Genomic DNA, 228,128 nt, shown 5'->3' with positions numbered 1-228,128 from the left:
CTGGGCGTCGAGGCCGAGCGCACGTTCCTCCTCTCGCGCATCATCGGCGACGTCGTCGTCACGAAGGAGTCGTTCGATCCCGCCCTGCGCGCCGACGCGGGGGAGCGGGGACTGGCCGGCCTCCGCGAGCTCGCGTCGCGTCAGAGCGCGCTGCTGGCCGTTCACCCCGGAACGGAGGCCGCGCTGCGGTTGCGCCGTCGCGCGAGCACGGAGGGGCAGGAGATCCGCGTTCCCTACGTCGACGTGCACGTCTTCGCCGACGAGATCGCGTCGTACGGACCCGAGGTGCGAGTCGTCGAGCCCGCCGAGCTGCGCGACGAGGTCATCCGGCGGCTCGAAGCCGCTCTGGCGTTGCACGGAGGGCTGTCATGAGCGCGCGTTCCTTGGTCGCGACCGATAGGGCCGCCCTCATGCTCCAACTCGTCCCCTACCTCGTGGGCAAGGGCGAGGTGTCGATCGCCGAGGCGGCGGACGAATTCGACGTCACCCCCGACCAGATGCGGGCAATGGTCGAGAAGCTCACCGTCATCGGTCTCCCGGGAGACGGCGGTTTCTGGCAGCTGCCCCACGACCTCTTCGACATCAACTGGGACCTGCTCGACGAACGCGACCTCATCGTCATCACCAACACGGTCGGACTCGAGCGCTCCCCGAAGCTCAGCGCCCGAGAAGCGGCTGCGCTCCTCGCCGGACTCCAGCTCGCCCGCACTCTGCCGGGTGTGGGCGACAGCCCCCTCGTCACGGAGCTGCTCGCCAAGCTCGCCCGCGGTGCGGCGACGGCCCCCGCCGACGTGATCGTGGCGCCCGGTCCCGTCGACGGGGTGCGCGACGTGGTCGCCGACGCCCTGCGCCGCGGCGTCGCCGTGTCGTTCACGTATCGCGCCCCGGATGCTGCGGCCACCACGCGCACGGTCGACCCCGTGAAGGTGCACATCGCGAGCGGCCAGTGGTATCTGCAGGGTTGGTGCCATCTTCGCGAGGCGGTGCGCACCTTCCACCTGGAGCGGGTGAGCGATGTGGCTCTGACCGACATCCCCATCACGCACGGCGGTGAGCCCGTGCCGGCGCTGTTCGAACCCGGCGAGAACGACCCGGTCGCGCGGGTGCGGTACGACCCGGCGGTCGCACCGCTGCTCGGCGTCTATCTGGAGCGCGCGGTCGTGGACGAGTCGGGCGACAGGCCGGTCGCGACGGTACGCGTCGCCGACGAGCACAGCCTGAAGCGTCTCGCGGCCCGCCGGGGCGGACAGGTCGAGATCCTCGAACCGCTCGCCGCCCGACGGGCGGCCGCGGCCTGGGCCCGGGCCGCGCTGATGCAGTACCGCGACGCGCACGACGCATAGGCGACCCACAGTCGCGTCATCGGCCGGAGCGCGGTCGGCGGGGTTAGACTGGCCGAGCACCTCGAGGAAGGGAACAATCATGGCCGGTCTTACAGGATGGCACCTCCTGATCGTTCTCGCGGTCATCCTCCTCCTCTTCGGAGCCGCGAAGCTCCCCGCTCTGGCGAAGAGCATGGGCCAGTCGGCTCGCGTCTTCCGCAGCGAGATCAAAGAGATGAAGAAGGAAGACGCCGCCGACCCGACCACCGCCACGCCGGTCGTCGCGCCGGAGGTTCGCGATGCGTCGAACATCGCCGCCGATCCCGCGCGCGGTACCGCCGATCCCAAGCCCTGACCCGTCGTGGTGACGACCGAGCCCCCTCGCCTGGGAGGGCGTGAGCCGCGGCGCGATCGACGCATGTCGCTCGGCCAGCATCTCGTCGAGCTGCGCCGGCGGTTGATGATCGCCGCTCTCGCCCTCGTCGTCGGGATGGTCGTCGCCTTCTTCATCACCGGACCAGTGATCGACGTGCTCACCGAGCCCATCCGCATCGTGGCGGAGCAGCGGGGCACAGATCTCGTCGCGCTCAACTTCGCGGGCGTGACCTCCGGCTTCGATCTGCGCATGCGGATCGCCTTCGCGCTGGGCCTCCTTCTCTCGGCCCCTATCTGGCTCTGGCAGATCTGGGCGTTCATCATGCCCGGGCTCACCAGATCCGAGGTGCGCTACACGATCGGCTTCGTCGCCGCCGCCGTGCCCCTGTTCTTCGGCGGGTGCGTGATGGGGGTCTTCATCATGCCCCACATCATCGAGCTCATGGCCACCTTCGTGCCCGAGCAGGGGGCGCAGCTGTTCGAGGCGGCGAACTACTACGACTTCGTCTTCAAGCTGCTCATCTTCATCGGGGTCGCGTTCGTGCTCCCGGTCTTCCTCGTCGCCCTCAACTTCGCCGGTGTGATGAGCGGAATGGCGATCCTCAAGGGATGGCGCGTCGCCATCCTCGTCGCCACGATCTTCTCGGCCCTGGCCACGCCCGCGGCCGACGTCGTGAGCATGCTCGGCCTCGCCGCCATCCTCATCGTGCTCTACCTCGCCGCGGCGGCTCTCACTCTGCTGCTCGACCGTCGCCGCAGGAAGCGGCAGGAGACCCTCCTCCCGCCGGAAGCCACCGCGTGAGTTCGCTCAGCCCGGCCGAGCGGTTCGCTCGCGCCTCCGAGCGCGTGAGCCACCCGCGGACCGCGGACTTCGCCGCATCCCAGCGGTTCGATCTCGACGACTTCCAGATCGCCGGGTGCCAGGCGCTGGAGGAGGGGCGCAGCGTACTGGTGGCTGCCCCCACCGGTGCCGGTAAGACGATCGTCGGGGAGTTCGCGATCCATCTCGCGATGCTCGAGCCGGGCGAGAAAGCGTTCTACACGACGCCGATGAAGGCGCTGTCGAACCAGAAGTTCCGGGAGCTGGTCGACGTCTACGGCGCCGACGAGGTGGGTCTCCTGACCGGCGACACCAACATCAACGGCTCCGCGCGCATCGTCGTGATGACGACCGAGGTGCTGCGCAACATGCTCTACGCCGACTCCGGTGCCCTCCGAGGTCTGCGGTACGTGATCATGGACGAGGTCCACTACCTCGCCGATCGGTTCCGTGGCGCGGTGTGGGAGGAGGTCATCATCCACCTCCCGCCGAGCGTGCGACTGGTGTCGCTGTCGGCGACGGTGTCGAACGCCGAGGAGTTCGGCGACTGGCTCGATACCGTGCGCGGCGATACCGCCGTCATCGTCTCCGAGACGCGCCCCGTGCCGCTCGAGCAGCACGTGCTCGTGCGGGGCGATCTGCTGCCGCTCTTCGACGATCGAGCCGGGGTCGCGACCGCGCAGGTCAACCAGGAGCTGCTGCGCATGCGCTCCGCGGGCGGAACGACGTACGAGAACAACCGGCGTGCTCAGGCCGGCCGCGGCTCCGGCCGTGCGGGATACGGGGCGCAGCGCGGGCGTTCATCCCAGCGCGGCGCGCGTCCGATCGGCAGCACCCACGCGCAGCGGATCGAGAGGCTCGACCGCCCGGAAGTGGTCGCTCTCCTCGAGCGAGCCAACCTCCTGCCCGCGATCTTCTTCATCTTCAGCCGCGTCGGCTGCGACGCCGCCGTGCAGCAGGTGCGCCGCTCGGGGGTGAGGTTGACCACTCCCGAGGAGCGCGACGAGATCCGCCGGGTGGTCGAGGAACGCACCCGGAGTCTCCTCGAGGAGGACCTGGCCGTGCTCGGCTTCTGGGACTGGCGCGAGAACCTCGAGCGCGGCGTCGCCGCGCACCACGCGGGGCTCCTCCCCGCGTTCAAGGAGGTCGTGGAGGAGCTCTTCCAGCGCAAGCTCGTCAAGGCCGTCTTCGCCACCGAGACCCTCGCGCTGGGCATCAACATGCCCGCGCGCACCGTCGTGCTCGAGAAGCTCGAGAAGTTCAACGGCGAGGCGCGCGTCGCCATCACGTCGGGGGAGTACACGCAGCTCACGGGGCGCGCCGGTCGCCGCGGCATCGACGTCGAGGGCCACGCGGTCATCCAGTGGACCGCGGCGTTGGAGCCGCAGTCGGTCGCCGCGCTCGCCTCACGTCGCACCTACCCGCTGAACTCGAGCTTCCGGCCGACGTACAACATGGCCGTGAACCTGATCGACCAGTTCGGACGCGCGCGGTCGCGCGAGATCCTGGAGTCGTCGTTCGCACAGTTCCAGGCCGATCGCGCCGTCGTCGGGCTCGCCCGCCAGGTGCGCGACGCCGACGAATCGCTCGCCGGCTACGAGAAGGCGATGACCTGCGACCGGGGCGACTTCCGCGAGTACTCCGAGATCCGGCGTCAGCTCGCCGACCTCGAGAAGCTCAACCGTCGTGATGCGACCGCCTCGCGCGCGACGCGCGAGCAGCGGCAGCGGGAGCTGTCGAGCCTGCGCAAGCGCATGCAGCGCCATCCCGCGCACTCCTGCCCCGACCGCGAGAGTCACGCCCGGTGGGCGGAGCGGTACTGGAAGCTGAAGCGCAGCACCGACAAGATCCGACGCCAGATCGAGCAGCGCACCGGCACGGTCGCGCGCATCTTCGATCGCGTCGTCGACGTGCTCGACGCCCTCGACTACGTCGCCGAGCGCGACGGGGTCACGACGTTGACGCCGGCCGGCCGCACGATGCGACGCATCTACGGCGAACGCGACCTGCTGATCGCGGAGTGCCTGAGACGAGGTCTGTGGAAGGAGCTGGATGCGGCGGCTCTGGCGGCCCTGGCGTGCAGCCTCGTCTACGAACCCCGCCGCGACGACGCGGGGCCGGGAGAACACGGTCTGCCTCGTGGGGCGTTCCGGAAGGTGCTGTCCGACACCGAGACACTTTGGCAGCAGCTGGACGATCTCGAACGCGACCACCACCTCCCGGGTACCGAGCCGATCTCGGCGGGCCTGGCTTCGGCGATGCACTCCTGGGCCCGCGGTCTTCCGTTGGATCGCGTTCTGGCCGACGCCGACATGGCGGCGGGGGACTTCGTGCGCTGGTCGAAGCAGACCATCGATCTGCTCGACCAGATCTCGCTCGTCGCCGAGCCCGGCCTCGCGGGGACAGCGCGCAAGGCCCTCGACGCGGTGCGCCGTGGCATCGTCGCGTACGCGACGGTGTGATGCGCCGCAGCGTGCGCCCAGGTGCGGCGATCTAGGGTGAGATCCGTGCCCCGAACTCCGGCCGTCCGACCCGTCCTCCCGCTCTGGGCCGCATCGCTCACCGCCGTGGTCGGCGGCTTCGCTCTCGATCTGTCCTTCCCCGACGTGGGGTGGTGGCCCCTCGCGTTCGTCGGCGTCGGTTTCTCGCTCGTGTCGGTGATCGGGCGGCGCCCGGGAGGAGCGCTCCTCGTCGGGCTGCTCTTCGGTGCGTCGTTCTGGTTCACCCACGTCGACTGGACCTCGCGCTACCTCGGCGTGGTGCCATGGTTCGCGCTGGCCGGTCTCGAGACGGTCATCATGGGGGCTCTGGCCATCCCGATCGCCTTCGCCTACCGCTGGATGCCGCGGGTGCTTCCGGGGCCCGTCGGGCGTCTTCTGGTGCTTCCGGCGCTTGTCGGGGGCCTCTGGACGATGCGCGAGCTCGTTCTCGGCTCGTGGCCGTACACCGGCTTCCCCTGGGGGCGGATCGGGATGAGCCAGTCCGAGAGCCCGCTGGCCCATCTGTCTTCGTGGGTCGGGGTCACCGGGCTGACCTTCCTGATGGTCTTCTTCGTCGCCGCGGTGATCCAGTGGATCCGCGAGGAGCGCTGGCGCGCCCTCGTCACCGCGGTGCCCGCCACCGCGCTCGCGATCCTCCTCCTGGTCGTCCCCGCCTTCCCGACGACGGATGCCGGCACGCTCACCGTCGGCAGCGTGCAGGGGAACGGCCCGAGCGGATACTTCGACCGTCGTGAGCGCGGGGCGATCCTGAACGCTCAGCTCGCCGCATCCGCCCCTCTGTTCGGAGAGGATCTCGACGTGCTGCTGTGGCCGGAGGGCGGTATCGACTCCGACCCGCTGTCGAACGCCGCGACGGCGGCCACGCTCGACGCGCTGTCCGCGCGCGTGGATGCGCCGTTGATCGTCAACGCGGCGACCGCGCGCGGCGACGACATCTTCAACACGTCGATGCTCTGGAGGTCGGGAGAGGGTGCGACCGACCTGCACGACAAGACACATCCCGTGCCCTTCGGGGAGTACGTGCCCGATCGAGACTTCTACGCCATGCTCGCCCCCGACCTCATCGGCCTCATCGGGCGCGAGTACACCCCGGGCACGAACGCTCCGTTCTTCGACCTCGACGGCGTCGGGGTCGGCCTCGCCATCTGCTTCGACGTCATCTACGACGACGTGGTCTGGGACGGCGCCCGTGAGGGTGCCGAGGTCTACATGTTCCAGACGAACAACGCCGACTTCCGCGACACCGACGAGAACCTGCAGCAGCTCGCGTTCGCTCGCATGCGCGCGATCGAGACCGGTCGAGCGGTGGTGAACATCTCGACCGTGGGAACGAGTCAGGTGATCGCGCCCGACGGTTCGACGATCGACGCGCTGCCGGCAGACACCGCCGGGGCGATGCTCACGGACGTGCCGTTGCGCGAGGGGCTCACCCCCGCCGCGATCATCGGCTCGGGGGTGCAGGCCGTGATCGGATGGGGGAGCCTGCTCGCGCTGGTGGTGCTGGGCGGTTTCGCGTTCGTGCGCCGGGAAAAGAACTGACGCCGACCCCCGAGGGGATCGGCGTCAGGAGACGAAACGGAACGTCAGGCGCTGATGCGCTCCACATCGCCGCCGCCGCGACGGGCGCGGACGAAGGCGAGACGCTCTTCCAGCAGCTCTTCGAGCTCGGGGAGCGAGCGGCGCTCCAGCAGCATGTCCCAGTGGGACCGGGCCGCCTTGTCGTCGCTGTGGTCGACCGTCGCGGTCGTGTCGCCGACGCGGCGCAGTGCTTCGCCACCGCAGGTGCGGCATTCCCAGCTGTCGGGAACCTCCGCGTCGGCGGCGAACGTCAGGGTGCTGTCACGTCCACAGGACGTGCAGTTGTACGTGTGCTTCGTACGGTCATGGAAAACGACGCCCTCTTCGCTCTGTAAGCTCTGGGCGCCGAGTCGGATGCCGCGCAGGCTGCGGTCTGCCATTGTGTGGTCCTCTCGTCGCTGATCAGGTATAACGTCTCGGCCTGGGCGATCCATCCGAACAACGGGTGAACGGTTCGCATTCACAGTCGATGCTCAGAGTGACGCGGGGCCCAGGATCCTCAGCGCGACGTCAGCGCAATCTGTCACCATACCGTCACAGCCGATGTCGGCGAGCCGGCGCATGTCGGGTGCATCGTTCACGGTCCAGACGTGCACCTCGACGCCGTGACGGTGGGCGGTCTCGATCAGGCGCGGGCTGAGCACGCGGACCGCGCCCTGGCGCTCGGGGATCTGCAGCGCATCGATGTCGCGCAGCGCTCGCTCGGCCAGCGGACGGGAGCGCAGCGAGACGGCCAGGAGCACCTTGGCGATCGTCTCGCGCCCCGCGGAGGTGGCCGGCCGCACGGTCGCGCCCGCCGCGGCTGCCGCGCGCAGAGCCGTCGTGCGGCGGGCGTCGGAGAAGCTCGTGAGCAGCACGCGCGCGGCCGACGGCGCGACGATGCGTCCGACGTGCTCGGCCGCGGCGGCGGCTTTCACGTCGAGATTGAAGCGCACGTCGGGGAAGGTCTCGAGCGCCTGCTCGAGCGTGATGAGGCCCCCGCGCTCGGACATGAGTTCCTCGAGCTCGCGGACCGTGACGTCGGAGACCTGCCGGGGATCCCCGACCGTGCGGGAGAGATCCTCGTCGTGGAAGAGCACGACCGTGCCGTCCCTCGTCAGGTGGCAGTCCGATTCCACGTACAGCGCGCCCGCGGCGTGGGCTGCGGCCACCGCGGCGAAGGAGTTGTCGACGACGCCCAGAGCCGCGTCGTCCGCGGTGACGAGGCCGCGGTGGGCCAGGACGCGGGGGACCGATGCCCCCGCGAACCAGGGGTGCGTCACGCCGCCGGGCCCGCGGGGGGAGCCGTCTCGGCGTCGGCGACCGTCGACTGGCCGGCGCCGCCGGGCATGCTGCTGCGCACCTGCACGGCGATGTCGTCGGCCTCGCTCGCCGCCTTGCGGGCGGCGTCGACGGCCTCCTGGGCCGTGCTGCTGCCCGCGGTGGTGGCGCGGGCGCCCTCCTTCGCAGCGGCCGGCGTGGCCGCGGCGCGCCCGCCGAAGGCGTCGCCGATGCCCTTGAGCGCCTCGGTGAACTCGCTCGGGATGATCCACATCTTGCTCGAGGCACTGTCGGCGATCTTGGGGAGGGTCTGCAGGTACTGGTACGCCAGCAGCTTGTCGTCGGGGTCGCCGACGTGGATGGCGTTGAAGACCATCTCGATGGCCTCCGCCTCGCCCTGCGCGCGAAGGACGGCTGCCTGCTTGTCGCCCTCGGCGCGAAGGATCTCCGCCTGTCGGCGGCCCTCCGCCTCGAGGATCTGCGACTGCTTCGAGCCCTCCGAGGTGAGGATGACCGCTCGACGGTCGCGCTCGGCCCGCATCTGCTTCTCCATCGAGTCCTGGATCGACAGCGGTGGGTCGATCGCCTTCAGCTCGACGCGCGAGACCCGAAGGCCCCACTTGCCGGTCGCCTCGTCGAGGACGACGCGCAGCTGCCCGTTGATGTTGTCGCGGCTCGTCAGCGCCTCTTCGAGGTTCAGGCCGCCGACGACGTTGCGGAGCGTGGTGGTGGTCAACTGCTCGACCGCGCTCAGATAGTTCGCGATCTCGTACGTCGCCGCCCGGGCGTCGGTCACCTGGAAGTAGACCACCGTGTCGATCGAGACGACCAGGTTGTCTTCGGTGATCACCGGCTGCGGCGGGAAGGACACGACCTGCTCCCGCATGTCAACGAGGGGACGTACGCGGTCGACGAACGGGACGAGGAGGTTGAGTCCCGGGCTGAGCGTGCGCTGGTAGCGACCGAGCCGCTCGACCACGCCCGAGTAGGCCTGCGGGATGATGCGGATCGCCCGGAACAGCACCACGACCACGAAGATCGCCAGCACCACCAGGAGGACGATCACGAAGATCTGGCCGATGAAGGCCCCTACGTCAACCATCGTTGGTCTCACTCTCTGTCGGGGGGATCGTGCGGGGAGCAGGCGTGACCTCGACAGTGGCGCCGTGCACCGCGTCGACGATCACCCTGTCGCCGGCCGCGACGACGGGATGAGGGGAGGCGTCGGAGAACCGGGCCGTCCACGTCTCGCCGTTGTCGAGGCGGACGGAGCCCGCACCGTCGAGGAAAGGAGCTACCACGCGACCGCCGATCCCGTACAGCGCGTCCACGTTGGTGCGCGCCGGCGGCTCACCGCGATGGAGCGCACGCAGGAGGAGGGGTCTGATCGTGAACAGCAGCAGCGCCGAGACGGCGGCGGCGATCGCGACCTGCAGCCACCACGGGCCGCCGAGGAGGAAGACTCCGAGGCCCCCGATGAGAGAGCCGGCGGCGAGCATCAGGAAGGTGAACTCGAGGGTCAACAGCTCGATGATCACGAAGAGCAGGACCAGCACCAGCCAGGCGATCCAGATGTACTGCGTCAGATCCGGCAACATCGGGCATCCTCTCCCGCTCGTGTTCGAACCCTAACATCCGGGGGTGCGACCGGGCCCGTTGATAGGCTGATGACAGGTCGAATCCCCGCGGCCGCGCCTCGATTCGACCAGGAGTTCTCGCATGTCCCAGCCTCTCGCCGCCGGTTCGCTCCAGGGCAAGACCGCCCTCGTGACGGGGTCGTCACGCGGCATCGGAGCCGACACCGTCCGCTACCTGGCCGAGGCCGGAGCCGATGTCGTCATCAACTTCCGCAACAAGGCGCCTCGCGCCGAGAAGCTCGCCACTGAGCTGCGTGAACTCGGTGTGCGGGTGCTGGTGGTGGGTGCCGATCTCACCGACCCGACGTCGGTGCAGGCGATGTTCTCCGAGGTCGAGCGCACGTTCGGCAGCCTCGACGTGCTCGTGCTGAACGCGTCGGGCGGCATGGAGTCGGGCATGGCTGAGGACTATGCGCTGAAGCTCAACCGCGACGCTCAGGTGGGCGTGCTCGAGTCGGCCCTTCCCCTCCTGGGGCGCGGCGCGCGAGTGGTGTTCGTCACCAGCCACCAGGCGCACTTCATCCGCACGACGCCGACGATGCCGGAGTACGAGCCCGTCGCCCGCTCCAAGCGTGCCGGCGAGGACGCCCTCCGCGAGCACATCCCCGCGCTCGAAGAGCGAGGCATCGACTTCGTCGTCGTCTCGGGCGACATGATCGAGGGCACGATCACCGCGACCCTGCTCGAGCGCGCCAACCCCGGCGCGATCTCGGCTCGCCGCGAGTCGGCCGGACGCCTCTACAACGTGTCGGAGTTCGCCGCGGAGGTCGCTCTCGCCGCGGTGGAGCCGATTCCCGATGGCCACACCCGTCTGGTGGGCGACACCGACTCGTTCCAGGGGGAGTGACCGTGCGCGCCCGCGACATCGAGTCCCTCGTCTCCGTCGGGCGCCCCTCGATCGCTCCCGACGGGTCGTTAGCCGTCTTCGCGACGTCGAGACCCGACCTCGTTGCGAACCGGGCCGTCGGACAGGTCTGGCGCGTCGACCTGCCCGACGGCGAGCCCCGCAGGCTCACCCGTGGCACGGCCGACTCCGGCCCGGAGCTCTCGCCCGATGCGACGCGGGTCGCGTTCCTCCGCGCCGACGCGGCGCGGCACGCACAGGTGTTCGTCATGCCCGCCGACGGCGGCGAGGCCGTGCAGGCGACCGATGCCGAGACCGGGGTGCTGGCCTTCTCCTGGTCGCCCGACGGCGCCCACCTCGCGTACACGGCCCGGGTCGCCGAGCGCGGGCGCTACGGCACGGTCGACGGACTGGATGCCTCCGACGAGGCGCCCCGGCGCATCACCGGCATCCGCTGGCACGCGAATGGACTCGGATACATCGCCGATCGACCGGCGCAGCTGTTCCGCATCGCCGCACCCGACCCGACGAGCGAACCCTTCTACGACGCCGCCCCGCGGGTTCTCGCGGAGGGCGAGAAGGCCCCCGAGACGCCTCGCGTAGCCGCATCCGCCGTCCAGCTCACCGATGGCCCCGCAAGCTGGTCGGGTACGACGTGGACGGCGGACGGCGCCGCGATCCTCGTCATCCCCGACGTGATCGAGGCCGCTTTCGCCGACCTGCGCGATCGTCTCGTCGCCGTGGCCGCCGACGGGTCAGGCTCGCGCGAGCTCGTGGGTGCGGAGCGATCGCTCTCGATCGACGACGTCGCCGTCTCGCCCGACGGTCTGGTGTGGCTGATCGCCAGCGATGTCGGCGAGAGCCGCGTCGACTTCGTCGCACCAGGGAGCGCTCTGTGGCTGCTCCGTGATGACGGCGAGCCGCGTCGCCTCACCGATCCCGAGACGATCGACCTGGGCGAACCGGGCGGCCGGATCACGGTCGACGGTGACGACGCCGTCGTCCAGGACCGCACCCGCGGTCGGGTCCGACTGCTGCGCGTGACGCGCGACGCGACGGTGACCGAGGTGCTCGGCGGCGACGTCGATGTGACGGGACACGCAGCATCCGGCGACACCCTCGTCGTCGCGGTCGGCATGGCCGATTCGTTCTCCGAGCTCGCCGTCGTGAGCGACGGCGGAGCGCGGCCCGTGACGAGCTTCGGCTCCGTGCTTCGCGAAGCGGGACTGGTGGAGCCGCGTGAGATCGAGATCAGCGCGCGCGACGGCTATCCGGTGCACGGGTGGGTCGCCGCACCGGAGGGCGAGGGGCCGTTCCCCGTGCTTCTGCAGATCCACGGCGGGCCGTACTCGTCGTACGGCGTGCGCGTGTTCGACGAGACCCAGGTGCTCGTGGACGCGGGCTATGCCGTCGTCTACTGCAATCCGCGAGGGAGCGCCGGTTACGGGCGGGAGCACGGTCGGGCCATCCGTCAGGCGATGGGCACGGTGGACTACACCGACATCCAGGACTTCTTCGACGGTGTGCTCGCCGCCGACTCCCGTCTCGACGGTTCGCGCACCGGTGTGATGGGCGGCTCGTACGGCGGATACATGACCGCGTGGACGATCGCCCACGACCACCGGTTCGCCGGTGCGATCGTCGAGCGCGGGATGCTCGACCCCGCCACGTTCGACGGCACCAGCGACATCGGCAGCTTCTTCGGGCACGAGTACGTCGGTACCGACCCGGCGGCCATTGCGCGGCAGAGTCCGATGGCGGTCGTCGGCCAGGTCACGACACCCACGTTCGTCATCCACTCCGAGCTCGACTTCCGGTGCCCGCTCGAGCAGGCCACCCGCTACTACAGCGCCCTGAAGCGTCAGGGCACGGAAGCGGAGATGCTCATCTTCCCCGGGGAGGACCACGAGCTGACCCGGGCGGGACGCCCCCGGCACCGTGTGGAACGGTTCGAGGCCATCCTCGACTGGTGGGATCGCCACCTCCCCGTCGCCGAGTGAACGACGAACGCCCCGCGACAAGGTCACGGGGCGTTCGTCTTTCACCCGATCAGCGGACGGTCTTGCCGAACGTGAAGGCGCGTGCCACCTGGAAGACGCCGAGCACGACCAGCGAGATGCCGACGAAGAGCCACAGGATCGCGACGTAGAGCGGCGAGAAGAGCAGCGTGACGCCGGCGATGATGCTGACGATAGCGAAGAAGATCGTCCAGCCCTTCGATCCCGAGTCGCCGAGGGTCGACAGAGAGACAACGCCCTCGATCAGCCAGAGGATGCCGATCAGCACGCCGATGAAGACGGCGAGACCGACGGTGGCCGCGGCGAGGTTCACCAGCGCGACGATTCCGGCGATCACGAAGAGGATGCCCAACACGATGTGGCCGACTCGCGACCACCCCTGACGGGTGCGCGAGAAGACGCCCAGACCGGCGTAGACGAGGCCGGCGACGATGACGTAGACGGCGATGATGGCGGTCACCGCCTCCGCGGCGTGACCGGGCCAGACGAGGATCACGATGCCGGCGATGATCGAGATCACGCCACCGATCCCGAGGGCGGTGCGGATGGCCGTCACCGCGGACTTGTCGAACGAGATGGTCGTGGACATGCGCTGCCTTTCTGAGAGAACGCTGAGAACACCCTCACTGTAGACCCCCGGGCGGGGGAGTGGGGGACGTGACGATGCACGTCGACATCGCCCCCGGAGCGGTCAGCCGAGGAACAGGGTTGCGAGGAACAGCACGGGCACGCAGCCGAGCGTGGTGATGAAGATCGTGTCGCGCGCGATGATCTCGCCGATGTCGTAGCGCTGGGCGTAGTTGAAGACGTTCTGTGCGGTCGGCAGGGCGGCGAGCACGACGACGATGAGCACCTGCTCGGCCGGGAGGGAGAAGGCGAGTGCGAGCAGCCATGCCACGACGGGCATGACGAGCAGCTTCAGAGCGGAGGCGACCAGCACGTCGGCGCGGCGCCCGCCGGTGGCCAGCACGCGTTGCCCGTGCAGTGAGATGCCGAATGAGATGAGCATGATCGGCACGCACGCGTTGGCCACGAGCGTCAGCGGGTCGAAGACGATCGGAGGGAGGTCGATGTCGAGTAGCGCGACGAGCACGCCGAGCGCGGAGCCGATGAGCATGGGGTTGCGCGCCGTTTGGCGAAGGATGCGTCCGGCCGACCGGGCGCCGGAGGTGGCGGCGTCGAGGAGGGCGAGGGCGATCGGCATCACGATGAGCAGCTGGAAGAGGATGACGGGCGCCGAGAAGGCGGCGTTGCCCAGCATGTAGAGCGAGATGGGGATGCCGATGTTGTTGGAGTTGACCAGTCCGCCGGAGAGAGCTCCGATCACCGACTCGCCCACTGCGCGTCGCAGAACGAATCTCGCCACCACCGCGTAGATCGCGAAGATCACCGCCGCCGCGAGCATCGATACGGGAAGGAGCGCGGAGAACAGTGTCGCGACATCGGCTCGGGAGAGCACGACGAAGAGCAGGAAGGGCGAGAGGACGAAGAACGTCAGTCGACTGAGCACGTATCGCGCGTGCGGCCCGAGGAGGTCGATCCGGCCGACGATGTATCCGACCACGATCGCCACTCCGACGACCAGGAATCCCGTCAGGACGCTCAGCACGAGCTCACTCGTCGTCTCCCTCGTCGGCGGGTCCCTTGCCCTTATCGTCCTTCGGTCCCGGCTTGCCGTTGCCGTTGCCGGGACCGGTATCGGGTTGGGCCGGCTCGTCCTCGTCCGCTTCCTCGGGCGCAGGAGTGGATGCCGGGGCGGTGCTCTCCACCGCCGGCGCCGACTCCGACGGCGCGGGAGTCGGCGTCGCCAGTGTCGACAGATCGGCTCGCACGGTCGTGACGGCGGCGAGGATCTCGCCGGCTCGTGTCCCATCGATCCGTGCGTCGTCGCGAGCGGCCGCCACCGCCTGTTCGACGGCGGCGAGGGTTGCGTCGGCGGCGGCGTAGTCGCCCGACGAGGCCTGCTCGGCCGCCCGCGAGACCTGGTCGCGCCAGCCGTCCTCGGGAGCGGGGGAGCACCCCGCGAGCATGATCGCCGTGGCGACCGCGACGGCGGAAAGCAGCCCGGCGCGGCGCATCACAGGGTGCTCCAGAGGTCGTCGAAGTGCGAGCTCAACGGATCGGGGAGAGGGGGGAATGCCGGATCGGGCGGGGAAGAGGCGGCCGTGGACAGGAAGATTGCGATCGCGGCGGCGATCGCCACCACCACGAGGGCGGCCAGCGCCCACCAGAGCCAGCGCGGGGGCGTGCTCCTCGCGGGCGCATCGGCCGCCTGATCGAGCACGCGCGTAGGGGGATCGAGCACCGCGGTCGCACCGGGCTCGAGCACCGCCGTGGCGCCGGTGAGCTCCGGGCTCCGCGCGGCACCAGAGGGTGCGGCAGGGGAGGGCACGGCAGGGGAGAACACGGCAGGGGAGAACACAGCATCCTCGTTCTCGATCCGTCGCGCGGCACGGGTGACAGCCGCCGCGTCGGGTCGGTGGGAGGGCTCGAGGGCGGTCATCGCGCTCAGGAGTGCACGCCAGTCGGCGGGCAGATGCGGCGGGATCTGAGGAGTGCGGGCGATGCGCGCTGCCAGTGCTTCGTGCGGCGTCTGCTGAGCGAAGGCGCGCTCGGACGTGAGTGCTTCCAGGAGGAGGAGTCCGAGCGAGTAGACGTCGGATGCTGCGCCCGCCCGGTCGCCGCGAGCCTGTTCGGGGCTCAGGTAGGCCGCGGTGCCGACCAGCGTGCCGGTGCCGGTGAGTCTCGTGGAGTCGACGAGGGACGCGATGCCGAAATCGGCGAGCATTGCCCGGTCTTCTCCGAACTCGGTGCGCGCGGGGCGGAGGAGCACGTTGGAGGGCTTGATGTCGCGATGGACGACCCCCGCCGCGTGGATGACCTGGAGGGCCTCGCTGAGCTCGATCGCCAGGCGCGCCGCCTTCCGCGGAGGGAGCTGGCCGTCGGCGATGGCGGTGCGCAGAGTCGGGCCGTCGACGAACTCCATGACGAGATAGGACGGATCGCCCTCGAGGCTCGCATCGAAGAGGGTCACGAGCGACTCGTGGCTGAGGCCGGCGAGAAGTCGTGTCTCGGACTCGCGTCGCCTGCGATCGCGCTCGTCGGCTGCCTCGACGGTGAACACTTTGACGGCGACCCGGCGTCCGAGCGATGTGTCGATCGCGCGATACACCCGCGCGTAGCCGCCCTGACCGACGACCGTCTCGAGGCGGTAGCGGCCGTCGAGAAGCTCGTCGGCGTCCGCGGGGGAGTCGGGCGCTGTCACGCTTCCACTCTAGACAGGCGCTCGGAGCGACTCTTCCATCACGGCTTCTCTCCGCGGCCCAGCCAGAAGTCGACGGCGGCGGCAGAGGGGCGCGGGGCGACCGAGGTGGCGTCGCCGAACTCGAGCACGAGCCCGGGGGCCTCCTGAAGGGTGGGCCAGCCCGCGCGATGGGGAGTGTTCGGGTGGTGCTGGGTGGTGAAGGCGATCCAGCGCTCGCTCATCTCGCGCTCGAGCTCGACGTCGACGTCCGTGTAGTCGGCGTCGCCGTCTGCGCCGAGGTTGCCGTATGCGTACATGACCTCCGCGCCGTGGTAGGCACCGAAGCGTTCCAGCTTCGGGTCGGGCGGGGTCCGCGAGAAATAGTAGGAGTAGACGGCCGACTGTCCGGACTCAGCTGCCGCGAGGGCCCATTCGCGCATAGGAGCGGTCATCGATCGGTCCGTGGTGGCGCTGATGCGCGACGCCACGACCTGCTGCGCATCGTCACCCGGGTACAGCTCGAGGAAGAGGTCGGCGTCGTCGCCGTACTGCTCGTGAGCCTCCCGGGCGTACGTATCCGGGTCGGAGTCGAGACCGCTCACCAGATCGAAAGACGTCTCGTCAGAATTGCTCCCCAGAAGAAGGGGGACATCGTTCTGACGCCCGGCCGCGTAGATGGATGAGGGCGTGTCGGGCAGCACATCGCCGTCGATGGACGGCCACCAGTGCGCGGAGAGGGTCTTCGCGGCCGATGCGATACGAGATGCCGGCATGGCCCGCATCTCCTCCAGGCTCGCCCCGTCGAGCGCGGCGCTGAGTTCGCGCGCAGCGTCTCGAGCTTCAGAGGGCTCGTCGTAGAGGTCCCCCTCCTCGCGATTGCCCGCAGTGCCCAAGCATCCTCCGCTTTCGCCGATGATGCCGTGGAGCAGGCCGGCGGCCAGCGGCGAGGCCCCCAGGATGCAGGCGCTGCCCGATCCGGCGGACTCGCCGGCGACCGTCACGCGATCCGGGTCGCCATCGAAGGCGGCGATGTTGTCCTGTATCCACCGGAGAGCAGCGATCTGGTCGAGCAGGCCCTGGTTGCCGGTCGTCGTGCCACCGAGCGCGTCGCCGGCGAGGAAGCCGAACACTCCAAGACGGTAGTTGATCGTGACGACGACGATGTCACCGCGCGATGCCAGCGCAGCGCCGTCGTAGGCAGGGAGTGCGCCCGAGCCCGCGACGAAGCCGCCGCCGTGCAGGTAGACGAGCACGGCGCGGGGGGTATCGGCAGCGCCGCTCGGCTTCCAGATGTTCAGACGCAGGCTGTCCTCGTCCGTCTCGTATCCCCCGAGCAGCGTGTCCTCGAGCGGCAGATCGAGCACGCGCGTCGCAGCCCGGGTCAAGAAGGTCGGTTCGGGCTGGATGGCAGAAGGACCGAAGTCGTCGGCGATGAGGGGCGACTGCCGGAGAAGGGCGGGGGCGGGCGCTTCCCAACGCAGGGGTCCGACGGGGGGAGCCGCGTAGGGGATGCCGGCGAACGCGTCCACCCCGGAAGCGTCGTCCCTCACCCCGATGACGTCCCCTTGGGCGGTCGCCACCGGATCCGTATGCGGGCCTTCCAGAGTGCGCGAGGCCGGAGGCGGTCCGGCCACGAGGGCCGTGCCTCCGATGACGGCGGCGGACGCTATCCATGCCGCCCCCTGGATGAACCAGCGCCGGCGCCGCCACAGTCTCGCGGCGAACCCGGCCAGCACCACGGCCCCACCGACGAGGGCCCACCCCCACCAGTGCGCCCCGTTGAGCCACGCCAGAACAGCCCCGATCACTCCGACGGCTGCCAGCGGCGCCCAGAGCCATCCGCGTCGTCGTTGGTCAGTCATGTGAAGCCCTTCGATACATTCTGCATTCAGTACGAACCGTACTCAATGCCTCTCGCTCGCGCAAAGCGACGCGTAAGCTGGCGGGGTGAACGAAGACGAGCCGACCTCGGTGCGGCGTCGGGGCGAGACTCGCCGGCGTCTTCTCGAGGCTGCCGCGGTCTTGTTCGAGAGCACCGGGACGATAAGCCAGAGCGTCGAGGGCATCTGCGCCCGGGCTGGGTTCACCCGCGGCGCGTTCTACTCGAACTTCACGGGCGTCGACCAGCTCTACCTCGCTCTCCACGAAGAGCAGGCGGCAAGGGTGTGGGAGCGCCTCCACCACGCACTCGACACGCAGCTGGCCGAGGAGCGCCCGGCGACGACCCTCGACGAAGCCGTCGGTCTTCTCCTCGACGCGTTGCCCGACAGTCGTGACTGGTTCTCGTTGCGTTCCGTCCTGCTGGCGCGAGCTGCGGTAGACCCGAAATTCGCCGCGAGAATGGTGCTCGACGATGACCAGGTCGGGCGCGAGCTCGGCGACCGCTTCATCGCCCTCGCGGCCGTGCACCACCGCGTACCCGTCGTCGATGCCGCCGTCCTGGCGAAGGCCATCGTCGCAGCCCATGTCGGAGCTGTCAGTCAGGCGCCGGTCGACGTCTCCGGTGCGCTCACGCAGCGACTCACCGTCGCGGCAGTGATCCGCGGGCTCACGGTCGACTCCCGCGGTGCGTCGCAGGAACAGCGGAGAACATAGAGAAGTCGCGGGCTCTCGTCAGGCAGCTGTCGCACCCGATCCCGGGGGAGTGCGACGCCGGAACTCAGAGCGTCCGTGCCACGATGGCGCGGCCCGGCTGAGGGCGGGCGACGATCTCGAAGCCGCCCTTCTCGAAGACCGAGAGCACTCCGCGGAAGAGCTTGTCGGACGGCGGTCGCGCCGTTTCCGGATCGAGCGGATAACCCTCGACGACCGTGGCACCGTTCGCGCGGGCATGATCGACGGCCGCGTCGAGCAGCTGTGCCAGCAGGCCGCGGCCGCGGTGCTGCTCACGGATGACGAAGCACGAGACAGCCCATACGCCGCCGTCATCCCACGGTGGGGTGGCGGCGCCGAACTCTTTGGTGCGAGCGAGCCTGACCTGCGCCGGCCGAGGGCCGACCCGTACCCAGCCGGCGGGGTCGTCTCCCACGAAGGCAATGAGCGCGGGCGCGACCGCCGCACCCATCTGAGCGCGCAGCATCTCTGCGCGACCGTGGGCAGTATTCCGCTGATAGTCGGCGTTCGTCAGCATCCACCACTGGCACTGGCATGACCTCCCGTCGGAGTTCGTGCTCAGCACCCGCTGGGCGTCGGCGAAGTGCTCTGTCGTCACCGGAAGGATGCGCACGTCGGCCATGGCGAGCAGCGTAGTCGCCGCGGCTCTTCAGGGCAGGTATTCACCCGCGTCAGGCGTCCGAGCGGGAACGGTCGCCTCACAACCCGAGAGTGCGTCCAGGACGTGTTTCCGGGAGTCGGCTGCGGCCGCGCCGGTAACCTCGAGGCATGGGAAAGCAGCTCGCACTCGCTGTCAGCGGCATCGTCCTCATCGGGGTCTTTCTCGCCTGGATGCTTCTGAAGGGGACGAGCGCGGTTCAAGCCTGGATCGATCCGAACCCGGTACTCGGCTTCGCCGCCTGGGGAATGGCCTGGCTGTGTGTCGTCGGCGGCGCCGCGCTGCTCGCGCGAGTCATCTTCCGTCGGGGTTCGGATCCCGCGGGTGCGGGCGAATAGTCGGCCTTCGGACAGCGTTCAGGAGTCCCGCCTTCAGGTTCGAGGAGGCCGAACATCGTGCGCGTCGTACGCCGACCCCTGTTAGCCCGTAGTTACCGATAATGCACATTATGTCAGTATTGATGGATTGGCCCCGCTGTAGGCCCGCAGTCCGCCTCAGAGACCCTCCCCGTCGCGTGCGTCTCGCACCACGCCGAGGATGGCCGGGACGAGACTCGGCCACGTGCGCGGCGGCGGTGGCTCGTGGCCGACGTGGGTCAGCACGATCATCGGCGCGTCGATCGCCTCGGCCAGAGCTTCGCCGTCCGCGAGCGGAAATGTCGAATCAGCCGTCCCGTGAACGACGACCGACGGCCGCGAGGCCAGAGCCGACCGATCGACGTCGTCCGCCGCGGTCGTCGACATGAGCACGAGGCCGACGATGCGATCGGGATGCTGCGCCGCGAGGTGCTGGGCGACGACGCCGCCCGATGACGCGCCGAGCACGACGACGTGGGCGGCGCCGAAGGCATCCGCCACCGCGAGTGCATCGCCGGCGGGATCGGCGGCCGAAAACCCGCTGCCGCCGGCGGACGGGATGGTCGGCTCCCCCGCGTCGTGCGCATCGAAGCGCACCACTCGCACCCCGGCATCGACCAGCTCCGCGCAGAAGGCGTCCGGCCACCAGTGGCTCGCGCGCCCAGAGCCACCGAGGAGCAGGACGGCCGGATCTGCGGACCGCTCCCCCGCGGCCTGCGCCGTGATCGTGGCTCCCCTCACCGTGACGCTCCGGGTCGACCACGCGACGGGAAAGTCGTATCCGGTCATCCCCACACGCTACTCGGGGTGACACGAACGGCCCTTGCCTCGCCCGCGCACCGCGAATACGGTCGCGGGTGCAGGCACGCACGCAAAGTCCAAGGAGCCCCCGATGACGAAGTATCTGATCTCCTTCCCCACTGCGGCGATGCAGGTGTCCGCGGAAGACCTGCCCGCCGTCTCGGCCGCCTCGCATGCCGTCGTTCGAGAGGCGAAGGCGGCGGGTGTCTGGGTCTTCGGCGGCGGGATCGACGAGAGCGTCCCGCCCGTCCTCGTCGACGACGGCGGCGCCGTCACTCCCGGCACGTATCCGCAGACGGCGCGGCTCGAGGGCGGGTACGCGGTCCTCAACCTGCCGTCGCGCGAGGCCGCGGTGGAATGGGCGGCGAAACTCGCCGACGCTTGCCGATGCGCGCAGGAACTGCGGGCGTTCGCCGACGATCCGGAAAGCTGATGCCGGGCCGAACCCGTTGCGACAGGATGGACGGATGGTGACCGTCCCCGCTCCCGTCGTGCCCGTCGTCCTTCGGATGCTGCGTGCGAACCGCACCTTCGTCACCGCCGACGGAGCGCGCCGACGTGTGCGGGAGCGCGAGCTGCGACCCTCCGCGTACGGGCCTCCCCCGCGCCTGCGCGCCGACCTGCGGGTGGAGGTCGAGCACGTCGACTGGCCGGTCTACACGGTCGCCCCGCGCGACCGGGAGCCGTCCGGCGGCGTGGTCTACGTGCACGGCGGCGGGTGGGTCAACGAGATCGTCGCGCAGCACTGGCAGCTCATCGCCCAGCTCGCGGCGGAATCGGGTGTCGCCGTCACCGTTCCCATCTACCCCCTCGTCCCGTTCGGCACGGCCTCGGTGGCTCATGACGGTGTCGTCGCGCTCGTGGAACGGAGCATCTCGCGCCACGGAACCACGGTTCTCGCCGGCGATTCTGCCGGCGGGCAGATCGCGCTTTCGGCGGCGCAGACGCTGCGCGACGCGGGTGTCGCGATGGCCGGCAGCATCCTGATCTCCCCCGCGCTCGACCTCACCTGGAGCAACCCCCGCATCCCCGAGGTGCAGCCGAGCGACCCGTGGTTGGCGACCCCGGGCGGGAGGGTGCTCGCCGACCTCTGGCGCGGCGAGCGCGCGCTGACCGACCCGGTGGTGAGTCCGGTCTTCGGAGAGATGGCGGGGCTCGCTCCGCTCACGCTGTTCACGGGCACGCGCGACGTGCTCAATCCCGACGCGCATCTGCTGGTGGATGCTGCGACCGCGGCCGGCGTCGACATCGATCTGCACGAGGCACAGGGACACGTGCACGTCTACCCGCTGCTGCCGACGCAGGTCGGTGCCCGGGCCCGCGCGGACATCGTCGACGTCGTCCGTCGAGCGGTTGCCGCTCGGCCAGCGGGTGATCGACGGATATAGCTCCGGCGATCCGTCGGCGGTGGGGCGCGCATGGGGCTTACGGCTCGCCCGTCAGTACCCCGCGGGAGTACCGTCGGCGCGAGGTTCTGCGACAGGCGCCGCTGCGTCGTGCCCCGCGACACCGAGAGATCGCACGAAGAGCGAGATCCAGCCGAAGATGAGCACGAAGACCACGATCTCGACGCCGGTGAGCGAGAACGAACCGGTGGCGAACGCCAGACCGGATGCGACGACCGCGGTGAGGATCGTCCACGACCAGACGAAATAGCTGCGCGGCATCCCACGGAGCAACCACGGCCCGGCGATCAGCGTCCCGAGGAACATCGCCGCCAGCGCGAGCGCCGAGATGTCGTGCCACAGGCGGTTCACGTCGACAGCCACGATGCCGACGCCCGCGAAGGCCGCGCCCATCACGACGAAGAGTGTGGAGACGATGCGCGGCGAGCGGGGTGAGGCGAGCACACCGCCCGTCACCAGCGCCGCCATGTCGTGGGCGATGTACACCGCGAACGTGGTCACGAGGAGACCGCCGGCGATGAGCGTGCCGTTGAAGAAGACGCTGGAGAGATCGCCGTGGAACGTTCCGAGGTGGCTGAAGTGCACCTTCCACCAGTCGGGTTCGGGGGCGATGATCATGGCGGTGAAGACGCCGAACGCGATGAAGGTGCGCAGGAGCGACGACATGCGCTGCGTGTTCATCCTCGACACGGAGAGGTACACCAGGTGCGCGGTCAGCCCGACCGTCACCGCCATCATGACGACCGACCACACCGGGCCGACGGGGAGCCCGATGAAGCCCAGCCCGATCAGGCGGTAGATCACGTAGGTCTCGATGAAGGCCAGCACCGTGTGCACGATCACGACCGACAGTGTGTTCGCCATGAGCTTCCAGGCCGGCAGCGAGCCTCGCCACTCCTGCCCGGTGAGTGACAGTGAGCGCCAATACCCGGCAGCGGATGCCGCCGCGGCCCCCAGGCCGCTGGCGACGGCGGCCCACAGGGCGAACGAGGTGGCGCCGTCCGCAAGCATCTCGCCCGGCTCGACGATCGCCAGGATCAGCCCGTAGACGGCACCGAGCGCTCCGATGGCGAACGCGGCGACGGTGGCCTCCGATTCGGCGCGTCGGGGAGCGGCGGCGCGGGGCTCGGGGGCGGTGAGGCTCATTGCGTCAGTGTGACGTGTCGGTCGTCGTGACCGCCAGCACCCGGCGGAGGATCACCACCGACCGTGGCACCATTGTGCGGTGAGTTCTCAGCCCGTCGCCCCGCCCGATCGCCGCGCCGGAGAGCAGATGTGGGCCGATTACGCCGCGGCGCACCCGGAGGCCGTCGCGGCCTCGCCGGAGTACACGATCGAGCACTTCGGCGACTCGGTACGCCTCGCCGATGAGCTCCTCGCGCATGTGCTCTCGGGTCGCAAGCGTGCGACGTCCGAGCTGGTCAGCGACTTCCTCGAACGAGGCGACCCCGTTCCGCGCATCGGTTCGCATTGGATCGCATGCGACGGCCGCGGTGTTCCTCGTGTCGTCATCCGCAGTGTCGAACTGAGGATCGGCACCTTCGGTTCCGCCGATGCCGCCTTCGCAGCGGACGAGGGCGAGGACGACCTCACTCTGGAGAGCTGGCGCCGTGAGCACCGGGTCTACTGGACACGCGTGAGTGAGGCTCAGGGTCGCGAGTGGTCGGAGGAAGACGAGATCGTCTTCGAGCGATTCGCGGTGGTGTGGCCGCCCGCGCTGGCAGACCCGGAGTGATCCGGGCCGAGACCCTCAGAGAGTGTCGTCGGAGCGCGTGGTCTGGCGGGTGACGCGCTCCCCCGCTGCCGGGTCGACGGCGGTGCGGGTGACGGTGTCGGTCTGACGGCGACGCGCCATGAGGATGATGCCGATGAGGAAGACCAGCGCGCCGGCACCCATGAGGATGTAGCCGATCATGTCGAGGTTGACCCCCGGCACGTCGACGTTGACGGCAAACGCGAGGATGGCGCCGATGACGAACAGCGCGATTCCAGCTCCGATGCTCATGACAGCTCTCCTCTCGAGGCGGCACGTGCCGCACTCCGACACGATGACAGGCAGGGGTCGGTGGCGGCGAGGGCTTGACACGGGCCGGATGCTGCGGGTGTGACCGCGGGCCCACGGGTCAGACATCGCGATCGGCCGACACATCGCGCCTGGCGGGCTGTCTCAGCCGATAGGGATGTCTCACGGTGTGCGAGCGCCTCGCGGCGGCTCCGTGTCGGAGGTTCGCTCTACCCTGGCGACCATGACCCGGATCGTCTACAACACCGCCACCACTCTGAACGGGTTCCTCGCCGATGACGCCGACTCGCTCGGCTGGCTGTTCGCCGTGCCGGGAGCCCCCGAGGCCGCCGACGACTTCGCGGGATTCCTCGCCGGGGTCGGAGCCTTCGTCATGGGAGCGACGACATACGAATGGGTGTGGGCGAACGACGAGGAGGCGAACCCGGGTTCATGGGCGGCGACGTACGGATCGCTTCCGTGCTTCGTGGTCACCCATCGTCCGTTGCCCACCCCCGAGGGCGCCGACGTCACCTTCGTGCGAGGACCCGTGGCCGAGTGGGTCGAGGCCGTCGTCGCCGCGGCCGCGGGGAAGGACGTCTGGATCGTCGGCGGCGGCGACCTCGTCGGGCAGTTCGCGGATGTCGACCGTCTCGACGAGGTGCGCCTCTCGGTCGCCCCGGTCGTGCTGCCGTCGGGGAGGCCGCTGCTCCCCCGTCGCCTCGAAGCCGACCGGCTCCGTCTCGAGCAGGTGCGTCAGCGAGGGCAGTTCGCCGAGATCGTGTACCGGGTCAGCCCGCGGGGGTGAGCTCGACCCAGTCGGCGAACTTGGCTTGACGGCCATCGCCCGACGACCGCCCGGTCAGTCGTCGTCGCACCCACGGCGCGACGTGCTCTCGGTAGTACGCGGCGCCGCGCGGCACCACCACCCCGTCGCGGGTGGGAAGCGACCACCACTCGGCCGGCGGCGTGTGGCCGAGCGCGTCGATGACGCGGGCGGCGACACGGTGATGGCCCCGCTCGTTCATGTGCAGACGATCGGGCGACCAGTACGACCCCTGCGACAACTCCGTGTCGGGCCAGTTGAGGGCCCGCACGATGTCCGATCGATCCGACACGCGCGCGAGCACGGCCTCCGAGAGCAGGTCGCCGCGGCGCTGGACGACCCGGCCGAGCGGCAGGTGGAACGACGGATTCGCGCCCGAGAGGAAGATGAGCTGCACGCCGGCCTCGTCGCACCGGTCTTTCACGCGCGAGAACAGGTCGGCGATGCGCTCCATGTCGGCCCGAGGGCGGAGCATGTCGTTGCCGCCGCCGTTGAACGACAGGTGCGTCGGCCCGAGGGCGAGTGCCGGTTCGAGCTGCTCCTCGACGATCGGGCCCGCGAGCTTGCCCCGGATCGCGAGGTTGGCGTAGGAGATGGGCTCCCCCGCCGCATCCGCCCACCCCTGAGCCGCGAGATCGGCCCATCCTCGGACGGTGCCGTCGGGGAGCTCGTCGCCCACGCCCTCGGTGAAGGAGTCGCCGATGGCGACGAAACGAACGGATGCCACGTGTTCAGCCTAGGTGCGTCAGCGGTCGTCGAGCGCGCGGCCGCGGTGGTCCGCGACGCCGAACGACGCCACCACCGCCACCGCGAAGAACGCGGCGAAGACCACGAAGAGAAGCGGCGCGCCGCCCCACGCGAGAAGCGGGGGCACCGACAGGGGCGCGAGGATCGACGCTATCCGCCCGACGCCGGCCGCCCAGCCCGATCCGGTCGCACGAAGCGACGTGGGGTACGTCTCGGGAGAGACGGCGTAGAGCGCTCCCCAGGCGCCCAGGTTGAAGAACGACAGGGCCATGCCCGCGGCGATCACCGAGACCTCGCCGGTCGCCGTCCCGAACAGCACGGCCGACACGGCGGAGCCGGCGAGGAAGACGGCGAGCGTCGCGCGGCGCCCCCAGACCTCGATCAGCCAGGCGGCCACGGCATAACCGGGCAGCTGGGCGAGCGTGATCACGAGGGTGAATCCGAAGGACCGGACGAGGTCGTACCCCTGCGAGACGAGGATGGTGGGAATCCAGATGAATGCGCCGTAGTACGAGAAGTTCACGCAGAACCAGAGCACCCACAGGCTCGCGGTCCGCAGTCGGAACTCCGGGGTCCACAGCGCCGCTAGACGCCCCCCGGCGTCTTTCGCCGCGGCGGGCCTCGTGTCGGACAGCGGGGGCGCGGACGGCAGGCGGCCGGCTGATCGCTGCAGATCGGCCACGATGGCGGCCGCTTCCGTCGCGCGCCCTCGACGGGCCAGCCACCGCGGTGACTCGGGAAGACCCCAGCGCACGATGAGGGCGTAGGCGGCCGGGATCGCGCCCAGCGCGAAGGCCCAGCGCCACCCGTCGGGTGACGTGGGGATGACGAAGAAGCCGATGAGCGCCGCGGCGGTCCATCCGACGGCCCAGAACGCCTCGAGAACGACGATGACGCGTCCGCGGATGCGTGCCGGAGCGAACTCGCTGACATATGTGGAGGCGACCGGCAGCTCGGCGCCGAGGCCGAGTCCGACGAAGAATCGCAGCACCAGCAGAGCGACGAGTCCGCCGACCAGCGCGCTGGCGCCGGTCGCGATGCCGTAGACGACCAGCGTGAGGGCGAACACCTGGCGTCGGCCGAAGCGGTCGGCCAAGAGGCCCCCCACGCTCGCACCGATGGCCATGCCGACGAAGCCGATCGAGGCGATCCACGCCGTCTCCCCCGGCTGCAGGCTCCACTGCACCGCGAGGGTGGCGATGATGAACGAAATGAGCCCGACGTCCATGGCGTCCAGTGCCCAGCCGAGACCCGATCCGCTGAGGATCTTCAGGTGCCGACGGGTGAAGGGGAGGTCGTCGAGCTGCTCCGAGATGGTCGGGGCGGTGGACGGCGGGGCGTCGCTCATGGAACCAGCGTAAGAGTCGTCGGGCTCAGTCGGACGCCAGCATGTCACGAACGAGCGGGAGCACCCGGGTGCCGTAGAGCTCGATGCTCGACATCAGCTTGGAGTGGGCGAGCGACCCGCTCGCGAACTTCATCTGGAAGCGGGATGCGCCGATCGTTCGCACGGTGTCTGCGATCTTCCGCGCGACGGTCTCGGGAGATCCGACGTACAGAGCGCCCTCCGGGCCGACATCGTGCTGGAAGCGGAGCCGGTTGTACGTCGGCCACCCGCGCTCGGCGCCGATGACGTTGTTCAGCTCGGCGACGCCCTCGTACGCTTCGTCCCAGGCCTGCTGGTCGGTCTCGGCGATGTGGCCCGGTGAGTGGATCGAGATCGGGAGGGCGGGCCGCTCGAACGACTTCAGAGAACGTCGGTAGAGATCGGCGAAGGGCGCGAACCGGTGCGACGGGCCGCCGATGATGGCCAGCACCAGCCCGAAGCCGTAGCGCGCGGCACGGACGACCGACTCGGGCGAGCCGCCGACCCCGACCCAGGCGGTGAGCCCGTTCTCGGTCTTCGGGTAGACGTCGGCCGCGTCGAGCGGCGCACGGGTCGTTCCCGACCACGTCAGCGGCTTCTCATGGAGGAGCTGCGAGAAGAGGTCGAGCTTCTCCTCGAAGAGCACTTCGTAATCGCGCAGGTCGTACCCGAAGAGCGGGAACGACTCGATGAACGAGCCCCGGCCGAGGATGACCTCGGCGCGACCGTTCGAGACGGCGTCGAGCGTGGCGAACCGCTCGTACACGCGCACCGGGTCGTCCGACGACAGCACGGTGACCGCGGTGCCGAGGTGGATCGACGTCGTTCGGGCAGCGGCCGCGGCCAGAACGATCTCGGGGCTCGTCACTGCGAAGTCTTTGCGGTGGTGCTCCCCCACGCCGAAGAACGACAGCCCCACCTGGTCGGCGAGCACCGCCTGCTCGACGACGTTCCGAATCGTCTGCGCGTCGCTCTGAAGAGCGCCGTCGTCACCCCGAGAGATGTCGCCGAACGTATCGAGCCCGAGTTCCACTGCGTCCATGCCAAGCCTCATTTCTATTCGCCTGAATGAACCTACCGTGCCCGCGGGCTATTCCCGCTCCGTGTCAGTTCTTGAGCGCACTGCGGAGGGTGTCGAGTCCGACCCCTCCGATGTCGAGCGCACGCTTGTGGAAGTCCTTGATGTCGAAGGCGTCGCCGCGCCGGTCGCGGTCTTCGTCGCGCGCCTGCTCCCAGATGCGCTGGCCGACCTTGTACGACGGTGCCTGGCCCGGCCAGCCGAGATAACGGTTGACCTCGAACTGCACGAACTCGTCGGACATGTTGACGTTGCGCCGCATGAAGTCGAGCGCGTAGTCGTGGTCCCACACGCCGTCGCCCGACAGCCGGGGCTTCTCGAGGTGTACGCCGATGTCGAGCACCACACGCGCTGCCCGCATCCGCTGTCCGTCGAGCATCCCGAGGCGGTCGGCGGGGTCGTCGAGGAATCCGAGCTGCTCCATGAGCCTCTCGGCGTAGAGCGCCCACCCCTCGGCGTGACCCGACGTGCCGGCCAGGAGCCGGCGCCAGGAGTTCAGCTGCGCACGGTTGTAGACCGCCTGCGCGATCTGCAGGTGGTGTCCGGGAACGCCCTCGTGGTACACGGTCGTGAGCTCGCGCCACGTATCGAAGTCGTTGACGCCCTCGGGCACCGACCACCACATGCGACCCGGACGCGAGAAGTCGTCGGTCGGGCCGGTGTAGTAGATGCCGCCCTCGCGTGTCGGCGCGATCATGCATTCCAGGCGACGGATGGGCTCCGGGATGTCGAAGTGGGTCGCGCCCAGTTCGGTGACGGCGCGATCGCTCGTCTCCTGCATCCACTTCTGCAGCTCCTCGGTGCCGTGGAGCTTTCGCGCGGGGTCGTTCTCGAGGAACGCCACGGCCTCCTCGACGGAGGCACCGGGGAGGATCTCGTTCGCGATGGACTCCTGCTCGGCGACCATGCGGGCCAGTTCTTCGACGCCCCACTCGTAGGTCTCGTCGAGGTCGATCGTGGCGCCGAGGAAGCGGCGAGAGTGCAGCGGGTAGACCTCGCGCCCGACGGCGTCCTTCTCGGTCGCGACGGGGGCGAGTTGGCCGGTGAGGAAGCGGCCCAGCGCGTCGTAGGCGACGCGCGCCGCATTCGCGCTGTCGGCGAGCTCACGGGCGAGCGAGGCCGGCAGCTGCCCGGACTCGGGGGCGGCATCGCCGGCGAACTCGGTGAAGAAACCGGTGTCGGAGGTGTAGCGCGCGATCTGGGTCGCCACCTCGACGACCTGGCGCCGTGCGGGCACCACGCCCTGGGCGATGCCCTCTGTGAGCGTCTCGACGTAGCCCTCGATCGCCGCCGGCAGCGCGCGCAGGCGGGTGGCCACCACCGACCAGTCGTCGACGGTCGCCGTCGGCATGAGGTCGAACACCTGACGGATGTCCTGCGCGGGAGAGGCGATGACATTCAGGTCGCGCAGGTGCCACCGGGCATCGTCGAGCTCGACGTCGAGCTTCAGCTCGCGCAGCATGTCTTCCCGGGTGACCGCGTCGATCGCGTCGACGGGCTGAGCGCTCTCGAGCTGGGAGATCGTGTCGCGGACGGCACTGATGTACCGCGCGTGGCCGTCGGGCGAGTAGTCGCCGTAACGGTCGTTGAACTCGGATCGGCCGATGTACGTCGCGGTCGTGGGTGAGATCTCGGCCAGAGTGTCGACCCAGGCGTCGGCGATCGCATCGATCGGTGTGGAGGTACGAGGAGCGTCGGTCATCATTCGAGCCTAGTGACCTGCCTCGTCCCAATCACCCCCGCGCCCGATCTGCACGTCGAGCGGCACGGAGAGCGTCGCGGCATCGCCCATGCGGGCGCGGACGATCTCTTCGGTCTGCGACCACTCCCCCGCGGCCACTTCGACCACGAGCTCGTCGTGGATCTGCAGCAGCACGCGGGATCGCATACCGGCGGCGACCAGGTCGTCGTGGATGTGGAAGAGCGCGATCTTCATGATGTCGGCGGCACTCCCCTGGATGGGGGCGTTGAGGGCCGCGCGCTCGGCGTTCTCGCGGAGCACCCGGTTGGGACTCGTCAGGTCGGGGAACGGGCGGCGGCGGCCGAAGATCGTCTCGGTGTACCCGTCGATGCGAGCCTGCTCCACCGAGGAACGGAGGTAGTCGCGCACGGCACCGAACCGCGCGAAGTACTCCATCATGAGCTGCTTCGCCTCGCTCTGCTCGATGCGGAGCTGCTTCGAGAGCCCGAACGCCGACAGCCCGTAGACGAGGCCGTACGACATCGCCTTGACCTTCGTCCGCATCGGTGCGGTCACCTCCTCGGGCGTGACGCCGAACACACGGGCGCCGACGAAACGGTGGAGGTCCTCGCCCGAGTTGAACGCTTCGATGAGGCCGGGGTCGCCCGATAGATGCGCCATGATCCGCATCTCGATCTGCGAGTAGTCGGCGGTGAGAAGGGTCTCGTACCCCTCGCCGACCTCGAACGCGGCACGGATGCGGCGGCTCTCCTCATTGCGGATCGGGATGTTCTGGAGATTGGGGTCGGTGCTCGACAGACGCCCGGTCTGGCTGCCGGTCTGCACGTAGGTGGTGTGGATGCGGCCGCCGTCGTCGATCGCGACGTCGAGGGAGTCGATGATCTGCCTCAGCTTGGTCGCCTCGCGATGCCGGAGGAGCAGATCGAGGAACGCGTGAGGATGGGAGTCCTGCAGGTCGGCGAGCACCGCGGCATCCGTCGAGTAGCCCGTCTTCGTCTTCCGGGTCTTCGGCAGCTGCAGCTCTTCGAACAGAACCTCCTGCAGCTGCTTCGGCGAGCCGAGGTTCACCTCGTGACCGATCGCCGCATACGCCTGCTCGGCGAGACGGTCGGCGCGCGACCCCAACTCGGCGGAGAACGACGAGAGCTTCTCGTGCGAGACCGCGACACCGGCCAGTTCCATGGCCGCCAGCGTGCGGAGGCTGGGCAGCTCGATGGTGTCGAACACCTGCCGCACGCTGTCGGGCAGTTCGGCGGCCAGTGCCTCGGCGACCCGGAGCGTGAACCACGAGACCTGCCCCGGCGTCGCGCCCTCGGTCTCGGGCACGAGCTGGGTCGGGTCGGCCTCGGGGAGCTTCTCGCCGAGGTAGCGGTCGACGAGGTCGGCGAGGGTCTTGTCCGGGAAGCTCGGACGCCGCAGCCAGCCTGCCAGGATGACGTCGAAGACGAGCCCTCCGACGTCGAGACCGGCCCGCGCGAGGGCCTTCACCTGGGGCTTGGCGTCGGCGAAGACCTTCGGGGAGGAAGAGGCGAGCCAGGGCGCGATGGCCGTCGACAGCTCGGGGGTCCACTCCCCCTCGGCCGCAGCATCCGTCGTCGCGAGTCCGATCCGCGTCGGCTGTCCGCCGGCGACGACCACGGTGACGGCGACCTGTCCGTCGGCGGACTCGGCCCAGGCGGCCAGCGCCGCGGCGTCGAGCTCGGGCGAGGCGGGGGCCTCGGCGGTGGGCGCATCGGCGCTGCTCCCCGACGACTGGTCCACCCCGGCGGCCTCGAACACGCGGGGCAGCAGCGTGCGGAACTCGAGGCGCGCGAAGATGTCGCGGACGGCCTGGGCATCGATGGGCCGCACGGCGAGATCGGCGGGAGCCAGGGGAAGCTCGACGTCGGTGAGGAGACGGTTCAGGTGCCGGTTGCGCCGCACGTCGTCGAGGTGCTCGCGCAGGTTGTTGCCGACGACGCCCGTCACCTTGTCGGCGTTCTCGAGCAGCGCGTCGAGCGAGCCGTACTGGGTCAGCCACTTCACGGCGGTCTTCTCGCCGACCTTCGGAACGCCCGGCAGGTTGTCGCTCGTCTCACCGACCAGCGCGGCGATCTCGGGGTACTGGGCCGGCGGCAGTCCGTACTTCTCGACGACGGCGGTCGGGTCGTAGCGCTTCAACTGCGAGACGCCCTGCACGTTCGGATAGAGCAGCGTGACGTCGTCGGTGACGAGCTGGATGGTGTCGCGATCGCCCGAGCAGACCAGTACGTGGAAGCCCTGGGCGGCGCCCTGCGTCGCGAGGGTGGCGAGGATGTCGTCGGCCTCGAAGTCTTCTTTCTGGATGACCGGGATGCTCATCGCGGCCAGGCAGTCTTGAAGGATCGGGATCTGGCCCTTGAACTCCGCCGGCGTCTCGGAGCGGTTCGCCTTGTACTCGGTGTACTCGCGGGTGCGGAACGACTGCCGGGACGTGTCGAACGCCACGGCGAGATGGGTGGGCTGCTCGGCCTTGATCAGGTTCACCAGCATCGACAGGAATCCGTAGATGCCGTTCGTGTGCTGGCCGTCCTTCGTCGAGAAGTTATCGACGGGCAGCGCGTAGAACGCCCGATATGCCAGCGAATGGCCGTCGACGACGAGAAGGGTAGGCTTTCCGGAGTCCGTCACTCGTCAATGCTAACGAGGCCCGACGACACTCATCCGTCACCGAGCGAAGGCGACCATGACCGAGACCGTTCCCGACTCCTCCTCCGGTCTCGAATGGGTGCGGGGGCGCGGAATGGGCTCCCTCGCCGAGAAGATGGGCTTCGAATGGGTCGAGTTCACGGTGGAACGCGCGGTGGCCACCATGCCCGTCGAGGGCAACACCCAGCCGGTCGGCCTGCTCCACGGGGGCGCGTACGTCGTGCTCGGCGAATCGCTGGGGTCGATGGCCGCGAACCTCTATGCGGGTCCCGGCAGGCTCGCCGTCGGCGTGGACATCAACGCCACCCACACGCGATCGGCCACGTCGGGCATCGTCACGGGGGTCTGCACGCCGATCCATCTCGGTCGCTCGATCACGGTTCACGAGATCGTCGTCTCCGACGAGCAGGGCCGTCGCTGCTCGACGGTGCGCATCACGAACCACATCAAGGACGCCCCGCAGAAATGAAGAACGGATGCTGGTTCTCAGCATCCGTTCTTCGATGAGGCTCTGGCGAGGTCGCGCTACTTCTTCGGCGCGAGCTGCTCGATGATGGCCTTGGCCACGTCCTGCATGGTGAGGCGACGGTCCATGGACGCCTTCTGGATCCAGCGGAAGGCCTCGGGCTCGGTGAGGCCCATCTTCTCGTTCAGCAGACCCTTGGCCCGGTCGACGAGCTTGCGCGTCTCGAAGCGCTCGACCATGTCGGCGACCTCGGCCTCGAGAGTGATGATCTGGTCGTAGCGGGCCAGAGCGATCTCGATCGCGGGGAGCAGATCGTTGGGGGTGAAGGGCTTCACCACGTAGGCGAGCGCGCCCGCCTCGCTGGCGCGCTCGACGAGCTCCTTCTGGCTGAACGCCGTCAGCAGCACCACGGGGGCGATGTGGTTCTTGCTCAGCCGCTCGGCGGCGCTGATGCCGTCGAGCTGCGGCATCTTGACGTCCATGATGACGAGGTCGGGGCGCAGTTCGGTGGCGAGCTGCACCGCGGTCTCGCCGTCGCCCGCCTCGCCGACGACGTCGAAGCCGTTGTCGCGCAGGATCTCGACGATGTCGAGGCGGATGAGCGACTCATCCTCCGCGACCACGACACGGCGGGGGGCGGATGCCACGGGCGCGGTGCCCGGATCTAGGTCAGTCACGTATTCATCCTAAGACAGGGGGTCGGCATACCCGCCGATACCCGGGGTGGGGGGAAAGGAGCCAGGAACCGCATTCACGGATGACGGACTTCTCACTGGAGTGCCGGTGGTGGGATTCGAACCCACACGCCCTTTCGGACAGAGCATTTTGAGTGCCCCGCGTCTGCCGTTCCGCCACACCGGCGAGCACTTCAGCATCCGAACCATATCGCACGGGCGTCCGAGAACCCCGGACGCCCGTGCGGAGGATCAGGCTTCGCGCTGGTAGATGGGCGCTGCGCCGTGAACGGCGTCGCCGATCTTGTGCACGCGCAGGTCGTTGGTCGACCCCGCGATTCCGGGAGGGGAACCGGAGATGACGATGACCTTGTCGCCGACCTTCGCGAGGTCGTTGGACAGGAAGTAGTCGTCGACCTGCAGGAACATCATGTCGGTGTGCTCGACGTGCTCGACCAGGGTCGAGCGCACGCCCCAGGTGAGGGCGAGACGGCGACGGATGCCCGGCTCGGGCGTGAAGGCGATCATCGGGATGGGAGAGCGCAGGCGAGACATACGGCGCGCGGAGTCGCCCGACTCGGTGAAGATGCAGAGGTACTTCGCCTCGACGAACTCGGCGACCTCGATCGCGGCGAGCGTGATGGCCCCGCCCTGGGTGCGCGGCTTGGTCGTCAGGCGCGCGATGCGGTCGAGACCGTGCTCCTCGGTGGAGGCGACGATCCGAGCCATCGTCTCGACGACGACGACCGGGTACTGCCCGACGCTGGTCTCGCCCGAGAGCATGACGGCGTCGGCACCGTCGAGGACCGCGTTGGCGACGTCGCTGGTCTCGGCGCGGGTGGGCACCGGGTTCGTGATCATCGACTCGAGCATCTGCGTCGCGACGATGACGGGCTTCGCCATGCGGCGGGCAAGCTCCACCGCACGCTTCTGGACGATCGGCACCGCTTCGAGCGGCAGCTCGACGCCGAGGTCGCCGCGGGCGACCATGATGCCGTCGAACGCGTCGATGATGGCCTCGAGGTTGTCGACAGCCTGCGGCTTCTCGATCTTGGCGATGACGGGAACCGTGCGGTTCTCCTCGGCCATGATCACGTGAACGCGCTCGATGTCGGACGCATCGCGGACGAAGGAGAGCGCGATGAGGTCGGCGCCGGTGCGCAGACCCCAGCGGAGGTCGTCCTCGTCCTTCTCCGACAGTGCGGGCACGTTGACGGCCACGCCCGGGAGGTTGATGCCCTTGTTGTTCGAGACCGGTCCGCCCACGATGACCTCGGTGGTCACGGTCACACCGTCGGTCTCGATGACCTGCACGCGCACCTTGCCGTCGTCGATCAAGAGGTAGTCGCCGGGCTTCACGTCCTGCGGCAGGCCCTTGAAGGTCGTCGAGACGATCTCCTTGGTGCCGGCGATGTCGTCGACGGTGATCTTGAAGATGTCGCCGGCGGCCAGCTCGTGCGGGCCGTCGGAGAAGCGACCCAGGCGGATCTTCGGCCCCTGCAGGTCGACGAGGATCGCGACCGGCTTGCCGGCGTCGTCGGCAGCCCGACGCACGTTCGCGTAGTTGCCCTCGTGCACGGAGTAGTCGCCGTGGCTGAGGTTCAGACGGGCGACGTCGACACCCGCGTCGATGATCGCGCGAACGCTCTCATAGGTCGATGTGGCGGGTCCTAGCGTTGCGACGATCTTGGCGCGTCTCATCGGTATTTTTCTCCGAAAGATGGGGGTCGGGTGGAAGGCCTCGGCCAGCCTACGCGGGCAGAAGGCCGATCGCGACATCGGACGGACGCACCGGAGCGGGAAGCTCGGTGGAACCCATCAGGAACCGGTCGACCTCGGCTGCGGCGGCGCGCCCCTCGGCGATGGCCCACACGATCAGCGACTGTCCGCGGCCGGCGTCGCCGGCGACGAAGACGCCCGGTGCCGTGGTCGCGTAGGACGAGTCGCGTTCGACGGCGCCGCGTCCGGTGAACTGCGCACCGAGCTGGTCTTCGAGCTGCGTGCGCTCGGGCCCGGTGAAGCCCATCGCGATGAGGATGAGGTCGGCGGGGATCTCTCGCTCGGTTCCGCTCTTGGGGATGCGGCGGCCGTCGACGTATTCGGTCTCGGCTACGCGGAGCGCGCGCACCTCCCCCGAGGCGTTGCCGAGGAACTCCACGGTCGACGCGAGGAACATCCGCTCGCCGCCCTCCTCGTGCGCGGAGGTCATCTCGAACAGCGTCGGCGTCATGGGCCAGGGGTGCGTCTCGGGGCGCTCCTCGGGGGGCTGCTTGCCGATCGCGAGGTTGGTCACGCTCAGCGCACCCTGGCGGTGGGCCGTACCGATGCAGTCGGCGCCGGTGTCGCCGCCGCCGATGACGACGACGTGCTTGCCCTCGGCCGAGATCTGGTGCGGCACCTGATCGCCCGCGACGGCCTTGTTCGACTCGACGAGGTACTCCATGGCGAAGTGGACGCCGTCGAGGTCGCGTCCGGGGATGGCCAGGTCGCGCGGCAGGGTGGCACCGGTGGCCACCACGACGGCGTCGTAGCGGGCGCGCAGCGCGTCCCAGGTGATGTCCTTGCCGATCTCGACGCCCGCGCGGAAACGGGTGCCCTCGTCCTGCATCTGGCGCAGGCGCGCCTCGAGATGGCGCTTCTCCATCTTGAAGTCGGGGATGCCGTAGCGCAGCAGGCCGCCGATGCGGTCGTCGCGCTCGTAGACCGCGACGGTGTGACCGGCGCGGGTGAGCTGCTGCGCGGCGGCGAGTCCGGCGGGACCGGAACCGACGACGGCCACGGTCTTACCGGTCAGGCGGCCCGGGGGCTCGGGCTCGACCCAGCCGTTCGAGAACGCCTCGTCGATGATCGAGACCTCGATCTGCTTGATCGTCACCGCCGGCTGGTTGATGCCCAGCACGCACGAGCTCTCGCACGGTGCGGGGCACAGGCGCCCGGTGAACTCGGGGAAGTTGTTGGTCGCGTGCAGGCGTTCGATCGCCGAGCGGCCCTCCCCCCGCCACGTGAGGTCGTTCCACTCCGGGATGAGGTTGCCGAGCGGGCAGCCCTTGTGGCAGAAGGGGATGCCGCAGTCCATGCAGCGGCCCGCCTGACGCCGGAGCACGGCGGAATCACCCGGTTCGTAGACCTCTTTGTAGTCCATGATGCGCACGGGGATGGGGCGCCGAGCGGGCACCTCACGGTCCGTGACCTTCATAAAACCTTTCGGGTCAGCCACCCGTCACCTCCAGAATGCGGCTCCAGACCACGTCGCCGTCGGGGTCGAGTCCCTCGTCGACGGCGGTCTGACGCGTCTGCAGCACCGCGGCGTAATCGCGCGGCACCACACGGACGAAATTGGCGAGCTCTGCGTCGAAGTCGTCGAGCAGCTCGCCCGCGAGGGTCGAACCCGTTTCAGCCCGGTGCTGCTCGAGCAGGTCGCGCAGCATCTCGGCGTCGCCCGAACCGAGCGGTCCGAGCTCGAGCTCGCCCGAGGCGAGAGCCTCGCGGTTCACGAGGGCCTCGTCGAGCTTGTAGACGTAGGCCGTTCCGCCGGACATGCCCGCACCGAGGTTGCGCCCGGTCGCCCCGAGGATCACGGCCAGCCCGCCCGTCATGTACTCGAGCGCGTGGTCGCCCACCCCCTCGACGACGGCCGTGGCGCCGGAGTTGCGGACGAAGAACCGCTCCCCCACCACGCCGTTCAGGAACATCCAGCCCTGCGTCGCGCCATATCCGATGACGTTGCCGGCGATGACGTTCTCGGATGCGGCGAACGCCGAATCGCGCGGCGGCCGGATCACGATCTGCCCGCCCGAGAGCCCCTTGCCGACGTAGTCGTTCGAGTCTCCCTCGAGGCGGAGCGTGATGCCGGAGGGCATGAACGCACCGAACGACTGGCCCGCGGAGCCGGTGAGGCGCACCTCGATGGACCCGGAGGGCAGCCCGTTCTCGCCGTGGGCGCGCGTGACGCGGTGGCCCAGCATCGTTCCGACGGCCCGCTCGGTGTTGCGGATCGGCAGGTCGATCTCGACGTGACCGCCGTGGGCGATCACGTCCTGCGCGCGCTCGATGAGCTGCACGTCGAAGTGCTCTTCCAGCTCGTGGTTCTGCTCCCGGCCGTGGCGACGGGGAACGTCGTCCGCGAAGCGGGGGCCCTCGAGGATGGGTGCGAGGTCGAGACCGCTCGCCTTCCAGTGATCGAGGGCGCCGTCGACGTCGAGCAGCTCGGCGTGGCCGATGGCTTCGTCGAGCGAGCGGAAGCCGAGCTCGGCGAGGTATTCGCGCACCTCTTCGGCGATGAACTCCATGAAGTTCACGACGAACTCCGGCTTACCGGTGAAGCGCGATCGCAGAACGGGATTCTGCGTCGCGACGCCGACCGGGCACGTGTCGAGGTGGCAGACGCGCATCATGATGCAGCCCGACACGACGAGCGGGGCGGTCGCGAACCCGAACTCCTCGGCGCCGAGGAGGGCACCGACGATCACATCGCGACCGGTCTTGAGCTGGCCGTCGACCTGGACGACCACGCGGTCGCGCATGCCGTTGAGCATGAGCGTCTGCTGCGTCTCGGCCAGACCCAGCTCCCAGGGCGTGCCGGCGTGCTTCAGCGAGTTCAGCGGGCTCGCGCCCGTGCCGCCGTCCTGCCCGGAGACGAGGATCACGTCACTGAGCGCCTTGGCGACGCCCGCGGCGACCGCACCGATGCCCGACTGGCTGACGAGCTTCGTGTGGATGCGCGCCTCGGGGTTGGCCCGCTTCAGGTCGAAGATGAGCTGCTTGAGGTCTTCGATCGAATAGATGTCGTGGTGCGGTGGCGGGGAGATGAGCCCGACGCCCGCGGTCGCGTGGCGTGTGCGCGCCACCCAGGGGTAGACCTTCGTCGGGGGCAGCTGACCGCCCTCTCCGGGCTTCGCTCCCTGGGCGAGCTTGATCTGGATGTCCTCGGCCTGGGTGAGATACAGGCTGGTCACCCCGAATCGGCCCGAAGCGACCTGCTTGATGGCGCTGCGGCGAACGGGGTCGAGCAGGCGGTCGACGTCTTCGCCGCCCTCTCCGGTGTTGGACTTCGCGCCGATGCTGTTCATCGCGACGGCGAGGGTCTCGTGCGCCTCCTGGGAGATCGAGCCGTAGCTCATCGCGCCGGTGGAGAAGCGCTTCACGATCGCCGACACCGGTTCGACCTCGTCGAGCGGCACCGGCGGGCGCACGCCCTGGCGCAGGCCGAACATGCCGCGGAGCGTCTTCAGCTCCTGCGCCTGGTCGTCGATGAGCTTGGTGTACTCGCGGAAGATGTCGTAGCGCCGCTCGCGCGTGGCGTGCTGCAGACGGAAGACCGTGTCGGGGTTGAACAGGTGCGGCTCGCCGTCACGCCGCCACTGGTACTCGCCACCGGTCCACAGGCGCTCGTGCGCCCGCACCGCGGCGTCTTCCGGGTAGGCGTACGCGTGGCGCGCGGCGTTCTCGGCCGCGATGACGTCGATGCCGATTCCGCCGAGCTTCGTCTCGGTGCCCGTGAAATAGGCGTCGACGAGCTCCTGCGACAGACCGATGGCCTCGAAGACCTGCGCTCCCGCGTAGGACGACACCGTCGAGATACCCATCTTCGACATGATCTTCAGCACGCCCTTGCCGAGGCCGTAGATCAAGTTCTTGACGGCCTTCTGCGGGGTGATGTCGGTGATGCGGCCGGCGCGCACGAGGTACTCGACCGTCTCCATCGCCAGGTACGGGTTGACCGCGGAGGCGCCGTAACCGATGAGCGTTGCGACGTGGTGCACCTCGCGCACGTCACCCGCCTCGACGACGAGACCCACCTTCATGCGGGTCTCGTTGCGGATGAGGTGGTGGTGCACGGCCGCGAGCATGAGCAGCGACGGAATCGGCGCGAGGTCCTTGTTCGAGTCGCGGTCGCTGAGCACGATGAACTCGGCGCCGTCCTCGATTGCGTGGTCGACCTCGCGGCACATCTGCGCGAGGCGCTTCTGCATGCCCTTGTGGCCGGCCTCGACGCGGTACAGGCCCCGGATCGTCACCGAGGACCGCCCGGGGAGGGCGGTGTCGATGTGCTGGATCTTCGCGAGCTCGTCGTTGTCGATCACCGGGAAGTCGAGCGTCACGGTGCGGGTGTGGTCGGCGCCCCACTGCAGCAGGTTGCGCTCGGGGCCCAGCCCGAGGGCGAGCGAGGTGACGACCTCTTCGCGGATCGAGTCCAGCGGCGGGTTCGTGACCTGCGCGAACTGCTGCGTGAAGTAGTCGAAGAGAAGACGGGGCCGCTCGCTGAGCACGGCGACGGGGGTGTCGCTGCCCATCGCGCCGAGCGGCTCGGCGCCCTTCTGGCCCATCGGGGTCAGGAGGATGCGCACTTCCTCCTCGGTGTAGCCGAAGGTGCGCTGACGACGGGTGATCGAGGCGATCGGGTGCACGATGTGCTCGCGCTCGGGCAGCTCAGACAGGCGCACGCGCCCGGCGTCGAGCCACTCCTGCCACGGCTCCTGTGCGGCCAGTTCCGCCTTGATCTCCGAGTCGTCGACGATGCGACCCTGCGCGGTGTCGACCAGGAACATGCGACCGGGCCGCAGACGTCCGCGGCTCTTGATGCGCTCGGGTGCGAAGTCGAGCACGCCCGTCTCGCTGCCGATCACGACGAGACCGTCGGTCGTCTCGGTCCAGCGACCGGGGCGCAGGCCGTTGCGGTCGAGCGTGGCTCCGACGAGCGTGCCGTCGGTGAAGATCAGGGCGGCCGGGCCGTCCCAGGGCTCCATCTGCATCGAGTGGTAGTCGTAGAAGGCGCGCAGGTCGGGCTCGATCGTCGCCTGCTTCTCGTACGCCTCGGGAACCATCATCATGACCGCGTGAGGGAGGCTGCGACCGGTCAGTGTGAGCAGCTCGAGCACCTCGTCGAAGGAGGCGGAGTCGCTGGCGCCGTCGGTGCAGATCGGCAGGAGGGGTCGGATGTCGCCGAGCAGCTCCGACTCGAGCTGCGACTGACGCGCACGCATCCAGTTGCGGTTGCCCTTGACGGTGTTGATCTCGCCGTTGTGGGCGAGCATGCGCAGCGGCTGAGCGAGCGGCCACGACGGGAAGGTGTTGGTCGAGTACCGGGAGTGGACGACGGCGAGCTCCGACACGAACCGCTCGTCCTGGAGGTCGGGGTAGAACGGCTCGAGCTGCAGCGTCGTGACCATTCCCTTGTAACCGAGGGTGCGGCTGGACAGCGACACGAAGTAGGCGCTCAGCTCGATGGTCGCGCGCTTGCGCAGCCGGTAGACCCGGCGGTCGAGCTCGATGCCCGACAGGGCTGCGGCGTCGCCGACGGCCGGGCGGGAGACGAACAGCTGCTCGAAGGACGGGCGTGCCTCGTAGGCGAGCTTGCCGAGGTGCTCGTCGTCGGTGGGCACGTCGCGCCAGCCGAGCACGACGAGGTTCTCCGCCGCCGCGATCCGTTCGATACCCGCCTTCATCTCGGCGCGGGCCTCGGTCTCGAGCGGCAGGAAGATCATGCCGGCCGCGTACTCCCCCATCGGAGGCAGCTCGAAGTCGACGACGGCGCGCAGGAACGCGTCCGGCATCTGCGTCAGGATTCCCGCGCCGTCGCCGGTGCCGGCGTCGGAGCCGATCGCACCGCGGTGCTCGAGATTGCGCAGCGCCGTGAGCGCCAGCTCGACGATATCGTGGCCGGCTTCGCCGCGGAGCGTCGCGACCATCGCCAGTCCGCACGCGTCTTTTTCGAAAGCCGGGTTGTACATCCCCTGCTTAGCGGGGAACGCGCCGCCGACGGCGGCGGCGGAACGGGAGCTCGAAGGCATACCTGCCGTCCTCACGTTGATTCTCAGGATGGGACGACGTCGGCCCTGGAAGGATTTATTTCGTGACGGAGGTGCTTGTGGCGCTGCCGACGGATGCTGTTGTCGCGGGCGGCTCGCTCACGTCGACGAAGTCGTGGGGTTCAGGCGATTGTACAGCCCTTGCGCCCTTGGCTTCGCGACCCGGCATGTACGGCGACGGTTCGTAGCCGGGGTGGCGACGCTTCTGCACGATCATGATGACCAGACCGACGACGACGCCGAGGAGTGCCGCTGCCACGTTCGTGCGCAGGCCGAGGATGATCTCGCTGGGGTCGATGCGGATCGTCTCCCAGATCGCGCGTCCTGTGCCGTACCAGACCAGGTAGAGGCCGAACACGCGCCCCCACTGCAGGCGGAATGCTCGTGCGGCCAGGATGATGACGAGCGCGCCGAAGAGGTTCCACAGCACCTCGTAGAGGAAGGTGGGGTGGAAGAGGGTGTCGGGCTGCAGCCCCGGCGGGAAAGCCGGGTTGTCGCTGTCGATCTCGAGACCCCACGGCAGATCGGTCGGCAGGCCGAAGAGCTCCTGGTTGAACCAGTTTCCGAAACGGCCGAGCGCCTGCGCGATGATGAGGCCCGGCGCGAGGGCGTCGGCGAAGGTCCAGAAGCGGATCCCGGTCCACCGGCATCCGAGGTACGCACCGACCGCGCCGCCGATGAGCGCACCGAAGATGGCGATGCCACCCTCCCAGATCGCCCAGACGGAGCCCGGCATGAACGGGTTCCACGTGTTGATGCCCTCGCCGAAGTAATCGCCGGGGTGAGTGAGCACGTGGTAGATCCGAGCGCCGACGATGCCGAGCGGCACCGCCAGCAGGCAGATGTCGATCACGACCCAGGGCTCGGCACCGCGCTTGGTGAGGCGGTAGTTCGTCAGCAGCACCGCGGCCACGATCCCCGCGATGATGCAGAGGGCGTAGAAGTGGATCGGCACGGGTCCGATGAAGAACCGGTTGATCTCCGGACTCGGGATGCTGGCGAGCACGCTGATAGGCGCGCTCGTAGGAACGAACGTCATGAGCAGAAGTCTAGAGTCGATCCGCGGTGCCCGCAGACAAGGCCCTCGCGGTCTCGGCGAGCCCGTCGACGCCGCCGTCGCGCAACGCCCTGACCAGCGCGGTGCCGACGATCGCGCCGTCGGCGTATTCGAGGACGCCTTCGATCTGGTCGGCGGTCGAGATGCCGATTCCGACGCAGGCGCGCTCGGCGCCGTGTTCGCGCAGGCGCGCTACCAGCGTGCGCGCGGCGGCGTCGAGCTCGGTGCGCTCGCCCGTGATGCCCATGGTCGAGACCGTGTAGACGAAACCGGTCGACGACCGCGCGATGAGAGCGAGGCGCTCCTCGGTCGAGGTCGGCGCGGCGAGGAACACGCGGTCGAGACCGGTGCGCTCGCTCGCGGCGATCCACTCCTCGGCCACGTCGGGGGTGATGTCGGGGGTGATGAGGCCCGCGCCCCCGGCGGCCAGGAGGTCGTCGGCGAAGCGGTCGACCCCGTACTGGAGAACGGGATTCCAGTACGTCATCACGAGCACCGGCACATCGACCCGACGCGTGACCTCGCGGATGACCGTGAACAGATCGCTGAGACGGAAGCCGGCGGCCAACGCCACCTGGGTGGCCTCCTGGATGATCGGACCGTCCATCACCGGGTCGCTGTAGGGCGGCCCGATCTCGAGGATGTCCGCACCGTTCTCGGCGAGGGCCACCGCGGCGTCGATGCTGGTCTGGATGTCGGGGAAACCGGCCGGCAGGTAGGCGACGAATGCGCCGCGCCCGGCGGCGTGCGCGGCGTCGATCGCCGCGGCGACGCGAGATGTCACAGCTCGATCCCCTCTCCCTTGGCGTCGTCCTCCGCTTCGGGCACGACGACCGGAGCGTTCTCGGCGTCGTACAGCTCGAAGTAGCGGGCGGCGGTGTCCATGTCCTTATCGCCGCGACCCGACAGGCAGATCGCGATGACGGCGTCGGAGCCGAGCTCCTGGCCGACGCGGAGGGCTCCGGCGAGGGCGTGCGCCGACTCGATGGCGGGAATGATGCCCTCGGTCTTCGACAGCAGGCGCAGGGCCTGCATCGCCTCGTCGTCGGTCGCGGGAATGTACTCGGCGCGCCCGATCGACGACAACCACGCGTGCTCGGGGCCGACACCCGGGTAGTCGAGCCCGGCCGAGATCGAGTGCGATTCGACGGTCTGGCCGTCTTCGTCCTGCAGCACGAACGTCTTCGCGCCGTGCAGCACGCCCGGGCGGCCGCGTTCGATGGATGCGGCGTGGCGGGGCGTGTCGACACCGTCGCCCGCCGCCTCCACGCCGTAGAGGCGCACGGCATCGTCGTCGAGGAAGGCGTCGAACATGCCGATCGCGTTCGAGCCGCCGCCGACGCACGCGAAGACCGCGTCGGGGAGGCGGCCGAGCTCGTCGAGGAACTGCGCGCGCGCCTCCTCGCCGATGACCTTCTGGAAGTCGCGCACCATCGCCGGGAACGGGTGCGGACCCGCCGCCGTGCCGAAGATGTAATTGGTCGTCTCGACGCTCGACACCCAGTCGCGGTAGGCCTCGTTGATGGCGTCCTTCAGCGTGCGCGAACCGGTCGTGACGGGGACGACCTCGGCACCGAGCAGACGCATGCGCGCCACGTTCAGGGCCTGCCGCTCGGTGTCGACCTCACCCATGTAGATCGTGCAGTCGAAGCCGAACAGGGCCGCGGCCGTGGCCGTCGCGACGCCGTGCTGGCCGGCGCCCGTCTCGGCGATGACCCGGGTCTTGCCGAGGCGTTTGGTGAGCAGGGCCTGACCGAGCACGTTGTTGATCTTGTGGGATCCGGTGTGGTTGAGGTCTTCTCGCTTGAGGAAGACCCGCCCTCCCCCGGCGTGCTCGGCGAAACGCGGAACCTCGGTGAGCACGGAGGGGCGACCGGCGTAGGAGCGCAGCAGCTCGCGCAGCTCGTCGAGGAATGCCGGGTCGACGATGGCGGTCTCGTAGACCGCCGTCAGCTCGTCGATCGCGGCGATGAGCGACTCGGGCATGTATCGCCCGCCGAAGTCGCCGAAGTAGGGACCGTTCTCGGTGCGAAGACTCATGCGGATACTCCTCGGGTGTCGCCGATGTCAAGGAATCGGCGAAGGGTGGCGACGGGGTCGCCGGTGACGAGCGCCTCGCCGACCAGCACGGCATCGGCGCCGGCGGCGCGGTAGTGCGCGACGTCGGCGGGCGAGAGCACCGCCGACTCGGCGATCTTGACCGCGTCGGCGGGGATGCCGTCGACGAGGCGGCCGAACAGGTCGCGGTCGAGCTCGAAGGTGGAGAGGTCGCGGGCGTTGACGCCGATGAGGCGCGCGCCGACATCGGCGGCTCGGGCGACCTCATCGGCCGAATGCGCCTCGACCAGGGCCGTCATCCCGAGCTGATCCGTCAACTCGAACAGCTCGGCGAGTGTCGGCTGATCGAGCGCGGCGACGATGAGGAGCACGAGGTCTGCCCCCGAGGCTCGGGCCTCGAGCACCTGGTAGGGCGTAGCCAGGAAGTCCTTGCGGAGCACGGGGATCCCGACCGAACCCTTGACCGCTTCGAGATCGGCGAGCGATCCCTTGAAGCGGCGGCCCTCGGTGAGCACCGAGATGACCGACGCGCCGCCGGTCTCGTAGAGATTCGCCTGGTGCGCGGGATCGGGGATCGCCGCGAGGTCGCCGCGCGAGGGGCTCGCTCGCTTGACCTCGGCGATGATCTTGACGCGCTCGGCCTGCGCGAGCGCTGCGAGCACATCGAGCGCCGGGGCGCGGTCGGCGGCAGCGCGCTCGACCTCTGCGAGCGGCCTCTCAGCCGCTCGTGACTGCGAGTCCTCCACCGCGCCGGCCGTGAGGTCGGCGAGCATGCTCAATGCTCTTTGACCGTGACCTTGGAACCGCCGACGCCGTAGCCTGCGCGCTTGAGCACGGCACCGACGACGAGGCCCACCAGCACGAGCCCGACCGACGCCCACACGAGCCACGGCTGATCGAAGTAGAACGCGGCGGTGCCGATCGAGAATCCGATCAGCATGATCGTGATGGCGGTCCAGGCTGCCGGCGAGTGTCCGTGGCCGGGGTCGCCGAGGGGGTTGCTCATGGGGCTCCTTGGTGGTGTCGGCGCGATCATGCGCGCTGAGGTGAAGTCTACCGGTGCCGCTCTCAGGCGGTGGGATCGTCGCCGCGGGACAGGTCGTCCCACGAGTCGATCGCGTCGTGCGGCCGCGAGCCGTCGCCACCGGCCGCCGCGGATGCGGTCTGGTAGCGGCGGTCGGCGCTCCCACGCCACCGCCGTGCGGTGACGAGGGTGAAGACGCCTGCCAGCACCAGCACGACCTGAGCGACGAGCGTGATGCCCGGCCACGGGGTCGCCGTCACCGACGAGACGAGGGCGGCGACAGCATCCGTTCCTCCGATGCCCGTCGCATCGGTCACGGCGCCGGCGAACGACGACACGGGTGCCGCCACGGCGATCTGCGCGGTGAGCACTCCGAGGATCGCGCCGATGGCGATGCTCAGCACGCCGAAGAGGTAGCGCAGCACGATACCGGTGATCGAGATCGCGGCGCCCAGTGCGAGTGCGGCGAGGCTCAGCGGCGTCAGGATCGGCAGCGCATCGGCACCGGCCACGAGGAGCGGCTCCGAGGCGCCGTCAGCCAGGGCGACGGAGATCCACGTCTGGGTGGAGCCGATGACCCCGATCGCGCCGGCGAGGAGCATGCTGAGGACGGTCAGCAGGCGCGCGCGGCGGATCATGCCGTGCCTTCGACCGCGGGGGCGAGATCGTCGGCGTCGAAGCACGTCCGCGTGCCCGTGTGACATGCGGCTCCGACCTGGTCGACCTCGATGAGGATCGCGTCGCCGTCGCAGTCCAGACGTGCGCCGCGCACGTGCTGGACGTGGCCCGACGTGTCTCCCTTGCGCCAGTACTCGCCGCGCGAGCGCGACCAGAAGGTGACGCGTCCTTCGGTGAGGGTACGGCGCAGCGCCTCCGCGTCCATCCAGGCCAGCATGAGCACCTCGCGGGTGTCCCACTGCTGGATGATCGCCGGGGCGAGTCCGTCGGCGTTGAAGACGACCCTGCCGAGGCGTTCGTCGATCGTGTCGGTCATGTGCGCACCTCGATCCCGTCTGCCACGAGTGCGGCCTTGACGTCGCCGACGGTGAGAGCGCCGGAGTGGAAGACGGATGCGGCGAGCACCGCGTCGGCCCCGGCGCGGATGGCGGGGGCGAAGTCGTCCACCGACCCCGCCCCGCCCGACGCGATCACCGGGACGCTCGAGATCTCTCGCATGAGCGAGGTGAGCTCGAGGTCGAAGCCGGCCTTCGTGCCGTCGGCGTCGATGGAGTTGACCAGCAGCTCCCCCGCGCCGCGCTCGATGGCTTCCCTCGCCCATTCGAGGGCGTCGAGCGACGTCTCGGTGCGGCCGCCGTGCGTGGTCACCACGAAACCGGACGCGGTGGTCGCCGCCCGCTTCACGTCGAGCGAGAGCACCAGCACCTGCGAGCCGAAGCGGTCGGCGATCTCGTCGAGGAGCTCGGGGCGGGCGATCGCGGCGGAGTTCACCCCGATCTTGTCGGCACCCACGCCGAGGAGCCTCGCGACGTCGTCGTCCGAACGCACTCCGCCGCCCACCGTCAGCGGGATGAAGACCTCCTCCGCGGTGCGGCGCACCACGTCGTAGGTCGTCGATCTCTCGTCGACCGTCGCGGTCACGTCGAGGAAGGTGATCTCGTCGGCGCCCTGGGCGAAGTAGAGGCGGGCGAGCTCGACCGGGTCTCCCATGTCACGCAGATCGAGGAAGTTGACGCCCTTGACCACCCTGCCGCCGGCGACGTCGAGGCACGGGATGACACGGCGCGCGAGCGACACGTCAGAGCCTCGCGGCGTGGATCTCGGTCACGAGGATCGCGCGGGCACCCATCGCGTACAGCGCATCCATGACCTGGTTGACGCCCTTGCGCGGGCTCATCACGCGCACGGCGACCCACTCGGGGTCGCGCAGGGGCGAGATGGTCGGCGACTCGATGCCGGGGGCGATCGCGACCGCCTCGTCGACCAGTCGCGCTGGCAGGTCGTAATCGATCAGCACGTACCGGCGGGCGACCATGACGCCCTTGAGGCGGCGCAGGAGCGTCTGCGTGCCCTCGGCCTCGACCGGGCCCGAGACGAGAACCGCGTCGGACTCGAGGATCACCGGACCGAAGATCTCCAGACCTGCCTGGCGAAGGGTCGTGCCGGTCGAGACGACGTCGGCGACGGCGTCGGCCACGCCGAGCTGCACGGCCGACTCGACGGCCCCGTCCAGCGGCACGAGATCGACCGCGATCCCGCGCTCGTCGAGGAAGCCGTCGACCAGGCCCGGGTAGGCGGTCGCCACGCGCAGCCCCTCGAGCTCGGAGATGTCGGAGAACCGGCCCGGGCGCGCGGCGAAGCGGAACGTCGACCCGCCGAAGCCGAGGGCCTCGATCTCGCGCGCGCCGGGCATGCGGGCGTCGAGCAGCAGATCGCGCCCCGTGATGCCGACGTCGAGCGCGCCGGAGCCCACGTAGGTCGCGATGTCTTTCGGGCGGAGGTAGAAGAACTCGACGTCGTTGGTCGGGTCGATGGTGTGCAGGTCTTTCGGGTCGCGGCGGCCGGTGTAACCGGCCTCGGCGAGCATCGCGGCGGAGGTCTCGGAGAGGGAGCCCTTGTTCGGCACGGCGATTCGCAGCATGGCGGAGACTTTCGGGTCGAGGGGGTGGGGCGAACGCGGAACGCTCAAAGATGTCGGTAGACGTCTTCGAGGGTCAGCCCCTTCGCGACCATCATCACCTGCAGGTGGTAGAGCAGCTGCGAGATCTCCTCGGCGGCGGCCTCGGAGGATTCGTACTCGGCGGCCATCCAGACTTCGGCGGCCTCCTCGACGATCTTCTTGCCGATGGCGTGGACCCCCGCGTCGAGCTGGGCGATCGTGCCGGAGCCGGCGGGGCGTTCGATCGCCTTCACACTGAGCTCGGCGAACAGGGCGTCGAACGTCTTCACTCTGCCAGGGTATCGAACCGCGCGGCCCGTCGGCGTCGCACCGGCGCTCCGGGCCGCGGTTCAGTGGGCGGCGATGCTGAGCAGGATGATCACGATGCCCAGGAGCATCGTCGTGAGCACGCCCGCGATCCGCCACGGCCACCGGCTGCCGTTGCGCCGGGCGTTGAGGTATCCGATCGCGCCGAGCATGAGGATGCCGCTGAACAGGGCGGCGAAGTACGCGATCCACTCGTCGACGCCGAGCCCCGCGGTCATCAGCAGCACCACGGGGATGAGCATGGCCAGTGCCATGCCCGACGAGTGCCGCACGCCGTCTCGGATCGCTCTGCGCAGCGGTGGCGCGGGGTGCTTGGCACGACTGGCGACGACCGCGGCGTAGATGTGGGCGAGCCAGAAGACGGCCACCGTGCCCAGCACGAAGACGATGACGTCGTCGTCGGTATCCGCATCGATCTCGCCGGCGATGAGCGCGGTGACCAGCACGATTCCGTAGACGCCGTGCTCCCCGCTGTAGGCGCTGAGAAGCCGCCGGGCGTGACGCGCTCCGGTCTGGCGGATGCCGTGCGGCTGTTCGGGCCCTGCGGGTGCGGCGTCTGTCTCGCTCATCGTCTCCCCCGGAGATCGTCGGTCAGTGTCGGTGCGCGCGCGAGGCCGTGGCGCGGAGGCTGCGGATGGCCGCATCCGGGTCGTCGGATCCGAAGACGGCCGATCCGGCGACGAACGTGTCGGCACCCGCCTCGGCGGCCTGAGCGATCGTCGAGGCCGAGATGCCGCCGTCGACCTGCAGCCAGACGGCGGAGCCGCGGCGCCGGGCCTCATCGGACAGGGCTCGGAGCTTGGGCATCGTGTCGGGCATGAACGACTGGCCGCCGAAACCGGGCTCGACCGTCATCACGAGGATCTGGTCGAACTCGTCGAGAACGTCGTAGAGACCGTCCACGGGCGTCGAGGGCTTCACGGCGACCCCCGCGCGGGCTCCGATCTCTCGCAATCGCCGGGCGAGGGCGACGGGTTCGGCGGCGGCCTCGAGGTGGAAGGTGACGGATGCGGCACCCAGCTCCGCGTACTCGGGAGCCCATCGCTCGGGAGCGTCGATCATGAGATGAACGTCCAGCGGGATCGGACTCGTCTCCTGGATGCGCCCGACCATCTGCGGCCCGAACGTGAGGTTGGGGACGAAGTGGTTATCCATCACGTCGACGTGCACGAAGTCGGCGCCGTCGATGCGGGCGAGCTCGGCCTGCATGTTGACGAAGTCGGCGGCGAGGATGCTGGGGTTGACGCGGAATCCGGTGGGGTCTGGCACCGGACCATTATGTCGCCCGCGCCGGGAGGGACGTCAGCGCTTCCGGAGGAGAGCGATCGACATCGCGTCGGTGCCGTGGCGGTGGGGCCACAGCTGTGCGCGTCCCGAGCCGTCCTCCTGCGCCGGGAGATCGAGCGGCGTCCGCGAGACGCGGCCGACGACCTCGCGGGCGTCGAGCTCCTCGACGGCGTCGCCGAGCTCGCGTCGCACCTCGGCGACCACGCCCGCCGTCTCTGCGAGGTGCGGCGAGCAGGTCACGTAGGCGACGATGCCGCCGGGCTTCACGGCCGTGAACGCCGCCAGCACCAGATCGCGCTGCAGATCGGCGAGGGCCGGAACGTCGGTCGGAGCCTTCCGCCATCGCGCCTCGGGGCGTCGGCGGAGCGCACCGATCCCGGTGCACGGCGCGTCGACGAGCACGCGGTCGTAGGTATCGGGGGTGCGCGCGGCCCGGGTGCGCCCGTCCTCCTCCGTCACCTCGACCTCCAGGGGCACGCCGGAGACGGCGCGGCGGACCAGCCCCGCGCGTGCCGGGATGATCTCGTTCGCGTCGAGCGTCGCACCGTTCGCGAGCGCCTCGGCCGCGAGCAGCGCGGTCTTGCCGCCGGGACCGGCGCAGAGATCGAGCCAACGCTCGCCGGGCCGCACGGGCTCGGCGCGAGAGAGCGCGTACGCGGCCAGCTGCGATCCCTCGTCCTGCACGCGCACGCGGCCGCCCGACTCGCGCACGAGTCGTTCGGGGTCGCCCCCGCCGAGGATGAAGCCGTCGGGCGAGTAGGGCGTGGCCCGTGCGCCGTCCGGGCGCTCCGCCAGGCCGGGGAGGGCGAGCATGCCCACCCGGGGAGCGTCGTTGTCGGCGTCGAGGAGGGCGTCGAGCTCGGCCCCGCGCCCCTCGGCGCCGAGCGCACGACGGAAGGCGCGGAGGATCCAGACCGGATGCGACGTGGTGATGCCGCGTCGTTCGTCGTCGGACCGGGCGGAGCGTTCGAGCTGCTCGTACCAGTGGCCCGGCGTCTCACGCGAGATGCTGCGCAGCACGGCGTTGACGAAACCCGGGGCGCCGCGCGAGCCGTCCGCCCGGGCGAGTTCGACAGATTCGTTGACGGCGGCGTGCGAGGCCACGCGTGTCGACAGCAGCTGGTGGGCCCCCAGGCGCAGCGCGTCGAGGACGACCGGATCTATCTGATCGATCGGACGCTTCGCGATCATCGAGATGAGCGCGTCGTAGGTGCCGCGACGGCGGAGGGTTCCGTAGGTCAGCTCCGTTGCGAGCGCGGCGTCCTGCGTGTCGAGCTTCGCCCGCCCGATCTCGTGCGGGAGCAGCAGGTTGGCGTAGGCGTCGTCGGTCGAGACGGCGTGGAGCACATCGAAGGCGACGCGGCGGGCGCCCTGGACGCTCACGAGCCCGCCACCGGACTGTCGGTGCGAAGGCCCCGCCACCAGTCCCCCGCCGCCATGGCCGGCTTGCCCGCCGGCTGAACGGTGACCAGCTCGACGGGGTCGGTGGCCGTTCCGACGACGACGCTGCGCCCGACCGCGGCGATGGCGCCCGGGGTGAGCGGCACGCCGGCGACGGTCGGGAAGGGGCGTGCGGCGAGAACCTTCAGTCGCGCACCGTCGACCGTCGTGTGCGCGCCCGGTTCGGGAGTCACGCCCCGGAGGCGGGCGAGCACTGCGGCGGCATCGGCCGTCCAGTCGAGGGCGCCGTCGGCCAGGGTCAGTTTGGCCGCGAACGTCGGTTCTCCGGTCTGCGCGATCGATCGGGCCGAGCCGTCGGCGATGCCGTCGACGACGGCTGTGAGAAGCGGTCCGCCGCGCTCGGCGAGGGCGGCGAGAACATCGGCCGACGTCGCGCCCTCTGGCACCTCGTAGGGCTCCTCGGCGAAGACGGGCCCGGCATCGAGCTCGGCGACCAGCTGGAACACGCTCGCACCCGAGAGGCGGTCACCGGCGATCAGCGCGCGTTGCACCGGGGCCGCGCCCCGCCATCTCGGTAGGAGGGAGAAGTGGAGGTTGATCCAGCCGAACCGGGGGGTCGTCAGGAGCGGCTCGCGGACGAGGCCGCCGTACGCCACGATGACCCCGAGGTCGGGGGCCTCCTCGGTGATGCGGGCCGTGACGGCCTCGTCGAGGCGTGAGGCCTTGTGCACGACGAGCCCGAGCTCGTCGGCGGCGGCGGCGACCGGCGAGGGGGTGAGCACGCGGCGTCGGCCTTGCGGTGCATCGGTGCGGGTGACCACCGAGATCAGCTCGTGACCGCTCGCCGCGAGCGTGCGGAGTGACGGGACGGCGACTTCGGGAGTCCCGGCGAAGACGAGGCGCATGAGTCTCCTCAGAGGTCGGGTTCGGCGACGTCGAGCCGAACTTTGAGTGTATTGCGCGGGCGCGGGCCGCGCTCACGGGGAGAACGGCGGGCCCGCAATGCATCGGCGACGACGGAGGCCCGGAGGCTCTCGGCCACCGCTCTGCCCAGCGGGTACTCGAACCGCACCAGCGCACGGGCCGTCGGGGCGGCGCCCGGCTCCCCCGTGACGACAGGGCCGAGGATCGCCGCGGCCCCGAGTGACGGAACGTCGGTGCGGAGGGTCGCCAGCGCCGTATCGACCGACTTCGCAGCGCCCTCGACCGTCGCCAGCCGCACGGCGGGCGGCATGTGCAGCGGAGCCCGGTCGGCGAGCTCTGCGCGCGCATAGGCGGGCTGCGTCCAGGTCGCGAGAGCACGGGCGACGGGCCCGGCCACGCCCACGAGGTGCACCGGGGCCCCCGGTGCCGCCAGCGCGGCGGCGTTCGACCACCATCGGAGGCAGTGCTCGCCGATCCGCAGCGCCTCGGCCTGCAGCATCCGCTCTCCGTCGAGAAGGATCACCGCTCGGTAGCCCCCGGCGACGACCGGCTCCGCGCCCCGCGTCGCGATCACAAGCGCCGGGCGGGGCTCGACCTCGCTGAGCGGATGCTGGCCGTCGGAGACGATCACGCGGGTGCCGGCGAAGGCGCGCCCGAGTTCGTCGGCCGTGCGCTCGCTGCCCGAAGACGACATGCGCAGGGTCGTGGCCTCGCAGTGCGGGCAGACCCAGGAGTGCGCCGCGCGTCCGCACCACGCGCAGACCGGCACGGCTCCCGGCCGGGCGGCGCGGAGGGGGCCCGTGCAGTGGCGGCAGCGCGCGGGGCGCCGGCACTCGCCGCAGACCAGGGAGGGCGCGTAACCGGGCCGGGCGACCTGCACGAGAACAGGGCCCTGTTTCAGTGCTTCGCGGGCGGCGGCGAATGCCGCGGACGGCACGCGGGAGCCACGGTTCTCTCCCTCGCGCGTCGCGCTGAGCACGATGCGCGGCGACGGTCGGCGGGCGGCCGGTGCCTCGTGCACGAAGCCGATCTCGACGAGGCGCTGCACCTCGGTGGTGCGGGTGTGGCCGGCGAACAGCAGCGCCGACCCCTCGAGCTCTTGACGCACGAGGGCCGCGTCACGCGCGTGCACCCCCGGCGACAGCTGCTCGGAGAGCAGCGAGTCGCCGTCGTCCCAGATGGCCACGAGCCCCACGTCGTGCGCGGGGGCGTAGACGGCCGAGCGTCGCCCCACCACGATGCAGGGCGCCGTCGACAGCGAACGGAGGAACTGCCCGTAGCGGGCGGGGTTCGACTGGTCGGCGTCGTGTCGGATCACCGCGTCGTCGTCGACGAAGAGCGCCAGGGCGGCCGTGAGCTGCGCCTGGTCGCGGTAGTCGGGCACCACCACGATGGCGCTGCGTCCTCGGGCGAGCGTGCGCGTGGCCGCCGCGGCCAGCACGACGGCCCATTCGCCCACCGCGATCGCGGTCGAGGGGCGAGGGGGCGCGTCGAGGGCGATGCGCGCACCGGCGTCGAGGTGCGCGCCGAGGGCGGGGAACCCAGCGATCACCGCGTCAGCGCGTGCGAGGGACTCCTCCGACACGTGCGGCGCGTCGGGTTCGGGCGCCGCCGCCCACGTCTTCTCGGCGCGCACCATGCGCTTCGGGATCGCCAGGCGCAGGATGTCGGCCGCGGAGCCCGCCGCGCGGTCGGCGACGCGACGCGCGAGGGCGTAGAGCCCCGGGGTGAGAACGGGCACGGGTGAGACCACCGCGTCGATCTCCGACAGCGGACGCTCCCCCGGATCGTCGTCGGTCTCGACCACGTAGGCGTCGACGAGGCGTCCGGCGGTGCGCAGCGGCACTCGCACCCGGACGCCGGGCAGGGCCTCGCCGGCGAGCCGGTCGGGGATGGCGTAGTCGAACAGCCGGTCGAGCTGCGGCAGCGGCGACTCGAACAGCACCCGCGCGACGCGCCGCGGCGTCACGCCGAGGTCAGCACCCGGTGCCGACACCTCACAGACCTGCGGCCGCGCGCAGCTCCTCCACACGGTCGGTGCGTTCCCACGTGAAGTCGGGAAGCTCGCGGCCGAAGTGCCCGTAGGCGGCGGTCTGCGCGTAGATGGGGCGGAGCAGGTCGAGGCGATCGATGATCGCCTTCGGCCGGAGGTCGAACACCTCGAGCACGGCACGGGTGATCGCGTCGTCGTCGATGTGACCGGTGCCGAAGCTCTCGACGTAGAGGCCGACGGGCTGCGCCTTGCCGATCGCGTACGCGATCTGCAGCTCGAGCCGGTCGGCGAGGCCCGCCGCGACCGCGTTCTTGGCGACCCAGCGCATGGCGTAGGCGGCCGAGCGGTCGACCTTCGAGGGGTCCTTTCCGCTGAACGCCCCGCCGCCGTGACGCGCGGCTCCGCCGTAGGTGTCGATGATGATCTTGCGCCCCGTGAGGCCGGCGTCGCCCTTCGGGCCGCCGACGACGAAGGGGCCGGCGGGGTTGATGTAGTACTTCACGTCGGGCAGGTCGAGACCGGTCTGCTCGAGCACCGGGTCGATGATCTCAGCGCGCACCCGCTCGCGCAGGTCTTCTTGCGAGACCCCGGGGTGGTGCTGGGTGGACAGCACGACCGACTCCACCGTCTTCGGTACCTGGCCGTCGTAGCCGAGCGTGACCTGGGTCTTGCCGTCGGGGCGCAGGAACGGCAGCTGCTCGGACTTGCGCACCGAGGCGAGGCGCTCGGCCATGCGGTGCGCGGTCCAGCTCGCCATCGGCATGAGCTGAGGCGTCTCGGTGGTGGCGTAGCCGAACATGATGCCCTGGTCGCCGGCACCCTGCTCGTCGCGGGGGTCGATCGAGCCGCGCTCGCGCTGCTCGAAGGCTTTGTTCACACCCGAGGCGATGTCGGAGGACTGCGCACCGATAGAGATGCTCACTCCGCAGGAGTCGCCGTCGAAGCCGGTCTCGCTGGAGGTGTAGCCGATGCGGTTGACGACGTCGCGGACGATCGCGGGGATCTCGACGTAGGCGCTGGTCGAGACCTCGCCGGCGACGTGGACGAGCCCGGTCGTGACGAGCGTCTCGACGGCGACGCGGCCCGTGGGGTCTTCGCGGAGGATGGCGTCGAGGATGCTGTCGGAGATCTGGTCGCAGATCTTGTCGGGGTGCCCCTCGGTGACGGACTCGGACGTGAAAAGCCGCAGCTCGGTCATGGTGCTCCTGATCGGCGGGTCGGGGATGGCACAAGTATGCCCCGGGTGGCCGACAGCCGGCCCGGGGCCCTTGTTACTTCGTCATCCACGCCGCCGGGGCGGCGCGGAGGGGAGATCGCTGCGCAGAGCGATCGCTCAGACGGCCTCTTCGACAGCGCGCAGGCGCAGCTTGTCTTCGTGGATCTCGTGGAGCGCGATGGTCAGCGGCTTGTCCTCGACGGTCGAGTCGACCAGGGGGCCGACGTTGTCGAAGAGGTTGCCCTCGTGCAGGTCGGAGTAGTAGTCGTTGATCTGGCGGGCGCGCTTCGACGCGTAGATCACGAGCTGGTACTTCGAGTCGACCTTGGTGAGAAGGCTGTCGATGGGCGGGTCGATGATGCCCTGGTTACGAGTCGGCATGCGGAACCTCCTGGTTCGGTGACGGATGCGGCGCGCGAGGCGCCGAAGCATCCCCTCAGTCTACCGCCTCCGCCACCCGGCAGCCGAGAGTGCCCCTTCCTGCCATTCGTGCCCGAGATCGCGGGCACCGACGGCGTACACGGGCACTCTCGACGAGTCAGTGCGCGGCGACCGCCACGACGGCGTCGGCCGCGGCGGGCACCTCGTCGTTGACGACGCGGTAGTCGAACTCGTTCTGCGAGGCGAGCTCGACGCGCGCGGTGCGCAGGCGCCGGGCCCGTTCCTCGGCATCCTCGGTGCCACGGCCGACGAGCCGCTGCACGAGTTCGTCCCAGCTCGGCGGCAGGAGGAACACGAGCGTCGCGGAGGGGTCGGCGGCCCGCACCTGCCGGGCTCCCTGCAGGTCGATCTCGAGGAGCGCCGTTCCCCCGCCGTCGAGAACGCGCTCGATCGGCTCGCGGGGCGTGCCGTAGCGGTACTTGTTGTGCACGGTCGCGTACTCGAGCAGCGCTCCGGTGGCGATCATGCGATCGAACTCGGCGTCGTCGACGAAGTAGTAGTGCTCGCCGTCGATCTCGCCCGGCCGGGGCGGTCGCGTGGTGGCGGAGACCGACAGATGGATCTCCGGGTAGTGCTCCTTGATGTGCGCGGCGACCGTGCCCTTCCCGACCGCGGTCGGTCCGGCGAGCACGACGAGCCGGCTGCGACCGGCGCGCGGGCCGGGCTCGGGCCAGCGGGAATCGAGGAAGGTGGCGAGGGCGCGGCGCTGGCGGGCGCCGAGGCCGCCGAGGCGCTTGACGGGCGAGATCGAGAGATCGGCGAGGATGCGATCGCGCTTGCCCTCCCCGATCGCCGGGATGGCCGTCAGGAAGTCGGTCACGCGCATGGCGCCGGCCGCCGACTCGGGATCGGCCAGCGCGCGGCGCAGCAGTTCCTGCGGGCTGATCACCCGGGTGGCGACGTCGCGCTTCAGCGCCGCGCGGGCGCGCCGAGCGGCGACGGCGCGACGGGATGCGGCGACCCGGTCGACCTCGGGCGGTCGGGGGGCATCAGCCACGGTCGGCTCCTCGGTACAGGGCGGCGCGCTCGGCGATGCGGTCGGCGAGCCGGTCGGGGCCGACGGCGAGGATGCTGCGGCTCTCGTTGGCGATCACGTTCATGGCGACGTAGCCGAACAGCCGCGGGATGTCGGCGGGGTCGGCGCCCTGCGCACCGAAACCCGGCGCGAGGATGGGCGTGCCGGCGAACACCATGTCGGTCAGACCGAACGCCTTGCGGTCGACCGTGGCGCCGACCACGACGCCGATGGAGCCGAGCGCCCCGGGCAGGCCCATGTTCATCGACCCCACGTCGCGGGCCACCCGCTCGGCGACGCGCTGGCCCTCCGTGGGAGCATCGTCGTCGACCAGAGCCTGCTGCACGACCGCGGCCTCGGGGTTGCTCGTCGCGGCGAGGACGAACGCGCCTTTGCGGTGCCGGAGCGCCGTCTTCAGCGTCTTGTCGAGCGAGTCGGGCCCCAGGTAGGGGCTGAGTGTCACCGCGTCCGCCTCCAACGGCGAGCCCGGCTCCAGCCACGCCGAGGCGTAGCCCTCCATCGTCGAGCCGATGTCGCCGCGCTTGGCGTCGGCGATCACGAGGAGGCCGGCGCCGCGTGCGGCGGCCATCACGTCCTCCAGCGCCGCGAAGCCTCTCGAGCCGTACCGCTCGAAGAACGCGACCTGGGGCTTGACGATCCCCACGCGACCGGCGGATGCTTCGACCACGCGCAGCCCGAACTCGCGGGCCCCGTCGGCCGACGCATCCAGCCCCCAGGTCTTCAGAAGCGCCTCGTGGGGGTCGATCCCCACGCAGAGCGCGCCGTGCTCGTCGAGCGCTCCGGCGAGTCGCTGGCCGAACGTGGTCACAGTCGTGCGGCCCGGTCGGTTGCGTACTCCTGGAGGCTGCGCACCTCGAAGCCCTCGCCGAGCACTCCGAGGGCGCTCACGGCCGCGCCGAGCACCGCCATGGTCGTGAACAGCGCCTTGTCGGCGGCGACCGCGGCTGCGCGGATCTCGTATCCGTCGGCGCGGGCGAGCCCGCCGCTCGGGGTGTTGACGATCATGTCGATCTCGCCGGCGTTGATCAGGTCGACGATGTTCGTCTCCCCCGACTCCTGGGTCGCCGAGTACTTGTTCACCACGCGCACGCGGATACCGTTGCGCGCAAGGATCTCGGCGGTGCCCTCCGTCGCGATGAGTTCGAATCCGAGCTCCTGCAGGCGGTGGGCCGGGAGGATCACCGCGCGCTTGTCGGCGTCGGCGACCGAGATGAAGACGGTTCCCGACAGCGGCATGCCGCCGTAGGCCGCCTCCTGGCTCTTGGCGAAGGCGGTCGGGAAGTCGCGGTCGATACCCATGACCTCGCCGGTGGAGCGCATCTCGGGGCCGAGCACCGAATCGACGATGTGCCCCTCCTTGGTGCGGAAGCGCTTGAACGGGAGCACGGCCTCCTTCACCGCCACGGGCGCGTCGAGCGGCACGCGCGAACCGTCGGCGACGGGCAGCAGGCCCTCCGCCTTCAGGTCGGCGATCGACGTGCCCGACATGATGCGTGCCGCAGCCTTCGCCAGGGGGATGCCGAGGGCCTTCGACACGAAGGGGACCGTGCGGCTGGCGCGGGGGTTCGCCTCAATGACGTAGAGCACGCCCGCCGAGATGGCGAACTGCACGTTCAACAGGCCCCGCACGCCCACGCCCTCCGCGATCGCGAGGGTCGCCACCCGCACCCGGTCGATGTCGGAGCGCCCGAGCGAGACCGGCGGCAGAGTGCAGCTCGAGTCGCCGGAGTGGATGCCGGCCTCCTCGAGGTGCTCCATCACGCCGCCGATGTAGAGCTCGGTGCCGTCGTAGAGCGCGTCGACGTCGAGTTCGATCGCGTCGTCGAGGAAGCGGTCGACCAGCAGAGGCAGTCCGGGGCCGATGATGGCCTGGTCGGCGACGCGCACGAAGTAGTCGCGCAGGCTCGGGGTGTCGTAGACGATCTCCATGCCGCGACCGCCGAGCACGAAGCTCGGCCGCACGAGCACGGGGTAGCCGATCTCCTCGGCGATGACCACGGCGCCGTCCACGTCGATGGCGGTGCCGTTGCGAGGGGCGATCAGGCCCGCCTCGTCGAGCAGGCGCGAGAAGAGCTCGCGCTCCTCGGCCAGGTCGATGGCCTCGGGCGAGGTGCCGAGGATCGTGTACCCGGCCTCCTCGATGCCCTTCGCCAGGCCGAGCGGCGTCTGGCCGCCGAGCTGGCAGATGACGCCGAGGATCGTGCCCGACGCGGCCTCCGCGTGGAGCACCTCCAGCACGTCCTCGAGCGTGAGCGGCTCGAAGTACAGGCGGTCCGAGGTGTCGTAGTCGGTCGAGACCGTCTCGGGGTTGCAGTTGACCATGATGGTCTCGTACCCGGCGTCCGACAGCGCGAACGAGGCGTGCACGCACGAGTAGTCGAACTCGACGCCCTGGCCGATGCGGTTCGGGCCGGAGCCGATGATGACGACCTTCGTGCGGTCGGACGGGGCGACCTCGGTCTCGGAGTCGTAGCTCGAGTAGTGGTACGGGGTGAGCGCCGGGAACTCCCCCGCGCAGGTGTCGACGGTCTTGTAGACCGGACGGATGCCGAGACCGTGCCGCACTCCGCGCACCTCGGCCTCGCTCTCGCCGCGCAGCTGACCGATCTGCACGTCGCTGAAACCGTGGTCCTTCGCGAGGCGGAGGGTGTCGGCATCCAGTTCGGCGGCGGTGCGGATCGTCTCGGCGACCTCGTTGATGAGTACGATCTGGTCGAGGAACCACGGGTCGATCGCCGTGGCGTCGAAGGCCTGCTCGACCGTCGCGCCCTTGCGCATCGCCTGCTGCAGCACGACGATCCGGCCGTCGGTGGGCGTTCTGGCGACCTCCAGCAGCTCGTCGACCGATCGCGGCTCCTCGCCCCAGTGGAAACTGGATCCGCGCTTCTCGAGCGAGCGCAGCGCCTTCTGCAGGGCGGTCGCGTAATTGCGTCCGAACGCCATCGCCTCGCCGACCGACTTCATGGTGGTCGTGAGCGTGACGTCGGCGGCCGGGAACTTCTCGAAGTTGAAGCGCGGCACCTTCACCACGACGTAGTCGAGGGTCGGCTCGAAGCTGGCCGGGGTGACCTTCGTGATGTCGTTGGGGATCTCGTCGAGGCGGTATCCGAGCGCCAGCTTCGCGGCGATCTTCGCGATCGGGAAGCCGGTGGCCTTCGACGCCAGGGCGGAGGAGCGCGAGACGCGCGGGTTCATCTCGATGACGATGATGCGCCCGGTGGCCGGATCGACGGCGAACTGGATGTTGCATCCGCCGGTGTCCACGCCCACGGCGCGGATGATGTCGATGCTGATGTTGCGGAGCTTCTGGTACTCCCGGTCGGTGAGGGTCAGCGCGGGCGCCACGGTGATCGAGTCGCCCGTGTGCACGCCCACGGGGTCGACGTTCTCGATGGAGCAGACGACGACCGTGTTGTCGGCCGTGTCGCGCATCATCTCGAGCTCGTACTCCTTCCAGCCGAGGATCGACTCCTCCAGGAGCACCTCGGTCGTGGGCGAGTCGTGCAGACCGGCGCCGCCGATGCGGCGCAGATCGGCCTCGTCGTAGGCGAAGCCCGAGCCGAGTCCGCCCATGGTGAACGAGGGCCGCACGACGAGCGGGTAGCCGAGCTTCTCGGCGCCGGCGAGGAGCTCGTCCATCGTGTGGCAGATGACGGATGCGGCGACGTCGGCGCCCGAGGCGAGCACGAGCTCCTTGAAGACCTGGCGGTCCTCGCCCTTGCGGATCGCGTCGACCTTCGCGCCGATGAGCTCGACGCCGTACTTCTCGAGGATGCCGCGGTCGTGCAGGGCCATCGCGGCGTTGAGGGCCGTCTGCCCGCCGAGCGTCGGCAGGATCGCGTCGGGCTTCTCCTTGATCAGGATGGTCTCGATGATCTCGGGCGTGATCGGCTCGATGTAGGTGGCATCGGCGAAATCGGGGTCGGTCATGATGGTGGCCGGGTTCGGGTTCACGAGGATGACACGCACCCCCTCTTCGCGGAGCACGCGGCAGGCCTGGGTGCCCGAGTAGTCGAACTCGGCCGCCTGGCCGATGACGATCGGGCCGGAGCCGATGACGAGGACGGAGCGGATGTCGTCGCGCTTGGGCATCAGTTGTTGTCCTTCGTGTTCGCGGCGATGACCATGTCACGGAACCGATCGAAGAGGTAGTTGGCGTCGTGGGGGCCGGCGGCGGCCTCCGGGTGGTACTGCACGCTGAACGCCGGGATGTCGAGGGCGCGGAGGCCTTCGACGACCTGGTCGTTGAGCCCGACGTGGCTCACCTCGACCCGTCCGTAGCCGTGCGGGCTCTCGAAGTCGCCGTCGAGGGGCGCGTCCACGGCGAAACCGTGGTTGTGCGCGGTGATCTCGACACGGCCGGTGGTCTTGTCGAGCACGGGCTGGTTGATGCCGCGGTGACCGAACGGCAGCTTGTAGGTGCCGAGGCCGAGGGCGCGGCCGAGCAGCTGGTTGCCGAAGCAGATGCCGAAGAACGGCAGGCGGTCATCGAGCACGGCGCGCAGCAGTTCCACGTGGTCGTCGGATGCTGCGGGGTCACCCGGTCCGTTGGAGTAGAACACCGCGACCGGATCGATCGCGCGGATGTCGTCGATGGTCGCGCTCTGCGGGAGCACGTGCACGTCGAACCCGCGGGCGGCGAGGTTGACGATCGTCGCCTGCTTGACGCCGAGGTCGAGCACGGCCAGGGCGCCGATCCTCTCCCCCGTCGCTTCGGTGACCTCGGCCGCGCTCACCGACACCTCGGCGGAGAGGTTGAGACCGGTCATCTCGGGTGCCTCGCGGACGATGCGCACCTGCTCCTCGGCGTCGATGCTCGCGGCGTCGCCGGAGAAGATCCCGCCGCGCATCGATCCGACGGAACGGATGCGTCGGGTCACCGCACGGGTGTCGATGCCGCTGATACCCACGACGCCGTCGGTGTCGAGCGCGACGTCGAGGGTCTGCTCGGAGCGCCAGTTCGACACCACGCGGGAGGGGTCGCGCACGACGTAGCCCGAGACCCAGATGCGGCGCGACTCGCGGTCTTCGGCGTTCATGCCGGTGTTGCCGATGTGGGGCGCGGTCTGCAGAACGATCTGTCCGGCGTACGAGGGGTCGGTCAGCGTCTCCTGGTAGCCGGTCATGCCGGTGGCGAAGACGACCTCGCCGAGGGTCGTGCCGACGGCGCCGTAGGCGCGGCCGACGTAGCGTGTGCCGTCTTCGAGGACGAGGACGGCGGACTCCGTGTGGGGCGTGGCGGTCATGCGTTTCCTGTCGGGAGGAGCGGGCGGATGGCGTCGGCGAGTTGGCGTGCCGATGCCTCCTGCGGGCGGATGTACGAGTCCACGAGGGTGTCGGGTGACACGCGCCATGTGATGCGGGTGAGGCCGTCGCGCTCGACCACGCGGTCGATGGCGACGGTGGCCTGCGCTGCATCCACGAGACGGTCGGGGGTGATCGTCATGCGGGGCTTGCCGGCGAGGTCGAGGGCGATGCCCTTGTCGGTCACCGTGATCTCGGCACGGGAGCGGAATCCGAGGCCGCGGATCGCCAGGCGCTCGAGCGGCTCCGCGTGACGGGTGGTCGCGACGTAGAGGGTGGTGAACGTCGCCACGGTCCGGGCGTCGTCGGGTAGCTCGCCGAACGGTGCCGGGTACGCCGCGTCGCGACGCGCGCGGCGCCACCACGACCAGGCGAGCAGGCCCAGGCAGACCAGGGCGAGCCCGATCATGATGGTCAGGAGCGCTTCGCGGGTCATAGCGCGGCCCCCGGATCGTCGCGCAGCTCGCCGTCGGCGACCGTGACGCGACCGCGGTGGATCGTCCAGCGGACGTCGCCGGGGAGCCGGCGTCCGAGGTAGGGCGAGTTCGTGCTGCGCCCGCGCAGATCGGCCGTGTCGAAGGTGCGCGCGGCGCGCGGATCGTAGAGGGTGACGTTCGCCGGGCTGCCGACCGTCAGCGGCGTGCCGTGGTCGGCGAGGCGGCCGATGCGGGCGGGTGTCCGCGACATGACCCGCGCGACATCGCCCCACGTCAGCATCCCGGTGTCGACGACGGCCTGCTGCACCACGCGCAGGGCGCTTTCGAGCCCGACCATCCCGTTCGCCGCCGCTTGCCACTCGCACGCCTTCGCCTCGGAGGGGTGGGGGGCGTGGTCGGTCGCGACGATGTCGATCGTGCCGTCGGCGAGTCCTTCGCGGACGGCCATCACGTCTTCCTCGCGGCGCAGCGGCGGGTTCACCTTGAACCGCGCGTCGTACCCGCGCACCAGCTCGTCGGTGAGGAGCAGGTGGTGCGGCGTGACCTCGGCGGTGACCGCGACGCCGCGCTTCTTCGCCCAGCGGATGATGTCGACCGATCCCGCGGTGGAGAGGTGGCAGACGTGCAGACGTGAGCCGACGTGCTCGGCGAGCAGCACGTCGCGGGCGATGATCGACTCCTCGGCGACCGCCGGCCACCCGGTGAGCCCGAGTTCGGCCGACACCGAGCCCTCGTTCATCTGCGCGCCCTCGGTGAGCCGGGGGTCCTGGGCGTGCTGCGCCACGACGCCGTCGAACGCCTTCACGTATTCGAGCGCTCGCCGCATGATGAGCGGATCCCACACGCAGAAACCGTCGTCGCTGAACACCCGCACGCGGGCGCGGGAGTCGGCCATCGCGCCGAGCTCGGCGAGACGCTCGCCCTTCTGCCCGACCGTGACGGCGCCGATGGGCTGCACGTGGACGTACCCGGCGGCCTCGCCGAGTGCGAGCTCCTGCTCGACCACGCCGGCCGTGTCGGCGACGGGCGAGGTGTTCGGCATGGCGAACACCGCCGTGTATCCCCCGGCCGCCGCGGCGCGGGAGCCGGTGAGGATGGTCTCCGATGCTTCGTACCCGGGCTCGCGCAGGTGGGTGTGCAGGTCGACGAGGCCGGGCAGGGCGACGAGGCCCTCCGCGTCGACCACCGTCGCGCCGGCGCGGGACAGGCCCGTGCCGATCTCGGCGATCACGCCGTCCTCGAGCACGATGTCGGCCGTCGCTGCGCCCTCGATGCTCGCTCCGCGAAGAACCAGGACTCCGGTCATCGTGCGTCCTCCCTGTCAGTCCCTGCGCTGCGGGTGTTCCCTGCGCTGCCTGCGTTCTCGGCGCGCTCCCCTGCCAGCAGCAGGTAGAGCACGGCCATCCGCACCGACACACCGTTCGCGACCTGCTCGAGCACCGTCGAGCGAGGCGAATCGGCGGCTTCGGCGGAGATCTCCATACCCCGGTTCATCGGCCCGGGGTGCAGCACAATGCTACCGTCCGGAAGGGCCGCCGCACGCCGCGCATCGAGCCCCCACCGCCGGGAATACTCCCGTTCAGTGGGGAAATAGGCGGCGTTCATGCGCTCCAGCTGAATGCGCAGCATCATGAGCGCGTCGGGGCCCCGGCCGATCGCCTCGTCGAGGTCGTAGACGATCTGCACCGGCCACGTCGACACGTCCTGCGGAACGAGCGTCGGCGGCGCGACCAGGGTCACCGAGGCGCCGAGGGTGTTCAGCAGCCAGACGTTCGAGCGTGCGACCCGCGAGTGCAGCACGTCGCCCACGATCGTCACCGCGAGGCCGTCGAGGTCGCGTCCGCGACTGTCGTCTCCGAACATGCGCTTGCGGATCGTGAAGGCGTCGAGCAGCGCCTGCGTCGGATGCTCGTGGGTTCCGTCTCCCGCGTTGACGACACCCGCGGTGATCCACCCGCTCGTGGCCAGGGTTCGCGGGGCTCCCGACGCGCCGTGGCGGATCACCACAGCATCCGCCCCCATGGCCTGCAGGGTCTGCGCGGTGTCCTGGAGCGATTCGCCCTTCGACACGCTCGAGCCCTTGGCCGAGAAGTTGATGACGTCGGCCGAGAGCCGCTTCGCGGCCGCCTCGAACGAGATGCGGGTGCGGGTGGAGTCCTCGAAGAAGAGGTTGACGACGGTCTTGCCGCGCAGCGTCGGGAGCTTCTTCACCTCGCGCCGTTGCGTGTCGGCCATGTCTTCTGCGACGTCGAGGATGCGCAGCGCGTCTTCTCGGGAGAGCGTGCGAGTATCGAGCAGGTTCCTCATGCGCCCGTCACCGCCCCTCGATCGTGACGGCTTCGACGCCGTCGTGCTCGGTCAGGCGCACGTTGACCCGTTCGTCGCGCCCGCTCGGCAGGTTCTTGCCGATGAAGTCGGGACGGATGGGCAGTTCGCGGTGGCCCCGGTCGACGAGGATCGCCAGGCGCACGGCCGCGGGGCGACCGATGTCCTGCAGGGCGTCGAGGGCCGAGCGGATGCTGCGGCCCGAGAAGAGCACGTCGTCCACCAGCACGACGACCTTGCCGTCGATCCCGCCCGGCGGGATCTCGGTCGGCTGCGGGGTGCGGGTGGGGTTTCGGTGCAGGTCGTCGCGATACATCGTCACGTCGAGCGCTCCGACGGGGATCTCCGCCCCGCCGAACTCGCCGACGAGTGCGGCGATGCGATGGGCGAGCGTGACGCCGCGGGTGGGGATGCCGAGGACGACCAGATCGTCGGGGCCCTTGTTCGACTCGAGGATCTCGTGCGAGATCCGAGTCAGCGCACGGGCGATGTCGGCCTCATGAAGCACGGTGCGCGTGCTCATCCGCCGCTCCCTTCTCCGCCTCTCTGGACGGTGTTAAAGGTTGCTGTGGTGCTCTTCTCAGCCTACCCGGTCACGGTGGCGCTCACGGGCCGTCGGCTCCGCGATGTGCCGCCCCCGCCGCCCCCGCGATACATCCGATTCGGCCGATACACCCCGCCTGGCGTGATGTGTCGGCCGATAGGCGTGTATGAGGGCGGCGTCGGGCTCAGGCGCTGGGGATGGATGCGTCGGCGAGGCTCGCGCGGATCGGGTGGCCCTGGGTCGTCAGGCACTTGCCGCTGGTCAGGTCCCACTTCCAGTCGTGCAGGCTGCAGGTGAGCACGCCGTCCTCGATCTTGCCCGTCTTGGTCAGGTCGGCGCGCAGGTGGGGGCAGCGGCGCTGCACGGTCCAACCGCCGATCTCGGCGTCCTCGGTCTGGTCGGACTGCTCGGCGTACCAGTTCTCGACGTACTCGATGCGATCGCGCGAGAGGCACTTGAGGAACGTCGTGAGGAACTCGTTGAACTTGCCGCTGCGGCCGACCGAGAACTGCATCGACAGGAAGATCGAGTTCGACCAGTCGATCTCGTGGTCGCGGATGTTGGTCGAGACGAGATCGGCGGGGATCGTGTACCAGTACACGCACTCCTCCCCCGCGTACTCGCGCACCTTGGCCTTCGGGAAGTCCACGACCATGTCGAGCTCGCCGATGCGGAAGCGCACGTTGCCGCCCACGCCGTTGCGGATGGTGCGCGCCCGACGGATGAGGGGCTCCCACCATTCCTTGATCGCGGCGAGCATCTCGGCGGGCGGCAGCACCTCGGCCCGCGAGGCCTCCTCCGCCTGAACCTCGGCCTGGCGGCTGTCGCGCTGCTCGGCGAGGTAGGTCCACTTGTCGGTGAAGATCCGCTCGATCTCCTCGTCGGTGAACAGCGTCTGGGAGACCTCGACCTCGCTGTGATGCACGTCGACCTGCGTGCCCGGAACGAACAGATAGCCCTTCTGCGCCGGGCGCTGCTGGCTCATGTGCGCGAGGAACTGACTCTGGTCGGTGAAGATCGAGTCGTTCTCGAGCCCGATTCCGTTGTAGCGGAAGAGCTCCTCGCGCAGGAACATCGGCGGACCGGCCATCGGGAACACGTGCTCGGCGTCCACCTTGTCGATGTAGTACATCGCCCGCTTGTTCTGCGCGTCGCGCTTGAGCTGAGCGAAGTTCTGCTTGGCGTCCTGCGGCAGGTCGTAGACCATCGGCCACCAGATGGCGCCGGAGACCTGGGTGAAGTACGCATCGGGCTTGCCGAACACGAACAGCTTCTCGAGGTCCAGCGGATGCGAGTCGTTCTGGTTCAGCACGCTGGCGGTGCCGTCGTCGACGCTCAGCGACGAGTCGCCGATCGGGCCGTCGCTGGGAGCCCGCAACGGGGTGACCATGAGCTTCAGGTCGCCGAACTCCAGGGGCTCCCCCGCGCGGGTGTAGACGATGTTGTCGTAGCCGAGCGCACGCAGGTCGGACTCGAGGTCGTCGGTCGGATAGTCGGGCAGAAGCACTCGGATGCTGGTGGGCACGAATCTGCGCAGCAGCGCCGGGTCGAAGTGGTCGCGGTGACGGTGCGAGATGTAGAGGAAATCGGCCTTGCCGAAGCGCTCCCAGTCGAGCCCGCGATTGTCGGGGAACGGGAACCACGAACCGAAGAAGCTCGGACCGATGACAGGGTCGCAGAGGATGCTGCCGCCCGCCGTCTCGATGAACATTCCCGCGTGCCCGAGCCCTGTGATGCGCATGGATACCTCTCGTGTCTGACCGATCGAGTCTACGTCGCCCCGCTGGGTCGGCCCTGGGTCCGACCGATCGTGTCAGAGATCGAGGAGCCCGCGGATGTCGTCGGCCGTGAGCGACTGGGCGAAGAGATCCCCGTCGTCGACCACCGCATCGAAGAGCTCGGACTTGCGCTGCTGCAGCAGGCGCACCTTCTCCTCGATCGTGTCGGACGCCAGCATCCGGTAGACGAACACGTGGCGGTCCTGCCCGATGCGGTGCGCGCGGTCGATCGCCTGCGCCTCGGCGGCGGGGTTCCACCACGGGTCGAGCAGGAACACGTAGTCGGCCTCGGTCAGGGTCAGACCGAAACCCCCGGCCTTGAGGCTGATGAGGAAGACCGGGGCCTCACCCGAGCGGAATTCCTCCACGACCTCCCCGCGGCGCAGGGTCGACCCGTCGAGATGCGCATACGCGATGCCCGCGGCGTCGAGCCGCTCGGCCGCCAGCGCCAGGAACGAGGTGAACTGGCTGAAGACCAGGGCGCGGTGCCCCTCGGCGATCACCTCGGTCAGACGCGTGAGCAGCGCGTCGAGCTTGCTCGATCCGATGGGCGCGTGGCGCTCGTCGATCAGCGCGGGGTGCAGGCTCAGCATCCGCAGGAGCGTCAGCGAACGGAACACGATGAAGCGGTGCCGGTCGAGGTCGTCGAGCAGACCGAGCACCTTCTGCCGCTCGCGGTGCAGCACGATGTCGTACAGCGCTCTGTGCTCGGTCGACAGATCGATGTGCAGGTCCTGCTCCTGCTTCGGCGGCAGATCGGGCGCGACGAGCTGCTTCGTGCGCCGCAGCATCAGCGGACGGATGCGGCGCCGCAGGCGCGCGAGTCGTTCGGCGCCGTGCGCGCTCGCGGAGGGGTCGTCGCGGCGGGCGTTCTCGATCGGCAGCACGTACTCGTCGCGAAAGCGCCGAGCCGAGGGGAAAAGTCCCGGTGCCGTGAGCGAGAACAGCGCCCACAGATCGCCCAGTCCGTTCTCGAGCGGGGTGCCCGTCAGGGCGATCGTCACATCGGCCGCGAGGTTCTTGGCGGCACGGTGGACCGAGGTCTGGGGGTTCTTCACGAACTGGGCCTCGTCGAGCACGATCCCGGCCCATGGCTGCTGCGCGAACGACGCCTCGTCGAGCCGGAGGATCGCATACGACGTGACGACGACGTCGGCGCCCGACGCGGCATCCGTCACGGTCTCTCCCGTCTTGGCCGCGGTGGCCTCGATCGTGCGCACGACGAGGTCGGGTGCGAAGCGGGCGGCCTCCTCGCGCCACGTGGCGAGCACCGATGTCGGGGCGACGACGAGGAACGGGCGCTGCTCCCCCCGCTCCCGGGCGTGCTGCAGCAGGGCGAGCACCTGCAGCGTCTTGCCGAGCCCCATGTCGTCGGCGAGGATGCCCCCGAGCCGGTGGCGCCAGAGGAAGGCGAGCCAGTCGAACCCGCGCTTCTGATATCCGCGCAGTTCTGCGCGAAGGCCCCCGGGGAGGTCCGTCTCCTCGACGCCGTCGGTGGTGGCGAGCCCGCGCACGAGCTGCCGCCACTCCTGCGCGGGCTCCGCCTGGTCGGCGAGGTCTTCGAAGTCCGACCACAGCGCGGTCTGATGCCGATGGATGCGCTCGCCGGTCTCCCATTCGTCGAGCGTGGCGGCCTCGTCGAGCAGCTCCTTCAGCCGTGTCAGCGACGGATGGGCGAGCGAGAAGTACGCGCCGTCCGCCAGCCTCATGCGTCGGCGGCCCCTCGCCAGAGCGGTGAGCAGGGGCGCCAGCGGCACCCACCGGCCCTCGATGGTCACGATCACGCCGAGATCGAACCAGTCGGGATCGTCGGTCGGCACCGTGGTGACCGAGACCTCGGGCGCGCCGGTGAGCTCGCGCACCGACGGTCGCACGCCCGTGACTTCCACGCGCATGTCGTCGAGGTGCTGCAGGGCGGGCACGACGTGCGTCGAGAACTCGCCCGCGTCTGCGCCGCGCAGCACGCCCCGCGCGGCGAAGGGAAGATCGGATGCGCCTGCCCACGCGAGCGTCAGCGCGGCGGCCTGCCCCGACTCGGCCGTCGCGTCGCGCTCGGGGTGCTCCGCCGCGGGATACGGGAAGGGCGCGAGCCCCGGGTAGATCCACTCGAGCGCGTACGTGACCGCACCGTCGTCGAACGCCGCCGTGAGGCGCAGGCTCGGCCGCGGCGCAGGCGGCGGATCGAGCCCGCCGACCGGTGTCACCCTCGTGCGCCGCGCGAGGCGGGGGTAGGCCTCGCGCACGAACTCCATCGCCTCGTGGGCGGGTACCTCGACGCCTCCGGGGGCGCCCAGCAGGGCGGTCACGGTGTCGTCGAGAACAGCGGGGGCGATGGTGATCCCGATGACCTCGGTGTCGAGTGTGAAACAGAAGACCGCGCTCGTGCCGAGCGGCCGCACACGGGAGACGTCGGTGACGACGCCGTCGACGACGACCCGCGCGGCGACACGGAGCGTGCCGCCGCTCTCGGGCCCGACCAGCACGTCGACGGAGGCCGCGTCGGCGAGGGCGATCGACTGCTGGGGGTGCGTCGCCACCAGCGTCACCCCCGCGCGTTCGGCGGCGCGCAGGTGCATCCACAGGAGCGACGATGACGACGGTCCGAGGGTCACCCACTCCGACACCGAGGAGAACGCGCCCACCGCGGAGGACGGACGCGCGATCGCGAACAGCTCCGTGAACCACCGCACGGCTTCGGGAGCGAACCTCGATGTCGACCGCCGCACGTCGTCCCAGGCGGCGTCCTTCTTCACCCAGCCGCCCCGCGCCCCGCGCGTGAGGGGCCGTACCGCGAGTTGGAGTTCGTCCTGCCGTCGCGCGAGTGCGCGGGGGGTGACCGTGTCGATGGTGCGCGGATCCCAGCGGCGCGGGTCGTGTGGCTCGCGCTGCCGTAGCTCGAGGCCGAGAGCCAGCGGGGCGGGGGCCGAGGGCGCGGCGGCCGCGATGAGATCGCGCCACGACAGCGGAGACGCGCCGTCGTGGCGCGGTCGATCGGCGGGCGCGTTCACGCGGAGATCCTCTCAGGGCCCTCCGACAGGCCGACCGTGGAGCGCGAGTCTCAGCCCGCGCGGGAGATGCGGCCGAGCACGCCGTGGACGAACGAGCCCGACTCCTCGGTCGAGAATTCCTTCGCGAGCTCGACCGCCTCGTCGATGGCGACCGCGGCGGGGACCTCGTCGTTGAAGAGCACCTCCCACGTGCCGATCCGCAGGAGGGCGCGGTCGACGGCGGGCATGCGGGCGAGCGACCAGTCCTTCGCGAACGTCACGATCTGCTCGTCGATCTCGTCACCGTGGTCGATGATCCCGTCGACGATGTCTCGCGCATACAGCCAGGACGACTCCCGCGCGGGCTCGTTCGCGGCGCGCTTCGCCTCGGCGGCCAGGATCACCGGCAGCCCTTCGCCGCGGACGTCGGACTGGAACAGGATGTCGAGGGCGCGCTTGCGGGCCTTCGTGCGTGCACTCATCGTGAGGGCGCGTCAGCTGACGCGGCCGAGGTAGTCACCCGTGCGGGTGTCGACCTTGACCTTCGTGTTGTTCTCGACGAATAGCGGCACCTGGATCTCGTGACCGGTCTCGAGGGTGGCCGGCTTCGTGCCCGCCGAGGAGCGGTCGCCCTGCAGGCCGGGTTCGGTGTAGGTGATCTCGAGCACCACCGACGCGGGCAGCTCGACGTAGAGCGGGTTGCCGTTGTTGGTCGCGAGGGTGACCTGCTGGTTCTCGAGCAGGTAGTTCGCCGCGTCGCCGACGATCGTGGCGGGAACGGTGATCTGGTCGTAGTCGTCGGTGTTCATGAAGACGAAGCCTTCACCGTCGTTGTACAGGTACGTGAAGTCCTGGCGGTCGACGTTCTCGATGTCGATCTTCGCGCCGGCGTTGTAGGTGCGGTCGACGACCTTGCCGGTCATGATGCTCTTCATCTTCGTGCGCACGAATGCGCCGCCCTTGCCCGGCTTGACGTGCTGGAACTCCACCACGCTCCAGAGCTGCCCGTCGATGTTGAGGACGACGCCGTTCTTGATATCTGCGGTGGAAGCCATGGCTGAAGGGAGTCCGTTCGTAAGAGGGTCTGCGGGCGGTGCGCTCGTCGGAGCGCGGCCCGAGGGTCGATTCTACGGGATCGACGGCCGAGCGCTACGGACGCTCGTGTTCGGGACTGCACGCCCGGCCGCCTGCCGCCACCCCCTCGTGCGGTGAGCCGGTCTGCAGTGGTGTGGAGGGATGACCACCGACGCACCCGCATCCACCGCCGTCCTGTTCGACATCGACGGAACCCTCGTGGACTCCAACTACCTCCACGTCGAGGCGTGGGACCGGGCGTTCGTCGCGGTCGGACACCCCGTCGACGTGTGGCGCATCCACCGCGCCATCGGTATGGACTCCGCCGACCTGCTCGCGCAGGCGCTCGGTGACGACGCCGACCGCCTCGGCGATCAGGCGAAGGAGCACCATGACCGGGTGTATTCGAGCACGACCGGGCGACTGCGCGTCATCCAGGGTGCACGGGAGCTGCTCGCCGAACTGTCGTCGCGTGGCGCCCGGGTGGTGCTGGCGACGTCGGCGCCTCAGCACGAGCTCGACGTGCTCCTCGACCTGCTCGACGTCGCCCCGTCGGTCGACGCCGTCACGTCGTCCGAGGACGTCGAGACGGCCAAACCCGCCCCCGACATCATCGAGGTCGCCCTGCAGCGCGCGGGCGTGCCGGCCGAGCGAGCGGTCATGGTGGGTGACGCGGTGTGGGACGTCGTAGCGGCGCAGCGGGCCGGCGTGGCCTGCATCGGACTCCTCAGCGGAGGGTACGGGCGCGAGGAGCTTCTCGCGGCGGGCGCGGTCGTCGTCTACGACGACGCGGCAGACCTGTTGTCGCAGCTCGACGGGAGCCCGATCAGCCCTCGGCTCGCCCGCTGACGACGTCGCAGAGCAGCGTGACGGCCCGGGCGTAGCCGGCAACGCCCTCGCCGATCACGTGCACGACGGCGACGTCGGCGACGTAGGAATGGTGGCGGAACGGCTCGCGGGCGCGCACATCCGAGATGTGCACCTCGGCCACGGGGAGGTCGACACCCGATAGGGCGTCGCGCAGCACGACCGAGGTGTGCGTGAGCCCGCCCGGGTTGATGACGATGCCCGCGCAGTCCTCGCGGGCCGCGTGGATCGCGTCGATCAGCACGCCCTCGTGGTTGCTCTGCACGGCGCGTACCTCGAAGCCCCGCGTGCGGGCGGTGTCGGCGGTGAGCCGTTCGACGTCGGCGAGGGTCTCGGTGCCGTAGATGGCGGGCTCGCGCGTGCCGAGCAGGTTGAGGTTCGGGCCGTTCACCAGGAGGAGTCGTCGAGGGGTGGTCACCGGGGCAACATATCAGCGAGCGTGTCGACGGGTGCGGGCGCAGGTGTCGAGGTCAGGATGCGGTCGGCTCGGCCGTAGACGTTGAGCGACTGCCCGCGCGAGAACCCGACGAGCGTGATCCCGCGCGCTTCCGCGAGGTCGACGGCGAGCGATGAGGGCGCGGAGACGGCCGCGAGGATCGGGATCCCCGCCATCGCCGCCTTCTGCACGAGTTCGAAGCTCGCGCGACCGGAGACCTGCAGCACGGTGCCCCGCAGCGGCAGGCGATCGTGGAGGGCGGCCCACCCGACGACCTTGTCGACGGCGTTGTGACGCCCGACGTCCTCGCGCAGGACGAGCAGATCGCCGGTGACGGCGTCGAACAGCCCCGCGGCGTGGAGTCCGCCGGTCTTGTCGAAGACCGCCTGCTGGGCGCGCAGGAGGTCGGGCAGCGATGCGAGCAGGGGAAGCTCCACCGTCGCCGGGTCGCGGGAGACGTCATAGCTCGACACCGTCTCGACGGCGTCGATCGAGGCCTTTCCGCAGACCCCGCACGAACTCGTCGTGTAGAACGAGCGGGCGAGGTCGGGTGAGGGCGGGCTCACGCCCGGGGCGAGGGTGACATCGAGCACGTTGTAGGTGTTCTCCACCCCTCCGGTACCGGGTCCGCCGCAGTGGATGGCGCCGGAGAACTCGTCGCCGCGGGAGATCACGGCCTCCGAGACGAGGAACCCGGCCGCGAGCTCGACGTCGTGACCGGGCGTGCGCATGGTGACGGCGAGCGGCGTGCCGCCGATGCGGATCTCGAGGGGCTCCTCCACGGCGAGCGTGTCGGGGCGGCGGCGCTCCTCCCCGTCCACGCGCAGCGTGAGGATCGGCTTTCGCACGGTGATGCGTCCCATTCGCGCCTCCATCGGCTCTTTCCCCCAGCCTAGAACGCACCGCGGGTCTGCGGCCGGTCGTGCGGTCGATACGCTGGCGGGATGGTCATGCGCAATGTTGCGGAGCACCGGGCGCAGGTGCTCGATGCGGTGCGGCGGGTGCCGGTGACCGAGGTGCCGCTCGCCGCCGCCGCCGGCCGCACGCTCGCCGCCGACGTCGTGACCGCGCTCGACCTGCCGCTGTGGGACAACGCGGCGATGGACGGCTTCGCCGTCCGCTTCGCCGACGTGCGCGCCGCTTCGCCCGACGCACCGGTCTCCCTGAGCGTCGTCGCCGACGTGCCGGCGGGTTCCGACGCCGACCCGCCGCTGCGCGAGCGCGAGGCCGCTCGGATCATGACGGGGGCGCCTCTGCCGACCGCCGCCGACACGGTCGTACCCTTCGAATCCACGCGCGAGGGCCTCGCAGACTCCCTGAGCGGCACGACCGTCGTCGCGGCGCCCCGTGCGCGCGGCGCGCACGTTCGCAGGCGCGCCGACGACATCGCCGCGGGAGACGTCGTCCTCCCGGCCGGTGAACGGCTCGGTGCCTGGCAGATGGGTGCGGCGGCGGCCGCCGGCGTCTCGGCCGTGCGCGTGACACGCGCTCCGCGGGTCGCGGTCGTGTCGACCGGTGACGAACTGACACCGCTGGGGTCGGCTCTGCGCCGAGGTCAGATCCCCGAGTCGAACGCCACGCTCCTCTCGAACCTCGTGGCGGAGGCAGACGCCGACGTCGTGCTCCGCGAGAGCGTCGGCGACGAAGCCGGGGCATTCCTCGCCGTGCTCGATCGCGCCCGTGCGGCGGGCGCGGATGTCGTCGTGACCTCCGGAGGCGTCAGCGCCGGAGCGTTCGAGGTCGTGAAGATCGCGCTCGGTGGCGCGGATTCGATCCGGTTCGTGTCGGTCGCGATGCAACCCGGCCGCCCTCAGGCGTTCGGCACGCTCCCCGGGGGCGCGCTCTTCTTCGGGCTCCCGGGCAACCCGGTCGGTGTCGCCGTCTCGTTCGAGCTGTTCGTCCGGCCCGCGCTCCTCCTGTTGCAGGGGCGCGCCGGCCTCGATCGCCCCGTGCTGCGGCTCCCCGCAGCATCCGGGTGGCGCACTCCCCCGGCGCGGCGACAGTACGTGCCCGTGCGGGTGATCCGAGACGATCCAGCGCGGTGGACCGTCTCCACGGTCGTCGCCGAGGGCTCCGGCGCGCACCGCGCGGGCGCGCTCGGACGCGCCGACGCCTACGCGGTCGTCGAGCCCGGGTCACCCGATGTCGCGCCCGGCGACCTGGTCGACGTCATGCTGCTGTCATGACGGGGGTCGCTGCGATCGTTCTGGCCGGTGGACGCGGAAGCCGCATGGGCGGTATCGCGAAGCCTCTCCTGCACCTGGGCGGCTCGACCCTCCTGGGACGAGCGGTGGATGCAGCGCACGCGGTGGGCTGCGAGACGATCGTGATCGTCGGTCCGCGCGTCGAGGGTGTTCCCGGTGCGCGGTGGGCGCGCGAGGATCCGCCGTTCGGTGGTCCGGTCGCGGCGCTCGCCACCGCGCTGGAACTCGTCGCGGCCGAATGGGTGCTGGTGCTGCCGGCCGACCTCGTCTCGCCCAGGGAGGCGGCAGAGGCCTTGACGGGTGCGGGGCGCGACGGCAACGGCGTCTGCCTCGTCGACGACCAGGGGCGCGAGCAGTGGCTCACGGCCCTCTATCGCACCGCAGCGCTGAGTGAGCGGCTCGCGACGTTCGTCGACGGCGTCGAAGGCCTTCCGGCGCACCGCCTGGTGCACGGGCTGCGCGTGGGTCGCGTCGAGGCGGGAGCGGCGGCAGCGGCAGACGTGGATACGTGGGATCATCTGCGCGAGGCTCGGCGACGCGTCGCGCCCGGAACGGAGACCACCATGGCCGACTCGTCCTCCCGCACCCTCCCGCCCGAGGCGCTCGATGCCTGGGCCGCGGTGCTCCGCGACCGCTTCGACCTCTCCGAGGACGATCTGCCGATCTCGTTGATCCTCGATCTCGCCCGAGACGTGGCCAACGGCGTCGCCCGCCCCGCCGCCCCGTTCAGCGCGTACGTGGCAGGGCTCGTGGCCGGTCGCGCGGGCGGGTCGCCGGATCAGGTCCGTGAGGCGGTGGCCGAGATCACCCGGCTCGCCGCCGAGCACGGCGGCGACTGACCGTCAGACCGTGCGGCGCTCGATGCGGACGATGACCGACTTGGAGGTCGGGGTGCCGCTCGTGTCGGCGACCGAGTCGAGGGGCACGAGCACGTTCGTCTCGGGGTAGTACGCGGCGGCGTTGCCCCGGGGCGTGTCGTAGGCGATGACACGGAAAGCCTCGGCCCGACGCTCCTCGACGGTGCCGTCGCGGGCGGTCCACTCCGAGACGAGATCGACGATCTCGCCGTCGGCGAGTCGCTGCTCGGCGATGTCGTCGCGGTTCACGAAGACGACGCGGCGTCCGCCGTGCACGCCTCGATAGCGGTCGTCCTTGCCGTAGATCGTGGTGTTGTACTGGTCGTGCGACCGCAGGGTCTGCAGCAGCACCCGCCCCTCGGGGATCACCGGATACTCCAGCGGGTTCGCCGTGAAGTGGGCGAGGCCGTCGGGTGTGGCGAACGTGCGGTCGTCGCGGGGCCCGTTGGGAAGAACGAACGTGCGCCCCTTGGCGATGCGCGACTCGTAGTCGGCGAAACCCGGCACCACGCGGGAGATGTGATCCCGGATGAGCGTGTAGTCGTTCTCGAGACGCCGCCAGTCGGCGCGGGGCACATTGGGCGAATCGGCACGGTCGCCGAAGACGAGATCGCAGATCCGCGCGAGGATGGCGGGCTCCGACAGCAGATCGTCGGCCGGGGGGCGCAGGCGTCCGCGTGAGCCGTGCACGGCGCTCATGGAGTCCTCGACGGTGACGCGCTGTTCTCCCGTGCCCCGGACGTCTCGGTCGGTGCGCCCGAGGGTGGGGATGATGAGAGCCCGCTTACCGGTCACCGCGTGGGAGCGATTCAGCTTCGTCGAGACCTGCACCGTCAGGTCGACGGAGCGCATCGCCGCTTCCGTCACGAGGGTGTCGGGCGTCGCGCTGACGAAGTTGCCGCCCATCGCCATGAATACGCGGGCCTTCCCGTCGCGCATCGCCCGGATCGCCTCGACCGTGTCGTAGCCGTGCTCGCGCGGCGCGTAGAAGTCGAACTCCTCGTCGAGCGAGGCGAGGAAGCCCTCGTGCGGCTTCTCGTAGATGCCCATCGTGCGGTCGCCCTGCACGTTGGAGTGCCCTCGCACGGGGCACAGCCCGGCGCCGGCGCGCCCGAGGTTGCCCTGCATCAGAAGGAGGTTGACCACGTCGCGGAGGGTGGGAACGGAGTGCTTATGCTGGGTGAGTCCCATCGCCCAGCAGACGATGGTCGACGTCGAGCCGCGCACGATCTCGGCGATGCGGCGGAGCTCCTTCTCGGCGATCCCGGTCGCGGTCTCGAACTCGCCCCATGATGCATGCGCCATGGCGCGCTCGAAGTCGTCGAACCCGCTCGTGTGGCGCTCGATGAACGGGCGGTCGAGCACGCCGCCGCGCTCCCCCTCCACCTCGAACAGGTGCTTGGCGATGGCCTGGAACAGTGCCTGGTCTCCGCCGAGGCGGATCTGCACGAACTCGTCGGCGAGCTTCGTGCCGCCCAGCAGCACGCCACGAGGGGTCTGGGGGTTCTCGAAGCGCATGAGACCCGCCTCGGGCAGCGGGTTCACCGCGATGATCGTGGCGCCGTTCTGCTTCGCCTTCTCGAGCGCGCTGAGCATTCGAGGGTGGTTCGTACCGGGGTTCTGGCCGGCGACGATGAGCAGGTCGGCGCGGTGGATGTCGTCGAGCGAGACCGTCCCCTTGCCGATCCCGATCGTCTCCACGAGCGCGGAACCGCTGGACTCGTGGCACATGTTCGAGCAGTCGGGCAGGTTGTTGGTGCCGGTTCCCCGCACCAGGAGCTGATAGAGGAACGCCGCCTCGTTCGACGTCCGGCCCGAGGTGTAGAAGATCGCCTCGTTCGGATCGTCGAGCGCGCGGAGGGCGTCTGCGACGGTGCGCAGCGCGTCGTCCCACGAGATGGGGCGGTAGTGCGACGCGCCCTCGTCGAGGAACATCGGTTCGGTGAGTCGTCCCTGCTGCCCGAGCCACCAGTCGTCGTGCTCGGAGAGTTCGGCGACGGAGTGCTTCGCGAAGAACGCGGCGTCGACGCGCCTGACCGTCGCCTCCTCGGCGACCGCCTTCGCCCCGTTCTCGCAGAACTCGGCGATGTGGCGCTTGTCCTCCTCGGGCCAGGCGCAGCCGGGGCAGTCGAACCCGTCCTTCTGGTTGACGCGGAGAAGCGTCTGCGCCGAGCGCGTGACGCCCATCTGGTCGACCGAGATCTTCAGGGCGTGGAGGACGGCCGGGACTCCCACGGCTACCTTCTTGCGGGAGCCGACGGTGACGTCGGTTTCGTCGATGTCGTGTGCGGGGGGCTTCGTCGCCATGCCCTGAGCTTACCTACGTCCAGAGGGAAAAGGTCAGCCGGCGACTTCCTGGTAGGCCGCGAACAGGAGAGACTCGTCGGGCGCCTGCAGCACGGTCGGGCGAGCGAGGTCGTCCAGCACGATGAATCGCAGCATCCCGCCGCGGCTCTTCTTGTCGCGCTGGATCGTCGAGAGCAGCTGCGGCCACGCACCCGGTCGGTAGCTGACGGGGAGCCCCAGAGCGCCGAGCACGTCGCGGTGGCGTTGGGCGACGGCATCCGGGAGACGCCCAGCCAGGCGCGACAGTTCCGCGGCGAACACCATGCCCACGGAGATCGCCGCGCCGTGACGCCAGCGGTAGCGCTCGGCGTGCTCGATGGCGTGCCCCACGGTGTGTCCGTAGTTGAGCACTTCGCGCAGCCCCGCTTCTCGAAGATCCTCGCCGACGACCCGCGCCTTCATGTCGATGGCCAGCTCGATGCACCGGCGGAACGCGTCGCCGCGGGTGTCGACGACGCCCTCGGGATCGGCCTCGATGAGGTCGAGGATCTCGGGGTGCCAGATGAAGCCCGCCTTCACGACCTCGGCGAAGCCGGCGGTCGCCTCATTGCGCGAGAGCGAATCGAGCAGATCGAGGTCGCAGACGACGGCGCGCGGCGGCCAGAACGACCCCACGAGGTTCTTGCCCTCGGCGGTGTTGACCCCGGTCTTGCCGCCGACGGCCGCATCGACCATGGCCAGGACGGTCGTCGGCACCTGCACGACGGACACGCCGCGGAGCCACGTCGCCGCCACGAAGCCGGCGAGGTCGGTGACCGAGCCTCCGCCGAAGCCCACGACGACGTCGGTGCGGGTGAAGTCCGACTTCCCGAGGATCTGCCAGCAGAACGCAGCAACCTCGATGCGCTTGCCCTGCTCCGCATCGGGGATCTCCGCCAGCAGCACCTCGCGGTCTCCGACGAGCTGCTGGCGCAGCTCCTCCGCCTTCTCGGCGAGCGTCGGTGCGTGGATGATGAGCACCTTGCGGGCGTCGGGCGGGAGCACGTCGCCGAGGCCCGACAGGATGCCGCGGCCGATGGTGACGTCGTAGGGGGCGTCGCCGGTGACGGAGATCGTGGTGAGGTCGGTCATGCGTGCTCCTCGGTGGGGGTGGGGGTCCGTGCCCAGGTCGCGATCGCGTCGACGACCGCCTGCAGGGGGCCCGAACTCGTGTCGAAGGTGGCGTCGGCCACCTCCTCGTACAGGGGACGGCGCTCGGCGTAGATCGCCGTCCAGCGTCGCATGGCGTCGTCGCCCGCCAGCAGCGGACGGGAGTCGTCGCGCAGGCGCGCGGCCACCACCCGCGGCTGGACGGTCAGGAGCACCACGCGGTGCGCGCGGAGGTCGTTGCGCGTCTCGGGGTCGAGGATCGCTCCCCCGCCGAGGGAGACCACCCCACCGGCCACGAGGGACGCGCGCACGGCATCGCGCTCGACCCGGCGGAAGTGCCCTTCGCCGTGTTCGGCGAAGATCTGCGGAATCGGGCCGTGCTCGCGCACGAGGACGATGTCGGTGTCGGTGAACGTGGTGCCGAGGGCCTTGGCGACCCTCCGGCCGACGCTCGTCTTTCCGGCCCCCATCGGACCGATCAGAACGAGCGCCTCAGCCGACGAGGTCATGCGCGGCCAGCGACGCGTCGCTGTCGGCGGTGGTGCGGAGGGTCGTCGGCAGGTGGGCGAGGTAGGTCTCGATGTTGCGGCGGGTCTCGCCGACGCTGTCGCCGCCGAACTTCTCGAGAACGACGTCGACGAGCACGATCGCGGTCATCGCCTCGGCGACCACGCCGGCGGCCGGGACGGCGCAGACGTCGGAGCGCTGGTGGTGCGCGGCCGCGGTCTCGCCCGTGGCGACGTCGACGGTGCGCAGGGCCCGGGGCACCGTGGCGATGGGCTTCATGCCGGCACGGACGCGCAGCACGGTGCCGGTGGACATGCCGCCCTCGGTTCCGCCGGCGCGATCGGTCGACCGGGTGATCCCGTCGTCGGTGGTGAAGAGCTCGTCGTGCGCCTCGGATCCGCGGCGCGTCGTGGTGAGGAAGCCGTCGCCGACCTCGACGCCCTTGATCGCCTGGATGCTCATGAGCGCCTGGGCGAGCTTGCCGTCGAGGCGGCGGTCCCAGTGCACGTGCGATCCGACCCCGGGCGGCAGGCCGTAGGCGAGCACCTCCACGATGCCGCCGAGCGTGTCGCCGTCCTTCTTCGCGGCGTCGACCTCGGCGACCATGCGCTCGCTGGTCGCCGGGTCGAAGCAGCGCAACGGGTCGGCATCCAGCGCGTCGACGTCGTCGGGGGCCGGGAACGCCGCCCCTTCCGGAACGGCGACGGTGCCGATCGAGACGGTGTGACTGACGAGCCGGATACCCAACTCCGACAGGAAGGCGCGGGCGAGGGCGCCGAGCGCGACGCGGGCGGCGGTCTCCCGGGCGCTGGCGCGCTCGAGGATCGGTCGGGCCTCGTCGAAGTCGTACTTCTGCATGCCCACCAGGTCGGCGTGACCGGGGCGAGGACGGGTGAGTGCGGCGCCGCGGCCGCGGGACTTCTCGGTCAGGTCGACCGGCTCCGGGTTCATCACCTCGACCCACTTGGGCCATTCGGTGTTGCCGATGCGCAGGGCGATCGGGCTGCCGAGGCTGAGGCCGTGCACGACGCCCGACGAGATGTTCAGCTCGTCTTCCTCGAACTTCATGCGCGAGCCGCGGCCGTAGCCGAGCTTGCGGCGTGCGAGGTCGGCGCGGATGGCGGCGAGCGAGATGGGGACGCCGGAGGGCAGACCCTCCATGATGGCGACGAGTTCGGGGCCGTGCGATTCGCCGGCAGTGAGCACGCGGAGCATTCGTCTAGTCTCCCATGACCGCTTCACGCATCGCCGCCAGCACCCGGGGCTCGTCGGTCAGCTCGGTCCCGGTCGAGCCGGAGACGAACACGCGCACCTGCAGGACGGCCTGGTGCAGCAGCATCCCGAGTCCCGAGATCGCGAGGCCGCCGCCCCGCTCCCATGCCGTGGCGAGCGGCGTCGGCCATGAGCCGTACACGACGTCGACGAGCAGCCCGCCGAGCGCGGCGAACGGCCGGGCGCTCTCACCGATGTCTGTGCCGCCCGGGAGCGCCGCGACGGTCACGGTGGCGTCCGGCGCGGGAGCCCGTGTGAAACCCGCGGGCTCGACGTCGACGCCGAGCGCTTCGCCCAGGGCGACGAGGGGGGCCGCAGCCTCGGGCCGACGGGCGATCACGTCGACCCGACGCGCGCCGAGCTCCGCCAGCGCGACCAGAGCCGATCCCGCCGTGGCGCCGGCGCCGAGGATGCGCCCGTACGGCACCTCGTCGACGCCCTGCTCCTGGATGGTTGCGACCAGTCCCCCGACGTCGGTGTTGAAGCCGTGCGGGCCGCCCTCGGTGAGCAGCAGGGTGTTCACCGCTCCCGTCAGGCGTGCGCGCTCGTCCAGGGAGCGAGCGGATGCTGCAGCAGCGCGCTTGAGCGGCATCGTGAGCGAGAGCCCGCGCCAGCCGTCGTCGAGACCGGCGAGGACGTCGTCGAACGACGCCTCGTCGACCTGCCGTCGGTCGTACTCCCAGTCGAGACCGAGCACGCGGTATGCCGCCGCGTGCAGGCGCGGCGACATGCTGTGGGCGACCGGGTCACCCCACACCGCGAGCTTCGTGCCGGTCAGCATCCCGAGTCTGGGTTGTCGCGGCACCACTGGATCCACTGGTTGACGCCCGCCTGGTGCTCGGCATAGGTCGTCGTGAACAGCGTCTCCCCCGTGTCGAGGTTGACCGTCACGAAGTACAGCCACGGCCCGGGCTCGGGGTTGAGCGCCGCTTGGATCGCGAGGTCGCCGGGGTTGGAGATCGGCCCGATGGGGAGCCCCGCGTTCACGTACGTGTTCCACGGGTTCGGGTCGTTGAGGGCCTCCTCCGAGGAGCTGGCCGTACCCGCGTGCAGTTCGCCGTACCCGTACTGGGCGGTGGAGTCCATCTGCAGCTTGCCGAACGTCTCCTGGTTGGCGGGGTCGAGACGGTTCTCGATGACACGCGAGACCTTGAAGAAGTCGGCCTGGAAGCGAGCCTCGCGCTGGATGATCGACGCGATGGTCAGCACCCGATTGCGGTCCGCCTCCGCGACTCCGGCCTCGTCGAGAGCCTGCTTGGCGCGGTCGACCATCTGGGTGATGGCCGCCGACGCCGTCGTACCGGGGTCGAACGTGTAGGTCGCCGGGAACAACCACCCGTCGAGGTTGGTCGCAGAGATGCCGTAGACGGCCGGGTCGGCCGTCGCCGCCTCCAGATCGGCCAGCGGAATCTCGGTGAGGTCGGCGGTCCGTGCGATGGTCTGCTGCACCGTGAGCCCCTCGGGCACCGTCACGGTGTTGGTGAGGTGGTTCTCCGGATTGCGGAAGGCCGCGAGCACGGCGTCGGACGACATCTGCTGCTGGAAGCGGAAGACGCCCGGTTGGAAGGTGAAGGCGGTCGATGTATCGATCAGGTAGTCGTAGAACGACGTCGGCGCCTTGGTCACGCCGGCGTCGTACAGCTTCTGCGAGACCTGAGGTCCTGCATCGCCGCTGACGATCGTGATCGTCGCCTCGCCCTGCGCGAGGCCGGGTTCGAAGTCCTCGCGCTGGTCGGGCGCGAACATCCCCTGGATCTGGGCGCCGAAGGTGTTCACGGCCCAGAACCCGCCGAGGGTGATGCCGCCGATGATGATCACGACGATCGCGAGGGCGATCCAGCCTCCGATCCGGCGCTTACGGCGCTCCTTCGGTGGCGGCGTCGACCCCAGCTCGTCGGTGCTGCGGCGACCGGTGAACAGGTCGTCGAGGGTCCCCGCTGCGGGTGGCGATCCTGCTCTGCCCGCCTCGGGGCGCGGGAGCGGCGGCGCGGGACGCGTCTGGGTCTGCGTTCCCGTCGATCGTCCGTGATCGTCGGGCTGGGCGGCCGCGCGAGGAGCCGCCATCGGCTGCGCCGGCGGGCGGGTGATCGGGGGGTGAGCGTCGGTGGGCCCGGTATCCGCTCGCGCAGCGCGAGCGGCGCGACGCGATGTCGGAGCGCCGTCGGCGGCGGAGGCACCGCCCTGATCGCGGCGCGGGTCGGGCAGTTTTCCATACAGATCGGCGAGCGGATCGTCGAACGGGGAGGAATTGTCGGGCATGTCAGGCGGGCTCCTGTCCCGAAGCTACGGCGGTTCCGGCCGGGTTGCCGGACTGTCTCTCGACATCGAGCGCCTGTTGCAGAAGGACAACGGCGGCGACCTGGTCGACAATGCTACGAGACTTTCGCTGAGAACGCCCAGACCGTCGGAGCGCATCGTGCGCGGTGACGGTGCTGAGCCGCTCGTCGATGAGACGTATCGGGACGGCGCACGCGGCCGCGAGCTCATCGGCGAACGCCCGCGCATCCGCCGTCGACGCCGTCTCTCCGCCGCTCAGACTGACAGGGAGGCCGACGAGGATCTCGATCGCGTCGTACTCGCTCGCGATCGCCACGATCCGGGCGATGGGGGTGCCGACGCGCGCCACGGTCTCGACGGGCACCGCGAGGAGCGCGTCGGGATCGCTGCGCGCAACGCCGACCCTCGCGCGGCCGACATCGACCCCGAGGCGCACGCCGCGACGCAAGGTCACGCGGCGGTCGTCCTCACCGCCGCCACGATGGCGTCCAGGGCGCCCGGCAATGCCGCAGCATCCGTTCCACCGCCCTGAGCGACGTCGTCGCGACCGCCGCCGCCACCGCCGAGCGCCGCTGCGGCCGCCTTCGCCAGGGCGCCGGCCTTGACCCCGCGGGCGCGGGCGGCGTCGTTCGTCGCCACCACGACGGCGACACGATCGCCGACCACCGCGCCGAGTGCGGCCACCGCGGGCTCCGAGCCCAAGCGGTCTCGTACCTGCAGGGCCAGCGAGCGGACATCGTCGGCGGTCGCGGCCGTGCCGAGCGACTGTGCGACGACGCGGACGGAGCCCGCGGCGACAGCCGTGTCGACCAGCTGCGGCAGGCGATCGGCGAGGGCTCGCGACTCGAAGGCGGCGATCTTCTTCTCGGCCGCCTTGAGGCTCGCCGCCAGCTCCGCGATCTTCGCGGGCAGCTGGTCGCGCGGAGTCTTCAGCGAACCGGTCAGCTGCGAGACGATCGCACGCTCGGCCGCGAGCTCCCGGAAGGCGTCCTGCCCGACGAGGGCCTCGACACGCCGGTTGGACGCGCCCACCGACGACTCGCCGACGAGGTTGATGAGGCCGACCTCCGCACTGGATCCGACGTGCGTGCCGGCGCAGAGCTCGCGCGACCAGGGGCCGCCGATGTCGACCATCCGCACGGTCTGACCGTACTTCTCGCCGAACAGCGCCATGGCGCCGGCCTCCTTCGCCTCGTCGAGCGACATCACGCGAGTGGTGACCTCGAGGTTGTCGCGCACGGCGTTGTTGGCGATCTCCTCGATCTCCGAACGGGTCTCGGGCGACAGGGACTGACCCCAGTTGAAGTCGAAGCGCAGGTATCCGGCACGGTTCAGCGAGCCCGACTGGGTCGCGCTCTTGCCGAGCGTGTCGCGGAGGGCCGCGTGGACGAGGTGCGTGGCCGAGTGCGCCTGACGCGCGGCGCGCCGGTTCGCGGCGTCGACGACACTGGTCGCGGGCTGCCCCGTGGCGACCTCTCCGACCGTCACCTCGACGGTGTGGCTCACCAGACCCGGCACCGGCTTCTGCACGTCGATCACGTCGAGCTCGTACCCGGGTCCGACGATGACGCCCTTGTCGGCGACCTGACCGCCCGACTCCGCGTACAGCGCGGTCTCGGCGAGGATGACCTCGGCGATCTGGCCCTCGCGGGCTCGGTCGACCGACACCCCGTCGACGAGCACGCCGAGGATCGTCGAGGGCGTCTGCAGGTCGGTGTAGCCCGTGAAGACGGTCTCCCCGAGAGCGCGGAAGTCGCGGTAGACCGTGTGGTCGGCGATCGCGCGGCGGCGCGACTTGGCGTCGTCCTTCGCGCGCTGACGCTGCTCCTGCATGAGCGCGTCGAACGCGGCGCGGTCGACCGTCAGGCCGGCCTCCTCGGCGACCTCGAGCGTGAGGTCGACGGGGAACCCGTAGGTGTCGTGCAGCAGGAACGCCTCGGATCCGGTGATGGCCGAACCGCCCGCATCCTTCGTCTGAGAGACCGCGAGGTCGAGGATGGTCGACCCCGAGGCGAGCGTGCGCAGGAAGGTCTCCTCCTCGGCGTAGGCGTAGGGCGCGATACGCGACCAGTCGTCGGAGACGATCGGGTAGGCGTCTTTCATCGCGTCGCGCGACGCGGCGAACAGCTCGGGGAAGGTCGCACCCTCCACGCCCAGGAGGCGCATGGAGCGCACGGAGCGGCGCATGAGGCGGCGGAGGATGTAGCCGCGCCCCTCGTTCGAGGGCGTGACGCCGTCGGAGAGCAGCATGAGCGAGGAGCGCACGTGGTCGGCGATGACGCGGAAGCGCACGTCGTCCTCGTGCACCGCGCCGTACTTCCGGCCCGACAGCTCGACCGCGCGGTCGAGCACCGGGCGCACCTGGTCGATCTCGTACATGTTCTCGACGCCCTGCTTGATGAAGGCGACCCGCTCGAGACCCATACCGGTGTCGATGTTCTTCTTCGGCAGCTCGCCCACGACATCGAAGTCGACCTTCGAGCGCACGTTGTTGATCGCGTACTGCATGAAGACGAGGTTCCAGATCTCGGTGAACCTGTTGTCATCGGCGACAGGGCCGCCGTCGCGGCCGTACTTGGGCCCGCGGTCGAAGTAGATCTCTGAGCAGGGTCCGGCAGGTCCGGGCTGGCCGGTGGTCCAGTAGTTGTCTTCGCGACCGAGACGCTGGATGCGCGACGCGGGAAGCCCCGCCACCTTCTGCCAGAGCGCGGCGGCCTCGTCGTCGTCCTCGTAGACGGTGACCCACAGGTCGCGTTCGGCGAACCCGAGGCCGCCGTCGGACTCGGCGGAGGTCAGCAGCTCCCACGCGTAGGAGATCGCACCCTCCTTGAAGTAGTCGCCGAACGACCAGTTGCCCATCATCTGGAAGAAGGTGCCGTGCCGAGCGGTCTTGCCGACCTCTTCGATGTCGTTGGTGCGGATGCACTTCTGCACGTCGGCGGCCCGCGGGTAGGGCGCCGGCACGACGCCGGTGAGGTAGGGGATGAACGGCACCATGCCGGCGATCGTGAAGAGGATCGACGGGTCGTCGCTGACCAGGGAGGCCGACGGGACGATGGTGTGGTCGTTCTTCTCGAAGTAGTCGAGATAGCGCTGAGCGATGTCGGCGGTCTTCATGGGATGGGGTCTCCGGAGGGCAGGATCGTGCGCGCCCGAGAGGGGCGTCGGCGGCGACGGTTCAGTCGGTGAGCTTGGCGGTGGCGTTCTTCGCGGACTCGGCCGCGTCGGAGGCCGCATCCTTGGCCTCGGCGACGAGGTCGACCAGCTGTGCTTCCTGGTCGCGGTACGCGTCGCCGATGCGATCGGTGAATTCACCGATGCGGGCGTCCACCTGCGAGAGCAGCTCGTGACCGCGCGGATCCTTGTTCACCAGATGTGCGACGACGAAGCCGCCGGCGATGCCCAGCACGAACCAGACGAAGGTCTTCATGTCACCACTTCCTTGCGAGGGCCGCGAGCACGGCGCTCTTTTCATCGTAGTGCGCAGACGCGGAAGGGCGCCGGGGTGATCCCCGACGCCCTTCTGAGCGAAAACGCTGCGTGGCGCTGAGCGCGCCGTACTTCGAGGCGCTTAGCGCGCCGCGTAGTACTCGACGACGAGCTGCACGTCGCACGTGACGGGCACCTCGGCACGCTTCGGACGACGCACGAGGCGCGACTGCAGCGTGGTGAGGTCGACCTCGATGTACCCCGGAACCAGGGGCAGCACCTCGGCGTGACCGCCGGCGGCTGCGACCTGGAAGGGCTCGAGGCCTTCGCTCTTGGTCTTGACGTGGATGAGCTGACCCGGCTTCACGCGGAACGACGGGCGGTCGACCGTCTGACCGTCGACCAGGATGTGGCGGTGCACCACGAGCTGGCGTGCCTGCGCCGTGGTGCGGGCGAAGCCCGAACGCAGGACGAGGGCGTCCAGACGCATCTCGAGGAGCTCGACGAGGTTCTCACCGGTCAGGCCCTGGGTGCGGCGCGCCTCGTTGAAGGCGTTGCGCATCTGCTTCTCGCGGATGCCGTACTGCTCGCGAAGACGCTGCTTCTCGCGGAGGCGGACGGCGTAGTCGCTGTCGGTCTTGCGCTTGGTGCGGCCGTGCTCGCCGGGAGCGTAGGGACGCTTCTCGAGGTAGCGGGCGGCCTTCGGGGTGAGCGCGATACCGAGCGCTCGGGACATACGGACCTTGCGGCGGTCCTGGGACTTCGTAGGCACGAAGAACTCCTTCTGGGACGTGGCCGCGCATCTCGCGGCTCACGGACGTATCACCCGCTCCCGCCCTGCCGGTGCGCACGTCGGGGCGTACCTGCAGGTCATGAAGGAAGAAGGGGATGCCCGAAAACGGTGTTTCGAGCCGATCAAGCCTAACAGACGGGGCTGTGGCGCCCTTCCCGCCTCACTCCCCGTCGACGATGCGGCGGATCTTGGCCAGGCGTGCGGAGATGTCGCGCTCCTGCCCGTGCGTGGTCGGGTCGTAGTAGCGACGCCCGCGCAGCTCGTCGGGCAGGTATTGCTGGGTCACGATGCCGATGTCGCTGTCGTGGGGGTAGAGGTAGCCCTTGCCGTGGCCCAGACGCTTCGCGCCCGGGTAGTGCGCGTCGCGCAGATGCGGGGGCACGCGGCCGAAGCCGCCGGCGCGCACATCTGCGATCGCGCTGTTGATCGCGTTGTAGGCCGCGTTCGACTTCGCCGTCGTCGCGAGGTAGGCGGTGGCTTCGGCCAGGGGTATGCGCCCCTCCGGCATGCCGATGAAGGCGACGGCGTCGGCGGCGGCGATCGCGATCTGCAGGGCCTGCGGGTCGGCGAGGCCGATGTCTTCCGCGGCGGAGATGACCAGACGGCGCGCGATGAAACGGGGGTCCTCCCCCGCCTCGACCATCCGCGCGAGGTAGTGCATCGCGGCATCGACATCTGACCCGCGGATCGACTTGATGAAGGCGCTGATCACGTCGTAGTGCTCGTCGCCCTGACGGTCGTAGCGGAGGAGCGCCCGGTCGACGGCTTGAGCGATGTGGTCGGCGGTGATGGCGGGTTCGGCGTCGTCGGTGTCGAGGGCGACGGATGCTGCCGCCTCGAGCGCGGTGAGCGCGCGTCGAGCGTCGCCCGATGCCAGACGCACGAGGGCGCTGCGCGCGTCGTCGTCGAGCACCACGGAGCCCGCGAGCCCCCGAGGGTCGCTCACCGCCCGATCGACGAGCCCCGCGAGGTCGTCGTCTTCGAGCGGTCGGAGGGTGAGCAGGAGCGATCGGGAGAGCAACGGCGAGATGACGGAGAACGACGGATTCTCTGTCGTCGCCGCGATCAGAACGACCCAGCCGTTCTCGACGCCGGGGAGCAGGGCGTCCTGCTGCGCCTTGGTGAAGCGGTGGATCTCGTCGAGGAAGAGGATCGTCGACGAGTCGTAGAGGTCGCGTTGGGTCAGGGCCTCCTGCATGACCTCGCGCACGTCTTTCACGCCCGCCGTCACCGCGGACAGCTCGACGAAGCGGCGACCCGACGATCGGGCGATCGCCTGGGCGAGCGTGGTCTTGCCGGTGCCCGGAGGACCCCACAGGATCACCGAGGCCGCGGTGCCCGGGCTCGACGCATCCGAGGAGGCCAGTGTGACGAGGGGCGAGCCGGGTCGAAGAAGGTGGCCCTGTCCGGCGACCTCATCGAGGCTCGTCGGTCGCATCCGCACCGCCAACGGCGTCTGCCCGGGGAACAGGGCGGCGGAGGGAGTCACGGGAACAGGCTAATCGCGACAGACGACATCGGATCCGCGGGCGTTTGGTGCGCCGCATCCGGCCTGCGTAGGATTTCTCGCGCCCGGACGCACCGGACGGAGGAGGCCCGCGTGGCGACAGGTGGCAAGGACCGAAGCGCGAAAGCGGCTCGCGAGCGCGCGAGGATCTACCAGGCCCGCCAGGAGCTGCACACGGCGCAGAAGCGGCGGCGCACGCGCGACAACCTGATCGCCGGTATCGCCGGCGCGGTCATCGTGCTCGCCGCCATCGGCGCGCAGGTCGCCTACTTCACCGCCGGTCCGGGAGCACCCGAACCCGCCGCCTCGAGTGAGCCGACACCCTCGACGAGCACGGCGCCCGGCACGGGGTCGACCTCGACACCGGCGCCGGATGCGACGGAGCCCGCCGCCACACCTACGCCCTGATCCTGCGAGCGTCTGCCGCTCGTACTAGGCTCGGGTCCGTCCATGCACGCCTACGGCGCGAGCCGCGATGAGGGTAACAACACGTGACTGCTGGCGCAGACCTCCCCGAAACACCTCCGACCCCGTGGGGTCGCGTCGAAGAAGACGGAACCGTATCGGTTCGAGAATCCGACGGCTGGCGTGTGGTCGGCCAGTATCCCGATGGCACCGCCGAAGAAGCGCTCGCCTACTACGAGCGCAAGTTCGCCGATCTTGCCGGCGAGGTGACGCTCCTCGAGGTGCGGCATCGCCGTGCGGGTGCATCGGCCTCCGATCTGCGCAGCACGGCGTCGACGCTGCGCGGCCGGATCGAGGGCGCCTCGGCGGTCGGCGACCTCGCCGCGCTGCTCACGCGGCTCGAGACGCTCACGGGCGCTCTCGCCGAGGCGACCGAGACCGAGGCCGCCGCCGCGAAGGAAGCCGTCGACGAGGCGGTGCGCGAGCGCACGGCGCTGGTCGAGCGCGCTGAGGCGCTCGCCGCCCGCGACCCGAAGACGGTGCAGTGGAAGCAGGCCTCCGCCGACATGACGGCCCTGTTCGACCAGTGGCAGAGCCACCAGCAGAACGGTCCGCGGCTCCCGAAGTCGCTCGCGCAGCAGCTGTGGCGCCGTTTCCGCGACGCCCGCGGCACCGTCGATCGCCACCGCCGCGAGTTCTACGCCGAGCTCGATGAGACGCAGAAGACCGCCCGCGACGCCAAGACGCGCCTCGTCGAGCGTGCCGAGGCACTCGCTCCCCGGGGCGAGGACGGCATCGGCTCGTACCGCGATCTGCTGGACCAGTGGAAGGCCGCCGGCCGCGCCGGCAAGAAGGTCGACGACGCCCTCTGGGCTCGTTTCAAGGCGGCGGGCGATGCCCTCTACTCCGCACGCACCGAGCGCGAGGCGGCCGAGGTCGAAGACTCCCGCGAGAAGATCGAGCAGAAGAAGGCGCTCCTCGTCCAGGCTGCACCGATCGTCGACGAGCGCGATCTCGCGCGAGCCCGTGCCTCGCTCACCGCGATCCAGCGCACGTGGGACGAGATCGGCCGCATCTTCCCGCGAGACCAGGAGCGCGTCCTCGACGACGAGCTCCGCAAGATCGAGCAGAGCGTGCGCACACGCGAAGACGCCGAGTGGAAGAGCAACAACCCCGAGACGAAGGCGCGCACGAACGATATGACGCGCCAGCTCACCGATGCGATCGACAAGCTCGAGGCGGAGGTGTCGGAGGCGAACGCGCGCGGTGACAAGCGCGCGGCGGCGAAGGCTTCCGAGGCCCTCGAAGCGCGTCGCGCGTGGTTGCGGGCCGTCGGAGGCTGAGTCCTCCCCCGGGCAGGTCGCCCGGGCTGTTCTCCACAACTGTCTCCGATCCCGAGCGCAGCGCCCGAGAGGGCGGCAGACTGCGAGGATGCCCTCCCCGTTTGTGTACCTCCCGGGCGCTCGACTGACGGAGGCGGAGCTCACGGCGGCGTGCCTCGACGGACACCTCGTCGCGCTCGGTGACGGCTACATTCCCGCTGACGTCGTCGAGAGCACGATGCTGCGGGCGGCCTCGGTCGCGAACCTGCTCGGCGCCACGCTCGCAGCCACCCACGAGAGCGCGGCGTGGATCCTCGGGCTGCTCGATGAACCACCGGCACGCCACCGCGTCCAGCGCGCGGTCGGCAAACGCCTGCATCACGTCGTCTCGCGAAGGCTGGTCTACCGCGACCCGCTGATCGAGAGTTCCGATCTGCTCCGCATCGCGGACGTTCGTGTGAGCACCCCGGCGCGCACGCTCGTCGATCTCGCACGCAGCCCCGACGCGACGAGCCGCGATCTCGCGCGTCACTGGGCGCGGGAACGGCCCGGAGAAGCCCACGAGGCCGTGGCGTGGCTCGACCGGCACCGCAGCATCCCCCATAAGAGGGGCGCACGGAAGCTGCTGGTCTCGGTCAGGACGTCGTGACGCGGTAGACGTCGTAGACCGCGTCGATACGACGTACCGCGTTGAGGACGCGGTCGAGGTGCACGGTGTCGCCCATCTCGAAGACGAAGCGGCTCAGCGCGAGACGGTCGTTCGTGGTCGACACGGTGGCCGACAGGATGTTGACATGGTGCTCGCTGAGCACCCGGGTGACGTCGCTCAGCAGCGCCGAGCGATCGAGCGCCTCCACCTGGATCTGCACGAGGAAGACGCTCTTCGACGTGGGCGCCCACTCGACCTCGATGATGCGCTCGGGATCGTTGCGGAGAGCCGTGACGTTCGTGCAGTCGGTGCGGTGCACCGAGACGCCGCTCCCCCGCGTGACGAAGCCGATGACCTCGTCGCCGGGCACCGGGGTGCAGCACTTCGCGAGCTTCACGAGGATGTCGGGGGCGCCGCGCACCAGCACGCCGGAATCGCCGCCGCGCGGCGCGTGGCTGCGGCCCACGTGCGGGATGTCGATCGGGCCCGTGGACGTGTCACCGGCGCTGACGAGCGCGGTGACCTTCTCGATGACCGATTGCGTCGAGACGTTGCCCTCACCCACCGCGGCGTACAGCGCCGAGACGTCTTCGTACTTGAGCTGGTGGGCGACCTCGGAGAACGAGTCCTGGTTCATCAGGCGCTGGAGCGGCAGGTTCTGCCGACGCATAGCGCGCGCGATGGCGTCTTTACCCTGCTCGATGGCCTCCTCGCGGCGCTCCTTCGTGAACCACCCGCGGATCTTGTTCCGGGCGCGCGTGCTGCGCACGAAACCGAGCCAGTCCTGGCTGGGGCCGGCGTCGGGGTTCTTCGAGGTGAAGACCTCGACGACGTCACCGCTCTTGAGCTCGGATTCCAGCGGCACGAGGCGGCCGTTGACCTTCGCACCCATGGTGCGGTGACCGATCTCGGTGTGGACGGCGTAGGCGAAGTCGACCGGGGTGGCGCCGGCGGGCAGGCCCACCACGCGTCCCTTCGGCGTGAAGACGTAGACCTCTTTCGCGCCGATCTCGAATCGCAGCGAATCAAGGAACTCGCTCGGGTCGGCGGTCTCGGCCTGCCAGTCGGAGATGTGCGCGAGCCAGGCCATGTCGGCGTCGAGCGACTTCGAGTCGGCCTTGCCTCCGGCCATCCGTTCCTTGTACTTCCAGTGCGCCGCGACGCCGTACTCCGCCTGGTGGTGCATCTCGTTCGTGCGGATCTGCAACTCGACGGTGCGTCCTGACGGCCCGATGACGGTGGTGTGGAGCGACTGGTAGAGGTTGAACTTCGGCGTGGCGATGTAGTCCTTGAAGCGCCCCGGAAGCGGGGTCCACCGCGCGTGGATCGCCCCGAGCACCGCGTAGCAGTCGCGCACGGTGCCCACGAGGATGCGGATGCCGATGAGATCGTAGATGTCGTCGAACTCGCGGCCTCGGACGACCATCTTCTGGTAAACGGAGTAGAGCTGCTTGGGGCGCCCCATCACGCGACCGCGGATGCGGAGCTCGCGGAGGTCGGCGTCGACGGCGGCGATCACGTTCTGCACGTACTGCTCGCGCTGTGGAGTGCGCTGCTTCACGAGGCTGTCGATCTCGGCGTACAGCTTGGGATGGAGCACCGCGAAGGAGAGGTCTTCGAGCTCGGACTTGATCGCCTGGATACCGAGGCGGTTGGCCAGCGGCGCGTAGATCTCGAGCGTCTCGGTGGCCTTCTTCGCCGCCTTCTCGGGCGGCACGAAGCCCCACGTCCGGGCGTTGTGCAGGCGATCGGCGAGCTTGATCAGGAGCACCCGGATATCGCGCGACATCGCGACGATCATCTTGCGGACGGTCTCGGCCTGAGCGCTCTCGCCGTACTTGACCTTGTCGAGCTTCGTGACGCCGTCGACGAGCATCGCGACCTCGTCGCCGAAGTCGGCGGCCAGTTCGTCGAGCGGATACCCCGTGTCTTCCACGGTGTCGTGCAGCAGCGCCGCCGCGATGGCGCGGGGTCCGAGGCCGAGATCGGCGAGGATCTGCGCGACGGCCAGCGGGTGCGTGATGTACGGCTCGCCGCTCTGCCGCTTCTGTTCGCGATGCGCTTTCTCGGCGACCGTGTACGCCCGGGTGATGATCCCGAGATCGCCCTTGGGATGGTGCGTGCGAACCGTCTGGACGAGCTTGTCGACGTCGTCGCGCCGTGCGGCGCGCGAGAAGATGCGCGGTACGAGCCGGCGCAGACTGGAGGTCTGCGCGGCAGGAGGAACGATCTCGGTCACCCGGTCACCTCCACCTGTCGACGAATCTCACAATCCTACGCCGCGCTCAGCCGGTGATCGTCGCTCAGGCCGGCACGCGAGCGAGCTCGCGCGCAGCCAGGATGCGCTCGTCGCGCGCCTTGATGGCCGGTTCGTTCTCGCGCATGAGCGAGAAGAGCGGGGCGGCGACGAACAGCGTCGAGTAGGCGGCGACGATCGTTCCGACGAAGATCGACAGCGAGATGTCGCTCAGGGTGCGCGCACCGAGCCAGATGGCGCCGATGAACAGGATCGCCCCGACCGGCAGGATCGCCACGACGGTGGTGTTGATCGACCGGATGAGGGTCTGGTTCACCGCGAGGTTCACCGACTCGCCGAACGTGCGGCCCGATATCTCGCCGTCCTCCCGGGTGTTCTCCCGGACCTTGTCGAAGACGACGGTGGTGTCGTACAGCGAGTACGAGAGGATCGTGAGGAAGCCGATCACCGCCGCCGGCGAGATCTCGAAACCGGCGAGGGCGTAGATGCCGATCGTGATGACGAGCACGTCGACCAGGCCGATGATGGCGGCCACCGACATCTTCCACGTGCGGAAGTACAGCGCGAGGATGATGAACGTCAGCGCGAGGAAGATCGCGAGACCCCAGAGCGACTGGCGGGTGACGTCGGCGCCCCAGCTGGGCCCGATGAGCGATGACGTGACCTCCGACGTCGGAACGCCGTACGCCTCGGCGAGGGCGGTCGTGACCGCCTGCACGTCGTCGGCGTCCGCGATCTCTTCGGTCTGGACGCGCACGGCGTTCTCGCCGATGACGGTCACTTTCGTGGTCGCGCCCGGCGCGACCTGGAGCACCGCGTCGGTCGCCGCCGCCTGGTCGGGTGAGCTGACGCCCGAGACGGTGAACTGCGATCCGCCGGTGAACTCGATCGAGAACTGCACCGGGCGAACGAGCGGCACGAGGCACGCGGCGATCACGAAGACGGCGGCGATGATGAACCACAGTCGACGGCGGCCGACGAACGGGAACGACGTCTTCCCGGTGTAGAGATCGTTGCCGAGCTGATTCATGGAACGCATCAGTCGTCGCCCTCCTTGACGGCGGTGCGTGTGCCGCGGTCGTTCGTGGCGGACAGCTCCGCCTGTTTGCGTTCCGCGATGGTCTGGCGACGCTGGGCCTCACCGCGCGAGCGGGCCGTGCGGCCCTCGCGCGAGACCGGCGCGCGGAACTCCGCCCGTCCCCGGTACACGGCGCCGAGGGCGTTCGGGTCCATACCCGACAGCGGGTGTCCCGATCCGAAGAACCGGGTGCGCGAGAGCAGCTGCATCACCGGGTGGGTGAAGAGGATGAAGATCAGGATGTCGATCGCGGTGGTGAGGCCGAGCGTGAACGCGAAGCCCTTCACCGTGGCGTCGGCGAGGATGTACAGCACGACGGCCGCGAGGATGTTGATCGACTTCGAGATGTAGATCGTGCGCTTCGCCCGAGCCCAGCCGTCCTCGACGGCGCCGGTGATCGACTTGCCGTCACGCAGCTCGTCTCGGATGCGTTCGAAGTAGACGATGAACGAGTCGGCGGTGAAGCCGATGGTCACGATGAGTCCCGCGACACCGGCGAGCGAGAGACGGAAGCCCATGCGCCAGGCGAGGATGCACAGCGCGATGTAGGTCAGCACGCCCATCACGGCCAGCGAGGCGATGATGACGAAGCCGAGTGCCCGGTAGACGATCAGCGAGTAGATGGCGACCAGCGCGAGGCCGATGAGACCCGCGATGAGACCGATCTGCAACTGCTGGGAACCGAGCGTCGCCGAGATCGTGTCGGAGCTCACGACCTCGAAGCTCAGCGGCAGGGCGCCGTACTTCAGCTGGTCGGCGAGGATCTTCGACGATTCCTGCGAGAAGCTTCCCGAGATGCTCGGGTTGCCGTCGAGGATCACGCCGTTCATCGACGGTGCGGAGAGCACGGATCCGTCGAGCACGAACGCGAACTGGTTCAGGGGCGGCGTCGCCCCGTACAGCCGCTGGCTGATCTGACCGAAGGTCTGCGTGCCCTCGTCGTTGAAGTTGAGGTTGACCACCCAGCGGTTGGCCTGCGCCTCGAGACCGTTGGTCGCATCGTCGATCGACGACCCGTCGAGTTCGACCGGCCCGAGGATGTACTTCGCGGTACCGGCGGCGTCGCACGTGATCAGCGGCTGGTCGGTGGGTGCCGCGGCGGGATCGTTCGCCGGATCGGCGCAGTTGTATGCGAGGAACTCGGCCTGCAGCGCCGGCGTGATGTAGGCGGTGTCGCTGCCGTTGGTGGGCGCCGTCGTCGGCGTGGACTCCAGCGAGGGATCGGGCGTCGGGTAGGGCGTCTCGACCTGATCCTCGCCGACGAAGGTGTTGGCGGGCGCTCCGGTGTAGAGCACGGCACGCAGCTGGAGCTGGGCGGATGCTTCGATCCGATCGCGCGTGGCCTGGTCGGCCTCGCCGGGGAGCTGTACGACGACGTTCTTGCCACCCTCGGTCGTCACGTCGGCCTCGGCGACACCGGAGGCGTCGACGCGCTGACGGATGATCGACACGGCCTGGGTCAGCTGGTCGTTGGTCGGGTTCGCCCCATCGGCCGTCTGCGCCTCGAGGATGATCTGCGTGCCGCCCTGCAGGTCGAGCGCGAGTTCGGGGACCCACGAGCTCTGCTGGAAGCCGTAGACGCCCAGGGCGTTGATCCCGAACAGGACGCCCGTGATCGCAAGAAGTCCGATCAGTGCACGCCAGGCGTGCCGGACGGGGGTGGAAGTGGCCACGACGGGTCGACTTTCTCTGGAGCAGGAGGCGGATCAGGCCTGGGGCTTGTTGCGGTTCTCCGGGTCGACGTCGTCGACGGTCTCGGCGCGCAGGCGCTTCTGGTCGTCGCTGATCGAGGTGATGTCGCCGTCCGCGACACCGGCGATGTACTCCGCTTCGCTCTCCTCGGCCTCGATGAACTCGTCTTCGGTGACGAAGCCCTCGGCCGGGTTCACGATGCGGAGGATCGCCTGGCTGTGCACGCGGATCTCGACACCCGGGGCGATCGAGACGACGGCGGGCTTGTCGAGGTCTTCTGCGTCGTACTCGACGATCGTGCCGTACAGCCCACCCTGCAGGAGCACCTCGGAACCGGGAACGGTCTGACGTGCCTTCTGCTCCTGCTCCGCCTTCTGCTTCTGCACGCGGCGTCGCGAGCTGAAGAACATGAAGACCAGCAGGAGCACCAGCAGGATGATGATGCCGTAGTTGGCGAAGAAGTCGGCAAGAGCCATGAGAAAAGGAGAACCTTTCGGATCAGGCGCACACGTGAGCGTCGCCTAAAGGGGATGTCGGCGAGAGCCTCCGCCGATTATAGGTCATTCATGCGTCGTCGAATCTGAGGGCGCCATCGGCGTGCGGGAGCCCGAGGTGCGCGTAGGCGGGGGGCGTCGCGATCCGCCCGCGCGGGGTGCGGCCCATGAAGCCGATTCGCACGAGATACGGCTCGACGACCGATTCGATCGTCTCGGCCTCCTCGCCCACAGCGACCGAGAGGGTGCCGAGCCCGACAGGTCCGCCGCGGAACCTGCGCACCAGAGCGTCGAGGACGGCGCGGTCGAGGCGATCGAGTCCGATCTCATCGACGTCGTACAGCTCCAGCGCGGCCCGCACGGCATCGACGCCCTTCCGGTCGCCGTGCACCACCTGGAAGTCGCGGACGCGCCGCAGCAGGCGGTTGGCGATGCGGGGTGTCCCCCGCGAACGCCGTGCGATCTCGGCGCGGCCGTCGTGCGGCAGGGTGACGGAGAGCATCGCGGCGGCGCGATCGACCACCAGCTCGAGCTCGTCGGGCTCGTAGTACTCGAGGTGCGCCGTGAAGCCGAAGCGATCGCGGAGCGGATTCGGCAGCAGGCCCGATCGCGTCGTCGCGCCCACGAGGGTGAAGGGGGCCAGCTCGAGCGGGATGCTGGTGGCCCCGGCGCCCTTGCCGACCATGATGTCGATGCGGAAGTCCTCCATCGCGAGGTACAGCATCTCCTCGGCCGAGCGGGCCATGCGATGCACCTCGTCGATGAAGAGCACTTCGCCGGGCGTCAGGCTCGACAGGAGCGCTGCGAGATCGCCGGCGTGCTGTATCGCCGGTCCGCTCGACATGCGCAGGGGGCGTCCGGTCTCGTGGGCGACGATCATGGCGAGCGTCGTCTTGCCGAGGCCCGGAGGGCCGGAGAGCAGGATGTGGTCGGGCGGGCGCTGCTGGATGCGGGCGGCGTCGAGCAGCAGCTGCAGCTGCCCTCGCACCTTGTGCTGCCCGACGAACTCCGCGAGGGATTCCGGCCGCAGCGCCCCCTCGATGGCGAGCTCGCTGTCGTCGACGGGAGTGCCGACGTCGCGCACCTCATCCACCGGCGGTCTCCTTGCGTGCGGGGCCGAGGGTGCTCAGGGTTCTGCGCAGGAGCGCCTGCACCGTGGCCTTGTCGGCGTCGGTCGCGTCTTCCAGGGTCGCCGCGACCGCCTCGCCGGCGGTGCGCTCCGACCACCCGAGCCCCATCAGGGCCTGGGTGACCTGCAGGGGGACGCCGGGGGCGACGGATGCGGCGGGGGCGCCGCCGGCGGTGGGCGGTGCGAGCCGGCCTGCCAGCTGCACGACGATGAGCTTCGCCGTCTTCGGCCCGATGCCCGACACACGGCGGAACGGTGCGTCGTCGTCGGACGCGACGGCCTCGGCGATCTGCGGGACGGTGAGCGACGAGAGCACCCCGAGCGCCGACTTCGGCCCGACGCCGGTGACGCCGATGAGCTGAGTGAAGACGACCAGCTCCTCTCGGTTCTCGAAACCGTAGAGCGAGAGGGCGTCTTCGCGGACGATGAGGTTGGTGTGCAGATGCACCTCCGCACCGAGGTGCGTCGCACGCGCCACCTGGGGCGTGACCGCGACGGAGAAGCCGACGCCGCCGACCACGATGACGAGCGAGTCGTCGCCGACGGACGCAGCGGTGCCCTGGAGCGAAGAGATCATGGTCCGACCCTACGCGCCGGTTCGGATCTTTGTTCGAGCGACACGCGTCGGCGCCTTCGACCTCGACTCGGCCTCCGCCCACGCCCGCTGTGCGGGGGTGAGGCCGCCGGAGGCTGCGGGGATCGAGGCCGGCGTGCGCCACGCGTGGCACAGCGCGAGGGCGAGCGCATCCGCAGCATCCGCCGGCTGAGGGAGGGCGTCCAGGCGCAGCACCCGGGCGACCATCGTCTGCACCTGGCGCTTGTCGGCTGCGCCGTATCCGGTCACCGCCGCCTTCACCTCGCTCGGCGTGTGGGTCGCGGCGGGGAGCCCCGCCTCCGCAGCGACGAGCAGGGCGATGCCGCTGGCCTGCGCGGTGCCCATCACGGTGCTGCGGTTGTGCTGGGCGAAGACACGCTCGACGGCGACGACCGCCGGACCGTGCTCGGCGACGACCGCGCGGATGCCCGCGGCGATGGCCGCCAGCCGGCGCTCGATCGGGTCGTCGACCGCTGAGCGGATGACGCCGACGTGCACGAGCGTGGCCGAGCGATCTCGCGCGACGTCGACGACGCCGACTCCGCAGCGGGTCAGGCCCGGGTCGATGCCGAGCACGCGGAGCGTTCGGGAGGTCACTCCCCCACGCTAAGCGCTCGCCTCGGCACCCGACCCAGGCGCGCGGGCCTACTCGTCGTTCTCGAGCTCGGCCTGCACCTCGGCGGTCAGGTCGAAGTTGCTGAACACGCTCTGCACGTCGTCGCTGTCCTCGAGCGCGTCGATGAGGCGGAAGACCTTGCGCGCCGTGTCGGCGTCGATCTCGACCTTGAGCGAGGGCACGAACTCGACGTCGGCCGACTCGTAGTCGATGCCGGCCTCCTGCAGCGCGGTGCGAACGGTGACGAGGTCGGTCGCCTCGGTGACGACCGCGTAGCCGTCGCCGTGCGGTTCGACCTCCTCGGCGCCGGCCTCGAGCACGGCGAGCATGACGTCGTCCTCGCTCGCGCTCTCGCTCGCCACGACGATGACGCCCTTGCGCGCGAAGTTGTAGGCGACGCTGCCCGGGTCGGCGAGGCTGCCGCCGTTGCGGCTGAGAGCGGTGCGAACCTCGGCGGCGGCGCGGTTCTTGTTGTCGGTGAGGCACTCGATCATGAGCGCGACCCCGTTGGGACCGTAGCCTTCGTAGAGGATCGTCTGGTAGTCGACCGCTTCGCCGCCGACACCCGCGCCGCGCTTGACGGCGCGGTCGATGTTGTCGTTGGGGACCGAGGTCTTCTTCGCCTTCTGGATGGCGTCGAAGAGGGTCGGGTTGCCTGCGAGGTCGGCGCCGCCCATCTTGGCGGCGACCTCGATGTTCTTGATGAGTTTGGCGAACGACTTCGCACGGCGGCTGTCGATGACGGCCTTCTTGTGCTTGGTGGTCGCCCACTTGGAGTGGCCGGACATAACGACCAGTGTACGAAACGCTCAGCCCGCCACCCCGCGCAACGTGCGGACGTTTCTCTTCGTCGTCGTACTTGACCGGAATGTGGCGCATTCCTGCGACTGACCCCACCGATTCGCGGGGGCAGTCGCCGGAAAGTGGCGCACTCGTGCCGGGGAACGCGCACTTAGCTGCGCGCGCGCACCTTCGCGAGGAAGCGCTCGTGGAACCGGGACTCGCCCGAGACCTCGGGGTGGAAGGCGGTTCCGAGCAGGTTGCCCTGCTCGACGGCGACGATGCGCCCGTCGGGGAGGGCGCCGATCGCCTTCGCCCTCTCCCCCACCGAGCTCACGATCGGCGCACGGATGAACGCCGCGTGCACGGGACCGCCGACGAACCCGTCGATCTCGAGGTCGGTCTCGAACGACTCGGTCTGCCCGCCGAAGGCGTTGCGCGCGACCACCGCGTCGAGACCTCCGAAGGTCTCCTGACCGTCGATGGCCCCGGTGATGCGGTCGGCGAGCAGGATCAGCCCGGCGCACGTGCCGTAGACGGGCATGCCGTCGGCGATCGCGGAGCGGATCGGATGCTGCATGCCGAACGCTCGCGAGAGCTTGTCGATCACGCTCGACTCCCCGCCGGGGAGCACCAGCCCGTCCACGCCCGCGAGCTCGTCGGGGCGTCGGACGGGCGCAGCATCCGCCCCCAGCCGCGCCAGCATCGCGAGATGCTCGCGCACGTCGCCCTGCAGGGCGAGCACGCCGACGCGGGGGCGACCCGCCACCGTTACCAGCCGCGCTCGGAGAGGCGGTGGGGAGCGGGGAGGTCGGCGACGTTGATGCCCACCATCGCCTCACCGAGCCCGCGCGATGCCTCGGCGATCACTGCCGCGTCGTCGAAGAAAGTCGTCGCCTTCACGATCGCTGCGGCGCGCTCGGCCGGGTTGCCCGACTTGAAGATGCCCGAGCCGACGAAGACGCCGTCGGCGCCCAGCTGCATCATGAGGGCCGCATCGGCCGGTGTCGCGACGCCGCCGGCGGTGAACAGCACGACCGGGAGCTTGCCGGTCTCCGCGATCTCGGCGACCAGTTCGTAGGGCGCCTGCAGCTCCTTTGCCGCGACGTAGAGCTCGTCCTTCGTGCGCGAGCGCAGGGCGTTGATCTCGCCCTGGATCGTGCGGATGTGCTTCGTCGCCTCCGAGACGTCGCCGGTGCCGGCCTCGCCCTTCGAACGGATCATCGCCGCGCCCTCCGTGATGCGACGCAGCGCCTCGCCCAGGTTGGTCGCACCGCAGACGAACGGAACGGTGAAGCCCCACTTGTCGATGTGGTTGACGTAGTCGGCCGGCGAGAGCACCTCCGACTCGTCGATGTAGTCGACGCCGAGCTCCTGCAGCACCTGCGCCTCGACGAAGTGGCCGATGCGGGCCTTGGCCATGACGGGGATCGAGACCGACGCGATGATCTGGTCGATGAGGTCGGGGTCGCTCATGCGGGCGACGCCGCCCTGCGCGCGGATGTCGGCGGGAACGCGCTCGAGCGCCATGACCGCGACCGCTCCGGCGTCTTCGGCGATCTTGGCCTGGTCGGCGGTGACGACGTCCATGATCACGCCGCCCTTGAGCATCTCGGCCAGTCCCCTCTTGACGCGGGTGGAGCCGGTGGATGCTGCGGGAGTCTGCTCGGTGCCTTCGGGGGCGTCGCTGAGGGTCATGACGGCCAAGTGTATTGCGTTGGACTGCGGCTCCCGGCCGCATGACGTCCCGCGCGGTGGGAGGATCGAGAGCGTGAAGATCCTCTCCATCCAGTCGGCGGTCGCGTACGGCCACGTCGGCAACTCCGCGGCCGTGTTCCCCCTTCAGCGCATCGGCGTGGAGGTGCTGCCGGTCTACACGGTGAACTTCTCGAACCACACCGGGTACGGCGCTTGGCGCGGGCCGCTGATCAGCCCCGAAGACGTGCGAGACGTCATCGCCGGCATCGAGGAGCGCGGCGTGTTCGGCTCGATCGACGTGGTGCTGTCGGGCTATCAGGGCGGCGAGGGCATCGGCGACGTCATCATCGACGCGGTCTCGCGTGTGAAGGCAGCGAACCCGTCCGCGATCTACGCCTGCGACCCCGTGATGGGCAATGCCAAGTCGGGATGCTTCGTGGCGCCCGCGATCCCGGAGCTGCTGCGCGAGCGCGTGGTGCCCGTTGCCGACATCATCACCCCGAACCAGTTCGAGCTCGGCTTCCTCACCGGCACCGACCCGCACACCCTCGACGAGACGCTCGCGTCGGCCGACGCGGTGCGCTCGACGGGCCCGCGGACCGTGCTCGTGACGAGCGTGGAGCGCCCCGACCGGGAGGACGGCACCATCGAGATGCTCGTCGTCGACGACGCGGGCGCGTGGATCGTGCAGACCCCCCTGCTCCCGATGAAGGCGAACGGCTCGGGCGACGTCACGGCGGCGCTCTTCACCGCGCACTACCGACGCACGGGCGACGCCGCCGACGCCCTGGCCCGCACGACGTCGAGCGTGTTCGACCTCCTCGAGCGCACCCACCTGTCGGGCGAGCGCGAACTTCAGCTCGTCGAGTCGCAGGAGGCGTACGCCCACCCGCGCCTGCAGTTCGCCGTGCGTCAGGTGCGCTGAGGCTCGGCTGAGCGGGTCGACCCCTCCTCGGGCCATGCGTTCGCGACGGCCTCCCGCACCTCGCCCAGCAGCTGAGGCAGCGCCTTGGTGCGCGCGATGATCGGGAAGAAGTTCGCGTCGGTGGCCCAGCGCGGAACCACGTGCTGGTGGAGGTGGCCGTCGACGCCCGCGCCGGCGACCGCGCCCTGGTTCATCCCCAGGTTGAAGCCGTCGCATCGCGATACGTCGCGGAGCACCCGCATGGCGGTCTGCGTGAGCGAACCGATCTCGGCGACCTCCTCGGGGGTCGCCAGGTCGTACGTGGGGATGTGCCGGTAGGGGCAGACGAGCAGGTGCCCCGAGTTGTACGGGAACAGATTGAGCAGCACGTAGGCGGTGCGCCCGCGCGCGACGATGAGTCCGTCCTCGTCCGACTTGTGGGGCGCCGCGCAGAACGGGCACTCGTCGCGCAACGGCTGCGGACCCGCCTGGATGTAGGCCATCCGGTGGGGCGTCCACAGCCGCTGGAACTCGTCGGGCACGCCGGCAAACCCCGCCGCCGACTCGAGCCCGTCGACCGGGCGCGGTGACCCAGCGCCCGGGGCCGCAGCATCCGTCATCTCCGGCGCCCGTTCACGCCAGGTCGTCCGCGGAGTCGACGAGGGTCTTCGCGTCGATGGACGAATGGATGCGGCGGATGGCCTCGTCGACGGGGATGCCGTTGAGCTGCGTACCGTCGCGGAAGCGGAACGAGACCGTGCCGCCCGCGCGGTCCTGCTCACCGGCGATGAGCTGCAGCGGCACCTTCTGGGTGGTGTGCGTGCGGATCTTCTTCTGCATCCGCTCGTCACTCGTGTCGAGCTCGGCGCGCACCCCGTCTTCGCGCAGACGGGTGACGATCTCGCCGAGGTAGTCGGCGTACTCCTCGGCCACCGGGATGCCGATCACCTGGAGCGGCGCGAGCCACACCGGGAACGCACCGGCGTAGTGCTCGAGGAGGATCGCGAAGAACCGCTCGATGGAGCCGAACAGGGCGCGATGGATCATGATCGGGCGCTTCTTCTGCCCGTCGCGGTCGGTGAATTCGAGCTCGAATCGCTCGGGCAGGTTCACGTCGACCTGAACCGTGGACAGCTGCCAGGTGCGACCGATCGCGTCCTTCGTCTTCAGGTCGATCTTCGGGCCGTAGAACGCGGCCTCTCCCGGAACCTCGGTCACCTTGAGCCCGCTGGCGTGGGCGACGTTGCGGAGGGCGTTCGTGGAGTACTCCCAGAAGTCGTCGCTTCCGATCCACTTCGACTTCTCGTCGTCGCGCATGGAGAGCTCGAGTTCGAAGTCCTCGAGCCCGAAGTCGCGCAGCATCGAGATGACGAACTCGAGCACGCGGGTCGTCTCCTCCTCGAGCTGGTCGGGGGTGACGAACAGGTGCGAGTCGTCCTGTGTGAAGCCGCGCACGCGAGTGAGGCCGTGCAGGGCGCCGGACAGCTCGTTGCGGTAGACGGTGCCGTTCTCGGCGAGACGCATCGGGAGGTCGCGGTAGCTCCGTGCACGCTCCTTGTAGATCAGGATGTGCATCGGGCAGTTCATGGGCTTCAGGTAGTAGTCCTGGCCCTCTTTGGTGACGTGCCCGTCGGCGTCGCGCTCCTCGTCCATGACGATGGGCGGGAACATCCCGTCCTTGTACGTCACGAGGTGGTTCGAGGTGAGGAAGAGATCTTCCTTCGAGATGTGGGGTGTATAGACGTAGGTGTAGCCGGCGGCACGGTGACGCCGCAGCGCGTGCTGCTCCATCTCCTGGCGCACGACGCCGCCGCGGGGGTGCCAGACCGACAGACCCGAACCGATCTCCTCGGGGAACGAGAAGAGGTCGAGTTCTTTTCCCAGCTTGCGGTGGTCGCGCTTGGCGGCCTCGGCGAGGCGTTCCTCGTACGCGCGGAGCTCATCCTTCGTCGGCCACGCGGTGCCGTAGATGCGCTGCAGCTGCGGGTTCTTCTCGCTGCCGCGCCAGTAGGCGCCCGCGATGCGCGTGAGCGACCAGCCGTTGCCGATCATGCGGGTGCTGGGCACGTGGGGCCCGCGGCAGAGGTCTTTCCAGACCGTCTCGCCGTCACGGTTGACGTTGTCGTAGATGGTGAGCTCGCCCGCTCCCACCTCGACGCTCGCGCCCTCGGCTGCCTCCTTGCCGCCTTTCAGGCCGATCAGCTCCAGTTTGAACGGCTCGTCGGCGAGTTCGGCGCGCGCCTCGTCGTCGGTCACGACGCGACGGACGAAGCGCTGGCCCTCGCGGACGATGCGCTCCATCTCCTTCTTGATGGCCTTCAGGTCTTCGGGTGTGAAGGGCTCGTCGACACCGAAGTCGTAGTAGAAGCCGTCGGTGACCGGGGGCCCGATGCCGAGGTTCGCCTGCGGATTGATCCGCTGCACCGCCTGCGCCAGCACGTGGGCGGCGGAGTGACGGAGGATATTGAGTCCGTCGGGGCTGTCGATGCCGACCGGCTCGACAGCATCCGTCTGCTCGACCTTCGTCGCGAGGTCGCGAAGCTCCCCGTTGACGCGGAGCGCGACGACGGAGCGGTCGGGGAACAGGGTGAATCCGTCGGCGGGGTAGGACACGTCAACGGGCAGGGCGGCGTCGGTCACGAAAAGTCTCCAATGTGGCTCGGCATCCAGGCTATCGCCGTGGAGCGATCCTGCCGCGCGGCAGAGGATGATGGATGCCGTGAAGCTCGCGGTGATCGGCATCGTTCTGCTCGTCGCCGGGGGCGTCGGGCTGCTCACGGGCGTCCTCACGACCGACGATGCACTGACCATCGCTGATCGTGTCTGGCCCATCCTCCTCTTCGTCGTGGCGGTGACGATCGTCGCCGAGCTCGCGGCGTCGGCCGGTGTCTTCGACGCGGTGGCCGCGGCGCTCGCGCGGGTCGCCCGCGGCCGCGCACGCGTTCTCTGGGCCCTCACCGTCGTGCTCGCCGTGTTCGTGACGGCCTTCCTGTCGCTCGACACGACCGCCGTCCTCCTGACGCCCGTGGTCATCGCCCTCGCCCGCCGGCACCGCCTCGACCCCGTCCCGTTCGTCTTCGTCACCGTCGTGCTCGCGAACACCGCGTCGCTCGCCCTGCCCGTGTCGAACCTCACGAACCTGCTCGCCGCCGACGTCCTCGGCACTCACGATCCCCTGCCGTTCCTCGCCCTCGTCGGCCCGTCCGCGCTGGTGGCCGCCCTCGTCTCGATCGCTGTGCTCGCCGTGGTCTTCCTCCGCCGCGTGCCGGTGCGCTTCTCGGAAGCCCCTCCGCTTCGCACCGTCGATCGTCCACTGCTCATCGTCTCGGCGGTCGTGACGGCACTGCTGCTGCCCGCGCTCGTGGTCGGGCTCCCCCCGTGGATCCCGGCGACGGTGGCGGCCGTCGTGCTGGTGGTCGTGTTCTCCGTGCGCTCTCGACGGACGCTGCGGCTGCAGATGGTGCCTTGGCAGCTCGTGGTCTTCGCCTCGGGCCTCTTCCTCGCGGTCGGGGTGCTCGAGGGCCTCGGCTCACAGGCCCTTCTGGCGAATGTCGTGGGCGGCGGCGAAGACCTCTTCTCGCTGTGGCAGGTGGCCGGGGTCGGCGCCCTGGCGGCCAACATCGGCAACAACCTCCCCGCGTACCTCGCGCTCGAGTCGACGGCAGGCTCCCCCGCCCGACTCGCCGCCCTGCTCGTCGGTGTCAACGCCGGCCCGCTGATCACGCCCTGGGCATCCCTTGCCACGCTGCTGTGGCACGACAGGTTGCGCTCTCAGGGGGTCGAGATCTCCTGGCGGCGCTTCATTCTCCTCGGGTGCCTCATCGGCCCGCTGACGGTCGCCGCGGCGGTCGTGCCGCTCGCGCTGGGCGGGTAGGGCTGGATGACCGAGACCAGAGTGCAGTAGTTGAGCCGAGCCGGCGGCTCAGCCCACCCAGACGATGTTGCGCAGCGCCTCTCGTGTTTCGGCGAAGCGGATCGACCGGTCGGTGACGAAGAACACGGCTCCGGGGCCGTCGGAGTACGTCGTGCTCAGATACGTGCCGCCCTCGCCGGTCGAGACCTCGAATGGCTCTCGCGCCTGCAGCTCGTCGATTACCTCAGCGGCTCGGCCCGGCTCCAGCGGGCCCCAGGAATACACGTGGGTCGCCTGTTGCCCCGGTGCGCCGGCCGGACCCCACGGGCAGGAGATGCCGCCCTCGACATCGACACCGTGGGCGGTGAGGAACGGCTTGGGCAGCGGAGCGAGACCCTCCACCCGATATTGCGCGGCGACGGCCGCGTCGATCATCGTGTCGCAGTCCACGGCCGCGTCGGCGGTCGGCGGCGCCGTCTCTCCGGGGGTCGACGCGGTCGGCGAGAGGGATGGCGCGGTGCTGGCCGACGGTGCCGCGACGCTCGCGGTCACCTCGGGCGCCTCGGGTGCTTCGGCGTCGATGCCCGTGCATCCGACGAGCAGCAGGAGCGCCCCCAGGGCGATCGGCGCGACCCGCAAAGACCTCATGCGGCAACAGTACGGACTCGATCGCCGAGGATGCTGCGTCCCCGGGGCGACAGTGCAGCGGCATCCGCGACACCCTCGGGGTCGGCTGCACGGCGTCCAACAATGTTTCGGGTCTTCCCCCCTACCCCCGAGTCCGGGGCGGTGGGACGCTCGAGTTCCCCGTTGCTACGGCGCGGAACACGAAAGGCCTCCTCGAATCCGCCATCCCCCGACGGATTCGAGGAGGTCGTTTTCATGAGGTGGACCCGCCGGGTGCGAAGGGGCCGCGGCCCGGCGGGTCCTCCAATGATTCGGAGGCGGCGCCGAACCGGATGTCGGTCGCGCGCTCACGACGCGGGTGCACGTCGGAGAAAGGGCAGGCCCGGGGGTGTTCCGGCGCCCCGCGCGATTCGGAGATCCGCAGCATCCGGCCACCCTGAGGTGTGACACTCGCGCCTCGGCGCGCGGGGTATGTCGGTCCGCTCACGCTCCCCCCGGTCGGAGCGGACCGACAAATGAACAATGGCCTTATCGCAAGCCCCACGCTGGCGGCCCCCTCCATTGTTCGTCCGAGATAGCCCCGTCGCATACCTCGGGCTTCCCCCACCCACGACACTAACGGCGTGCGTTGGACATGTCCAACGCAGGACGCCTTCGTGACGCGGTCGCCGCGCCTCAGACGTCGGAGGTTCTGAGGAAGAGGGCAGTGGACCTGATGTACGGCGCACGCCCGGTGTTCCACCCGGTCGTGTGGCCGCCCGAAGAGGGGATCAGGCGGGCGCGGGGGGCGCGCTCGGCGAAGATCTCGGAGTCTGCGAGAGGCACGGAATCGTCGCGTGTTCCGTGATGGATGAGCACGGGCTGGGTGATGCGCCCGGCGTGGCGCACCCAGTTGAGCCGGTCGAGATCCACGGGTGACGACAACCCCACGGCCTGGGCTCGTCGACGACCCTCGATCCAGGGGATCGCGAGACGGGCCAGTCCGGGCGGGAGGTTCGCACGCGCGACGTTCGCCTCGAGCACGCTTGCCCAGTCCAGCACCGGAGAATCGAGTACCAGGCTGTCGATCCGAGAACCCCAGGCGGCGCTGGCGGCCAGTTGCAGGGCGATCTGCGCTCCCATCGACCACCCGAATAGCACGAACCTCTCCTCCCCCGTCACCGACAGCGCGTCGAGCACATCCGCGACGTCGTCGACCTCCGTCGCGCCGAGGTGGTGCCGGCCGCTGCCCACCGTCGGACCCTCGAGGGTGTTGCGGTAGGCGGGAACGACAGACGGCATTCCCTCGTCCGAGGCGATGTCGACGCTGCGCAGCACCCCCGCTCGGGTCGACCCGAGTCCGAAGATATGGACGGCCCACCGTGGATGCTGACCTCCCGGTGCGCCACCGAAGTACCACGTGGGCACGTCGCCTCCCCGCGTGGGGACGGTGTGATCGACGTGGGTGCCCCCCGCTGATGCGGGGTCGACCGCGACGATGCCGCTCCACGCTGCGCGCGTACCTTTCGGCAGGGGGCGGCGGCGCCCGTCGACCCGCCATGTCACGGTCCGGCCGTTGCGTTCCGGATCGCCCGAGACGCGCAGGTGGTCGCCTCCCTCGAGGAAGACGCCCCACTCCCCCGCACGCGTGGTCGCTTCTGTCGCGGGCACCGTGATGAAGCCGGGCGCCGATGGCATGACGGTCAGGGGGTGGCGCCGAGCACGCGCCGGCGCGGTGAGACGCCGCGCGATCGCGTATCCGAGGCTCACATCGCGCCTGCGCCGAGCCGGTCCTCCGCCTCGGCGAGCAGTCGACGATCGTCGGCGGTGAGAGCGAACTCGTTCCGTCGGTCCATGGCGGCATCGCGGATCTCCACGATGCGGCGGTGCAGGCGGTGCGTGGAGTCCACCTCGGCGGTCTCGAGGCGGAGCGACGCGCGAGCCTCGATCGCCTCCTGCCAGAGCGGGGTGATGCGGTCGAGGTACCGCCGCACATCACGCTCCTGTCGCGACTGCCCCACCCATCGGGCGATCGGCGCCGACGCCAGCCCGGCGGTGAGGAAGAGGAAGGTGCCGATCTGAAGGGTGTAGTAGGCCGGTCGCCACGGCTCGGCCGCGGGGAGCCCGCCGACGAGTTGAGCGGTGCTCATTCCGATGACGGTCACGGACAGGGCCATCGTGCAGAGCGACCCGACGAGCAGGAGCGCGCCCGCGACCCGCTCTCTCGTCAGGGTGCTGTGACGGATGGCCGCCACAGCGGTCAGGAGCAGCGCGCTGAAGACGATCAGGAAGTAGACGTATTGAGCGCAGGAGTACACCGCGGCCGCCGGGTAGTCGCCGTATACGCGCATGAAGCTCTCGCTGGTTCCGCCTCGATGCGGCACGAGGAAGAACGCGACCGTGGTGACGACGATGGCGGCCCACAGCACGATCAGCGCGGGGATGCCGCGAAGATATCGCGGGGCGCCGGCGCGGGATATCCCCTGGGCGAGGAAGTGCACGCCGACCATGAGAATGATGGCGCTGAACAGGTGCACGACGTCGCGGGCGCCGAACCATCCGTCGACGAGCACGTAGAGGTCGTCGTCGTTGAGCATCATGGTGACGGCGATCGTGATGGCCGCGTACAGGACCGAGCGTTCTTTCCGGGCGCGGCGGAAGACGACGAGGACGACGACGAGCGCCCACATGAGGGCGCTGACGATGAGTTCGACCATCAGCCGAAGATCTCCGAGAACCTCGACACGGGCTGGCTGCGGATGTACGTGGCGATGACGTCGGCGAGGCGTTCGGCCCGTCGCTCGTATTCGTCGTTGATGCTGTCTCGCGCGAGCGCCTTGATGACGGTGGCCGGCTCCAGATCGGGGAGGACGCTTCTCGTGACGTACTCGACCTTGTCGTCGACCCGGTCATGGAGCAGCAGCATGTGCGAGAGCTCATGAAGGATGAACTGCTCGCGGTGCAGCTTCGACTCGCTGGGGGCGTGGAGGATGATGTCGACGTCGTCGGTCGCGAGCCAGAGGCCGCAGAGCGCTCCGTCGCCGTCGGAAAGGGCGGGTAGCTCGTCGATCCGCAACGGCCTGCCTCGGGCCGCCTGAACGCGGTGTGTCAGCTCGGCGAGTGTGATGCCGGGCTCGATGTCGACGGGCAGGTGCGGTCGGCCTTCTTCGATCCAAGCTCGCATGGAATGTCCTCAGCTCTGCGGTCCGGAGACGCGCGCTGCTTCCTCGTCCAGGTAGATGGTGATGGCGCTCAAGGTCTCCGGAGAGAGGTCTCCGAGCGTGCGTGCGGCGAAGGAGCGCACTTTGGCGGCGCGCATCGCTCGCACGAGGTCGAGCTGTGCGGAGATCGGCTCGGGGGTCCCGGCCTCGCCGCGAAGGTATCCGTTGGGAGTGTCGAAGAAGTCGGACAGCGCATCCAGCAGCGCCACGTCGTCGATGGGGCGGTGCCCGTTGAGGATGTACGACCACCGCGACCGGCTCAGCGTCACGCCGCGGCCGGAGAGATAGTCGGAGATGGCGGTGAAGGTGACCTCTTCCCCGGTGCGCGCCTCGACGACATCCATGAGCGTGCGCAGGCGATTGGCGAGCAGTTCAGTCGCAGACTGCTGCTGCTCCTCAGGTTCGTTCGCCGACACGGGCCTAGCGTACCTGCCGCTCACCGCTCCCTGCCTGACCGTCACCGAGCAATCGGCGTTGTCGAACGGGTTGAGGACCTATGGTGCCCCCGGAAGACTCTCGCAGGGAATCCCGTCGTTGTTCCCGTCGAGCTTGGCGATGTCCCCGTAGTACGGGTAATACGTGTCAAACCACGACTTCGCCTCTGCGTAGTTGCGGAAGTCGGAGCAATTCTTGGTGTCTCCGGGGTTGCCCGGCTGGGAGGGGCCGGGGTTCGGGGCAGGCGGCTGGTCGACGGGGACGCCAGCCGCGGGGACTCGGAAGTTGTCGCCCTCGTATGACCAGGTGGCGGACCAGTTGCGGATGACGCCATCGCGCTCCGTCACGCTCGCGGTGTAGAAGTGATGCTGAGAGACGGAGCTCCAGAACCGCGCGACCGGGACAGTGTCCGGGGTACTGGTGGTGTTCGGATAGACGTAGTAAGCGACCCCTTCGTAGGACCACGTGTCGGGCCATCGAGCGATGACCGCGTCTCGTTCGGACACGTCAGCGGTGTAGAAGTGGCCATTCAGCTGTGCGGACCAGAATCGGTACAAAGGAATGGTGCCAGCCACCTGTGTCGAAAACGCGGTGTACCGGGGCCCTTCGTACGTCCAGATATTGGACCACCGTGCGTTGATGGCATCACGCTCGGCAACATCCGTGGTGAAGAAGTGCGCTTGGTAGACCGGGCTCCAGAACCTGTACACCGGCGTGGGGTCGACGGCAGCTGCGGATTCGACTGACGTGGTCGCGGCGGAAGCTTGATTTCTCGGAACGTCCCAGTCTTGGAACGACTCGGCCGATGAGGATTCGAGGGCGGTCGCCGCAGCGGGTGCGAGAGTCATGAGAAGCAGGAAAGCAATAGCGGCGCTGCCGACGCGCGTGTGTAGACGCATGAAGTGAAAATCCCCCAGGATCGCGAGGACGCTCGCGACATGGAGCATCCGAGATCAGTGTGGAGTATCGGAACGAGGCCGCACAACTCCGAAAAGGCGATCCGTTCTGTTTGGGTATTCGCGCACGGAACGGCTCGAGACTATTGTCCGGGCGCACCGTGCAGTGGCGTATTGCCCAGATATTGCCCAGACGTCCGCGGAAACGAAAAAACCCCCGGTTTCCCGGGGGTTTGTCTGTGCGCGATACTGGGATCGAACCAGTGACCTCTTCCGTGTCAGGGAAGCGCGCTACCGCTGCGCCAATCGCGCCCGAAATGGGCTATTCAGTTGTCGTCGAGGTGGCGACGGGATTCGAACCCGTGTAAACGGCTTTGCAGGCCGGTGCCTAGCCGCTCGGCCACGCCACCGCGTGGGGTTCGGCCCACGTGTCGTGGTCGCCTTCCGGATCACTCCGTCTGACGACCTCGCACTCGAGCGGATGACGAGATTCGAACTCGCGACCCTCACCTTGGCAAGGTGATGCGCTACCACTGCGCTACATCCGCGTGTCCCTGGTTGCCCCGGGCACTCGTACGACTTTAGCCCATTCCGAGCGCAGCGACAAACCGAGACGCCACCCGCGTGTCGAGCCCTCCGGCGTCCATGGAAGGCTCGTGGATCGGGTACGATCGATGAAGCCCTTCGGGGCGTCAGGGCGATTGGCGCAGCTGGTAGCGCGCTTCCTTCACACGGAAGAGGTCGTGGGTTCAAGTCCCGCATCGCCCACCACGAAACCCCCGGTTCGCCGGGGGTTTTCAGTTGCCACCTCGTGTTCACGCGCGGAGGAGACAAGCGTGAGCTGCACCGTTTCGCGATCTCGCATGGCGGGAGATCCCGGCCGGCTCGACGAACGTCCGGGCATACCTCGCGGCCGACTTTCCCGGCGCAGCATCCGTCCGACGGTGAGACACCCCTTGCGGCTGAGAAACACCGCCAGGCGTGGTGTTTCGGCCGGAAAGCGTGTCTCGAGGTCCGGGCGCGCGGTCAGCGCGCGGAGACTCGCCATCCGTAGCGCTGACGCAGGGCTGCCGCGACGACGGCGAAACGATCGCGCGGAAGAGCGGATGCTTCGCGGCGCAGGCCGCGCACGTGAACGCTGTAGAGCTGCTCGATGTCCACCCACGAGGGGCGCCGCTGCGGGTCCCACTCCCCCGCTCCGAGCGGCACGAAGTCGCTCGAGCCCTGGTGCGGGGTGCTCGTGAGGCGCACGGCGTACACGTGCTCGGAGTCCTGCTGCGCGATCACCAGGACGGGGCGGTCCTTGCCGCGTCCGTCATTCTCCTCGTACGGAACCCAGGTCCACACGATCTCGCCGGCGTCCGCGTCGCCGTCGCGCATCGGCGCGTACGCGATCGTCAGTCCTCGGGCCGACGGCGGCCGCACCGCCCTCGTGGCGGTCAGTCCCGACTGTCCGGGGCTGTCGACGCCGGTCACGCGGGCGGAGCTGGAGACGGGCGCACCCCCGCTCGGTCGCAGGGCGCGGACGAGAACGGAACCGAGGCGGCGGAGGAGACTCACCCCGCCACCCTAGACCGGCGCGAAAACACGGACGGCGCCGCAGGCCGAAGCCCGCGACGCCGTCCCTGGGGTGTCGTGGTCAGGGGGTGGTCTCGATGAGGGCGTAGCCCTCCTCACCGTGGACGGTGGTGTCGATCCCGGCGATCTCGTCTTCGTTCTTGACGCGGAATCCGATGGTCTTCTCGATCGCGAAGCCGATGATGAAGGCGACGACGAAGGAGTAGATCAGCACGCCGAGCGCGGCGATGACCTGCACGACCAGCTGGTCGGCGTTGCCGCCGACGAACAGGCCGGTCTCGGTGGCGAAGAATCCGAGGTAGATGGTTCCGATGAGGCCGCCGACGAGGTGGATGCCGACCACGTCGAGCGAGTCGTCGAAGCCCCACTTCCACTTGAGCTCGATGGCGAGGGCACAGACGGCACCGGTGAGGATGCCGAGCAGCAGAGCCCAGCCGGGGGTCAGGTTCGCGCACGCGGGGGTGATCGCAACCAGACCGGCGACGGCACCGGATGCGGCGCCGACCGACGTGGCCTTGCCGTCCTTGAGCTTCTCGACGATGAGCCAACCGATGATGGCGGCCGCGGTCGCACCGATCGTGTTGACGATGATGAGGCCGACCGACGAGTCCTCCGTGCCCAGCAGGCCGAACGTGCCCTCGGCGCCGGCGTTGAAGCCGAACCAGCCGAACCACAGGATCGCGGCCCCGAGCATGACGAGCGGCACGTTATGGGGCTTGTGGACGCCCTTCTGGAAGAGCACCCGGCGTCCGAGGACGAGCGAGAGGGCGAGAGCGGCGGCACCGGCGTTGATGTGCACCGCGGTTCCGCCGGCATAGTCGATGACGCCGACGTCGAAGCCGAAGGTCTCACCGAGGCCCATGATCCAGCCCCCGCCCCAGACCCAGGCGGCGACGGGGAAGTAGACCACCGTGGCCCAGATGCCGGCGAAGATCATCCAGGCGCCGAACTTGGCGCGGTCGGCGATCGCACCCGAGATGAGCGCGACGGTGATGATCGCGAACGTCGCGCCGTAGGCGGCCCCGACGAGGGCGTTGTCATCGAGCGACGCCATACCGAGGTCGGAGAAGGGGTTGCCGGCGAAGGCCCAGGTGCTGTCGACGGCGCTCATGTTGAAGCCGTAGAGGATCCAGAGCACGCTGATCAGTCCGAGCGCGCCGAAGCTCATCATCATCATGCTGACGACGCTCTTGGCCTTGACCAGACCGCCGTAGAAGAACGCCACACCGGGCGTCATAAAGAGCACGAGCGCCGTTGCGGCGACGGCCCAGGCGAGATTTCCGCTGTCCATGAGGTTCCTCATCTGTGTGTCGTGTTACTGAGGACCCGCGGCATGCGCTGTGTCGGGTAGCGATCTCGCGGGGCGTCAACAGTTTCGCGACGCGCGGTTTCCAACGTCGGCCGGGTCGTGTTTCGCGGGCGTTACAACACCCGGGCCCGTGTAAACAACGCGTTTCGCGCGGCCGCGAGATCGCGACGAAAGCGACGCCCGCCCTGGCGTCGGCGACGAAAGCGACGCCCGCCCTGGCGTCGGCGACGGGAGCGGCGTTCGCCCCGGTGTCAGGAGTGCGTGAGGGCGACGAGACGAGAGACCGCGCGCAGGTACTTCTTGCGGTACCCGCCGGCGAGCATGTCGTCGCCGAACACCGAGCTCAGCGACTCCCCCGTGGCGCGGATGGGGATCTGCGCGTCGTAGGCGCGGTCGACGAAGGCGACGAGCCGGAGGGCCGCGGCCTGGTCGTAGAGCGTGTGAACGCCGCGCAACCCGATGACGTCCACCCCGTCGAGCAGGCGCAGGTAGCGGGAGGGGTGCACGCGGGCCAGATGAGCGACCAGGCCGTCGAATGCGTCGTCCGAGGCGATGCCCCGCAGCGAGGCCTCGTCGAGAGCCTCGGTGTACGCGGCATCCGTCCACACCTTCGCCTCGCCGTCGATCGCCCGCTGGCGGTAGTCGGTTCCGTCGATGCGGAGCGTTTCGAAACTCGCCGACATGGCCTGAATCTCACGCAGGAAGTCCTGCGCCGCGAAACGTCCCTCGCCGAGCGCGTTCGGGGGTGTGTTCGAGGTGGCCGCCAGACGGGTGCCCGATGTGACGAGCTCGCCGAGCAGTCGGGTCATCACCATGGTGTCGCCCGGATCGTCGAGCTCGAACTCGTCGATGCAGAGCAGGTCGGAGCCGCGGAACAGCTCGACGGTCTTCTGATACCCGAGCGCGCCGACGAGAGCGGTGTACTCGATGAACGAGCCGAAGTACTTCCGGCGGGCCGGCATGGCGTGGAAGATCGCCGCCAACAGGTGCGTCTTGCCGACGCCGAACCCGCCGTCGAGGTAGACGCCCGGCTTGGTCTCGGGCTCCTTCTTCGCGCGCCGGAAGAACCCCCCGCGAGAGGCGGATGCTGAGGGCTGCGCGAACGCACTGAGTCGCTCTTTCGCGTCCTCCTGAGAGGAATACGCGGCGTCGGCGCGGTACGACTCGAAGGTCGCGCCGTCGAACTGCGGCGGCGGCACGAGAGAGGCGACCATGTCGGTCCCCGAGACCGCCGGATCGCGGTCCGCGAGATGGACGATGCCGGTGGTGGCGGATGCAGCGGTCATTCGGCCGTCCTGTGTCGCAGTCTTACGCAGTGAGTGCGCTGGTATCACGGCCCGCATAGGGTCGGAAGGGCGGTGTCCACCCTACGCCGTCGCACTGCAGCCCCGACTCCGAGGAGCCCTCCGTGACCATCGAATTCGACACCACATCGTCCAAGTTCGCCGAGTACTCCGAGCCCGGCCGTCTCGTGACCGGGGAATGGCTCGAAGCCCGCCTCGGCCAGCCCGGTCTCGTCGTCGTGGAGTCGGACGAGGACGTGCTGCTCTACGAGACCGGGCACATCCCCGGTTCCGTCAAGATCGACTGGCACACCGAGCTGAACGACCCGGTCGTCCGCGACTACGTCGACGGCGCGGGTTTCTCCGAGCTTCTGAGCCGCAAGGGCATCTCGCGTGACGACACGGTCGTCATCTACGGCGACAAGAACAACTGGTGGGCCGCCTACGCACTGTGGGTCTTCTCGCTGTTCGGTCATGAAGACGTGCGGCTGCTCGACGGCGGACGGGACAAGTGGATCGGCGAGGGTCGTCCGATCACGACCGACGCGACCGCCGTGACGGCCACCGACTACCCCGTCGTCGAGCGCGACGACAGCAAGATCCGCGCGTACAAGGACGACGTGCTGTCGCACCTCGGCCACCCGCTGATCGACGTCCGTTCCCCCGAGGAGTACTCGGGAGAGCGCACGACCGCGCCCGCCTACCCCGATGAGGGAGCCCTGCGCGCAGGACACATCCCAACGGCGCAGAACGTGCCGTGGGCCAAGGCTGTCGCCGAAGACGGCGGATTCAAGTCGCGCGCAGAACTCGACGCGATCTATCGCGACGGCGCGGGGCTCACCGACGGCGAGTCGATCGTGGCCTACTGCCGGATCGGCGAGCGGTCGAGCCACACCTGGTTCGTGCTGAAGCACCTGCTCGGGTTCGACGACGTGCGCAACTACGACGGGTCATGGACCGAGTGGGGCAGCGCGGTGCGCGTGCCGATCGTGACGGGCGCCGAGCCCGGCTCCCGCTGATCGCGTCGGAAACCGGTGGGCGGGTGCCCATCGGTCTCCGACGCGTACCAGGGGCCGAGCCGGCCTCCCGGTGGCGTGGAAGGATGACGAGGGTGACCGAGACCGCTCTGCCCGAAACCCTCGCCGAAATCCGCGACGAGTTCCTCGAACTCGCCGAGCCCGAACGACTCCAGCTGCTTCTCGAGTACTCGCAGGAGCTGCCGGCGGTGCCGCCGGAGTACGACGGGCACCCCGAGATGTGCGAGCGCGTCGTGGAGTGCCAGTCTCCGGTCTACATCGTCGTCGACGTCGACGACGACGGGATCGTGGCGATGCACGCGACCGCCCCCGCCGAGGCACCGACCACCCGCGGGTTCGCCAGCATCCTCGTCCAGGGCATCAGCGGCCTCACGACCGACGAGGTTCTCGCCATCCCCGATGACTTCCCGCAGAGCATCGGGCTCATGCGCGCGGTCAGCCCACTGCGCATCGCGGGGATGACCGGGATGCTGATGCGGGCGAAGCGCCAGGTGCGCGCGAAGCGCGGCTGATCGTGCGCGTGTCGGAGGTGCTCCCGGCAACGGGTGTCGTTCACGATCCCGCCACCCCGGAGGGCCGGGCGTGGCTCGAGTCGGTGTACGCCCGCGACGACGCCGCGTACGTGCGGCTGAACATGATCACGAGCATCACCGGGGCCGCCGCGGGAGACGACGGCACGAGCGAGACGCTCACGAGCCGTATCGACCGCGCCATCCTCGGGATCATCCGCGCTCACGCCGACGCCGTCGTCGTAGGGGCGGCCACCGTGCGCGCCGAGGGCTACCTGCTTCCGCGGGCGACGCGGCTCGCGGTCGTCACCGTCTCGGGAGACCTCAGCGGTCACCGGTTCGACGACGACGGTGCGTCGATCCTCCTCGTCTGCCCGGCGGGAAGAGCGGATGCTGTGCGGGAACGCGCGGGTCTCGCTGCCGCCGAGGTCGTGGCGGTGGACGGCGACGACGACCTGCATCCGACGGCGATCGTCTCCGCGCTCGCGCGCCGGGGGTACCCCCGCATCGTCTGCGAGGGCGGCCCCACCCTCGCCGGCCGCTTCGCGTCGGCGGGAGTGATCGACGAGTACTGCGTGACGATCGCACCGGTACTCGCACCAGCCGAGCACCCTTTCCTCCCGCTGAGGGCGGGCGGAGCGCCCCGCACGGAGCCCGCAGGGCTGCTCGTCGACGACGCCGCGTTCAGCTACTTTCGGCTGCGGACTCGTTCGTGAGGCCCTGACCGCGGAGCCACTCCGTGATCGTGCGCGTCCAGCGGTCCTGGTCGTAGTTCCAGAGCTTCGTGTGACGGGCCACGGAGAAGGTCTCGAGGTGCACGAGATCGGGTCGGGCCGCCGCCAGACCGTGCGAGGCGTCCGACGGGACGAAGCCGTCGTCGTCGCTGTGCAGGATGAGGATCGGATGAGTCAGTTCGTCCGCTCGTGCGACGCCGTCGAGCCGGTCGAACGGGATCGCATGCCCCGCCCGTGTCACCGGCGTCGCCCAGTCGGAACCGAGCGCGCCGATGGCGAGATTCGTCACGGGCGTCGGGAGGCGCAGCATCCGTCCCTGGTAGTCGAGCACCACCCGCCAGTCCACCACGGGCGACTCGAGGATGAGGCCCACGAGCAGTTCCTGGTGCGGCGATGACAGCTCGACCTGCAGGGCGACGGCTCCCCCCATCGACCATCCCATGACGATCACCCGGCGCGCGCCCGCGCGGCGTGCGTATCCGATGGCGGCGTCGACGTCGCGCCACTCCGTGGCACCGAGCGCGTAGGTTCCCGCCCGGCTGCGGGGTGCCTCGCCGTCGTTGCGGTACGACACCAGAAGAGAGGTGATGCCGAGCGCGCGGAAGACGGGAACGGCTCGCAGCGCCTCGGCGCGGGTCGTCCCCCGGCCGTGCACCTGCACGACCCAGAGGTCGGTCTCGGCCTCGGCGGGGAACACCCACGCCGGGCACGGGCCGACAGAGCTGCCGATGAGCTCGCTGCGGTACGGGATGTGGAGTTCGTCGGGACTGTCGAAGTACCAGCCGCTGAAGGCGGCGTCGGGGGCGAGCTGCTCCCCCGCGCCGACGTGGGTGAGCAGCTTGCGAGTGACCGACGTCGCGTCGGACGAGAGAACCTGGCCGAGCTTGACGTAGGACTTCGAACCCGTGGTGAAGAGACCGTAGCGGCCGGGGAGCTCGGTGTCGGGCGTGCGCGCCAGTGTCACGGTCTGCGCCGGCGCATCGACGGCGACGATCCGGGTGTCTGCCAGGCGCGGAGCGGGGGTGACCACCCGACGGGCGACACGGATCGCGATCGCCGCGATGGCCGTGGCGACCGCCCCGAGGGCGATCGCGACGAGAGCGACCGACGTGCGGAGAGCACCGGCGAGCGGTCGGAAGCCGCCGTCGGGCGCGGCGTGCCTGGACGCGTTCATCTCGGCCTCACTCTAGTCTGTGCGGGTGACCGATGTTCGTCCTCCCGAGGCGTTGACGCCGTTCGCGCGGGCGGTCGACGAACTTCGTTCGACCTCGTTCCGCGACGATCTGCTCGTGCGCGAGATTCCCGCCCCGACAGGACTCGCCCCCGAGTCGCTGGCGCTCGCGGCCGATGTGCGGCCCGACGTGGAGGGCGTGGACTCGCCCTATGGCATCGGTCGGTTCATCCTGCTACACGACCCGGACGAGCCCGATCCGTGGGGTGCGCCCTGGCGGATCGTCTGCTTCGCCCAGGCGCCGCTCGAACCCGAGATCGGATCCGACGCGCTCCTGGCCGACGTAGCGTGGTCATGGCTGGTCGACGCGCTGTCGTCGCGCGGCGCCGTCCACCACTCGGCGTCGGGCACGGCCACGAAGACCCTGTCCAAAGGATTCGGATCGTTGGCGTCGCAGGGCGACGGGGCACAGATAGAACTGCGGGCGTCATGGTCGCCCGAAGGACCTTTCGGACCGCACGTGGAGGCGTGGGCCGAACTTGTTTGCATGCTGGCAGGTCTCCCTCCGGGTACCGAGGGAATCGCCACGCTCGGAGCCCGGAGGGCAGCCCGTGACTGAATACGTCGTGATCGAAGACGACGAAGCCCTCGCTGATGCGGCAGAGGCTCTCGCCTCCGCCGACGGACCGGTGGCGGTCGACGTGGAACGGGCGTCGGGGTTCCGCTACTCCCAGCGCGCGTACCTGATCCAGGTCTTCCGCCGAGGCGCCGGGGTCTTCCTGTTCGACCCCGCCACCATCGCCGATTTCACTCTGCTGCAGGCCGCGATCGGCGACGCGGAATGGGTCTTCCACGCGGCCAGCCAGGATCTGCCGTCGCTGCGCGAGCGTTCGCTCGAGCCGTCGCGGATCTTCGACACCGAGCTCGCGGCTCGCATTCTCGGTCATGAGCGCGTCGGTCTCGGTGCGGTCGTGGAGTCGACGCTCGGCATCACGCTGGCTAAGGCGCACTCCGCGGCGGACTGGTCGACGCGCCCGCTTCCGCAGTCGTGGCTGGAGTACGCCGCGCTCGACGTCGAGCACCTGGTCGACGTGCGAGACGCCCTTGCCGACCAGCTCGTCGAGCAGGAGAAGACCGAGATCGCGGCGCAGGAGTTCGCCGCGGTGCTCGAGCGCCTTCCGAAGCCGCCGCGGGAGGACCCCTGGCGTCGTCTGAGCGGCCTGCACACCGTGCGAGGGCGGCGGTCGCTGGCCGTGGCTCGCGCGCTCTGGCAGGCCAGGGAGGACTACGCCCGCGAACAGGACGTCTCGCCCGGCCGGCTCGTGCCGGACCGCTCACTCGTCGCGGCGGTGATCGCCGATCCCCCCTCGAAGCAGGCCCTGGCGGCGCTGAAGGAATTCAACGGGCGGGCGAGTCGCACGCAGCTCGACCGCTGGTGGAACGCGATCCAGGAGGGCCGGTCGACCGAGGAGCTCCCGAGCGACCGCGTCCCCTCCGATGCGTTGCCGCCGCCGCGCGCGTGGGCCGATCGCAACCCGTCGGCCGACGCCCGACTGCGTGCGGCCCGCCCGGTCGTCGAGGAACGGGCGGAGCAGCTCGGCATGCCGACCGAGAACCTCCTGACGCCGGAGACCCTGCGGCGCGTCGCGTGGTCTCCCCCGGCGTCGCTCGACGCGGAATCGATCGGCGCCATCCTCGCGGAGCACGGTGCCCGGCCGTGGCAGATTGAGCAGACTGCACAGTTGATCGCCGATGCCTTTGTGGATTCCGTCAACGCCCCGGCCGAGGTCGCCGCCGACCCTTCGTAGGTTCGACCCAACCGATTCCGGGCGATTCGGTGCCCTCCCTAGGCTGGCGTCATCCCTAGTTTTGGAGGCAGAGTGGCCGAGCTCTCGGACGTCTTCTTCGTCGATGGAATGCGCACCCCCTTCGGGCGCGCGGGCGAAAAAGGAATGTATTGGAACACCCGCGCGGACGACCTGGTCGTGAAGGCGATCATCGGTCTCCTCGAGCGCAATGACGCGGTGCCCAAAGACCGGATCGACGATGTGGCGATCGCGGCCACCTCGCAGACCGGCGACCAGGGGCTGACCCTCGGACGCACAGCGGCGATCCTCGCGGGGCTCCCGATGTCGGTTCCCGGCCTGGCGATCGACCGCATGTGCGCGGGTGCCATGACGAGCGTGACGACGATGGGCGCCTCGATCGGCTTCGGCCAGTACGATCTCGCGCTGGCCGGCGGCGTCGAGCACATGGGGCGTCACCCCATCGGAGCCAACGCCGATCCGAACCCCCGCTTCGTCGCCGAGCGGCTCGTCGATCCGGGTGCCCTCAACATGGGCGTCACCGCCGAGCGCATCCACGATCGCTTCCCGCACCTCACGAAAGAGCGCGCCGACCGGTTCGGCATGCTGAGCCAGCACAAGGCGCAGACGGCCTACGAGGCCGGCAAGTTCCAGCCCGACCTCGTCTCTGTGGCGGTGAAGGACGCCGAGGGCGCCTGGGGCCTCGCCACCGAAGACGAGGGGCGGCGCCCCGAGACCACGATGGAGGGTCTCGCCTCGCTCAAGACCCCGTTCCGACCGCACGGCCGCGTGACAGCCGGTACGTCCTCGCCCCTCACCGATGGGGCGACCGTGAGTCTCCTCGCCGGCGGCGACGCGGTGAAGGAGCTCGGCCTCACGCCGAAGATGCGCATGGTGTCGTTCGCGTTCGCTGGCGTCGAGCCCGAGATCATGGGCATCGGCCCCATCCCCGCGACCGAGAAGGCGCTCCGCAAGGCGGGGCTCACCATCGACGACATCGGGCTCTTCGAGCTCAACGAGGCGTTCGCGATCCAGGTGATCTCGCTGCTCGACCACTTCGGCATCGCCGACGACGACCCTCGGGTCAACCCGTGGGGCGGTGCGATCGCGCTGGGGCACCCGCTCGCAGCATCCGGTGTGCGCCTCATGATCCAGCTCGCCGCTCATTTCGCCGAGCGGCCCGACGTGCGCTACGGCCTCACGGCCATGTGCGTCGGTCTCGGTCAGGGCGGCACGGTGATCTGGGAGAACCCCCACTTCACCGGCAAGAAGCGCAAGGGAGGCCAGTCATGACGAACTACGACGAGATCGACTTCGCCCCGCTCGACGCCCTCGCCGTCGACGAGGTGGTCACGCATTCGCGGGTGCGCGATGTGCGCCTGGCCTCGGGCAAGGTGCTGGCGCTCATCACGCTCGACAACGGCCGCGACCACACGCGTCCGAACACGCTCGGCCCCGGCACGCTGAAAGAGCTCGGCGAGACGCTCGGCGAGCTGAAGGCGCGCGCGGCCGCCGGTGAGATCGACGCCGTCGGCATCACGGGCAAGCAGTACATCCTCGCGGCCGGTGCCGACCTCTCGCAGGTCGCGCAGCTGCCGTCGAAAGACATCGCCCGCCTCATCGCCCAGCGGGGCCACCAGGTTCTGGGTTCGCTCTCCGAACTGGGAGTGCCCTCGTTCGCGTTCGTGAACGGCCTCGCGCTGGGCGGCGGTGTGGAGATCGCCCTGAACTCCACGTATCGCACGGTGGATGCGTCGGCTGCGGCCATCGCGCTGCCCGAGGTCTTCCTCGGACTCATCCCCGGCTGGGGCGGCGCCTACCTGCTACCGAACCTCATCGGCATTGAGAACGCGCTCGATGTCGTCATCTCCAACCCGCTGAAGCAGAACCGCACGCTGAAGCCTCGCCAGGCCTTCGAACTGGGAATGGTCGACGCCATCTTCCCCGCGTCGAACTACCTCGAGGATTCGCTGCGCTGGGCCGACGGCGTGCTGACCGGGCGGGTGAAGGTCGAGCGCAAGAACGAGCCGGGCAAGATCGAGCGGCTCACCAAGTGGCCGATCGCGATCAAGATGGCGCGCGGGATGCTGGAGAGCCGCATCGGCACCGTCCCGCGCTCTCCGTATGTCGCGCTCGAACTCCTCGACAAGGCCAAGAGCGGCACCAAGGCCGAGGGCTTCGCCCGCGAGGACGAAGCGCTGGCAGACCTCATCAGCGGCGATCAGTTCGTCGCATCGATGTACGCCTTCGATCTCATCCAGAAGCGGGCCAAGCGACCGGTCGGGGCGCCCGACAAGGCGTTGGCCAAGAAGGTCGCCAAGGTCGGCATCATCGGGGCGGGTCTCATGGCCAGCCAGTTCGCGTTGCTCTTCGTGCGCAAGCTGCAGGTCCCGGTGCTCATCACCGACCTCGACCAGGCACGTGTCGACAAGGGTCTCGCCTACATCCGCGATGAGATCGGCAAGCTCGAGGCCAAGGGGCGGCTCGACGGCGACGCGGCGAACCGTCTGCGCGCGCTCGTGCACGGCACCACCGACAAGACCGAGTTCTCCGACTGCGATTTCGTCATTGAGGCGGTCTTCGAGGAGGTCGGGGTCAAGCAGCAGGTCTTCGCGGAGATCGAGCCGCTCATCGCTGAAGACGCCATCCTGGCGACGAACACCTCGTCGCTGTCGGTGGAGGAGATCGGTGCGAAGCTCGCCCATCCCGAGCGCCTCGTGGGCTTCCACTTCTTCAACCCGGTCGCCGTCATGCCGCTGATCGAGGTCGTGAAGACCCCGACGGTGACGGATGCTGCGCTGTCGACCGCGTTCGTCGTGGCCAAGAACCTCGGCAAGAACGCGATCCTCACCGCCGACGCGCCCGGCTTCGTCGTCAACCGGCTGCTCGCCAAGGTCATGGGAGAGGCGGCCCGCGCCGTGTACGAGGGCACTCCCCTGCTCACCGTCGAGCGGGCGTTCGCGCCTCTCGGCCTGCCGATGACGCCGTTCCAGCTCATCGATCTGGTCGGATGGAAGGTCGCCGCCCACGTGCAGGACACGATGGCGGGCGCGTTCCCCGATCGTTTCTTCGCGTCGGAGAACTTCCACCGGCTGGCGGAGCTGCCGGAGGTCGTCGAGAAGGACAAGAACGGCAAGGTCACGGGCTGGAGCAAGAGTGCTCAGAAGGTGCTCGAGACCGGTTCGACCCCGGCGTCCGAAGCCACGATCCTCGCGCGCGTGCAGGACGGCCTCGCGCAGGAGATCAAGATCATGCTCGACGAGGGCGTCGTACCGGAGGTCGAAGACATCGATCTCGGTCTCATCCTCGGCGCCGCATGGCCGTTCATCGACGGCGGTGCCTCGGCCTACCTCGATCGGGAGGGGGCGTCCGAGCGTGCGTTCGGCGACACGTTCCATCACCCGCCGCTGCGAGGCGTGGGGAGCTGAGCCTCACCCCCTCCGACGGCCCGTCACCTCCTCGGTGGCGGGCCGTCGTTCGTAGGACGGCGTCAGACGTGCAGGGTGGTGCCGCGCTGCGATTGCGCACGCTGGACGGCCATCTGCTCGTCGAACTCCGCCCGCAGTTGTCGCTGACGGTGATCGCGTTGCGGGCTGCTTCCTCCGTCGACAGCTCCACGGGGAAGCCGAACGCGTCGTGTGGCGATCGATCGCGATCGCGGCGGGGGCTGTCGGTCTGACCGGTCGCGAGGGCGAGATCCTCCGCGCCTCCATCAAATACAGCCTCGGGATGCTCGTCTTCGTCTGCGTCTGGGTCTTCCTGCTCTCGCTCGTGATGCCTCACGGGAGTTGAGCCCCTCCGCGGGCTCAGGGAGCCGAGAGGCCGAGAACGGGGTACAGAACCTCGAACCCCTCGTCGAGCCCGCCGGTGATGGCGGAGACGAGGTGGTCGGCGCCGGGCACCACGTAGGACGTGACGGACATCCCTGCTTTCTCGGCTGCCGCGGCGACGGTCTGGGAGGCCGCGATGAAACCCGGGTCTTCGCTTCCCGCGGTGAAGACCGCGGTCGTGTTCGCGTACGCCCCCGGCGGAGCCGAGGCCATGATGTTGACCGGCTTGGATGCGTCGAAGGCGGACTGGTCACCGCCGTAGATCGTCTCCAGCACGCCCGAGACATCCTCTGAACCGGGGAATTCCTCCCCCGACACATCGATGATGTTGGAGAACTCATCGGGGTATGCGGCTCCGTATTTGATCGCGCAGCCGCCTCCGTTGGAGTATCCGGCGATGACCCAGTAGCGGGGATCGTCAATGATCCGCAGATTCGCGCGCGCCCAGGCGGTGACGTCCTTCGTGATGTAGGTCTCGGCCGCGCCGTATGCCGATGAGTCCGCGCATGCGGGGTCCTGGTTGCTTCCGGTGCCGCCGATCTGATCGGCGACGATGACGATGGGGGCGAGACCGTCGTGGTCGGCGGCGTACTGGTCGAGCACACCCGCGATGAACGAGACGTCCGGATTCCCGGGATAGCCCATCATCATGATCACCAGAGGAAGAGCCGGCGCATCGGGTGCCAGCGCGGCGGGCGGTAGGTAGATCCCGGCGGGACGGGCGACGAACCCCGACTCGGTGCCGGGGATGTTCTCCGTGCCCTGCTTCCCGACCGTCGCCAGATCGTCCGGCGCGGTCCACGTCGTGTAGATGGGCTGGTCGGGCGCGGCGGCGGCGCCACCCGAGCCGGGGACGTCGATGGGTGCATCGACCACGACTCCCAGCAGAGAACCGAGCGTCGGGTTGAGTCCGTAGTAGGCGTTCACACCGATGACTCCGCTCACGAGGAACCAGATCACGGCGACGCCGGCGATCACACGTCGCCATGCGCGTGCGCGAGGGAAGGATACGATCGCGAGCCCCACGGCAGCGAAGCATCCGACAGCCCAGAACCCCACGGCGAGGGGCAGATCGGTACCGAAAGCCTCGACGACATTCGCCACCAGGAAGAGGACGACTGCCGCAATCGCTCCTCCGAGGAGCCCGAGCGCGGCTCGTGCCCACCAGCCGTCACGAGCAGGACGGACGAGGAGAACGAGCGCGAGAACGACCGCGCCGCCGTACACCACCCACATAGCCGGTGAATCAATGATCGGCAGTCTCAGGAGTGCGTCCACCGGGTCTCTCCTCTGCGGTGGTCAGGCACCCCGCGGGGTGCAGCCCGACGGCGTGGAATTGCCGCTGATGATGAAATTTTCACACGGGGAAAAGTGGGGAAGGGTTGACTCTCGCCTACCCGCCACGGTGTCGTTGTGGTGCTTGTCCAGGAATTGCTTGGTTGGCCGATCTACCTGCTCTACCGCGACGAGGGAGACCTCGCGCGCATCGGCCCCGCGCTCGTGAGAGCATTCCTCCCTGACGCCACGCTGAGGCAGTACGCGGGCGCCGGCATCGATATGCTGCGCGGGGGCTGAGCCGTCAGTCGCGGGAGTCGTGAGGTTGTGCGTCCTCGGGCACCCAGAGTGTCTGCTGATCACTCGGGCGGGCGATGGGGATGCGGGTACCCAGCACCTGCGACACCACGTCCTGTGCGATCTTCGCCGCCGTGAGGCCGGCATCGTCCAGGATCTGTTCGCGGGTCGCGTGCGGGATGAACTCGTCGGGAAGACCCAGCTCGTCGACGGCCGTGTCGACCCCCGCCTCGCGGAGCACCTGACGCACGCGCGTGCCCACCCCGCCCACGCGGATGCCGTCCTCGATCGTGATGACGAGCCGATGGCTGCGTGCGAGCTCGACGATCGACGGCTGCACCGGGATGACCCATCGCGGGTCGACCACGGTCGCGCCGATGCCCTGCGCCTCCAGCCGCTCGGCGACCTCGGTGGCGAGGTGCACCATGGGGCCGATGCCGACGATGAGGACGTCGTGGGTGGCGGCGCGTGAGATCACGTCGACGCCGTCGGCGAGCCTCTCGATGGCCGGGAGGTCGGCGGATGCCGATCCCTTCGGGTAGCGCACGACGGTCGGCGCGTCGGAGACGGCCACCGCCTCGCGCAGCTCCTCGCTGAGGCGCGCAGCATCACGCGGTGCCGCGATACGGATGTTCGGCACGAGCTGAAGCATCGCGAGGTCCCAGATGCCGTGGTGGCTCGGTCCGTCGGGGCCGGTGACGCCCGCTCGGTCGAGTGCGAAGGTGACGCCGGCGCGGTGCAGCGCAACGTCCATCAGCATCTGATCGAAGGCGCGGTTCATGAACGTGGCGTACATCGCGACGACGGGGTGCAGCCCGCCGAAGGCGAGACCGGCCGCCGATGCGACGGCGTGCTGCTCGGCGATGCCGACGTCGTAGGTGCGTTCGGGGAACCGCTCGGCGAATAGCTGCAGGCCGGTCGGACGCAGCATCGCCGCGGTCACGGCGATGATGTCTTCCCGCTCCGCACCGATCTCGACGAGCTCCCGCGCGAACACGTCGGTCCATCCGTCGCCGGTGGCGCTCGAGAGCGGCTCCCCGGTGATCGGATCGATCTTGCCGACCGCATGGAACTGGTCGGCCTCATCGCTGCGGGCCGGTGCGTACCCGCGGCCCTTGTCGGTTATCGCGTGGACGATGACGGGCGCACCGTAGGACTTCGCCAGGGTCAGGGTCTCGAGCAGCGTCTCGAGGTCGTGGCCATCGACGGGGCCGAGGTACTTGATGTCGAGGTTCGAATACAGGGCCTCGTTGTTCGTGAAGCGGGAGAGGAACCCGTGCGTTGCGCCACGCACGCCGCGGTAGACGGCGCGGGTGGCCGGGCCGAGCGCACGGAACAGCGAGTCGGAGCTCCTGTGCAGTGTGCGATAAGCGTCGGCGGTGCGCACGCGATTGAGGTAGCGGGCCATGCCGCCGATGGTGGGGGCGTAGGAGCGTCCGTTGTCATTGACGACGATCACGAGGTTGCGATCGTTGTCGTCCGAGATGTTGTTGAGCGCCTCCCAGGTCATCCCGCCCGTGAGCGCGCCGTCACCGACCACGGCCACGACGTGGCGGTCGCGGCGCCCGGTACGCGTGAGAGCACGAGACACCCCGTCGGCCCAGCTGAGCGAGCTCGACGCGTGAGAGGACTCCACGACGTCATGGATGCTCTCGGAACGCTGCGGGTACCCGGCCAGTCCCTCACGGGAACGCAAGCCGGAGAAGTCCTGTCGCCCGGTGAGGAGCTTGTGCACGTAGGACTGATGCCCGGTATCGAAGATGATCGGATCCTGGGGCGAGTCGAAGATCCTGTGGATCGCGATGGTGAGTTCGACCACGCCGAGGTTCGGCCCCAGATGCCCACCGGTACGGGAGACGTTCTCGATGAGGAACTCGCGCACCTCTCCGGCAAGCTGCTCGAGCTGAGGCAGATCTAGCGCATCGAGGTCACGCGGCCCCGTGATCGTCGGCAGAACAGCCATCGGACTCCTTTCGTCGTCGATCCTCAGGATCGACGGGCGACCAGGACACAGTCTAATCCGGGCATAGCTGGTCGCCAGTGAAGGCACGTCCGGTTGACAGGTGGGGTGGAGCCGTCTCGCAGGCGACGCGAAGGGCCCCCGACCGAGGTCGAGAGCCCTTCGTGTCGGTGCGTCGATCAGACCAGCGAACGCAGCACGTACTGCAGGATGCCGCCGTTGCGGTAGTAGTCCGCTTCACCGGGGGTGTCGATGCGCACGGTGGCGTCGAAGGTCACCGTCTCCTTGCCGTCGGCGGAGAACTCGCTCGGCGCCGCGGTCACCTTCACGGTCTTCGGCGTGGTGCCCTCGTTCAGCTGCTCGAGACCCTCGATCGAGACGATCTCCGTGCCGTCGAGCCCGAGCGACTCCCAGCTCTGTCCGGCCGGGAACTGCAGCGGAACGACGCCCATTCCGATGAGGTTCGAGCGGTGGATGCGCTCGAAGCTCTCGGTGATGACGGCCTTCACGCCCAGGAGGCTCGTGCCCTTCGCCGCCCAGTCGCGGGACGAACCGGAGCCGTACTCCTTGCCGCCGAAGACGACGAGCGGTGTGCCCTGCTCGGCGTAGTGCTGGCAGGCGTCGTAGATGAACGACTGCGGTCCGCCGGGCTGGGTGAAGTCGCGGGTGTACCCGCCCTCGACGACCGCGCCGTCGTTGACCGCGCTGACCAGCTGGTTCTTCAGTCGGATGTTCGCGAACGTACCCCGGATCATGATCTCGTGGTTGCCGCGACGCGAGCCGTAGGAGTTGAAGTCCTTGCGGTCGACACCGTGCTCGACGAGGTACTGACCGGCGGGGCTGTCGGCCTTGATGTTCCCGGCGGGGCTGATGTGGTCGGTCGTGACCGAATCACCGAGCGTCGCCATGACGCGGGCACCCGAGATGTCGCGGACCGGGGTCAGCTCCATCGTCATGCCCTCGAAGTACGGGGGCTTGCGCACGTAGGTCGACTCGTCGTTCCACTCGAACACGTCACCGGTCGGGGTGGGCAGGTTCTTCCAGCGCTCGTCGCCCTCGAAGACGGTCGCGTACTGACGCGTGAACATCTCCTCGTTGATCGACGAGTCGATCGTGGACTGCACCTCCGCAGCATCCGGCCAGATGTCCTTGAGGAAGACGTCGTTGCCCTCGGTGTCCTTGCCGAGCGCATCGGTTTCGAAGTCGAAGTTCATCGAGCCCGCGAGCGAGTACGCGATCACGAGCGGGGGGCTCGCGAGGTAGTTCATCTTCACGTCGGGGTTGATGCGACCCTCGAAGTTACGGTTGCCAGAGAGCACCGCGGTGACGGCGAGGTCGTTCTCGTTGATCGCCGCGGAGACCTCTTCGATCAGCGGTCCCGAGTTTCCGATACACGTCGTGCAGCCGTAGCCGACGGTGTAGAAACCGAGGTCCTCGAGATCCTGCGTGAGGCCGGCCTTCTCGTAGTAGTCGGTGACGACCTTCGAGCCCGGTGCCAGCGTGGTCTTGACCCACGGCTTCGCCTTGAGACCCTTCTTGACCGCGTTGCGGGCGAGGAGGCCGGCGGCGAGCATGACCGACGGGTTCGAGGTGTTCGTGCACGACGTGATCGCCGCGATCGTGACCGCGCCGTGGTCGAGCGTGAACGATTCCCCACCGGCCAGCGTCACCGGCGACGGCTTCGACGCCGACTTCGGTGTGTGGCTGTGGTGGGTGTGCTGGTGGTCGTTGTGCTCGTCCTCGGGCGTGTTCGACGGCGGGTCGGATGCCGGGAACGACTCGGATCCCTCGAGGTCGACCAGATCGTGGTCGACCTGGGCGTAGTTGGTGAGGTCGCTCTCGAACTGCTGCTTCGCGTTGGTCAGTTCGATGCGGTCCTGCGGACGCTTCGGACCCGCGATGGAGGGGACGACCGTCGACAGGTCGAGCTCCATGTACTCGCTGAACACCGGCTCGACGGAGGCGTCGTGCCAGAGGTGCTGTTCCTTGGCGTAGGCCTCGACGAGGGCGAGCGACTGCTCGCTGCGACCGGTGAGCCGCAGGTAGTCGATCGTCACGCTGTCGATCGGGAACATCGCGGCCGTCGAGCCGAACTCGGGGCTCATGTTTCCGATGGTGGCGCGGTTCGCCAGCGGCACCGAAGCGACGCCGTCGCCGTAGAACTCCACGAACTTCCCGACGACCCCGTGCTTGCGCAGGAGGTCGGTGATCGTGAGCACCACGTCGGTCGCCGTGACACCGGTCGGGATGGCGCCGGTGAGCTTGAAGCCGACGACCTTGGGGATGAGCATCGAGACGGGCTGTCCGAGCATCGCGGCCTCAGCCTCGATACCGCCGACGCCCCACCCGAGCACGCCCAGGCCGTTGACCATCGTGGTGTGCGAGTCGGTGCCGACGCAGGTGTCGGGGTAGGCGCGCAGCACGCCGTCGAACGAGCGGTCGTAGATGACCTTCGCGAGGTGCTCGATGTTGACCTGGTGCACGATGCCGGTGCCCGGGGGGACGACCTTGAAGTCGTCGAACGCGGTCTGTCCCCAACGGAGGAACTGGTACCGCTCGCCGTTGCGCTCGTACTCGATCTCGACGTTGCGCTCGAGGGCGTTCTCGCTGCCGAACAGGTCGGCGATGACGGAGTGGTCGATGACCATCTCGGCGGGCGAGAGCGGGTTGATCCGCGACGGGTCGCCGCCGAGGGCCGCCATCGCCTCACGCATCGTGGCGAGGTCGACGATGCAGGGCACTCCGGTGAAGTCCTGCATCACGACGCGGGCGGGAGAGAACTGGATCTCCGTGTCGGGCTCTGCCGCAGCATCCCAGGACCCGAGCGCCTCGATCTGCTCCTTCGTCACGTTGGCGCCGTCTTCGGTGCGCAGGAGGTTCTCCAGCAGCACCTTGAGGCTGAACGGGAGCTTCTCGTAACCGGGGACGGTGTCGATGCGGAAGATCTCGTAGTCGGTGCTGCCGACTGTCAGGGTGCTCTTGGCACCGAAGCTGTCAACCGTGGACACGTGCGTCTCCTTCGTCGGCGGTGCGCGGGCATTACCCGCACGAACCATCTTCTCCAGGTCGCTCACGACCGGCTAGCAAGGTGGACCTAACCGTGGAGCGTGGGGAATTTATCTTGATGTCGAGATAAATATATCAGGAACCGGTCGTCCGGGTCTTGACGTACAGCGCTCGCACGGCGAGGAGCGTCACGGCCACGAGCGGAGCGAACAACGGCAGCCCCATGGCGATCTTGAGGGTGCCCAGTAGGGCGACCGCGCTCTCGCGGTTCGCCGGATCGAGCGATGTGAGGTAGATCGGAAGCTGCACCGCCAGCCGGGCGAAGAACAGCGCTGCCCACGCGAGCGTCAACCAGAAGAAGGTGCGGCGCTTGCGGCGATCGCTCCGCCAGGCCACGCCCTCCCCCATTAAGTACCCGGCGGCCAGTCCGATGATCGGCCAGCCGACCACGGCCGAGACGAGCATCGCGAGACCGTACCCGGCGTTGGTGAGGAGCCCCGGAACGAAGTTGTCGGACGGATTGCCGGTGATGAGCGCGAGAACGGCGGCCGCGCCGGCCGCGACCAGTCCGCCGATGGCGGCGGAGGGCGGCGATTTCTGCACGAGGCGGATGATCGTGAAGACGACGGCGATGCCGACCGAGGCGATCAGGGCGGGAATCAGCTCCTGAGTGGTCGTGAACACCACCACGAACAGAAGACTGGGGAGCACCGACTCGAAGATCCCGCGCCATCCGCCCATGGCCGACCAGACCGCGGCGCCGGTCGAGGTGTGCTGGGCGGGGTCGAGCCCGGCCCGACGCGCCGCTTCGCCCAGAGCCGAGCTCAGAGCGTCGGACGCGGAGGGCGGCTCGAGGCTCGTCGGCGTCTTCTCGTCGGGCGCGGGCTCGTCGGTCACGGCGTGCCGGGGGTCGCGGGCATGCGCAGGGGGATCAGGTCTCGCGGCGGCATGGGAGCGCCCCCGCGCACGACGACGATCGATCGGAAGAGGTCTTCGACCTGGGCGGCCGCCTGCACGTCGCTCGTTGCCGCACCGCCGATCACGCCGCGCAGGAACCACCGAGGCCCATCCACGCCCACGAAGCGGGCCAGTCGCATGCCCGCACCGGCGCCGTCTGCCTGAACGGGGACCTCCGCGAGGAGCTCGGGGCCGAGAGGTCCTTCCCGCTCCTCGACGCGTCCGCCCTGCTGGCGCACCTGAGCTCGGATCTGCTCGCGGGTCTCCTCCCAGAGACCCGCGGTGCGCGGCGCTGCGAAGGGCTGCACCTGGAGCGTGGAATCCGCGTAGTCGAGACCGACGGCGACGATGCGCTTGGTCTGCTCCTCGACCTCGAGGCGGAGGTTCAGTCCCTCGCGCGGGAGGATCTTGATGCCGCCGAGGTCGATGTAGGGCCGGACGGGGTTCGCCTCCGACTCGTCGAAGGGTCCGTCGACGCTCCGGTCGCCCAGAGGTGACTGATCGGGCGTCTCGCCCGTGGACACATCGCTCATGCCGTGCCTTCTTCCCGCGTCTGATATCCGGTGGACCCGAAGCCGCCGCTCCCGCGGACGCTGTCGGGCAGTTCGTCGACCGGCACGAACGTCGCCCGGTGAACGGGCATGACGATGAGCTGCGCGATGCGGTCGCCGGGGGCGATGTCGTAGCGCTCTGTCGTGTCGGTGTTGAGGAGGGCGACCTTGATCTCGCCGCGGTAGCCGGCGTCGATCGTGCCGGGCGCGTTGACGATCGTGATGCCGTGCTTCGCCGCGAGACCGCTACGGGGAACGACGAAACCGACGTACCCGTCGGGGAGGGCGATGCTCACCCCCGTGGCGACGAGCGCACGCTCGCCGGGCGCCAACGACACCTTCTCCGCGGACGTCAGGTCGGCGCCGGCGTCGCCGGGATGTGCGTACACCGGAGGTTCGGCCGCGATAATGGGGACGTCCACGGTTTCGGTCACCCCACGAGGGTAATGCAGGCAAGAGGGTGCAGCATGCGTGAACGACCCGCATATCGCGAACGGCTCAGCCCGTCGCTCTGGGTGCTGGTCGCGGCCGCCGTCTGCGCCCCGATGGCGGCTCTCGTGTTCGCGCCGATCGACACGACGCTGGCTCTCGTCGTGGGAGTGGTGGTCGGCGTGGCGATCGTGGTCGCCTTGGTGCTGCTCTCCCCCGTTATCGAGATCGACGACGATGAGCTCCGTGCCGGCAAGGCGCACATCGACGTCGCCCTCCTGGGCGACCCGGTGCCGACGGAGGGTCTGGAGGCCCGGGCCGCACGCGGCGCGGGCCTGGACCCGCGTTCGTGGATGCTGATCCGCGGGGGGATCGACGGTGTCGTGACCATCCCCGTCACCGATCCCGACGATCCCACTCCCGTATGGGTCGTATCTACTCGGACGCCCGACCGCCTCGCGGCCGGCATCCGTCGTGCTCAGCTCAGGCAGCGCACTCCACGCAGATGAAGCCGGGGCCGTCTTCGTGGTCGATCTGCGAGCGGTGCTTCACGAGGAAGCAGTTCATGCAGGTGAACTCGTCTTCCTGAGGGGGCAGCACGACGACGTCGAGCTCGAGGTCGGAGAGGTCAGCGCCCGGGAGTTCGAAGCCGGAGGGGTTGTCGGAATCCTCGACATCCACCGACCCCGACATCTTGTCGGGCACGCGCTCCTTGAGGGCCTCGATCGACTCGCTGTCGTCCTCGGTCTTGCGCGGTGCGTCGTAATCGGTGGCCATGCGTGAACGTCTCTACTTCCGGTGATGCGGGATGTGTCGCCCGAACGGGCGGCCACAGTTTGCATGAACGGCGTCCGTTTCGCAAATGCGCTCGGATCGGCCTCAGGCGTTGCGATGAAACTCGCGGCGCGCCCCGGATATTCCCGCACTCGGGGGCGGTGCGTGCGACCATGGGCGCTAACCGCAGAACGAAGGGGTGTTTCCGCATGGAACAGCTCAAGGTCATCGGAACCGAGGACGACGTCCTCGTGCTCGCGACCGAATCGGGCGAGCGTTTCACGCTGCCCGTCGACGAAGTGCTGCGCGCCGAACTGCGCCGCACGCGACGCGATCGCGACGAGCGCGTTCCCCGCGCCAGTCCTCGCGAGATCCAGGCGCACATCCGCTCCGGGCTCTCTGCTCCGGAAGTGGCCGCGCTCCTCGGGGCGAGGCTGGAAGACGTCGTGCGTTTCGAGCGCCCCGTCCTCGCCGAGCGCGAGCACGTGGTGGGCCAGGCTCTCGCCGTGCCCGTACTGCTGGGCGGCGACCTCGAGCACGACGCCCCGGTGACCTTCGGTGCGGCCGTGAGGGCGAAGCTGGCCGAAGCCGGAGCGAGCAACGAGCGCTGGACGAGCTGGCGCGGACCGAACGGGTGGATCGTGAAGCTGGAGTTCACGGCCAACGAGGTCGACCACGACGCCCGATGGGGCTTCGAGCCCCGGCGGAGCTCGCTGTCCCCGCAGAACTCCGATGCGATCCAGCTGTCTCGTCAAGGTTCGCTGCCCGAGGGTCTCATCCCCCGTCTGCGTGCGCTGGATACCCCGCTCGCGAAAGATGACACGCGTTTCGACAGCGGAGCCTTCGGCCCTCGTCGTCTGATCGAGCCCGAGGTCGACCTCGCGCCCGAGACCTCTTCGCACGCCACTCCCGCCGTGCAGGATGCTGCGATCAAGCGTGCCCCTGACGCTCCCGTGACGTCGTCCGAGACGGCCGACCTCCTCGAAGCGCTCCGTCGCCGTCGCGGGCAGCGCGAACCGCTGCCGGGAACCGACCCCGACACCGCCCCGACCCGCACCGTGGCGCCGGTCGCTCTCTTCGACGCACTCGAACCGGGTTACGAGGAGTCCGCGCCCGAGCCGGCGCCCGAGCCCGAGTCGCAGACGGATGCGGCGACCCGACGCAAGGGTCGCACCTCCATGCCGTCGTGGGACGAGATCGTCTTCGGCGCTCGTTCCGACGACGCGTAGCTCAGGCGAAGGCGCCCAGGCGCAGGAGGGGAACGACCCGTTCTTCGGCGGTGAGTGAGCCGTGCTGGCCCACCATCTTCTGCGCGCCCTTGTCGGCGAGGCGGTCGTCGTAGTACGCCACCGCCGAACGCGCGGCGACGACCACGTCTCCGATGCGGTCGCGCACCGCCTCGGCGACCGGGCCGAAAAGGCCCGCATCGATGGCCTCGTCGCGCGTCATGACCCACGACCTCGACGACTCGGATGCGAGCCACTCGGCGTGCACCTCGCTCGCGCTGCCGGGGGCGGTGTAGAGGTGCAGCATCCGCGGTTCGCCGCCGATGCCGGCGACGCCCGCGACCAAGGGGCTGTCCGCGGTGAAAAGCAGCTGACGGTGACGAGGGACGTCGACCATCCCGTGGTCGGCGGTGACGAGAGCGCCCGCGTCGGCGGGCAGGGCCTCCGCCAGGCGGCGTGCCGCAGCATCCACCGTCTCGAGGGTCGCGCTCCACGCCTCGGACTCCCATCCGAGTTTGTGGCCGACGCTGTCGAGATCGGGCGCGTAGAGGTAGACGAGGGCACCGCTGTGTCGCGCGGCGAGGTCGGCGGCGATGGCCACGCGTTCGGCGAGGTCGACCGCACTGACGAACTCGGCGCCCCGCAGGGTGGCCTCGGTGAAACCCGTGCCGACGTACTCGGGCCGGGACACCACGAAGCACGGTCGACCGCGTCGTGACTCCCGCTGCATGAGGGGCTCCTCGCGCTGCCACGTCTCGGGGTCGAGCCCGTCGGTCTCCCAGCCCTTCAGCTGGTTCGGCAGCACGTCGGTGCCCGGGATGCGCAGGCGGTAGCCGACGATCCCGTGCTGGCCCGGCGGTGTGCCGGTCAGCAGGCTCGTCAGAGCCGCGGCCGTCGTCGACGGGAAGACGGTGCGCGCGACGTCGCGCTTCGTCGTGAGGGAGGACAGGAACCGGGCGTGCCCCTTGCGCGCGGACAGGTTCAGCGACCCGAGCCCGTCGACCACGCAGATCACCACGCTGCGGGCGGGGGCGAACCATGCGGACTGACCGGTGAGTGCGGCGATCGACTCGGTGGCCACACCGGTGAGGCTCCGGGCGTGCGGGGGGTCGGCCGGTAGGCTGAGGGACATCCCGGTCAGTCTCGCACACGCGAGCTGCACGCGTCGGGACCCGACCCGAACCACTCCCGAGGCAAGAGGTACATGCCTGCATCCCGGCCCTCCCCCGCAGCTGCCGCGAACGTCGTCGAACGCATCGAAGACGTCGATGTGTCGACCGAGATGCAGGGGTCGTTCCTCGAGTACGCCTACTCGGTCATCTATTCGCGCGCCCTCCCCGACGCCCGCGACGGACTCAAGCCCGTCCAGCGGCGCATCCTCTATCAGATGGCAGAGATGGGCCTGCGTCCCGACCGCGGCCACGTGAAGAGCGCGCGCGTCGTCGGCGAGGTCATGGGAAAGCTCCACCCCCACGGAGATTCACCGATCTACGACGCGCTGGTGCGTCTCGCCCAGTCGTTCACCCTCCGCGTGCCGCTCGTGGACGGGCACGGAAACTTCGGGTCGCTCGACGACGGACCCGCCGCGTCCCGCTACACCGAGGCGCGGCTGGCGCCGCCCGCGCTCGCCCTGACGGAGAACCTCGACGAGGACGTCGTCGACTTCATCCCGAACTACGACGGACAGTTCCAGCAGCCGGAGGTTCTCCCGGCTGCGTTCCCCAACCTCCTCGTGAACGGGGCGACCGGCATCGCGGTCGGTATGGCGACGAACATGGCGCCGCACAACCTCATCGAGGTCGTCGCCGCAGCGGTGCATCTGCTGGCGAACCCCGAAGCCAGTGTCGAAGAGCTGATGGAGTTCGTCCCCGGCCCCGACCTCCCCACCGGTGGCATCATCGTGGGGCTCGACGGCATCAAGGACGCCTATACGAACGGCCGCGGAACCTTCCGCACACGGGCGAAGGTCTCCATCGAATCTCTCGGCCCGCGCCGTACCGGCCTCGTCGTCACCGAGCTTCCGTATCTCGTGGGCCCCGAACGCCTGGTCGAGAAGATCAAGGACGCGGTCACCGCGAAGAAGCTGACCGGCATCTCCGACGTCACCGACCTCACCGACCGCAATAACGGACTTCGTCTCATCATCGGCATCAAGACGGGCTTCGACCCGCAGGCCGTGCTCGAGCAGCTCTACCGTCTGACGCCGTTGGAAGACTCCTTCGGCATCAACAACGTCGCCCTCGTCGACGGCCAGCCGAAGACTCTCGGACTCCGGGAGCTGCTGCGGGTCTACATCGACCATCGCATCCGGGTCGTCACCCGGCGGAGCGAATTCCGGCTGGCGCGCAAGCAGGAGCGCCTGCACCTCGTCGAGGGTCTTCTCATCGCGATCCTCGACATCGACGAGGTCATCCAGGTCATCCGCGGTTCGGATGACGGCGAGGCGGCGCGACTGCGCCTGATGGAAGTGTTCGACCTCTCGCAGGCGCAGGCCGAGTACATCCTCGAACTGCGTCTGCGCCGGCTGACGAAGTTCTCGCGCATCGAGCTCGAGGCCGAGCGCGACGCGCTGAAGGCCGAGATCGCGCACCTCATCGAGCTGCTCTCGAGTGAGGCGCTGCTGCACGCGCAGGTCGCTCGTGAGCTCGAAGCCGCGGCCGAGGCATACGGCACGCCGCGACGCACGATGCTGCTCAACGGCGGACCTGTCGTGCCGCGCTCGGCAAAGGCTGCGGCAGCCGCCGACCTCCAGATCGCCGACGCCCCGTGCCGTGTCTTCCTCTCGGCCACGGGTCGCATGGTGCGTGCCGAGCTCGTCGCCGACGCCCCGGACGGGGGCATCGTGGCGCCCTCTCGCAGGTCGAAGCACGACGCCATCCGTTCCGCCGTCGACAGCACGACCCGGGGCGACCTGGGGGCCGTGACCAGCAAGGGGCGCCTCGTGAGGTTCACCCCGGTGGATCTTCCTTCCGTCCCGGCCAACTCGGTGCAGCTCGCCGCCGGCACGCGCGTCGATCAGTACCTCGGGCTCCCGGGCGGAGAGCACGTCGTCGCCATCGTTCCGCTCGATGAGACCCCGCCGCTCGCGATCGGCACTGCGCACGGCGTGGTCAAGCGCGTCGCGGCGTCGGAGATCACCAACAAGCCCGATATCGAGATCATCGCGCTCAAGCCCGGTGACCGAGTGGTGGGCGCGGCTCCCGCCCCCGACGATGCCGAACTCGTGTTCGTCGCGGCCGACGCGCAGCTTCTGCGATTCGATGCCTCCTCCGTGCGGCCGCAGGGCCGATCGGCGGGAGGTATGGCCGGTATCCGGCTGTCGACCGGCGTCGAGGTCGTCGCGTTCGCGGTCGTGCCCGCATCGGCTGCGCAGACCGTCGTCGTCACCGTCGCCGGTGACTCGACGGCCCTCCCCGGCACCGACGCGGGGTCGGCGAAGGTCTCTGCGTTCACCGAGTATCCGCCCAAGGGGCGCGCCACCGGCGGTGTGCGCGCCCAGCGCTTCCTCCGCGGCGAGGATGCGCTCGTGCAGGCCTGGGTCGGAGAAGAGCCGCGCGCGGTCGGTCCGGACGGCTCCACGCGCGCACTCCCCGATGCGGGAGCGAAGCGCGACGCGTCGGGCTCCGCGCTCGACGGCTCGGTGGGTGCCATCGGAACCGTCGTCCGCTGACGCGACGGCGCCGCGCGCCGCACGTCGGCGACGGCTCCGATGCAGGTCGACCACGCAGCATCCGTTCGACGTCCCACCCGCGTCGTTCGTCGGCGCGTCTCAGACGTCGATGCGCTCGCGCGCCAGCCGATCGCTCGAATCGATGATGAACTCCTTGCGAGGAGCCACGTCGTTGCCCATCAGCAGTTCGAAGACGGATGCGGCGACCTCGGCGTCTTGCATGCGCACACGCCGGAGCAGCCTGCCACCGCGGTCCATCGTGGTCGTCGCGAGCTGGTCGGCGTCCATCTCGCCGAGGCCCTTGTATCGCTGGATGGGTTCCTGCCACCGCTTGCCCGACTTGGTGAGCTTCGTGAGCAGCCCGTGGAGCTCCTGCTCCGAATACGTGTAGATCGTCTCGTTGGGCTTCGAACCCGGGTTCATCACGATGACCCGGTGCAGCGGTGGAACGGCGGCGTACACCCGGCCCTCGTCGATCAGCGGACGCATGTAGCGGAAGAAGAGGGTGAGCAGGAGGGTGCGGATGTGGGCGCCGTCGACATCGGCGTCGCTCATCAGGATGATCTTGCCGTAGCGCGCCGACTCCAGGTCGAACGAGCGACCCGAGCCCGCGCCGATGACCTGGATGATGGAGGCGCACTCGGCATTCGACAGCATGTCGCTGATCGATGCCTTCTGCACGTTCAAGATCTTGCCGCGGATGGGCAGCAGTGCCTGATACTCGCTGTTGCGCGCCAGTTTGGCCGTGCCGAGCGCCGAGTCGCCCTCGACGATGAAGAGCTCGGATGCGTCGACGTCGTTCGTCCGGCAGTCGGCGAGCTTCGCCGGCAGCGACGAAGACTCGAGCGCGCTCTTCCGGCGCTGGGTCTCTTTGTGCTGGCGGGCGGAGATGCGCGCCTTCATCTCGGAGACGACCTTGTCGAGCAGGAGCGAGGTCTGCGTCTTGTCGTCGCGCTTCGGGGAGGCGAAGCGCGCGGCCAGCTCTTTCGCGACGACGGTCGAGACGATCTGACGCGCCGCCGGCGTGCCGAGGATCTCTTTCGTCTGCCCCTCGAACTGGGGCTCGGGAAGGCGCACGGTGAGGACGGCGGTCAGCCCGGCGAGGATGTCGTCCTTGTCGATCTTGTCGTTGCCGACCTTCAGTCGCCGGGCGTTCTGCTCGACCTGGCTGCGCAGCACCTTCATCAGCCCGACCTCGAAGCCCTGCTGGTGCGTGCCGCCCTTGGGCGTCGAGATGATGTTGACGAACGAGCGGACGCGCGTCTCGTAGCCGGTGCCCCATCGCAGTGCGACGTCGACCTCGCACTCGCGCTGCACCTCGGTCGGCACCATGGCGCCGGTGGGCTGGAGCACCGGGACCGTCTCGACGAACGACCCCGTTCCGCTGAGGCGCCAGGTGTCGGTGACGGCCGCGTCGGGGGCCAGGAACTCGGCGAACTCCGAGATGCCGCCGTCGAAACGGTAGGTGGTCTCGACGGGCTCGGTCGACACGGCGCCGTCGGCGCCCGCCGAGGGGCGCTCGTCGCGGATGACGATCTCGAGACCGGGCACGAGGAAGGCCGTCTGCCGAGCGCGCTGCTCGAGCTCCTCGAGGTTGAACGAGGCGTCTTTGGTGAAGATCTGCCGGTCGGCCCAGTATCGGATGCGTGTGCCGGTCACACCCTTCGGATCCTTGCCGACGACCCGCAGTTCGCTCTTCTTGTCGAAGGGGCTGAACGCCGAGTCGGGCGCGTCGCCGGCGAACGAGCCGGGCTCACCGCGGTGGAACGACATCGCCCAGGTCTTGCCGCCCCGGTCGACCTCGACGTCGAGGCGTTCGGACAGAGCGTTGACGACGGAAGCGCCGACACCGTGCAGACCGCCGGAGGCGGCGTACGAGCCGCCGCCGAACTTGCCGCCCGCGTGGAGCTTGGTGAAGACGACCTCGATGCCGGACAGACCGGTGCGGGGCTCGATGTCGACCGGGATGCCGCGGGCCCGGTCGCGGACCTCGACGCTGCCGTCGGAGTGCAGCACGATGTCGATTCGACCGCCGTGCCCGCCGAGCGCCTCGTCGACGGAGTTGTCGATGATCTCCCACAGGCAGTGCATCAGACCGCGGGAATCGGTCGATCCGATGTACATTCCGGGGCGCTTGCGAACCGCCTCGAGCCCTTCCAGGACCTGCAGATGATGGGCGGAGTACTCGGCTGTCACAATCTCCAACGATAACCGTGGCGCCCGACACGTGGCCCGAGGACACACGGGCGGGCATTCCCGCGTACGCGTAGAGCGAAATGTCGGGACACGACGGCATACCCCCCGGATACCCGTGGTTACATGTCATGCACGCACCCGAACGCGTTGCACCGAGGAGGCACCGAGATGAGCACCACATCGACACCGACGGAGAACACCGCCGTCCTCGACTACCGACTCACGGCAGCCGATCGCTGCGACTCCTGCGGCGCACAGGCCTACATCGCCGCAGAGGTGAACGGCAGTGAGCTGCTGTTCTGCGCACACCACGGTCGCAAGTACGAAGAGAAGCTCCGCAGCATCGCCACATCGTGGCACGACGAGACCGCGCGCCTCAGCGAGAGCGTCTAGTCGACGCGTCCCTCGTAGCGACGAGGGATCAGCGGCGAGAGTCGCACGAGGATCTCCTCCCCCACCGATCCGATCGCCTCGGCGAGATCGGTGGGGGATTTCTCGTTGTCGGCGCCGCCGAAGACGGTCACCGCATCCCCGATCGATGCCGACGCCCACCCCGAGATGCGCGAGTCCTCGCCCACAGATTCGAGCCGGCGCGGACCGACCGGCGTCATCACCTCGACACGACCACCGAGTGTGCTGGGCAGGCCGTCGAGGGCCCCGAGCCCGATATGCGCGCCGTCGTCCTCGACGCTCGTGACCTCCGCGCGAAGGGTCGAGATCAGCCGTACGCCCAGATCGCGCTCGTCGATCCCGCCGGCTGAGCGCACGCCGTAGGCGAACGCTCCGATCCGCACCAGGTCGTACCGGAATTCCGCACGGGCGAACGACGCCGCGCTGGCCGCCAGGTGCCGGTGCGAGGGGCGGAGACCGGCCTGCTCGGCCACCGCCACAGCCGCGTCGAAGATGCGCCGGGCATCGTCGTCGTCGGCGTCGGATGCTTCAGCGATGTGGCTCCAGACACCCACGACCTCGACGATGCCCTCCTCGACGAACGCGGCGACCCGCGCCACGAACGCGGGCCATTCCTCGGGCCGCACGCCGTTGCGGTGCAGACCTGTGTCGATCTTGAGGTGGACGCGGGCCCGGTGTGCGAGCGTCCGAGCCGCCTCGGCGACGTCCTCGAGCGACGCGGCATCTCCGACGCCGATGTCGAGGTCGTCGCGGACGGCGTCGACGGCGTCGTCGGCTGTCGCCGTCATCCACACGAAGATGCGGGCTGCCTCGCCGAGTTCACGGCGGACCTCCCGGCCGGTGCCGACGTCGAAGGCGCCGAACCAGCGAACGCCCTCCCCGGCGGCGCGACGCACGATGGGTACGAGGCCATGCCCGTAGGCGTCGTTCTTCACGACGAGCATGGGCTCGGAGGGCGCGACGGTCTCCCGCACCCGCGCGAGGTTCGTCGCGAAGATATCGAGATCGACGTGCAGCGCGGCGCTCATGCGGTGACCCGTCGTGTGGCGTGCAGTCCCGCGGCGGTGACCAGTTCGCCTCCGGAGAGGCCGGTCGCGGCGCACCACTCCCCCAAAGACGGCTCGTCTCGAGCGGGATCGCCGAAGAAGACGGCCTCGTCGCCGCGCTGGATCGCCGCATCCGCGATCTCGACGACGCAGACGTCCATCGCGACCCGTCCGACGATCGGACGGCGGAGTCCAGCGAAGGTCACGTCGACGCAGCCGCCCAGAGAGCGCACGACCCCCTGACCGTAGCCGCCGGTCACGAGTGCGATGCGGGTGTCGGCGGCCGCGCGGTAGAGGTAACCGTACGAGACGCCCTCGCCGGCGCGGAGATCTTTCGTCGCGAGCACTGCGCCGCTGAACCGCAGCGCGGGGGTGGATGCTGCGGGGGCGCCGGGTAGACCGAAGAGCGCGACGGGATCGAGGGAATCGGGCGTCGTTGCGTTGCGCGGATCGGCCGGAGTCACACCGGATTCCGTCAGGGCACGGACGACGACGTCGACGCCATGGCCCCAGGCGTCCGACCGGAGGAGGCGAGAGGGGTACGTGCGGGCCCGGGAGGCGAGCGCGTTCTGCATCAGCGCGGCACGGGAGACGGTGGCGAGCGGGGTGCGATCGGGCCGGCTCTCTGCTCGCTCACGGAAGGCCCCAGTCACGACAACTAGACTAACGGGGTCTCGTCCGCCGACCCCGGAGCTCCTATGCCAGACCAGGGCTTCGCCCTCGCGCCCCGCCTTCGCTACCTCGTCGGGCGCGCCCGACGCATCGACGTCGGATCCGTCTTCGAGCGCGCGCGCGAGGCGTCGCGCGACCACGGGACGTGGACGCCGCTCGTCGTCGTCGACATGCTCTGGCAGGCGGGTTTCCGCAACGTCGGGTTCCAGGACTACATCGACTACGACTTCTCGATCCTGACCCGTGCCGAGCGTGCCACCTACATGACGCACCCCGTCTCGAATCAGATCTCGCAGAAGTACGACCACCCCGACTACCGGCACATCTTCCAGGACAAGGTCGAGTTCGACCAGGTGTTCAGCGAACACCTGCACCGCGACTGGATGGTGGTGACGGAAGGCAACGCCGACGAGGTGAAGGCCTTCGCCCAGCGACTCGGCACGATCGTGACGAAGGAGCCCGTCGGTCAGGCCGGCACCGGAGTGCACCGCTATCACGCGGCCGAGGTCGAAGACTGGGCGCAGTTCCACCGCGGCCTGTGGGAGCGGGGCGAGCTGCTCATCGAAGAGGTCATCTCGCAGCATCCCGACCTCGCCGCCGTCTGCCCCGGCACCGTGAACACGACTCGGGTGACTGCGTTCTTCGACGGTCAGCGCACGCACATCCTCGCCATGGCGCAGAAGTTCGGTCGCGGCGCGGTCAGCGACCAGATGACCTTCGGCGGCTTCTACACGATGCTCGACGAGTCAGGTCGGGCGGTCGGTCCCGGTTACGACTCGCACGGTCACGTGCACGAGACGCACCCCGACTCGGGCTTCCGCATCGCCGACTTCCAGTTGCCCCTGATGGACGAGGTGCGCGAGTTCGTCGATCGCGTCGCGCGGGTGGTCCCCCAGGTGCAGTACGTGGGGTGGGACATCGTGGTGACGGCCGACGGTCCGGTGCTCGTCGAGGGCAACTGGGGCGCGGGAGTCTACGAGAACAAGCCCAGCGTCACCGGCATCCGCACCGGTCACAAGCCCCGGTACCAGGCCGCGATCGGGTTCTGACAGAACGACGAAGCCCCGTTGCCGGCATCCGATACGGGATGACGAGAACGGGGCTTCGTCGTGTGTCAGGCCTTGCGCACCAGACCGAGCGGTGTCGACTCGTGCCCTTGGCCGAGAGGGTTGTCCGACAGGATCGCCAGGAGGCGCCGCTCGCCGGCCTTGTCGAGGGTCGAGCCGAGGATGTTACCGCCCAGGTCGTTGATGTCGACCACCGCCACCTCGGCGGCGACCGGAAGCATCGACTTCACGTGCGCCGCTACTTCGCGCGGACGCTCGGGGCCGAGCACGACCGCCTTGTTGTACGGAGGGATGGTGCCCTTGGTCGGGCCGTCGATCGCGCGGGCCTTGTCTCCCGCGATGCGGTAGAAGTCGCCCTTGCGCCCGAACGCCTTCGTCACCGCAGAGACCGCGGCGGCGAAGAGGATGCGGGGCGTGCCGCACTCGCGGAGCGCCATCTCCATCGTCTCGGGCATGCCGAGACCGATGCCGTACGGCGTGCGCGTGACGTACTTGGAGAGGAGCAGCGCCAGGCGGCGCGGCGTGATGTCTTCGACCAGGTAGGAGCGACCCTGGGTGATCGCGACGATCTTCTCCGTCACGAAGAGGATGTCGCCGGCTTCAACGGCCCCGACCGCGTACTCCCGGAGGAAAGCGTCGAGGTCGTCGCCCGGCAGCACGACCCGGGTGCGGATCGGGATGCGGGCGAACGACGAACCGTCGACGGTCGTGGTGAGGGCTTTACCGGCGTTTGCTGCGTCGGTCACGAAGGCTCCCGCTTACTCGAGGTAGTCGCGCAACGACTGCGACCGGCTGGGGTGGCGGAGTTTCGCCATGGTCTTCGACTCGATCTGGCGGATGCGCTCGCGCGTCACGCCGAACGTGTCGCCGATCTGGTCGAGGGTCTTGGGCTGCCCGTCACCCAGGCCGAAGCGCATGCGGATCACGCCGGCCTCGCGCTCGGAGAGCGAATCGAGGAGCGACTCGAGCTGACGCTGCAGCATCGTGAAGCCCACCGCGTCGGCCGGGACGACCGCTTCGGTGTCCTCGATCAGGTCGCCGAACTCGCTGTCGCCGTCCTCGCCGAGCGGAGTGTGCAGCGAGATGGGCTCGCGCCCGTACTTCTGCACCTCGATGACCTTCTCGGGGGTCATGTCGAGCTCGCGGCTGAGCTCCTCGGGCGTGGGTTCGCGACCCAGGTCCTGGAGCATCTGGCGCTGGACGCGCGCAAGCTTGTTGATGACCTCGACCATGTGCACCGGGATGCGGATGGTGCGGGCCTGGTCGGCCATGGCACGGGTGATCGCCTGACGGATCCACCACGTGGCGTACGTCGAGAACTTGAACCCCTTGGTGTAGTCGAACTTCTCGACCGCACGGATGAGGCCCAGGTTGCCCTCCTGGATCAGATCGAGGAACTGCATGCCACGACCGGTGTAACGCTTCGCGAGCGAGACGACCAGACGGAGGTTCGCGCCGAGCAGGTGGCTCTTCGCACGCTGACCGTCGCGGGCGACCCACTGCAGGTCGAGTCCGAGCTGCTTCGACTTCTCGGCGGCCGACATGTGCGACAGCTTCTCTTCGGCGAACAGGCCGGCCTCGATACGCATCGCGAGCTCGACCTCTTCGGCCGCGTTCAGCAGCGGGACCTTACCGATCTGCTTCAGGTAGTCCTTGACGGGGTCGGCCGTGGCGCCGGTGATCTGCGCCGAGTAGACCGGCACCTCGTCGTCGTCGCCGGAGGAGATGACGATCGCCCCGGTGGGGAGCGGCTCGGTGAAGGCCGGCTTGGTCGACTCCTCCTCGTCGTCGTCGCCCTCGGTCTTCTTCGGGGTCGCGGCCGCGGGAGCGTCGTCGCTCGCGTCGTCGGAGTCGTCGGTGTCGTCGACCTCGACCTCGCCGTCGAGTTCGGTCTCGTCTTCGGCGTCTTCGTCGGTGGCCTTCGCCTTCGCCTTCGACGCTGCCTTCGGCTTGGCGGCTGCCTTCGCCTTGGCGGGGGCCTTCTTGGCCGGGGCCTTCTTCGCGGGCGCTGCCGCGGTCTCGCTCTCGACGTCGTCGAGGTCGGTGTCCTTCGGGGTGCGGGTCTTGGTGCTCGTGCCTGCCACGTTTCGCCTTTCGCCGGGTAGGTCCGTCGGCTGCCGCCGGACGTTCTCGGACACTAGTAAGACCCTTGTCAAGTCCGAACGGCGAAGCGGATGCGAACGCCGACCGGTCGACAACGGGTCAGGGTCTTCATTGTCGCACACGTTGGGCAGCGGACCTGACGCGCGCGGAAGGGTACACCTCGGATAACGCCGGGGTCCAGTGTGATATTCCGCTCAGCCCAGGCCGTTTCGGGGTTCGTCGTCACCGGAGGGGCGTGAGGCGAGGAAGCGCTCGAGCTCCGCGCCGAGTTCGTCGGCGCTCGGGAGGTCACCGGTGTGGATGATCGGCGTCGCCTGCGTCGAGCCCGCCATGTAGGAGTCGTAGCGCTCCTCCAGGCCTTCGATCATCCGAGTGAGATCGTCGCTCGCTCCGACCTGATCCTGCACCTTGGTCAAGAAGTCGCGATTCTCGTCGCGGAGACGGTCGCCGGAGAAGATGAGGCCGGTGGCGACGGTGAGGCTGTCGAGACCGGCCAGAGCGGCTGCGGGGTACTCGGTGTCGCCGAGGTAGTGCGGAACGAGCAGCACGAAGCCGGCGATCTGCGCCCCCGACTCCGCGAAGCGGTATTCGAGAAGGTGACCGACGGTGGCCGGCACCTGGGTCTGCGGGCGCCAGACGGAATGCGCCTCGATGAGGTCGGCGCGGGTGCCGCTCACCGTGGTACCGACCGGACGCGTGTGAGGGACGGGCATGGGGATCGCGTGGATCCACGTGACCGAGGAGACCTGCAGCGTCTCTGCGACCTCGAGGACGGACGCGGCGAAGGCATCCCACGCGAAGTCGGGCTCGTACCCGGCGAGCAGGACGAACGGTTGCCCGAGGGCGTCGTGCGCGAGGGAGACGTCGAGCCGCGGCGGCTGGTAGTCGGAGAGATGATCTCCGTCGAACGAGATGATCGGGCGTCGGGCGCGGTAGTCGAGCAGGACGTCGTTGGAATACGCGAAGACCGGCGACGGGTCGAGCTCGTCCCGGAAGTACTCCACCACCTGAGCGACGGCTCCTCCGGCGTCGGTGAAGCCGGTGAGCGCGATGACGAGCGGCAGACCCGGCGGCACCGGCGGCGCCGATGCGGCGCGTTCGTACAGCGGCGCTGAAGAGGGCATACCTCCACTCTAGAAGCCGTGCGCGACACGGGACCCGCGCGGGGGTCCCGCTGACAGCGAACAGCGCTCCTTAGGATGGAGTCATGCCGTTCCCCCGTCTCGCGCACAGCAGCTCATCGGTCCGCGAGGCCGATGCCGACGCGCTCCTCCTCGTCCTTCCGCACCTCGACGACACCACCGAGATCGACGGATGGCCCGGACTCGCGGCGCAGTTGCGACGTATCGGGTTCACCGGCGGCGCCGGTTCGTACCAGCGCATCGCCGCCGAAGGAGTCGAGCTGCCGCTGGCTGTCGCCGGGCGCGGACGCAAGGACGACGCCGCATCGCTGCGGGACGCTGCGGGCGCGGGGATCAGATCGCTCACCGGGTTCGACCGCGTCGCCGTGGCCGCTCCCGGCGCGGACGGCGACGTCTGGCGGCCGCTGGCCGAGGGCGCCGCGCTGGGCGGGTACCGCTTCGCGGGTTACGCGATGAAGCCCCCCGCATCACGTGCCACCGAGGTCACCGTGCACGCCGACGCCGCTCCGTCATCCGAGGACGTCGCCGCCGTCGCGGCCATCGGGGACGCCGTCGCCCTCGTGAAGGATCTCGTGACCACCCCGGCCGAGTGGCTGGGCCCGGCCGACCTGGCAGAACGCGCCCAGGCGTCCGTCACCGACCTCGCCGTCGACGTGCGCGTGTGGGACGAGGCCGCCCTGAGGGCCGACGGTTTCGGTGGGATCCTGGGCGTCGGGCAGGGATCGGACCGACCGCCACGCCTCGTGCGTCTCGACTACGCGCCCGCCGGCGCGACGCGCCACGTGGCTCTCGTCGGCAAGGGCATCACGTTCGATACCGGTGGTCTGTCGCTCAAGCCCGCGGCGTCGATGGTGGGCATGAAGTACGACATGTGCGGGGCTGCGACCGTTCTCGCCGTGGTGCGGGCCGCCGCCGCGCTGCAGCTGCCGGTGCGGGTCACCGGCTGGCTCTGCATCGCCGACAACATGCCGTCCGGTCGCGCGACCCGCCCGGGCGACGTGCTCCGGATGCTCGACGGGCAGACCGTCGAGGTGACCAACACCGACGCCGAAGGGCGGCTCGTTCTCGCCGACGGCCTCGTGGCGGCGAGCCGCGAGCATCCCGACCTGGTCGTCGATATCGCCACCCTCACCGGCGCCGTCACCGTCGCGCTCGGGACGCGCCACACCGGGGTGATGGGCGACGACGACGCTGTCGCCGATTACCTCGCCGCGGCGGACCGCACCGCCGAGCTGGCCTGGCGTCTCCCTCTGCCCGAGCACATGCGTGACGAGCTCGACTCCCCCATCGCCGACATGCAGAACGCCAAGATGGGCGATCCTGCGGGCGGCACGATGTTCGCGGGCCTCTTCCTCGAGCGGTTCGTCGGGCGCGTGTCTGACGACGCGGATGCAGCGCGAATCCCCTGGCTGCACCTCGACATCGCCGGGGTCGGGATGAACAAGGGCGGTGCCTTCGGATTCACCGACAAGGGAGTGACCGGGGCGGCGACGAGATCTCTCATCGAGCTCCTGGCCGCCGAGGCCCAGCGGTGACCGATCACGCGGCCGATGTGGTGATCCTCGGCGGAGGCAGCGGTGGATACGCTGCAGCTCTCCGTGCGGCGGAACTCGGAGCGTCGGTCGTGATCGTGGAGAAGGACAAGCTGGGCGGCACCTGCCTCCACCGGGGCTGCATACCGACCAAGGCGCTGCTGCACGCCGGCGAGGTCGCCGACACCGCGCGTGACGCAGCATCCGTGGGTGTGCACGTGCACCTCGACCGCATCGACGCCGCCGGCGTGCGCGAGTATCGCCAGGGCGTCGTGTCGAAGAAGTACAAGGGGCTCCAGGGCCTGATCAGCGCTCGGGGGATCACCGTCGTCTCGGGCGAGGGTGTTCTCGTCGAGGGGCCGGCGGTACGCGTCGGCGACGACGTCTACCGTGGTCGCGATGTGATCCTGGCGACGGGTTCGTACAGCCGCACACTGCCCGGTCTGGCGGTGGAGGGACGCGTACTCACCAGCGAGCACGCTCTCGAGCTCGATGTGATCCCCGACCACGTCATCGTTCTCGGCGGTGGGGTCATCGGCGTCGAGTTCGCCAGTGCGTGGCGCTCGCTGGGCGCCGAGGTCACCATCGTCGAAGCCCTCGACCGGCTGCTGCCGACCGAGGATGCGTCGTCCAGCAAGGCGCTCGAACGTGCGTTCCGCAAGCGCGGGATCGTCGCACGGACGGGCGTGCGCTTCGACTCGCTGACGCAGACCGACGATTCCGTCACCGTGCGGCTGGAGGACGGGACCGAACTGACCGCCGACTACGTGCTGGTGGCGGTCGGCCGGGCCGCGGCGACGGAGGGTCGCGGGTACGAGGAGGCCGGCGTCGTGCTCGACCGCGGCTTCGTGCGCACCGACGACAGGCTCCGCACCGATGTCGCGCATGTCTGGGCGGTCGGCGACATCGTGGTCGGCCCGCAGCTGGCGCACCGGAGCTTCCAACAGGGCATCTTCGTCGCCGAGGAGATCGCCGGACGTTCGCCGGTTCTCATCCCCGACGAGCAGATCCCGCGCGTCGCCTACTCGCGACCGGAAGTGGCGTCGGTGGGTGTCACGGAGGCAGACGCCGTCGCCGCACACGGCGCCGACGCGATCGTCGCGTACGAGTACAACCTGGCGGGTAACGCCAAGAGCGAGATCCTCGGCACCCCCGGTGTCGTGAAGATCGTTCGCAAGAAGGACGGCCCGATCATCGGTGCGCATCTCGTCGGCGATCGCGTCGGCGAGCTCATCACCGAGGCGCAGTTGGCGGTCGGCTGGGAAGCGCATCCAGAAGACATCGCACCGTTCGTCCATGCACACCCCACGCAGAGCGAAGCGCTCGGCGAAGCGTTCCTCGCTCTCGCGGGCAAACCGCTGCACACGCTCTGACGCATTCCGCGTCACTAAGCTAGAACCACTTACGGTTTTGAAGGAGACAATCTCATGAGCACTTCCGTCGTCCTCCCCGCGCTCGGAGAGAGCGTCACCGAGGGAACGGTCACCCGCTGGCTCAAGAACGTCGGCGACACCGTCCAGGAAGACGAAGGTCTGCTGGAAATCTCGACCGACAAGGTCGACACCGAGATTCCCTCCCCGGTCAGCGGCGTCCTCGAAGAGATCCTCGTCCAGGAGGACGAGACCATCGAGGTCGGCGCCATCCTCGCCAAGATCGGTGACGGTTCGTCCGCACCGGCATCATCGGCCCCCGCCGACGAAGCGCCTGCCGAAACGGCCGAGGAGCCCGCCGAGCAGGCCCAGCCCGAGCCGGAGGCTCCCGCTGCCGCCCCTGAGCCGCAGGCCGAGGCCGCTCCCGCCGACTCCGGCGACGCGACCGAGGTGCGTCTCCCCGAGCTCGGCGAGAGCGTCACCGAGGGCACCGTCACGCGGTGGCTGAAGGCCGTCGGAGACGATGTCGCGGTCGACGAGCCGCTCCTCGAGATCTCGACCGACAAGGTCGACACCGAGATCCCCTCCCCCGTCGCGGGCAAGCTGCAGGAGATCCTGGTAGCCGAAGACGAGACTGTCGAGGTCGGCGCTGCGCTCGCGCGCATCGGCAGCGGCGCGGCCCCCGCGGCCCCGGCCGAGCCCGAGGCTCCGAAGGCACAGGCGCCCGCCCCCGAGCCCGAGGCTCCCGCTGCAGAGAAGCCCGCCGAGGAGGCCCCGAAGGCCGAGGCTCCGAAGGCGGAGGCTCCTGCCGCTCCCGCGCCGAAGGCGGAAGCACCTGCTCCGAAGGCCGAGGCCGCCCCGGCTCCCGCCGACTCCGTGGTCGCCTCGAACGACGAGGTCACCTACGTGACGCCGCTGGTGCGTCGTCTGGCCCAGCAGCAGGGTGTCGACCTCGCGACCGTGACCGGAAGCGGTGTCGGCGGACGCATCCGCAAGGAGGACGTGCTGAAGGCTGCGGAGGCCGCGAAGGCTCCGGCCGCCGCCGCACCGGTTGCCGCGACGACCGCGGCTGCACCGGCGCCGGTCGAGGTCTCCCCGCTGCGCGGGACGACGCAGAAGATGTCGCGCCTGCGCAAGGTGATCGCCGAGCGTGCGGTGGCGTCGATGCAGGCGACGGCGCAGCTCACGACCGTGGTCGAGGTCGACGTCACGAAGGTCGCGGCCTACCGCGACGCGGTCAAGGCACAGTTCCAGGAGAAGACGGGCGACAAGCTCTCGTTCCTCCCGTTCTTCGCCCTCGCGGCGATCGAGGCGCTCCAGGCGTTCCCGATCGTCAACGCCACGGTCGACGGCGACTCCATCGTCTACCCCGACTCGGAGAACGTGTCGATCGCCGTCGACACCGAGCGCGGACTGCTCACCCCGGTCATCCGCGACGCCGGTGGAAAGAACCTCGCCGAGCTGGCGCGTGAGATCGCCGATCTCGCCGCGCGCACCCGCGACAACAAGCTGAAGCCCGACGAGCTGGCCGGCGGCACGTTCACGCTGACCAACACCGGTTCGCGCGGTGCGCTGTTCGACACTCCGATCGTCTTCCTCCCGCAGTCGGCCATCCTGGGTCTCGGCGCGGTCGTGAAGAAGCCGGGTGTCGTCTCGGTCGACGGGAAGGACGCCATCTCCGTGCGTTCGTACGTCTACCTCGCCCTCTCCTACGACCACCGCATCATCGACGGCGCGGACGCAGCCCGCTTCCTCGGTGCGGTCAAGGCGCGTCTCGAGGCCGCGCAGTTCGAGGGCCAGCTCGGCATCTGAGAATCGATCCTCCCGGAGCTCACCCCTCCGACGAGGCTCTGGATGGCGCATCGGTGACGTCGTGTACGTCGCGGATGCGCCATCCGTCTTTCGTGTCGACGACCGTGATGATCTGCGTGTCTCGGCCCGACAGCGAATCAAGCCGGACGACGACGACCCCACCCAGGTCGTCGAGGAGCGTCGCCCGACGGTCGTCCGGAGAATGGTCGATGACGCCCGCGGGGAGTTCCCGAGCCGGATCTTCCAGCACCCTCGTCAGACACGCGATATCTCCGCAGGCCAGACGGCGGTCGAGAAGCTCCGTGGTGGCGGCCGCGATATCGCCCGTCGCCGGGTCAGGTTCATCCGGCGAAGACCCTGAGGGGTTCACCCCACCCTCGGCGTCGGCGGCGGAAGACTGCTGCGCCGGGGCCGCCCCAGGGGTGATGTCGGCGCCGTCCGTGGGCCAGAGCATCCCGGCCGCCGCGATGAGGCCCGCGATCACGACGGCGATGACGATCGCCCGCCGACGAGACGGGGATCGACGGATGCGGCGGACGATGGCATGCACCGCGTCCGACGCGGTGTCGGCGAGGTCGGCGTCCATGTGGAAGGCGAGCCGTTGCCACAGGGACCGCTCAGACGTCGCCTGACCGGTCTCGGAGGTCGTCGCGAGGTGCCTCGCCCGTCGAGGTCCGAGGACCTCGGTCAACAGCGGCTCCGGGTCGGCGCACCCGAACAGCGCGTCCTCGCACTCCGCGTCGATGCGCGCCGCATCGGCCTGACGCGCAGCATCGGCGAGTTCACTGAGAACCGCGCCGAGACGGGTGCGCGGCAGGCTCTCCGCCATGGTCCCCAAGAGACGCGCAGACGCTTCGCGAGCGGTCTCGTGGCCGACCCCCTCTACGAGAAGCGGCCGACCGTCGTCGGTGAGCCACCACTCGCCCTCCGCGCATTCGTTCCGCTCAAGGGAAGCCGACAGGCCGCGCACGATGCTCACGGCGAGGGTGACGGCCTCTCCCCCGGTGACCGGTGCGCCAGCATCCTCGCGCCTCTGCAAGAACTGCGTCACACTCTCGGTGAGCAGGGGAAAGACGACGTCGTGCCCGTCTGAGCGGCGAACGATGTCGACCGGCGCGAGAAGGTGCGCGTGGTCTTGCGCAGTCCATCCGGGCAGGTCGGCGACCGCCGCGCGATCGGCGAGCATCACCGATCGCCCGTCCATGCTCTCTGCGATCCTCGCGTCGAAGGGACTCCCGGGTGGCTGCACCGATCGCACCGCGCTGAACATGTCGAAGGCCTGCGAGGTCGGTGGAGAGAGCACGTTCCGATGCTCGTCATCCGCGTGGCGAGCGGGGCACGATGACGGCGGGCGGTGCATGATCGATCGCCCCTCCACGGCTGGGGAGGAGACGACGCGATGCCAAAGCTAGAATCGAACCATGGCCGCTCGACCCACCGCTCCTGAGAAGCGCCCCAATTTCTTCTCCCAGCTCCGCACCCTCTTCACCTTTACGCGGGATGCCTACAAATGGCTCCCGTACGTGCTGGCGGGCATCGTCGTTCTGGGTATCGCCCTGGGCGTCGGCATCGGGTTCCTGATCCCGCCGTTCGCGATCTGGAGCGTCATTCTCTGGGGCTTCACCGGCCTTCTCGCGGGCATCCTGGCCGCGATGATCACGATGACGCGGTTGTCGACCAAGGCGATGTACCGCAAGATCGACGGAATGCCGGGCGCTGCGGGGCACGTGCTCTCCACGTCGCTCGGGCGCCACTGGCAGTCGACCGAGATGCCGGTCGGCGTGAACCCCCGCACGCAGGAGGCCGTCTACCGCGCCATCGGCCGCGGCGGTGTCGTTCTCGTGGGCGAGGGTTCTCGCGGACGTCTCACGCGTCTGGTGAACGAGGAGCGATCGAAGATCCAGCGCGTTGCCTCCGGTGTTCCGGTGACGGTGCTCTACCTCGGCCACGGCGACGACGATGTCGAGGTGAAGAACCTCGCTTCGACCATCAAGTCGCTGCCCAAGAAGGTCGACCGCGCGTCCATGGCTGCGGTCATCAAGCGCGTCGACTCGGTGTCGCAGTCGCTCGCGTCGCTGCCGATCCCGAAGGGCATCGACCCGACGAAGGCGCGCGCACCGCGCCCGCGCTGATCCGGCGTCAGCGACGGACGAGCACCGTTCCGACGGCCTTATCGTGCAGGCCGCGCTGATCGGCGTCCCAGATCACCGCGGGGATGACGAGGATCAGCAGCACGGTGCGGATGACCGGCTTCCACAGCCCTACCCAGCCTCCGTCGAGGCGCTGCAGACGCAACCCGACGATGCGGTGCCCGGGGCTGCCCTGGAGCGTCGGCAGGAAGACGATCTGAATCGCCGCGAAGATCGCGAAGATCGCGAGGGCATCCCACGCGAAGAATCCCGAGATCAGGTAGGCCGCCCCGTAGTCGATGAAGAGCGCACCGACGCGTCGTCCGAGTCGTGCGACCGATCCCGGACCTTCTTTCGGGTATCCGAGTCGATCACCGGGGAAGTCGGACGGGGCGAAGGTCATCCGGCAAGCCTAACCACGGGCTCGTAACATCCCGGAAACATATGGGACACTGGCGAGCAATGCCCCGCCGATAGGTTCGACTGGTCAGGCCTGGCGGCCGGCACATCCCGATTCGCTACCTCTGGAGTCTTCATGTTCAAAGATTCGTCCGAGGTTCTGCGCTTCATCCAGGAAGAGGACGTCAAGTTCCTCGATATCCGTTTCACGGATCTCCCGGGTGTGCAGCAGCACTTCAACATCCCCGCGGCCACCGTCGACGAGGAGTTCTTCACCGTCGGACAGCTGTTCGACGGGTCCTCGATCCGCGGATTCGCGAACATCCACGAATCCGACATGCAGCTCATCCCCGACGTCACCACGGCGTACCTCGACCAGTTCCGCGAGGCGAAGACGCTGGTCATGGTCTTCGACATCTACAACCCGCGCAACGGCGAGATCTACTCGAAGGACCCGCGCCAGGTCGCGAAGAAGGCTGAGAAGTACCTCGCCTCCACCGGCATCGCCGACACCGCGTTCTTCGCCCCCGAGGCCGAGTTCTACATCTTCGACGACGTGCGCTTCGAGGTGAAGCAGAACTCGAGCTTCTACTCGGTCGACTCCGAGGAAGGCGCCTGGAACACGGGCCGCGAAGAAGAAGGCGGAAACCTCGCCAACAAGACCCCCTACAAGGGCGGTTATTTCCCGGTCTCCCCCGTCGACAAGACGGCTGACCTCCGCGATGACATCACGCTCAAGCTGATCGAGGCGGGCTTCGAGCTCGAGCGCTCGCACCACGAGGTCGGCACCGGCGGTCAGCAGGAGATCAACTACCGCTTCGACACGATGCTGCACGCGGCCGACGACATCCTGAAGTTCAAGTACATCGTCAAGAACACCGCCGAGCAGTGGGGCAAGGTCGCGACCTTCATGCCGAAGCCGCTCTTCGGCGACAACGGCTCGGGTATGCACACCCACCAGTCGCTGTGGCAGGACGGCAAGCCGCTGTTCTACGACGAGACCGGCTACGGCGGACTCTCCGACGTCGCTCGCTGGTACATCGGCGGTCTGCTGGCCCACGCGCCCGCGGTGCTGGCCTTCACCAACCCGACGCTGAACAGCTACCACCGTCTGGTGAAGGGCTTCGAGGCCCCGGTCAACCTGGTCTACTCGGCCGGTAACCGCTCGGCTGCGATCCGCATCCCGATCACGGGTTCGAACCCGAAGGCGAAGCGCATCGAGTTCCGTGCACCGGATGCTTCGGGCAACCCGTACCTCGCGTTCGCGGCTCAGCTGATGGCCGGCATCGACGGCATCAAGAACCGCATCGAGCCGCACGAGCCCGTCGACAAGGACCTCTACGAGCTCCCGGCTGAAGAGGCGAAGAACATCCCGCAGGTTCCGAACTCGCTTCTCGACTCGCTCGAGGCGCTCCGCGCAGACCACGAGTTCCTCCTCGCGGGCGGCGTGTTCACACAGGAGCTCATCGACACCTGGATCGAGTACAAGATCGAGAACGAGATCCAGCCGATCGCGCAGCGTCCGCACCCGTTCGAGTACGAGCTGTACTTCGGCGTCTGACAGGTCGCATCGCGTAGCGCCGGCATCTCGAGGTGCACGGCCCGCGGCTCGCTGAGAAGCCGGCGTTCGCGCAATGAGTCCCGGTTTCGACGACATCTCACAGATCTCGTCGAAACCGGGACTTTCTTGTTGTCAGGCGGTTGCACACGCGTCCCGGTAGTACGCATCCTGGTCGCGCGTCGGCGAAACGTAGGCTGGGCGAATGATGCAATCGACCGAACCCCGACCCGTCACGATCGTCACCGGCGGCAGCCGCGGTATCGGTGCCGCCATCGCAGAGCGACTCGCCGCTGATGGCCATGACCTCGCCCTGACCTACAGGGTCGCTCGCGACGAAGCGGCGGCCGTTGCCGCAGCGTGCCGCGCCCAGGGCGCGCGAGTGCTGCTCATCCAGGCGGACCTTGCGAATCTTGACGACGCCGCCGGCGTGGTCCCGACAACACTCGCCGAGTACGACCGGCTGACCGGCCTCGTGAACAACGCCGGCATCACCATGCGGATCGGCGACTACATCGACATCGACCTCGCCGAAGTAGAGCGGATGCTGCGCGTCAATGTCCTCGCGCCCATCGCCGTGACCCGCGCGGCGCTCGAAGCGATGTCGACGGAGAGGGGCGGCGAGGGCGGCACGATCGTCAACATCTCCTCCGGCGCTGCGACGAGCGGTGCGCCGAACACCTATGTGCCGTATGCGATGAGCAAAGCCGCGATCAACGCGATGACCGTCGGCTTGGCGAAGGAGTTCGGCCCGCAGGGCGTGCGCGTGAACACGGTGTCACCCGGCACCACTTACACGAGCATCCACGCCGATGGCGGGCGCCCGAACGCTCCCGAAGAGCGCGCCCCCGGCATTCCGCTGCGTCGCGCTGCGCATCCCCACGAGATCGCCGACGCCGTCGCCTACTTCTTCGGCCCGGGCGCCGCATTCACGTCCGGCGCCGACCTCCGAGTCACCGGGGGCAACTGAGCGCGCACGACGAAGACTCCACACAACGCACGCTCGGAGCGACCGGGCGTGCAGCGTGGCGATCAACGATGCCGGAGCCTATGGGGTCGCACCGTCTCCGTGTTCGTGCTCCGCCGAGCAGTACGGATAGAGCCCACGCCACACCGCGAGGTGGGCCGGCAACGACACCCCGCAGTGTTCGCATTCGACGGTGGAGCGACCGTACAGCACTCGGTCGACGGCAGCACGGATGGCGTGATGAATCTGCAACTGTTTCCCCCCAGAGGTGGCCCGCTCCGCTCAGGGGTGCCTTCCATCGCGAAGCGGGCCGACCACGAGAATACGGCGTCGTGTCCCCCATTCGGGGGACAAGCGAAGCCGACTAGGGAATTGCTAGGGCCTTGGTAACGGGCCCCCTAGGGGCTCCGAAGCGGGCGGAGCGCCGGCACGGTGAGTCACCGCCGTCCTCCACACGACGATCTCCCACCCTCCACCTGCTCCGTCGACTGCGACGATGCAGACTCGGTCGTTATAGCCCTTGACGTAGCCGTGCACGCGCTCGGCTGCCCTGTCTCGCCACTGCACCCACACCCACACGGGTGGACGCGACAGTGTCCATTCGATCGGCCGGGGACCGTATGCCTGCTGCGGCAACGTCACGGGGGGTGGCCCGTGGTGCCCGCTCAGTGCATCGATCCTGTCTGCGTATCGCCTGTTCGTTCCCAACGCCCCGGAGTCCCTTCCCGGCCCGAGGCGATGAGCCTACGGCGGGGCGGGGACATGTTCATCGCGATGTCGTGGAGGGTCGGACTAGATGACGTCGAGCCCGTCCCATTCGTCGTTGTCCCACTCCCGGTTCCGGTCGCGAGTTCGAGCCGTGACGACGGACGATGACCCCGCCGGGTGCTGAAGCAGCTCGACGCTGAATGCCATCGAGGCGACGAGTTCAGGATCGAGGATCTCCGGGTGAGCGGAGTCCTCCGTTCCGGCGACGACCTGGCTGGACGGGCCGATGAGAATGATGGATCGGCCGGGGATGCCGTCGTCAGACAGGGTCGGGATCTCTATGGTGGCCGCCTGCCCGACGGATGCGAGTACCTGTGCGTACTCCAGGAGAGCACGCGCGATGTCCGAGCCGGTGAGAAACGAGTCGCCCGCGTAGTGAATCCTGTGCATCCTCAACCTTTACTCCTCCGCCGCGTGTACGCCCGCCCCCTTTCCATCCGACGACGTGTGCGTTACAGCGACGTCGACACGCGTGTTGTAATCTTCGAAGAGCGCGCGCATACCTGCGATCCCCGGCGTTCATTTGCGAAGGAACCACAATGGGACACCTCATCTACGGCATGGCGCCCGCCATACGGATCGACGATCGGGGTCTCGAGCATCTACGCGCGGTCATCCTCACGAAGCTCCGGCGCAACGAGAGTTTCGGCTTCAACTGGGACAACGAGCCCGACGTCCATGGTGACGACGCTCTCGCTACGCCCGGTCTCCACGGCACCGTCTGGATCTCATCGAGCTCGTCGCTGTACTTCAGTTTCGATGAGCGCAGCGATCAGCCGTTGAACCGCAAGTGGCTGAGTCAGCTCGCTGATCTCGCCAACGGGACCGGGGGCCTGCGTCTGATCCCCGAGCCTCCTGCGACGACGGGGTCTGACACAGACCGCTGACCCGTCGAGGGCTACAAAAGATGCCCCTGGGCAGAACCCATCGGCTTGTCCCGTTCTCGTCAGTCCTCGACGGCTTCTTCTGCGTCGGCCATCGCGGCCTTTCCCTCTTCCGGCGACTCGGAGCCGGCGCCGGCCGAGTCGTGGTCTTGCGACATCGAATCCGTGCTGTTCGGGTTCTTGCTATCGGTCATGTCGACCCCTTCCATCGCTGAGATCCCCAGCCAACGCCTATCCGCGGCGCGATGTGAGGGGGTGGCGCGGGCCCACGTTCTGTGTGAGGTCCTTGGACGACGTCTGAGACGAGCCGCGACGACGACGCAGCTCGGCGTTTCGACGAGCCTCCGTGGTCTCACAGCAATGGCACGGTCGTATCCGATGCGGAGACCGCCTCCGACGTCGGCCGTGTGTCTCCCGCAGAGCGTCAGATGACGCCCTGCGCGAGCATCGCGTGCGCGACCCGCTCGAAGCCGGCAGAGTTCGCGCCGATCACGTAGTCACCGGGGTGTCCGTACCGCTCGGCAGCGTCGAAGGCCGCGTCATGGACGCTCGCCATGATGGAACGGAGCCGACGCTCGCTGTCGTCGAAACTCCATTTCTGGCGAGCGGCGTTCTGACTCATCTCGAGCGCGGAAGTGGCGACTCCGCCGGCATTGGCCGCTTTGCCGGGGCCGAAGAGCACTCCGGCGCCCTGGAATGCGGCGATGGCCTCGGGAGTAGAGGGCATGTTCGCGCCCTCTGAAACGGCTCGGACCCCGTTGGAGATCAGTGTCTGAGCATCGTCGAGATCGAGTTCGTTCTGCGTTGCGGCCGGGATGGCGATATCGACCGGCACCTCCCAGGGGCGGGCTCCCTCGACGAATCGAGCAGACGGACGCCGGGCGGCGTACTCGTGGATTCGCGCCCGTTCGACCTCCTTCACGTGCCGCAAAAGGGCGACGTCGATCCCCTCGTGGTCGACGACGTACCCCGACGAGTCCGACGCGGTGACGGGCGTTGCACCCAGCTGCCAGGCCTTCTCGATCGCATAGATCGCGACGTTGCCCGAGCCGGAGACTCCGACCCTGAGTCCGTCGAGTGATGTGCTGTGGACGGCCAGCATCTGCTGAGCGAAGAAGACGGCGCCATACCCCGTTGCCTCGGTGCGAACCTCAGCACCTCCCCACTGCACGCCCTTACCCGTGAACATCCCCGACTCGTGGCGGTTCGTGATCCTGCGGTACTGGCCGAAGAGGTAGCCGATCTCGCGTGCGCCCACACCGATGTCGCCCGCCGGAACGTCCGTGTGCTCGCCGAGGTGGCGATAGAGCTCGTTCATGAACGACTGGCAGAACCGCATGGCCTCCGCATCGGAGCGTCCGTGCGGATCGAAATCGCTGCCGCCTTTGGCCCCGCCGATGCCCTGCCCTGTCAGCGCATTCTTGAAGATCTGCTCGAATCCGAGGAACTTGATGATCGAAAGATTCACGGACGGGTGGAAGCGCAGACCGCCCTTGTAAGGGCCGAGAACCGAGGAGAACTGCACACGGAAGCCCCGGTTCACCTGCAAGCGGCCGGCATCGTCGACCCACGGCACGCGGAAGAGGATCTGACGCTCGGGTTCGACCAGCCGTTCCAGGATGCCGCCTTCGACGAACTGCGGGTACCGCTCCAGTACAGGCGCAATGGTCTCGAGCACTTCATGAACGGCCTGGAGGAACTCGGGTTCGTGCGGATTACGCTTCTCGACGGTGGAATACACATCGCGAACGGTGTCGGGCAGAGCGGACGAGGTCACGGTCATGGTGGAGCTTTCTGGCCGGATGAAGTGGCCGCGCTCGGGTTGGTGCGGCTGCCGGACTTCACCCTATCCAGACGGGCGGCCCCCGCAGACAATATGACGCCGCGGAGCCTTCTACGTACGCGACGTGTGTGCGACGCCTCAGCCGTAGAAGAGGCGCTCGAACACGCGCCGCGCACGACGCGAGGTGCCCATCCACTGCTCTTCGATGGCGGAGGCGGAACGCGGCGGATACTCGAGGATGCGGCCGATCCCGTCGAGCTTCGCCCGGTCGGTGGGCAGACCATCGCTGGTCTGGCCCGACAGCAGCGTGTTGGCTGAGCGGAGCCTGCTCGCGAGCAACCACGTCTCGCGCAGGCGTTCGGCGTCGGCATCCTCGATGAACCCGGCTTCTCGGGCATCATCCAGGGCGCGAAGGGTCGACGTGGTGCGCATGCCAGGAAGTTCGTGAGCGTGCTGCAGCTGGAGCACCTGCACGAGCCATTCGACGTCGCTGAGCGATCCCGGCCCGAGCTTGAGATGTCGAGACGGATCAGCGCCCTGTGGGAGTCGCTCGCTCTCGACACGGGCCTTGATGCGCTTGATCTCTCGCAGGCCGTTCGGATCGATCGCCGGCGGGTAACGCACGCCGTCGACCATCTCGAAGAACGCGGTGAGCAGCTTCACACTTCCCGCGATCCCGCGGGCGCGCAGCAGCGCCTGGGCCTCCCACGACAGCGACCAGCGGCGGTAATACTCCGCATACGCCTCGAGCGACCGCGCGATCGGGCCGTTGCGTCCTTCGGGGCGGAGATCGGCGTCGAGGTCGAGCGGCAGGCGGTGGTCTTCCGAGTGCTGCCGAATGGCCGCGACCAGCTTGACCGAGAGGTCGTGGGCGCGTTGGGCGGGAACGCCGTTGGCGCGGTAGACGTACATGACGTCGGCGTCCGACCCGAAGCCGAGTTCGGAACCACCGAATCGCCCCATCGCGATGACCGCGAAGTCGAGCGCCGCATCCTCCGGCGGCACGACCTCGGGCCACACCGCGCGAAGCGTGGCCTGGATGGACACCTCGGTGATCGTCGTGAGCGCGCTGGCGAGTTCTTCGATCGTGACGACCCCGAGCACGCCGGCCATGGCTGTGCGCAGCATCTCGCGGCGCCGAAGAGCCCGCACCGACCGCATGGCGTCGTCGACACTGGCGTGCCGCGCCTGGATCGCGCGCGCCTCTTCTTGGAGCGAGATACCGCTGCGCGGGCGCAGGAGTTCCTCGTCATCGAGCCATGCGGCGGACTCCGGGATCCACTCCATCAGCTCGCCGATGTACCGCGAGCCGGACAGCACGCGGGTGAGGCTCTCGGCCGCAGCCGAAGAGTCGCGCAGCATCCGAAGGAACCAGGGCGTGTTTCCGAGCCTCTCACTGATGCGGCGGAAGGCCAGCAGACCGTAGTCGGGGTCGACGCCGTCGGCGAACCAGCGGATCATCACGGGCATCAGGTGGCGCTGAATGGATGCTTTGCGACTCAGCCCCGTCGTGAGCGCGGCGATGTGCCGCAGCGCGCCGGCGGGGTCGTGGAACCCGATCGCGCTCAGACGGTCGTGCGCCTGGGCGGTCGAGAGGGTGCGCTCAGCCTCGGGCAGGGCCGCAACGGCCGAGAGCAGCGGACGGTAGAACAGGCGCACGTGGATGTCGCGCACTTCGCGCTTGGTCGCTTCCCACAGGTCGAGCACCCCCTGGCCGGTCTCGGCGAGCTTGGACGAACGCGCGAGCGCCCTCTGCTCGTCGGGTTTGATCGGCATGAGGTGGGTGCGTCGCAGCGCGCGCAGCTGCAGGCGGTGCTCGAGGAGCCGCAGCACGCGGTAGTCGCGTTCAAACGCGGTGGCGTCGGTGCGCCCGATGTATCCCTCCGCCACGAGAGCGTCGAGGGCGGCGAGCGTGCCGCGCTGGCGGATCCGCTCGTCGCTGAGGCCGTGCACCAACTGCAGCAGCTGCACCGTGAACTCGATGTCGCGAAGGCCGCCCGGGCCCAACTTGATCTGGCGGGCGACTTCATCGGCGGGAATGTGGTCGGTGACCCGCTCCCGCATCTTCTGCACGCCTTCGACGAAGTTCGCGCGAGCGCCGCTGGTCCAGACCTTCGGCTGCACTGCCGCGACGTAGCGTTCGCCGAGGTCGGTGTCGCCGGCGACGGCGCGTGCCTTCAGCAGTGCCTGGAACTCCCAGCTCTTGGCCCAGCGGTCGTAGTAGGTCAAGTGAGAGTCCAGCGTGCGCACGAGAGCGCCTTGCTTGCCCTCGGGGCGCAGATTCGGGTCGACCTCCCAGAGGCCGGGTTCGATCTCGGCACCCGAGATCCCGCGCATGGTCTGCACAGCCAGACGCGTGGCGATGTCGATGGCGCGCGATTCGCTCACGACGTCTTCGTCTGAGGTGCCGCCGACGAAGATGACGTCGACGTCGCTGACGTAGTTGAGCTCTTGGGCCCCGGCCTTCCCCATCGCGATGATCGCGAAGCAGGTCGCCGCGACCTGGGCGTGCGGGAAGGCGGCTGAGCCCGCGGAGGGATCGGAGACCCGGGTGCGGGCGACGGCGAGCGAGGCCTCGAGGGCAGCGCCAGCGGCATCCGCCAGGCGCGCAGAGACCGAGTCGACGACCGCGGTGGGGTCGTCCTGGGCCAGGTCGTAGGCAGCGATACGGGCCAGGATGCTGCGATAGCGCACGCGCAGCGCGACCCACGCAGCCTCTCGCCCGCTCTCTGCGAAGCCGTCGCGGGCTCCGACCGATTCGAGCATGGCCGCGCGCATCGCCTCGTCGTCAGGCAGGCTGTCGCCCGCTCCGCGGAGGTGCACGAGCTCCTCCGGGTGTCGCAGATAGAACTCGCCGAAGCCGAGCGATGCGCCGGCGAGGTTCCAGATGGCGCGCCAGGCCGCAGCATCCGCCGCCGCGGTGCGCACGGCGTCGGCATTGCGGCGGGCGATCCGCACGAGACCAGAGAGTGCCTCATCGGGGTCGGCAGATTGCGACGCGGCTGCGGTCAGCTCCTCACGGTCGGCTGAGAGGAGGCCGGCGAGCTCGGCGAGCAACGCGTCGGCCTCGGTGAGGCGCGCGAACCCGCGACGCGCGAGACCCGTGAGGGGGGAGGAACGATCACTCGACGTCATCGGCCGACCCCTCTCATGCGCGTCTCTCGGGTCAAAGCATCTCGAGGTTGCTCTGCAGCTCGAACGGCGTCACCTGGGCGCGGTACTGCTGCCACTCGCGACGCTTGTTCAGCAGCACGTAGTTGAAGACGGTCTCACCGAGCGTCTCGGCGACGAGCTCCGACTCCTCCATGTAGGAGAGGGCGTCGTCGAGGCTCTGCGGCAGCGGGGCGTAGCCGAGGGCGCGGCGCTCGGAATCGGTCAGCGACCACACGTTGTCTTCTGCCTCGGCGGGGAGTTCGTACTCCTCCTCGATGCCCTTGAGGCCCGCGGCCAGCATGAGCGCGTAGGCGAGGTAGGGGTTCGCCGCCGAGTCGAGCGCGCGGTACTCGATGCGCGACGACTGGCCCTTGTTGGGCTTGTACATCGGCACGCGCACGAGGGCGGAGCGGTTGTTGTGGCCCCAGCAGATGAAGCTGGGGGCCTCGTCGCCGCCCCAGAGGCGCTTGTAGGAGTTGACGAACTGGTTCGTCACGGCCGAGATCTCGTTCGCGTGGCGAAGGAGGCCGGCGATGAACTGTCGACCCACCTTGGATATCTGGTACTGGGCGCCCTCCTCGTAGAAGGCGTTCATGTCTCCCTCGAACAGCGACATGTGCGTGTGCATGCCGCTGCCGGGCTGTCCGCTGATCGGCTTCGGCATGAAGGTCGCGTAGACGCCCTGCTCGATCGCGACCTCTTTGATCACCGTGCGGAAGGTCATGATGTTGTCGGCCATCGTGAGCGCATCGGCGTAACGGAGGTCGATCTCGTTCTGGCCGGGCCCGCCCTCGTGGTGGCTGAACTCGACGGAGATGCCGAGGTCTTCCAGCATCCGCACCGACCGGCGACGGAAGTCGTGAGCGGTGCCTCCGGGCACGTTGTCGAAGTAGCCGGCGGAGTCGACGGGCTCAGGCTGCCCGTTTGCGCCCAGGGTGGACGACTTCAGGAGGTAGAACTCGATCTCGGGGTGCGTGTAGAACGTGAACCCGGCGTCGGCGGCCTTCGCGAGGGTGCGCTTCAGCACGTGCCGCGGGTCGGCGACGGCGGGCTGACCGTCGGGGGTCGTGATGTCGCAGAACATGCGCGCGGTCGGATCGACCTCACCACGCCACGGCAGCGTCTGGAACGTGGTCGGATCGGGGTGGGCCAGCAGATCGGACTCGTAGGAGCGGGTCAGCCCCTCGATCGCGGAGCCGTCGAAACCGAGTCCTTCGGCGAAGGCGCCTTCGACCTCGGCCGGTGCGATGGCGACCGACTTGAGGGTCCCCATGACGTCGGTGAACCACAGGCGCACGAACTTGACGCCGCGCTCCTCGATCGTGCGCAGTACGAAGTCACGCTGCTTGTCCATGGTGTCCCCTCGGGTTACGGATCGACTACTTCTGGGCGCCGTCGGCGCCCCAATTCTTCTCGCGGGCCTCGTCTTCGTCCCACTCGCGCGAACGCTCGCGCATCAGGGCGGGAGCGTTCGCCGCCTCTTCGGCGGTGTCGAACGGGCCGGCGCGATCGACCATCGGAGACGCGAAGCCGCGCTCGACCTGGCCCGTCGTCAGGTTGTACCAGTACTTCTCGCTGTCATCGGTCACGGAAGACTCCTCGTTTCACACGGCGCGCGGGCTGCTTCGAGGTTCCGAAGGGCCACTGTCGATCCTACTGATCGTGCACCTCCCGCTGGATAGGGTGGGGGCATGGCATCGAACGCGTCGAAAGCAGTCGGAGTGGACATCGGCGGAACCGGCATCAAAGCCGGGATCGTCGACCTCGAAAAGGGCGAGCTGCTCAGCGACCGCATCAAGGTGCCCACCCCCGCCGGCGCCGAGCCGAAAGACGTGCTCGAGGCGGTGACGAAGGTCCTCGACAAGCTCGGCGTGGCCGACGACACCGACATCGCACTCGGGGTCGCGTTCCCCGCCATCGTGAAGAGCGGCCGCACCCTCTCCGCCGCCAACGTGTCGAAGTCGTGGATCGGCTTCGAAGCCGAGAAGTTCTTCGAAGACGGCCTCGGCCGCGGCATCCACTTCGCCAACGATGCCGACGTCGCCGGCATCGCCGAGGTGCGCTACGGCGCCGCCAAGGGCGTCGAGGGTCTGGTCATTCTCACCACCCTCGGAACCGGCATCGGCTCGGCGATGATCTACGACGGCGTACTGATTCCCAACAGCGAGCTCGGACACCTCCAGCGCGCCGAGCACAAGCGCGACGCCGAGGGCTACGCCGCCTACTCGGCGATGGAGCGCGAGGAGCTGTCGTGGGAGAAGTGGGCGAAGCGCCTGCAGTGGTACTACGACTACGTCGAGTTCCTCTTCAGCCCCGACCTGTTCGTCGTCGGTGGCGGCGTCTCGAAGCACTCCGACGAGTTCCTCAACCTACTCAAGCTCAACACCCCGATCGTGCCCGCCGTGCACCGCAACAACGCCGGCATCATCGGTGCAGCGTCGCTCGCCGTGCCCGTTCCGGAGGCGCTGCCCGCCGTCAAGTAGGGCGAGTGTCGAGAGGGTGCGAATGGGCCGGCCTGTACGCCGGGTTCTGTCCGGGGGCGTGAGCCCCGTGGACGGTCATCTCTCTACGCGACACGTTGCCGTGCCGCTCTAGCGGCCTACCCGGGGACTCGGCGAGCCGCGTCAGCATCCCCTGTATGGCCTTGCTCCGGACGAGGTTTACCGTGCGGGTCGTGTCACCACGACCCCGGTGGTCTCTTACACCACCCTTTCACCCTTACCCCGGCGCCTCGACGAGCGAGGCACCGTGGCGGTCTGCTCTCTGTGGCACTGTCTCGCGGATCACTCCGGGTGGGTGTTACCCACCGTCCTGCCCTGTGGAGCCCGGACGTTCCTCGGCACGGGCGAACCCGTGACGCGACCGTCCAGCCGACCCATTCGCGTGGTCGAGTCTAGGCGGCGTTCACGCCTTCTCCGCGCTGTCGGCGATGTGCACGTCGAGTCGGAAGTCGACGGGGAAGCCGCCGAAGAGCAGGCGACCGGCGGATGCTGCGGCCTCGACGATCGCGTCGGCCGCCGCATCCGCGTGCTCGGCCGGCGCGTGCACGACGACCTCGTCGTGCAGGTAGAACGCGAGATGCGCCTGCCGAGCGAAGACCGGGCCGGATGCGTGCGCGGCCCGCTCGGGCTCGACGACGGGCATCGCCGCGAGGCGGTTGCGCAGCTCGGCCATCCACGCGAGCGCCCATTCCGCGGCGGTCCCCTGCACGACGAAGTTGCGGGTGAACCGGCCGCGGTCTCGGCCGACGCGACGAGCGAGCTCGGTGTCGGCAGCCGATGCTGCGTCGTCGGTCGCATCCGACTGCACGTCGCGCCAGGCGCGTGACGGCGGGGGCGACGTGCGCCCGAGCCAGGTGGACACCACGCCGCCGTCTTCTCCGGTGCGGGCCGCGTCGTCGACGAGCTTCATCGCGCGAGGATATGTTCTCCGCAGCTGCGGAACGAGACGCCCGCTCTCGCCGGAGGTTGCGCCGTACATCGCGCCGAGGAGGGCGAGCTTCGCCTTTTCGCGGCCCTCCAGCTTGCCGCGCTCGGCGATGGCGCCGTAGAGATCGGCGCCCCGCGCGGCATCCGCCAGCGCGGTGTCGCTCGACATCGCCGCCAGCACCCTCGGCTCGAGCTGCGCGACGTCGGCGACGACGAGCTTCCACCCCGGGTCGGCCCGCACGGCCGCGCGCAGCGGACGCGGGATCTGCAACGCTCCGCCGCCCGACGACGCCCAGCGCCCGGTGACGACCCCGGCGGGCACGTACACCGGCCGGAAGCGATCGTCGTCGACCCATTCCGCGAGCCAGCTCCATCCGTTCGCGGTGAGAAGGCGCATCATGCGCTTGTATTCGATGAGAGGAACGACGACGGGATGCTCGTGCCGACGCAGCTCCCACCGCGAGGTCGATTCGACGTTGACGCCGACCCGGTGGAGTGCGCGCAAGAGCTTCGGCTGGGAGTCGAGGCTCGCCTGCGGATCGCCGAGTGCGTTGCGCACCTCCGCCGCCTTGGCGACGATGGCCGCGGGCAAGCCGCCGTGAGCGGGGCGCTCCCCCAGCATCCCGGTCAGGATCCGGTCGTGTTCCGCGGCGTTCCACGGCAGGCCCGCCGATCGAAGCTCGGAGGCGATCAGCGCGCCCGCCGACTCCGCGGCGGTCAGCAGGCGAAGGCGCCCCGGATCGGACGCCGTATCGAGAGCATCGCGCTGCCGGGTGAACTCGGCGAGGGCGCTGTCGAGATCCGCCGGCAACGCGTCGGCGCCCGAGGGGAGATCGAACAGTGCGGGCGCAGCATCCGTTCCGTCGACTCCGGCGGCATCCCAGGCGCGCGCCGACCGCACCGGGTGGCCGACGGCGACGAGTTCGGAGTCGCGCAGGATCGCGTGGCAGAGGCGCAGGTCGTGGCAGCGCGCGATCCTCACCCCTGCGGCGAGCAACGACGGGTACCACGCGGGGGTGTCGTTCCAGACCCACCGCACGGAGCCGAGCGACTCCTCGTGCGCGATCCGGGCCGTGAGGTTGGCGGAGCGAACACGCTCGGTGGCGATCGTTGCGCCCGTCGCATCGAGCGACGCCCACAGCTCATCGCCGTCGTCGCGCCCGAGGACGATCCAGTGGGGGCGCGGGTCAGCGCGCGTCACCGGAGTGGGCGCTCACAGCCCGGATTCTTCGGTGCGCACCAGAATGGCGCCGCATTCGGGGCAGTTCACCACGAGATTGTCGGCGGCCTGGCGGATCTTGTTCATGTCGGTGCCCGAGAGCACCATGCGGCACGCCTCGCACGTTCCGCGGTGCAGGTGCCCCGCGGCGTTGCCTCGCGTCGCGAGACGGTCGTAGAGGGCGACGAGCGCGGGGTCGATGTCGCCGGCGACAGCACCGCGGTCGCGCTGAGCGGTCTCGAGTTCGCGTGTCGCGTCGGCGACGACCTGCTTCGCCTCGGCACTCAGGCGCGCGCCTTCTTCGTTCGTCTCGGCGACGACGGCTTCCTGCTCGGCGACCGACGCCTCGGCCGCTTCGAGCTTCTCCATCACGACGAGCTCGGCGTCTTCGAGATCGGACTTGCGCCGTGCGAGCGCGGCGATCTCGCTTTCGAGACCCTGCGCTTCCTTCGAGTTGGTGGATGCGGCGAGCCGCCCGGCATCGCGAGCACTGCGCGCATCGACGACGGTGACGTCGCTCTCGATGCGTGACAGTTCGAGCTTGAGATCGTCTCGTACGCCGGCCCGCGAGGAGAGCTCCTGCGACAGCACGGAGCGCTGCTTGAGCAGCTCCTGCACGCGCGCGGCTTGCGGCGGGTTCTTCCGCGTGTTCTCAGCCCGTCGGATGCGGGCGTCGAGCTCGGCGAGGTCGAGCAGTCGGCGCTGGTCTGAGGGGTCGGCGTTCACGTGTCCAACCTACCCGCCGGTCTACGTCACGGGCGTTCACGGCTCGAGGTCGATGCCCGCTTAGACTGGTCTCGAGGGCCTTTAGCTCAGCTGGTAGAGCGCCACGTTTACACCGTGGATGTCGTCGGTTCGATCCCGGCAGGGCCCACCATTCGCCATCAGGCTCGATCTCGTCTCCCCGACGCCTCACGTGCGTCGATCATGCGGAAGAGGCGGCAGCGGTCATTGCAGTCCTCAGCCATCGGGATGCGGGGTCGGCGTCGGCTCGTTGATGCCAACGTTGTTCGACAGTGGCGACCGGAAGCTCGACGGGAACCCGGTGCGCCCGGATGGGGACGCCACGTTCCTGAAGGTGCGACGCCAGCAGCGACGGGATGAGGCACAGCACGTCGTCCTCCAGCGCCATGAGAGCGCCGACCGCGTAGGTCGGGACAATGGCGGCGACTCGTCTGGCATAGCCCTCGCGCTCGAGTGCAACGTCCAACGGGCCTCGATCGAGCCCGCGTCGCGATGCCGAGACGTGCGGGACCGAGCAGAGGTCCTCGAGAGTGAGGGATTGTCTCCTCCCCAGCTCCGAGGATGAGGAGACGACGGCGACGAAGGTGTCGGTGAAGAGCACAGACGCGAGCACATCCGACGGCGCGGGGTTGGCCACTCCGACGTCGAGATCGAGCGTGCCGTCGCGAAGGAGATCGGATTCCTTCGACTGCTGTGCCACGAACCGCAATTGCACGGAGGGCGCTTGCTGAGCCACGAGACGCGTCAGGCGCGGCGCCAGTACCGGCGAGAGCGCGTCGTTGATGCGGATGGCGAAGGTGCGCCGCCAGGTCGACGGATCTCCGACCGTCTCCGAGCGCAACCGATCGGCCTCGTCGAGCAGGGCCTTCACGCGTGCGGCGGTTCGTTGCGCGAAGGGGGTCGGCACCATGCCGCGACCCGCCCGCACGAGGATCGGATCGTTCATCGCGCGTCGCAGACGGCTCAACGCCCTGCTCGTGGCCGGGATGGACAGGTGGAGGCGCTCGGCAGCCATCGACACACTGCTGGTGTCGAGAACGGCGTCGAAGACCCGGAGGAGGTTCAGATCCATCTGCTCGATCGCCACGCGGTCATTGTCTCAGACGCAAACCCAGCTTGCGGTTGTTGCGCTTCCCGTTTCGTCGGGGACAGATCACGATGGTCCTCGGGCGACGGGCTCCTTGAATGAACCCCGCCTTCATCGCACCCCGAACCCTTTGGAGGGACCATGCCCAGGATCGTACGGCCGAGCGCATTCGGTGGTCCTGACGTGCTCACCGTTCACCAGGTCGACATTCCGACACCGGGACCAGGCGAGGTCGTCGTGAACGTCCGTGCCGCTGGCGTCAACCCGCTGGATTGGAAGCTCTACAGCGGCGCGTTCCACGACGTCGACGACGAGGAGAAGGACGCCGCGGGTCTCGCCGAGGCGCTGCCCCGCCTCGGCATGGACTGCGCGGGCGTGGTGACCTCGATCGGGTCCGACGTCGAGGGCGTCGAGGTCGGCGATGAGGTGATCGTCTATCCCGTGACTGCTGCATACGCCGACTACGTCACCGTCGATGCGTCATCGCTGATCCCGAAGCCCACGCGGCTCGGGTGGGAGGAAGCCGGCGCTCTCATGCTCGCGGGCCTGACCGCCGCGCACGCTATCCATGCCGCCGGGGTCGAGCCGGGTGACACGGTACTCATCCATGGTGGTGCCGGGGGCGTGGGTCTCATGGCCGTCCAGCTCGCTGTCGACCTGGGAGCTTCGGTCATCGCGACCGCGGCGCCTCGAAACCACCGCTTGATCCGGGAGCTGGGCGCGACCCCCGTGGCCTACGGCGATGGACTCGCGAACCGCGTCCGTGACGCAGCCCCCGATGGCGTAGATGCCGCGATCGATGCGGTCGGTTCCGACGAGGCCCTCGATGTCTCCCTCGAACTCGTCGCCGACCCGGCGCGCATCGCCTCCATCACCGGCTCCGACCGTCGGCTCGGCACCGGTATCAAGCTTCTCGGCTATGGTCCCGGGCAAGACGCGGGGATCGAGTATCGCAACTCCGTCCGGGAGCACCTCGCCGAGCTCGCCGGCGCCGGGAACGTCCGCGTGATCGTCGCCAAGACCTTCCCACTGACCGAGGCCGCCCAGGCGCACGAGTTCGGACAGTCCGGTGGAGGCACGGGGAAGATCGTGCTCCTGCCGTGAGCCTGCCTCCGACCGTGACCAGTTCGGTGCGCTCGCTGCCTAGGCCGTGCCTCTCGTCGCCCATACTTCTCGCACGGCCTCGGTGCTGGTGCACGGCTCGATCGGATCGGGAACGTCGGCCAGCGTCTGCAGTTCGCGCGCGACCGCGTTCTTGCTCATCCCCAGCGCCTCGGCGATGTGCCGAACCGGGTGCACGGGGTGGATCTCGAGGAGGGCACGTATCGCCTGCGTCTGAACGGTGCGCAAGACCCGCTGCCGCGCGGCGGCGTCGGAGGCGGCGCGTGCGACGGCCCGTTTAATCTGCTGAGCGTCGGCGCCCACCGCGAACCCCGTGCTGAGAGGACCGGGCGATTCGCCGTCCCGGTGCGCAACGGATGCTGCGCCGCAGGGATCGTCGCCATCGGAAGCCCGTTGCGCACGGGGGGCCTGTTGCTCAGCGCCCGCGCCGCGGGCGGTGGGTGGAGTGCCTCGGTACGGTGTCGACATCCGCGTCCAATCGAACGTGGAGTCGGCGGGGTGCTCGACGACACGTGGTCTTACGGAGCCCCGCGGTCGTGCGGCACCACCCGATCCAGTGCCCCTTTTCGACGCCCGAACTGTTGCCACTCTAGGTCACGGTGTCCCCCATATGGGGGACACGCCGCGACCAATGAGCGATCGGATACCTCATCCGACCGACGAGGAACACCCCCGGGGCGACCCCCGCGCCGCCTCCGTAACGTGGCCCACTCGGGCATGGCCGCTCCGGCATCGCCCTCGCCATACGCCGAAGGAGATCGACTCATGAGCCAGCCAGCGCAGCAACAGAACGTCCCCGGCACGGAGGCGCAGCTCGAGCCGCTCGCCGACCACGGTGAGCAGAGCTACGTCGGATCAGGCCGCCTGCAAGGAAAGATCGCCCTCATCACGGGAGCGGACAGCGGAATCGGCAAGGCGGTGGCGATCGCTTACGCGCGCGAGGGAGCGGATGTCGCGGTCGCGTACCTCTCCGAGCACGAAGACGCGCGCGACACCGCGCGCTGGGTCGAAGAGGCGGGGCGACGCGCGATCCTCCTGCCCGGGGATCTCTCCGATCCGGCGACCTGCCGGCGGGTCGTCGCCGAGACGGCCGAGCAGCTGGGCGGGCTCGACATCCTCATCAGCAATGCGGCGTTCCAGATGTACCGCGACGACATCACCGACATCCCCGACGAGGAGTGGGACTTCACGCTCGCCACGAACCTCAGCGCGTATTTCCACCTCGCCAAGGCCGCGGTCCCCTTGCTGAAAGCAGGATCGGCGATCATCGCCACCTCCTCGATCCAGTCAGACTCCCCCACTCCGCAGCTCCTCCCCTATGCGATGACGAAGGCGGGGATGGCGAGCATGACGGCTTCGCTGGCGCAGATGCTGGGCGAGCGCGGCATCCGCGTCAACGCCGTGGCACCCGGTCCGATCTGGACGCCGCTGATCCCCTCGACGATGCCCGCGGAGGTGGTGGAGTCCTTCGGGGGCGACACCCCGCTCGGCCGCCCGGGTCAGCCCGCCGAGCTCGCCGCTGCCTACGTGCTGCTCGGCTCGGACGAGGGCAGCTACATCTCGGGCGCCGTGCTGCCGGTCACCGGAGGCAAGCCCATCCTCGGCGCGTAACGCGGTCGGCGCCTTCAGCGTCAACGAAGGATGCCGCGTTGCCGAGCTGTGGAGATCGCCGCGGTTCGCGACGCGACCCCGAGTTTGGTGAAGATGTGGGCCAGGTGCGACTTCACGGTCGTCTCGCTCACGAAGATCGCCGAGGCCACCTCGGTGTTGGAGAGGCCGGAGGCGACGAGCTCCAGCACCTCGATCTCCCGCGAACTCAGGCTTGCCTGCGGCGCACGCATCCGGTCGAGCAGACGCGAGGCGATCACGGGCGCCAGCGCGCTCTCCCCCGCCGCTGCGGCACGCACGGCGCCGATGAGCTCGTGAGGCGGGGCATCCTTGAGGAGATAACCGCTCGCTCCCGCCTCCACGGCGCCGAGGATGTCGGCGTCCGAGTCGTCATTGGTCAGAACGAGCACGTACGGTGCGGCGTCGAGGGCACGGATGCGGCGCGTGGCCTCGGCGCCCGAGCCCGCTGCACCCGATCCGAACTGCAGATCCATCAGCACGACGTCGGGGTTCATGGACTCGGCAAGGGCGACGGCATCGTCGGGCGTCGCGGCCTGGCCGACGATCACGAGATCCTCCTCCAGATCGAACAGAGCGGCCATTCCCGCCCGCACGATCGGATGGTCGTCGGCGATCACGAGCCGGATCACGCGGCTCCCTCCAGAACGAGATCGACGGCGAGGGTCGTGCCCCGGTCGGGCGTGGAGTCGATCGACAGGGTGCCGCCGAGCTGGTCGATGCGCTCGCGGGTCGCGCGCAGACCGAACGAGTCCGAGCGACTCCGCGAGGCGCTGGCCGCTGATTCGGGATCGAAGCCCGTGCCGTCGTCTTCGATCGTGAAGCGCAACCGCTCGCGATCGGTGGTGAGGGTGATGGTGGCGTGGTGGGCCTGCGCATGCTGGATCGCATTCGCGACGGCGCCCTGCGCCACCCGCAGGAGGGCTGTCTGCACGTGCATCGGCACCGACACGCTGTCGGCCACCCGCACGTCGACCGTCAGTCCTTCGACGGCCCACTGCGTGCGGGCGAGGCGGCGCAGTGCCCCGCCCAAGCCCCTGTCTTCGAGGTCGGGCGGGGTGAGTTCACGAATGAACCTGCGTGCTTCGGCGAGATTGTCGGCGGCAGTCTCCCGCGCGAGACGGATGTGTTCGATTCCGGGTCGTGACGGATCGGCGCGCTCTGCGGCATGGAGAAGCATCTGGATGCTGGACAGGCCCTGGGCCACCGTGTCATGGATCTCCCGGGCGAGCCGGGCTCTTTCGGCGAGAACGCCCGACTCGTGCTCGGTGGCGGCGAGCTGATCGCGCGTGGCGAGGAGCTCGTGCATGAGCGCATCTCGCTGCTCGGCCTCTCGGGCCAGAGCCTGGTAACCCAGCCCGATCAACAGGGCGACGGCCGCGCCCACGATGGGCCCCACGACCCCGCCGACACTCCATCCGCCGTGGAGACCGAGCGCGCAGATCGCGATCGCCGTCGCGATGACGATGGCGGCGGCGCCCCACCACCTGCCGAGGAGATGCAGATAGAGGAAGAACAGCGGAAAGACGAGGTACGACGCCTCCGGCGTCAGCCAGAGAAGCGCGATCCACTCGACGGAGAGAAGCCCCAGCCAGATCGCGCCGCCCATTCGGCGGCGACGTGCCCGCCGAGCGATCGACGCCCCGAGCGCGTACGTCGCCAGCAGCAACAGGGCGAGGCCGATGATCGCTGCCTCGGCGTCGGCGCGCGTCAGCACCGCCCGCGCCATGACGAGCACGGTCAGGGCGCCGAAGACGACGTGCAGTCCGACGCGCAAGCCCACGAAGACAGGGGTCAGCGCGGTGTGGGCCATGGTCGAAATCCTACGCAGCGGGGTGTTCCCCGCATCCTTCGAAAGGACGATCCGCAAGACGGCTTTTCGGCCCGACGAGGCTGTGCCCGCGGGCGATGTCGCCGGGGCCACGAGTGGCGAGAGTGGACTGCGTCGCCGCACCCTCACATCGTGTTCGGCAGGAAAGGACCCCCATGTTCGTCGCTCTTCGCGACCTCCGTTTCGCTCGCGGACGGTTCATCCTCATAGGTTCGGTGGCCGCTCTGATCACTGTGCTCGTCGGATTCCTCAGCGGCCTCACGGGAGGCCTCGCCACTCAGAACATCTCCGCGGTTCTGGCGCTTCCGGGCGACCGGATCGTCTTCGCCGAGCCGTCGGGTGACGCGCAGCCGACCTTCGCCGACTCCGTCATCAGCTCCCGCACCGTCGACGAGTGGTCGGCGACCCCCGGTGTCGACAAGGTCGCGCCGATCGGTGTGAGCCAGACCCGTGCCGAGGCCGGCGATGCGCGCACCGCCGTCGCCGTGTTGGGTGTGCAAGCGGGTATCGACGGTGCCCAGGTCGGGGGCGACGGCTCCGTCGTCGTCTCGAAGACGGTCGCCGAGGCGCTCGACGTCTCCGCGGGCGACGCCCTCACGATCGCGGGGACGTCGTACACCGTGAAGTCGGTCGTCGCCGACCTCTGGTACAGCCACACCCCGGTGGTGCAGATGACGCTCCACGATTGGCAGGCGTTGTCGGCGGTCACCGGCAACCCCGGCGCATACGCCACGGTGATGGCCGTCACCGGCAATCCCGACTGGGCAGCGGCTGATGCGGCCACCGCAACGGTGTCGACGACGCCGCTGCAGTCGCTGACAGCGCTGGCGTCGTTCCGCTCGGAGATCGGATCCCTGCTGCTGATGGTCGCACTGCTGTTCGGCATCTCGGGGCTCGTGATCGGCGCGTTCTTCACCGTGTGGACGATGCAACGCAAAAGCGACATCGCCGTCCTCAAGGCACTCGGCGCGAGCACCGCGTCTCTCATCCGCGACGCCCTCGGGCAGGCGCTCATGGTGCTCGTCATCGGGATCGGTGTCGGACTCGCCCTCGTCGCCGTCCTGGGCGGCCTGGCGGGTTCCGCCCTGCCGTTTCTGCTCAGCCCTCTCACCACCATCGTTCCGGGCGCGATCATGATCGCCCTCGGTCTCGCCGGGGCGGCGTTCGCCCTGCGATCCGTCACCTCCGCCGACCCCCTCACCGCACTCGGGAGCAACCGATGATCCGACTCGACGACGTCACCCTCACCTTCCCCGACGGCGATTCCCGCATCACCGCGGTCGACCACGTCACTCTCTCGGCACGTCCCGGCACCGTGACCGGCATCACCGGACCGAGCGGATCGGGAAAGTCCAGCCTCTTGGCCATCGCCGCGACGCTCATCCGCCCCGATTCGGGTCTGGTCCTCATCGACGACGTCGATGCGACGGCCCTCAGCCCTAGTGAAGCGACGGCCCTGCGGCGCGAGAAGATCGGAATCGTCTTCCAGCAGTCCAACCTGATCCCCTCTCTCACGGCGCGCGAGCAGCTCGTCGTCATGCACGAACTCCGCGGCCGTGGTCGCAGGAGCCGCAGCGCCGCGCGCACGAAGGCCGGCGCCCTGCTCGAGGCCGTGGGGCTGCCCTCCCACGCCGACAAGCGTCCTCACCAGATGTCGGGAGGCCAGCGTCAGCGGGTCAACATCGCGCGCGCCCTGATGAACGATCCGCGTGTACTGCTGGTCGACGAACCGACCAGCGCCCTCGACCAGGAGCGCGGAGCCGAGATCATCGAACTCATCCTGAGGCTCAGCGGGGAGACGAACACCTCGACCCTTCTCGTGACCCACGATCTCGTGCATCTGCCCCGCATGCACGACGTGAAGAACATCGTGGACGGACGACTCGTCGAGGCGGCACACCTGCTGCGATGATCCGGATGCTTCGCGACTCGCTAGGCTGGTCGATGGTGCGTTGTGCGGATCGAACAAAGCGATCCGCGTTGCCATGGTGAGTGTCTGGCATGATCTGCCAGCCGAAGAAAGGTCTTCTGTGACTGTTCACGACCAGGATCCGTACTCTCAGGGGCCGCAGGACAGCGATCCCGAAGAGACCTCGGAATGGCAGGAATCGCTCCAGCAGCTGGTGGAGGCCAAGGGCCCCCAGCGTGCGCGCGAGATCATGCTGAGTCTTCTCAAGGAGTCGAAGGACCTGCACCTCGGGGTGCCGATGGTTCCGACGACCGATTACATCAACACGATCGCGGCCGAGAACGAGCCGGAGTTCCCCGGCGATGAAGAGGTCGAACGCCGCTACCGCGCGTGGATCCGCTGGAACGCGGCCGTCACCGTGCACCGGGCGCAGCGTCCCGGCATCGGCGTCGGCGGTCACATCTCGACCTACGCCTCGTCGGCCGCCCTCTACGAAGTGGGCTTCAACCACTTCTTCCGCGGCCAGGACCACCCGTCCGGCGGCGACCAGATCTTCGTGCAGGGCCACGCCTCCCCCGGCACCTACGCCCGCGCGTATCTCGAGGGTCGTGTGACCGAGGCGCAGCTCGACGGATTCCGTCAGGAGAAGTCCGCGGCGCCCAACGGCCTTCCGTCGTACCCGCACCCGCGTCTCATGCCGGAGTTCTGGCAGTTCCCGACCGTGTCGATGGGACTCGGCCCGATCAACGCCATCTACCAGGCGATGTCGAACAAGTACCTCACCAACCGCGGGATCAAGGACGTCTCCGACTCGCACGTCTGGGCGTTCCTGGGCGACGGCGAGATGGACGAGGTCGAGAGCCGCGGTCAGCTCCAGGTCGCCGCGAACGAGGGCCTCGACAACCTGACGTTCGTCATCAACGCGAACCTGCAGCGCCTCGACGGCCCGGTCCGCGGAAACGGCAAGATCATCCAGGAGCTCGAGAGCTTCTTCCGCGGCGCGGGCTGGAATGTCATCAAGGTGGTCTGGGGTCGTGAGTGGGACGACCTGCTCAAGCGCGACACCGAGGGTGCCCTGCTGAACCTGATGAACATCACCCCCGACGGTGACTATCAGACCTACAAGGCCGAGAGCGGCGCCTACGTGCGCGAGCACTTCTTCGGTCGCGACGAGCGCGCCGCCGCCCTGGTCAAGGACTACACCGACGACCAGATCTGGAACCTCAAGCGCGGCGGCCACGATTACCGCAAGGTCTACGCCGCGTTCAAGGCTGCCCAGGAGCACAAGGGTCAGCCGACCGTCATCATCGCGAAGACCATCAAGGGTTACGGCCTCGGTCCGCACTTCGAGGGTCGTAACGCGACCCACCAGATGAAGAAGATGACCCTCGACGACCTGAAGTCGTTCCGCGACGTGATGCACATTCCGATCACCGATGCGCAGCTCGAGGAGAACCCCTACCTTCCCCCGTACTACAACCCCGGGCCGAAGGACGAGGCGATCCAGTACATGCTCGAGCGCCGCAACGCGCTGGGCGGCTTCCTCCCCGAGCGTCGCACGCACCACGTGGGCCTCGAGCTTCCCGGTGACGCGGCCTACGCGCTGCCCAAGAAGGGCTCCGGAACGCAGGAGATCGCCACGACGATGGCGTTCGTGCGTCTGCTGAAGGACCTCCTCCGCGTCAAGGACTTCGGGCACCGCATCGTGCCGATCATCCCCGACGAGGCGCGCACGTTCGGTATGGACGCGTACTTCCCGACGGCGAAGATCTACAACCCGAACGGCCAGCACTACACCTCGGTCGACCGCGAACTGCTGCTCGCCTACAAGGAGAGCCCGCAGGGCCAGATCATCCACGTCGGCATCAACGAGGCGGGCGCCGTCGCGGCGTTCACCGCGGCGGGTACCTCGTACTCGACCCACGGCGAGCCCCTCATCCCGGTCTACGTCTTCTACTCGATGTTCGGCTTCCAGCGCACGGGCGATGCCCAGTGGGCAGCCGGCGACCAGATGGCCCGAGGCTTCATCATCGGCGCAACGGCCGGGCGCACGACCCTGACCGGCGAGGGCCTGCAGCACGCCGACGGTCACTCGCACCTTCTGGCCTCGACCAACCCGGCGACGGTGTCGTACGACCCCGCATACGGGTACGAGATCGCGCACATCGTGCGCTCGGGCATCGACCGCATGTACGGCGGACAGCACCCCGACCCGAACGTCATGTACTACATGACGGTCTACAACGAGCCGATCGTGCACCCCGCCGAGCCGGCCGATGTCGACGTCGACGGCATCATCCGCGGCATCCACCGCATCTCCACCGGCGAGGGAGACGGCGCGCGCGCCCAGATCCTCGCCTCCGGCGTCGGTGTGCCGTGGGCTCTCGAAGCCCAGCAGCTGCTCAAGGACGACTGGGGCGTGGGGGCCGACGTGTGGTCGGTCACCTCGTGGACCGAGTTGCGCCGCGACGGTCTCGCCGCAGACGAGCACAACTTCCTCCACCCCGACGAGGAGCCGCGCCAGGCGTACATCACGGAGAAGCTGGCGGGAACGCCGGGTCCGGTCGTCGCCGTGAGCGACTTCATGCACGCGGTGCAGGACCAGATCCGTCCGTGGGTCCAGCACAACTTCTCGACCCTGGGTGCCGACGGGTTCGGTTTCTCCGACACCCGCGCGGCCGCGCGTCGCTTCTTCAAGATCGACGGCCCGTCGATCGTGGTTCGCACGCTGCAGGCGCTCGCGCAGGAGGGCACGGTCGACCGTGGTCTCGTCGCGCAGGCGATCGAGAAGTACAAGCTGCACGACGTGACCGCCGGCACGAGCGGCAACGCGGGCGGCGAGAGCTGATCCACTCGTGACGCGCGGCGGAGTCGTCCCGATGGACAAAACCGAGACCCTGGCCTGGCTGAAGCGGATCTCGGGCGACCTGGCCACGGCGACTCTGAACAGGCTCGAGGAATCGCTGCCCTGGTACGCGGAGATGCCGCCTGCGCGACGATCGGCCGTCGGCCTCGTCGCGCAGGCGGGCATCACCTCGTTCATCACCTGGTACGAAGACCCCACCTCCACGCCGTGGGTCGCGGCTGACATCTTCGCGGCGGCTCCCCGCGAGCTACTGCGAAGCGTGAGTCTTCAGCAGACGCTGCAGCTCATCCGGGTCACGGTCGAGGTGACCGAGGAACGGGTGCGGGGCAAGGGCGGTCAGCTTCGCGAAGGGATCCTGCTCTATTCGCGCGATGTGGCCTTCGCTGCCGCCGATGTCTACGCCCGTGCCGCCGAGGCGCGCGGGCTCTGGGACGCCCGGCTCGAGGCGTTGGTCGTCGACTCGATCCTCACGGGCGAGACCGACGAGGAGCTGCCCAGCCGCATCGCGGCGCTCGGCTGGCACGGTCACGGCGAGGTCGCTGTGCTGGTGGGCACGACTCCCCCGCAGCTCGACGTCGACCAGGTGCGCCGCACCGCGCGCAAGCTGGGCGTCGACGTTCTCATCGGTGTGCAGGGATCCCGTCTCGTTCTGGTCGTGGGGCGCGCCCAGCTCGCGGGTCGCGTCGACGAGACGACCGTCGAGCTGCCCTTCGACGAGATCGCCCGCCGTCTTGAACCGGGCTTCGGTGACGGCCACCTCGTGCTCGGACCGACGGTGCCCGCCCTCGTGGAAGCCAGTCAGAGCGCACGCGCCGCACTGGCCGGCTTCGCCGTCGCCCGCGCGTGGCGACACGCGCCGCGGCCGGTCGAGGCCGACGACCTGCTGCCCGAGCGTGCGCTGGCGGGCGATGCCGTCGCCAAGCACACCCTCGTCGAGCGCATCTACCGTCCACTCCATACGCATAGCCCCGACCTCGTGGCGACGCTCTGGAGTTATCTCGACAACGGTCGATCGCTGGAAGCCACCGCGCGCGAACTGTTCGTTCACCCCAACACCGTGCGCTATCGACTGAAGCGCGTCTCGGAGGTCATCGGGTGGGATGCGACGGGACCACGCGAGGCCCTGATCTTGCAGACAGCGCTCATCCTCGGTTCGATCGGTACGGACGCGACGCGTCGCCGTCCGTCGACCCTTCGACGCCACGCCCCCTGACCGCCGCGCGCCGACACGGCGCGCGTCTTATCGACACTCGACAACGGATCGTGGCATTGTTGTCCCGCTTCCGACAGATGTCTCCCCACGAATATTGACAGGATGGATCCCGTGATCATCGCCGTCTTCCCCGGGCAGGGTTCTCAGACCCCCGGCTTCCTCGCCCCGTGGCTCGAACTCGACGGAGTGCGCGAGCGCGTCGAGGCGTTCTCCGACCACTCCGAGGTCGATCTGATCGCCGCCGGCACCGAATGGGACGCCGACCGCATTCGCGACACCCGTGTCGCCCAGCCGCTGATCGTCGCGGCCAGCCTCATCTCCTGGGAGGCCCTGCAGTCGCGCGTCGCGCAGCCGGCGGCCGGATTCGCGGGTCACTCGGTGGGCGAGATCGCCGCGCTCGTCGCCGCCGACGTGATCTCCGCCGCCGAGGGCATGCGGCTCGTGGGCCTGCGCGGACGCGCGATGGCGGATGCTGCGGCCCTGACCGAGACCGGTATGAGCGCCGTGATCGGAGGCGACGAAGCCGCTGTGCTCTCTCGGCTCTCGGAACTCGACCTCACGCCCGCGAACTACAACGGGGCGGGTCAGATCGTCGCCGCCGGCACTCCGGAGGCTCTCGCGGAACTGGCAGCATCCCCGGTCGCCGGCACGCGGGTGATCCCCCTCGCCGTCGCGGGCGCGTTCCACACACGCTTCATGGAGCCCGCCGTCGAGGTGCTGCGTGCGGCCGCCGCTGACATCGAGCCGTCCGACCCCTCGGCGCTCCTCTGGACGAACTCCGACGGCTCGGTCGTCTCGTCGGGACGCGCGGCGCTCGACCTGCTCGTGGCCCAGGTCGCCTCGCCCGTGCGGTGGGACCGCACCATGGCGTCCTTCGCCGAGAACGGCGCGACCGGCCTGATCGAGTTCGCCCCGGCGGGCACGCTCACCGGACTTGCGAAGCGAGGCCTGCGAGGCACCCCCGCCGTCGCGGTGAAGACCCCCGATGATCTGGTCGCTGCTGCGGCCCTCCTGGAAGAAGTCACCGCGTGACCGCCGTACTCCGCCAGCCCCAGGGCGTGGCCCACACCCGCATCTACGCCTACGGTGCCGCACGCGGCGAACTGGTCGTCCCCAACGACGATCTCGTGGGCCCCATCGATTCCAGCGACGAGTGGATCCGTCAGCGCACGGGCATCGTCACGCGCGTCCGTGCCGAGAAGACGACGACGGCGATCGACCTCGCCGCGATCGCGGGTGCCGAGGCCATCGAGCGTTCGGGAGTCGCCGCATCCGACATCGACGCGGTGATCGTCGCCACGATCAGCAACCCGAAGCAGACCCCGTCGGTCTCGGCGATCGTCGCCGACCGCGTGGGCGCCAACCCGGCGGCCGCCTACGACGTCAACGCCGCCTGCGCGGGCTTCGCCTACGCGGTGGCGCAGGCAGATGCCCTCATCCGCGGCGGTATCGCCCACTACGCTCTCGTGGTCGGCACCGAGAAGCTGAGCGACGTCGTCGATCCCGCCGACCGCAGCATCTCGTTCCTCCTCGGAGACGGAGCGGGCGCGGCCGTGATCGGTCCCAGCGACACGCCCGGGATCGGACCGACCGTGTGGGGTTCCGACGGCTCGAAGGCCGATGCCGTGGGCATGAACCACACGCTCACCGACTTCCGCGATGGCGTCGCCCCCTGGCCCACCCTCCGTCAGGAAGGTCCGACCGTGTTCCGCTGGGCCGTCTGGGAGATGGTCAAGGTCGCTCGCGAGGCCCTCGAGCGAACCGGGATCGAAGCATCCGATCTCGCCGCTTTCGTGCCCCACCAGGCCAACATGCGCATCATCGACGAGTTCGCCAAGCAGCTCGGGCTGCCCGAGTCGGTCGTGATCGGGCGCGACATCGAGACGACGGGCAACACTTCTGCCGCCTCGATCCCTCTCGCGACGCACCGTTTGCTCCAGGAGCACCCCGAAGTCAGCGGCGGACTCGCCCTGCAGATCGGGTTTGGAGCCGGGCTCGTCTTCGGCGCGCAGGTCGTGGTGCTCCCGTAGGGGCGGCACGGCGAACTCTAGACTGATCAAGGCCCTTCGGGCCCACACCCTCAGAACAGGAGACACCATGGCATTCACCAACGACGAGGTCCTCGCCGGGCTGGCAGAGCTCATCACCGACGAGACCGGTATTTCCGCCGACGAGGTGGCTCTGGAGAAGTCGTTCACCGACGACCTCGACATCGACTCCATCTCGATGATGACGATCGTCGTCAACGCCGAGGAGAAGTTCGGCGTCACCATCCCCGACGACGAGGTCAAGAACCTCAAGACCGTCGGCGACGCCGTCACCTACATCACGTCGGCCCAGGCGTAGTACCTGCGGTGGGGGCCACCGCGCCCCCACCACATACCCCGAGGATCTTCATCACATGAGCACGACACGCATCGTCGTCACCGGCATCGGTGCCACCTCGCCCATCGGCGGGACGGCACCGGAGAGCTGGTCCGCCCTGCTGGACGGCGTATCCGGCACCCGGACGCTGGAGCACGACTGGGTCGAGAAGTACGACCTCCCGGTCACCTTCGCCGCCGAGGCGCTCGTGCGCCCCGAGACCGTGCTCGCCCGCCCCATCGCGAAGCGTCTCGACCCGTCGTCGCAGCTCGCGATGGTGGCTGCCATGGAGGCGTGGGAAGACGCCGGCAGCCCCGAGGTCGACCCCGAACGGCTCGGCGTGGACTTCGCCACCGGTATCGGTGGCGTGTGGACGCTGCTCGACGCCTGGGACACGCTTCGCGAGAAGGGGCCGCGGCGCGTCATGCCGATGACGGTCCCGATGCTCATGCCGAACGCGGCCGCCGGCAACCTCTCTCTCCACTTCGGTGCGCGCGCCTTCGCCCGCACCGTCGCCTCGGCCTGCGCGTCGAGCACCGAATCGATCGTGAACGCCGTCGAGCACCTGCAGGACGGCCTCGCCGACATCGTCATCGCCGGCGGAACCGAGTCGGCCGTGCACCCGATCACCATCGCGTCCTTCGCGTCGATGCAGGCGCTCTCGCGTCGCAACGACTCCCCCGAGACCGCTTCACGCCCGGCGAGCATCGACCGCGACGGATTCGTCATGGGCGAGGGCGCGGGCGTTCTGATCCTCGAGACCGAGGAGCACGCCAAGGCACGCGGAGCCAAGATCTACGCCACCGTGGTCGGCGGCGGAGTGACGGCGGATTCGTACCACATCACCGCCAACGACCCCGAGGGCACGGGCGCGGCGCGCGCCGTGCGCATGGCGTTGAAGGCGGCCGATGCGTCGCCCGACGACGTCACGCACATCAACGCTCACGCGACGTCCACGCCGGTCGGAGACCCGAACGAGTACACCGCGTTGCGCACCGTCTTCGGTGAGCGTGTCGACGAGATCCCGGTCTCGGCCACGAAGGCCTCGACCGGCCACCTTCTCGGCGGCACCGGTGCGCTCGAGGCGATCTTCACGATCCTCGCGATCCGTGACCGCCAGGCGCCCCCCACCATCAACCTCACCGAGCAAGACCCGGCCGTGCCGTTCCGGCTCTCCGGATCGACCACTCCGCTCGGCGACGGGCCGCAACTCGCGATCAGCAACTCCTTCGGTTTCGGCGGCCACAACGCCGTCGTCGCATTTGCCTCTGTCTGACGGACGCTGCACGCGAAGATGCCCCCGGCTGGAGCCGGGGGCATCTTCCGTATCAGGGGGGTGATTCGCGTTCGCGGCACCGGGACGCCCCACCGGCCGCCGTTACCGACGCCTCACCCGCCTGAGATCTCGCGGCCTCTCAGCCGACCTTGTGCAGCCAGACGACGGGAACCTCGTCCGACGCGTGCCGGAACGGTTCGAGCTCTTCGTCCCAGGCTGCGCCCAGCGCCACGTGCAGTTCGCGCTGCAACTCGAACGCGTCGCCGCCGGCGAGCTCCATGGCGTAGCGGACGCGGTCTTCTCCGATGACGACGTTGCCCGAAGCATCCGTCTGCGCGTAGTGGATACCGAGGCCGGGCGTATGCATCCACCGACCGCCGTCGCTGCGCGGCGTCGGGTCTTCGCTCACCTCGAAGCGGAGGTGCTCCCATCCACGGATGGCGCTCGCGAGAGCCGCACCCGAACCGACGGGCCCCTCCCAGAAGAACTCCGTACGTCGAGCACCCGACAGCACGGGCTGCTCGGACCACTCGAAGTTGACAGCACGCCCGAGGGCGCGACCGACAGCCCACTCCAGGTGTGGGCATAGTGCACGTGGCGCGGAGTGGATGTAGATCACTCCGCGCGAAGACGCAGTTGCCATGGTTTCTCCTTCGTCAGGTACGTCTTCCCCTACGACCTGACCGGAACCCGGCATATTCGGTTGTTCTGTCGTAATTATCTCCGGTGAGCCGCGGAATCACAAGCGTGTGATTCCGGGCGAAGAAATGGCCCCGATCGAATCCGACCGGGGCCATTCTCGGAGGAGCGGTTACGCCTCGCTCATGACCGTCTGCTCGGCCTGACCCCGGGCTGCGAGAGCGGCGGCGCGAGCGGCGAGCCGGCGGGTCTGCTCGGCCTGACCGGCGTCGAGCTGATCCTGCGGCACCTCGTAGCTGTCGACGTGGTTCACGCCGTTGTACTTCTCGATGTAGGCGTCGAGCTCGGGGCCCGACGTCCACGACGTGATGAGGCAGTACCGCGGGTCGTTGCCCGGGTGCGTGGCGGCGTGCCAGAGGCGCTGCGTGTCGACGATGAGCTGCGCACCCGCCGGAAGCGCGATGCGCGTCTCCTTGCTGGGATCGGTGCGGTTCTCGCGCAGGACGAAGTAGCTGTCCTTGTCGTCGGTGAGGTTGAAGAAACCGCGCACGACCCAGCCGGTGCCGTCGGGGTTCAGGCGGTTGTTGTCGTCCTGGTGGAGGTTGTAGAGGCAGTCGGCGTACGTGTTCGGCTGCAACTCGATGATGCGGCAGCGGCCGACGTTCGCACCGGGCTCCATCGCGCGCTCGGTGAGCGTCGGCGCGAGCTCGGTCTGCGAGTCGATCCAGATGCCGTCCTTGTCGGTGCGGGGATTCTTCCCGCTCCAGAACCCGGCGCACTCGATCTCTCCGTCGCGCGAAGCGAGCGGCGCGAAGCGGGTGTCACCCGACGACTTCCAATCGACGTACTCGATGTCGAGCCATTCCTTGGGGTCGATCTCTTTGTTGTAGCGGTCCAGAACGACGTAGCCGGTCTCTTCGAGAGCGGCCGATTTGATGTAACCCATGAGGTGAGTCATGCCTTCCGTAGGGGGCCAGTACGTTTTTCCTGGCCCTGGTAAGGCAAGCCTACATCGGCTCCCCGAGCGATCCCGGGAGCTCGGTTAGACTCGCCAGGGCTCGCGCCGCACCCGGTTCGACGCTCCCCCGACGCCGAACGGAGACCGGTACCCAGAATGGTCAGCGCCACGAATGTCGATGCGACCGCCGTCAACACCATCGGATGGCTGTCGTCGCCCGAGACGAGCATCGTCGTTCCCGTCTATCAGCGGCAGTACCGGTGGGACATCGGCGGCTGCGAGCAGTTGCTCGCCGACATCCGCGCCGTCGCAGACACCGACGATCGGCGCATGCACTTCATCGGCTCGATCCTCTCGGCCGTCAACACGGAGGACTCCACCGGTGAGCTCGTGCTCATCGACGGCCAGCAGCGCATCACGACCCTGATGCTGCTGGTAGCGGCCCTTCACCACACCGTGCGGGGATCGCATCCGGAGATGGCGGCCGAACTCCAGCGCGTGATCGTGCGCGCGGCCGATCCGTCGCGCACGAAGCTGCGTCCGCACCGCGCGTGGGCCGATGCCTTCCGCGCCGTGATGATGGACGCGCATGCCGACGACGCCGCACGCGACACGCGCTTCGACGACAACTACGCGTTCTTCCGCAGCCAGGTGAGCCTCGCCGAAGCGCCGAGCATCTGGCGCGGGCTGCAGAAGCTCGAGCACGTCTCGATCACTCTGGGCGCCGGCGCCAACGCCCAGCAGATCTTCGAGAGCCTCAACTCCACCGGCGAGCCCCTGCGCGACCACGAGCTGATCCACAACTACGTGCTCATGGGTTTGTCGCACGACGAGCAGACCGAGATCGAAGACGGATTCTGGCTGCCCATCGAGCAGAACACCGGCGACACGATCGCTTCGTTCTGGAGGCACTACCTCGTCATGCGCACCGGACGCGAAGTCTCGACGGTCGGCGAGCGGGGGGTGTACGACGCGTTCCGCGCCGAGTTCCCGCGCCTCGACCTCGCGCAGCTCCGGGCGGATGCGGCGAAGTGGAAGGCCTTCTCGGAGATCTACCGCGTGCTGCTCGAGCCCGCCCACGAGCTCGATCCTGATATTGCGCGCCAGATCGGCTACCTGAATACGTTCGGCCGCGGGATGTACCCGTTGATCATGCGGGCCTACGGCGACTACCTGACGGATGCTGCGCACAAGCCGACGCTGTTGCGCACGCTCGAGTTCGTGCAGGCCCTCCTCCTGCGCCGCAGCGTCGTCGGACTGGCAAACGACCGGCTCGTCGCGCGCCTGTGCCGAGCCCGCGCCGACGGGCAGGACGAGCTTGAGAAGGCCATCTCGCGCATCACCCCGTCGGACGAGCGCGTGCGCGTGGGCATCAAGTACAGCGAGCTCCCCCATCCGACATACGTTCTCCGGCGTCTGGCGGCGACGGACTCCCCCGACGTCGAGCTCGAGTGGATCTTCCCGCCCGCTCCCGCCGACACGTGGAGCGGCGACGGCACGCGCGAATGGTCGGAGTACACCGAGGACGAACAGAACAGCCACCGGGCGCTGGCGAAGACGCTCGGCAATCTCACGCTCCTCGAGGAAGGACTCGCGGAGCGCGCGGTCGACCGCACCTACCCCGACAAGCGTGACCGGGTCTACCCGCGCAGCGCGGTCAATATCTCGGCCGAGCTCGCGTCGGTGCCGTCGTGGAACACAGCCGCCATCTCCGCGCGATCGGCCTCACTCGGCGAACGGTTCCTGGAGATCTGGACGAAGCCGCCGGTCGTCGACATCGACGACGACGGGCTGACCCCTATCCTCGACGCGAAGCGCCGGCGCGGGTGGCCGCGCGGCTGGCAGCGGGAATGGGACTACGTCGAATACTGCGGCGAGCACTGGGAGGTCTACGACGTCAAGTACCTCTTCAACCGCGTGTTCAAGAGGCTGTGGGCCGACTCGCGCGAGTCCGTGGTGGCGTTCAGCCGCCGCCGTGGCGGCCCCGTCTACGGCGCCCAGTCGTGGAACGGGCAGTGGGACGCGCTCGACGAAACCCACTTCCTCTACATGGGATGGGACTCGCGGTACATGCTCACCGCGGTGCAGGGTGTGCTCGACGAAGCCGGACTCGCGTCGGAGGTCTTCGTGAAGTACTCCTACATCGGCGACGCGATGCCCTGACCCCGCACCATCCGGCGAACACGGGAGACCGCTTGATCAGGGGCGCACCAGGTCGACGATCCCACCGATCACCAGCGCGACGGCGAGCACGATCAGCAGCGTGCCGATCAGCACGCGTCCAACGGCATGCGCGCCCGATCGAGAGCGCGTTCGCATCCCGAGCAGGACGGCCGCACCAGAGGAACCCAGGAGCAGCGCGCCCGCGCCGATGAGCACGATCATCACGCCCGCGCCGACCTCGGGGGTATGGAGGTACCCGAGTACGAGGGCTCCGACATACACGATGGCGGCCGTGACGACACCGGCGAGAACTCTCGCTCCGATGTCACGCCAGAACTTCTCCTCGCGAACCCACTCGCCCGGCCACGCCCACGGTGCGACCGGTCGTTCTTCGCTGTTCTCGGCCATGTCTGCACGATAGCGGTCCGTTCGCTCGACGACCGCTATGGTGCAGGGGTGTGCACGCGAATCCTCTGGAACGACAACCCGATCGCCAAGACCGTCAGCCGCTGCATGGACTGGTCGGTGAGCGACGAGCCCGAGCTCTGGTTCGTGCCGCGCGGCACAGAGCGCGGGGGCGCGGGCGACGCCGATGCGCACGCGTGGCGCTCGCGCTACTCGAGTGTCATCACCAGCATGTGGAGCATGGGCACCGTCGACGGTCTCAATGAGAAGGGCCTGGGCGCGCACGCGCTGTACCTCGACCCCGAGGACGTGTCGTTCCCAGAACCCGACGGCCGTCCGTCCGTGTCGAACGCGCTCTGGGTGCAGTACCTGCTCGACAACTACGCGACAGTGGCCGAGGCCGTGGCCGACATCGACAGCATCCGGATCACCTCGCCCACCTTTCGCGGCATCGAACTCGGCATCCACATCGCTCTGGAGGATGCCACCGGCGACTCCGCGATCATCGAGCCGCTCGATGGCACGCTGGTGGTGCACCACGGCCCCGAGTACACCGTCATGGCGAACTCCCCCACTCTCGACAAGCAGCTCGAGAATCTGGCGCGTTACCGCCCCTTCGGGGGCGAGCTGCCACCGCCCGGCGACATCACGTCGTCGGACCGCTTCGTCCGTTCGTCGTACTTCCTGCACTACCTCCCCGAACCGGCCAATCTCGAAGAGGCCGTCGCCGGGGTCTTCCAGCTCATCGCCAACGTGTCGGTCCCGTACGGCGCGCCGTACTCGACGGGCGACGTGTATCCGACGTGGTGGCGTTCCGGCGCCGATCTGACGAACCGGGTCTACTACTTCGGGTCGACCCGGAGCCCGAACATCTTCTGGATCACCCTCGATGAGCTCGCCGACGGCGCGGAGGTGCGCCGCATCGACCCACGGCAGCTCACGCTCGTCGGCGACCAGACCGAGAACCTGCAGCCCGGGGTGCTCCCCTACTAGGTCCCTCTGGCGCCGCAAGGACGGCAATGGCCTCGTACTGGCTTAGTCGCGTCGTCGGTCGAGCCAGGTTCGCACGTCTGGCCAGTGGGATGCTGCGGGGTCGATTGCCTGCAGGTGCGACAGCTGTGGCACCTCGATGAAATCGACATGCGCACCCGCGGACCGGGCTGCCTCGACGTAGTCGCGCGTGTGCTCGATCGGCACCCGAGCGTCATCGCGCCCGTGCACGACGAGCACGTCGCCGCCGGGTGGAACGTGAGCGAGAGGGGACGCCGCGACGATCGTGTCGGTCGATTCGCCGAAGAACTCCGCTACGGCGCCGTCTCCGATGCGCTCGCGAGAGCCGCGCACGAGATCGGTGACCGGAGCGAGGGCGACGACGGCGTCGCCCTCGCTGCTGCCGAGGAGGGCCAGCTGTCCTCCGACCGAATGACCGATGATCGCCAGCCGCGACACTTCTCCCGCTGAGCGCGCGGCGGCCAGCGCTGCGGTGAGGTCGGCGGCCGTGGCCGCCCATCCTTCCGAACCCCTCCGGTACTCGACGTTCGCGACCACCCATCCGTCAGCGACGAACGTCGGTACCAGCGGGCGCATGAGCTCAGCCGTGAACGGACGACGCCAATACCCGCCGTGAATGAGCACCACCGTGCCTCGCGGGCTGCCGACCGGAGAGGTGACCTCCACATACTGGTCGGCCAGCGGGCCGTAGCGGAGAATGCGATGCGCAGCCTCCGGTGCGCTCACGCCCCCTCGACCGAGCCCTCGGGAAGAAAGTCGACGCCATTGAGCGCCGAGAGTCGAACGACTTCCGCGGGGTCGGTGACGTTGTGCAGCAGGCTGAACAGGTTGGCGAGCTTGCCGCCTGGACTGACCCAGAAGAGCGACTTCGCCTCTGTCTCCTGCTTGTTGTAATACGCGTGCGGGAGGTTGCGCGGCATCTGCACGAGGTCGCCCGGCCCGGCGGTCGTCCACTGCCCGTCGAGGTAGAGGGTGTACACACCCTCGAAGACGTAAATGAACTCGTCCTGCGTCGGGTGCACGTGGGGCGGCACACCCGTCCCGGCGGGGTCGAGCGAAAGCCAGGAGTAGGTAGAGGCGCTCTCGATCTTGGTGGTGTACGTGTGCCCGAGCACGTTCCAGACGCGCCCGGCGTATGCTTCATCGGCCCGCACGATGCCGGCGGGCAGATCTCCCAGGATGATTTCTTCGGACGTCATCGTCGTACTCCTCTGCTCAGGACGTGGTGATGTCAGTGTGGCAGAGACGACGAACGACGATCACATGTAGGCATCGGGCGGCGGATGCTGCGCCGCCGAAGGTTGCTACGCGTCTTCGACACGTCGCCGGGGCACCGCCGCCCCGCGGTTCTTCGCCGCGCGGGGCCGGAGGATGTAGACGAACGCCATCACACCGATCACCGACACGAGAACACCGAGGTCGATGAACAGGATCAGCAGCAGCGTGGAGGAGTCGAGCACTCACCGACAATAATCGACGCGCGTCGCGCGAACAGCATCGCCGTGTGCCCGCCACAACGGCTTGTGTATCGCGGCGCACACGGGAACTCTTGGTGCCAGCACGCGATGAGGTTTCTCTCCAGCTAGCCGGCCCCCCGGAGCGCGAATCTGTCGTCGGCTGACCAGACCTGCGACCTTCGAGCGAAAGGGATGACTCAGCGCCCGGCGAAGCGGGCTTTCGCCTCTTGCGTGTAGGGCGCGTAAAGGTTCACGCGGTTCCCGTCGGGATCGGCGAGCATCATGGCGCGGTTTCCCCAAGGCAGGGTGGTGGGCTCCTCAAGCACCAGCACGCGGTCACCGAGTCGTTCACGCTCCTCGTCTGCGTCGTCTACCTGGAACTCGAGTATTGCGCTGGCGTTCGACGCGGTGGTCAAGCCCGTGCCGGGGAAGAGCGGCAGGGTCGCGTCGCCGCCGATGGCGAGGGTCTCGACGCGGGCTTGACCCTGGCGCAGCAAGACGCCCTCCGCGAGCTGCTGACCATCATGATGCGATCCCTTGGGCTCCACCTCCCCGCAGACACGTCCGACAACCGAGCAGACTGGCTCGAGATCTCTCCTCGCGCGTGAGTCGTGTGGCCGAGCTCGTGGAACCGGGGGCGAGAATCTCCTCCGCCCGGCCCCTCTCTCGCGTGCCGGGCGAGGTCGGGCGGGGGTGTGTCGCGAGGAGGTGGGTGGTCAGGTAACGGTTCAGGCCCTCGGGGCGAGAGCCGACTGAAGAATGCGGATGTTCTCTCCGAGAACGCCCGAGGCGAGCAGACCCGCTCCGAGCGGCCCGGATGAGTCCTCTCCGAGCGCCGGCAATCGACGCAACGCTGTCCTCGCAGTCTGGCTCATGTTCGCTAGCTGCCATTCGATCTCCGCCGCGCCTCCGCGACCCGGATCGACGATCTCGGCTGCCTTCGCCGCATAGGCTGCGGCGCCGAGAGCGTGCGCGCCCATGTGCGCGACTCCCGCGGCCTGTCCGGCTGCCCACGCAGCAGCTTTGGCCGCGGGCGAATAGACCGACTGTGAGGCCCGTCCAGCGACGAAGCGGCGTCGGATCTCTCCCGCCGCATCCAGTTCTCCGCTCGCGAACGATCGGGCGCGGCTGATTCCGTCTCGTGGTCGATCATCTCCCGGCGCCTCGGCTTCGAACAGCGGAAGAACGCGTTCCGCACAGTCCGCTGCCCATGCGGCGACGATTCGGCGGTCATTTTCGCTGAGCGATTGTGGGGAAAGCATGCTCCCACCTTCCTATACACGATGAACGTGCCGCAGCCCGGCGCGACATCGCTATGCGTCGGGCAGCCCGGAAGGAGCAGTGCCGAGATCGCGACCCCCGGTCCTCACCGAGTATCGCTCTCCGCAGCGGGCGTCCAGGCGTAGAAGTGACCATCCTTCTGAGCGACCGCCCACTTGCCGCAGAGGGCGACATCCTTCACCGCGTATACATCCAGCCCGCCGGGCACGGTCATGGTGGGAGCCGATTCTCTCTCCACCGTTTTGCATCCCGTGGGCCCCTGCTCGCTCTCGAACACCAGCGACTCCGTGTCGTCGGATCGGGTCGACGCGACGAGAACGAGGCGCTGTGCGTCGTCCGGCAGCCACTCCAATGCCTCACCGCGATCCTGCTCCATCATCTGGACATTCGCGAAGGAGCTCTGCGACGTGCCGTGAGCGACGTCGTCGACGACGCCGCATCCTGTCACGAGAAAGAGGACGACGATGAGCCCCGCGAACGCGGAACCGGGTCGAGAGGTACGGAGGAAGGTCTTTGTGGCCATGCACTCCACGCTAGGAAAGCGCGTTCCCGCGCACATCGTGCACGAGAAGTAGTCGATGTAATCCTCCAGAGGGATTGATACCGGCGGGCGGCCGCCAGGCGCAGATGCCGCTAGACCGTTCCGTGCCCCGACTGATCGTGCCCCGCCCCCGGGGGCTACTTTTGTCGGCCCGCCTCTTCTCCATGCTGCGCGTCGAACTCGGCGACTCGCTTCGAGCGTGCCCGCAGACCGGCGACACCTCTCAACATGAAGAAGATACTCAGGGCGGTCCCGCCGATTGTCTGAAACCAGTACCACCAGCCGTGTGTGTCGCCCATCACGTTCACTGTTGTTGCCAGCAGCCAGCCAACCCCACACAGAGCCAAAGGATCGCGACGCCTCGTCCTCGTTCCGCGGCCATGCGTCGAGTGATCAGCCCGGGCTCGGCTGCACAGGACGCTGAGGGCGGATCTTCGCCAGGCATGAAGGAACTGTGGCAGAGAGATATGTATGCAGCAAACCCGGTTCAGCGCGCGTCAAAGGTGGCAGTTGCCGAGTGGACACGCTTTCGCCACGCTTCGCGCGCCCTGCGGCGTCAGACTCAGTATGCGGAGAAGAGCAGGTCGATCTTGTGGGACCCCATCGCGTTCAGCATCGCTGTGGGGATGTACAAGCTCGCGTTGATGCTGTCATTGGGAAACAGGGCGATGCTCACCTCCGCCCGCTCGATGGTTACGAGCCGTTCCAGACCGAGTTCCGCGACCAGAGCGACAAACCTCTCGGCGAATTCCTCCATCGACTGGTCCAAGTGAGGCGCTCCTTCAGCCTCGTAACGCTCCATCATCAACTCGGCGTAGCTCCAGCCTTTACGAAAAAGCGTCTCGACTCCCGCGATAGACGCGCATTCGCCGATCACGTGTGCCTCCTGGCTGGATAGGAGAAAGCGCACGACAAGGCCGATCGGCTCTTCGTTTTTAGACACGAAGACATCCTGCCGGACGCCGGTCAAGACCCGCGCGGTTCGAGTCTGCGACGAGAACCGCCGTGAATCCGACGGTGGCCGACCGATCGTGGTCGCAAGAGTCAGTCCGCGAGCGTCTGCCACACGGCATATTGCTTGTACTCGTTATCGGCTTCGCAATCAGGAGAGACCGCGTCGAGCTCGACGTATCCCCCTCCGCCTTGGATTGAGTCACCGAGTTCGAGCGGCTCCAGCCCGGGAACCTGAACGGTGTGCCCATCATCGCTCAGCACCGTTCCGAACGGAAACTGGAGCGGGTAGATGATGCCGCCGCTGGTAACGGCGAAGCATCCGGAGCGGGTGGTCGTCAACGTGCCGGTGATCAGCGCCTCCATGACTGCGATCGGACGGTCGGAGGCAGACATCAGAGTGAGCCCCTTCGCCTCTTGCGTTGGTGGTGCCCCGGAACACGCAGTCAGCATCGCGGCAAGTGCGGCCAAGCCCGCTAAGACACCGCTCGCTCGCCTCACGCTCGAAGCATGGCATGCGAAGGCGATGCGCAGATGACCTCCACACCGCGCGAAGAAGGATCTCCGGCCCGAGCCAGTCGGTCAGACCTGGCGGGGCGGTGGGCCGGCTAGCGGGCCGTTCCGCCGTGAAACACACGATTTTCGTAGGGCGGGTGGGACTTGAACCCACGATCGTCGGGTTATGAGCCCGCTGCCTTGACCAGCTTGGCCACCGCCCCCTGCGTCGACGAGCTTATCGTCACCCGGTCATGCCAGCGGAGGGCGCTCTCCGCCGCTGCCGCGGGCGATGCGGAGCTCCTGGCTGTCGCTGATGATTTGCGGGTGATAGCGCGTGAGGAGGAACACCCCCACGATCGCGATTGCGCCCGCGATGCCGAAGCCGACGAGCGCCCACGGCGGAGCGGTCGACGCCTCGCCGAGCACCACGAGGCCGATCACGACGGCCACGATCGGGTCGATCACCGTGAGACCGGCGATCACGAGGTCGGGCGGACCGACGGAGTACGACGTCTGCACGAAGTACGAACCGACGCCGGCGGCGATCAGCAGCCCGACGACGCACAGCACCGTCAGCCAGTCGAAGTTGCCGGCCTGCGCGCGACTGATGACGACCTTCGCGAGGGTTGCGACGAATCCGTAGACCACACCACCGGCGGAGATGTAGAACAGTGCGCGCAGCTTGCGTCGACGCGCCAACCACGTGCCGCCGAAGACCGCGAGCACCACCAGCAGGATGACGAGGATGATCGACAGCTCACGGGCCGTGATCGCGTGCTCGGTCGCGAAGAATGCCGCGATGGTGACGAACGAGAAGATGCCCCCGATGCACAGCACGATCGCGAAGATCGACCGTCGGGTCGGCTTGTGTCCCGACACGCGCGCGTTGAGCAGGGTCGTGATCACGAGGGCGATTGCGCCGATGGGCTGCACGAGAATCAGCGGCGCGACCGACAGCGCACCGAGCTGGCAGACGATCGCGAGCCCCAGCATGAGCGTGCCGATGACCCACGACGGTCGGCCGAGCAGCGCCAGCAGTTGCCGACCGCTGAGGCCCGCGCCCGTCTGACCGGTGACACGTTCGACCTTCATCACGCCGCGGTGCTGGTACTGCGCACCGAACGACATGAAGACCGCACCCGCCAACGCGAGAGGGATTCCGAGGAGGATCCCGGGGTCGCGGAAGATACCGACGAGTTCATCCGTGACGTCGTTCAGCGAAACTTCGGCGCCAATCACCCTCCGACACTAACCGCCGGAATCGCTCGATAGGCTCAAGGCGTGGCCGTTCTTCCTATCCGCATCATGGGAGACCCCGTTCTCCACGCCCCCGCCAGCCGCGTCGCCGAGATCTCGGATGAGATCCGCACGCTCGTCGACGACATGTTCGAGACGATGGATGCTGCGCCCGGGGTCGGACTCGCCGCCCCCCAGGTGGGCGTCGGTCTGCGCATCTTCACGTACAGCTACACGGACGACGACGGCGCACCGTGGCGTGGCGTGATCCTCAACCCCGAGTTGTGGATGAGGCCGCTCGAGCCCGGCGTCCCCGACGACGAGGAAGAGTCGGAGGGGTGCTTGTCGTTCCCGGGTGAGCGCTTTCCGCTCCGCCGATCTGACGAGGTGCTCATCACGGGCACCGACCTCGACGGCCAGTCGGTCAGCATCCAGGTCGACGGGTGGCGGGCCCGCATCCTCCAGCACGAGTTCGACCACCTCGACGGGATCCTCTACGTCGACCGGCTCGACGACTCCGACTGGAAGACCGCGCAGAAGATCGCGAAGAAGCGCGCATGGGGGCGCCCGGGGAAGTCATGGACGCCCGGAATCGACGATCTCGACGCCTGAGTTTCCGACCACCCCTTTCGCTTTGCTAGTATCGAGGGGTTGCCCTGCAAACGGGCGATGTGATCCTCGGTAGCTCAATTGGCAGAGCAATCGGCTGTTAACCGATAGGTTCTTGGTTCGAGTCCAAGCCGGGGAGCCAAAGAAACCGCCCCTCACCTGGGAAGTCCAAGGCGAGGGGCGGTTCGGTTTTTCGGAGCCCTTCAGGATGTGGTCAGCACGGCTGCCGCGCCGCAGGCGCTACGCGGCAAATGCTCGCCTGGCACTGAACCCCGCTCCCAAGGGCCGGGGCGGGCGAAGGTGGAGCGAAGGAAGACCGCCGCGGCTAGCCAGGTGATCCGGACAAGACCGAATGAGGCACACCCATGCGATCCTCCGGCCACCCCTTCGAACGAATACGGTGCGGCCGCTCGGTGCCGCTGGGCGCCGTCTGACACCGCGTGGCGCTACGGTCTTGGCTATGCGGCGTCGCCTCCTCGTGGTACCTAGTGCGTTTGTCATCGTTCTCTCGGCTCTTGCCGGGTGTGCGTCCGGAGTGAATGCCGATCCTGGCGCGGGAGACGAAAACGTGCCTGCTCCCGTCCAGTCCAGCGAATCTCCCGCGCCCGCCACGGGAGATGTCGCGGCGCTGTCTCAGGCCCAGGCGTGGCTCGACGCGGCCAACCTTCCACCGGGAGCCGTGCGCACCGACACTTCATCTGGCAGCTTCACCTCGTACACCGGGTGGCCGTGCGGCCCCTACGAGGAGTTGGAAGGGTATTGGGTCATCCCCGATACAACCGTGGTCGACGCGGCCAATTGGCTCATCGAGAATCCCACGGCCGACCTCGTGACGACGAACTACGGTCCAGCGAGCGAGGAATGGGGACCGGTCGATTCAGCGACCGTCGGATACATCCCTGCCCCCGATGCGCAGGAAGGAATCGTCTACACGCTCGCGAAAAAGCACGGTGACGTCGCGGTCCGGGCCGAAGTCGCGGCACAGACCGACACCGCCACCTGCCTTCCGCTGCCCGACGGTGGCATGTATGGAGCACCCGGACAGGGATAGCGCATTGCGGTCGGCCAGCCGGCGAGCGTCCCTGCATGCGGCACAGGCGAAGAACATTTTGCTCACGGTGAGACGCGATATGCCGGTCATGTCCGAGAGCGCCACCTGTGTGGGGCGCACCCTTTCGCCGGTCGTGTAGGTTCCGAATTGCGTGTCGGCGAGCCAAAGGTCTACCCCTGCTCAGATCACCTCGCCGCGGCGAACCGCGCAGCGACCGTGCGGAGCACGTGCTCGTCTCCCGCGTAGATGCCGTCGGCGCGCGGCCAGTGCGAGATCACGTCGGTGAAGCCGAGGGCCTCGGCGCGCTCGACCATCTCGTCGAAGCGCGCGACGCTCTCGAACGAGAAGAAGCCGCCGGAGTCGAGCGAGAGATAGCGGTCGATCGATCGAGGATCGCGGCCGACGTTCTCCAGCGCGTCGTCGAGGCGATGCGAGAGCATCTCGACCGACTGCCACCACTCCTCGCCGGTGCGCCCTTCCCATCCCGTGGTGACCCACCCCTGGGCTCGTTCGGCCACGAGCGCGAGTCCTTTCGGGCCGTTCGCTGCGAGCACGAACGGCATCCGGGGGCGTTGCACGGGCTCACCGACCATTCGGGCGCCGCGCGCTGTGAACCACCGCCCCTTGACGTCGAACCCGGCGGAACCGGGCGGCTCGTGGCGAAGCAGCTCGTCGAGGACCGCGACGAACTCGACATAGCGTTCGTGCCGTTCGCGGGGCGAATACTCGGGCTGGCCGAGCACGAACGCGTCGAAGCCGGTGCCTCCCGAACCGACCCCGAGAACGAAGCGGCCGTCGGAGATGTCGTCGAGGGTCGCGACCTCTTTCGCGAACGGGACCGGGTGGCGGAAGTTGGGTGAAGCGACGAACGTGCCCAGCCGGATCGTCTTCGTCACCACGGCTGCCGCGGTGAGCGTCGGCACGGTCGCATGCCAGACCTGGTCTGCCAGTGTGCGCCACGAGAGGTGGTCGTAGGTCCAGGCGTGATCGAAGCCCAGAGACTCCGCCGATTCCCATTTTTCCCGAGCTGTCGTCCAGGGTTCCTGCGGGAGGATCACGATGCCATGGCGCATGGTTCCGAGTGTAGGTTCGGCGTCTCGCCCTGACGAGGGATCAGCCGGATGCTACGCAGCGGGCGCGCGGCGGAATCTGATCAGCGCACCGGCCACCAGACAGACGGCGGCGCCGACGATGTGCGCACCGACGAGCCACTCACCGGTGATGTTTATCGGGTAGACCGGATTCCAGATGAGCGCGGTGGCGAGCATGACGGGCGCCCACCACCACTGACCTGCCTGAATGGCGAACCAGCCGATGATGACCGCCAGGATCGCCACGACGAAGCGAACGGCGAGGTAGTACTCCTGTCCGATCAAGCCGATGCTCGCGATGAGCACGACGGCGACGAGGATCCCCGGAGCGAGTGCGTTCCGCTAATACTCGGCCGCGGCCTTCGGAGTCTGGGGCGCCCCCATCAGCGGATGACCGAGCGGTGATCGTTCGCCTCGTCGGGCGTCCAGACCATCGTGCTGGCGTCGGCCCCGTAGGCAACGGTGTGGCCGGCTCGCAGCACCAGCACGTCAGAATCGAGTTCGCGCGCAGCATCCGGGTCGTTCGTCACCACGAGCGCTGACAAGCCGTAGGACGCGCGCCGACGGCGCACCGCCTCGAGCACGGTCTCTCGCACTTCGATGTCGAGGTTCGCGTACAGATCATCGGCGACGAGCAGGCGCGGATCGAGAACGAGGGACCGGGCCATCGCGACACGCTGACGCATGCCCGCGCTGAGCTCGTAGGGATACTTCGGCGCAGCTCCGAGGGGCAGCTGCATCTCGTCGAGCAGTGTCGCGACTCGGACGGCGAGAGCACGCGGATTGACGCGCCGATCACGGCTGGTGATCGGTTCGGCGATGACCTCCGACACGGTCAGACGCGCAGGGAGGTCGGATCCACCACCCTGCGGAAGGTAACCGGTCAGGTACGTCAGGGTGCGCAGCGCCCTCCCGGGCCGCTTCACGGAAATGCCCTCCACGACAGCCTCACCCCCGGCGACCGAGATCGAGCTGCCCGCGCGTCCTGCCAGGACCGCGGCGAGACTCGACTTGCCGGCACCGGTCGGACCCATGATCGTCAGCGTCTCACCGTGGGCGAGGGTGAACGACAGACCGTCGATCACGCGCGCGTCGCCACGGATGAGCGACAGATCATCGACCCGGATCGAGACATCGGGTGTTTTCGCGCGGGACATGGGTTTCATCCTGCCTGCCCGAAGGCGCGAACGCTACTGCGCGCCGACGAGGCGCTGGCGCTCGATGTCGACTTCCCTCAGACGCAGGCGAAGCGTGCGCCCGTCGGCGGAGTCGGCGGGAACGCGCTGGATCGCCCCCAGCAGCTCGGTCTTCTCGTGGTCGAGGACCCGTCGCAGGAGGTTCACCGCCAGATCGTTGGCGGAGGCGATCGCGTGTGCCTCGTCGCGTGCGGGAAAATCCGACGTCAGCAGCTCGGCGGCGAGCGTGCGATAGGGCTCACGCACTGCGCTCACCGCCTCGGCGGCCCACCCCGGCTTCGACGCGTCGTTCGTCGAGGCGAGCACCGACCGGACGGCCTCGAGCCCCGGATGCGTGAAAGGGGCCGCGAGGGCACGGGAGAGCAGGCCTGCGTCGACGTGATGACCGTACTGCAGGAACGCCATGAGCGCGTCGCGCTCGATCGCCACGTCGCGGGATCGCGGCAGGGTGGCGACGGTGACGCGCAGCTCGGGAGCCGGGGCTTCGGCGGGCGCCGCCGACGACATCGGTGTGCGATCGTCAGCGCGCGAGGACGCCCCATCCGACCGCGCACTCCGCGCGGCACGGTCGACGGCCGCCGACACCTCGGAGAGGTCGAGTCCGAGTCGCCGAGCCAGCACGCGGGTGTAGCCGGGGCGCAGCGACGGATCACGGATCTCGGCCACGATGGGGGCGGCGGTGCGCAGACCCGCGGCGCGTCCTTCGACCGTTGCGAGGTCATAACCCGAGAGTCGCTGATCGATCACGAACTCGAACATGGGCACCTTGTTGTCCATAAGAGCACGAACGGCCCCGTCGCCGCGCTTGAGACGGAGATCACAGGGATCGAGACCCTCCGGGGCGACGGCGACGTATGTCTGGGCGGAGAAGCGCTTCTCGTCGCCGAACGCGCGCAGGGCGGCCTTCTGACCCGCCGCGTCGGGATCGAACGTGAACACGACCTCCCCCGACGCGGAATCGTCTCCCATGACCCGCCGCAGCACGGTGATGTGGTCGGCCGCGAACGCGGTTCCGCACGTCGCGATCGCCCCCGTCACACCGGCAAGGTGACAGGCCATGACATCGGTATAGCCCTCGACGACGACCACGCGGTGGCCGCGCGAGATGTCGCGCTTGGCGAGATCGAGACCGTAGAGCACTTGCGATTTGCGATAGATCGGCGTCTCGGGGGTGTTGAGGTATTTGGGGCCCTGGTCGTCGTCGTAGAGCTTGCGCGCACCGAACCCGATGACCTGACCCGTGACGTCGCGGATCGGCCACACCAGCCGACCGCGGAATCGGTCGTACACACCGCGCTGTCCGCGAGAGACGAGCCCGGCCTGCTCGAGCTCTTCGCGCGTGAACTTCTGCGCCACGAGATGGTCGAGCAGAGCAGACCATCCTTTCGGCGCGTACCCCACCCCGAAGTGCGCGGCGGCGCCGGCGTCGAACCCTCGCTCGCCGAGGAACCTTCTCGCGGTCTCGGCCTCCGGGTCGAGCAGGCGGGCACGGAAGAACTCCGCCGCGGCGGCGTTCGCGGCGTACAGGCGTGAACGGCCGCTCGTCTCCGGTGCCGCTCCCCCGTCTTCGTAGTGCAGCGTGTATCCAACGCGCCCGGCCAGCCGCTCGACGGCCTCCGTGAACGACACGTGGTCCATGGCGCGAAGGAACGAGTAAACGTCGCCCGACTCGCCGCAGCCGAAGCAGTGGTAGAAACCGACCTGGGGCCGCACGTGGAAGCTCGGGCTGCGCTCGTCATGGAACGGACAGAGCCCCTTCATCGAGCCGACGCCCGCCGACTTGAGAGCGACCCGCTCCCCCACGATGTCGGCGATGTTCGTCCTGGCCTTCACCTCATCGATGTCGGCCTGACGAATCCGCCCCGCCATCAGCGGTCCCCGGCGGTCGGTGCGGGCGCCCACGGCGCCCAGACGCCGAGGGATGCAGCATCCACCTCGCCCACGAGCCGCCCGTGCCAGGCGATCGCCAGCTGGTCGGTGAGGCTCGCGACCTGATCGACCACGACACGACGGCGCGCGGTGTCGTCGGCGGCCGACGCGAAGTCATCGGCATGGATCGCGTCGAGGGAGTCGGGCTGTTCCCAGAGGGCGGACGCGAGCCGCTTGAGCACGCCGCGCTGCTCCTTGTAGAGCGCCTTGCGACCGTCGATCGAGACGACCGTCGCCCCGATGATGCCCTTGAGCACCGCCATCTCGGCCTCGACGACGCGAGGCACGACGACGTGCGCCCGGTAGCGGGTCAGGGCTTCGAGCGGAAACGCCTCACGGGTGGCGGCCGTCGCGGCCCGCGCGAACCGGCCGATGAGGTCGGACGTGAGGTTCTTCAGTCGGGCGAGGTCGGGGCGACTGCCGTCGAACGACGGCAACCACTCGGGCAGACGCATGAGTCGGTACAGAGCGTCTTCGAGCTCCTCCCGAGGGAAGTCGAAGCCGACCCACGTCTGGATCGCAGACAGGAGCCCGGAGTGCTCGCCGGTGTCGGCGAGCAGTCGCGGATCGAGGTAGCGGTTGGTGATCGCGTCTTCGAAGTCGTGCACCGAATAGGCGATGTCGTCGGAGAGGTCCATGACCTCGGCCTCGATGCAGCGGACACGCCCCGGCGCACCGTCGCGCATCCATCGGAAGAGGGGCTCGTCGTCGGGATACACGCCGTACTTCAACCGACCCCCGGGGTCGGGCAGGGGGTGCTCGGAGGTCCAGGGGTACTTGCACGTGGCGTCGAGGCTGGCCCGCGTGAGGTTCAGCCCGAAGCTGCGTCCGTCGTCGTCGATGACCTTCGGCTCGAGACGAGTGAGGATGCGGAGGGTCTGGGCGTTGCCCTCGAATCCTCCGATGTCTTCGGCCCAGTCGTTGAGCGCCCGCTCGCCATTGTGGCCGAACGGCGGATGACCGAGATCATGGCTGAGGCAGGCGGTGTCGACCACGTCGGGCGAGAGCTGCAACGCGGTAGCGAGCTCGCGACCCACCTGGGCGACCTCGAGCGAGTGCGTCAGGCGATTGCGCGCGAAGTCGGCCGGACTCGCCGGGCTGAGCACCTGGGTCTTGGCGGCGAGGCGGCGAAGCGCCGCGGAGTGCAGCACGCGGGCACGGTCACGTGCGAAATCATCACGACGCGAACGGTGCTCTTCGACATGGAAACGCGCGGCGTCGGGATCGTCGTAACCGGCGGGGCGGGCGGCGGCGACCACCGCGCCGCTCTCAGCCGCCACTGTTGTCGATCTCCGCGTCGGCGAGGGCGGTGGACGCCTCGAGACCGATCTCGCGAGAGGCGAGCCAGCCGTCGGGGAGAGCCGTGCGCTTGGGCGTGCCGGCGCGCCCTCGCTGCCCCTCCGCGCCTGCGCCGGGGTAGGGCGCCGAGCGGTCCATCGTCTCGAGGAGGGCGTCGATCTCGGCGAGGCTCGACACCATGGCCAACTGCGCGCGCAGGTCGCCGCCGACGGGATAGCCCTTGAAATACCACGACGCGTGCTTGCGGATGTCTCGGCACCCGCGCAGCTCGTCCTCGTAGAAGTCGACCAGCAGTTCGGCGTGACGGCGGAAGGCATCGGCGACGAAGCCGAGCGTCGCGTCGACAGGGGCGCCCATCGCCGCATCCGGACCGCCCAGCTCACGAGCGAGGTCTCCGAACAACCACGGTCGCCCCAAGCATCCGCGGCCCACGACGACCCCGTCGCACCCGGTCTGCTCCATCATGCGCCGCGCGTCGTCGGCAGACCAGATGTCGCCGTTGCCGAGGACGGGGATGCTGGTGACGGCCTCTTTGAGCGCAGTGATCGCCGACCAGTCGGCGTGACCCGAGTAGAACTCCGACGCCGTGCGGGCATGGAGCGCCACCGCCGCCACACCCGCGTCTTCGGCGATGCGTCCGGCATCGAGGAACGTCAGGTGGTCTTTGTCGATGCCCTTGCGCATCTTGACGGTGAGAGGGATCTCGCCCGCGGCCTTGACGGCGCGCGAGACGATGTCGCGGAAGAGCCCGGTCTTCCACGGCAGGGCCGCTCCGCCGCCCTTGCGCGTGACCTTGGGCACGGGACAGCCGAAGTTCAGATCGATGTGGTCCGCCCGGTCTTCCTCCACCAACAGACGAACGGCGCTCTCGGTCGTGGCCGGGTCGACGCCGAACAACTGGATGGAACGCAGGGTCTCGGACTCGTGGTGCTGGATGAGGCGCATCGTCACGGCGTTGCGTTCGACGAGCGCGCGGGTCGTGATCATCTCGCTGACGTACAGCCCCGCGCCGTATTCGCGGCAGAGACGGCGGAAAGCGGTGTTCGTGATCCCGGCCATCGGAGCGAGCACGACGGGTGCGTCGAGCTCGATGGGACCGATGCGCAGCGAGCGCGCCGGAGCGAGGGTCGAAGTCATTGTTCCATTCTCCCAGACGTTGACCCACGGAAGCTGCTCACGGTTCTAGCCTGGGGACCATGACTGCTGATTCCACAGATCTTCGCGACATCCCGTTCCAGACGGCGGAAGGTGAGCCGACGAGCCTCGCGTCGTACGGACAGGGCGTGCTCCTCATCGTGAACGTGGCGTCGAAGTGCGGCCTTGCCCCGCAGTACGAGCAGCTCGAGGAGCTGCAGCGCACGTACGGCGACCGAGGCTTCACCGTTCTCGGGTTTCCCTGCAACCAGTTCATGGGGCAGGAGCCGGGATCGATGGAGGAGATCCTCGACTACTGCGCGACCACCTGGGGAGTCAGCTTCCCCGTGCTCGACAAGGTGAAGGTGAACGGCCCGGGAGCGGCTCCCCTGTACAAGGCCTTGAAGAAGGCCGAAGACCTCGAGGGCAAGCGCGGACCGATTCTGTGGAACTTCGAAAAGTTCGTGCTGACCCCGACCGGTGACGTGCACCGCTTCCGCCCGACCACCAAACCCGACGACCCCGCGATCGTGGCCGTCATCGAGCGGGCGCTAGGCGACTGACTCCTCGGCGTCGGCGGTGCCGGCCTGTCGACGTTCGTCCCATACCTGGCGCGCGATCTGGGCGAAGGCCTCCGCGGGCTGAGCGCCGCTGACTCCGTACTTGCCGTCGATCACGAAGAACGGCACACCGTTGATGCCGTAGGCCTGCGCCTGCGCCTGGTCGGCGCGCACGTCGTCGAGGTAGCGCTCCGAGACCAGGGCATCGCGAGCGGCGTCAGGGTCAAGCCCGGCATCGGCGGCCAGCGCGACCAACTCGTCGTCCCGCCCGAGGTGTCGACCCTCGGTGAAGTAGGCCGACATCAGACGCTCGGTGAGCTCGGGCTGCCTGCCCTCCGCCTTGGCGAAGTGCAGCAACTGGTGCGCCTTGACCGTGTTCGTGTGCTTCAGCCGGTCGAATCGATACTCCAGCCCCGCGGCCGCTGCGACACCGGTGACGCGATCGAGCATCTCGCGCGCCTGCTCGGCGGGGATTCCCTTGTGATGCGCGAGGTAGTCGGTCTCGCCGCCGTCGAAGTCGACCGGTGTGTCGGGGGCGAGTTCGTAGGAGTGGAAGACCACCTCCACGACGGGAGCGTCGTCGTCAGTGGATGCTGCGGCAAGGCCGGATTCCAGATTGCGCTTACCGATGTAGCACCACGGGCAGGCGATATCGCTCCACACGTCGATCTTGATGGCGTCTGTCATGTCATGCGCAACACGTCGATGGCGGTGCGCATTCCATGACACGGGAGTATCACCGCGACGTGCGAGGATGGGTCCGATAATTCGCAAGGGGGTTGCGGATCTCGGGGAAATGAGAGTCATGCGTCATCGGGGTAAGCGCGGCGTGTCCGCGCTCGGTTTCATCGTCGTCGCCTCGGTGATCGGGCTCGGCCTGGCCGGCTGCGCGGCCGTGTCTGCGACCGAGGTCGCGCCGACCACGGAACCGACGGTCTCGTCGGTGGCGAACGCGACTCCGACACCCACACCGACCACGACCCCGACCGTCGCGCCGTCACCCACTCCCGTCGCCACGGCCACCGCGGAGCCGGAGCCGCCCGCGCCGGCGCCGGTCGATCCGCTGCGCCCCGCGTGCGCGGGTGCCCGAGCGATGTCGGTGTGGGCACACGAAGACGACGATCTGCTGTTCGTCGGTGCGCAGCTCCCCCAGGTGCTCGCGTCTGGCGGCTGCATTCGCACCGTCTTCCTCACCGACGGCGATGCCGGCCGCGGCTCCGACTACGCGCACGGCCGTGTACAGGGCATCCACCGCGCCTACGACGTTCTCCGCGGGGCCTCGTCGCCCTGGACGGAGACGGCGGTCACGCTGCCCTCCGGTGCCACCGTCTCGGTGCATCAGCCCGTCGATGACACGCGGGTCTCGCTCGTCTTCCTCCATCTGCCCGACGGCAACCTCAACGGCCAGGGATACCCCGCAACGGGCGAGGTCAGCCTCGCCAAGCTGGCCGCCGATAAGATCGCCGCCCTCACCCCCTCCACGGGCGGGGCGCCCCTGTCGTGGAACGCCATCGTTGCGAGCCTCGGCGACCTGATCAGCGCCTATCAGCCGGCCTCGTTCTTCACGCACGTGCCCGGCAGCGCCAACGCGTTGGCCAAGGGCGACCACGCCGACCACGCCATCACGGGCATTCTCGCGCGCAAGGCGTGGTTCAGCGGCGACCGCGGGGGCGCGACGATCATGTACGCGATGGGGTACCAGTCAGCCCAACGACCGGCCAACCTGTCGGGCGAAGTGCTCCGGCACAAGATCGCCGTCTTCCGCACCTACGCCGCCGACGACCCCGTGATCCGCGGCTGCACCGATGACGCATCGTGCCTGGCGGTGCCGCGCTTCGGCACCTGGCTCGGACGCGAATACCTCTTCACCGAAGCGCAACTCGGACTCGGGTGAGCCCAGGCGCCTAATCCTCGTCGGGTGTGTCGACTGCGCCGCCGAACCGGCGGTCCCGTCCGAGATAGTGCCCGATGGCGTCCCAGAGATGCGTACGGCGGAAGTCGGGCCAGAGGGTGTCGAGGAACACGAATTCGGCGTAGGCCGACTCCCACAGCAGGAAGTTCGACGTCCGTTGCTCGCCGCTGGAGCGCACGAAGAGGTCGACGTCGGGCATGTCGGGCTGGTAGAGGTGACGCCGGATGAGTTTCTCGGTGACGGCCGAGGGTTTCAGCCGTCCCGCCGAAATATCGTCGCCGATCCGTCGCATGGCGTCGACGAGTTCGACCCGACCGCCGTAGTTCACGCACATCGTCAGCGTGAGCGCGTCGTTGCCGGCGGTCAGCTGTTCGGCGTACTGCAGCTCCTTGATGACCGAGCCCCAGAGGCGCGGTTTGCGCCCGGCCCACCGCACCCGTACGCCCCACTCGTTGAGCTGGTCGCGACGCCGGTGCAACACGTCGCGGTTGAACCCCATGAGGAAGCGCACCTCGTCGGGCGAGCGCGACCAGTTCTCCGTCGAGAACGCGTAGACGGAGAGGTGCTTCACACCGGCCTGCACGGCGCCGGCGACGACGTCGAGGAGCGCCGCTTCACCCGCCCGATGGCCCTCGACCCGGGTCAGGCCCCGACGGTTCGCCCAGCGGCCGTTGCCGTCCATGACGATGGCCACGTGCTCCGGCACCGATCCGCGCGGGAAGGCCGGCGGGTATTCACCGGTCCAATCCAGGGGGCGGAAAGGCACAGCATCCTTGTGGGTGAAGGGCTTGGGGCTCATCTGGTGATCTGCGCTCTTCCCGTTTCGACGTGCGCGAGCGAGCGGATGCCGCGCTCGAGGTGCCACTGCGCGTAGGCGGCGACGAGGCCGGATGCTGCGGCGGAGGCATGCTGCGGTGCACCGTCGACGGCGTCCCACTCCCCCGCCATCAGCGAGCGCAGAAGGGATGTCGTCTCGGGCGCGACCTTCGGTGAGCCGACGGGTGCGCAGTTCGCGCACACCATGCCGCCCAGCTGAGCGACGAACGACCGGTGGTCGCCGGCGGTTCCGCAGCGCGCGCATTCGCCGAGGCCGGGTGCCCAGCCCGACAGCGCCATGACGCGCAGGAGGTACGAGTCGAGCACGCTGCGAGGGGTGTGGTCGCCCTTCGCAAGAGCGCGCAGACCTCCCACGAGCAGGAGGTACTGCTGCGGCGTCGCCTCGGACTCGTTGAGTCGGTCTGCCGTCTCGACCATCGCGTTGGCGGAGGTGTAGCGCTCGTACTCCACGACGATGTCGGCGCCGTACGATCCGAGCGACTCCGCCTGCTGCACCACGTCGAGGGTGCGCCCACGGTAGAGCTGCACGTCGGCGACCATGAACGGTTCGAGGCGCGCACCGAACTTCGACGAGGTGCGCCGCACACCCTTGGCGACCGCACGGATCTTGCCGTTGCGACGGCTCAGCAGGGTGAGGATGCGATCCGCCTCCCCCAGCTTGTGGGTACGCAGGATCACGACTTCGTCGCGATAAGTGGGCACGATCCATTATCGGTCGCCCCGGCGACGTGCGGCCGGCACCGCCCCGCCGACGCGGGACAATGGTGGGGTGGATCAGCCCGAGTTCGTCATCCCCCTGTGGGCCGACCTCACCGCGGTCGGGCTCGGAGGCGTGCAGGGGGCGCTGTTCGCCTCGGGCTTCCAAGGCCAGCGACGTCTCGACCTGCTCGGCGTCGCCATCATCGGCATCCTGATCGGCATGGGCGGCGGACTCATCCGCGACCTGCTCCTGGGTGTGCCTCCCGCCACCCTCCAGAGCAACTGGTACCTGCTCGTCGCTACCGGCGCCGCGCTCGTGGGAATGCTGCTGGCCGGGGTCTTCCAGCGAGTGAACCGGGTCATCGTCGTGCTCGATGCCTTCGTGATCGGCATGTTCGGTGCATTCGGCACGAGCAAGGCGCTGGCGCTCGGTCTGCCGATGGTGCCGGCCGTCTTCGTGGGGGTGTGCGCCGCTGTCGGTGGAGGCGTGCTCCGCGACGCCCTCATGGGGCTCCCCATCTCGATCATGCACGTGGGCTCGCTCTACGCGGTGGCGGCAGCGGCGGGATGCTTCGTGCTCGCCACGGCCGCCGCATTCGGGTTACCGCTGGTGGGCGCGGCGATCACGGGCATCGCGGTCACCGCCGTGATCCGCATCCTCGCCGTGGTGTTCGACCTCTCGCTCCCCGAACAGCGCATGCTCTACCGCCGCAAGGTCGCCGCGGAGACCCGGGCGATCCCGATCATCCGCCCCGACGCGCAGCATCCGCCCCGCCCGTAAAGACCGCGAGACCCTTTCCGACGCACCAGACCCCGGTCGAATGTTGGGGTCTCGCGCGCAGAATGAGGTCTCGCGGTCGAAAGGGGTCAGACGGCGGCGAGCTCGCCCGCGTTCTCGCGGGTGCGGATCGCGCGGTTGACGCCCGAGATGATCGCCTTGAGGCTGGCGGTCGAGATGTCGCCGTCGATGCCGACGCCCCAGAGGCGCTCGCCCTCCACGCGCAGCTCGACGTAGGCAGCCGCCTGGGCGTCGCCGCCGGCGCTGAGCGTGTGCTCGACGTAGTCGTAGAGCGAGATGTCGATACCGCGCGAGCGCACGATCTCGAGGAACGCCGCGATCGGACCATTGCCGTTCGCCGTGGTGTCTTCGATCGAATCGCCGTCGCGCAGCCGCACGTGCAGCTCGACGTCGCCGGTCATGTCGCTGGACGACCGCGTGCCGAGCACCTCGAAACGCCCCCAGCGGTCGGCCACATCGGGCGCCGGCAGGTACTCGTCGTTGAAGACGGCCCAGATCTGGTCGCTCGTGACCTCACCGCCCTCGGCGTCGGTCTTCGCCTGCACGACGCCCGAGAACTCGATCTGCAGCTTTCGGGGCAGGTCGAGAGCGTGGTCGCTCTTCAGCAGGTAGGCGACGCCGCCCTTGCCCGACTGGGAATTGACGCGGATGACGGCTTCGTAAGAGCGTCCCAGGTCTTTCGGGTCGATGGGCAGGTACGGCACGGCCCACTCGATCTCGTCGACCGTGACGCCCTGGGCGTCGGCCCGCGCGGCCATCGCCTCGAAGCCCTTCTTGATGGCGTCCTGGTGCGAGCCGCTGAAGGCGGTGAAGACGAGGTCGCCGGCCCAGGGGCTGCGCTCGGGTACAGGCAGCTGGTTGCAGTACTCGACCGTGCGCTTGACGTGATCGATGTCGCTGAAGTCGATCTGGGGGTCGATGCCCTGCGAGAGCAGGTTGATGCCCAGCGCGACGAGGTCGACGTTGCCGGTGCGCTCTCCGTTGCCGAACAGGCAGCCCTCGATGCGGTCGGCGCCGGCCATGTAGCCGAGCTCTGCCGCGGCGACGGCGGTTCCGCGGTCATTGTGCGGATGCAGCGACAGCAGCACGTTCTCGCGGTGGTTGAGGTGACGCGACATCCACTCGATCGAATCGGCGTAGACGTTCGGGGTCGCCATCTCGACCGTGGCGGGCAGGTTGATGACCACCTTGCGCTCGGGCGTCGGCTCGAGGATCTCGAGCACCTGGTTGCAGATGTCGACGGCGAACTCGAGCTCGGTGCCGGTGTAGCTCTCGGGCGAGTACTCGTAGAAGACCTCGGTCTCGGGCACGGTCTGCTCGTACTGGCGGCACAGGCGCGCACCGGCCAGGGCGATGTCGACGATGCCCTGCTGGTCGGTGCGGAAGACGACCTCGCGCTGCAGCACACTCGTCGAGTTGTAGAAGTGCACGATCGCGCGCTTCGCTCCCGCGATCGATTCGTAGGTGCGAGCGATCAGGTGTTCGCGCGCCTGGGTCAGCACCTGGATCGACACGTCGTCGGGGATGCGGTTCTCTTCGATCAGCTTGCGCACGAAGTCGAAGTCGGTCTGGCTGGCGCTCGGGAACCCGACCTCGATCTCCTTGTACCCCATCTGCACGAGCAGCTCGAACATGACGAGCTTGCGCTCGGGACTCATCGGGTCGATCAGAGCCTGGTTGCCGTCGCGCAGATCGACGGCGCACCACCGGGGAGCCTCGGTGATGCGGGCGTCGGGCCAGGTGCGGTCGGGCAGGTCGACGTGGATCTGCTCGTGGTAAGGCCGGTACTTGTGGATGGGCGCGGCCGTGGGCTGCTGGGTGTTCTTCATGATGCTGTCGCTTCCGTTGAATGAGAGACGGGCCGACGACAAGCTCCGCGACGAGGTGGGCCCTAGAACGAGGCCTCGTCGCGGCGACTAAGAAGAAGCAGACCGTGAAGCATGCACAGATCGTACCAGGATGCTGCGCCCCGCCGTTCGCTCAGAAGCCGAGGCGTCCGAGCTGCTTCGGGTCGCGTTGCCATTCCTTCGCCACGCGTACGCGCAGCGACAGGAAGACCCGTGTGCCGACGAGCGGCTCGATGCCGGCCCGCGCGCGGGCGCCGACGTCGGCCAGACGCGAGCCCTTCGGTCCGATGATGATGCCCTTCTGGCTGTCGCGCTCGACGACGATGTTGGCGTAGATGTCGGTCAGGTCGGTGCCCTCGCGGGCCGCGATGTCTTCGACCGTCACGGCGATCGAGTGCGGCAGCTCGTCTCTGACGCCCTCGAGCGCGGCCTCGCGGATGATCTCGGCGATCCGATCGTCGAGGCTCTCATCGGTCACGATGCCCTCGCCGTACAGCGGCGGCCCGTCGGGCATCATGCCGATAAGTTCGGCGACGAGCACGTCGAGCTGCTCCCCCGCCGTGGCCGAGAGCGGGATGACGCTCGCCCAGTCCTCGCGGAGGGCGTCGACCTCGAGCAGACGCTCCGTGATCTGGTCGCGGCTCGCGGCGTCGGTCTTCGTGACGATCGCGACCTTCTTCGCGCGAGGGTAACCGCTGAGCGACTCCGCGATCCGACGGTCTCCGGGTCCGACCTTCTCGGTCGCCGGCACGCAGAACCCGATCACGTCGACGTCGCCGAGCACCTGCTCGACGAGGTTGTTCAGCCGCTCCCCGAGAAGGGTGCGCGGCCGGTGGATACCCGGCGTATCGACGATCACGAGCTGCCCGTCGGCGCGATTGACGATGCCGCGGATCGCCCGCCGGGTCGTCTGCGGCTTCTCGCTGGTGATGGCGACCTTCTCGCCGACGAGGGCGTTCGTGAGCGTGGACTTTCCCACGTTGGGTCGGCCGACGAAGGTCGCGAACCCCGAGCGGAAGTCGGTCATCTCATTCCCCTTTTCGAGGGAGACGGATCTCCCCGGTCTGCGGTGCGTGACCATCGGTGGCCGTCGTCGCCGCGTCAACGCTCTCGGCCCGCTCGACGAAGACCGTCGCGAGCCCCCGGCCGCGCCCGCGGGAGGCGCCACCGGTCATGGTGAGACCGGCGTACTGCGCCGTCGCTCCCGGTTGCGGCACGCGACCGAGCGCCTTGCCGAGAAGACCGCCGATCGAGTCGACGTCGTCGTCCTCGAGCTCGATCCCGAACAGGTCGCCGACCTCGTCGAGCGCGACACGCGCGCTGAGACGGTATCGGCCCGGCTCGAGCTCGACGATCTCGGTCGAACGCGCGTCGTACTCGTCGGAGATGTCGCCGACGAGCTCCTCGATGAGGTCTTCGAGCGTCACGAGGCCGGCCACACCGCCGTACTCGTCGACCGCGAGGCACACGTGAACGGCGTCGCGTCGCATCTTCTGCAGGAGGGTCTCCGCCTTCATCGACTCGGGCACGAACATCGCCGGCCGCGCGATGCGGCGGATCGGGGCGTCGCGCCACGAACCCTGGTCTTCGAACCCGAACTGCACGAGGTCTTTGAGGTAGAGCATCCCGACGACGTCGTCCCGTTCATCGTCGACCAGCGGGAGCCGGGAATGGCCCGTGTCGAGGAACAGGGTCATCGCCGAACGGGTCGAGGCCGCGGCATCCACCGTCGTCATGTCGGTGCGAGGGATCATCACCTCGCGCACGTACCGATCGGTGAAGTCGAACACCGAGTGGATCAGCTCGCGATCGTCTTCTTCGATGAGCTCGTTCTCGGCGGCCTCGTCGATGATGCTGAGCAGTTGCTCCTCCGAGGCGAACGACGAGCCCTGCGACAGACCGGGCGTGACGCGGTTGCCGATCGCGACGAGGCCGTAGGCGAGGGGTCCGAGAAGGATCCGCAGACCCCGCACGAGCGGCGCCGCTCCCAGCAGAAGGCCGCGAGCATGCTGACGGCCCACCGAGCGGGGGCTCGCGCCGACCGCGACGAACGAGATGCCCGTCATCAGCAACGCCGCCGCGAGCATCGCCCACCAGATGTTGTCGAAGAGCAGGGTGAAGGCGACGGTGACGAGCACGGCCGCCGCGGTCTCTGCGAGGACGCGGATGAACGCGACCGCGTTGGCATGCGCGTCGGGGTCGTCGGCGATCTTCTGCAGGGCGCTGACGCTGCGACCTTCCGACGCGAGGTCGACGAGATCGGCGCGCGAGGTGACGCTGAGCGCGGCCTCGATGGCGGCCATGAGACCGCCGAAGGCGACGAGGAGAAGGGCTGCGACGAGCAGGAGGGTTTCGGTCATGCGCGGCGACGTCGCCGCTCGGAAGCCTGGAAGCCGGAGATGAGCTCCTTCTGTAGACCGAACATCTCGCGCTCGTCCTCGGGCTCGGCGTGGTCGTAACCGAGAAGGTGCAGCAGCCCGTGGGTGGTGAGCATCACGAGTTCGTCCTGCGTGGAGTGCTTCGCCGCGACGGCCTGCGTCTCGGCGACCTGCGGGCAGAGCACGATGTCGCCGAGGAGGCCGGCCGGAGTGGGCGCGTCGTCGGTGCCGGGGCGGAGTTCGTCCATCGGGAAGCTCAGCACGTCGGTGGGACCGGGTTCGTCCATCCACTGCACGTGCAGCGCCTCCATGGCGCCCTCGTCGACGAGCACGATGGCGAGGTCGGCGTCGGGGCTCACGTGCAGCTCGGCGAGGTCGAACTCGACGAGGCGCAGAAGCACCTGCTCGTCGACCGCGATGCCCGATTCGTTATTGATCTCGATCGTCACGGGCGTCCTCGTCTCGGCTGGTGATCGCGGGGGCCGGCCGCGCGACCGCCGCGGCGCTCGGCGCGGTTGGCGAACTCGGCGGCTTCGTCGCGCTCGCGGCGAGACGCCAGGCGTTCCTCGTCGTACTCGGTGTAGGCGTCGACGATGCGCCCCACGAGCGTGTGACGAACGACGTCGGCGCTGGTGAGGTACGCGAAGTGGATGTCGTCGATGTCGCGCAGCACGCGGGTCACGAGACGCAGACCCGAGGCGCCCATCGGCAGGTCGACCTGGGTGATGTCGCCCGTCACGACCATCCGGGTGCCGAACCCGAGTCGGGTGAGGAACATCTTCATCTGCTCGGGCGTGGTGTTCTGGGCCTCGTCGAGCACGACGAACGAGTCGTTCAGGGTGCGACCGCGCATGTACGCCAGGGGCGCGACCTCGATGGTGCCCGAAGCGATGAGCTTCGGCACGATCTCGGGGTCCATCATCTCGTTCAGCGCGTCGTAGAGCGGGCGCAGGTAGGGGTCGATCTTGTCGGTCAGCGAGCCCGGGAGGAACCCGAGTCGCTCGCCGGCCTCGACGGCGGGGCGGGTCAGGATGATGCGGCTGACCTCTTTGCGCTGCAGCGCCTGCACGGCCTTCGCCATCGCGAGGTAGGTCTTGCCGGTACCGGCCGGGCCGATTCCGAACACGATCGTGCTCTCCTCGATCGCGTCGACGTAGGCCTTCTGTCCGAGTGTCTTCGGCCGGATGACCTTGCCGCGCGACGACAGGATCGCCTCGCCGAGCACCTCGGAGGGGCGAGGTCCGCCCTCGGAGCGCAGGATGCGGTTGGAGCTGCTCACATCCGACGGCTCGAGCCCGTGCCCCGCTTTCGTCATGGCGATGAGCTCTTCGACGAGAGCGAGCGCCCCGGCCACGACCCGAGCCTCGCCGCTGAGGGTGATCTCGTTGCCGCGCACGAGCACGTCGACTCCCGGGTGCTCCTTCTCGACCACGCGCAGCAACCGATCCTGCGGACCGAGCAGCTGAACCATGGCGACACCGTCGACATAGACGTGCTCGACGACGGTCTCGTCGAAGGATTCAGGCATTCAGGCTCTTCTCGTCGAGGTCGCCCGCGAGCACGTGGGCGTGAACGTGGAAGACGGTCTGTCCGGCAGCTGCGCCGGTGTTGAAGATCAGGCGGAACTCGCCGTCGGCGTGCTCGGCGGCGACGGTGCGGGCGAGGCCGACGACCTCGGCCAGGAGCGCCGGGTCGCCCGCTGCGAGCTCCACGACATCGCGGTACGCGGCCGTCTTGGGGATCACGAGGATATGGACGGGTGCCTTCGGGGCGATGTCGCGAATGGCGAAGACGTTCGCCGTCTCGGCGATGATCTCCGACGGGATCTCGCCCTCGAGAATGCGCGTGAAGATCGAGGTCTCGGTCATGCGTCCAGTCTACCGGCGCGGGGTGGAGCGGATCCGGCCGCGGCAGAGGTCACCAGCGGCCGAGCGCGACGCTCACGACGGCCAGGGCCGCGGCCCCCGCGGTGGAGGTGCGCAGAACGGTCGCACCCAGCCGCACCCGAACGGCACCGGCGTCTTCGAGGGCGGTGAGCTCGGCCGCGGCGATCCCACCCTCCGGACCGACGACGAACACGACGTCACGCCCATCGTCGGCGAGGTCGACCGCGCTCAGGGGAGTATCCGCAGACGGCTCGAGCAGCAGCATCCGGGTCTGTCCGGCCAGGGCGACGAGATCGCCCGTACGAGCGAGTGATCGCACCTCGGGAACCCACGCGCGATGGGCCTGCTTCGCCGCCTCGCGCACGATGGTCGTCCAGCGCGCGATGCCCTTGTCGGCTTTTCCGTCCCAGCGCGAGACGCTGCGCTCGGCCTGCCAGGGAATGATCGCGTCGACCCCGAGCTCGGTGGCGGCCTGCACCGCCAACTCGTCTCGGTCGCCCTTCGCGAGCGCCTGCACGAGGATCACCCGCGGGCTCGGTGCCGGCTCCTCCCGACGCGCGTCGACCCGCACCGTCACCTCACGGGGAGAGACGGCCGCGCTGCGCCCGGTGAGCCAGACACCGCGGCCGTCGCCGACCGTGACCTCCTCGTCGACCCGCAGACGACGAACGGATGCTGCGTGATGGGCCTCGGCCCCCTCGAGGACCACGTCATCGCCGGGCCGAGCCGTGGTGGCGGCGTCGGAGAGGAAGTGCAGTGCCACGATCAGACGTTGCGGAAGCGGTCGCGCAGCTTCGCGAACAGGCCCTGGTGGAACTCGGCAAGATGCGGGGCGGGGGCCTTCGTGCGCTTGGCGAAGTCTTCGATCAGCGCGCGTTCTTTCGCATCGAGCCTGGTCGGGGTGACCACGTGCACTCCGATGCGCAGGTCGCCGCGCTGGGTGCCCCGCAGAGGTGTGATGCCACGACCCTTGATGGTCAGCACGTCGCCGCCCTGGATACCCGCGCGCACCTCGAGGTCGACCGAGCCGTCGAGGGCGTCGATGGTGGTGTTCGTGCCGAGGATGGCGTCCGACATCGACACCTCGAGGGTTGCGAGCAGGTCGTCGCCGTCACGGCTAAAGGTCTCGTGAGGAGCGACGGTGACCTCGAGGTAGAGGTCGCCGTTCGGCCCGCCGGCGGGTCCGACCTCGCCGGAGCCGGGCAGCTGCAGGCGCAGCCCAGTCTCGACACCGGCGGGGATGTCGACCGACACGGTGCGGCGAGCCCGCACGCGGCCCTGGCCCTGGCAGGTCGCACAGGGATACGGGATGGTCGTGCCATGGCCCTGGCAGGTTCCGCAGGGCTGGTTCGTGACGACGTTGCCGAGCAGGCTGCGCACGGTTCGCTGGATATGTCCGCTGCCGTGGCAGATGTCGCAGGTGACCTCCGAGGTGCCCGGCTGGGTGCACGCCCCCTGGCAGGTCTCGCAGAGCACGGCGGTGTCGACCTCGAGGTCGCGGTGCACGCCGAAGACGACGTCATCGAGCTCGAGGGTGACCCGCACGAGGGCGTCCTGTCCGCGTTCGCGGCGTGAGCGCGGACGCGGGCCGCGGCTGCCGCCTCCGCCCCCGCCCCCGAAGAACGTCTCGAAGATGTCGCTGAAGCCGCCGAAGCCGGCTGCTCCCCCGGCCCCGCCGAACGCTCCGCCGTCGCCGCCCATGTCGTAGCGGCGGCGCTGCTCGGCGTCGCTCAGCACGTCGTAGGCGTGGGTGACGAGCTTGAACCGCTCCGACGCGTCGGCGCCGGGGTTCACGTCGGGGTGCAGCTCGCGCGCGAGACGGCGGTACGCCTTCTTGATCTCGTCTGAGCTCGCGTCGCGCGCGACACCGAGAACCTCGTAGTGGTCAGCCACATTCGCCTTCCTGCCCGCACGCGGCGGGGATCGTCAATAAAACGGATGCCGCGTCAGCGGGCGTTCTCGTCGTCTTCGAGCATCCGGGTCAGATGGTGGGCGACGGCGCGGACCGCCGCCAGGTGTGAGGGGTAGTCCATGCGTGTCGGGCCCAGGAGCCCGACCCGCGCGCCCGTCCCCGAGGCGTCGTAGTCGCTGGCCAGGACGGATGCCTCGATGAGGCCGAACGGTTCGTTCTCGCGCCCGATGCTGGCGGCGAGTCCCTTGGCGTCGACGACCATCTCGGTCATGAGCTTCAGCAGCGTGACCTGCTCCTCGATCGCTTCGAGGAGCGGGTAGATGCTCCCGCGAAAGTCGGACTCTCGACGAGCGAGGGTCGCCGCTCCGGCCATCACGAGACGGTCTTGGCGGAACTCCTCGAGCTCTTCGGCGAGCACTCGCAAGATGGCGTGGGCCGCCGCATCCGTTCCCGTCGCCGGCACGGTGGAGGCAGCCAGAAGGTCGGCGATCCGCTGCGTGGCGTCTCCGACGAGGTGCCCCACGACGACCAAGGAGACACGAGCGCGCAACTGGGCGAGGTCGGCTTCGCTCGGCTCCTCGCGGACGAGGGCGATGCGCTGCGAGACCCGGCCGGTGTCGGTGACGACGATCACCAGCAATCGACCGCCGCCGAGGTCGACGAGTTCGACGTGTGTGACGTTCGCGCGCGCGAACGACGGGTACTGCACGATCGCGACCTGCCCGGTGAGCTGGGTGAGAGCGCGCACGGTGCGGGAGAGCAGATCGTCGAGGTCTCCTGAGCCGTCGAGGAACGACGCGATCGCGCTGCGCTGCGCCGGGCTCAGCGGACGGAGGTCGGCGAGGTGGTCGACGAAGACGCGATAGCCCTTGTCGGTGGGCACGCGACCCGACGAGGTGTGGGGGGCGGCGATCAAGTCCTCGTCTTCGAGGAGCGCCATGTCGTTGCGGATGGTGGCAGCAGAGACCCCGAACGCGTGACGCTCGACGATGGCCTTGCTCCCGACGGGCTCGCGCGTATCGACGTAGTCCTGCACGATGGCTCGGAGCACCTGGAGTCCGCGTTCGCTGACCATGGTCCCCTCCGCTCTGCCGTTCTCGTGGGTCGGACTGGCACTCGCGCGCCATGAGTGCCAATTCTAGCTGATCGGGCCGCTCGGGGCCCTGACGTCACGCCGTGAGCGTGCGCACCACCGTATCGGCCAGCAGCCGGCCGCGGCGAGTAAGCACGACGCGTTCCGCGCCGGCCGGTTCCGCCGCGACGAGCCCCTCGTCGACCAGCGCGGCGACGGCGCGCACGCCCTCATCGGTCAGTTCGGTGAAGGGTAGTCCCTCGCGGATGCGCGAGCGCAGCAGAACCGACTCGAGGCGCCGAGCCGTCGCGTCGGGACGCTCGCGCGCGGCCGCGGGCGACTCTCCGAGCGCGAGCCGCTGGGCGTAGGCGGCCGGGTGCTTCACGTTCCACCACCGCAGACCCGCCACGTGGCTGTGGGCGCCGGGCCCGAACCCCCACCAGTCCGTCCCCCGCCAGTAGGCGAGGTTGTGGCGCGACCGCCTACTGTGATCGCGCGCCCAGTTCGACACCTCGTACCAGTCGAACCCGGCGGCGGCGAGAAGCTCGTCGGCCAGTTCGTACATGTCGGCCTGCAGATCGTCGTCGGGCGCGACGACCTCTCCCCGACGGATCTGACGGGCGAGCTTCGTGCCGTCCTCGACGATGAGCGCGTAGGCCGACAGATGATCGGGCTCGAGCGCCACGGCGGTCTCCACCGATGCCCGCCAGTCGTCGAGCGACTCACCGGGCGCGCCGTAGATCAGGTCGACACTCACCGCGAGCCCCGCGTCGCGCGCCGCCGCCACCGCCGTCGCCACATTCGCCGGGTCGTGCGTCCGGTCGAGCGCCGCCAGCACGTGGGGCCTCGCCGACTGCATGCCGATCGACACACGCGTCACCCCGGATGCTGCGAGCTCCCGCATGACCGCGGGGGTCACCGTATCGGGGTTCGCCTCGACCGTGATCTCCGCCCCCTCGGCGAGGCCGAAAGCATCCGTCACCCCGGCCAGCATCCGTCCGAGATCGCCGGCCGGAAGGAGCGTCGGCGTGCCCCCGCCGAAGAACACCGTCTGGGCGGGGCGAAGCGCACCGGCGTCGCCGAGGATGCGGCGTGCCAGGGCGATCTCGCGACCGACCGTGTCGGCGTACTGGTCCTGCCGCGCACCCTGCAGCTCGGTGGCCGTGTACGTGTTGAAGTCGCAGTATCCGCATCGCACGCGACAGAACGGCACGTGGACGTACACACCGAACGGTGTCGACGGATCGTGGCCGAGGTCGTCGGGCAGAGCGCCGTCGGGAGGTGCGGGGTCGCCGAGAGGAAGGGCGGAGCCCATCAGGCGGGCGTCGTGTACATGGGCGAGATCGCGCGCAGGTATCGCGAGAACAGCTCGCGCCGACGCTGACGCACCATGGCGGGGAACAGCCGGTAGAGGAACGCCACCGGACGGTCGAAGGCGCGCACCGTAAACCAGACCTCGTCGTTGTCGCGCCACTCGAGCAGGAAGAGCTCCTCACCGCTGACGACCGACCCGCTGACCGTGCCGAGCGCGAAACCGACGCGACGCGGGTCTTCGATGACCGAGATCACGCGAGCCTCGGCGTCGGCGCGATAGCGGCCCGCGTGACCGTGCAGGTGAACCGTGGTGCCCGGACCGACGAACGGCGTGCCGTCGGCGGCGAAACGCTGGTCGGACTCGAGGCGGCTGGGGGCGATGGGCCTGCCTTCGCCGTCGTAGCCGACACCGGTGTACGACGGACCCGCCGCTGGACGCACGTCGGCAAGGGTGAGGCCGCCCTCGCGCTGGGCCGACCAGCTGAGCAGGGCCTCTCCGGCGATGGTGAAGCGCTCTTCACCACTGCCGATCCGCCAGGCCTCCTCGGCAGGCACCGACCGCTCGGGCGGGTACTGCATCAGGTCGGGGGCCTGGGTGGCTCCGACGGCGGCGTAGTCCACCGTCTCGTCCTTGAAGGTTCCGCGACGCATGACCTCAGCCTTACTTCTTTTCCTCGACGTCGCCCGAGAGAGCCGCGATGAACGCGCCCTGGGGGACCTCGACGCGACCGATGGTCTTCATGCGCTTCTTGCCCTCCTTCTGCTTCTCGAGAAGCTTGCGCTTGCGGCTGATGTCGCCGCCGTAGCACTTGGCGAGAACGTCTTTGCGCATGGCTCGGATGCTCTCGCGAGCGATGATGCGCGCGCCGATCGCCGCCTGGATCGGGATCTCGAACTGCTGGCGAGGGATGAGCTTGCGCAGGCGCTCGGTCATCAGGGTGCCGTAGGCGTAGGCCTTCTCGCGGTGCACGATCGCCGAGAACGCGTCGACCTTCTCGCCCTGCAGCAGGATGTCGACCTTGACCAGATCGGCGCTCTGCTGACCCGAGGGCTCGTAGTCGAGGCTCGCGTACCCCTGGGTCTTGCTCTTGAGCTGATCGAAGAAGTCGAACACGATCTCGCCGAGCGGCATGTTGTACCGGATCTCGACGCGGTCTTCGCTCAGGTAGTCCATGCCCAGCAGCGAACCGCGGCGCTGCTGGCACAGTTCCATCACCGTGCCGACGTAGTCCTTCGGCAGCAGGATCGCGGCCTTGACCATCGGCTCCTGGACGGAGGAGACGCGGCCGTCGGGGTATTCGCTCGGATTCGTCACGGTGACGGTCTCGCCGTTGTCGGTCGTGACCTCGTAGACGACGCTCGGAGCAGTGGCGATGAGCTCGAGCCCGAACTCGCGCTCGAGTCGCTCGGTGATGATCTCGAGGTGCAGGAGCCCCAGGAACCCGCACCGGAAGCCGAAGCCGAGCGCGACTGACGTCTCGGGTTCGTACGCGAGCGACGCGTCGGAGAGCTTCAGCTTGTCGAGCGCTTCACGCAGGTCGGCGTAGTCGCTCTGCTCGATCGGATAGAGGCCCGAATAGACCATCGGCTTCGGATCGGTATAACCGGCCAGAGCCTCGGTCGCGGGAGACCGGTGCGTGGTGATGGTGTCGCCGACCTTCGACTGGCGCACGTCCTTCACGCCGGTGATCAAATAGCCGACCTCGCCCACGCTGAGCCCTCGGGAGGGCGTGGGCTCCGGGCTCGACACGCCGATCTCGAGGGTCTCGTGGGTGGCGCGCGTCGACATCATCTGGATCTTCTCGCGCGGCTCGAGCTTGCCGTCGATCATTCGCACGTAGGTGATCACACCGCGGTAGGCGTCGTAGACCGAGTCGAAGATCATCGCCCGTGCCGGAGCATCGGGGTCGCCCTTCGGAGCGGGGATGTCGCGGACGATCCGGTCGAGCAGCTCTTCGACGCCCTGGCCGGTCTTGCCGCTCACGCGCAGCACGTCGTCGGGTGAACCGCCGATGAGGCCCGCCAGCTCGGCGGCGAACTTGTCGGGGTCGGCGGCGGGGAGGTCGATCTTGTTGAGCACCGGGATGATCGTGAGGTCGTTCTCGAGCGCGAGGTAGAGGTTCGCGAGCGTCTGCGCCTCGATCCCCTGCGCGGCGTCGACGAGCAGGACGGCCCCCTCGCACGCGGCGAGCGAGCGGCTGACCTCGTACGTGAAGTCGACGTGACCGGGCGTGTCGATCATGTTGAGCGCGAAAGAGTTCGACGGCGACTCGAACGCCCACGGCATGCGCACCGCCTGGCTCTTGATCGTGATGCCGCGCTCGCGCTCGATGTCCATGCGGTCGAGGTACTGAGCACGCATATCGCGATCGGCGACCACGCCGGTGATCTGCAGCATCCGATCGGCCAGTGTCGACTTGCCATGGTCGATATGGGCGATGATGCAGAAGTTGCGGATCAGTTCCGGCGGGGTCGCGGAGGGCTCGAGGGACTGGAGTGCGCGCGGTGACATGTTCCGTCGATTCTACGGGCGGCGGAGCCCGTCCGCGGGCGCGGGCGCGGACGGACGGCATCGAGCCCTCCACGCACCGTCCGGTGGAGACGGCGTTACCGGACGTTTACCTCGACGACACGAGAGTGTCCGTGGCATCGTGGAGTATCGACACAGGTCCCCCCGACCTCCGAACGGCCGTCGTCCCGGCCGCTGTTCGTCGTGCGCCCAAACCCTGGAGAAGAGTCTGTGACGTCGCATCCCCCCACCTCTGATCGGTCTGAGACCACGAGAGGAGGAAGGGGCCGGATGCTCGCCGCGAGTGCTGCCGTCGCGGCCCTCGCCGTCGGCTCATTCGGCGTCGGCGCCCTGCCTGCCACGGCCGCCGTCAGCAGCGACGCCCCCGTCGTGATCACCGAGGTCTACGGCGGAGGCGGCAACAACGGCGCCGTCTTGAACCGCGACTTCGTCGAGCTCCGCAACACGAGCGACGTCGCCGTCGATCTCGACGGGTGGAGCGTTCAGTACGCCTCCGCGTCGGGCACCTCGTGGCAGGTGACCCCGCTCGGCGACGTCTCGCTCGAGGCCGGTGCGCACCTGCTCGTGGGACAGGCCTTCGGCACGAACACCGGGCTACCCGGTTTCGAGGCGGACGTCGACGGCTCGATCCCCATGCAGGCCTCGAACGCGAAGGTCGCGCTGGTCGACACCATCACCCCGCTCGCCGTCGGCACCGGCGTCGCGGCACTCCCCGAGGTCGTCGACTACGTCGGCTACGGATCTGCCAACGACTTCGCCGTCGCAGCGGCACCGGCCACGAGCGTGACCCAGTCGGCTTCGCGCGATGCGGCGGGAACCAACACCGCGAACAACTCCGCCGATTTCGTCCTCGGCGCGCCGACCCCGACGAACAGCGGCTCCGGCGCGACACCGAACCCCGAGCCGACGACGAGCACGCCGCCGTCGCCGTCTCCCTCCCCCACCCAGCCGACCACTCCGGGCACCGTCGTACCGATCGCCGAGATCCAGGGCACCGGTTCCACGTCGCCGGTCGTCGGACAGACGGTCACCACCGAGGGTGTCGTGACGGCGCACTACCCGACCGGGGGGCTCAACGGATACGTCATCCAGACCGCCGGAACGGGTGGTCCGATCGACCTTGCGACCCACACCGCCTCCGACGCGCTCTTCGTGTACTCCCCCGCTGCCGTCGGCGCCGTCGCCCTCGGCGACACCGTTCGTGTCACCGGACCGGTGAGCGAGTTCAACGGTCTGACCCAGATCACCGCGGGTGCCGGCGCGGCCACGAAGATCGACGCCGCCACCGCGCCGACCTTCTCGACCGTCGCGTGGCCGGCCACCGATGCGCAGCGCGAGTCGCTCGAGTCGATGCTCGTGCAGCTGACCGACGACTTCACCGTGTCGAACACCTACTCGACGAACCAGTACGGGGAGGTCGGCCTCGCCGCCGGAGCCACGCCCCTTCGTCAGCCCACCGATGCCGCCCGACCGGGAACTCCCGAGGCTGCCGCCGTGGCTGCGGACAACGCGGCACGTGCGCTCACGCTCGACGACGGCGCATCGACGAACTTCCTGAACGTGACCAACAGCGCGCTGACCCCCGCGTACGTCTCGCTCGTCGAGCCGGTCGTCGTCGGCGGCCAGGCCGAGCTCAGCGGCTCGTTCATCGTCGACTACCGCAACAACACGTGGAAGATCAACCCGACGCAGCCGCTCGTGGCCGACGGTAGCGGAGCAGACCAGGTCGCGTTCTCGAATCCGCGCACGGCGGCCCCCCAGCCCGTCGGCGGCGACCTCAGCGTCGCGTCGTTCAACGTGCTCAACTACTTCACGACGCTCGGCGAGTCGACCACGGGCTGCCAGACCTACACCCCGCTCCCGAACGGCCAGGCGAACTCGGTCCGCACCGGTTGCGACGTGCGCGGCGCGTGGGATGCGGCGGACTTCGCCCGTCAGCAGTCGAAGATCGTGACCGCTATCGAAGACCTCGACGCCTCCGTCGTCGGTCTGATGGAGATCGAGAACTCCGAGGCGCTCGGCGAGACGAAGGACGAGGCCGTCGGGTCGCTCGTCGCCGCACTGAACGCGGCGTCGACCCCGGGTAAGTGGGCGTTCGTCCCGACCGCCGACTCGCTCGCCGGCGTCGACCGCGACGTCATCACGAACGCGATCATCTACCAGACCGCACTCGTTCAGCCCGAGGGCGCCTCGGTGGCGCTGGCCACCCAGAGCGGCAACGGTCAGCCCTTCGCCAACGCGCGCGAGCCGATCGGACAGTTCTTCGTGCCCGCAGACGGCGGGGAGAAGTTCTTCCTCGCCGTGAACCACTTCAAGTCGAAGGGCTCCGGCGAGGGAGTCGACGCCGATCAGAATGACGGGCAGGGCGCGTCCAACAACTCGCGCGTTCGTCAGGCGACAGCGCTGACCGCATGGGTCGACGACGTCACGACCGACGAAGACGCCGTGTTCCTCGTCGGCGACTTCAACTCCTACACGCAGGAAGACCCCATGCAGGTGCTCTACGGCGCCGGCTACGTCAACGCCGAGTCGGAGTTCGAGGTCGACTCGTCGAGCTACTCGTTCTCGGGCCTGACCGGTTCGCTGGATCACGTGCTGCTGAACGAGGCCGCTCTCGAGCGCGCCACGGGGGCCGACATCTGGAACATCAACTCCGGAGAGTCGATCGCGCTCGAGTACAGCCGCTACGGCTACCACGGCACGAACTTCTGGGAAGACGCGACGCCCTACCGCTCGTCCGACCACGACCCCGTGAAGGTCGGCCTCTCGGCTGACGCGACGGCCCCGACCGAGATCGACATTCTGACGATCAACGACTTCCACGGTCGTCTGGAAGCCGACAACGCCAACGGCGTGGCGGGTGCGGCGGTCATCGCCGGCGCCGTCGACGCCTACCGCGACGAGAACCCGAACACGCTGTTCGTCTCAGCGGGAGACAACATCGGCGCGTCGACGTTCACGTCTCTGATCCAGCAGGACAACCCGACCATCGACACGCTCGTGGCGTCGGGCCTGGATGTCAGTGCCGTGGGCAACCACGAATTCGACCGTGGCTTCGACGACCTGGTGAACCGGGTGATCCCCCGGTTCGGGGGCAACACCGACACCGACGTTGTCACCGACGCGCAGCGCGAGCTGGGCGGAGCCTACGGACTCGGAGCCAATGTCTACGACCGTGTGACAGGCGAGACGGTCCTCCCGGAGTATGCGATCAAGGACGTCGACGGCGTGAAGGTGGCCTTCATCGGTACCGTCACCGAAGACACCGCCACGATGGTCGATCCTGCGGGCATCGCCGACATCCGCTTCGGCGACCAGCTCGAGGCGGCCAACCGCGTCGCCGCCGAGATCGCCGACGAGGCCGACGTCATCATCCTGCTCACGCACTCGGGGGCCGCGACCTCGAACGACTGCGCCGACCTCGCCTCGGATCAGGCCGGCTTCGGTGCGCTCGCAACGGGTGCGTCGGCGCAGATCGACGCGATCGTCTCGGCCCACACGCACCAGACGTACGCGTGCGACGTTCCGGTGGCGGGCACCGACGGTCAGACCCGCCCGGTGATCCAGGCGTCGGAGTACGGCAAGGCGCTCGGCAAGCTCGAGATCTCGTACGACACCGCCTCGGACGAGCTCATCTCGATCGGCGGCAGCACGTTCCCGCTCGTGACCGGAACGCCCGCAGCCGGCGCCTATCCGGCCAACGCCGAGATCGCGGCGATGGTCGCGGACTACGTGGCCGACGCCGACATCATCGGCGCCGAGCCCGTCGGGGCGATCAGCGCGGACATCCTCCGCGGCGGCGCCCCCGCCGGCAGCAACCGCGGCGTCGAATCGTCGATGGGCAACTGGGTCTCGGACGTCTACCTGTGGGCGACGAGCGAGAACCCGGCGTTCGGGGGCAAGAAGGCGCAGATCGCTCTGATGAACCCGGGTGGGCTCCGCGCCGACCTGCTCTACGGCGCGGACGGCGTCGTCACCTACAAGGAGGCGGCGCTCGTACAGCCCTTCGCCAACACACTCGTTACTGTCACCCTCACCGGCGCACAGATCGAGGAGATCCTCGAGCAGCAGTGGAAAGCGTCGGGTGACCGACCCAAGCTGCATCTCGGTGTCTCGGAGGGTTTCAGCTACGAGTACGTGCAGGACGCCGACCCGCGTAGCGGGCGTGTGGTGTCGATGTCGTACCAGGGCGAGGAGATCGCCCCGAGCGACACCTTCACGGTGGTGACCAACTCGTTCCTGGCGAACGGTGGCGACGGGTTCCCGACCTTCGCCCTCGGCACCGACCGAACCGACACCGGACAGGTCGATCTCGACGCCACGCTGGCGTACTTCGAGGCCATCGACGTCGTCGACCCTGCGCCCCTTGGTCGCGCGATCGCGACGACCGATGAGCCGGGCACCGGGACCCCCGGCACCGGAGAGCCCGGCACCGGAGAGCCCGGCACGGGTGAACCCGGCACCGAGGCGCCGAACGGCAGCTGGGCCACCGTGACGCTCAACGACCGCGTCGAGCAGGGCGGCGTGCTCAACGTCACCGTGACGGGTCTGAAGCCGGGCCAGCTCATCAGCGCCACGCTGTTCAGTGAATCGATCGTGGTGACGGGGATCCCCGTGGCCGACGCGTCGGGACGCACGTCGTTCTCGGTCGCGATCCCGTCGGACTTCGCTCTCGGCGCGCACGAGCTCGTGATCACGACCGCGGGTGAGAGCCCGATCCGAGTCGGTGTCACCGTGCTCGCCGGCGGCCAGCTCGCCGTCACCGGGTCGGAGCTGCCGCTCGGTATCGCCCTCGCCGCGGGCTTCCTGCTCGTCGCGGGCGGTGTGACCTACGCCCTGCGGCGTCGGTCGCCCGTGATGCGCTAGTCGCAGACCGACGCGCCCCCTGTTCGGCTTCGGCCGGGCAGGGGGCGCGTCGTATGTTGGACGCATGTCGGTCGCCGTGGTGTTCGTCCACGGCATCCGCACGTCTGCCAGCATGTGGCGACCCCAGCTCGAGTACCTGGCCGCGCGCGGCAACACGGCGACAGCGGTCGACCTCCCCGGACACGGCACCCGGATGTCGGAGGACTTCACCATCGAAGAAGCCTTCGCCACCATCGACCGGGCCGTCAGGGATGCTGCCACCCAGGGCCCCGTACTGCTGGTCGGCCATTCGATGGGCGGCCTCCTCTCACTCGAGTACGCGGGGACGCCAGAGCCCCCTCCGCTTGCGGCGGTCGTCGGCGCGGGCTGCACCGCGATCCCCCGGGGTGCCGCGCTGCGGGCGTATCGCCTCTTCCTCCGCGGCTTCGACTCGCTTCCCGACCGGGGTGCCGCCATCACCGACTACGTGCTCTCCCGCACGCTGCCGGAACAGACCCGCGACGACTTCGGCGCGGGCGGCTACGCATTCGACACGCAGCACACCGCCCTCGCGAGCCTCTCGGTGCTCGATCTCATGAGGGCGCTGCGCAGCATCCGGGTGCCCCTCTGGTTCGTGAACGGGCAGTTCGACCAGCTCCGCATCAACGAAGCGCTCTTCACGAGGACCGTTCCCGAGGCCGAGCTGATCATCGTTCCGAAGACCACCCATCTCGTCACCTCGATGCGCCCTGATGTGTTCAACTCCGTGCTCAACCTCGCGATAACGACGGTCGAGCAGACCTGATAGACTCAGTGTTTGGCTTGCGTGTGGGTTTTCCCACCCTCACGACCGCCGCGCGACAGCCCTCTTCTGTCAAACGGCAACTGACCGAATCCTCCGAACGAAAGACCGTCGAACGTGGCGAATATCAAGTCGCAGATCAAGCGCAACAAGACCAACGCGAAGGCTAACGAGCGCAACAAGGCTGTCAAGAGCGGCCTGCGCACCGAGATCCGTCGCACCCGTGAAGCCATCGCCGCAGGCGACAAGGCCGCGGCCGAGAAGGCTCTCATCACGGCGACCAAGAAGCTCGACAAGGCCGTGAGCAAGGGCGTCATCCACGAGAACCAGGCTGCCAACCGCAAGTCGGCCATCGCCAAGCAGGTCGCCGCTCTCTGAGCCGCACCTCGTGAAAAGCCCGTCCCGTTCGCGGGGCGGGCTTTCTCGTTTCCGCGGTGATACCCCGGAATCGGCCAACACACGCGGCCTGGCGGTGTGTCTCAGCCGATCGCGGTGTCTCGACGGATCGACACCGCTCAGTCGCCGAAGGGCGTGCGCGTCGCGATCACGGTGATCATGCGCTCGAGCGCGAACACGGGGTCGCGTGACGCGCCCTTCACTTCGGAGTCGGCCCGCGCCACGGCGTGGATGGCCATGCCCAGCGTCGTCTGCGACCAGCCGACGAGGTCGCGCCGGGCACGGTCGACCTGCCAGTCCTTCATGCCCAGCCGGGCAGCCAGCGCCCCCGATGACTCGCGACTGCCCGCGACGCGCGCCATCGTTCGCACCTTCATCGCCACGGCGGCCACGAGCGGCACCGGGTCGGCGCCCGAGGCGAGCGCCTGTCGGAGGGCGATGAGGGCATCTCCGTACCGGCCCGCGATCGCGGTGTCGGCGACGGTGAACGCCGACGTCTCGACCCGACCTCCGTAGTAGCGCTCGACGATCCGGTCGTCGATGTCGCCCGCGACGTCGGAGATCAGCTGCTGGCATGCGGCTGCGAGCTCGGTGACGTCATCGGAGAAGGCCGAGACGAGGGCGCGCAGCGCGGTGGGCGCGATGCGCTTGCGAGCGGCTGAGAACTCTCCCGCGGCGAAGTCGTACTTGTCGCTGTCGCGCTTGATCGCCAGGCACGGGATCTCGATGCCGCTCCCCTGCCCCGCGCGCACCGCATCGAGCAGCTTCTTTCCGCGCACGCTCGCCCCGTTGTGCCGTAGCACGATCGTCGCGCCCTCCTGCGGGTGCTCGAGGTAGGCGAGCGCCTCGAGCAGGAAGATGTCGGATGCTTTCTCGACGCCGCCGATGCGCACCAGACGCGGTTCGCCGAACAGGGAGGGAGAACTCACGCCGAGCAGGGTGCCCGCGGCGTAGTCGTCGGCACGGACGTCGGTCACCTCGAGGCTCGGATCCTCGGCG

Annotated in this window: 212 protein-coding genes, 8 tRNA genes, 1 other RNA gene and 1 pseudogene (2 of these 222 running past the window's edge); 68 read left to right on the top strand and 154 right to left on the bottom strand. The window is 69.0% G+C overall.

Features of this window, described 5'->3' with window-relative positions:
- The 6 genes from DEU34_RS08035 to lnt all read left to right on the top strand — a co-directional run.
- On the top strand, window positions 1-372 hold the end of the coding sequence (locus DEU34_RS08035; RefSeq protein WP_396652115.1) for a helix-turn-helix transcriptional regulator. The gene continues 558 nt to the left of window position 1, outside the view; 372 of the gene's 930 nt are visible here — the last part of the coding sequence; its start codon lies off the left edge, out of view; it ends in the stop codon at window positions 370-372.
- Window positions 369-1,343 carry a YafY family protein gene (locus tag DEU34_RS08030; protein ID WP_121149548.1) on the top strand — a complete coding sequence of 325 codons (975 nt, stop codon included), beginning with the start codon at window positions 369-371 and terminating at the stop codon, window positions 1,341-1,343. Before DEU34_RS08035 ends, DEU34_RS08030 begins: the two co-directional genes overlap by 4 nt.
- A gap of 76 nt (window positions 1,344-1,419) precedes the next feature.
- Window positions 1,420-1,677: a Sec-independent protein translocase subunit TatA gene (gene tatA / locus DEU34_RS08025; protein ID WP_121149547.1), complete on the top strand. Its 258-nt coding sequence runs from the start codon at window positions 1,420-1,422 to the stop codon at window positions 1,675-1,677.
- Between the two features lie 63 nt (window positions 1,678-1,740).
- On the top strand, window positions 1,741-2,499 hold the full coding sequence (gene tatC / locus DEU34_RS08020) for a twin-arginine translocase subunit TatC (protein ID WP_121149546.1): 759 nt from the start codon (window positions 1,741-1,743) through the stop codon (window positions 2,497-2,499).
- Window positions 2,496-4,979: an RNA helicase gene (locus DEU34_RS08015; RefSeq protein WP_121149545.1), complete on the top strand. Its 2,484-nt coding sequence runs from the start codon at window positions 2,496-2,498 to the stop codon at window positions 4,977-4,979. The genes tatC and DEU34_RS08015 overlap by 4 nt, the downstream gene beginning before the upstream one ends.
- Before the next feature lie 45 nt (window positions 4,980-5,024).
- Window positions 5,025-6,557 (top strand): apolipoprotein N-acyltransferase, encoded by a 1,533-nt coding sequence (gene lnt / locus DEU34_RS08010; RefSeq protein ID WP_121149544.1) that lies wholly within the window; start codon window positions 5,025-5,027, stop codon window positions 6,555-6,557.
- Between the two features lie 44 nt (window positions 6,558-6,601).
- On the opposite strand, the gene DEU34_RS08005 is transcribed toward lnt, so the two are convergent.
- The 4 genes from DEU34_RS08005 to DEU34_RS07990 form a co-directional block, all read right to left on the bottom strand.
- Entirely contained in the window at window positions 6,602-6,976 is a 375-nt protein-coding gene (locus DEU34_RS08005) for an RNA polymerase-binding protein RbpA (protein WP_116646666.1), read from the bottom strand.
- A 93-nt stretch (window positions 6,977-7,069) separates the two neighbouring features.
- Window positions 7,070-7,858, bottom strand: coding sequence for a glycerophosphodiester phosphodiesterase family protein (locus DEU34_RS08000; RefSeq protein ID WP_121149543.1), 789 nt, complete (start codon window positions 7,856-7,858; stop codon window positions 7,070-7,072).
- Window positions 7,855-8,958 (bottom strand): SPFH domain-containing protein, encoded by a 1,104-nt coding sequence (locus DEU34_RS07995; protein ID WP_121149542.1) that lies wholly within the window; start codon window positions 8,956-8,958, stop codon window positions 7,855-7,857. Before DEU34_RS07995 ends, DEU34_RS08000 begins: the two co-directional genes overlap by 4 nt.
- Entirely contained in the window at window positions 8,951-9,454 is a 504-nt protein-coding gene (locus DEU34_RS07990; RefSeq protein ID WP_121149541.1) for an NfeD family protein, read from the bottom strand. Before DEU34_RS07990 ends, DEU34_RS07995 begins: the two co-directional genes overlap by 8 nt.
- A 121-nt stretch (window positions 9,455-9,575) precedes the next feature.
- On the opposite strand from DEU34_RS07990, the gene DEU34_RS07985 reads away from it, so the two are divergent.
- Together DEU34_RS07985 and DEU34_RS07980 are read left to right on the top strand one after the other, a co-directional pair.
- A complete protein-coding gene (locus DEU34_RS07985; RefSeq protein ID WP_121149540.1) occupies window positions 9,576-10,340 on the top strand; it encodes an SDR family oxidoreductase in 765 nt (254 codons plus the stop codon).
- Between the two features lie 2 nt (window positions 10,341-10,342).
- Entirely contained in the window at window positions 10,343-12,337 is a 1,995-nt protein-coding gene (locus DEU34_RS07980; protein WP_121149794.1) for a S9 family peptidase, read from the top strand.
- Window positions 12,338-12,386: 49 nt separating this feature from the next.
- Here DEU34_RS07980 and DEU34_RS07975 read toward each other — a convergent pair whose 3' ends face one another.
- The 5 genes from DEU34_RS07975 to DEU34_RS07955 form a co-directional block, all read right to left on the bottom strand.
- Window positions 12,387-12,944 (bottom strand): HdeD family acid-resistance protein, encoded by a 558-nt coding sequence (locus tag DEU34_RS07975; protein WP_121149539.1) that lies wholly within the window; start codon window positions 12,942-12,944, stop codon window positions 12,387-12,389.
- 102 nt (window positions 12,945-13,046) lie between these two features.
- Complete coding sequence (locus DEU34_RS07970; RefSeq protein WP_121149538.1) at window positions 13,047-13,964, bottom strand: AEC family transporter; 918 nt, start codon at window positions 13,962-13,964, stop codon at window positions 13,047-13,049.
- A gap of 4 nt (window positions 13,965-13,968) precedes the next feature.
- Window positions 13,969-14,433: a hypothetical protein gene (locus DEU34_RS07965; RefSeq protein WP_147424024.1), complete on the bottom strand. Its 465-nt coding sequence runs from the start codon at window positions 14,431-14,433 to the stop codon at window positions 13,969-13,971.
- The gene (locus DEU34_RS07960) at window positions 14,433-15,620 is read right to left on the bottom strand and encodes a serine/threonine-protein kinase (RefSeq protein WP_121149536.1); all 1,188 of its coding nucleotides are present in this window, start codon (window positions 15,618-15,620) and stop codon (window positions 14,433-14,435) included. Before DEU34_RS07960 ends, DEU34_RS07965 begins: the two co-directional genes overlap by 1 nt.
- 38 nt (window positions 15,621-15,658) lie before the next feature.
- Window positions 15,659-17,461 carry a carboxylesterase/lipase family protein gene (locus tag DEU34_RS07955; RefSeq protein WP_121149535.1) on the bottom strand — a complete coding sequence of 601 codons (1,803 nt, stop codon included), beginning with the start codon at window positions 17,459-17,461 and terminating at the stop codon, window positions 15,659-15,661.
- A gap of 85 nt (window positions 17,462-17,546) precedes the next feature.
- Here DEU34_RS07955 and DEU34_RS07950 point away from each other — a divergent pair, with 85 nt between their 5' ends.
- Window positions 17,547-18,194 carry a TetR/AcrR family transcriptional regulator gene (locus tag DEU34_RS07950; RefSeq protein ID WP_121149534.1) on the top strand — a complete coding sequence of 216 codons (648 nt, stop codon included), beginning with the start codon at window positions 17,547-17,549 and terminating at the stop codon, window positions 18,192-18,194.
- Window positions 18,195-18,258: 64 nt separating this feature from the next.
- Here DEU34_RS07950 and DEU34_RS07945 read toward each other — a convergent pair whose 3' ends face one another.
- Entirely contained in the window at window positions 18,259-18,834 is a 576-nt protein-coding gene (locus DEU34_RS07945) for a GNAT family N-acetyltransferase (protein WP_121149533.1), read from the bottom strand.
- 146 nt (window positions 18,835-18,980) lie between these two features.
- On the opposite strand from DEU34_RS07945, the gene DEU34_RS07940 reads away from it, so the two are divergent.
- Entirely contained in the window at window positions 18,981-19,208 is a 228-nt protein-coding gene (locus DEU34_RS07940; RefSeq protein WP_121149532.1) for a hypothetical protein, read from the top strand.
- A 156-nt stretch (window positions 19,209-19,364) separates the two neighbouring features.
- Here DEU34_RS07940 and DEU34_RS07935 read toward each other — a convergent pair whose 3' ends face one another.
- Complete coding sequence (locus tag DEU34_RS07935) at window positions 19,365-20,015, bottom strand: alpha/beta fold hydrolase (protein ID WP_121149531.1); 651 nt, start codon at window positions 20,013-20,015, stop codon at window positions 19,365-19,367.
- Window positions 20,016-20,118: 103 nt separating this feature from the next.
- Between DEU34_RS07935 and DEU34_RS07930 the strand changes: the two genes are divergently transcribed.
- Together DEU34_RS07930 and DEU34_RS07925 are read left to right on the top strand one after the other, a co-directional pair.
- On the top strand, window positions 20,119-20,460 hold the full coding sequence (locus tag DEU34_RS07930; RefSeq protein WP_121149530.1) for a YciI family protein: 342 nt from the start codon (window positions 20,119-20,121) through the stop codon (window positions 20,458-20,460).
- Window positions 20,461-20,494: 34 nt separating this feature from the next.
- Window positions 20,495-21,415: an alpha/beta hydrolase gene (locus DEU34_RS07925; protein ID WP_121149529.1), complete on the top strand. Its 921-nt coding sequence runs from the start codon at window positions 20,495-20,497 to the stop codon at window positions 21,413-21,415.
- A 51-nt stretch (window positions 21,416-21,466) separates the two neighbouring features.
- Here DEU34_RS07925 and DEU34_RS07920 read toward each other — a convergent pair whose 3' ends face one another.
- Complete coding sequence (locus DEU34_RS07920; RefSeq protein WP_121149528.1) at window positions 21,467-22,579, bottom strand: hypothetical protein; 1,113 nt, start codon at window positions 22,577-22,579, stop codon at window positions 21,467-21,469.
- A 127-nt stretch (window positions 22,580-22,706) separates the two neighbouring features.
- Here DEU34_RS07920 and DEU34_RS07915 point away from each other — a divergent pair, with 127 nt between their 5' ends.
- Window positions 22,707-23,168, top strand: a complete 462-nt coding sequence (locus DEU34_RS07915; RefSeq protein WP_121149793.1) for an ASCH domain-containing protein — start codon at window positions 22,707-22,709, stop codon at window positions 23,166-23,168.
- A 15-nt stretch (window positions 23,169-23,183) separates the two neighbouring features.
- Here the strand turns inward: DEU34_RS07915 and DEU34_RS07910 are convergent, their stop codons facing one another.
- Window positions 23,184-23,438 carry a DUF6458 family protein gene (locus DEU34_RS07910; RefSeq protein WP_121149527.1) on the bottom strand — a complete coding sequence of 85 codons (255 nt, stop codon included), beginning with the start codon at window positions 23,436-23,438 and terminating at the stop codon, window positions 23,184-23,186.
- 241 nt (window positions 23,439-23,679) lie between these two features.
- Between DEU34_RS07910 and DEU34_RS07905 the strand changes: the two genes are divergently transcribed.
- Window positions 23,680-24,243, top strand: a complete 564-nt coding sequence (locus tag DEU34_RS07905; RefSeq protein WP_121149526.1) for a dihydrofolate reductase family protein — start codon at window positions 23,680-23,682, stop codon at window positions 24,241-24,243.
- On the opposite strand, the gene DEU34_RS07900 is transcribed toward DEU34_RS07905, so the two are convergent.
- From DEU34_RS07900 to polA, 5 genes are all read right to left on the bottom strand, one after another.
- Window positions 24,227-24,988 carry an SGNH/GDSL hydrolase family protein gene (locus tag DEU34_RS07900; protein WP_121149525.1) on the bottom strand — a complete coding sequence of 254 codons (762 nt, stop codon included), beginning with the start codon at window positions 24,986-24,988 and terminating at the stop codon, window positions 24,227-24,229. The genes DEU34_RS07905 and DEU34_RS07900 overlap by 17 nt on opposite strands.
- An 18-nt stretch (window positions 24,989-25,006) precedes the next feature.
- A complete protein-coding gene (locus DEU34_RS07895) occupies window positions 25,007-26,356 on the bottom strand; it encodes an MFS transporter (RefSeq protein ID WP_121149524.1) in 1,350 nt (449 codons plus the stop codon).
- 25 nt (window positions 26,357-26,381) lie between these two features.
- Entirely contained in the window at window positions 26,382-27,416 is a 1,035-nt protein-coding gene (locus DEU34_RS07890) for an LLM class flavin-dependent oxidoreductase (RefSeq protein ID WP_121149523.1), read from the bottom strand.
- A gap of 64 nt (window positions 27,417-27,480) precedes the next feature.
- A complete protein-coding gene (locus tag DEU34_RS07885; RefSeq protein WP_121149792.1) occupies window positions 27,481-29,154 on the bottom strand; it encodes a DUF885 domain-containing protein in 1,674 nt (557 codons plus the stop codon).
- 9 nt (window positions 29,155-29,163) lie between these two features.
- Window positions 29,164-31,803, bottom strand: a complete 2,640-nt coding sequence (gene polA, locus DEU34_RS07880; RefSeq protein WP_121149522.1) for a DNA polymerase I — start codon at window positions 31,801-31,803, stop codon at window positions 29,164-29,166.
- A gap of 55 nt (window positions 31,804-31,858) precedes the next feature.
- Here polA and DEU34_RS07875 point away from each other — a divergent pair, with 55 nt between their 5' ends.
- Window positions 31,859-32,290 (top strand): hotdog fold thioesterase, encoded by a 432-nt coding sequence (locus tag DEU34_RS07875; protein WP_121149521.1) that lies wholly within the window; start codon window positions 31,859-31,861, stop codon window positions 32,288-32,290.
- Window positions 32,291-32,346: 56 nt separating this feature from the next.
- Here DEU34_RS07875 and DEU34_RS07870 read toward each other — a convergent pair whose 3' ends face one another.
- The 34 genes and pseudogenes from DEU34_RS07870 to efp form a co-directional block, all read right to left on the bottom strand.
- The gene (locus DEU34_RS07870) at window positions 32,347-32,964 is read right to left on the bottom strand and encodes an ANTAR domain-containing response regulator (RefSeq protein WP_116646635.1); all 618 of its coding nucleotides are present in this window, start codon (window positions 32,962-32,964) and stop codon (window positions 32,347-32,349) included.
- 101 nt (window positions 32,965-33,065) lie between these two features.
- Window positions 33,066-33,148, bottom strand: a tRNA-Leu gene (locus DEU34_RS07865).
- A gap of 65 nt (window positions 33,149-33,213) precedes the next feature.
- Window positions 33,214-34,662: a pyruvate kinase gene (gene pyk / locus DEU34_RS07860; protein WP_121149520.1), complete on the bottom strand. Its 1,449-nt coding sequence runs from the start codon at window positions 34,660-34,662 to the stop codon at window positions 33,214-33,216.
- A gap of 49 nt (window positions 34,663-34,711) precedes the next feature.
- Window positions 34,712-36,178, bottom strand: coding sequence for a glutamate synthase subunit beta (locus DEU34_RS07855; RefSeq protein WP_121149519.1), 1,467 nt, complete (start codon window positions 36,176-36,178; stop codon window positions 34,712-34,714).
- Entirely contained in the window at window positions 36,171-40,751 is a 4,581-nt protein-coding gene (gene gltB / locus DEU34_RS07850) for a glutamate synthase large subunit (RefSeq protein ID WP_121149518.1), read from the bottom strand. The genes DEU34_RS07855 and gltB overlap by 8 nt, the downstream gene beginning before the upstream one ends.
- Window positions 40,752-40,806: 55 nt before the next feature.
- A complete protein-coding gene (gene lgt / locus DEU34_RS07845) occupies window positions 40,807-41,808 on the bottom strand; it encodes a prolipoprotein diacylglyceryl transferase (protein ID WP_121149517.1) in 1,002 nt (333 codons plus the stop codon).
- A 10-nt stretch (window positions 41,809-41,818) separates the two neighbouring features.
- Entirely contained in the window at window positions 41,819-42,610 is a 792-nt protein-coding gene (gene trpA / locus DEU34_RS07840) for a tryptophan synthase subunit alpha (RefSeq protein WP_121149516.1), read from the bottom strand.
- Complete coding sequence (gene trpB, locus DEU34_RS07835; protein WP_121149515.1) at window positions 42,607-43,866, bottom strand: tryptophan synthase subunit beta; 1,260 nt, start codon at window positions 43,864-43,866, stop codon at window positions 42,607-42,609. Before trpB ends, trpA begins: the two co-directional genes overlap by 4 nt.
- Window positions 43,863-44,657 (bottom strand): indole-3-glycerol phosphate synthase TrpC, encoded by a 795-nt coding sequence (gene trpC / locus DEU34_RS07830; RefSeq protein WP_121149514.1) that lies wholly within the window; start codon window positions 44,655-44,657, stop codon window positions 43,863-43,865. Before trpC ends, trpB begins: the two co-directional genes overlap by 4 nt.
- Before the next feature lie 2 nt (window positions 44,658-44,659).
- Complete coding sequence (locus DEU34_RS07825) at window positions 44,660-44,890, bottom strand: DUF6704 family protein (RefSeq protein ID WP_121149513.1); 231 nt, start codon at window positions 44,888-44,890, stop codon at window positions 44,660-44,662.
- Between the two features lie 62 nt (window positions 44,891-44,952).
- A complete protein-coding gene (locus tag DEU34_RS07820) occupies window positions 44,953-45,546 on the bottom strand; it encodes a Trp biosynthesis-associated membrane protein (RefSeq protein ID WP_121149512.1) in 594 nt (197 codons plus the stop codon).
- Window positions 45,543-45,902 carry a phosphoribosyl-AMP cyclohydrolase gene (gene hisI, locus DEU34_RS07815; RefSeq protein WP_121149511.1) on the bottom strand — a complete coding sequence of 120 codons (360 nt, stop codon included), beginning with the start codon at window positions 45,900-45,902 and terminating at the stop codon, window positions 45,543-45,545. The genes DEU34_RS07820 and hisI overlap by 4 nt, the downstream gene beginning before the upstream one ends.
- Window positions 45,899-46,663, bottom strand: a complete 765-nt coding sequence (gene hisF, locus DEU34_RS07810) for an imidazole glycerol phosphate synthase subunit HisF (RefSeq protein WP_121149510.1) — start codon at window positions 46,661-46,663, stop codon at window positions 45,899-45,901. The genes hisI and hisF overlap by 4 nt, the downstream gene beginning before the upstream one ends.
- Window position 46,664: 1 nt before the next feature.
- The gene (gene hisG / locus DEU34_RS07805; protein ID WP_116646623.1) at window positions 46,665-47,507 is read right to left on the bottom strand and encodes an ATP phosphoribosyltransferase; all 843 of its coding nucleotides are present in this window, start codon (window positions 47,505-47,507) and stop codon (window positions 46,665-46,667) included.
- Window positions 47,508-47,551: 44 nt separating this feature from the next.
- Complete coding sequence (locus tag DEU34_RS07800) at window positions 47,552-47,815, bottom strand: phosphoribosyl-ATP diphosphatase (RefSeq protein ID WP_121149509.1); 264 nt, start codon at window positions 47,813-47,815, stop codon at window positions 47,552-47,554.
- Between the two features lie 60 nt (window positions 47,816-47,875).
- Window positions 47,876-48,421: a hypothetical protein gene (locus DEU34_RS07795; protein ID WP_121149508.1), complete on the bottom strand. Its 546-nt coding sequence runs from the start codon at window positions 48,419-48,421 to the stop codon at window positions 47,876-47,878.
- A 22-nt stretch (window positions 48,422-48,443) separates the two neighbouring features.
- On the bottom strand, window positions 48,444-49,121 hold the full coding sequence (rpe, locus tag DEU34_RS07790; RefSeq protein ID WP_259460065.1) for a ribulose-phosphate 3-epimerase: 678 nt from the start codon (window positions 49,119-49,121) through the stop codon (window positions 48,444-48,446).
- Between the two features lie 33 nt (window positions 49,122-49,154).
- A complete protein-coding gene (locus tag DEU34_RS07785; RefSeq protein WP_121149507.1) occupies window positions 49,155-50,522 on the bottom strand; it encodes an RsmB/NOP family class I SAM-dependent RNA methyltransferase in 1,368 nt (455 codons plus the stop codon).
- Window positions 50,519-51,445 (bottom strand): methionyl-tRNA formyltransferase, encoded by a 927-nt coding sequence (fmt, locus tag DEU34_RS07780; RefSeq protein WP_121149506.1) that lies wholly within the window; start codon window positions 51,443-51,445, stop codon window positions 50,519-50,521. Before fmt ends, DEU34_RS07785 begins: the two co-directional genes overlap by 4 nt.
- Window positions 51,446-51,453: 8 nt before the next feature.
- On the bottom strand, window positions 51,454-53,460 hold the full coding sequence (locus tag DEU34_RS07775) for a primosomal protein N' (protein ID WP_259460064.1): 2,007 nt from the start codon (window positions 53,458-53,460) through the stop codon (window positions 51,454-51,456).
- A gap of 1 nt (window position 53,461) precedes the next feature.
- The gene (gene metK, locus DEU34_RS07770) at window positions 53,462-54,655 is read right to left on the bottom strand and encodes a methionine adenosyltransferase (RefSeq protein WP_121149505.1); all 1,194 of its coding nucleotides are present in this window, start codon (window positions 54,653-54,655) and stop codon (window positions 53,462-53,464) included.
- 135 nt (window positions 54,656-54,790) lie between these two features.
- The gene (gene rpoZ / locus DEU34_RS07765) at window positions 54,791-55,054 is read right to left on the bottom strand and encodes a DNA-directed RNA polymerase subunit omega (protein WP_116646616.1); all 264 of its coding nucleotides are present in this window, start codon (window positions 55,052-55,054) and stop codon (window positions 54,791-54,793) included.
- Between the two features lie 157 nt (window positions 55,055-55,211).
- Window positions 55,212-56,111: a guanylate kinase gene (gmk, locus tag DEU34_RS07760; protein WP_121149504.1), complete on the bottom strand. Its 900-nt coding sequence runs from the start codon at window positions 56,109-56,111 to the stop codon at window positions 55,212-55,214.
- Complete coding sequence (pyrF, locus tag DEU34_RS07755; protein ID WP_121149503.1) at window positions 56,104-56,958, bottom strand: orotidine-5'-phosphate decarboxylase; 855 nt, start codon at window positions 56,956-56,958, stop codon at window positions 56,104-56,106. Before pyrF ends, gmk begins: the two co-directional genes overlap by 8 nt.
- Complete coding sequence (gene carB, locus DEU34_RS07750; RefSeq protein ID WP_121149502.1) at window positions 56,955-60,242, bottom strand: carbamoyl-phosphate synthase large subunit; 3,288 nt, start codon at window positions 60,240-60,242, stop codon at window positions 56,955-56,957. Before carB ends, pyrF begins: the two co-directional genes overlap by 4 nt.
- Window positions 60,242-61,396, bottom strand: coding sequence for a glutamine-hydrolyzing carbamoyl-phosphate synthase small subunit (gene carA, locus DEU34_RS07745; protein ID WP_121149501.1), 1,155 nt, complete (start codon window positions 61,394-61,396; stop codon window positions 60,242-60,244). The genes carB and carA overlap by 1 nt, the downstream gene beginning before the upstream one ends.
- Complete coding sequence (locus tag DEU34_RS07740) at window positions 61,393-61,890, bottom strand: hypothetical protein (protein ID WP_121149500.1); 498 nt, start codon at window positions 61,888-61,890, stop codon at window positions 61,393-61,395. The genes carA and DEU34_RS07740 overlap by 4 nt, the downstream gene beginning before the upstream one ends.
- Window positions 61,887-63,197: a dihydroorotase gene (locus tag DEU34_RS07735; RefSeq protein WP_121149499.1), complete on the bottom strand. Its 1,311-nt coding sequence runs from the start codon at window positions 63,195-63,197 to the stop codon at window positions 61,887-61,889. The genes DEU34_RS07740 and DEU34_RS07735 overlap by 4 nt, the downstream gene beginning before the upstream one ends.
- Window positions 63,194-64,198 (bottom strand): aspartate carbamoyltransferase catalytic subunit, encoded by a 1,005-nt coding sequence (locus DEU34_RS07730; protein ID WP_121149498.1) that lies wholly within the window; start codon window positions 64,196-64,198, stop codon window positions 63,194-63,196. Before DEU34_RS07730 ends, DEU34_RS07735 begins: the two co-directional genes overlap by 4 nt.
- Window positions 64,199-64,205: 7 nt before the next feature.
- Window positions 64,206-64,742, bottom strand: a pseudogene (gene pyrR, locus DEU34_RS07725) (bifunctional pyr operon transcriptional regulator/uracil phosphoribosyltransferase PyrR); the annotation flags it as partial.
- Window positions 64,743-64,944: 202 nt separating this feature from the next.
- On the bottom strand, window positions 64,945-66,501 hold the full coding sequence (locus tag DEU34_RS07720; protein WP_121149496.1) for a Rieske 2Fe-2S domain-containing protein: 1,557 nt from the start codon (window positions 66,499-66,501) through the stop codon (window positions 64,945-64,947).
- A 72-nt stretch (window positions 66,502-66,573) separates the two neighbouring features.
- The gene (locus DEU34_RS07715) at window positions 66,574-69,546 is read right to left on the bottom strand and encodes a DEAD/DEAH box helicase (protein ID WP_121149495.1); all 2,973 of its coding nucleotides are present in this window, start codon (window positions 69,544-69,546) and stop codon (window positions 66,574-66,576) included.
- 50 nt (window positions 69,547-69,596) lie between these two features.
- A complete protein-coding gene (gene nusB / locus DEU34_RS07710; protein ID WP_121149494.1) occupies window positions 69,597-70,007 on the bottom strand; it encodes a transcription antitermination factor NusB in 411 nt (136 codons plus the stop codon).
- Between the two features lie 12 nt (window positions 70,008-70,019).
- The gene (gene efp, locus DEU34_RS07705) at window positions 70,020-70,580 is read right to left on the bottom strand and encodes an elongation factor P (protein ID WP_116646605.1); all 561 of its coding nucleotides are present in this window, start codon (window positions 70,578-70,580) and stop codon (window positions 70,020-70,022) included.
- Window positions 70,581-70,761: 181 nt separating this feature from the next.
- Here efp and DEU34_RS07700 point away from each other — a divergent pair, with 181 nt between their 5' ends.
- Window positions 70,762-71,448: an HAD family hydrolase gene (locus DEU34_RS07700; RefSeq protein ID WP_121149493.1), complete on the top strand. Its 687-nt coding sequence runs from the start codon at window positions 70,762-70,764 to the stop codon at window positions 71,446-71,448.
- Here DEU34_RS07700 and DEU34_RS07695 read toward each other — a convergent pair.
- Together DEU34_RS07695 and fdhD are read right to left on the bottom strand one after the other, a co-directional pair.
- On the bottom strand, window positions 71,426-71,884 hold the full coding sequence (locus tag DEU34_RS07695) for a type II 3-dehydroquinate dehydratase (protein WP_121149492.1): 459 nt from the start codon (window positions 71,882-71,884) through the stop codon (window positions 71,426-71,428). The genes DEU34_RS07700 and DEU34_RS07695 overlap by 23 nt on opposite strands.
- Window positions 71,881-72,765 (bottom strand): formate dehydrogenase accessory sulfurtransferase FdhD, encoded by an 885-nt coding sequence (gene fdhD, locus DEU34_RS07690; RefSeq protein WP_121149491.1) that lies wholly within the window; start codon window positions 72,763-72,765, stop codon window positions 71,881-71,883. The genes DEU34_RS07695 and fdhD overlap by 4 nt, the downstream gene beginning before the upstream one ends.
- Before the next feature lie 81 nt (window positions 72,766-72,846).
- Between fdhD and glp the strand changes: the two genes are divergently transcribed.
- Both glp and DEU34_RS07680 read left to right on the top strand, forming a co-directional pair.
- Complete coding sequence (gene glp / locus DEU34_RS07685; RefSeq protein ID WP_310793505.1) at window positions 72,847-74,088, top strand: gephyrin-like molybdotransferase Glp; 1,242 nt, start codon at window positions 72,847-72,849, stop codon at window positions 74,086-74,088.
- Window positions 74,085-74,945: an NTP transferase domain-containing protein gene (locus DEU34_RS07680; RefSeq protein ID WP_121149490.1), complete on the top strand. Its 861-nt coding sequence runs from the start codon at window positions 74,085-74,087 to the stop codon at window positions 74,943-74,945. The genes glp and DEU34_RS07680 overlap by 4 nt, the downstream gene beginning before the upstream one ends.
- 3 nt (window positions 74,946-74,948) lie before the next feature.
- Here the strand turns inward: DEU34_RS07680 and DEU34_RS07675 are convergent, their stop codons facing one another.
- From DEU34_RS07675 to DEU34_RS07625, 11 genes are all read right to left on the bottom strand, one after another.
- Entirely contained in the window at window positions 74,949-77,270 is a 2,322-nt protein-coding gene (locus tag DEU34_RS07675) for an FdhF/YdeP family oxidoreductase (RefSeq protein WP_121149489.1), read from the bottom strand.
- 33 nt (window positions 77,271-77,303) lie between these two features.
- Complete coding sequence (aroB, locus tag DEU34_RS07670; RefSeq protein ID WP_121149488.1) at window positions 77,304-78,380, bottom strand: 3-dehydroquinate synthase; 1,077 nt, start codon at window positions 78,378-78,380, stop codon at window positions 77,304-77,306.
- Entirely contained in the window at window positions 78,377-78,907 is a 531-nt protein-coding gene (locus DEU34_RS07665; RefSeq protein ID WP_121149487.1) for a shikimate kinase, read from the bottom strand. The genes aroB and DEU34_RS07665 overlap by 4 nt, the downstream gene beginning before the upstream one ends.
- Window positions 78,891-80,120: a chorismate synthase gene (aroC, locus tag DEU34_RS07660; protein ID WP_121149486.1), complete on the bottom strand. Its 1,230-nt coding sequence runs from the start codon at window positions 80,118-80,120 to the stop codon at window positions 78,891-78,893. Before aroC ends, DEU34_RS07665 begins: the two co-directional genes overlap by 17 nt.
- A gap of 4 nt (window positions 80,121-80,124) precedes the next feature.
- Window positions 80,125-80,958, bottom strand: coding sequence for a shikimate dehydrogenase (locus tag DEU34_RS07655; protein WP_121149485.1), 834 nt, complete (start codon window positions 80,956-80,958; stop codon window positions 80,125-80,127).
- On the bottom strand, window positions 80,952-82,436 hold the full coding sequence (gene mltG, locus DEU34_RS07650; protein ID WP_121149484.1) for an endolytic transglycosylase MltG: 1,485 nt from the start codon (window positions 82,434-82,436) through the stop codon (window positions 80,952-80,954). Before mltG ends, DEU34_RS07655 begins: the two co-directional genes overlap by 7 nt.
- A 1-nt stretch (window position 82,437) precedes the next feature.
- Entirely contained in the window at window positions 82,438-82,902 is a 465-nt protein-coding gene (gene ruvX / locus DEU34_RS07645; RefSeq protein WP_121149788.1) for a Holliday junction resolvase RuvX, read from the bottom strand.
- A gap of 2 nt (window positions 82,903-82,904) precedes the next feature.
- Window positions 82,905-85,571 (bottom strand): alanine--tRNA ligase, encoded by a 2,667-nt coding sequence (gene alaS / locus DEU34_RS07640; protein ID WP_121149483.1) that lies wholly within the window; start codon window positions 85,569-85,571, stop codon window positions 82,905-82,907.
- A 61-nt stretch (window positions 85,572-85,632) separates the two neighbouring features.
- A complete protein-coding gene (locus DEU34_RS07635; protein ID WP_121149482.1) occupies window positions 85,633-85,884 on the bottom strand; it encodes an ATPase in 252 nt (83 codons plus the stop codon).
- A 141-nt stretch (window positions 85,885-86,025) separates the two neighbouring features.
- Window positions 86,026-86,655: a 30S ribosomal protein S4 gene (rpsD, locus tag DEU34_RS07630; RefSeq protein ID WP_116646592.1), complete on the bottom strand. Its 630-nt coding sequence runs from the start codon at window positions 86,653-86,655 to the stop codon at window positions 86,026-86,028.
- 181 nt (window positions 86,656-86,836) lie between these two features.
- A complete protein-coding gene (locus DEU34_RS07625; protein ID WP_240606794.1) occupies window positions 86,837-88,165 on the bottom strand; it encodes a replication-associated recombination protein A in 1,329 nt (442 codons plus the stop codon).
- A gap of 111 nt (window positions 88,166-88,276) precedes the next feature.
- Here DEU34_RS07625 and DEU34_RS07620 point away from each other — a divergent pair, with 111 nt between their 5' ends.
- From DEU34_RS07620 to DEU34_RS07610, 3 genes are all read left to right on the top strand, one after another.
- Window positions 88,277-88,591, top strand: a complete 315-nt coding sequence (locus tag DEU34_RS07620; RefSeq protein WP_121149481.1) for a dioxygenase — start codon at window positions 88,277-88,279, stop codon at window positions 88,589-88,591.
- 83 nt (window positions 88,592-88,674) lie between these two features.
- Complete coding sequence (locus DEU34_RS07615) at window positions 88,675-89,931, top strand: DUF349 domain-containing protein (RefSeq protein ID WP_121149480.1); 1,257 nt, start codon at window positions 88,675-88,677, stop codon at window positions 89,929-89,931.
- Between the two features lie 88 nt (window positions 89,932-90,019).
- The gene (locus tag DEU34_RS07610; protein WP_121149479.1) at window positions 90,020-90,559 is read left to right on the top strand and encodes a type IV toxin-antitoxin system AbiEi family antitoxin; all 540 of its coding nucleotides are present in this window, start codon (window positions 90,020-90,022) and stop codon (window positions 90,557-90,559) included.
- Here DEU34_RS07610 and DEU34_RS07605 read toward each other — a convergent pair.
- From DEU34_RS07605 to pdxS, 10 genes are all read right to left on the bottom strand, one after another.
- A complete protein-coding gene (locus DEU34_RS07605; protein ID WP_183042386.1) occupies window positions 90,546-92,798 on the bottom strand; it encodes a bifunctional (p)ppGpp synthetase/guanosine-3',5'-bis(diphosphate) 3'-pyrophosphohydrolase in 2,253 nt (750 codons plus the stop codon). The genes DEU34_RS07610 and DEU34_RS07605 overlap by 14 nt on opposite strands.
- A 64-nt stretch (window positions 92,799-92,862) precedes the next feature.
- Window positions 92,863-93,855, bottom strand: a complete 993-nt coding sequence (gene secF, locus DEU34_RS07600; protein ID WP_121149478.1) for a protein translocase subunit SecF — start codon at window positions 93,853-93,855, stop codon at window positions 92,863-92,865.
- On the bottom strand, window positions 93,855-95,567 hold the full coding sequence (gene secD, locus DEU34_RS07595) for a protein translocase subunit SecD (protein WP_121149477.1): 1,713 nt from the start codon (window positions 95,565-95,567) through the stop codon (window positions 93,855-93,857). The genes secF and secD overlap by 1 nt, the downstream gene beginning before the upstream one ends.
- Window positions 95,568-95,600: 33 nt before the next feature.
- Window positions 95,601-96,062: a preprotein translocase subunit YajC gene (yajC, locus tag DEU34_RS07590; protein WP_121149476.1), complete on the bottom strand. Its 462-nt coding sequence runs from the start codon at window positions 96,060-96,062 to the stop codon at window positions 95,601-95,603.
- Between the two features lie 88 nt (window positions 96,063-96,150).
- Complete coding sequence (ruvB, locus tag DEU34_RS07585) at window positions 96,151-97,173, bottom strand: Holliday junction branch migration DNA helicase RuvB (RefSeq protein WP_121149475.1); 1,023 nt, start codon at window positions 97,171-97,173, stop codon at window positions 96,151-96,153.
- Window positions 97,166-97,786, bottom strand: coding sequence for a Holliday junction branch migration protein RuvA (gene ruvA, locus DEU34_RS07580; protein ID WP_121149474.1), 621 nt, complete (start codon window positions 97,784-97,786; stop codon window positions 97,166-97,168). The genes ruvB and ruvA overlap by 8 nt, the downstream gene beginning before the upstream one ends.
- A gap of 9 nt (window positions 97,787-97,795) precedes the next feature.
- Entirely contained in the window at window positions 97,796-98,401 is a 606-nt protein-coding gene (ruvC, locus tag DEU34_RS07575) for a crossover junction endodeoxyribonuclease RuvC (RefSeq protein ID WP_121149473.1), read from the bottom strand.
- 48 nt (window positions 98,402-98,449) lie between these two features.
- Entirely contained in the window at window positions 98,450-99,208 is a 759-nt protein-coding gene (locus DEU34_RS07570; protein WP_116646580.1) for a YebC/PmpR family DNA-binding transcriptional regulator, read from the bottom strand.
- Window positions 99,209-99,372: 164 nt separating this feature from the next.
- A complete protein-coding gene (gene pdxT / locus DEU34_RS07565) occupies window positions 99,373-99,969 on the bottom strand; it encodes a pyridoxal 5'-phosphate synthase glutaminase subunit PdxT (protein WP_121149472.1) in 597 nt (198 codons plus the stop codon).
- A 2-nt stretch (window positions 99,970-99,971) separates the two neighbouring features.
- Window positions 99,972-100,898 carry a pyridoxal 5'-phosphate synthase lyase subunit PdxS gene (gene pdxS, locus DEU34_RS07560; protein ID WP_121149786.1) on the bottom strand — a complete coding sequence of 309 codons (927 nt, stop codon included), beginning with the start codon at window positions 100,896-100,898 and terminating at the stop codon, window positions 99,972-99,974.
- Between the two features lie 73 nt (window positions 100,899-100,971).
- Between pdxS and pdxY the strand changes: the two genes are divergently transcribed.
- Window positions 100,972-101,823: a pyridoxal kinase PdxY gene (gene pdxY, locus DEU34_RS07555; RefSeq protein ID WP_121149471.1), complete on the top strand. Its 852-nt coding sequence runs from the start codon at window positions 100,972-100,974 to the stop codon at window positions 101,821-101,823.
- Here pdxY and DEU34_RS07550 read toward each other — a convergent pair.
- Entirely contained in the window at window positions 101,811-102,422 is a 612-nt protein-coding gene (locus DEU34_RS07550; RefSeq protein WP_121149470.1) for an HIT domain-containing protein, read from the bottom strand. The genes pdxY and DEU34_RS07550 overlap by 13 nt on opposite strands.
- Before the next feature lie 13 nt (window positions 102,423-102,435).
- A complete protein-coding gene (gene thrS / locus DEU34_RS07545) occupies window positions 102,436-104,544 on the bottom strand; it encodes a threonine--tRNA ligase (protein WP_183042385.1) in 2,109 nt (702 codons plus the stop codon).
- Here thrS and DEU34_RS07540 point away from each other — a divergent pair.
- Window positions 104,513-105,676: an SLC13 family permease gene (locus tag DEU34_RS07540; protein WP_121149468.1), complete on the top strand. Its 1,164-nt coding sequence runs from the start codon at window positions 104,513-104,515 to the stop codon at window positions 105,674-105,676. The two genes, thrS and DEU34_RS07540, sit on opposite strands and share 32 nt — an antisense overlap.
- A gap of 48 nt (window positions 105,677-105,724) precedes the next feature.
- Here DEU34_RS07540 and DEU34_RS16240 read toward each other — a convergent pair whose 3' ends face one another.
- The 9 genes from DEU34_RS16240 to DEU34_RS07490 all read right to left on the bottom strand — a co-directional run bounded on the left by DEU34_RS16240 (window position 105,725) and on the right by DEU34_RS07490 (window position 111,361).
- A complete protein-coding gene (locus tag DEU34_RS16240; RefSeq protein WP_183042384.1) occupies window positions 105,725-106,303 on the bottom strand; it encodes a hypothetical protein in 579 nt (192 codons plus the stop codon).
- Window positions 106,304-106,957: 654 nt separating this feature from the next.
- Window positions 106,958-107,959 (bottom strand): S9 family peptidase, encoded by a 1,002-nt coding sequence (locus tag DEU34_RS07525; RefSeq protein ID WP_147424023.1) that lies wholly within the window; start codon window positions 107,957-107,959, stop codon window positions 106,958-106,960.
- A gap of 68 nt (window positions 107,960-108,027) precedes the next feature.
- On the bottom strand, window positions 108,028-108,978 hold the full coding sequence (locus DEU34_RS07520; protein ID WP_121149465.1) for a DUF6545 domain-containing protein: 951 nt from the start codon (window positions 108,976-108,978) through the stop codon (window positions 108,028-108,030).
- A complete protein-coding gene (locus DEU34_RS07515; RefSeq protein WP_121149464.1) occupies window positions 108,978-109,445 on the bottom strand; it encodes a hypothetical protein in 468 nt (155 codons plus the stop codon). The genes DEU34_RS07520 and DEU34_RS07515 overlap by 1 nt, the downstream gene beginning before the upstream one ends.
- Before the next feature lie 9 nt (window positions 109,446-109,454).
- The gene (locus tag DEU34_RS07510; protein WP_121149463.1) at window positions 109,455-109,898 is read right to left on the bottom strand and encodes a hypothetical protein; all 444 of its coding nucleotides are present in this window, start codon (window positions 109,896-109,898) and stop codon (window positions 109,455-109,457) included.
- A gap of 78 nt (window positions 109,899-109,976) precedes the next feature.
- A complete protein-coding gene (locus DEU34_RS07505; RefSeq protein ID WP_121149462.1) occupies window positions 109,977-110,864 on the bottom strand; it encodes an excalibur calcium-binding domain-containing protein in 888 nt (295 codons plus the stop codon).
- A 189-nt stretch (window positions 110,865-111,053) separates the two neighbouring features.
- Window positions 111,054-111,125, bottom strand: a tRNA-Val gene (locus tag DEU34_RS07500).
- 27 nt (window positions 111,126-111,152) lie between these two features.
- A tRNA-Cys gene (locus DEU34_RS07495) sits at window positions 111,153-111,223 on the bottom strand.
- Window positions 111,224-111,289: 66 nt separating this feature from the next.
- Window positions 111,290-111,361: transfer RNA gene (locus DEU34_RS07490), tRNA-Gly, on the bottom strand.
- 147 nt (window positions 111,362-111,508) lie between these two features.
- Between DEU34_RS07490 and DEU34_RS07485 the strand changes: the two genes are divergently transcribed.
- Window positions 111,509-111,584: transfer RNA gene (locus tag DEU34_RS07485), tRNA-Val, on the top strand.
- Between the two features lie 255 nt (window positions 111,585-111,839).
- Here DEU34_RS07485 and DEU34_RS07480 read toward each other — a convergent pair.
- The 3 genes from DEU34_RS07480 to zapE all read right to left on the bottom strand — a co-directional run bounded on the left by DEU34_RS07480 (window position 111,840) and on the right by zapE (window position 114,986).
- A complete protein-coding gene (locus DEU34_RS07480; RefSeq protein ID WP_259460063.1) occupies window positions 111,840-112,373 on the bottom strand; it encodes a type II toxin-antitoxin system PemK/MazF family toxin in 534 nt (177 codons plus the stop codon).
- Window positions 112,374-112,452: 79 nt separating this feature from the next.
- Window positions 112,453-113,682, bottom strand: a complete 1,230-nt coding sequence (locus tag DEU34_RS07475) for an ammonium transporter (RefSeq protein ID WP_121149461.1) — start codon at window positions 113,680-113,682, stop codon at window positions 112,453-112,455.
- A gap of 269 nt (window positions 113,683-113,951) precedes the next feature.
- Complete coding sequence (gene zapE / locus DEU34_RS07470) at window positions 113,952-114,986, bottom strand: cell division protein ZapE (RefSeq protein WP_121149460.1); 1,035 nt, start codon at window positions 114,984-114,986, stop codon at window positions 113,952-113,954.
- A gap of 122 nt (window positions 114,987-115,108) precedes the next feature.
- Between zapE and DEU34_RS07465 the strand changes: the two genes are divergently transcribed.
- The 3 genes from DEU34_RS07465 to DEU34_RS07455 all read left to right on the top strand — a co-directional run bounded on the left by DEU34_RS07465 (window position 115,109) and on the right by DEU34_RS07455 (window position 117,245).
- Complete coding sequence (locus DEU34_RS07465) at window positions 115,109-116,002, top strand: sulfurtransferase (RefSeq protein ID WP_121149459.1); 894 nt, start codon at window positions 115,109-115,111, stop codon at window positions 116,000-116,002.
- Between the two features lie 83 nt (window positions 116,003-116,085).
- Window positions 116,086-116,532 (top strand): SufE family protein, encoded by a 447-nt coding sequence (locus DEU34_RS07460; RefSeq protein ID WP_121149458.1) that lies wholly within the window; start codon window positions 116,086-116,088, stop codon window positions 116,530-116,532.
- A 2-nt stretch (window positions 116,533-116,534) separates the two neighbouring features.
- Window positions 116,535-117,245, top strand: coding sequence for a dihydrofolate reductase family protein (locus DEU34_RS07455; protein ID WP_259460062.1), 711 nt, complete (start codon window positions 116,535-116,537; stop codon window positions 117,243-117,245).
- On the opposite strand, the gene DEU34_RS07450 is transcribed toward DEU34_RS07455, so the two are convergent.
- On the bottom strand, window positions 117,214-118,437 hold the full coding sequence (locus tag DEU34_RS07450; RefSeq protein WP_121149457.1) for a S9 family peptidase: 1,224 nt from the start codon (window positions 118,435-118,437) through the stop codon (window positions 117,214-117,216). The two genes, DEU34_RS07455 and DEU34_RS07450, sit on opposite strands and share 32 nt — an antisense overlap.
- A gap of 25 nt (window positions 118,438-118,462) precedes the next feature.
- Between DEU34_RS07450 and DEU34_RS07445 the strand changes: the two genes are divergently transcribed.
- From DEU34_RS07445 to DEU34_RS16445, 5 genes are all read left to right on the top strand, one after another.
- Window positions 118,463-119,053, top strand: a complete 591-nt coding sequence (locus DEU34_RS07445) for a DUF3000 domain-containing protein (protein ID WP_121149456.1) — start codon at window positions 118,463-118,465, stop codon at window positions 119,051-119,053.
- On the top strand, window positions 119,046-120,242 hold the full coding sequence (locus DEU34_RS07440; protein WP_121149455.1) for an HRDC domain-containing protein: 1,197 nt from the start codon (window positions 119,046-119,048) through the stop codon (window positions 120,240-120,242). The genes DEU34_RS07445 and DEU34_RS07440 overlap by 8 nt, the downstream gene beginning before the upstream one ends.
- Window positions 120,243-120,314: 72 nt before the next feature.
- Window positions 120,315-121,532 (top strand): thiolase family protein, encoded by a 1,218-nt coding sequence (locus tag DEU34_RS07435; protein WP_121149454.1) that lies wholly within the window; start codon window positions 120,315-120,317, stop codon window positions 121,530-121,532.
- Complete coding sequence (locus DEU34_RS07430; RefSeq protein WP_121149453.1) at window positions 121,529-123,667, top strand: 3-hydroxyacyl-CoA dehydrogenase NAD-binding domain-containing protein; 2,139 nt, start codon at window positions 121,529-121,531, stop codon at window positions 123,665-123,667. The genes DEU34_RS07435 and DEU34_RS07430 overlap by 4 nt, the downstream gene beginning before the upstream one ends.
- A 208-nt stretch (window positions 123,668-123,875) precedes the next feature.
- Window positions 123,876-124,031 carry an L-lactate permease gene (locus DEU34_RS16445; RefSeq protein WP_259460061.1) on the top strand — a complete coding sequence of 52 codons (156 nt, stop codon included), beginning with the start codon at window positions 123,876-123,878 and terminating at the stop codon, window positions 124,029-124,031.
- A 14-nt stretch (window positions 124,032-124,045) separates the two neighbouring features.
- Here DEU34_RS16445 and DEU34_RS07420 read toward each other — a convergent pair whose 3' ends face one another.
- On the bottom strand, window positions 124,046-125,347 hold the full coding sequence (locus DEU34_RS07420; RefSeq protein WP_121149451.1) for an alpha/beta hydrolase-fold protein: 1,302 nt from the start codon (window positions 125,345-125,347) through the stop codon (window positions 124,046-124,048).
- A gap of 135 nt (window positions 125,348-125,482) precedes the next feature.
- Here DEU34_RS07420 and DEU34_RS16235 point away from each other — a divergent pair, with 135 nt between their 5' ends.
- Window positions 125,483-125,644 (top strand): hypothetical protein, encoded by a 162-nt coding sequence (locus tag DEU34_RS16235; RefSeq protein ID WP_183042411.1) that lies wholly within the window; start codon window positions 125,483-125,485, stop codon window positions 125,642-125,644.
- A gap of 4 nt (window positions 125,645-125,648) precedes the next feature.
- Here the strand turns inward: DEU34_RS16235 and dxs are convergent, their stop codons facing one another.
- From dxs to dut, 5 genes are all read right to left on the bottom strand, one after another.
- Window positions 125,649-127,604 (bottom strand): 1-deoxy-D-xylulose-5-phosphate synthase, encoded by a 1,956-nt coding sequence (gene dxs, locus DEU34_RS07415; RefSeq protein WP_121149450.1) that lies wholly within the window; start codon window positions 127,602-127,604, stop codon window positions 125,649-125,651.
- Window positions 127,605-127,780: 176 nt separating this feature from the next.
- On the bottom strand, window positions 127,781-130,609 hold the full coding sequence (gene acnA, locus DEU34_RS07410; protein ID WP_121149449.1) for an aconitate hydratase AcnA: 2,829 nt from the start codon (window positions 130,607-130,609) through the stop codon (window positions 127,781-127,783).
- Between the two features lie 133 nt (window positions 130,610-130,742).
- On the bottom strand, window positions 130,743-131,504 hold the full coding sequence (locus DEU34_RS07405; RefSeq protein WP_121149448.1) for a DUF3159 domain-containing protein: 762 nt from the start codon (window positions 131,502-131,504) through the stop codon (window positions 130,743-130,745).
- The gene (locus tag DEU34_RS07400) at window positions 131,501-132,097 is read right to left on the bottom strand and encodes a DUF3710 domain-containing protein (RefSeq protein ID WP_121149447.1); all 597 of its coding nucleotides are present in this window, start codon (window positions 132,095-132,097) and stop codon (window positions 131,501-131,503) included. The genes DEU34_RS07405 and DEU34_RS07400 overlap by 4 nt, the downstream gene beginning before the upstream one ends.
- A complete protein-coding gene (gene dut / locus DEU34_RS07395) occupies window positions 132,094-132,549 on the bottom strand; it encodes a dUTP diphosphatase (protein ID WP_183042382.1) in 456 nt (151 codons plus the stop codon). Before dut ends, DEU34_RS07400 begins: the two co-directional genes overlap by 4 nt.
- A gap of 33 nt (window positions 132,550-132,582) precedes the next feature.
- Here dut and DEU34_RS07390 point away from each other — a divergent pair, with 33 nt between their 5' ends.
- On the top strand, window positions 132,583-133,053 hold the full coding sequence (locus DEU34_RS07390) for a DUF3093 domain-containing protein (protein WP_259460060.1): 471 nt from the start codon (window positions 132,583-132,585) through the stop codon (window positions 133,051-133,053).
- On the opposite strand, the gene DEU34_RS07385 is transcribed toward DEU34_RS07390, so the two are convergent.
- Window positions 133,028-133,321, bottom strand: coding sequence for a DUF4193 domain-containing protein (locus DEU34_RS07385; protein WP_116646549.1), 294 nt, complete (start codon window positions 133,319-133,321; stop codon window positions 133,028-133,030). The two genes, DEU34_RS07390 and DEU34_RS07385, sit on opposite strands and share 26 nt — an antisense overlap.
- A gap of 206 nt (window positions 133,322-133,527) precedes the next feature.
- Between DEU34_RS07385 and sepH the strand changes: the two genes are divergently transcribed.
- On the top strand, window positions 133,528-134,547 hold the full coding sequence (gene sepH / locus DEU34_RS07380) for a septation protein SepH (RefSeq protein ID WP_121149444.1): 1,020 nt from the start codon (window positions 133,528-133,530) through the stop codon (window positions 134,545-134,547).
- 1 nt (window position 134,548) lies between these two features.
- Here the strand turns inward: sepH and DEU34_RS07375 are convergent, their stop codons facing one another.
- The gene (locus tag DEU34_RS07375; RefSeq protein WP_121149443.1) at window positions 134,549-135,676 is read right to left on the bottom strand and encodes an alkaline phosphatase family protein; all 1,128 of its coding nucleotides are present in this window, start codon (window positions 135,674-135,676) and stop codon (window positions 134,549-134,551) included.
- Window positions 135,677-135,748: 72 nt separating this feature from the next.
- On the opposite strand from DEU34_RS07375, the gene DEU34_RS07370 reads away from it, so the two are divergent.
- Window positions 135,749-138,214, top strand: coding sequence for a DNA topoisomerase (ATP-hydrolyzing) subunit A (locus DEU34_RS07370; RefSeq protein WP_121149442.1), 2,466 nt, complete (start codon window positions 135,749-135,751; stop codon window positions 138,212-138,214).
- Window positions 138,215-138,313: 99 nt separating this feature from the next.
- Here the strand turns inward: DEU34_RS07370 and DEU34_RS07365 are convergent, their stop codons facing one another.
- Entirely contained in the window at window positions 138,314-140,410 is a 2,097-nt protein-coding gene (locus DEU34_RS07365; protein WP_396652106.1) for a type IIA DNA topoisomerase subunit B, read from the bottom strand.
- Window positions 140,411-140,578: 168 nt separating this feature from the next.
- Between DEU34_RS07365 and DEU34_RS07360 the strand changes: the two genes are divergently transcribed.
- Window positions 140,579-140,803, top strand: coding sequence for a hypothetical protein (locus tag DEU34_RS07360; protein WP_121149441.1), 225 nt, complete (start codon window positions 140,579-140,581; stop codon window positions 140,801-140,803).
- Here DEU34_RS07360 and DEU34_RS07355 read toward each other — a convergent pair.
- Both DEU34_RS07355 and DEU34_RS07350 read right to left on the bottom strand, forming a co-directional pair.
- Window positions 140,800-141,849: an alanine racemase gene (locus tag DEU34_RS07355; RefSeq protein ID WP_121149440.1), complete on the bottom strand. Its 1,050-nt coding sequence runs from the start codon at window positions 141,847-141,849 to the stop codon at window positions 140,800-140,802. The two genes, DEU34_RS07360 and DEU34_RS07355, sit on opposite strands and share 4 nt — an antisense overlap.
- Complete coding sequence (locus tag DEU34_RS07350) at window positions 141,846-142,520, bottom strand: alanine racemase C-terminal domain-containing protein (protein ID WP_259460059.1); 675 nt, start codon at window positions 142,518-142,520, stop codon at window positions 141,846-141,848. Before DEU34_RS07350 ends, DEU34_RS07355 begins: the two co-directional genes overlap by 4 nt.
- A gap of 45 nt (window positions 142,521-142,565) precedes the next feature.
- On the opposite strand from DEU34_RS07350, the gene DEU34_RS07345 reads away from it, so the two are divergent.
- Window positions 142,566-143,588: a sugar-transfer associated ATP-grasp domain-containing protein gene (locus tag DEU34_RS07345; RefSeq protein WP_121149439.1), complete on the top strand. Its 1,023-nt coding sequence runs from the start codon at window positions 142,566-142,568 to the stop codon at window positions 143,586-143,588.
- Between the two features lie 65 nt (window positions 143,589-143,653).
- Here DEU34_RS07345 and DEU34_RS07340 read toward each other — a convergent pair whose 3' ends face one another.
- The 3 genes from DEU34_RS07340 to DEU34_RS07330 all read right to left on the bottom strand — a co-directional run bounded on the left by DEU34_RS07340 (window position 143,654) and on the right by DEU34_RS07330 (window position 146,833).
- Window positions 143,654-144,352 carry a coenzyme F420-0:L-glutamate ligase gene (locus DEU34_RS07340; protein WP_121149438.1) on the bottom strand — a complete coding sequence of 233 codons (699 nt, stop codon included), beginning with the start codon at window positions 144,350-144,352 and terminating at the stop codon, window positions 143,654-143,656.
- A gap of 12 nt (window positions 144,353-144,364) precedes the next feature.
- A complete protein-coding gene (locus DEU34_RS07335; RefSeq protein ID WP_121149437.1) occupies window positions 144,365-145,690 on the bottom strand; it encodes an RNA polymerase sigma factor in 1,326 nt (441 codons plus the stop codon).
- Between the two features lie 213 nt (window positions 145,691-145,903).
- Window positions 145,904-146,833: a proteasome assembly chaperone family protein gene (locus tag DEU34_RS07330; protein ID WP_121149436.1), complete on the bottom strand. Its 930-nt coding sequence runs from the start codon at window positions 146,831-146,833 to the stop codon at window positions 145,904-145,906.
- Window positions 146,834-146,916: 83 nt separating this feature from the next.
- Here DEU34_RS07330 and DEU34_RS07325 point away from each other — a divergent pair, with 83 nt between their 5' ends.
- From DEU34_RS07325 to sucB, 3 genes are read left to right on the top strand one after another with little or no spacing between them, the layout of a single operon-like run.
- Complete coding sequence (locus DEU34_RS07325; protein ID WP_121149435.1) at window positions 146,917-148,386, top strand: leucyl aminopeptidase; 1,470 nt, start codon at window positions 146,917-146,919, stop codon at window positions 148,384-148,386.
- Window positions 148,383-149,756, top strand: a complete 1,374-nt coding sequence (gene lpdA, locus DEU34_RS07320) for a dihydrolipoyl dehydrogenase (protein WP_121149434.1) — start codon at window positions 148,383-148,385, stop codon at window positions 149,754-149,756. Before DEU34_RS07325 ends, lpdA begins: the two co-directional genes overlap by 4 nt.
- A 54-nt stretch (window positions 149,757-149,810) precedes the next feature.
- The gene (gene sucB / locus DEU34_RS07315) at window positions 149,811-151,565 is read left to right on the top strand and encodes a 2-oxoglutarate dehydrogenase, E2 component, dihydrolipoamide succinyltransferase (RefSeq protein ID WP_121149433.1); all 1,755 of its coding nucleotides are present in this window, start codon (window positions 149,811-149,813) and stop codon (window positions 151,563-151,565) included.
- A 19-nt stretch (window positions 151,566-151,584) separates the two neighbouring features.
- Here sucB and DEU34_RS07310 read toward each other — a convergent pair whose 3' ends face one another.
- Complete coding sequence (locus DEU34_RS07310; protein WP_121149432.1) at window positions 151,585-152,868, bottom strand: hypothetical protein; 1,284 nt, start codon at window positions 152,866-152,868, stop codon at window positions 151,585-151,587.
- A 118-nt stretch (window positions 152,869-152,986) separates the two neighbouring features.
- Here DEU34_RS07310 and DEU34_RS07305 point away from each other — a divergent pair, with 118 nt between their 5' ends.
- A complete protein-coding gene (locus tag DEU34_RS07305) occupies window positions 152,987-153,697 on the top strand; it encodes a DUF4191 domain-containing protein (protein WP_121149431.1) in 711 nt (236 codons plus the stop codon).
- Window positions 153,698-153,704: 7 nt separating this feature from the next.
- Here the strand turns inward: DEU34_RS07305 and DEU34_RS07300 are convergent, their stop codons facing one another.
- Window positions 153,705-154,097 carry an RDD family protein gene (locus DEU34_RS07300; protein ID WP_121149430.1) on the bottom strand — a complete coding sequence of 131 codons (393 nt, stop codon included), beginning with the start codon at window positions 154,095-154,097 and terminating at the stop codon, window positions 153,705-153,707.
- Between the two features lie 132 nt (window positions 154,098-154,229).
- On the opposite strand from DEU34_RS07300, the gene glnA (DEU34_RS07295) reads away from it, so the two are divergent.
- Window positions 154,230-155,654 carry a type I glutamate--ammonia ligase gene (glnA, locus tag DEU34_RS07295; protein WP_116646533.1) on the top strand — a complete coding sequence of 475 codons (1,425 nt, stop codon included), beginning with the start codon at window positions 154,230-154,232 and terminating at the stop codon, window positions 155,652-155,654.
- Between the two features lie 202 nt (window positions 155,655-155,856).
- On the top strand, window positions 155,857-156,621 hold the full coding sequence (locus DEU34_RS07290; RefSeq protein ID WP_220659927.1) for an SDR family NAD(P)-dependent oxidoreductase: 765 nt from the start codon (window positions 155,857-155,859) through the stop codon (window positions 156,619-156,621).
- A gap of 789 nt (window positions 156,622-157,410) precedes the next feature.
- Here DEU34_RS07290 and DEU34_RS07285 read toward each other — a convergent pair.
- Window positions 157,411-157,776, bottom strand: coding sequence for a hypothetical protein (locus tag DEU34_RS07285; protein WP_121149429.1), 366 nt, complete (start codon window positions 157,774-157,776; stop codon window positions 157,411-157,413).
- A 149-nt stretch (window positions 157,777-157,925) separates the two neighbouring features.
- On the opposite strand from DEU34_RS07285, the gene DEU34_RS07280 reads away from it, so the two are divergent.
- A complete protein-coding gene (locus tag DEU34_RS07280) occupies window positions 157,926-158,273 on the top strand; it encodes a hypothetical protein (protein ID WP_121149428.1) in 348 nt (115 codons plus the stop codon).
- A gap of 59 nt (window positions 158,274-158,332) precedes the next feature.
- Here the strand turns inward: DEU34_RS07280 and DEU34_RS16440 are convergent, their stop codons facing one another.
- From DEU34_RS16440 to DEU34_RS07260, 5 genes are all read right to left on the bottom strand, one after another.
- Entirely contained in the window at window positions 158,333-158,464 is a 132-nt protein-coding gene (locus DEU34_RS16440; RefSeq protein ID WP_259460058.1) for a hypothetical protein, read from the bottom strand.
- A gap of 230 nt (window positions 158,465-158,694) precedes the next feature.
- A complete protein-coding gene (gene gdhA / locus DEU34_RS07275; RefSeq protein WP_121149427.1) occupies window positions 158,695-160,053 on the bottom strand; it encodes an NADP-specific glutamate dehydrogenase in 1,359 nt (452 codons plus the stop codon).
- A 138-nt stretch (window positions 160,054-160,191) separates the two neighbouring features.
- Window positions 160,192-163,188 (bottom strand): bifunctional [glutamine synthetase] adenylyltransferase/[glutamine synthetase]-adenylyl-L-tyrosine phosphorylase, encoded by a 2,997-nt coding sequence (locus DEU34_RS07270; RefSeq protein ID WP_121149426.1) that lies wholly within the window; start codon window positions 163,186-163,188, stop codon window positions 160,192-160,194.
- A 31-nt stretch (window positions 163,189-163,219) separates the two neighbouring features.
- Window positions 163,220-164,560 carry a type I glutamate--ammonia ligase gene (glnA, locus tag DEU34_RS07265; protein ID WP_116646522.1) on the bottom strand — a complete coding sequence of 447 codons (1,341 nt, stop codon included), beginning with the start codon at window positions 164,558-164,560 and terminating at the stop codon, window positions 163,220-163,222.
- A gap of 25 nt (window positions 164,561-164,585) precedes the next feature.
- The gene (locus DEU34_RS07260; protein ID WP_121149425.1) at window positions 164,586-164,795 is read right to left on the bottom strand and encodes an SPOR domain-containing protein; all 210 of its coding nucleotides are present in this window, start codon (window positions 164,793-164,795) and stop codon (window positions 164,586-164,588) included.
- Window positions 164,796-164,897: 102 nt separating this feature from the next.
- Here DEU34_RS07260 and ppgK point away from each other — a divergent pair, with 102 nt between their 5' ends.
- Window positions 164,898-165,689: a polyphosphate--glucose phosphotransferase gene (gene ppgK, locus DEU34_RS07255; RefSeq protein ID WP_121149424.1), complete on the top strand. Its 792-nt coding sequence runs from the start codon at window positions 164,898-164,900 to the stop codon at window positions 165,687-165,689.
- 19 nt (window positions 165,690-165,708) lie between these two features.
- On the opposite strand, the gene rnpB is transcribed toward ppgK, so the two are convergent.
- The 3 genes from rnpB to DEU34_RS07240 all read right to left on the bottom strand — a co-directional run bounded on the left by rnpB (window position 165,709) and on the right by DEU34_RS07240 (window position 168,579).
- Window positions 165,709-166,084: RNase P RNA component class A (gene rnpB / locus DEU34_RS07250), an RNA gene on the bottom strand.
- A 26-nt stretch (window positions 166,085-166,110) separates the two neighbouring features.
- Window positions 166,111-167,835 carry a bifunctional 3'-5' exonuclease/DNA polymerase gene (locus DEU34_RS07245; RefSeq protein ID WP_121149423.1) on the bottom strand — a complete coding sequence of 575 codons (1,725 nt, stop codon included), beginning with the start codon at window positions 167,833-167,835 and terminating at the stop codon, window positions 166,111-166,113.
- A gap of 12 nt (window positions 167,836-167,847) precedes the next feature.
- Window positions 167,848-168,579: a zinc ribbon domain-containing protein gene (locus DEU34_RS07240; RefSeq protein ID WP_121149422.1), complete on the bottom strand. Its 732-nt coding sequence runs from the start codon at window positions 168,577-168,579 to the stop codon at window positions 167,848-167,850.
- A 75-nt stretch (window positions 168,580-168,654) separates the two neighbouring features.
- Here DEU34_RS07240 and DEU34_RS07235 point away from each other — a divergent pair.
- Window positions 168,655-168,730, top strand: a tRNA-Val gene (locus tag DEU34_RS07235).
- A 48-nt stretch (window positions 168,731-168,778) separates the two neighbouring features.
- Here DEU34_RS07235 and DEU34_RS07230 read toward each other — a convergent pair.
- Window positions 168,779-169,684, bottom strand: a complete 906-nt coding sequence (locus tag DEU34_RS07230) for a LysR substrate-binding domain-containing protein (protein ID WP_259460057.1) — start codon at window positions 169,682-169,684, stop codon at window positions 168,779-168,781.
- A gap of 141 nt (window positions 169,685-169,825) precedes the next feature.
- Here DEU34_RS07230 and DEU34_RS07225 point away from each other — a divergent pair, with 141 nt between their 5' ends.
- The gene (locus DEU34_RS07225; protein WP_121149421.1) at window positions 169,826-170,788 is read left to right on the top strand and encodes an NADP-dependent oxidoreductase; all 963 of its coding nucleotides are present in this window, start codon (window positions 169,826-169,828) and stop codon (window positions 170,786-170,788) included.
- A 39-nt stretch (window positions 170,789-170,827) separates the two neighbouring features.
- Here the strand turns inward: DEU34_RS07225 and DEU34_RS07220 are convergent, their stop codons facing one another.
- The gene (locus tag DEU34_RS07220) at window positions 170,828-171,109 is read right to left on the bottom strand and encodes a hypothetical protein (RefSeq protein ID WP_121149420.1); all 282 of its coding nucleotides are present in this window, start codon (window positions 171,107-171,109) and stop codon (window positions 170,828-170,830) included.
- A 462-nt stretch (window positions 171,110-171,571) separates the two neighbouring features.
- On the opposite strand from DEU34_RS07220, the gene DEU34_RS07215 reads away from it, so the two are divergent.
- On the top strand, window positions 171,572-172,417 hold the full coding sequence (locus tag DEU34_RS07215) for an SDR family oxidoreductase (RefSeq protein WP_121149419.1): 846 nt from the start codon (window positions 171,572-171,574) through the stop codon (window positions 172,415-172,417).
- 20 nt (window positions 172,418-172,437) lie between these two features.
- On the opposite strand, the gene DEU34_RS07210 is transcribed toward DEU34_RS07215, so the two are convergent.
- Together DEU34_RS07210 and DEU34_RS07205 are read right to left on the bottom strand one after the other, a co-directional pair.
- Entirely contained in the window at window positions 172,438-173,064 is a 627-nt protein-coding gene (locus DEU34_RS07210) for a response regulator transcription factor (RefSeq protein WP_121149418.1), read from the bottom strand.
- On the bottom strand, window positions 173,061-174,245 hold the full coding sequence (locus DEU34_RS07205; protein WP_121149417.1) for a sensor histidine kinase: 1,185 nt from the start codon (window positions 174,243-174,245) through the stop codon (window positions 173,061-173,063). Before DEU34_RS07205 ends, DEU34_RS07210 begins: the two co-directional genes overlap by 4 nt.
- A 173-nt stretch (window positions 174,246-174,418) precedes the next feature.
- Here DEU34_RS07205 and DEU34_RS07200 point away from each other — a divergent pair, with 173 nt between their 5' ends.
- The 8 genes from DEU34_RS07200 (at window position 174,419) to DEU34_RS07165 (ending at window position 183,891) form a co-directional block, all read left to right on the top strand.
- Entirely contained in the window at window positions 174,419-175,486 is a 1,068-nt protein-coding gene (locus DEU34_RS07200) for an ABC transporter permease (protein ID WP_121149416.1), read from the top strand.
- A complete protein-coding gene (locus tag DEU34_RS07195) occupies window positions 175,483-176,175 on the top strand; it encodes an ABC transporter ATP-binding protein (RefSeq protein WP_121149415.1) in 693 nt (230 codons plus the stop codon). Before DEU34_RS07200 ends, DEU34_RS07195 begins: the two co-directional genes overlap by 4 nt.
- Before the next feature lie 118 nt (window positions 176,176-176,293).
- On the top strand, window positions 176,294-179,020 hold the full coding sequence (gene aceE / locus DEU34_RS07190) for a pyruvate dehydrogenase (acetyl-transferring), homodimeric type (protein ID WP_121149414.1): 2,727 nt from the start codon (window positions 176,294-176,296) through the stop codon (window positions 179,018-179,020).
- 31 nt (window positions 179,021-179,051) lie between these two features.
- On the top strand, window positions 179,052-180,251 hold the full coding sequence (locus tag DEU34_RS07185; RefSeq protein WP_116646505.1) for a CdaR family transcriptional regulator: 1,200 nt from the start codon (window positions 179,052-179,054) through the stop codon (window positions 180,249-180,251).
- 111 nt (window positions 180,252-180,362) lie between these two features.
- Complete coding sequence (locus DEU34_RS07180) at window positions 180,363-181,283, top strand: ACP S-malonyltransferase (RefSeq protein WP_121149779.1); 921 nt, start codon at window positions 180,363-180,365, stop codon at window positions 181,281-181,283.
- Window positions 181,280-182,281 carry a beta-ketoacyl-ACP synthase III gene (locus DEU34_RS07175; protein ID WP_121149413.1) on the top strand — a complete coding sequence of 334 codons (1,002 nt, stop codon included), beginning with the start codon at window positions 181,280-181,282 and terminating at the stop codon, window positions 182,279-182,281. Before DEU34_RS07180 ends, DEU34_RS07175 begins: the two co-directional genes overlap by 4 nt.
- A gap of 67 nt (window positions 182,282-182,348) precedes the next feature.
- A complete protein-coding gene (locus DEU34_RS07170) occupies window positions 182,349-182,597 on the top strand; it encodes an acyl carrier protein (protein ID WP_116646503.1) in 249 nt (82 codons plus the stop codon).
- 55 nt (window positions 182,598-182,652) lie between these two features.
- On the top strand, window positions 182,653-183,891 hold the full coding sequence (locus DEU34_RS07165) for a beta-ketoacyl synthase (protein WP_121149412.1): 1,239 nt from the start codon (window positions 182,653-182,655) through the stop codon (window positions 183,889-183,891).
- Between the two features lie 139 nt (window positions 183,892-184,030).
- Here DEU34_RS07165 and DEU34_RS07160 read toward each other — a convergent pair whose 3' ends face one another.
- A complete protein-coding gene (locus DEU34_RS07160; protein ID WP_121149411.1) occupies window positions 184,031-184,534 on the bottom strand; it encodes a DUF3145 domain-containing protein in 504 nt (167 codons plus the stop codon).
- 168 nt (window positions 184,535-184,702) lie between these two features.
- Complete coding sequence (locus DEU34_RS07155) at window positions 184,703-185,476, bottom strand: hypothetical protein (RefSeq protein WP_121149778.1); 774 nt, start codon at window positions 185,474-185,476, stop codon at window positions 184,703-184,705.
- 168 nt (window positions 185,477-185,644) lie between these two features.
- Here DEU34_RS07155 and DEU34_RS07150 point away from each other — a divergent pair, with 168 nt between their 5' ends.
- On the top strand, window positions 185,645-187,651 hold the full coding sequence (locus tag DEU34_RS07150; protein WP_121149410.1) for a DUF262 domain-containing protein: 2,007 nt from the start codon (window positions 185,645-185,647) through the stop codon (window positions 187,649-187,651).
- A 36-nt stretch (window positions 187,652-187,687) separates the two neighbouring features.
- Here DEU34_RS07150 and DEU34_RS16230 read toward each other — a convergent pair whose 3' ends face one another.
- Entirely contained in the window at window positions 187,688-188,059 is a 372-nt protein-coding gene (locus tag DEU34_RS16230; RefSeq protein ID WP_183042381.1) for a hypothetical protein, read from the bottom strand.
- A gap of 48 nt (window positions 188,060-188,107) precedes the next feature.
- Here DEU34_RS16230 and DEU34_RS07145 point away from each other — a divergent pair, with 48 nt between their 5' ends.
- On the top strand, window positions 188,108-189,049 hold the full coding sequence (locus DEU34_RS07145; protein ID WP_183042380.1) for a linear amide C-N hydrolase: 942 nt from the start codon (window positions 188,108-188,110) through the stop codon (window positions 189,047-189,049).
- Window positions 189,050-189,091: 42 nt separating this feature from the next.
- Here the strand turns inward: DEU34_RS07145 and DEU34_RS07140 are convergent, their stop codons facing one another.
- The 10 genes from DEU34_RS07140 to DEU34_RS07100 form a co-directional block, all read right to left on the bottom strand.
- Window positions 189,092-189,793: a S9 family peptidase gene (locus DEU34_RS07140; RefSeq protein WP_121149408.1), complete on the bottom strand. Its 702-nt coding sequence runs from the start codon at window positions 189,791-189,793 to the stop codon at window positions 189,092-189,094.
- A complete protein-coding gene (locus tag DEU34_RS07135) occupies window positions 189,790-190,266 on the bottom strand; it encodes a cupin domain-containing protein (RefSeq protein WP_121149407.1) in 477 nt (158 codons plus the stop codon). The genes DEU34_RS07140 and DEU34_RS07135 overlap by 4 nt, the downstream gene beginning before the upstream one ends.
- 105 nt (window positions 190,267-190,371) lie before the next feature.
- The gene (locus DEU34_RS16225) at window positions 190,372-190,527 is read right to left on the bottom strand and encodes a hypothetical protein (RefSeq protein ID WP_183042379.1); all 156 of its coding nucleotides are present in this window, start codon (window positions 190,525-190,527) and stop codon (window positions 190,372-190,374) included.
- Between the two features lie 194 nt (window positions 190,528-190,721).
- The gene (locus DEU34_RS07130; RefSeq protein WP_147424022.1) at window positions 190,722-191,021 is read right to left on the bottom strand and encodes a VOC family protein; all 300 of its coding nucleotides are present in this window, start codon (window positions 191,019-191,021) and stop codon (window positions 190,722-190,724) included.
- A gap of 231 nt (window positions 191,022-191,252) precedes the next feature.
- Complete coding sequence (locus tag DEU34_RS07125; RefSeq protein ID WP_121149405.1) at window positions 191,253-191,786, bottom strand: putative immunity protein; 534 nt, start codon at window positions 191,784-191,786, stop codon at window positions 191,253-191,255.
- A gap of 104 nt (window positions 191,787-191,890) precedes the next feature.
- On the bottom strand, window positions 191,891-192,328 hold the full coding sequence (locus DEU34_RS07120; protein WP_147424021.1) for a hypothetical protein: 438 nt from the start codon (window positions 192,326-192,328) through the stop codon (window positions 191,891-191,893).
- A gap of 580 nt (window positions 192,329-192,908) precedes the next feature.
- Window positions 192,909-193,289, bottom strand: a complete 381-nt coding sequence (locus DEU34_RS07115; RefSeq protein WP_147424020.1) for a hypothetical protein — start codon at window positions 193,287-193,289, stop codon at window positions 192,909-192,911.
- Window positions 193,290-193,390: 101 nt separating this feature from the next.
- Complete coding sequence (locus DEU34_RS07110) at window positions 193,391-193,693, bottom strand: hypothetical protein (RefSeq protein ID WP_147424019.1); 303 nt, start codon at window positions 193,691-193,693, stop codon at window positions 193,391-193,393.
- Window positions 193,694-193,942: 249 nt separating this feature from the next.
- A tRNA-Ile gene (locus tag DEU34_RS07105) sits at window positions 193,943-194,016 on the bottom strand.
- 28 nt (window positions 194,017-194,044) lie between these two features.
- Complete coding sequence (locus tag DEU34_RS07100; protein WP_121149401.1) at window positions 194,045-195,034, bottom strand: DMT family transporter; 990 nt, start codon at window positions 195,032-195,034, stop codon at window positions 194,045-194,047.
- Between the two features lie 42 nt (window positions 195,035-195,076).
- Here DEU34_RS07100 and def point away from each other — a divergent pair, with 42 nt between their 5' ends.
- The 3 genes from def to DEU34_RS16100 all read left to right on the top strand — a co-directional run bounded on the left by def (window position 195,077) and on the right by DEU34_RS16100 (window position 196,691).
- Window positions 195,077-195,643: a peptide deformylase gene (gene def / locus DEU34_RS07095; protein ID WP_121149400.1), complete on the top strand. Its 567-nt coding sequence runs from the start codon at window positions 195,077-195,079 to the stop codon at window positions 195,641-195,643.
- A gap of 63 nt (window positions 195,644-195,706) precedes the next feature.
- Window positions 195,707-195,782 (top strand) — tRNA-Asn (locus DEU34_RS07090).
- A gap of 426 nt (window positions 195,783-196,208) precedes the next feature.
- Window positions 196,209-196,691, top strand: coding sequence for a hypothetical protein (locus DEU34_RS16100; RefSeq protein ID WP_147424018.1), 483 nt, complete (start codon window positions 196,209-196,211; stop codon window positions 196,689-196,691).
- A gap of 185 nt (window positions 196,692-196,876) precedes the next feature.
- On the opposite strand, the gene DEU34_RS07080 is transcribed toward DEU34_RS16100, so the two are convergent.
- From DEU34_RS07080 to dusB, 6 genes are all read right to left on the bottom strand, one after another.
- Entirely contained in the window at window positions 196,877-197,764 is an 888-nt protein-coding gene (locus DEU34_RS07080; protein ID WP_121149398.1) for an LLM class flavin-dependent oxidoreductase, read from the bottom strand.
- Between the two features lie 51 nt (window positions 197,765-197,815).
- Window positions 197,816-198,103, bottom strand: a complete 288-nt coding sequence (locus tag DEU34_RS07075; protein WP_310793506.1) for a DUF6804 family protein — start codon at window positions 198,101-198,103, stop codon at window positions 197,816-197,818.
- Between the two features lie 62 nt (window positions 198,104-198,165).
- Window positions 198,166-198,939: an ATP-binding cassette domain-containing protein gene (locus DEU34_RS07070; RefSeq protein WP_121149397.1), complete on the bottom strand. Its 774-nt coding sequence runs from the start codon at window positions 198,937-198,939 to the stop codon at window positions 198,166-198,168.
- A 33-nt stretch (window positions 198,940-198,972) separates the two neighbouring features.
- Complete coding sequence (gene dnaG, locus DEU34_RS07065; protein ID WP_121149777.1) at window positions 198,973-200,847, bottom strand: DNA primase; 1,875 nt, start codon at window positions 200,845-200,847, stop codon at window positions 198,973-198,975.
- Window positions 200,847-202,187: a deoxyguanosinetriphosphate triphosphohydrolase gene (locus tag DEU34_RS07060; protein ID WP_121149396.1), complete on the bottom strand. Its 1,341-nt coding sequence runs from the start codon at window positions 202,185-202,187 to the stop codon at window positions 200,847-200,849. The genes dnaG and DEU34_RS07060 overlap by 1 nt, the downstream gene beginning before the upstream one ends.
- Window positions 202,177-203,343 (bottom strand): tRNA dihydrouridine synthase DusB, encoded by a 1,167-nt coding sequence (gene dusB / locus DEU34_RS07055; protein ID WP_121149395.1) that lies wholly within the window; start codon window positions 203,341-203,343, stop codon window positions 202,177-202,179. The genes DEU34_RS07060 and dusB overlap by 11 nt, the downstream gene beginning before the upstream one ends.
- 59 nt (window positions 203,344-203,402) lie before the next feature.
- Here dusB and DEU34_RS07050 point away from each other — a divergent pair, with 59 nt between their 5' ends.
- On the top strand, window positions 203,403-203,903 hold the full coding sequence (locus DEU34_RS07050; RefSeq protein ID WP_121149394.1) for a glutathione peroxidase: 501 nt from the start codon (window positions 203,403-203,405) through the stop codon (window positions 203,901-203,903).
- Here DEU34_RS07050 and DEU34_RS07045 read toward each other — a convergent pair.
- Window positions 203,892-204,587, bottom strand: a complete 696-nt coding sequence (locus DEU34_RS07045) for a DsbA family protein (protein WP_121149393.1) — start codon at window positions 204,585-204,587, stop codon at window positions 203,892-203,894. The genes DEU34_RS07050 and DEU34_RS07045 overlap by 12 nt on opposite strands.
- A 118-nt stretch (window positions 204,588-204,705) precedes the next feature.
- On the opposite strand from DEU34_RS07045, the gene DEU34_RS07040 reads away from it, so the two are divergent.
- Complete coding sequence (locus DEU34_RS07040; RefSeq protein ID WP_147424017.1) at window positions 204,706-205,794, top strand: PIG-L family deacetylase; 1,089 nt, start codon at window positions 204,706-204,708, stop codon at window positions 205,792-205,794.
- A 10-nt stretch (window positions 205,795-205,804) separates the two neighbouring features.
- Here the strand turns inward: DEU34_RS07040 and DEU34_RS07035 are convergent, their stop codons facing one another.
- Both DEU34_RS07035 and recO read right to left on the bottom strand, forming a co-directional pair.
- Window positions 205,805-206,611 (bottom strand): isoprenyl transferase, encoded by an 807-nt coding sequence (locus DEU34_RS07035; RefSeq protein ID WP_121149391.1) that lies wholly within the window; start codon window positions 206,609-206,611, stop codon window positions 205,805-205,807.
- The gene (recO, locus tag DEU34_RS07030; protein ID WP_116646483.1) at window positions 206,608-207,351 is read right to left on the bottom strand and encodes a DNA repair protein RecO; all 744 of its coding nucleotides are present in this window, start codon (window positions 207,349-207,351) and stop codon (window positions 206,608-206,610) included. Before recO ends, DEU34_RS07035 begins: the two co-directional genes overlap by 4 nt.
- Before the next feature lie 67 nt (window positions 207,352-207,418).
- Between recO and DEU34_RS07025 the strand changes: the two genes are divergently transcribed.
- Window positions 207,419-208,129 (top strand): trimeric intracellular cation channel family protein, encoded by a 711-nt coding sequence (locus DEU34_RS07025; RefSeq protein WP_121149390.1) that lies wholly within the window; start codon window positions 207,419-207,421, stop codon window positions 208,127-208,129.
- 86 nt (window positions 208,130-208,215) lie between these two features.
- On the opposite strand, the gene leuA is transcribed toward DEU34_RS07025, so the two are convergent.
- The 12 genes from leuA to lepA form a co-directional block, all read right to left on the bottom strand.
- Window positions 208,216-209,976, bottom strand: coding sequence for a 2-isopropylmalate synthase (gene leuA / locus DEU34_RS07020; RefSeq protein WP_121149776.1), 1,761 nt, complete (start codon window positions 209,974-209,976; stop codon window positions 208,216-208,218).
- 151 nt (window positions 209,977-210,127) lie between these two features.
- Window positions 210,128-211,021, bottom strand: coding sequence for a GTPase Era (gene era / locus DEU34_RS07015; protein ID WP_121149389.1), 894 nt, complete (start codon window positions 211,019-211,021; stop codon window positions 210,128-210,130).
- A 1-nt stretch (window position 211,022) separates the two neighbouring features.
- Entirely contained in the window at window positions 211,023-212,354 is a 1,332-nt protein-coding gene (locus DEU34_RS07010) for a hemolysin family protein (RefSeq protein ID WP_121149388.1), read from the bottom strand.
- Window positions 212,351-212,821 (bottom strand): rRNA maturation RNase YbeY, encoded by a 471-nt coding sequence (gene ybeY, locus DEU34_RS07005; protein WP_121149387.1) that lies wholly within the window; start codon window positions 212,819-212,821, stop codon window positions 212,351-212,353. Before ybeY ends, DEU34_RS07010 begins: the two co-directional genes overlap by 4 nt.
- The gene (locus DEU34_RS07000) at window positions 212,818-213,900 is read right to left on the bottom strand and encodes a PhoH family protein (RefSeq protein WP_121149386.1); all 1,083 of its coding nucleotides are present in this window, start codon (window positions 213,898-213,900) and stop codon (window positions 212,818-212,820) included. Before DEU34_RS07000 ends, ybeY begins: the two co-directional genes overlap by 4 nt.
- On the bottom strand, window positions 213,893-214,240 hold the full coding sequence (locus tag DEU34_RS06995) for an HIT domain-containing protein (RefSeq protein ID WP_121149385.1): 348 nt from the start codon (window positions 214,238-214,240) through the stop codon (window positions 213,893-213,895). The genes DEU34_RS07000 and DEU34_RS06995 overlap by 8 nt, the downstream gene beginning before the upstream one ends.
- A 49-nt stretch (window positions 214,241-214,289) precedes the next feature.
- Entirely contained in the window at window positions 214,290-215,021 is a 732-nt protein-coding gene (locus DEU34_RS06990; RefSeq protein WP_121149384.1) for a 16S rRNA (uracil(1498)-N(3))-methyltransferase, read from the bottom strand.
- 2 nt (window positions 215,022-215,023) lie between these two features.
- Window positions 215,024-216,151, bottom strand: a complete 1,128-nt coding sequence (gene dnaJ / locus DEU34_RS06985; RefSeq protein WP_121149383.1) for a molecular chaperone DnaJ — start codon at window positions 216,149-216,151, stop codon at window positions 215,024-215,026.
- 53 nt (window positions 216,152-216,204) lie between these two features.
- Window positions 216,205-217,245, bottom strand: coding sequence for a heat-inducible transcriptional repressor HrcA (gene hrcA / locus DEU34_RS06980; RefSeq protein ID WP_121149382.1), 1,041 nt, complete (start codon window positions 217,243-217,245; stop codon window positions 216,205-216,207).
- Window positions 217,246-217,339: 94 nt separating this feature from the next.
- On the bottom strand, window positions 217,340-218,557 hold the full coding sequence (gene hemW, locus DEU34_RS06975) for a radical SAM family heme chaperone HemW (protein WP_121149381.1): 1,218 nt from the start codon (window positions 218,555-218,557) through the stop codon (window positions 217,340-217,342).
- Window positions 218,557-219,207, bottom strand: coding sequence for a DUF1990 family protein (locus DEU34_RS06970; RefSeq protein WP_121149380.1), 651 nt, complete (start codon window positions 219,205-219,207; stop codon window positions 218,557-218,559). The genes hemW and DEU34_RS06970 overlap by 1 nt, the downstream gene beginning before the upstream one ends.
- Before the next feature lie 10 nt (window positions 219,208-219,217).
- On the bottom strand, window positions 219,218-221,068 hold the full coding sequence (lepA, locus tag DEU34_RS06965) for a translation elongation factor 4 (RefSeq protein ID WP_121149379.1): 1,851 nt from the start codon (window positions 221,066-221,068) through the stop codon (window positions 219,218-219,220).
- 288 nt (window positions 221,069-221,356) lie between these two features.
- Here lepA and DEU34_RS06960 point away from each other — a divergent pair, with 288 nt between their 5' ends.
- The 3 genes from DEU34_RS06960 (at window position 221,357) to rpsT (ending at window position 227,111) form a co-directional block, all read left to right on the top strand.
- Window positions 221,357-225,952, top strand: coding sequence for an ExeM/NucH family extracellular endonuclease (locus tag DEU34_RS06960; protein ID WP_121149378.1), 4,596 nt, complete (start codon window positions 221,357-221,359; stop codon window positions 225,950-225,952).
- Between the two features lie 64 nt (window positions 225,953-226,016).
- Complete coding sequence (locus DEU34_RS06955; protein WP_121149377.1) at window positions 226,017-226,736, top strand: alpha/beta fold hydrolase; 720 nt, start codon at window positions 226,017-226,019, stop codon at window positions 226,734-226,736.
- 114 nt (window positions 226,737-226,850) lie between these two features.
- A complete protein-coding gene (rpsT, locus tag DEU34_RS06950; RefSeq protein ID WP_121149376.1) occupies window positions 226,851-227,111 on the top strand; it encodes a 30S ribosomal protein S20 in 261 nt (86 codons plus the stop codon).
- A gap of 137 nt (window positions 227,112-227,248) precedes the next feature.
- On the opposite strand, the gene holA is transcribed toward rpsT, so the two are convergent.
- Window positions 227,249-228,128, bottom strand: the 3' portion of a protein-coding gene (gene holA, locus DEU34_RS06945; protein ID WP_121149375.1) for a DNA polymerase III subunit delta. It continues 158 nt past the right edge of the window; the window shows 880 of its 1,038 coding nt (coding positions 159-1,038); its start codon lies off the right edge, out of view — the gene reads right to left on this strand; its stop codon occupies window positions 227,249-227,251.

The organism is Microbacterium sp. AG1240, assembly GCF_003635115.1.
Lineage (GTDB): Bacteria > Actinomycetota > Actinomycetes > Actinomycetales > Microbacteriaceae > Microbacterium.
This window is presented reverse-complemented; position numbering and strand designations above follow the sequence as displayed.

What these genes read in the sequence shown, in the direction of transcription:
- DEU34_RS08030 (WP_121149548.1), top strand. Translation starts at nt 369, where the DNA reads ATGAGCGCGCGTTCCTTGGTCGCGACCGATAGGGCCGCCCTCATGCTC.
- tatC (WP_121149546.1), top strand. Translation starts at nt 1,741, where the DNA reads ATGTCGCTCGGCCAGCATCTCGTCGAGCTGCGCCGGCGGTTGATGATC.
- DEU34_RS08005 (WP_116646666.1), bottom strand. Translation starts at nt 6,976, where the DNA reads ATGGCAGACCGCAGCCTGCGCGGCATCCGACTCGGCGCCCAGAGCTTA.
- DEU34_RS07995 (WP_121149542.1), bottom strand. Translation starts at nt 8,958, where the DNA reads ATGGTTGACGTAGGGGCCTTCATCGGCCAGATCTTCGTGATCGTCCTC.
- DEU34_RS07990 (WP_121149541.1), bottom strand. Translation starts at nt 9,454, where the DNA reads ATGTTGCCGGATCTGACGCAGTACATCTGGATCGCCTGGCTGGTGCTG.
- DEU34_RS07985 (WP_121149540.1), top strand. Translation starts at nt 9,576, where the DNA reads ATGTCCCAGCCTCTCGCCGCCGGTTCGCTCCAGGGCAAGACCGCCCTC.
- DEU34_RS07975 (WP_121149539.1), bottom strand. Translation starts at nt 12,944, where the DNA reads ATGTCCACGACCATCTCGTTCGACAAGTCCGCGGTGACGGCCATCCGC.
- DEU34_RS07965 (WP_147424024.1), bottom strand. Translation starts at nt 14,433, where the DNA reads ATGCGCCGCGCCGGGCTGCTTTCCGCCGTCGCGGTCGCCACGGCGATC.
- DEU34_RS07955 (WP_121149535.1), bottom strand. Translation starts at nt 17,461, where the DNA reads ATGACTGACCAACGACGACGCGGATGGCTCTGGGCGCCGCTGGCAGCC.
- DEU34_RS07945 (WP_121149533.1), bottom strand. Translation starts at nt 18,834, where the DNA reads ATGGCCGACGTGCGCATCCTTCCGGTGACGACAGAGCACTTCGCCGAC.
- DEU34_RS07940 (WP_121149532.1), top strand. Translation starts at nt 18,981, where the DNA reads ATGGGAAAGCAGCTCGCACTCGCTGTCAGCGGCATCGTCCTCATCGGG.
- DEU34_RS07935 (WP_121149531.1), bottom strand. Translation starts at nt 20,015, where the DNA reads ATGACCGGATACGACTTTCCCGTCGCGTGGTCGACCCGGAGCGTCACG.
- DEU34_RS07930 (WP_121149530.1), top strand. Translation starts at nt 20,119, where the DNA reads ATGACGAAGTATCTGATCTCCTTCCCCACTGCGGCGATGCAGGTGTCC.
- DEU34_RS07925 (WP_121149529.1), top strand. Translation starts at nt 20,495, where the DNA reads ATGGTGACCGTCCCCGCTCCCGTCGTGCCCGTCGTCCTTCGGATGCTG.
- DEU34_RS07920 (WP_121149528.1), bottom strand. Translation starts at nt 22,579, where the DNA reads ATGAGCCTCACCGCCCCCGAGCCCCGCGCCGCCGCTCCCCGACGCGCC.
- DEU34_RS07915 (WP_121149793.1), top strand. Translation starts at nt 22,707, where the DNA reads ATGTGGGCCGATTACGCCGCGGCGCACCCGGAGGCCGTCGCGGCCTCG.
- DEU34_RS07910 (WP_121149527.1), bottom strand. Translation starts at nt 23,438, where the DNA reads ATGAGCATCGGAGCTGGAATCGCGCTGTTCGTCATCGGCGCCATCCTC.
- DEU34_RS07905 (WP_121149526.1), top strand. Translation starts at nt 23,680, where the DNA reads ATGACCCGGATCGTCTACAACACCGCCACCACTCTGAACGGGTTCCTC.
- DEU34_RS07895 (WP_121149524.1), bottom strand. Translation starts at nt 26,356, where the DNA reads ATGAGCGACGCCCCGCCGTCCACCGCCCCGACCATCTCGGAGCAGCTC.
- DEU34_RS07890 (WP_121149523.1), bottom strand. Translation starts at nt 27,416, where the DNA reads ATGGACGCAGTGGAACTCGGGCTCGATACGTTCGGCGACATCTCTCGG.
- DEU34_RS07885 (WP_121149792.1), bottom strand. Translation starts at nt 29,154, where the DNA reads ATGACCGACGCTCCTCGTACCTCCACACCGATCGATGCGATCGCCGAC.
- DEU34_RS07875 (WP_121149521.1), top strand. Translation starts at nt 31,859, where the DNA reads ATGACCGAGACCGTTCCCGACTCCTCCTCCGGTCTCGAATGGGTGCGG.
- pyk (WP_121149520.1), bottom strand. Translation starts at nt 34,662, where the DNA reads ATGAGACGCGCCAAGATCGTCGCAACGCTAGGACCCGCCACATCGACC.
- gltB (WP_121149518.1), bottom strand. Translation starts at nt 40,751, where the DNA reads ATGCCTTCGAGCTCCCGTTCCGCCGCCGCCGTCGGCGGCGCGTTCCCC.
- lgt (WP_121149517.1), bottom strand. Translation starts at nt 41,808, where the DNA reads ATGACGTTCGTTCCTACGAGCGCGCCTATCAGCGTGCTCGCCAGCATC.
- trpB (WP_121149515.1), bottom strand. Translation starts at nt 43,866, where the DNA reads ATGAGTCTTCGCACCGAGAACGGTCCCTACTTCGGCGACTTCGGCGGG.
- trpC (WP_121149514.1), bottom strand. Translation starts at nt 44,657, where the DNA reads ATGCTCGCCGACCTCACGGCCGGCGCGGTGGAGGACTCGCAGTCACGA.
- DEU34_RS07825 (WP_121149513.1), bottom strand. Translation starts at nt 44,890, where the DNA reads ATGAGCAACCCCCTCGGCGACCCCGGCCACGGACACTCGCCGGCAGCC.
- DEU34_RS07820 (WP_121149512.1), bottom strand. Translation starts at nt 45,546, where the DNA reads ATGATCCGCCGCGCGCGCCTGCTGACCGTCCTCAGCATGCTCCTCGCC.
- hisI (WP_121149511.1), bottom strand. Translation starts at nt 45,902, where the DNA reads ATGACCGACACGATCGACGAACGCCTCGGCAGGGTCGTCTTCAACGCC.
- hisG (WP_116646623.1), bottom strand. Translation starts at nt 47,507, where the DNA reads ATGCTGCGAATCGCCGTGCCGAACAAGGGCTCCCTCTCCGAGACCTCC.
- DEU34_RS07795 (WP_121149508.1), bottom strand. Translation starts at nt 48,421, where the DNA reads ATGAGCGAGACAGACGCCGCACCCGCAGGGCCCGAACAGCCGCACGGC.
- fmt (WP_121149506.1), bottom strand. Translation starts at nt 51,445, where the DNA reads ATGCGCCTCGTCTTCGCCGGGACTCCCGAAGTCGCCGTCCCGTCACTC.
- metK (WP_121149505.1), bottom strand. Translation starts at nt 54,655, where the DNA reads ATGACCGAGCTGCGGCTTTTCACGTCCGAGTCCGTCACCGAGGGGCAC.
- rpoZ (WP_116646616.1), bottom strand. Translation starts at nt 55,054, where the DNA reads ATGCCGACTCGTAACCAGGGCATCATCGACCCGCCCATCGACAGCCTT.
- carB (WP_121149502.1), bottom strand. Translation starts at nt 60,242, where the DNA reads ATGCCCAAGCGCGACGACATCCGCTCCGTCCTCGTCATCGGCTCCGGC.
- carA (WP_121149501.1), bottom strand. Translation starts at nt 61,396, where the DNA reads ATGACCGCCACGCCCCACACGGAGTCCGCCGTCCTCGTCCTCGAAGAC.
- DEU34_RS07740 (WP_121149500.1), bottom strand. Translation starts at nt 61,890, where the DNA reads ATGACCCGCGAAGCGCTCCTGACCATCATGATCGGGCTCGCCCTGGTC.
- DEU34_RS07735 (WP_121149499.1), bottom strand. Translation starts at nt 63,197, where the DNA reads ATGACCGGAGTCCTGGTTCTTCGCGGAGCGAGCATCGAGGGCGCAGCG.
- DEU34_RS07730 (WP_121149498.1), bottom strand. Translation starts at nt 64,198, where the DNA reads ATGAGGAACCTGCTCGATACTCGCACGCTCTCCCGAGAAGACGCGCTG.
- DEU34_RS07720 (WP_121149496.1), bottom strand. Translation starts at nt 66,501, where the DNA reads ATGCGCATCACAGGGCTCGGGCACGCGGGAATGTTCATCGAGACGGCG.
- nusB (WP_121149494.1), bottom strand. Translation starts at nt 70,007, where the DNA reads ATGAGTGCACGCACGAAGGCCCGCAAGCGCGCCCTCGACATCCTGTTC.
- efp (WP_116646605.1), bottom strand. Translation starts at nt 70,580, where the DNA reads ATGGCTTCCACCGCAGATATCAAGAACGGCGTCGTCCTCAACATCGAC.
- DEU34_RS07700 (WP_121149493.1), top strand. Translation starts at nt 70,762, where the DNA reads ATGACCACCGACGCACCCGCATCCACCGCCGTCCTGTTCGACATCGAC.
- fdhD (WP_121149491.1), bottom strand. Translation starts at nt 72,765, where the DNA reads ATGGGACGCATCACCGTGCGAAAGCCGATCCTCACGCTGCGCGTGGAC.
- glp (WP_310793505.1), top strand. Translation starts at nt 72,847, where the DNA reads ATGGTCATGCGCAATGTTGCGGAGCACCGGGCGCAGGTGCTCGATGCG.
- DEU34_RS07680 (WP_121149490.1), top strand. Translation starts at nt 74,085, where the DNA reads ATGACGGGGGTCGCTGCGATCGTTCTGGCCGGTGGACGCGGAAGCCGC.
- DEU34_RS07675 (WP_121149489.1), bottom strand. Translation starts at nt 77,270, where the DNA reads ATGGCGACGAAGCCCCCCGCACACGACATCGACGAAACCGACGTCACC.
- aroB (WP_121149488.1), bottom strand. Translation starts at nt 78,380, where the DNA reads ATGACCGACCTCACCACGATCTCCGTCACCGGCGACGCCCCCTACGAC.
- DEU34_RS07665 (WP_121149487.1), bottom strand. Translation starts at nt 78,907, where the DNA reads ATGACCTCGTCGGCTGAGGCGCTCGTTCTGATCGGTCCGATGGGGGCC.
- aroC (WP_121149486.1), bottom strand. Translation starts at nt 80,120, where the DNA reads ATGCTCCGCGTGCTCACTGCCGGCGAATCGCACGGCCCCGAACTCGTC.
- DEU34_RS07655 (WP_121149485.1), bottom strand. Translation starts at nt 80,958, where the DNA reads ATGCTGACCGGCACGAAGCTCGCGGTGTGGGGTGACCCGGTCGCCCAC.
- mltG (WP_121149484.1), bottom strand. Translation starts at nt 82,436, where the DNA reads ATGCCCGACAATTCCTCCCCGTTCGACGATCCGCTCGCCGATCTGTAT.
- alaS (WP_121149483.1), bottom strand. Translation starts at nt 85,571, where the DNA reads ATGAAGACCGCCGACATCGCTCAGCGCTATCTCGACTACTTCGAGAAG.
- DEU34_RS07635 (WP_121149482.1), bottom strand. Translation starts at nt 85,884, where the DNA reads ATGAAGACCTTCGTCTGGTTCGTGCTGGGCATCGCCGGCGGCTTCGTC.
- DEU34_RS07610 (WP_121149479.1), top strand. Translation starts at nt 90,020, where the DNA reads ATGCCCTCCCCGTTTGTGTACCTCCCGGGCGCTCGACTGACGGAGGCG.
- secF (WP_121149478.1), bottom strand. Translation starts at nt 93,855, where the DNA reads ATGCGTTCCATGAATCAGCTCGGCAACGATCTCTACACCGGGAAGACG.
- yajC (WP_121149476.1), bottom strand. Translation starts at nt 96,062, where the DNA reads ATGGCTCTTGCCGACTTCTTCGCCAACTACGGCATCATCATCCTGCTG.
- ruvA (WP_121149474.1), bottom strand. Translation starts at nt 97,786, where the DNA reads ATGATCTCTTCGCTCCAGGGCACCGCTGCGTCCGTCGGCGACGACTCG.
- DEU34_RS07570 (WP_116646580.1), bottom strand. Translation starts at nt 99,208, where the DNA reads ATGTCCGGCCACTCCAAGTGGGCGACCACCAAGCACAAGAAGGCCGTC.
- pdxS (WP_121149786.1), bottom strand. Translation starts at nt 100,898, where the DNA reads ATGACCCTCAGCGACGCCCCCGAAGGCACCGAGCAGACTCCCGCAGCA.
- DEU34_RS07550 (WP_121149470.1), bottom strand. Translation starts at nt 102,422, where the DNA reads ATGACGGATGCTGCGGCCCCGGGCGCTGGGTCACCGCGCCCGGTCGAC.
- DEU34_RS07540 (WP_121149468.1), top strand. Translation starts at nt 104,513, where the DNA reads ATGGATGCCGTGAAGCTCGCGGTGATCGGCATCGTTCTGCTCGTCGCC.
- thrS (WP_183042385.1), bottom strand. Translation starts at nt 104,544, where the DNA reads ATGCCGATCACCGCGAGCTTCACGGCATCCATCATCCTCTGCCGCGCG.
- DEU34_RS16240 (WP_183042384.1), bottom strand. Translation starts at nt 106,303, where the DNA reads ATGAGGTCTTTGCGGGTCGCGCCGATCGCCCTGGGGGCGCTCCTGCTG.
- DEU34_RS07525 (WP_147424023.1), bottom strand. Translation starts at nt 107,959, where the DNA reads ATGCCATCGGCGCCCGGCTTCATCACGGTGCCCGCGACAGAAGCGACC.
- DEU34_RS07520 (WP_121149465.1), bottom strand. Translation starts at nt 108,978, where the DNA reads ATGGTCGAACTCATCGTCAGCGCCCTCATGTGGGCGCTCGTCGTCGTC.
- DEU34_RS07515 (WP_121149464.1), bottom strand. Translation starts at nt 109,445, where the DNA reads ATGCGAGCTTGGATCGAAGAAGGCCGACCGCACCTGCCCGTCGACATC.
- DEU34_RS07505 (WP_121149462.1), bottom strand. Translation starts at nt 110,864, where the DNA reads ATGCTCCATGTCGCGAGCGTCCTCGCGATCCTGGGGGATTTTCACTTC.
- DEU34_RS07475 (WP_121149461.1), bottom strand. Translation starts at nt 113,682, where the DNA reads ATGGACAGCGGAAATCTCGCCTGGGCCGTCGCCGCAACGGCGCTCGTG.
- zapE (WP_121149460.1), bottom strand. Translation starts at nt 114,986, where the DNA reads ATGACCGCTGCATCCGCCACCACCGGCATCGTCCATCTCGCGGACCGC.
- DEU34_RS07460 (WP_121149458.1), top strand. Translation starts at nt 116,086, where the DNA reads ATGACGAGGGTGACCGAGACCGCTCTGCCCGAAACCCTCGCCGAAATC.
- DEU34_RS07450 (WP_121149457.1), bottom strand. Translation starts at nt 118,437, where the DNA reads ATGAACGCGTCCAGGCACGCCGCGCCCGACGGCGGCTTCCGACCGCTC.
- DEU34_RS07430 (WP_121149453.1), top strand. Translation starts at nt 121,529, where the DNA reads ATGACGAACTACGACGAGATCGACTTCGCCCCGCTCGACGCCCTCGCC.
- dxs (WP_121149450.1), bottom strand. Translation starts at nt 127,604, where the DNA reads ATGGCTGTTCTGCCGACGATCACGGGGCCGCGTGACCTCGATGCGCTA.
- DEU34_RS07400 (WP_121149447.1), bottom strand. Translation starts at nt 132,097, where the DNA reads ATGAGCGATGTGTCCACGGGCGAGACGCCCGATCAGTCACCTCTGGGC.
- DEU34_RS07390 (WP_259460060.1), top strand. Translation starts at nt 132,583, where the DNA reads ATGCGTGAACGACCCGCATATCGCGAACGGCTCAGCCCGTCGCTCTGG.
- DEU34_RS07385 (WP_116646549.1), bottom strand. Translation starts at nt 133,321, where the DNA reads ATGGCCACCGATTACGACGCACCGCGCAAGACCGAGGACGACAGCGAG.
- sepH (WP_121149444.1), top strand. Translation starts at nt 133,528, where the DNA reads ATGGAACAGCTCAAGGTCATCGGAACCGAGGACGACGTCCTCGTGCTC.
- DEU34_RS07375 (WP_121149443.1), bottom strand. Translation starts at nt 135,676, where the DNA reads ATGTCCCTCAGCCTACCGGCCGACCCCCCGCACGCCCGGAGCCTCACC.
- DEU34_RS07370 (WP_121149442.1), top strand. Translation starts at nt 135,749, where the DNA reads ATGCCTGCATCCCGGCCCTCCCCCGCAGCTGCCGCGAACGTCGTCGAA.
- DEU34_RS07360 (WP_121149441.1), top strand. Translation starts at nt 140,579, where the DNA reads ATGAGCACCACATCGACACCGACGGAGAACACCGCCGTCCTCGACTAC.
- DEU34_RS07355 (WP_121149440.1), bottom strand. Translation starts at nt 141,849, where the DNA reads ATGAGCGCCGCGCTGCACGTCGATCTCGATATCTTCGCGACGAACCTC.
- DEU34_RS07345 (WP_121149439.1), top strand. Translation starts at nt 142,566, where the DNA reads ATGCCAGACCAGGGCTTCGCCCTCGCGCCCCGCCTTCGCTACCTCGTC.
- DEU34_RS07330 (WP_121149436.1), bottom strand. Translation starts at nt 146,833, where the DNA reads ATGCCCTCTTCAGCGCCGCTGTACGAACGCGCCGCATCGGCGCCGCCG.
- DEU34_RS07325 (WP_121149435.1), top strand. Translation starts at nt 146,917, where the DNA reads ATGCCGTTCCCCCGTCTCGCGCACAGCAGCTCATCGGTCCGCGAGGCC.
- sucB (WP_121149433.1), top strand. Translation starts at nt 149,811, where the DNA reads ATGAGCACTTCCGTCGTCCTCCCCGCGCTCGGAGAGAGCGTCACCGAG.
- DEU34_RS07305 (WP_121149431.1), top strand. Translation starts at nt 152,987, where the DNA reads ATGGCCGCTCGACCCACCGCTCCTGAGAAGCGCCCCAATTTCTTCTCC.
- DEU34_RS07300 (WP_121149430.1), bottom strand. Translation starts at nt 154,097, where the DNA reads ATGACCTTCGCCCCGTCCGACTTCCCCGGTGATCGACTCGGATACCCG.
- glnA (WP_116646533.1), top strand. Translation starts at nt 154,230, where the DNA reads ATGTTCAAAGATTCGTCCGAGGTTCTGCGCTTCATCCAGGAAGAGGAC.
- DEU34_RS07290 (WP_220659927.1), top strand. Translation starts at nt 155,857, where the DNA reads ATGATGCAATCGACCGAACCCCGACCCGTCACGATCGTCACCGGCGGC.
- DEU34_RS07285 (WP_121149429.1), bottom strand. Translation starts at nt 157,776, where the DNA reads ATGCACAGGATTCACTACGCGGGCGACTCGTTTCTCACCGGCTCGGAC.
- DEU34_RS07280 (WP_121149428.1), top strand. Translation starts at nt 157,926, where the DNA reads ATGGGACACCTCATCTACGGCATGGCGCCCGCCATACGGATCGACGAT.
- DEU34_RS16440 (WP_259460058.1), bottom strand. Translation starts at nt 158,464, where the DNA reads ATGACCGATAGCAAGAACCCGAACAGCACGGATTCGATGTCGCAAGAC.
- gdhA (WP_121149427.1), bottom strand. Translation starts at nt 160,053, where the DNA reads ATGACCGTGACCTCGTCCGCTCTGCCCGACACCGTTCGCGATGTGTAT.
- DEU34_RS07270 (WP_121149426.1), bottom strand. Translation starts at nt 163,188, where the DNA reads ATGACGTCGAGTGATCGTTCCTCCCCCCTCACGGGTCTCGCGCGTCGC.
- glnA (WP_116646522.1), bottom strand. Translation starts at nt 164,560, where the DNA reads ATGGACAAGCAGCGTGACTTCGTACTGCGCACGATCGAGGAGCGCGGC.
- ppgK (WP_121149424.1), top strand. Translation starts at nt 164,898, where the DNA reads ATGGCATCGAACGCGTCGAAAGCAGTCGGAGTGGACATCGGCGGAACC.
- DEU34_RS07225 (WP_121149421.1), top strand. Translation starts at nt 169,826, where the DNA reads ATGCCCAGGATCGTACGGCCGAGCGCATTCGGTGGTCCTGACGTGCTC.
- DEU34_RS07215 (WP_121149419.1), top strand. Translation starts at nt 171,572, where the DNA reads ATGAGCCAGCCAGCGCAGCAACAGAACGTCCCCGGCACGGAGGCGCAG.
- DEU34_RS07205 (WP_121149417.1), bottom strand. Translation starts at nt 174,245, where the DNA reads ATGGCCCACACCGCGCTGACCCCTGTCTTCGTGGGCTTGCGCGTCGGA.
- DEU34_RS07200 (WP_121149416.1), top strand. Translation starts at nt 174,419, where the DNA reads ATGTTCGTCGCTCTTCGCGACCTCCGTTTCGCTCGCGGACGGTTCATC.
- DEU34_RS07195 (WP_121149415.1), top strand. Translation starts at nt 175,483, where the DNA reads ATGATCCGACTCGACGACGTCACCCTCACCTTCCCCGACGGCGATTCC.
- DEU34_RS07185 (WP_116646505.1), top strand. Translation starts at nt 179,052, where the DNA reads ATGGACAAAACCGAGACCCTGGCCTGGCTGAAGCGGATCTCGGGCGAC.
- DEU34_RS07170 (WP_116646503.1), top strand. Translation starts at nt 182,349, where the DNA reads ATGGCATTCACCAACGACGAGGTCCTCGCCGGGCTGGCAGAGCTCATC.
- DEU34_RS07165 (WP_121149412.1), top strand. Translation starts at nt 182,653, where the DNA reads ATGAGCACGACACGCATCGTCGTCACCGGCATCGGTGCCACCTCGCCC.
- DEU34_RS07160 (WP_121149411.1), bottom strand. Translation starts at nt 184,534, where the DNA reads ATGGCAACTGCGTCTTCGCGCGGAGTGATCTACATCCACTCCGCGCCA.
- DEU34_RS07155 (WP_121149778.1), bottom strand. Translation starts at nt 185,476, where the DNA reads ATGGGTTACATCAAATCGGCCGCTCTCGAAGAGACCGGCTACGTCGTT.
- DEU34_RS07150 (WP_121149410.1), top strand. Translation starts at nt 185,645, where the DNA reads ATGGTCAGCGCCACGAATGTCGATGCGACCGCCGTCAACACCATCGGA.
- DEU34_RS16230 (WP_183042381.1), bottom strand. Translation starts at nt 188,059, where the DNA reads ATGGCCGAGAACAGCGAAGAACGACCGGTCGCACCGTGGGCGTGGCCG.
- DEU34_RS07135 (WP_121149407.1), bottom strand. Translation starts at nt 190,266, where the DNA reads ATGACGTCCGAAGAAATCATCCTGGGAGATCTGCCCGCCGGCATCGTG.
- DEU34_RS07125 (WP_121149405.1), bottom strand. Translation starts at nt 191,786, where the DNA reads ATGCTTTCCCCACAATCGCTCAGCGAAAATGACCGCCGAATCGTCGCC.
- DEU34_RS07120 (WP_147424021.1), bottom strand. Translation starts at nt 192,328, where the DNA reads ATGGCCACAAAGACCTTCCTCCGTACCTCTCGACCCGGTTCCGCGTTC.
- DEU34_RS07110 (WP_147424019.1), bottom strand. Translation starts at nt 193,693, where the DNA reads ATGTCTGCCTCCGACCGTCCGATCGCAGTCATGGAGGCGCTGATCACC.
- DEU34_RS07080 (WP_121149398.1), bottom strand. Translation starts at nt 197,764, where the DNA reads ATGCGCCATGGCATCGTGATCCTCCCGCAGGAACCCTGGACGACAGCT.
- DEU34_RS07070 (WP_121149397.1), bottom strand. Translation starts at nt 198,939, where the DNA reads ATGTCCCGCGCGAAAACACCCGATGTCTCGATCCGGGTCGATGATCTG.
- dnaG (WP_121149777.1), bottom strand. Translation starts at nt 200,847, where the DNA reads ATGGCGGGGCGGATTCGTCAGGCCGACATCGATGAGGTGAAGGCCAGG.
- dusB (WP_121149395.1), bottom strand. Translation starts at nt 203,343, where the DNA reads ATGACTTCGACCCTCGCTCCGGCGCGCTCGCTGCGCATCGGTCCCATC.
- DEU34_RS07050 (WP_121149394.1), top strand. Translation starts at nt 203,403, where the DNA reads ATGACTGCTGATTCCACAGATCTTCGCGACATCCCGTTCCAGACGGCG.
- DEU34_RS07045 (WP_121149393.1), bottom strand. Translation starts at nt 204,587, where the DNA reads ATGACAGACGCCATCAAGATCGACGTGTGGAGCGATATCGCCTGCCCG.
- DEU34_RS07040 (WP_147424017.1), top strand. Translation starts at nt 204,706, where the DNA reads ATGCGTCATCGGGGTAAGCGCGGCGTGTCCGCGCTCGGTTTCATCGTC.
- DEU34_RS07035 (WP_121149391.1), bottom strand. Translation starts at nt 206,611, where the DNA reads ATGAGCCCCAAGCCCTTCACCCACAAGGATGCTGTGCCTTTCCGCCCC.
- leuA (WP_121149776.1), bottom strand. Translation starts at nt 209,976, where the DNA reads ATGAAGAACACCCAGCAGCCCACGGCCGCGCCCATCCACAAGTACCGG.
- era (WP_121149389.1), bottom strand. Translation starts at nt 211,021, where the DNA reads ATGACCGACTTCCGCTCGGGGTTCGCGACCTTCGTCGGCCGACCCAAC.
- DEU34_RS07010 (WP_121149388.1), bottom strand. Translation starts at nt 212,354, where the DNA reads ATGACCGAAACCCTCCTGCTCGTCGCAGCCCTTCTCCTCGTCGCCTTC.
- DEU34_RS07000 (WP_121149386.1), bottom strand. Translation starts at nt 213,900, where the DNA reads ATGCCTGAATCCTTCGACGAGACCGTCGTCGAGCACGTCTATGTCGAC.
- DEU34_RS06995 (WP_121149385.1), bottom strand. Translation starts at nt 214,240, where the DNA reads ATGACCGAGACCTCGATCTTCACGCGCATTCTCGAGGGCGAGATCCCG.
- hrcA (WP_121149382.1), bottom strand. Translation starts at nt 217,245, where the DNA reads ATGGTCAGCGAACGCGGACTCCAGGTGCTCCGAGCCATCGTGCAGGAC.
- hemW (WP_121149381.1), bottom strand. Translation starts at nt 218,557, where the DNA reads ATGGGCTCCGCCCTTCCTCTCGGCGACCCCGCACCTCCCGACGGCGCT.
- DEU34_RS06970 (WP_121149380.1), bottom strand. Translation starts at nt 219,207, where the DNA reads ATGCGTCGCGGAACCTTCAAGGACGAGACGGTGGACTACGCCGCCGTC.
- lepA (WP_121149379.1), bottom strand. Translation starts at nt 221,068, where the DNA reads ATGTCACCGCGCGCACTCCAGTCCCTCGAGCCCTCCGCGACCCCGCCG.
- DEU34_RS06960 (WP_121149378.1), top strand. Translation starts at nt 221,357, where the DNA reads ATGCTCGCCGCGAGTGCTGCCGTCGCGGCCCTCGCCGTCGGCTCATTC.
- DEU34_RS06955 (WP_121149377.1), top strand. Translation starts at nt 226,017, where the DNA reads ATGTCGGTCGCCGTGGTGTTCGTCCACGGCATCCGCACGTCTGCCAGC.